Annotated in this window: 142 protein-coding genes and 2 pseudogenes; 55 read left to right on the plus strand and 89 right to left on the minus strand. The window is 53.7% G+C overall.

The genetic code is table 11. The annotated features are described in order from the left end of the window. Positions 1 to 352 precede the first annotated feature (352 nt). Complete coding sequence (gmhB, locus tag J4728_RS16910) at positions 353 to 919, minus strand: D-glycero-beta-D-manno-heptose 1,7-bisphosphate 7-phosphatase (RefSeq protein ID WP_001140158.1); 567 nt, start codon at positions 917 to 919, stop codon at positions 353 to 355. A 189-nt stretch (positions 920 to 1,108) separates the two neighbouring features. Here gmhB and metN point away from each other — a divergent pair, with 189 nt between their 5' ends. From metN to proS, 6 genes are all read left to right on the plus strand, one after another. Then, entirely contained in the window at positions 1,109 to 2,140 is a 1,032-nt protein-coding gene (gene metN, locus J4728_RS16915; RefSeq protein WP_000594021.1) for a methionine ABC transporter ATP-binding protein MetN, read from the plus strand. Continuing rightward, positions 2,133 to 2,786: a methionine ABC transporter permease MetI gene (locus tag J4728_RS16920; protein ID WP_001287486.1), complete on the plus strand. Its 654-nt coding sequence runs from the start codon at positions 2,133 to 2,135 to the stop codon at positions 2,784 to 2,786. The genes metN and J4728_RS16920 overlap by 8 nt, the downstream gene beginning before the upstream one ends. Before the next feature lie 38 nt (positions 2,787 to 2,824). Then, positions 2,825 to 3,640 (plus strand): methionine ABC transporter substrate-binding lipoprotein MetQ, encoded by an 816-nt coding sequence (metQ, locus tag J4728_RS16925; protein ID WP_000874215.1) that lies wholly within the window; start codon positions 2,825 to 2,827, stop codon positions 3,638 to 3,640. A gap of 118 nt (positions 3,641 to 3,758) precedes the next feature. After that, positions 3,759 to 4,163 (plus strand): Rcs stress response system protein RcsF, encoded by a 405-nt coding sequence (rcsF, locus tag J4728_RS16930; RefSeq protein ID WP_001202315.1) that lies wholly within the window; start codon positions 3,759 to 3,761, stop codon positions 4,161 to 4,163. Then, positions 4,160 to 4,867: a tRNA (N6-threonylcarbamoyladenosine(37)-N6)-methyltransferase TrmO gene (tsaA, locus tag J4728_RS16935; RefSeq protein ID WP_000093988.1), complete on the plus strand. Its 708-nt coding sequence runs from the start codon at positions 4,160 to 4,162 to the stop codon at positions 4,865 to 4,867. Before rcsF ends, tsaA begins: the two co-directional genes overlap by 4 nt. 110 nt (positions 4,868 to 4,977) lie before the next feature. Further along, positions 4,978 to 6,696, plus strand: coding sequence for a proline--tRNA ligase (proS, locus tag J4728_RS16940; RefSeq protein WP_001260683.1), 1,719 nt, complete (start codon positions 4,978 to 4,980; stop codon positions 6,694 to 6,696). 73 nt (positions 6,697 to 6,769) lie between these two features. On the opposite strand, the gene nlpE is transcribed toward proS, so the two are convergent. From nlpE to J4728_RS16955, 3 genes are read right to left on the minus strand one after another with little or no spacing between them, the layout of a single operon-like run. Then, the gene (nlpE, locus tag J4728_RS16945) at positions 6,770 to 7,471 is read right to left on the minus strand and encodes an envelope stress response activation lipoprotein NlpE (protein WP_079835159.1); all 702 of its coding nucleotides are present in this window, start codon (positions 7,469 to 7,471) and stop codon (positions 6,770 to 6,772) included. A gap of 31 nt (positions 7,472 to 7,502) precedes the next feature. Next, positions 7,503 to 7,925 (minus strand): alternative ribosome rescue aminoacyl-tRNA hydrolase ArfB, encoded by a 423-nt coding sequence (gene arfB / locus J4728_RS16950; RefSeq protein ID WP_000560527.1) that lies wholly within the window; start codon positions 7,923 to 7,925, stop codon positions 7,503 to 7,505. Beyond that, positions 7,922 to 8,467, minus strand: coding sequence for a YaeQ family protein (locus J4728_RS16955; RefSeq protein WP_001185319.1), 546 nt, complete (start codon positions 8,465 to 8,467; stop codon positions 7,922 to 7,924). The genes arfB and J4728_RS16955 overlap by 4 nt, the downstream gene beginning before the upstream one ends. Positions 8,468 to 8,664: 197 nt before the next feature. Between J4728_RS16955 and J4728_RS16960 the strand changes: the two genes are divergently transcribed. After that, entirely contained in the window at positions 8,665 to 8,865 is a 201-nt protein-coding gene (locus tag J4728_RS16960) for a YaeP family protein (RefSeq protein ID WP_001518678.1), read from the plus strand. Beyond that, a complete protein-coding gene (gene rof / locus J4728_RS16965; RefSeq protein ID WP_000062330.1) occupies positions 8,852 to 9,112 on the plus strand; it encodes a Rho-binding antiterminator in 261 nt (86 codons plus the stop codon). Before J4728_RS16960 ends, rof begins: the two co-directional genes overlap by 14 nt. Before the next feature lie 83 nt (positions 9,113 to 9,195). Here rof and tilS read toward each other — a convergent pair whose 3' ends face one another. The 21 genes from tilS to rpsB form a co-directional block, all read right to left on the minus strand. Further along, positions 9,196 to 10,488: a tRNA lysidine(34) synthetase TilS gene (gene tilS, locus J4728_RS16970; protein WP_024158829.1), complete on the minus strand. Its 1,293-nt coding sequence runs from the start codon at positions 10,486 to 10,488 to the stop codon at positions 9,196 to 9,198. 62 nt (positions 10,489 to 10,550) lie between these two features. Further along, the gene (locus J4728_RS16975; protein ID WP_000901088.1) at positions 10,551 to 10,940 is read right to left on the minus strand and encodes a VOC family protein; all 390 of its coding nucleotides are present in this window, start codon (positions 10,938 to 10,940) and stop codon (positions 10,551 to 10,553) included. Positions 10,941 to 10,995: 55 nt separating this feature from the next. Then, entirely contained in the window at positions 10,996 to 13,137 is a 2,142-nt protein-coding gene (ldcC, locus tag J4728_RS16980; protein WP_208212116.1) for a lysine decarboxylase LdcC, read from the minus strand. A gap of 75 nt (positions 13,138 to 13,212) precedes the next feature. Then, the gene (locus J4728_RS16985; protein WP_208212117.1) at positions 13,213 to 14,976 is read right to left on the minus strand and encodes a chitinase; all 1,764 of its coding nucleotides are present in this window, start codon (positions 14,974 to 14,976) and stop codon (positions 13,213 to 13,215) included. 180 nt (positions 14,977 to 15,156) lie between these two features. After that, a complete protein-coding gene (gene accA, locus J4728_RS16990) occupies positions 15,157 to 16,116 on the minus strand; it encodes an acetyl-CoA carboxylase carboxyl transferase subunit alpha (RefSeq protein WP_000055753.1) in 960 nt (319 codons plus the stop codon). A gap of 12 nt (positions 16,117 to 16,128) precedes the next feature. After that, the gene (gene dnaE, locus J4728_RS16995; protein WP_001294818.1) at positions 16,129 to 19,611 is read right to left on the minus strand and encodes a DNA polymerase III subunit alpha; all 3,483 of its coding nucleotides are present in this window, start codon (positions 19,609 to 19,611) and stop codon (positions 16,129 to 16,131) included. A 23-nt stretch (positions 19,612 to 19,634) separates the two neighbouring features. Next, positions 19,635 to 20,231, minus strand: a complete 597-nt coding sequence (gene rnhB, locus J4728_RS17000) for a ribonuclease HII (RefSeq protein WP_000569412.1) — start codon at positions 20,229 to 20,231, stop codon at positions 19,635 to 19,637. Beyond that, entirely contained in the window at positions 20,228 to 21,376 is a 1,149-nt protein-coding gene (gene lpxB, locus J4728_RS17005) for a lipid-A-disaccharide synthase (RefSeq protein ID WP_000741216.1), read from the minus strand. Before lpxB ends, rnhB begins: the two co-directional genes overlap by 4 nt. Beyond that, complete coding sequence (lpxA, locus tag J4728_RS17010; protein ID WP_000565950.1) at positions 21,376 to 22,164, minus strand: acyl-ACP--UDP-N-acetylglucosamine O-acyltransferase; 789 nt, start codon at positions 22,162 to 22,164, stop codon at positions 21,376 to 21,378. Before lpxA ends, lpxB begins: the two co-directional genes overlap by 1 nt. Positions 22,165 to 22,167: 3 nt before the next feature. Then, positions 22,168 to 22,623: a 3-hydroxyacyl-ACP dehydratase FabZ gene (fabZ, locus tag J4728_RS17015; protein WP_000210741.1), complete on the minus strand. Its 456-nt coding sequence runs from the start codon at positions 22,621 to 22,623 to the stop codon at positions 22,168 to 22,170. A 105-nt stretch (positions 22,624 to 22,728) separates the two neighbouring features. Continuing rightward, the gene (gene lpxD / locus J4728_RS17020) at positions 22,729 to 23,754 is read right to left on the minus strand and encodes a UDP-3-O-(3-hydroxymyristoyl)glucosamine N-acyltransferase (RefSeq protein WP_001139265.1); all 1,026 of its coding nucleotides are present in this window, start codon (positions 23,752 to 23,754) and stop codon (positions 22,729 to 22,731) included. A gap of 3 nt (positions 23,755 to 23,757) precedes the next feature. Continuing rightward, complete coding sequence (gene skp / locus J4728_RS17025; RefSeq protein ID WP_000758966.1) at positions 23,758 to 24,243, minus strand: molecular chaperone Skp; 486 nt, start codon at positions 24,241 to 24,243, stop codon at positions 23,758 to 23,760. 122 nt (positions 24,244 to 24,365) lie between these two features. Beyond that, positions 24,366 to 26,798: an outer membrane protein assembly factor BamA gene (gene bamA / locus J4728_RS17030; RefSeq protein WP_001240931.1), complete on the minus strand. Its 2,433-nt coding sequence runs from the start codon at positions 26,796 to 26,798 to the stop codon at positions 24,366 to 24,368. 31 nt (positions 26,799 to 26,829) lie between these two features. Beyond that, positions 26,830 to 28,182 (minus strand): sigma E protease regulator RseP, encoded by a 1,353-nt coding sequence (gene rseP, locus J4728_RS17035; RefSeq protein WP_000949017.1) that lies wholly within the window; start codon positions 28,180 to 28,182, stop codon positions 26,830 to 26,832. Positions 28,183 to 28,193: 11 nt separating this feature from the next. Continuing rightward, positions 28,194 to 29,051: a phosphatidate cytidylyltransferase gene (cdsA, locus tag J4728_RS17040; RefSeq protein WP_000922422.1), complete on the minus strand. Its 858-nt coding sequence runs from the start codon at positions 29,049 to 29,051 to the stop codon at positions 28,194 to 28,196. Positions 29,052 to 29,063: 12 nt separating this feature from the next. Further along, entirely contained in the window at positions 29,064 to 29,822 is a 759-nt protein-coding gene (ispU, locus tag J4728_RS17045; RefSeq protein ID WP_000947413.1) for a (2E,6E)-farnesyl-diphosphate-specific ditrans,polycis-undecaprenyl-diphosphate synthase, read from the minus strand. Positions 29,823 to 30,134: 312 nt separating this feature from the next. Beyond that, positions 30,135 to 31,331, minus strand: coding sequence for a 1-deoxy-D-xylulose-5-phosphate reductoisomerase (gene ispC, locus J4728_RS17050; protein ID WP_023891075.1), 1,197 nt, complete (start codon positions 31,329 to 31,331; stop codon positions 30,135 to 30,137). Positions 31,332 to 31,471: 140 nt separating this feature from the next. Continuing rightward, complete coding sequence (frr, locus tag J4728_RS17055) at positions 31,472 to 32,029, minus strand: ribosome recycling factor (protein WP_000622423.1); 558 nt, start codon at positions 32,027 to 32,029, stop codon at positions 31,472 to 31,474. 146 nt (positions 32,030 to 32,175) lie between these two features. Continuing rightward, the gene (pyrH, locus tag J4728_RS17060) at positions 32,176 to 32,901 is read right to left on the minus strand and encodes a UMP kinase (protein WP_000224567.1); all 726 of its coding nucleotides are present in this window, start codon (positions 32,899 to 32,901) and stop codon (positions 32,176 to 32,178) included. Between the two features lie 144 nt (positions 32,902 to 33,045). Then, a complete protein-coding gene (gene tsf / locus J4728_RS17065; RefSeq protein ID WP_000808106.1) occupies positions 33,046 to 33,897 on the minus strand; it encodes a translation elongation factor Ts in 852 nt (283 codons plus the stop codon). 257 nt (positions 33,898 to 34,154) lie between these two features. Beyond that, positions 34,155 to 34,880: a 30S ribosomal protein S2 gene (gene rpsB, locus J4728_RS17070; protein WP_000246886.1), complete on the minus strand. Its 726-nt coding sequence runs from the start codon at positions 34,878 to 34,880 to the stop codon at positions 34,155 to 34,157. Between the two features lie 450 nt (positions 34,881 to 35,330). Here rpsB and map point away from each other — a divergent pair, with 450 nt between their 5' ends. The 3 genes from map to dapD all read left to right on the plus strand — a co-directional run bounded on the left by map (position 35,331) and on the right by dapD (position 39,889). Then, complete coding sequence (gene map, locus J4728_RS17075) at positions 35,331 to 36,125, plus strand: type I methionyl aminopeptidase (protein WP_001018214.1); 795 nt, start codon at positions 35,331 to 35,333, stop codon at positions 36,123 to 36,125. A gap of 237 nt (positions 36,126 to 36,362) precedes the next feature. Next, on the plus strand, positions 36,363 to 39,035 hold the full coding sequence (gene glnD, locus J4728_RS17080) for a bifunctional uridylyltransferase/uridylyl-removing protein GlnD (protein WP_001094519.1): 2,673 nt from the start codon (positions 36,363 to 36,365) through the stop codon (positions 39,033 to 39,035). A gap of 29 nt (positions 39,036 to 39,064) precedes the next feature. After that, on the plus strand, positions 39,065 to 39,889 hold the full coding sequence (gene dapD / locus J4728_RS17085) for a 2,3,4,5-tetrahydropyridine-2,6-dicarboxylate N-succinyltransferase (protein ID WP_001186670.1): 825 nt from the start codon (positions 39,065 to 39,067) through the stop codon (positions 39,887 to 39,889). Between the two features lie 36 nt (positions 39,890 to 39,925). Here the strand turns inward: dapD and J4728_RS17090 are convergent. Continuing rightward, positions 39,926 to 41,226, minus strand: a pseudogene (locus J4728_RS17090) (MFS transporter). A 246-nt stretch (positions 41,227 to 41,472) separates the two neighbouring features. Between J4728_RS17090 and J4728_RS17095 the strand changes: the two are divergent. Beyond that, the gene (locus tag J4728_RS17095) at positions 41,473 to 41,859 is read left to right on the plus strand and encodes a DUF3461 family protein (protein WP_000272193.1); all 387 of its coding nucleotides are present in this window, start codon (positions 41,473 to 41,475) and stop codon (positions 41,857 to 41,859) included. 185 nt (positions 41,860 to 42,044) lie between these two features. Beyond that, positions 42,045 to 45,013 (plus strand): annotated as a pseudogene (locus J4728_RS17100) (putative mucin/carbohydrate-binding domain-containing protein). A 119-nt stretch (positions 45,014 to 45,132) separates the two neighbouring features. Here J4728_RS17100 and cdaR read toward each other — a convergent pair. The 3 genes from cdaR to dgt form a co-directional block, all read right to left on the minus strand. Continuing rightward, positions 45,133 to 46,290 carry a DNA-binding transcriptional regulator CdaR gene (cdaR, locus tag J4728_RS17105; RefSeq protein WP_000929458.1) on the minus strand — a complete coding sequence of 386 codons (1,158 nt, stop codon included), beginning with the start codon at positions 46,288 to 46,290 and terminating at the stop codon, positions 45,133 to 45,135. Between the two features lie 152 nt (positions 46,291 to 46,442). Then, entirely contained in the window at positions 46,443 to 47,870 is a 1,428-nt protein-coding gene (gene degP / locus J4728_RS17110) for a serine endoprotease DegP (RefSeq protein ID WP_000753958.1), read from the minus strand. Between the two features lie 129 nt (positions 47,871 to 47,999). Then, a complete protein-coding gene (gene dgt / locus J4728_RS17115) occupies positions 48,000 to 49,517 on the minus strand; it encodes a dGTPase (protein WP_000146450.1) in 1,518 nt (505 codons plus the stop codon). 84 nt (positions 49,518 to 49,601) lie between these two features. Here dgt and mtnN point away from each other — a divergent pair, with 84 nt between their 5' ends. The 3 genes from mtnN to J4728_RS17130 are packed head-to-tail and all read left to right on the plus strand — an operon-like array spanning position 49,602 to position 51,753. Then, positions 49,602 to 50,300, plus strand: coding sequence for a 5'-methylthioadenosine/S-adenosylhomocysteine nucleosidase (mtnN, locus tag J4728_RS17120; protein WP_000689822.1), 699 nt, complete (start codon positions 49,602 to 49,604; stop codon positions 50,298 to 50,300). After that, entirely contained in the window at positions 50,293 to 51,093 is an 801-nt protein-coding gene (gene btuF, locus J4728_RS17125; protein ID WP_080171174.1) for a vitamin B12 ABC transporter substrate-binding protein BtuF, read from the plus strand. Before mtnN ends, btuF begins: the two co-directional genes overlap by 8 nt. Positions 51,094 to 51,129: 36 nt before the next feature. Continuing rightward, on the plus strand, positions 51,130 to 51,753 hold the full coding sequence (locus J4728_RS17130) for a TRIC cation channel family protein (RefSeq protein WP_000964234.1): 624 nt from the start codon (positions 51,130 to 51,132) through the stop codon (positions 51,751 to 51,753). A gap of 100 nt (positions 51,754 to 51,853) precedes the next feature. On the opposite strand, the gene erpA is transcribed toward J4728_RS17130, so the two are convergent. Then, positions 51,854 to 52,198 carry an iron-sulfur cluster insertion protein ErpA gene (erpA, locus tag J4728_RS17135; protein WP_208212119.1) on the minus strand — a complete coding sequence of 115 codons (345 nt, stop codon included), beginning with the start codon at positions 52,196 to 52,198 and terminating at the stop codon, positions 51,854 to 51,856. Between the two features lie 81 nt (positions 52,199 to 52,279). After that, positions 52,280 to 53,701, minus strand: coding sequence for a H(+)/Cl(-) exchange transporter ClcA (gene clcA / locus J4728_RS17140; RefSeq protein WP_001748943.1), 1,422 nt, complete (start codon positions 53,699 to 53,701; stop codon positions 52,280 to 52,282). Between the two features lie 169 nt (positions 53,702 to 53,870). Between clcA and hemL the strand changes: the two genes are divergently transcribed. Next, positions 53,871 to 55,151 carry a glutamate-1-semialdehyde 2,1-aminomutase gene (gene hemL / locus J4728_RS17145; RefSeq protein ID WP_000045262.1) on the plus strand — a complete coding sequence of 427 codons (1,281 nt, stop codon included), beginning with the start codon at positions 53,871 to 53,873 and terminating at the stop codon, positions 55,149 to 55,151. Between the two features lie 107 nt (positions 55,152 to 55,258). Here the strand turns inward: hemL and stfH are convergent, their stop codons facing one another. The 13 genes from stfH to hrpB all read right to left on the minus strand — a co-directional run bounded on the left by stfH (position 55,259) and on the right by hrpB (position 74,009). Further along, the gene (stfH, locus tag J4728_RS17150; protein ID WP_023243417.1) at positions 55,259 to 56,098 is read right to left on the minus strand and encodes a fimbrial adhesin StfH; all 840 of its coding nucleotides are present in this window, start codon (positions 56,096 to 56,098) and stop codon (positions 55,259 to 55,261) included. Continuing rightward, positions 56,098 to 56,628: a fimbrial protein gene (locus J4728_RS17155; RefSeq protein ID WP_001129315.1), complete on the minus strand. Its 531-nt coding sequence runs from the start codon at positions 56,626 to 56,628 to the stop codon at positions 56,098 to 56,100. The genes stfH and J4728_RS17155 overlap by 1 nt, the downstream gene beginning before the upstream one ends. After that, entirely contained in the window at positions 56,628 to 57,104 is a 477-nt protein-coding gene (gene stfF, locus J4728_RS17160; RefSeq protein ID WP_079943303.1) for a fimbrial minor subunit StfF, read from the minus strand. Before stfF ends, J4728_RS17155 begins: the two co-directional genes overlap by 1 nt. After that, a complete protein-coding gene (locus tag J4728_RS17165; protein ID WP_001250313.1) occupies positions 57,101 to 57,613 on the minus strand; it encodes a fimbrial protein in 513 nt (170 codons plus the stop codon). Before J4728_RS17165 ends, stfF begins: the two co-directional genes overlap by 4 nt. Positions 57,614 to 57,631: 18 nt before the next feature. Continuing rightward, positions 57,632 to 58,384: a fimbrial chaperone StfD gene (gene stfD, locus J4728_RS17170; RefSeq protein WP_000982723.1), complete on the minus strand. Its 753-nt coding sequence runs from the start codon at positions 58,382 to 58,384 to the stop codon at positions 57,632 to 57,634. A 17-nt stretch (positions 58,385 to 58,401) separates the two neighbouring features. Next, a complete protein-coding gene (locus J4728_RS17175; protein WP_208212121.1) occupies positions 58,402 to 61,059 on the minus strand; it encodes a fimbrial biogenesis outer membrane usher protein in 2,658 nt (885 codons plus the stop codon). Between the two features lie 85 nt (positions 61,060 to 61,144). Continuing rightward, positions 61,145 to 61,705: a fimbrial major subunit StfA gene (gene stfA, locus J4728_RS17180; protein WP_208212123.1), complete on the minus strand. Its 561-nt coding sequence runs from the start codon at positions 61,703 to 61,705 to the stop codon at positions 61,145 to 61,147. Positions 61,706 to 62,644: 939 nt separating this feature from the next. After that, positions 62,645 to 64,684, minus strand: a complete 2,040-nt coding sequence (fhuB, locus tag J4728_RS17185) for a Fe(3+)-hydroxamate ABC transporter permease FhuB (protein WP_208212152.1) — start codon at positions 64,682 to 64,684, stop codon at positions 62,645 to 62,647. Between the two features lie 14 nt (positions 64,685 to 64,698). Beyond that, positions 64,699 to 65,589 carry a Fe(3+)-hydroxamate ABC transporter substrate-binding protein FhuD gene (gene fhuD / locus J4728_RS17190; protein WP_001205358.1) on the minus strand — a complete coding sequence of 297 codons (891 nt, stop codon included), beginning with the start codon at positions 65,587 to 65,589 and terminating at the stop codon, positions 64,699 to 64,701. Continuing rightward, positions 65,589 to 66,386 (minus strand): Fe3+-hydroxamate ABC transporter ATP-binding protein FhuC, encoded by a 798-nt coding sequence (gene fhuC / locus J4728_RS17195; RefSeq protein ID WP_001157197.1) that lies wholly within the window; start codon positions 66,384 to 66,386, stop codon positions 65,589 to 65,591. The genes fhuD and fhuC overlap by 1 nt, the downstream gene beginning before the upstream one ends. A 48-nt stretch (positions 66,387 to 66,434) precedes the next feature. Next, positions 66,435 to 68,624, minus strand: coding sequence for a ferrichrome porin FhuA (fhuA, locus tag J4728_RS17200; RefSeq protein WP_000113220.1), 2,190 nt, complete (start codon positions 68,622 to 68,624; stop codon positions 66,435 to 66,437). 292 nt (positions 68,625 to 68,916) lie between these two features. Next, on the minus strand, positions 68,917 to 71,439 hold the full coding sequence (mrcB, locus tag J4728_RS17205; protein WP_000918127.1) for a bifunctional glycosyl transferase/transpeptidase: 2,523 nt from the start codon (positions 71,437 to 71,439) through the stop codon (positions 68,917 to 68,919). Positions 71,440 to 71,579: 140 nt separating this feature from the next. After that, complete coding sequence (gene hrpB / locus J4728_RS17210) at positions 71,580 to 74,009, minus strand: ATP-dependent helicase HrpB (RefSeq protein ID WP_208212125.1); 2,430 nt, start codon at positions 74,007 to 74,009, stop codon at positions 71,580 to 71,582. Between the two features lie 72 nt (positions 74,010 to 74,081). Here hrpB and thpR point away from each other — a divergent pair, with 72 nt between their 5' ends. The 9 genes from thpR to panD all read left to right on the plus strand — a co-directional run bounded on the left by thpR (position 74,082) and on the right by panD (position 81,327). Continuing rightward, positions 74,082 to 74,612: an RNA 2',3'-cyclic phosphodiesterase gene (thpR, locus tag J4728_RS17215; RefSeq protein ID WP_001294175.1), complete on the plus strand. Its 531-nt coding sequence runs from the start codon at positions 74,082 to 74,084 to the stop codon at positions 74,610 to 74,612. 16 nt (positions 74,613 to 74,628) lie between these two features. Next, a complete protein-coding gene (sfsA, locus tag J4728_RS17220; protein ID WP_001577042.1) occupies positions 74,629 to 75,333 on the plus strand; it encodes a DNA/RNA nuclease SfsA in 705 nt (234 codons plus the stop codon). Between the two features lie 176 nt (positions 75,334 to 75,509). Continuing rightward, positions 75,510 to 75,965, plus strand: coding sequence for an RNA polymerase-binding protein DksA (gene dksA, locus J4728_RS17225; RefSeq protein WP_001155232.1), 456 nt, complete (start codon positions 75,510 to 75,512; stop codon positions 75,963 to 75,965). Positions 75,966 to 76,033: 68 nt separating this feature from the next. After that, positions 76,034 to 76,930 (plus strand): tRNA glutamyl-Q(34) synthetase GluQRS, encoded by an 897-nt coding sequence (gene gluQRS / locus J4728_RS17230; RefSeq protein ID WP_000132295.1) that lies wholly within the window; start codon positions 76,034 to 76,036, stop codon positions 76,928 to 76,930. Between the two features lie 161 nt (positions 76,931 to 77,091). Further along, positions 77,092 to 78,489, plus strand: coding sequence for a polynucleotide adenylyltransferase PcnB (gene pcnB / locus J4728_RS17235; RefSeq protein WP_125540466.1), 1,398 nt, complete (start codon positions 77,092 to 77,094; stop codon positions 78,487 to 78,489). Beyond that, a complete protein-coding gene (gene folK / locus J4728_RS17240) occupies positions 78,486 to 78,965 on the plus strand; it encodes a 2-amino-4-hydroxy-6-hydroxymethyldihydropteridine diphosphokinase (RefSeq protein ID WP_000150773.1) in 480 nt (159 codons plus the stop codon). Before pcnB ends, folK begins: the two co-directional genes overlap by 4 nt. A gap of 120 nt (positions 78,966 to 79,085) precedes the next feature. Continuing rightward, a complete protein-coding gene (panB, locus tag J4728_RS17245; protein ID WP_000805493.1) occupies positions 79,086 to 79,877 on the plus strand; it encodes a 3-methyl-2-oxobutanoate hydroxymethyltransferase in 792 nt (263 codons plus the stop codon). 120 nt (positions 79,878 to 79,997) lie between these two features. Then, the gene (panC, locus tag J4728_RS17250; RefSeq protein ID WP_000905348.1) at positions 79,998 to 80,852 is read left to right on the plus strand and encodes a pantoate--beta-alanine ligase; all 855 of its coding nucleotides are present in this window, start codon (positions 79,998 to 80,000) and stop codon (positions 80,850 to 80,852) included. Positions 80,853 to 80,946: 94 nt separating this feature from the next. Continuing rightward, positions 80,947 to 81,327, plus strand: a complete 381-nt coding sequence (panD, locus tag J4728_RS17255; protein ID WP_000621526.1) for an aspartate 1-decarboxylase — start codon at positions 80,947 to 80,949, stop codon at positions 81,325 to 81,327. Between the two features lie 6 nt (positions 81,328 to 81,333). Here panD and J4728_RS17260 read toward each other — a convergent pair whose 3' ends face one another. Both J4728_RS17260 and J4728_RS17265 read right to left on the minus strand, forming a co-directional pair. Beyond that, positions 81,334 to 82,563 carry a polysaccharide deacetylase family protein gene (locus J4728_RS17260; RefSeq protein ID WP_000245312.1) on the minus strand — a complete coding sequence of 410 codons (1,230 nt, stop codon included), beginning with the start codon at positions 82,561 to 82,563 and terminating at the stop codon, positions 81,334 to 81,336. Positions 82,564 to 82,624: 61 nt separating this feature from the next. Further along, positions 82,625 to 83,065, minus strand: coding sequence for a PTS sugar transporter subunit IIA (locus J4728_RS17265; RefSeq protein WP_000901960.1), 441 nt, complete (start codon positions 83,063 to 83,065; stop codon positions 82,625 to 82,627). A gap of 369 nt (positions 83,066 to 83,434) precedes the next feature. Between J4728_RS17265 and stiA the strand changes: the two genes are divergently transcribed. Genes stiA through J4728_RS17285 form a run of 4 tightly spaced genes read left to right on the plus strand, consistent with a single transcriptional unit; the run spans position 83,435 to position 88,366 of the window. Beyond that, complete coding sequence (gene stiA, locus J4728_RS17270) at positions 83,435 to 83,974, plus strand: Sti fimbria major subunit StiA (protein ID WP_000777532.1); 540 nt, start codon at positions 83,435 to 83,437, stop codon at positions 83,972 to 83,974. A 47-nt stretch (positions 83,975 to 84,021) separates the two neighbouring features. Then, positions 84,022 to 84,705: a fimbrial biogenesis chaperone StiB gene (gene stiB, locus J4728_RS17275; protein ID WP_208212128.1), complete on the plus strand. Its 684-nt coding sequence runs from the start codon at positions 84,022 to 84,024 to the stop codon at positions 84,703 to 84,705. Between the two features lie 26 nt (positions 84,706 to 84,731). Continuing rightward, a complete protein-coding gene (locus tag J4728_RS17280) occupies positions 84,732 to 87,278 on the plus strand; it encodes a fimbrial outer membrane usher protein (protein ID WP_079839715.1) in 2,547 nt (848 codons plus the stop codon). An 8-nt stretch (positions 87,279 to 87,286) separates the two neighbouring features. Then, positions 87,287 to 88,366 (plus strand): fimbrial protein, encoded by a 1,080-nt coding sequence (locus J4728_RS17285; protein ID WP_000794043.1) that lies wholly within the window; start codon positions 87,287 to 87,289, stop codon positions 88,364 to 88,366. 116 nt (positions 88,367 to 88,482) lie between these two features. Here the strand turns inward: J4728_RS17285 and J4728_RS17290 are convergent, their stop codons facing one another. Together J4728_RS17290 and J4728_RS17295 are read right to left on the minus strand one after the other, a co-directional pair. Beyond that, complete coding sequence (locus tag J4728_RS17290) at positions 88,483 to 89,253, minus strand: ABC transporter permease (protein ID WP_000983418.1); 771 nt, start codon at positions 89,251 to 89,253, stop codon at positions 88,483 to 88,485. Continuing rightward, positions 89,250 to 90,176: an ABC transporter ATP-binding protein gene (locus J4728_RS17295; RefSeq protein ID WP_000150619.1), complete on the minus strand. Its 927-nt coding sequence runs from the start codon at positions 90,174 to 90,176 to the stop codon at positions 89,250 to 89,252. The genes J4728_RS17290 and J4728_RS17295 overlap by 4 nt, the downstream gene beginning before the upstream one ends. 108 nt (positions 90,177 to 90,284) lie before the next feature. Here J4728_RS17295 and can point away from each other — a divergent pair, with 108 nt between their 5' ends. After that, entirely contained in the window at positions 90,285 to 90,947 is a 663-nt protein-coding gene (gene can / locus J4728_RS17300) for a carbonate dehydratase (RefSeq protein WP_000651591.1), read from the plus strand. A 57-nt stretch (positions 90,948 to 91,004) separates the two neighbouring features. On the opposite strand, the gene hpt is transcribed toward can, so the two are convergent. After that, the gene (gene hpt, locus J4728_RS17305; RefSeq protein WP_000683342.1) at positions 91,005 to 91,541 is read right to left on the minus strand and encodes a hypoxanthine phosphoribosyltransferase; all 537 of its coding nucleotides are present in this window, start codon (positions 91,539 to 91,541) and stop codon (positions 91,005 to 91,007) included. Positions 91,542 to 91,746: 205 nt separating this feature from the next. Here hpt and J4728_RS17310 point away from each other — a divergent pair, with 205 nt between their 5' ends. Further along, positions 91,747 to 94,137, plus strand: coding sequence for a glucose/quinate/shikimate family membrane-bound PQQ-dependent dehydrogenase (locus J4728_RS17310; protein WP_000829731.1), 2,391 nt, complete (start codon positions 91,747 to 91,749; stop codon positions 94,135 to 94,137). 77 nt (positions 94,138 to 94,214) lie between these two features. Here the strand turns inward: J4728_RS17310 and cueO are convergent, their stop codons facing one another. After that, positions 94,215 to 95,825: a multicopper oxidase CueO gene (gene cueO, locus J4728_RS17315; protein ID WP_000946046.1), complete on the minus strand. Its 1,611-nt coding sequence runs from the start codon at positions 95,823 to 95,825 to the stop codon at positions 94,215 to 94,217. A gap of 201 nt (positions 95,826 to 96,026) precedes the next feature. Between cueO and J4728_RS17320 the strand changes: the two genes are divergently transcribed. The 3 genes from J4728_RS17320 (at position 96,027) to speD (ending at position 98,156) form a co-directional block, all read left to right on the plus strand. Next, a complete protein-coding gene (locus J4728_RS17320; protein ID WP_000846613.1) occupies positions 96,027 to 96,374 on the plus strand; it encodes a YacC family pilotin-like protein in 348 nt (115 codons plus the stop codon). Positions 96,375 to 96,480: 106 nt separating this feature from the next. Continuing rightward, positions 96,481 to 97,341, plus strand: coding sequence for a polyamine aminopropyltransferase (gene speE, locus J4728_RS17325; RefSeq protein ID WP_000829973.1), 861 nt, complete (start codon positions 96,481 to 96,483; stop codon positions 97,339 to 97,341). Positions 97,342 to 97,361: 20 nt separating this feature from the next. Then, the gene (gene speD, locus J4728_RS17330; protein WP_000734276.1) at positions 97,362 to 98,156 is read left to right on the plus strand and encodes an adenosylmethionine decarboxylase; all 795 of its coding nucleotides are present in this window, start codon (positions 97,362 to 97,364) and stop codon (positions 98,154 to 98,156) included. A gap of 29 nt (positions 98,157 to 98,185) precedes the next feature. Here the strand turns inward: speD and J4728_RS17335 are convergent, their stop codons facing one another. The 5 genes from J4728_RS17335 to yacL all read right to left on the minus strand — a co-directional run bounded on the left by J4728_RS17335 (position 98,186) and on the right by yacL (position 102,754). After that, a complete protein-coding gene (locus J4728_RS17335; protein WP_000678253.1) occupies positions 98,186 to 98,953 on the minus strand; it encodes a DeoR/GlpR family DNA-binding transcription regulator in 768 nt (255 codons plus the stop codon). 9 nt (positions 98,954 to 98,962) lie between these two features. After that, positions 98,963 to 99,946 (minus strand): D-threonate 4-phosphate dehydrogenase, encoded by a 984-nt coding sequence (locus J4728_RS17340; RefSeq protein WP_208212130.1) that lies wholly within the window; start codon positions 99,944 to 99,946, stop codon positions 98,963 to 98,965. After that, on the minus strand, positions 99,936 to 101,207 hold the full coding sequence (gene dtnK / locus J4728_RS17345) for a D-threonate kinase (RefSeq protein WP_000783299.1): 1,272 nt from the start codon (positions 101,205 to 101,207) through the stop codon (positions 99,936 to 99,938). The genes J4728_RS17340 and dtnK overlap by 11 nt, the downstream gene beginning before the upstream one ends. Next, the gene (locus tag J4728_RS17350; protein WP_001022089.1) at positions 101,204 to 102,157 is read right to left on the minus strand and encodes a 2-keto-3-deoxygluconate permease 1; all 954 of its coding nucleotides are present in this window, start codon (positions 102,155 to 102,157) and stop codon (positions 101,204 to 101,206) included. The genes dtnK and J4728_RS17350 overlap by 4 nt, the downstream gene beginning before the upstream one ends. Before the next feature lie 234 nt (positions 102,158 to 102,391). After that, the gene (gene yacL / locus J4728_RS17355) at positions 102,392 to 102,754 is read right to left on the minus strand and encodes a protein YacL (protein WP_000384308.1); all 363 of its coding nucleotides are present in this window, start codon (positions 102,752 to 102,754) and stop codon (positions 102,392 to 102,394) included. Positions 102,755 to 103,024: 270 nt separating this feature from the next. Here yacL and J4728_RS17360 point away from each other — a divergent pair, with 270 nt between their 5' ends. After that, positions 103,025 to 103,348 (plus strand): low molecular weight protein tyrosine phosphatase family protein, encoded by a 324-nt coding sequence (locus J4728_RS17360; RefSeq protein WP_208212132.1) that lies wholly within the window; start codon positions 103,025 to 103,027, stop codon positions 103,346 to 103,348. Positions 103,349 to 103,766: 418 nt separating this feature from the next. Continuing rightward, the gene (locus J4728_RS17365; protein WP_208212134.1) at positions 103,767 to 104,231 is read left to right on the plus strand and encodes a hypothetical protein; all 465 of its coding nucleotides are present in this window, start codon (positions 103,767 to 103,769) and stop codon (positions 104,229 to 104,231) included. Positions 104,232 to 104,270: 39 nt separating this feature from the next. Here J4728_RS17365 and acnB read toward each other — a convergent pair whose 3' ends face one another. Further along, positions 104,271 to 106,868: a bifunctional aconitate hydratase 2/2-methylisocitrate dehydratase gene (acnB, locus tag J4728_RS17370; RefSeq protein WP_023234440.1), complete on the minus strand. Its 2,598-nt coding sequence runs from the start codon at positions 106,866 to 106,868 to the stop codon at positions 104,271 to 104,273. Positions 106,869 to 107,256: 388 nt separating this feature from the next. Here acnB and J4728_RS17375 point away from each other — a divergent pair, with 388 nt between their 5' ends. Continuing rightward, positions 107,257 to 108,879 (plus strand): DUF3300 domain-containing protein, encoded by a 1,623-nt coding sequence (locus J4728_RS17375; protein ID WP_208212136.1) that lies wholly within the window; start codon positions 107,257 to 107,259, stop codon positions 108,877 to 108,879. A gap of 12 nt (positions 108,880 to 108,891) precedes the next feature. Beyond that, on the plus strand, positions 108,892 to 109,683 hold the full coding sequence (locus J4728_RS17380) for a DUF2950 family protein (protein WP_000757452.1): 792 nt from the start codon (positions 108,892 to 108,894) through the stop codon (positions 109,681 to 109,683). 37 nt (positions 109,684 to 109,720) lie between these two features. On the opposite strand, the gene J4728_RS17385 is transcribed toward J4728_RS17380, so the two are convergent. The 5 genes from J4728_RS17385 to pdhR form a co-directional block, all read right to left on the minus strand. Beyond that, on the minus strand, positions 109,721 to 110,005 hold the full coding sequence (locus J4728_RS17385; RefSeq protein WP_000765363.1) for an outer membrane protein: 285 nt from the start codon (positions 110,003 to 110,005) through the stop codon (positions 109,721 to 109,723). Between the two features lie 288 nt (positions 110,006 to 110,293). Further along, the gene (gene lpdA / locus J4728_RS17390; RefSeq protein ID WP_001519338.1) at positions 110,294 to 111,718 is read right to left on the minus strand and encodes a dihydrolipoyl dehydrogenase; all 1,425 of its coding nucleotides are present in this window, start codon (positions 111,716 to 111,718) and stop codon (positions 110,294 to 110,296) included. A gap of 200 nt (positions 111,719 to 111,918) precedes the next feature. Further along, positions 111,919 to 113,808 (minus strand): pyruvate dehydrogenase complex dihydrolipoyllysine-residue acetyltransferase, encoded by a 1,890-nt coding sequence (gene aceF, locus J4728_RS17395; protein ID WP_045900717.1) that lies wholly within the window; start codon positions 113,806 to 113,808, stop codon positions 111,919 to 111,921. Between the two features lie 14 nt (positions 113,809 to 113,822). After that, a complete protein-coding gene (aceE, locus tag J4728_RS17400; RefSeq protein WP_000003852.1) occupies positions 113,823 to 116,486 on the minus strand; it encodes a pyruvate dehydrogenase (acetyl-transferring), homodimeric type in 2,664 nt (887 codons plus the stop codon). Between the two features lie 159 nt (positions 116,487 to 116,645). Then, positions 116,646 to 117,410 (minus strand): pyruvate dehydrogenase complex transcriptional repressor PdhR, encoded by a 765-nt coding sequence (pdhR, locus tag J4728_RS17405; protein WP_000331771.1) that lies wholly within the window; start codon positions 117,408 to 117,410, stop codon positions 116,646 to 116,648. A gap of 562 nt (positions 117,411 to 117,972) precedes the next feature. Between pdhR and aroP the strand changes: the two genes are divergently transcribed. The 3 genes from aroP (at position 117,973) to J4728_RS17420 (ending at position 121,866) form a co-directional block, all read left to right on the plus strand. After that, positions 117,973 to 119,346 carry an aromatic amino acid transporter AroP gene (aroP, locus tag J4728_RS17410; protein ID WP_000969487.1) on the plus strand — a complete coding sequence of 458 codons (1,374 nt, stop codon included), beginning with the start codon at positions 117,973 to 117,975 and terminating at the stop codon, positions 119,344 to 119,346. Between the two features lie 163 nt (positions 119,347 to 119,509). Then, entirely contained in the window at positions 119,510 to 120,916 is a 1,407-nt protein-coding gene (locus tag J4728_RS17415) for a glycoside-pentoside-hexuronide (GPH):cation symporter (RefSeq protein ID WP_208212138.1), read from the plus strand. Continuing rightward, entirely contained in the window at positions 120,916 to 121,866 is a 951-nt protein-coding gene (locus tag J4728_RS17420; RefSeq protein ID WP_080171236.1) for a family 43 glycosylhydrolase, read from the plus strand. The genes J4728_RS17415 and J4728_RS17420 overlap by 1 nt, the downstream gene beginning before the upstream one ends. 91 nt (positions 121,867 to 121,957) lie before the next feature. Here the strand turns inward: J4728_RS17420 and ampE are convergent, their stop codons facing one another. Both ampE and ampD read right to left on the minus strand, forming a co-directional pair. Beyond that, positions 121,958 to 122,812 carry a beta-lactamase regulator AmpE gene (gene ampE, locus J4728_RS17425; RefSeq protein WP_000172039.1) on the minus strand — a complete coding sequence of 285 codons (855 nt, stop codon included), beginning with the start codon at positions 122,810 to 122,812 and terminating at the stop codon, positions 121,958 to 121,960. Next, complete coding sequence (gene ampD / locus J4728_RS17430; protein WP_000936326.1) at positions 122,809 to 123,372, minus strand: 1,6-anhydro-N-acetylmuramyl-L-alanine amidase AmpD; 564 nt, start codon at positions 123,370 to 123,372, stop codon at positions 122,809 to 122,811. The genes ampE and ampD overlap by 4 nt, the downstream gene beginning before the upstream one ends. An 87-nt stretch (positions 123,373 to 123,459) precedes the next feature. Here ampD and nadC point away from each other — a divergent pair, with 87 nt between their 5' ends. The 4 genes from nadC to hofC all read left to right on the plus strand — a co-directional run bounded on the left by nadC (position 123,460) and on the right by hofC (position 127,599). Beyond that, entirely contained in the window at positions 123,460 to 124,353 is an 894-nt protein-coding gene (nadC, locus tag J4728_RS17435; RefSeq protein ID WP_001135135.1) for a carboxylating nicotinate-nucleotide diphosphorylase, read from the plus strand. Positions 124,354 to 124,574: 221 nt separating this feature from the next. Next, a complete protein-coding gene (gene ppdD, locus J4728_RS17440) occupies positions 124,575 to 125,012 on the plus strand; it encodes a prepilin peptidase-dependent pilin (RefSeq protein ID WP_000414989.1) in 438 nt (145 codons plus the stop codon). A 9-nt stretch (positions 125,013 to 125,021) separates the two neighbouring features. Next, positions 125,022 to 126,407: a type II secretion system protein GspE gene (gspE, locus tag J4728_RS17445; RefSeq protein ID WP_000650596.1), complete on the plus strand. Its 1,386-nt coding sequence runs from the start codon at positions 125,022 to 125,024 to the stop codon at positions 126,405 to 126,407. Further along, positions 126,397 to 127,599: a protein transport protein HofC gene (gene hofC / locus J4728_RS17450; protein ID WP_000114099.1), complete on the plus strand. Its 1,203-nt coding sequence runs from the start codon at positions 126,397 to 126,399 to the stop codon at positions 127,597 to 127,599. Before gspE ends, hofC begins: the two co-directional genes overlap by 11 nt. 30 nt (positions 127,600 to 127,629) lie before the next feature. Here the strand turns inward: hofC and J4728_RS17455 are convergent, their stop codons facing one another. Beyond that, complete coding sequence (locus tag J4728_RS17455) at positions 127,630 to 128,673, minus strand: GMP reductase (protein ID WP_001217365.1); 1,044 nt, start codon at positions 128,671 to 128,673, stop codon at positions 127,630 to 127,632. 225 nt (positions 128,674 to 128,898) lie between these two features. Between J4728_RS17455 and coaE the strand changes: the two genes are divergently transcribed. Genes coaE through yacG form a run of 3 tightly spaced genes read left to right on the plus strand, consistent with a single transcriptional unit; the run spans position 128,899 to position 130,463 of the window. Further along, the gene (coaE, locus tag J4728_RS17460) at positions 128,899 to 129,519 is read left to right on the plus strand and encodes a dephospho-CoA kinase (RefSeq protein WP_080214026.1); all 621 of its coding nucleotides are present in this window, start codon (positions 128,899 to 128,901) and stop codon (positions 129,517 to 129,519) included. Beyond that, complete coding sequence (zapD, locus tag J4728_RS17465) at positions 129,519 to 130,262, plus strand: cell division protein ZapD (protein ID WP_000557443.1); 744 nt, start codon at positions 129,519 to 129,521, stop codon at positions 130,260 to 130,262. Before coaE ends, zapD begins: the two co-directional genes overlap by 1 nt. A gap of 9 nt (positions 130,263 to 130,271) precedes the next feature. Then, a complete protein-coding gene (gene yacG / locus J4728_RS17470) occupies positions 130,272 to 130,463 on the plus strand; it encodes a DNA gyrase inhibitor YacG (RefSeq protein ID WP_001286416.1) in 192 nt (63 codons plus the stop codon). On the opposite strand, the gene J4728_RS17475 is transcribed toward yacG, so the two are convergent. Then, positions 130,460 to 131,401, minus strand: a complete 942-nt coding sequence (locus tag J4728_RS17475) for a LysR family transcriptional regulator (protein WP_208212140.1) — start codon at positions 131,399 to 131,401, stop codon at positions 130,460 to 130,462. The two genes, yacG and J4728_RS17475, sit on opposite strands and share 4 nt — an antisense overlap. A gap of 85 nt (positions 131,402 to 131,486) precedes the next feature. Between J4728_RS17475 and J4728_RS17480 the strand changes: the two genes are divergently transcribed. Continuing rightward, entirely contained in the window at positions 131,487 to 132,476 is a 990-nt protein-coding gene (locus J4728_RS17480; protein WP_208212142.1) for an aldo/keto reductase, read from the plus strand. A 33-nt stretch (positions 132,477 to 132,509) separates the two neighbouring features. Here the strand turns inward: J4728_RS17480 and mutT are convergent, their stop codons facing one another. From mutT to leuO, 23 genes are all read right to left on the minus strand, one after another. Further along, positions 132,510 to 132,905 carry an 8-oxo-dGTP diphosphatase MutT gene (mutT, locus tag J4728_RS17485; protein WP_042947606.1) on the minus strand — a complete coding sequence of 132 codons (396 nt, stop codon included), beginning with the start codon at positions 132,903 to 132,905 and terminating at the stop codon, positions 132,510 to 132,512. Between the two features lie 151 nt (positions 132,906 to 133,056). Then, positions 133,057 to 135,762, minus strand: coding sequence for a preprotein translocase subunit SecA (secA, locus tag J4728_RS17490; RefSeq protein ID WP_000905756.1), 2,706 nt, complete (start codon positions 135,760 to 135,762; stop codon positions 133,057 to 133,059). A 61-nt stretch (positions 135,763 to 135,823) separates the two neighbouring features. Then, complete coding sequence (secM, locus tag J4728_RS17495; protein ID WP_000014336.1) at positions 135,824 to 136,321, minus strand: secA translation cis-regulator SecM; 498 nt, start codon at positions 136,319 to 136,321, stop codon at positions 135,824 to 135,826. 278 nt (positions 136,322 to 136,599) lie between these two features. After that, positions 136,600 to 137,517, minus strand: a complete 918-nt coding sequence (gene lpxC, locus J4728_RS17500) for a UDP-3-O-acyl-N-acetylglucosamine deacetylase (RefSeq protein ID WP_208212143.1) — start codon at positions 137,515 to 137,517, stop codon at positions 136,600 to 136,602. Positions 137,518 to 137,617: 100 nt separating this feature from the next. Then, positions 137,618 to 138,769, minus strand: a complete 1,152-nt coding sequence (gene ftsZ / locus J4728_RS17505; RefSeq protein WP_000462785.1) for a cell division protein FtsZ — start codon at positions 138,767 to 138,769, stop codon at positions 137,618 to 137,620. Between the two features lie 60 nt (positions 138,770 to 138,829). Then, the gene (gene ftsA / locus J4728_RS17510; RefSeq protein ID WP_000588463.1) at positions 138,830 to 140,092 is read right to left on the minus strand and encodes a cell division protein FtsA; all 1,263 of its coding nucleotides are present in this window, start codon (positions 140,090 to 140,092) and stop codon (positions 138,830 to 138,832) included. Then, the gene (gene ftsQ, locus J4728_RS17515; protein ID WP_000075728.1) at positions 140,089 to 140,919 is read right to left on the minus strand and encodes a cell division protein FtsQ; all 831 of its coding nucleotides are present in this window, start codon (positions 140,917 to 140,919) and stop codon (positions 140,089 to 140,091) included. Before ftsQ ends, ftsA begins: the two co-directional genes overlap by 4 nt. Position 140,920: 1 nt before the next feature. Beyond that, entirely contained in the window at positions 140,921 to 141,841 is a 921-nt protein-coding gene (locus tag J4728_RS17520) for a D-alanine--D-alanine ligase (protein ID WP_000763895.1), read from the minus strand. Beyond that, positions 141,834 to 143,309, minus strand: a complete 1,476-nt coding sequence (murC, locus tag J4728_RS17525) for a UDP-N-acetylmuramate--L-alanine ligase (protein ID WP_001096070.1) — start codon at positions 143,307 to 143,309, stop codon at positions 141,834 to 141,836. The genes J4728_RS17520 and murC overlap by 8 nt, the downstream gene beginning before the upstream one ends. 118 nt (positions 143,310 to 143,427) lie before the next feature. Then, entirely contained in the window at positions 143,428 to 144,495 is a 1,068-nt protein-coding gene (murG, locus tag J4728_RS17530) for an undecaprenyldiphospho-muramoylpentapeptide beta-N-acetylglucosaminyltransferase (protein ID WP_000016619.1), read from the minus strand. Next, positions 144,492 to 145,736, minus strand: coding sequence for a cell division protein FtsW (gene ftsW, locus J4728_RS17535; protein ID WP_001239803.1), 1,245 nt, complete (start codon positions 145,734 to 145,736; stop codon positions 144,492 to 144,494). The genes murG and ftsW overlap by 4 nt, the downstream gene beginning before the upstream one ends. Beyond that, on the minus strand, positions 145,736 to 147,052 hold the full coding sequence (murD, locus tag J4728_RS17540) for a UDP-N-acetylmuramoyl-L-alanine--D-glutamate ligase (RefSeq protein WP_000796443.1): 1,317 nt from the start codon (positions 147,050 to 147,052) through the stop codon (positions 145,736 to 145,738). Before murD ends, ftsW begins: the two co-directional genes overlap by 1 nt. 2 nt (positions 147,053 to 147,054) lie before the next feature. Beyond that, positions 147,055 to 148,137, minus strand: coding sequence for a phospho-N-acetylmuramoyl-pentapeptide-transferase (mraY, locus tag J4728_RS17545; RefSeq protein ID WP_000964141.1), 1,083 nt, complete (start codon positions 148,135 to 148,137; stop codon positions 147,055 to 147,057). Then, complete coding sequence (murF, locus tag J4728_RS17550) at positions 148,131 to 149,489, minus strand: UDP-N-acetylmuramoyl-tripeptide--D-alanyl-D-alanine ligase (protein WP_000626637.1); 1,359 nt, start codon at positions 149,487 to 149,489, stop codon at positions 148,131 to 148,133. Before murF ends, mraY begins: the two co-directional genes overlap by 7 nt. Next, the gene (gene murE / locus J4728_RS17555) at positions 149,486 to 150,973 is read right to left on the minus strand and encodes a UDP-N-acetylmuramoyl-L-alanyl-D-glutamate--2,6-diaminopimelate ligase (RefSeq protein WP_000775084.1); all 1,488 of its coding nucleotides are present in this window, start codon (positions 150,971 to 150,973) and stop codon (positions 149,486 to 149,488) included. Before murE ends, murF begins: the two co-directional genes overlap by 4 nt. Continuing rightward, entirely contained in the window at positions 150,960 to 152,726 is a 1,767-nt protein-coding gene (gene ftsI, locus J4728_RS17560) for a peptidoglycan glycosyltransferase FtsI (RefSeq protein WP_000642235.1), read from the minus strand. The genes murE and ftsI overlap by 14 nt, the downstream gene beginning before the upstream one ends. A gap of 15 nt (positions 152,727 to 152,741) precedes the next feature. Further along, positions 152,742 to 153,107 carry a cell division protein FtsL gene (gene ftsL, locus J4728_RS17565; RefSeq protein ID WP_000625651.1) on the minus strand — a complete coding sequence of 122 codons (366 nt, stop codon included), beginning with the start codon at positions 153,105 to 153,107 and terminating at the stop codon, positions 152,742 to 152,744. Next, complete coding sequence (gene rsmH / locus J4728_RS17570; RefSeq protein WP_000970444.1) at positions 153,104 to 154,045, minus strand: 16S rRNA (cytosine(1402)-N(4))-methyltransferase RsmH; 942 nt, start codon at positions 154,043 to 154,045, stop codon at positions 153,104 to 153,106. Before rsmH ends, ftsL begins: the two co-directional genes overlap by 4 nt. Before the next feature lies 1 nt (position 154,046). Beyond that, positions 154,047 to 154,505: a division/cell wall cluster transcriptional repressor MraZ gene (gene mraZ / locus J4728_RS17575; protein ID WP_000488294.1), complete on the minus strand. Its 459-nt coding sequence runs from the start codon at positions 154,503 to 154,505 to the stop codon at positions 154,047 to 154,049. A gap of 605 nt (positions 154,506 to 155,110) precedes the next feature. Next, a complete protein-coding gene (cra, locus tag J4728_RS17580; protein ID WP_000762406.1) occupies positions 155,111 to 156,115 on the minus strand; it encodes a catabolite repressor/activator in 1,005 nt (334 codons plus the stop codon). 283 nt (positions 156,116 to 156,398) lie between these two features. Then, the gene (ilvN, locus tag J4728_RS17585) at positions 156,399 to 156,890 is read right to left on the minus strand and encodes an acetolactate synthase small subunit (RefSeq protein ID WP_001750262.1); all 492 of its coding nucleotides are present in this window, start codon (positions 156,888 to 156,890) and stop codon (positions 156,399 to 156,401) included. Between the two features lie 2 nt (positions 156,891 to 156,892). Beyond that, entirely contained in the window at positions 156,893 to 158,617 is a 1,725-nt protein-coding gene (gene ilvI / locus J4728_RS17590) for an acetolactate synthase 3 large subunit (RefSeq protein ID WP_176208128.1), read from the minus strand. A 321-nt stretch (positions 158,618 to 158,938) separates the two neighbouring features. After that, positions 158,939 to 159,883, minus strand: coding sequence for a transcriptional regulator LeuO (gene leuO / locus J4728_RS17595; RefSeq protein WP_208212145.1), 945 nt, complete (start codon positions 159,881 to 159,883; stop codon positions 158,939 to 158,941). A gap of 656 nt (positions 159,884 to 160,539) precedes the next feature. Here leuO and leuL point away from each other — a divergent pair. From leuL to leuD, 5 genes are all read left to right on the plus strand, one after another. Further along, positions 160,540 to 160,626 carry a leu operon leader peptide gene (leuL, locus tag J4728_RS17600; protein ID WP_001575587.1) on the plus strand — a complete coding sequence of 29 codons (87 nt, stop codon included), beginning with the start codon at positions 160,540 to 160,542 and terminating at the stop codon, positions 160,624 to 160,626. An 87-nt stretch (positions 160,627 to 160,713) separates the two neighbouring features. Continuing rightward, positions 160,714 to 162,285 carry a 2-isopropylmalate synthase gene (gene leuA, locus J4728_RS17605; RefSeq protein WP_208212147.1) on the plus strand — a complete coding sequence of 524 codons (1,572 nt, stop codon included), beginning with the start codon at positions 160,714 to 160,716 and terminating at the stop codon, positions 162,283 to 162,285. Beyond that, a complete protein-coding gene (leuB, locus tag J4728_RS17610) occupies positions 162,285 to 163,376 on the plus strand; it encodes a 3-isopropylmalate dehydrogenase (protein ID WP_206225907.1) in 1,092 nt (363 codons plus the stop codon). Before leuA ends, leuB begins: the two co-directional genes overlap by 1 nt. A gap of 2 nt (positions 163,377 to 163,378) precedes the next feature. After that, complete coding sequence (leuC, locus tag J4728_RS17615; protein ID WP_208212149.1) at positions 163,379 to 164,779, plus strand: 3-isopropylmalate dehydratase large subunit; 1,401 nt, start codon at positions 163,379 to 163,381, stop codon at positions 164,777 to 164,779. 10 nt (positions 164,780 to 164,789) lie between these two features. Beyond that, the gene (gene leuD, locus J4728_RS17620) at positions 164,790 to 165,395 is read left to right on the plus strand and encodes a 3-isopropylmalate dehydratase small subunit (protein WP_000818265.1); all 606 of its coding nucleotides are present in this window, start codon (positions 164,790 to 164,792) and stop codon (positions 165,393 to 165,395) included. Positions 165,396 to 165,448: 53 nt separating this feature from the next. Here the strand turns inward: leuD and J4728_RS17625 are convergent, their stop codons facing one another. Then, complete coding sequence (locus tag J4728_RS17625; protein ID WP_208212151.1) at positions 165,449 to 165,730, minus strand: DUF5339 family protein; 282 nt, start codon at positions 165,728 to 165,730, stop codon at positions 165,449 to 165,451. Between the last annotated feature and the right edge of the window lie 356 nt (positions 165,731 to 166,086).

A 166,086-nucleotide genomic window follows, 5' to 3' on the forward strand; every position in this document is an offset into this window, starting at 1 on the left:
GAATTAAACTTCGTAATGAATTACGTGTTCACTCTTGAGACTTGGTATTCATTTTTCGTCTTGCGACGTTAAGAATCCGTATCTTCGAGTGCCCACACAGATTGTCTGATAAATTGTTAAAGAGCAGGTGCGACGCGGCTTGCAGCTCACCGTCGCGAGGTGGCGTATATTACGCTTTCCTCTTTCAGAGTCAACCCTGAATTTCAGGATTTTTCTCTTCAACCGACCGGCTGTTTGTGTGAAGTGATTCACATCCGCCGTGTCGATGGAGGCGCATTATAGGGAGTCGGTTCAGGAAGACAAGCGGAAAAATGCATTTTTGTTTTAACCGCTCATCTTTTATCCATAACGCTTATTTTTGCTGCTTTTTTATCGCCGATGGCAGATCGGCAAGGCTGTTTAACACCCAGTCCGCCGCGTTTTCTGCTTCTGCCGTGACCGGTTTGCCCGTACGCACCAGCACTTTTGTCCCGACATTTGCCGCCGCTGCCGCCTGCATATCTTCCAGCTTGTCTCCCACCATATAAGAAGCCGCCATATCGATATGCAGGAAATCACGCGCCGAGATAAGCATTCCTGGATGCGGCTTGCGACAATCACATACCTGACGGAACTCTTCTATACTGCCCTGCGGATGGTGAGGACAATAATAGATGCCGTCCAAATCAACATCGCGATCCGCCAACGACCAGTCCATCCATTCGGTTAACGTTTCAAACTGCGCCTCAGTGAATTTGCCGCGCGCGATTCCGGACTGGTTCGTCACCACCACCAACGCATAGCCCATTTTTTTTAGCTCGCGCATCGCGTCAATAACACCGTCTATAAACTCGAATGCATCGATTTCATGTACGTAGCCGTGATCCACATTAATGGTGCCGTCACGGTCGAGAAAAATTGCGGGTACAGACTTTGCCACCTTTTATAGCTCCTGAGTAAAGCAAGTGGCGCTAGTATCGCATGTTTCAGCAGGCAAGAAAGTGCTCATCGTATAAAGCCTGATTGATTTAGACGTCTGGATGCCTTAACATCCATTCTGTTGACGGCGTTGACCGTATTAGGCAGACGAAAATGCCTCCGCTCATTTCATTACGATAATAAAGAATCAATGATTAAACTTTCGAATATTACCAAAGTGTTCCAGCAGGGGACGCGCACCATTCAGGCGCTAAATAATGTCAGCCTGCACGTTCCTGCCGGGCAGATTTATGGCGTCATTGGCGCCTCCGGCGCCGGTAAAAGTACGCTTATCCGCTGCGTTAACTTACTTGAACGCCCAACCGAAGGTAGCGTTCAGGTCGGCGGTCAGGAGCTGACAACGCTTTCAGAGTCTGAGTTGACCAAAGCTCGCCGTCAAATCGGCATGATTTTCCAACATTTTAACCTGCTCTCTTCCCGTACCGTGTTTGGCAACGTCGCGTTGCCGCTGGAACTGGATAACACACCAAAGGAAGAGATCAAACGCCGTGTCACAGAGCTGCTGGATTTAGTCGGTCTTGGCGACAAGCACGACAGCTATCCGGCAAATCTTTCCGGCGGTCAGAAACAGCGTGTCGCGATTGCCCGCGCGTTAGCCAGTAATCCAAAAGTGTTGCTGTGCGATGAAGCCACCAGCGCGCTTGATCCCGCAACGACCCGTTCGATTCTGGAATTGCTGAAAGATATCAACCGTCGTTTGGGGTTGACGATTCTGCTTATCACTCATGAAATGGATGTCGTGAAACGTATCTGCGACTGCGTTGCCGTTATCAGTAATGGCGAGCTTATTGAGCAGGATACGGTCAGCGAAGTCTTCTCGCATCCTAAAACGCCGCTGGCGCAGAAGTTTATTCAGTCCACTCTGCATCTGGACATTCCGGAAGATTACCAGGCGCGTTTGAAAGCGTCGCCGGAAACTGACAGCGTGCCGATGCTGCGCATGGAATTCACCGGGCAGTCTGTGGATGCCCCGCTGCTTTCTGAAACCGCGCGTCGTTTCAACGTGAACAATAATATTATCAGCGCGCAGATGGATTACGCCGGCGGTGTGAAGTTCGGCATTATGCTAACGGAAATGCACGGCACGCAAGAAGAGACGCAAGCCGCAATTGCCTGGCTGCAGGATCACCATGTGAAAGTAGAGGTACTGGGTTATGTCTGAGGCAATGATGTGGTTACTGGTTCGTGGCGTTTGGGAAACGTTGGCGATGACCTTTGTCTCCGGTTTCTTCGGTTTCGTGATTGGCCTGCCGGTTGGCGTATTGCTGTATGTTACGCGCCCGGGGCAGATTATGGAGAACGCCAGGCTGTATCGCTCCCTCTCTGCGGTGGTCAATATTTTCCGCTCGATTCCCTTTATCATCCTGTTGGTGTGGATGATTCCTTTTACCCGAATAATTGTCGGCACCTCCATTGGTTTGCAGGCCGCGATTGTACCGCTGACCGTCGGCGCCGCGCCTTTTATCGCCCGTATGGTGGAAAATGCGTTGTTAGAGATCCCTGCCGGGCTGATTGAAGCCTCGCGAGCGATGGGCGCCACGCCGCTGCAAATTGTACGTAAAATCCTTTTACCGGAAGCGCTGCCTGGTCTGGTGAATGCGGCAACCATTACACTGATCACCCTGGTCGGTTACTCCGCAATGGGCGGCGCCGTCGGCGCAGGCGGCCTCGGTCAAATCGGCTATCAGTACGGTTATATTGGATACAATGCTACCGTGATGAATACGGTGCTGGTATTACTCGTCGTTCTGGTTTATTTAATTCAGTTATCCGGCGATCGCATCGTCAGGGCTGTCACGCATAAGTAACGTTAAACACAACACAAATACTCATTAAGGAAATAAGCATGGCGTTCAAATTCAAAACCTTTGCGGCAGTGGGTGCTCTGATTGGTTCTCTGGCACTTGCGGGTTGCGGTCAGGATGAAAAAGATCCGAATCATATTAAAGTCGGCGTAATCGTTGGCGCAGAGCAGCAAGTTGCCGAAGTCGCGCAGAAAGTCGCGAAAGAAAAATACGGCCTGGACGTGGAATTGGTGACCTTTAATGATTATGTTCTGCCTAATGAAGCGCTGAGCAAAGGCGATATCGATGCCAATGCCTTCCAGCACAAACCGTATCTGGATCAGCAAATCAAAGATCGCGGCTACAAACTGGTTTCTGTTGGTAAGACTTTTGTCTATCCCATTGCAGGATATTCCAAAAAAATCAAATCTCTGGATGAGCTCAAGGACGGTTCCCAGGTCGCTGTGCCTAACGACCCGACCAACCTTGGTCGTTCCCTGTTGCTGCTGCAAAAAGTAGGGCTGATTAAACTGAAAGACGGCGTTGGTCTGCTTCCTACCTCGCTGGATATCGTGGAAAACCCGAAAAATCTGAAAATTGTTGAGCTGGAAGCGCCGCAGTTGCCGCGTTCGCTGGATGACGCGCAGATCGCGTTAGCGGTCATTAATACGACTTACGCCAGCCAGATTGGCCTGACGCCAGCGAAAGACGGTATCTTCGTTGAAGATAAAGATTCTCCGTACGTTAACCTGATCGTGACGCGTGAAGATAACAAAGACGCCGAGAATGTGAAAAAATTCGTTCAGGCTTACCAGTCTGATGAAGTGTACGAAGCCGCAAATAAAGTTTTTAATGGCGGTGCGGTGAAAGGCTGGTAAGTTTTAGGCTGATTCCACAATCTGTAATATTATTCAGGACGGGCTATTGCCCGTCTTGTCATTTATGCAAGCTCCTGATTCAATATCTGGCAATTAGAACATTCATTGAGGAAATATTATGCGTGCTTTACCGATCTGTTTATTGGCACTCATGCTGGGCGGTTGTTCCATGCTAAGCAGATCCCCTGTTGAACCCGTTCAAAGCACCGCAACCCCGCCAAAAGCGGAGCCGGAGAAACCTAAAGCGCCGCGTGCCGCTCCCGTCAGGATTTACACCAATGCTGAAGACTTAGTCGGCAAACCTTTCCGCGATCTTGGCGAAGTTAGCGGCGAATCCTGCCAGGCGACAAATCAAGACTCTCCGCCTAACATTCCAACTGCGCGCAAGCGTATGCAGATTAATGCATCTAAAATGAAAGCCAACGCCGTCCTGCTGCACAGCTGTGAAATTACCAGCGGCACGCCAGGCTGCTACCGTCAGGCGGTTTGTATCGGGTCCGCCCTGAATATTTCGGCGAAATGAGCAGCTTTCAGTTTGAACAAATCGGCGTTATTCGCTCCCCCTATAAAGAAAAATTCGCCGTTCCGCGCCAGCCTGGTCTGGTCAAAAGCGCCTGCGGCGAACTGCATCTGATAGCGCCTTACAACCAGGCCGATGCCGTTCGCGGCCTGGAGGCGTTCAGCCATTTGTGGGTGCTTTTCGTTTTTCATCAGACGATGGACGGCGGCTGGCGGCCAACAGTTCGTCCGCCCCGTCTTGGCGGTAACGCCAGAATGGGCGTTTTTGCCACGCGCTCCACGTTCCGCCCCAATCCGATTGGCATGTCGCTCGTTGCGCTAAAAGGTATCGAGTGCCGGAAAGAGAGCGTAATTCTGAAATTAGGCAGTCTGGATCTGGTGGATGGCACGCCGGTGGTGGATATTAAACCGTATTTACCGTTTGCCGAGGCCTTACCGGACGCCGCCGCCAGCTATGCGCAACAGGCGCCGATAGCTGAAATGCCCGTGAGTTTTACCGCTGAGGTGGCTCAACAGCTTACGACGCTGGAAAGGCGTTATCCGCAGCTACGGACATTTATTTGCGATGTGCTGGCGCAAGATCCTCGCCCGGCTTATCGTAAGGGTGAAGAGACGGGCAAAACCTATGCCGTCTGGCTGCATGATTTTAACGTGCGCTGGCGTGTGGTTAACACCGGATTTGAAGTGTTTGCGCTGGAACCACGGTAATTTCACGCCCTTCTCTTTTGACATCTCTTGCACGCTGGTAAACTAAATCACTTTTTTTGTATCAGGCTCACATTGAGCCTGTTCGATCGTTCAACTGGAACCGTAACAACATGCGTACTAGCCAATACCTGCTCTCCACTCTGAAGGAGACACCTGCCGACGCCGAGGTTATCAGCCACCAGCTGATGCTGCGCGCCGGGATGATCCGCAAGCTCGCCTCCGGGTTATATACCTGGCTGCCGACCGGCCTGCGCGTCCTGAAAAAAGTCGAAAACATCGTGCGTGAAGAGATGAACAACGCCGGTGCTATCGAGGTGTCGATGCCAGTCGTTCAGCCAGCCGACCTGTGGCAAGAGAGTGGTCGTTGGGAACAGTACGGTCCGGAACTGCTGCGTTTTGTCGACCGTGGCGAGCGTCCGTTCGTACTCGGCCCGACCCACGAAGAAGTTATCACCGATCTGGTGCGTAATGAACTCAGCTCTTATAAGCAGTTGCCGCTGAACTTCTTCCAAATCCAGACCAAATTCCGTGATGAAGTGCGTCCGCGCTTTGGCGTGATGCGTTCGCGCGAATTCCTGATGAAAGATGCTTACTCTTTCCACACCTCTCAGGAATCGTTGCAGGAAACCTATGACGCCATGTACGCCGCGTATAGCCGTATCTTCAGCCGTATGGGGCTGGATTTCCGCGCGGTACAGGCCGATACCGGTTCTATCGGCGGCAACGCCTCGCATGAATTCCAGGTGCTGGCGCAAAGCGGCGAAGACGATATCGTTTTCTCTGATGTTTCTGATTACGCGGCTAACATTGAACTGGCAGAAGCTATCGCGCCGCAAACGCCGCGCGCAGCGGCGACGCAGGAAATGACTCTAGTCGATACGCCAAATGCCAAAACCATCGCGGAGCTGGTGGAACAATTCAACCTGCCAATTGAAAAAACGGTAAAAACGCTGCTGGTGAAAGCGGTGAAAGACAGCAAGTCTCCGCTGGTGGCTCTGCTGGTTCGCGGCGATCATGAACTGAATGAAGTTAAAGCGGAAAAACTGCCGCACGTTGCCAGCCCGCTGACCTTCGCTACCGAAGAAGAGATTCGCGCCGTGATTAATGCCGGCCCTGGCTCCCTCGGCCCGGTCAATATGCCGATTCCGGTCATCATCGATCGTACCGTTGCCGCCATGAGCGATTTTGCCGCTGGCGCTAACATCGACGGTAAACACTACTTTGGTATTAACTGGGATCGCGATGTGGCGACGCCTGTTGTTGCCGACATCCGTAACGTAGTCGCCGGCGATCCGAGTCCGGACGGTCAGGGAACGTTGCTTATCAAACGCGGTATCGAAGTGGGTCACATCTTCCAGTTAGGTACCAAGTACTCAGAAGCGCTGAAAGCCTCCGTTCAGGGCGAAGATGGCCGTAACCAGATCCTGACAATGGGCTGCTACGGTATCGGCGTAACACGTGTCGTTGCCGCAGCTATCGAGCAGAACTTTGACGAGCGCGGCATTGTATGGCCTGACGCCATTGCGCCTTTCCAGGTCGCTATTCTGCCGATGAATATGCACAAATCCTTCCGTGTGCAGGAGCTGGCGGAAAAGCTGTACAGCGAATTGCGCGCGCAGGGCATTGAAGTGCTGATGGACGACCGTAAAGAGCGCCCGGGCGTGATGTTTGCCGATATGGAGCTGATTGGTATTCCACATACTATCGTGATTGGCGATCGCAACCTGGATAACGACGATATTGAGTATAAATACCGTCGCAGCGGTGAAAAATCGCTGATTAAAACCGGCGATATCGTTGATTATCTGGTCAAGGCGATTAAAGGCTAAACGACATTTTGTTGGGATTGCCCGGCGCCACCCGGCAGATATGTAAAGGCCTCGCACCCTGCGAGGCCTTTTATTAGTGGGTGCAATCTTTACCCGGCGTAAACTTCGCATTTTTATCGGCTATTAGCATTTTTACCGGCTCGCCCGTGTCCGGGTTCGCGGCAAACACAAAATGCCCTTCTACCGTCAGCAGCACCGGTTTTTCCGCTTCACCTTTCGCCGTCAAATAGCCGCGCTCAAGCTGGGCGTTACTGGCGACCGGCAGCCGTTTTCCGGTCGCACAATCGGTAAAGGTCGCCGCATCGGCCCTGTATACATACATACCACGCAACGGCATTGGCGTTACCGGCAGGCTGGCGGTAACAGGCACCAGCGTATAATTAAGCGGCGAAGCCACCGGATTGCCTTCTCTGTCGAGCATCTCCAGCGCATTGCCTTTCGCGCGATAATACGATTTCTCGCCATTGCTGTCGGTTAACACCAGTTTATCCGCCGTCCGCGCCCAGGTACCGTATGACGCAAAAGAGGAAGGTTCTTCGCGCACGCCCTGATAGCGCTCGTTCATCACCCATGTGCCGTCTTTTTCCAGAAACAGTGACGTTTCAATACCTTCACAATCCGCACAGGGCAGCACGCCGCGCCAGCTTTGCTGCATGGGTTTTAATTCCGCCGCCTGCGCAGGTTGCAGGGCGTCAACTTCCGCACGGTTATTACACCCTATCAATGCAAATAGCGTACAGGCTGCCGCTACTGACAATATTGCTGTTCTCACCATAAAATCCTTATGAAATTGCTATTCCTGCCCGTCAATCCAGTGGACGACGAACTTTGCCGCGAAGCGCCTTTACAGAAGATTTTTGCGCCTTTGAGGACAAGCGGCGCTCTTTCGAGGCACGCGTCGGACGGGTTGCGCGACGGCTTTTCTGCTCCGCGGTTAATTCTTTTATGACAGCAACCAGCCTGGCGATAGCCGCTTCCCGGTTGAGCTCCTGGCTCCGGAACTCCTGCGCCTTAATGATAATGACGCCATCATCGCTTATCAGATGGTGACTGGCCGTCAGCAAACGCTGTTTATAATACTCTGGCAGGCCAGAGGCCCGAATGTCAAAGCGCAAATGAATCGCGCTAGAGGTCTTATTTACGTGCTGACCACCCGCGCCCTGCGCGCGAATGGCCGTAATTTCCAGCTCATTATCGGCTATGGAGACCGTCCGGGAGATGGCAATCATGAGGGCTGTTGCCAGGCGGTTAGCTGTATTTCCAGATTATTCCGAGCATCAGAAAGCCAGATTGCGCCGTCCTGAATCGTCGCCTGTAGCGTCATGGTACGATCGGCAAATTCACTGAGCTGCGCCAGTTGCCCGTCATCCAGATACCAGACGGACAGGTTAGCGAACTGCGCGCACTTGCTTTGATGCTGCTGCCACCAGATTTGCGCCGCCCGGGAGTTATAAGCAAAGAGCGCGACATCGCTTGCCTGAGTACAGGCTTTCTTAATACGGCGCTCATCCGGCAGCCCCAGCTCTATCCAGAGATCGATGCCCAGATGATCGTTACGCAGCCAGGCCTCCGGCTCATCTTCCGCGCTGAGCCCACGTGTAAACTGCAACCGTTCATCAGCATATTTTATCCATGCCAACAGGCGCAGCATCATGCGCTCCTGCGTTTCAGAAGGGTGACGCGCCAGCGTCAATGCCGCATCCAGAAACCGGTTGCGATCAAGGTCAGCCACATTGACGACGGCTTTATAAATTGTCGCTTTAAGCGCCATGAGAAAACTCCTTTCGAATCAGGCGCCCATTGTAGCGAAAACCGCGCTAAAAGGCTGTTAACGAATCTTTTATCCACTCGCGTCAGGCGCTGATATTGCGCAAATGAGTATGGTATAGTCACCTTGCTAAACAAGATTTAACTTCGTAGGCTTAGACTTGCATCCACGGTTAAGTCAGAATGCTGACAGGAGGGCATGTGGAAAAATATTGTGAGTTAGTACGCAAGCGGTATGCGGAAATCGCCAGCGGAGACTTAGGGTATGTCCCGGATGCGCTGGGTTGTGTATTGAAAGTGCTTAATGAAGTGGCGGCAGATAGCGCCCTTTCAGAGTCGGTCAGGGAAAAGGCAGCTTATGCTGCCGCGAACTTACTGGTGAGCGATTATGTCAATGAATGAAACGTATCAACCCATTAATTGCGATGACTACGATAGTCTTGAGCTTGCCTGCATGCATCATTTAATACTGACGCTAACGTTAAAAGATGGCGAGGTTTTGCAGGCAAAAGCGAACGATTTGATCTTACGTAAAAACGTAGAGTATCTGCTTGCCGAGGTTTCCGGCGAGTCTTGTGAACTTCGTCTCGATAAAATCGCCAGTTTCAGCCACCCGGAAATTGGTACCGTGGTAGTTAGCGAATCCTGAGTATTTTGTTGCCGGATGGTGGTGCAAGCACCTTATCCGGCCTACGTTCCATGCGATAAGTAGGCCTGATAAGCGCAGCGCCATCAGGCATGCCAAACCAGACTCACCCCTTCTTTATCTTCTGCTGCTCCCTCACGCGTCACAAAAACACCCGCAGCCGCAATCAGCGTTTCGCCGTAAAACAACAGCGGCGTGGTATCTCGTCGCCAGGGCGGGATCCCCTGCTCCTGCCAGATTTTCTTTAATTTACGTCCGCCGTTACGCCCGACAATATGTAGCACGCCTGGCGCTTTAAAACGAATGCTGACGGATTCTTCCTCTCGCGGTCGGCGCAGTTCGCCGCCAGGAACGAGCTGTACCGTCCCTAAGCCGGCAGGCAGCGCCAGCGGTGTTTGCCAGACGGGCCAGGCGACCGTCGTTTCGTGTTGTCCGGCCACGGATTTAATCCACCACAGTTGCGACTGATAACGGCGAATCTCGCGATCGCCAAAACGTAAACAGGGAGAGGCATCGTCGCGCGCCAGCGCCACCTCCTGCCAGATACGTTCCAGCGCGTCGCGAGAGGGCATCGGCGCATTACGCATCGCCAGCCAGCGACGCAAAATCGCCGCCCGCCGTACATCGCTCATCGACATTAATGGAGAGAGCCGCAATGTTCCCTCCGTCGTGATACAGTCCGTAAGATCGCTGACCAGAAGCTCGTCCAGCAGCCTTTCTTGCTCGGCGCAGAGCGTCGCGCTACGGGCTACCGCCGCAGGAAAATGCGGCCAGCGCTGCTGCAAGAGCGGAAGCGCCCGCAGGCGTAAAAAATTGCGATCGTAGGCGTCATCCTGATTGCTTTCATCTTCAATCCAGCATAAGCCATGACGCACAGCCCACTGTTCCAGCGTCTTCCGCGTTTCTCTCAACAGCGGGCGAAGAAGCAGAGTTCCGGCAAAAGGCGAGCGTTCTCCCATCGCGGAAAGTCCGGCCGGACCGCTGCCGCGCTTTAACGCCAGCAGAAACGTTTCACACTGATCGTCAAGGTGCTGCGCGGTTGCCAGCACTTCGCCAGGCAATAGCGTCTGTGCGAACGCCCGGTAGCGCGCTTCACGCGCATGGGCCTCGATACCCAGGCCATTATCCGCCAGCGTCACCCGCTCCACTACCAGCGGAACCTGCCAGCGTTCGCATACGGTTTCGCAATGCCGCACCCAGCTATCAGCATGAGGGCTTAAACCGTGATGAATATGGATAGCACGCAGCGTAACGTCAGGGTGGCGTTCTCGCCACAACACCAGTTGATGCAGAAGCACCGTAGAATCCAGGCCACCGCTAAAGGCAGCCAGAATACGGCGAGAAGAGAGTAACGAGGTATTCAACGTGAGAGTGGTCATGATCCATGCTTATAGTGACTTAGCCCGGCAACGTTACCTGGCGAGCGTCTTAATGACAAGCCTTACTGCTCATACAGCTCAAGCGGTAAACCGTCCGGATCGTTGAAAAAAGTAAAGCGCTTCCCGGTATACGGATCGATGCGTATCGGTTCGCACTTAACCTGATGCTTTTCCAGATGCGCAACGGCGTTTTCCACATTTTCCACGCTGAAAGCCAGATGGCGCAGGCCACAGGCTTCAGGTCGGCTTGGACGCGCCGGAGGGAAGGGAAAAGAGAAAAGCTCAATCACATACTGCCCGTTTAGCGCCAAATCGCCCTTCCACGAGTCACGCTCTTCCCGCCAGACTTCGCTTAGCAGATCGAACCCCAGAATATCGCAATAAAACGCCTTGCTCACCGCATAGTCTGTCGCAATGATCGCGATGTGATGAACCTGTTTTAATCCCAGCATAGCGTCTCCTTTATTGATTATCAGTACGTTACTCGTCACATTCCCGTCAGGCAAGCTAGCAGGCGTGTTTTAAGACTCGTACCTGGTACACCCCGTCTTCATTCCGTTTCGCGCCGTGAATATCCGTTTCAAAACCGGGATAATGCTGGCCAATCGAGCAGAGCATCAGCAGAAAATCGAGCACGGCCCGACTCTGTTGCGTGATCCTCTCGCCGGGCATCAACAGCGGAACGCCTGGCGGATAAGGCAGGATCATATTCGCGGAAACGCGCCCTGGCAGTTGATCGAGCGCCACGGTTTCCACCTCGCCTTTGATCTGACGCTGCCAGGCCTGGTGCGGGGTCATGATCATCTCCGGTAAAACCTCGAACGCCCGCGACATCAGCCCCGGAAGATCGTGCTGGCGGATCAGTTTATGGATCCCCTGCGCCAGATCCTGAATGCGCATATTGCGATAAAAATCCGGATCTTCCGCATACAGATCCGGCAACATATTTTTGACGCGCAGGTTAAGATCGTAGGCGCGTTTAAATTCCGTCAGTCCGCGCAGCAGCCCCATCGCACGGGTCTTATCAATCCCTATGCTGAACAAAAACAGCAGATTATACGGCCCGGTTTTTTCCACCACCACGCCTCGCTCATCGAGGAACTTCGCCACCAGCGCGGCGGGTATCCCCTCTTCGCCCATGTTGCCCTGTTCATCCATCCCCGGCGTCAGGATTGTCACCTTAACCGGATCGAGGAACATATGATCGTCATCAGCATCGGTGAAGCCATGCCAGGTTTCTCCCGGCGTGACCGGCCAGCATTCGGCCTCATCAACCTCTTCCGGCTGCCAGATATCAAAGAACCAGCTATCGGACTCTTCACGTAACCGCTGTACTTCTTTACGAAAATGGAGCGCCCGTTCCACCGAACGATTAATCAATCTTTTCCCTGGATTGCCGCGCAGCATCGCCGCCGCGGTCTCGATAGAGGCGACAATGGGATAGCTCGGCGATGTGGAAGTGTGCATCATAAACGCTTCGTTAAACGTCTCTTCGTCATATTCCCCTTTGATATGAATAAGCGACGCCTGCGAAAAAGCCGCCAGCATTTTATGGGTGGATTGCGTTTCGAAAATCACTTTTCCGGGCACCCGATCGCCGCTCATCCCGCTTTTCCCCTGGTAGATCGGATGGAAATGGGTATAGGGTACCCAGGCGGAATCAAAATGGATCGAGGGAACGTCCAGCATCTGCTTGATCCAGTTAGTGTTATACAGCAGACCATCGTAAGTCGAATTGGTGATAACCGCATGCACCGGCCATTGCGCCTGAGGGGTCTCCTCTATCTTGCTTTCGATGCTTGCACGGGTAAATTCCCTTCGGGGAATACCGCCGAGAATGCCGAGCGCATTGCGCGTCGGCTTCAACCAGAGAGGCACCACATCGCTCATCATCAGCAAATGCGCCAGCGATTTATGACAATTACGATCAATAAGTAGCGTACTTCCCGCAGGCGCGGCATACATACCGACAATTTTATTCGAGGTCGACGTACCGTTCGTCACCATATAGCTCTGCTCGGCGCCAAAAGTACGGGCGATATACTCTTCCGCTTCCAGATGCGGCCCGGTGTGATCCAGCAGCGATCCCAGTTCAGTCACCGAAATCGACACATCGGCCTTTAAGGTATTGCCGCCAAAAAAGTCATAAAACAGACAGCCTGGCGGGCTTTTCTGATACGCCGTTCCCGCCATATGACCCGGCGTACAAAAGGTATATTTTCCTTCTTTGGCGTAGGTAAACAGCGCTTTGGTAAACGGCGGCGTAATATTATCGAGATATTCGTTTGTATATTGATGAATGCGCGTCGCGATATCTTCAGCCAGCCCCAACGCATACTCAAAAAACCACAGCGCCATGCGCATATCGTGAACGCTAACGTCCAGCGTGGAGTTGGTATTGATAAAGGCGTAGAGAGGAAGGTATTCATTTAGCTGGTTGATTTCGCTACAAAGATCGAGACTGTATTCATCCCAGTCAAAAATAACGCCGCAGATGCGCGGGTTATGTTCAATAAACTTCAACAAGTCAACGCTATTTTGCGGCCAGATAATTTGAAATCCCAGGGATTGTAATGCACGCTCAAGCTCCTTGATGGGTTCATCTTTATAGTAAACCCCGTGCGGCCCCATAATGGCGATGATGTTCATGCTTTCTCCTGAAAAAACCTGAGATAAGCATAGTAACAATCCTGCCGATGCAAAGCACCGACAGGATTTATCTTATTACAATGCGTTCCATGCATCGGCCCAGGCAATCCCTACGCCGGGCTCATAGTAGGCAGGCGCAACATTACACCATGAGCCTTCCGGGAACGGTTTGCACTGGTACAATGCGCCATTACTGTTGACGATGTCGCCCGGATTCCATTTCTGGCTGCTGCTCCAGGCAGGGTAGCTGGTGGTCTTATCTTCGTCATCCGCAGCGGCGGCCTTCGCTTTCACATTCAGCGTATAAACCGCTGTACTGGAGAGCGTACCGTCGCTAACGGTCAGATTCACCACATACTGGGTGTTCTGAGTGACATCCGGCGCGTTGAAAATCACAACGGCTTTATCCTGGCCGCTCAGCGTTTTGCCATCCTGCGACATCCAGGTATAGGTGAGCTTGTCGCCATTCGCGTCGGTCGATCCTTCCGCGCTGAGTGAAACCGGGCTACCAGCTTCCACCGCCCCGACCGGCCCGGCAATGCGCGCGACTGGCGCCACGTTTTCATCCGTCACTGGCGCCGGAGTTGGCGTGACATCCGGTTCAGTGGTTCCGTTATCATCGACGACATTAACGTTGAAATAATACTGTACACATTTCGTGTAGTCGCCCTCTTTAAAGGCGGTATACGGCGTCTGATATCCAACTAACTGGCAGGAATAGGTTTTACCGTCCGCAGTATCGGCGCTCCAGCCCCAGTCTTGTTCCCAATAGATCGGTAACGCGCCAGCGCCGCCTTCATCGAACTGCTTCATCTTTTTACAGCCCAACACTTCGTCAGCCGGCACCGGCACTTTCAGGTAGTTGGCAAACTCTTTGTAGTAGGCGATGCGGTTAAGCGACTGCGCATTCTCATCTGCGCCGCCGCACTCCACGCCGCCATTGATGATCTGAATAGTGACGCCGAAACCTGATACCAGGCCGTTTGCTTTATCGCGATCGTTTGGCTGCCAGGTACCGTCAATCACATGTAGCATAGACGGCTTCGGCGGCTGCGGATACACAAAGAAGAAGACGGCGCTCGCCAGGTTCATCCAGGTATCCGCCACCAGCTCGGGTTTATCCAGCAGAGGGCGAACGTCGCCATACATCGCGTCAGAGAAAGGCCCATAGTTGTAGTTATAAGAAAGCTGTTTTGCCCCGCGACCAAAATAGCTGAGGAAATCGCCGTCCTTATCTTTACCGCACGGCCAGGTCTGGCCCTGCCATACATCCGGGTTACATTCGCCGTTGTAGCCGCCTTTCTGCCCTTCTGTCCAGCCGACTTCGCGCAGATAGACCAGCGCCTGACGCCATTCCGGAATGTCACGCCAGCTTTCGTGACCGCCCGTCTCCTGGGCAAAATGCGCAAACATAGTAGCCAGGGTTTTACGGCAGATAGCGTCGCTATCGCGTCCATCGGTGTAGGTACCACAAACCGCCGGGAATTTACCTATCGCTTTCAGGAAGTTAGAGTAAGTATATTCCGGCGCGCGCATCGGGAACAGATAATCCCAGTCGGCCTCTTTCAGAATACTTTCAACGCGTTTTACGTTTGCCGGGTTAGCGGCGCGCCCCGGTTCGATTTGTTCGACCGCGCTGTTATCCAACGTCTGAATAGAGGATTTCACGGCCTCCATTAACGGAAAATCCGTTAGCGCTTTCTCTTTCGCCGCCAGATCGCTGGCGTTAATGGTCATTGGCTCACTACTGCTAAGCAGCGGCGCGGCCTGCGCACCGGATAAGCTCAACATGATCCCTGCCGCTACGGCGCTGAGCGCCAGTGTTTTTTGCAATCCCATAATTTTCTCCTTGAAGGGTAGTTCACTGCCTGCCCTGGCCACACGCCTGGCAGTTGATACAGTGTCAGGGAGAACATGCCGTTGCGTTTAATCACATCAACTCATCGGCGTCTCATTTTTCCTCGACCAAAAAAAAGAGGCCGGATTATCCGGCCTCTTGGGGAAAAATGAGGTAAATGATTAGGCGTAACCGTAGCTCATCAAACGCTGGTAACGACGGTTTTTTAAATCATCGGTGCTTAACACATCGAGATCGGCTAAATCTTCCAGCAGCTGCGCTTTTAGCGATGCCGCCATCGCTTCCGGATTACGGTGCGCGCCGCCCAGCGGCTCCGGAATGATGGAATCGATTAGCTTCAGCTCTTTCAGACGCGGCGCGATGATGCCCATCGCTTCAGCAGCCAATGGCGCTTTGTCGGCGCTCTTCCACAAAATAGAGGCGCAACCTTCCGGGGAGATAACGGAATAGGTGCTGTATTGCAGCATATTCACTTTATCACCCACGCCAATCGCCAATGCGCCGCCGGAGCCGCCTTCGCCAATCACGGTGCAGATGACAGGTACGTTCAGACGAGACATCTCACGCAGGTTGCGGGCGATAGCTTCAGACTGACCACGCTCTTCCGCGCCCACGCCAGGGTAAGCGCCCGGGGTGTCGATGAAGGTGATAATCGGCATGTTGAAGCGTTCAGCCATTTCCATCAGGCGCAGCGCTTTGCGGTAGCCTTCCGGCGCTGGCATGCCAAAGTTACGACGAATTTTTTCTTTGGTTTCACGACCTTTCTGATGACCAATGATCATCACCGGCCGCCCTTCCAGACGCGCGATACCGCCGACGATGGCTTTGTCATCAGCATAGGCGCGATCGCCCGCCAGCTCATCAAACTCATCAAACGCCAGACGGACATAATCCAGGGTGTACGGACGCTGCGGATGGCGCGCCAGTTGGGCTACCTGCCATGCGCCGAGATCGGCGAAGATTTTGCGCGTCAGTTCTACGCTTTTTTCGCGCAGGCGATGGACTTCTTCATCGATATTAATATCCAGTTTCTCATCCTGGCGGCTTACCGCAGTCAGAGAATCGATTTTCGCTTCCAGCTCTGCTATCGGCTGTTCAAAATCAAGGAAATTCAGACTCATAGTATTCCTGTATTAGTCAAACTCCAGTTCCACCTGCTCCGAACCAATGAGGCCACGCAGATCGTTAAGTAAACGATCGCTCGGAGAGACACGCCACGTTGCGCCAAAACGCAGCCGCGCACGCGCATCCGCCCTCTGATAGTAGAGATGTACTGGAATGGTCCCCGAGCGGTGGGGTTCCAGAGACTGACGGAGTCGGTTTAAAAGCTGGTCATCAATTTGCCTGTCCGTCAGCGAGATAGCAAGCCCGCGAGCGTATTTTTCGCGAGCTTCGTCAATATCCATCACTTCGCGGGCGGTCATTTTAAGCCCCCCGCTGAAGTCATCAAAGCTGACCTGTCCGCTGACGATAAGTATGCGGTCTTTTTCCAGCAACTGCTGGTATTTATCCAGCGCGTCGGTAAATAACATCACTTCCAGACGCCCGGAACGGTCATCCAGCGTACAGATGCCGATACGATTGCCGCGCTTGGTGACCATAACCCTTGCGGCAATCACGAGCCCCGCAGCCGTGGTGACTTTACCACGTTCTGTCGGATGCATGTCTTTGAGCCTTACCCCGCCGACATAGCGCTCAATTTCTTTTAAATACTGATTGATGGGGTGGCCCGTCAGGTACAGCCCCAACGTTTCACGTTCCCCATCTAACACCACCTGCTCCGGCCACGGCTGGCAGCTGGCATAGGATTGTTCGATTTGCTCCGGCTCTTCCGCCAGCACGCCGAACATATCCGCCTGACCGATAGCTTCCGCTTTAGCGTGCTGGTCGGCGGCTTTCAGCGCATCGCCCAATGAGTTCATCAGCGCGGCGCGGTGCGGCCCCAGGCGGTCGAACGCCCCGGACATGATCAGCTTTTCCAGCACCCGGCGGTTGAGCTTTTTGGTGTCGGTCCGCGCGCACAGATCAAACAGCTCGCGGAAATAGCCGCCCTGATTACGCGCGTCGATGATCGCTTCGATCGGCCCTTCGCCGACGCCTTTGATCGCGCCGATGCCGTAGACGATCTCGCCCTCATCATTAACGTGGAAATGGTACAATCCGGAGTTAATATCCGGCGGTAGAATTTTCAGTCCCATCCGCCAGCACTCGTCCACCAGGCCGACGACCTTCTCGGTGTTATCCATATCGGCAGTCATCACCGCCGCCATAAATTCAGCCGGATAGTGCGCCTTTAGCCATAGCGTCTGGTAAGAAACCAGCGCATAAGCGGCGGAGTGCGATTTGTTAAACCCGTAACCGGCGAATTTCTCCACCAGGTCAAAGATTTTCATCGCCAGTTCGCCGTCGATACCGTTCTTTTTCGCGCCCTCTTCAAAAACGGAACGCTGTTTGGCCATCTCCTCCGGCTTTTTCTTACCCATCGCACGACGCAGCATATCCGCGCCGCCGAGAGTATACCCGGAAAGTACCTGGGCAATCTGCATCACCTGTTCCTGATACAGAATGATGCCGTAGGTCGGCTCCAGTACCGGCTTCAGGCTTTCATGCTGCCACTGAACGTCCGGGTAAGAGAGTTCTTCACGACCGTGCTTACGGTCGATAAAGTTATCTACCATCCCTGACTGCAACGGGCCGGGACGGAACAGGGCCACCAGTGCGATCATATCTTCAAAGCAGTCCGGCTGCAGACGTTTGATCAGATCTTTCATGCCGCGCGATTCAAGCTGGAAGACCGCCGTGGTTTCCGAGCGCTGCAGCATGTCGAAGCTTTTCTTGTCATCCAGCGGAATGGCGGCGATATCCAGCGGCGGCTCGCCGTTTTTCTCGCGCCGCTTGTTGATCATCTCCAGCGCCCAGTTGATGATGGTCAGCGTACGCAAACCGAGGAAGTCGAACTTCACCAGCCCGGCATATTCCACGTCACTTTTATCAAACTGGGTAACCGGATGCTTGCCCTCTTCATCGCAGTACAGCGGCGCAAAGTCGGTAATTTTGGTCGGCGCGATGACCACGCCGCCAGCGTGCTTACCGGCGTTACGCGTGACGCCTTCGAGCTTACGCGCCATATCGATCAGCGCTCTGACCTCTTCATCCGCCTCGTAAATTTCCGGCAGTTGCGGTTCCGCTTCAAAGGCTTTTGCCAGCGTCATGCCCGGATCGGGCGGCACCAGCTTCGAGATACGATCGACAAAACCGTACGGATGCCCCAGCACGCGGCCCACATCGCGGATAACGGCTTTCGCCGCCATCGTACCGAAGGTGATAATTTGCGATACCGCATCACGCCCGTACATATCTGCGACGTGTTCAATCACCTGGTCGCGTTTCTCCATACAGAAGTCAACGTCGAAGTCAGGCATCGAGACACGTTCCGGGTTCAGGAAACGTTCGAACAGCAGGTCAAATTCCAGCGGATCAAGGTCGGTAATTTTCAGCGCGTAGGCCACCAGCGAACCAGCCCCGGAACCACGTCCCGGCCCTACCGGCACGCCGTTATCTTTTGACCACTGGATAAACTCCATCACGATGAGGAAGTAGCCAGGGAACCCCATCTGGTTGATAACCTGTAGTTCAATATCCAGACGCTCGTCATATTCCGGGCGACGCTTTTTGCGCTCTTCTTCGTCCGGAAACAGGAAAGCCAGACGCTCTTCCAGCCCCTCTTTCGCTTTTTTGACCAGATAATCTTCGGTGGTCATATCGCCGGTCGGGAACTGCGGCAAGAAATATTCACCCAGACGCACCGTTACGTTGCAGCGTTTGGCAATCTCCACCGTATTTTCCAGCGCCTCCGGAATATCGGAGAACAGCTCGCACATTTCTTCTTCACTGCGCATATACTGCTGCGGTGAATAATTGCGTGGACGTTTAGGATCGTCGAGCGTGAAACCGTCGTGGATCGCGACACGAATCTCATGGGCGTCAAAATCATCGCTTTCAAGGAAACGGACATCGTTTGTCGCGACAACCGGCAAACCACGTGCCTCAGCCAGTTCAACCGCAGCATGGAGATAGGTCTCTTCGTCCTGTCTGCCGGTACGGATCAGTTCCAGGAAGTAGCGATCGGGAAAATGCGTTTCATAGAAAGCAACGCACTCCTCCACCAGCGCCTGGTTGCCGCGTAGCAGACAGCGGCCTACGTCGCCCATGCGTCCGCCGGAAATCAGAATCAAACCTTCTTTAAGCTCTACCAACCAGTCGCGCTCGATAATCGGGCCTGCCGCGCCGTAGCCGCGCTGATACGCTTTCGAGATCAGCAACGTCAAGTTCTGGTATCCCGTATTATTCGCCGCCAGTACCGTCAGATGAGTCAGCTCATCTCCCAGCAGTTCGTTGTGAACGTTAAAGTCCGCCCCGACGATGGGTTTAATGCCCGCGCCATGACCCGCTCCGTAGAACTTCACCAGACCGCAGAGGTTGGTAAAATCGGTGATCGCCAGCGCAGGCATACCTAATGAGGCCGCCTTTTTCACCAGCGGCCCGGTCTTCGCCAGCCCATCGATCATAGAGTAGTCGCTGTGCACCCGCAGGTGAACGAAACGTGGTTCAGACATCTTCAGATTTCTCGATACAAGAGTCAGGACACAAGTCCCAGAGCGCGTTTAACAGGCGCAAAACTGCGTCGGTGGTGCGCCGTCGCGCCATACTGGGCCAACTTTTCCAGATGAAAAGCGGTTGGATAGCCTTTGTGCTGCGCAAAGCCATACTGAGGAAAAACGATATCCAGCGCCGCCATTTCTGCGTCGCGGGTGACTTTCGCCAGAATAGACGCCGCGCTAATCTCCGCCACGCGGCTGTCGCCTTTCACCACGGCCATTGACGGCACAGGCAGCTCCGGACAGCGATTGCCGTCGATCAGCACATATTCTGGCGCAATATGCAGACCAGCGACAGCGCGCTGCATGGCGAGCATGGTGGCGTGCAAAATATTCAGCTCATCAATTTCATGCGCTTCCGCGCGTCCCAGACTCCAGCTTAACGCCTTTTCTTTAATCTCGTCATACAATGACAGACGACGCTTTTCAGACAATTTTTTGGAATCATTCAGACCGACGATCGGACGCGCCGGATCGAGGATCACGGCGGCGGTCACTACGGCGCCCACCAGCGGGCCACGGCCCACTTCATCCACACCCGCCACTAAATGGGTGTGTGGATAAACAAATTCGATCATTGTGCTAACTCCAGGACGGCATCTGCCGCCTGCTCATCGGCATTACAGCGGATCTGCTGATGCAGTTCACGGAAGGTGTCGTGCATCGCATGGCTGGTTTTACCGTTCGCCAGTAGCGGCAACAGCGCTTCGGCGAGTTTTTGCGGTTCGCACTCTTCCTGCAACAGCTCTTTGACTAATTCTCTTCCCGCCAGCAGGTTAGGCAAAGACACATACTCCGTTTTCACCAGACGTTTCGCCAGCCAGAAAGTGAAGGGCTTCATACGATATCCCACTACCATCGGGCATTTTGCCAGCATACACTCCAGTGCCGCCGTACCCGAGGCCAGCAGAGCCGCGTCGCTGGCGATCATCGCCTCGCGCGCCATGCCGTCCAGCAAATGAACGGCGAGATCCGGCGCAACCTCCGCTTTAATTTTTTCAAACTGCTCGCGGCGTTTCGCGTTCACCAGCGGCACTACCACTTCCAGATCGGGATAGCGCTGTCGCAGCAATTGTGCGGTTTTCAGGAAATCGGCGCTGAGCATTTCCACTTCCGCGCCACGGCTGCCTGGCAGTAGCGCCAGACAATGGGCGTCATGCGGGATACCCAGCACGTCGCGCGCCGCATTTTTATCCGGGTCCAGCGGCATGGCATCCGCCATGGTGTGACCGATAAAGCGGCACGGGACGTTAAATTTATCGTAAAACGCTTTTTCGAAAGGCAGAAAAGCCAACACCATATGGGTGGATCTGCCTATTTTGAAAACGCGTTTCTGTCGCCAGGCCCAAACGGACGGGCTGACATAATGAATGGTCTTAATCCCTTGTTTTTTCAGATTACCTTCGAGGGTAATATTGAAATCAGGGGCATCAATCCCGACAAAGACATCGGGCTTGAGTTCGGTAAAACGGCGGGTCAGATCGGCGCGGATATGCAACAAACGGCGTAAACGTCCGAGCACTTCAACAATGCCCATGACCGCCAGCTCTTCCATCTCGTACCAGGCTTCACACCCTTCGGCCTGCATACGCGGCCCCGCAACGCCCACAAAACGGGCGTTGGGTACGCGCGCTTTCAGCGCACGAATTAAGCCTGCGCCAAGAATATCGCCGGACGTTTCACCGGCGACCAAGGCAATCGTTAAAGGACGCTGTGCCGCCATTAACGAATCGGACCACGCGTTGAACGCTCAAAGAACTCGGTAAACGCCTTCACTTCCGGATGCTTTTCAGCAAGTTCAGCGATTTCCAGCTTCGCTTCGTCGAGCGTTTTACCACTGCGGTACAACAGTTTGTAGGCATTACGAATCGCCACCAGCCCTTCACGGCTAAAGCCGCGACGCTTCAGCCCTTCGATATTTACCCCGAACGGCGTCGCATGGTTACCCTGCGCAATCACATACGGAGGGACATCCTGCGCCACGCCGGAGCAGCCGCCGACCATCACATGCGCACCGATAATGCAGAATTGATGAACTGCCGTCATACCGCCGATAATCGCAAAATCATCGACTGATACGTGCCCCGCCAGCGTGGCGTTGTTGGCGAGGATACAGCGATTACCTACCGTACAATCATGTGCGACATGCGCATTGATCATCAGCAGGTTATCGCTACCCACCTTCGTCAACCCACCGCCCTGCACTGTACCACGATGAATGGTGACGCTTTCGCGGATGCGGTTACGATCGCCAATTTCCACACGGGTCGGCTCACCCGCATATTTCAGATCCTGGTTCACTTCACCGATGGAGGCAAACTGATAAATCTCGTTGTCGCGGCCGATTTTGGTTTGACCATTCACGACCACATGAGACTTCAGTACGGTTCCCTCACCAATTTCGACCTGCGGCCCAACAATACAAAAGGGACCAATGTGGGCATTAGCGCCAATTACAGCGCCGTCTTCCACAATGGCGGTAGGATGAATAAAGGCGGATTTATCAATCACGAATCAGGCCTCCCGGCTACGAGCACACATCATGGTTGCTTCGCACACAACTTTACCGTCGACCAGCGCAACCCCTTTAAAGCGGGTCAGGCCACGGCGCGTTTTCTCGAAAGTGACTTCCATGATCATCTGATCGCCTGGCACCACCGGACGCTTAAAGCGCGCTTCATCAATACCCGCGAAATAATACAGTTCGCCAGGTTCCAGTTTCCCAACGCTTTTAAACGCCAGAATACCGGTTGCCTGCGCCATCGCTTCCAGAATCAGCACGCCTGGCAAAATCGGTTTGCCCGGGAAGTGTCCCTGGAAAAACGGCTCGTTGACGGAGACATTTTTCACCGCACGCAGAAAACGACCTTCTTCAAAGTCCAGCACGCGATCGACCAGTAAAAACGGAAAACGGTGCGGCAGAAGCTCTAAAATCTCTTCAATCTGCAGAGTATGAGTGTTAGTAGTCAAAATACTCTTCCTGTCCAAATATACAAAAAGGCAATAATAACACGGCCTGCCGCAATCGTATGAATGTGACAGGCCGGAAAAGAATGGCAACTACAAGGCGGAACGTTAGTCTTGTTGATTAACCTTGCGCTCAATCGCTTTGAGACGCTTGCTCATATCATCAATGTTCATCACCAGTGCAGCAGTTTTACGCCATACTTTGTTGGGTTGCAGCGGAATGCCTGAGGAGTAGACGCCCGGTTCCGTGATGGGACGCATCACCATACCCATGCCAGTTACCGTGACTTTGTCGCATATTTCCATATGCCCATTGATCACGCTGGCGCCGCCAATCATGCAGTAACGGCCAATCTTCAGGCTACCCGCCATAATGACGCCACCGGCAACTGCCGTATTGTCGCCAATCACGACGTTATGTGCAATCTGGCACTGATTATCAATAATCACGCCATTGCCAATAACAGTATCATCCAACGCGCCACGGTCAATGGTGGTACAAGCGCCGATCTCGACACGATCGCCAATAATGACCCGGCCCAGTTGTGGGATCTTCACCCAGTTGCCACGATCGTTAGCGTAGCCAAAACCGTCCGCGCCGATCACCGTACTGGACTGGATCAGGCAATTCTCACCGATCTGAATGTCGTGGTAAATCGTTACGTTCGCCCACAAGCGTGAACCCGCCCCGATTTTGCTATTTTTTCCGACGAAACAGCCTGCGCCGATAACCACGTTATCGCCCAGTTGTACGCCAGATTCAATCACCGCATTCGCGCCGACTGAAACATTGCTACCCAGCGTTGCCGTCGCATCAATCACGGCGCTTGGCGCGATATTCTGCGCGGGCTGCGGCGTAGTATCTAAAATTTGCGCCATGCGCGCGTAGGTCAGGTAGGGATTTTTAACTACCAGCGCCGCACTCTTAGCAAAAGGAAGATCGTCCTGCGTCATGACAACCGCAGAAGCCTGGCATAAACCTAAGTGTTCACGGTACTTAGGATTCACCATAAACGTAATGTGGCCTGTTGTTGCAGATTGCATGGACGCAACGCCGGTGATGACGATATCGCCATCACCGTGTAATTCTGCATCCAACTGTTCTGCTAAGTCAGCCAGTCGAATTGAAGGCATTACTTATTTAACCTGTTTCAGTACGTCAGCGGTGATGTCTTTCACATCGCTGCTGTTGTAAGCAACGGTGTTTGCGTCTACCACCAGATCGATACTCTGGTCGTTAGCCACTTTTTTCACCGCAGTCTGGATACGAGTCACCAGTTTGTTGCGTTCTTCGTTGGAACGACGAGCGCGATCTTTCTCAAAAGCCTGCGCTTTTTGCGCGAAAGTCTGGCGCTGAGACATCACGTCTTTTTCCAGCTTAGTACGATCGCTACCTGCTTTCATGGATTGCAGACGCTGCATTTTAGATTGCAGATCGGTTTCCATTTTTTGCAGTTCAGCCGCACGGCCTTTAAATTCGTTTTCCAGTGTATTGGATACACCCGTCTTCTGCGCAACCTGTTGGAACAGATTACCCATGTTGACGATTGCAATTTTGTCAGCAGCCTGTGCGGACGTTACCATCGCCAAACCAAGACCTGCAGCTAATAACCACTTTTTCACAATAAACTCCTTACCATCCCATTTGCACCCGAAGGTACAGCTCTTTGCGTGGCCTGGCGATCCCTGGGGGCATCGCCAAAAGTCATCGCTACACTACCAATGCATTCCTTTGCAGTGAACAATTACCAGGTTTTACCAATGTTAAACTGGAACTGCTCGGCTTTGTCTCCATCGTACTTTTTAAACGGCTGGGCGTAGGAGAAGACCAACGGCCCCAATGGGGACATCCATTGTAATGCGATACCCGCGGACATACGGATGTTGCTCGGATCGCTGTAGTCCGGATAACCAGAATACTGGCTGGAATCCCAGTTAGTATCCCAGACGGTCCCCATATCCCAGAAGAAAGAAGTACGGACCGAATTAGCATATTTCTCGCTGATAAACGGCGTCGGCGTGATAAATTCCAGGCTGGCGACCGCCATCGCGTTACCCCCTACCGCATCATCCGACTTACACATATCTTTTGCGCCGTCCTGCGTCGCGCAATCGTAGTCTTCATCAGCATCGTAATTTTTAGGGTTATAGGGATAATAGACCGCCTTAGGACCAATGGTATTGGACTGGAAGCCACGAACGGTACTGGAACCACCGGCATAGAAGTTCTCATAGAACGGCATTTCTTTACCGCCTAAACCATCGCCATAACCAAAGCGGGTACGGCCCAGAATGACCCACTTATGATCGTTATCGATCGGTACATAGGTCGCGGTATCCAACGTCGCTTTATAGTATTCGTTATCCGATCCCGGAATCGTCACCTTACCCGTCAGGTTGATACGCGTACCTTCCGTCGGGAAGTAACCACGGTCTAGTTTGTTGTAGGTCCAGCCGTAGTTAAAGGTGAAGTCATCAGTGCTAAAACTATTATCCTGATCATTAGTACTCGGATACTGACCCATTGATGCCAGATAACGCCACATTGCAACCTGCGGTTCCATATTGGACAGGGAGTTATGCACATACCCTAAACCAGCACGCAACGTGTTGTACTCGTTGATGGGGAAGCCAAGCGTCACATCCGTACCGTAACTCTTGTTGGTATAGTCGGATAGATCCGCATCGTCCGCCTGGAAGTCGTTATAGAAGATACGACCACCGAGGCTCACGCCGTCAACGGTAAAGTATGGGTTAGTAACGGACAGTTCGCTGTAGGTCTGGTAGTCGTTTTTGGTGCCGTTAATCCCCACGGAATAACCAGTACCTAACCAGTTGTCCTGCTGAACGCCGGCCTGGAAGCTAACGCCGCTTTCTGTACCGTAACCGATACCGAAGTTAAAGCTACCGGTGTTGCGCTCTTTCACCTTGTACACCACATCAACCTGATCCGGGCTACCCGGAACGCGCTGCGTGTCGGTGTCGACGGTTTCAAAGAAGCCGAGACGGTTCAGACGCTCTTTCCCCTGGTCAACCAGGTCGCTGCCCAGCCACGCCCCTTCCATCTGGCGCATTTCACGGCGCAGAACGGAATCTTTTGAGGTGTCGTTGCCTTCAAAGCGGATCTTACGCACGTAGAAACGGTTGCCCGCATCGACGTTTACGCGCAGTTTTACGGTTTTGTCAGCATCGTTAATTTCAGGCTGTGACTGCACGCGCGGATAGGCGTAACCATAGCGACCCAGAAGCTTTTTGATGTCATCTTCCATTTTGGTCACTTTGGTGCCGTTATAGAGCTCGCCCGGTTCAATTTTCGTCAGTTTCTCAATTTCAGCGGAATGTCCGGCCAGGTTACCGCTCACCTGAACCCCGGAAAGCTTGTACTGATCGCCTTCGGTGATATTGACGGTGATGTAGATCCCTTTCTTATCCGGCGTCAGACTCACTTGCGTGGAGTCAATATTGAAACGCGCGTAGCCGCGATCCAGATAGTAGCTGCGCAAGGTTTCAAGGTCGCCCGCCAGCTTCTGTTTCTGGTATTTACGATCGCCGACGACGTTCCACCACGGCACTTCGTCACGCAACTGGAAATGAGAAATGAGTTCTTCGGTGCTAAAGGCATGGTTACCGACGATGTTGATCTGTTGGATCTTCGCCGATACGCCCTCCTGGAACACCAGTTTAAGATCAACACGGTTGCGCGGCAGCGGCGTGACGACCGCCTTAACGCTGGCGCTGTATTTACCTACGCTATAGTAAAAGTCTTCCAGACCTTTTTCGATATCAGACAGCGTGGTGCGATCCAGAGACTCGCCAACACGTACGCCAGACGCTTCGAGGTTTTGCTTGAGCATGTCATCTTTCACCGACTTGTTCCCGGAGAAAGTGATGCTGGCAATGGTCGGACGTTCTTTTACCTGAACCAGAAGGGTATTACCATCGCGCAGGACGCGGACGTCCTCAAAGTTGCCGGTGGCGAACAGAGCGCGAATGGTGTTACTGATATCTTCATCATTAACCGTGTCGCCTGTGCGCACCGGCATACTGAGGAGAGCCGCACCAACGGCGACTCGCTGCAGGCCTTCGAAATGAATGTCCTTCACTACGAACCCTTCAGCACCGTATACGGTGGCGCTGCTGAACAGCAGCGACGCTATGAGCAACTTTTTCATCGCCATCGTTATTATGCGTTCTTCCTAACTAACTCTCTTACAACCGAGAGAAATCATTGAAAAGTGCAAGCCCCATTAACAACACCAGCAAAATCGAGCCAATGCGATAACTAAAGTCTTGAACCCGCTCGGATACCGGCCCGCCCTTAAGCTTTTCAATCGCCAGGAACAGCAGATGACCCCCGTCAAGAACGGGCAGCGGAAACAGGTTAATTATCCCTAAGTTCACGCTGATTAGCGCAAGGAACATCAGGTAATAAATCACCCCGAACTCCGCTGACATCCCAGCCCCCTGAGCGATAGAAATCGGCCCACTGAGGTTGTTCAGTTTCACATCACCGGTTATCAATTTACCCAGCATACTGACCGTCAGCTTCATCAACTGCCACGTCTTATCCGTGGCTTCTAGGATGGCGCTAAAAGGCCCATACTGGCGTATAGTCTTGTACTCTTCCGGCAGAGGAATAATTTTAGGCACCACGCCTGCAAACCCTTCCGCCTTTCCGTTAACCGATTTCGTATCCGGCGTTAACGTCAACGACAAGGCGCTCCCCTGCCTTTCAATCTCTAACGCTAACGGCTTACCGGGATTATCGCGTACAAACGTCACGAATTTCATCCACTGCGTTAACGGCTGACCATCGACTTTAACGATCCTGTCGCCCGCTTGCAAACCCGCTTTACTGGCTGCGGAATTCGCCTGCACTTCTGACAGTACCGGTTCAATCTGTGGCCCGCGGGGCCGAATCCCTAAAGAAGATACAGGATCTTGCTTATCAGGCTCAAATGCCCAGTGACGTAAATCAAGCGTTTTATCCTGCCGCTGGTCGCTACCAAACGGCGCGACGCTCACCGTCGTCTGCTGATCGCCAATTTTGGACACCAGTTGTAAACGCACGGCATCCCAATCAGGGGTTTCGATACCATCAACGGCTTTAAGTTCCGTACCAGGCGCAATTTGCGCCTGCGCAGCAATCGAGTTGGGCGTTATTTCGCCAATGACCGGACGAACGCCAGGGACGCCGATGATAAAGACCAGCCAGTAAGCAAAGATAGCAAAAATGAAGTTCGCAACCGGACCTGCGGCAATAATTGCGGCGCGCTGGCCCACCGTTTTGTTATTGAAGGCGTGACGACGCAATTCCGGCGCTACCGGTTCGGCGCGCTCATCCAGCATTTTGACGTAGCCGCCCAGCGGGATCAGGGCGATGACATACTCGGTGCCGTACCGATCGGTACGACGCCAGAGCGCTTTGCCAAAACCGATGGAAAAGCGCTCAACTCGCACACCACAGCGCCGGGCAACCCAGAAATGACCAAATTCATGCACAGTGATCAGCACGCCCAGTGCGATGATGAATGCAGCCAGATTCCAGAGAATACTCAGCATAAAACCTTCCGTTAGAGCGTCCTGAACACCAGTAACAACAGGCAAGCAAAGACCGGTACGGCAGCCGTCAGGCTGTCAATTCGGTCCAGAATGCCGCCATGGCCTGGAATCAAGTGGCCGCTATCCTTAATTCCTGCTTCGCGCTTAAACATACTCTCGGTGAGGTCGCCCAGTACAGAAGCCAGAGCCGCCACTACAGAGCAAATCAGCAAGATAACAGGCGCAACATTCAGATTCGCCCACATACCGTAACCCCATGAGATCACGGCAGCCGTAGCAAGCCCGCCGATAAACCCTTGCCAGGTTTTACCCGGGGAAACCTTCGGCGCCAGCTTATGTTTGCCAAATAATTTACCAAACATATACGCGCCAGAGTCCGCTCCCCAGACCAGGATCATGACATAGAGTAGCCATATTGCGCCACTGTAATGATTCTCGTCATAGTGCCAGGCGCGCAGCGCCAGCATGCCCCAGAAAAATGGCACAATAGTTAACAAACCGAAAATGAGACGCAATGTTTTTGAGTTGCGCCAGATTGCCGCCGAACCGGGATAAAATAGCACCAGCAGTAGCGCGACAACCCACCATCCTAACGATGCCCAAAGCGACATCTCAACCAGCGGTTGACGAATGTTGTGATGATACTCAGGCAACAAAAATAGCATCAGCGCCAATAACAGACCACACAGCACCGCCAGCCAAACCCGCTGTGAACGCGCGGCGAAACCGCTTAACTGCCCCCATTCCCACGCGGCCAGCATACAGACAACCAGCGTAATAATGGCGAACCCCACCGGCGGCAATAAAAAAAGCGCAGCGATGACCGCGGGTATTAACACAAAAGCAGAAATCAGGCGATACTTCAGCAAAAGCGACCCCCATCAGGCTTTGTCATCACCAGGCTCGGTACCGCCGAAACGACGCTCTCGATTAGCAAAGGCATGCAGCGCACCTTCAAAGTCTTGTTCATCGAAATCGGGCCAAAGAACATCCGTAAAGTAAAGTTCGGCATAGGCAATTTGCCAAAGCAAAAAGTTACTAATGCGATGCTCTCCCCCAGTCCTAATTACTAAATCCACAGGCGCCAGCTCATGCATACAGATTTGCTGGCCTAGTCTCTCTTCATCAATCTGATCGGGGCGCAGCACTCCAGCCTGCACCTGTTCCGCCAGTTGTCGGACTCCCTGGACAATATCCCAACGTCCGCCGTAATTCGCAGCGATATTCAGCGTTAGACCCGTATTATGGGCGGTAAGCGCTTCTGATTTGCGAATACGTTCTTGTAAACGTGAGTTGAATCGGCTGATATCGCCGATAATACGCAGGCGAACGTTATGGCGGTGCAGGCTTTTGACTTCGCTATCCAGCGCCCACACAAACAGCTCCATTAACGCGCTCACTTCCTGCGCCGGTCGGTTCCAGTTTTCACTACTAAAGGCATACAGCGTTAACGCATCAATACCGTTATTGGCAGCAAAAGAGACCGCTCGCCGGACGGACTTCGCCCCGGCTTTATGCCCAAAGGCCCGGATCTTCCCTTGCTTTTTCGCCCAGCGACCATTGCCATCCATAATTATGGCAACATGACGGCAGCCATGTGCTGGCAAATTTTCGCTTACTGGTTGAGTTGCAGACAACATAACGCGTTTTTTGTCCCTGAAAGGATTTAGCGGTACTCAGGAATACTGAAGCCTTTATACACATTCTCTTCGCTCCGCTTCGCGGATGACTGCGCGTCATCGCCCCTGTCGTGCGCTGTCTGCGCACGCCGGGAACGTATCCGCCTGCCGTCCCGATGCGTCCTGAATGATTTTGTGTATCCACAAAAAAGCCGTGTAAAACCACGGCTAACCTGACCGAAAAAAGCCAAAAACCTGCGATCAGGTGGCGCAGACTATATCACCGAAGCCCAACGCTAACAAATAGCACGATCTTCTGTCGCGGGATAATCGTCAGCGTGAGAGCCGTATCACTTGTTTTCTGGCTACTTCACGCGCGATGGCGTCAACCTGCAATACGTCATCAACGCTTGCCGGTTCGTGTAAATCCATCCTCTCCAGCACCGCTAAATTGAGCCCGGCGATATCGGTAAAACGAATCTGTTGCGCCAGAAACGCGGCAACGGTGATTTCGTTTGCCGCATTGAGCGCCGTCGTTGCCGCCTGACCTTGCTCAAACGCCTCCATCGCCAGCTTCAGGCAAGGATAACGCTGATAATCTGGCGCGCTAAACGTCAGCGCGCTGAGTTTGCAAAAATCGAGCGGCTGCGCGCCGGACGTGACGCGATTCGGCCATGCCATCGTATGCGCAATAGGCGTACGCATGTCAGGTTCTCCAAGCTGCGCCAGGACGCTGCCGTCCTGATAACGCACCATCGAATGAATGACCGATTGCGGATGGATCAACACTTCCATCTGACGTGCGCTGGCATTAAATAACCAACGCGCTTCAATGTATTCCAGACCTTTATTCATCATGGTGGCGGAGTCGACGGAGATTTTTCGCCCCATCGACCAGTTCGGATGACGACATGCCTGATCCGGCGTCATCGCTGCCAGATCGCACATTGGCGTTTCACGAAACGGGCCACCAGACCCGGTAAGCAAAATCGACGTTACGCCATTTTGCTCAAGGTCAGCGTATCCCAGATTATGCTGAATAGATTGCGGCAAACTCTGAAAAATCGCGTTATGTTCGCTATCGACGGGTAAAAGCCGGGCGTTGCTGCGTTTTACTTCGTCCATAAACAGCCGCCCGCAGGTCACCAGCGATTCTTTATTCGCCAGCAGAATCGTCTTCCCTGCGCGAATCGCCGCCAGGGTCGGCAGTAAACCAGCCGCGCCCACAATGGCCGCCATCACATGCCCGACCTCATCAAGCGCCGCCATCTCACAGGCAGCCTGCTGACCGCTCAGAACCTCGGTGCGGCTGCCATGCTGCTGAAGCATTATTTTGAGCTGTTCTGCGCTCGACGTATCATCCATCACGGCATAACGCGGCGAGAACTCCAGGCACTGCTCCGCCATGCGGGCGACATTTTTACCCGCCACCAGCGCGATAACGCGGAAGCTATCAGGATTATGGCGCACCACGTCCAGTGTGCTGCAACCAATAGAGCCGGTCGAGCCCAGAATGGTTAATTGCTTCATGAAACGTCCAGAAGTGTTGAAACGGAATAAAAAGCAAAACGCCGCACAGGAGACCTGATAATGTCTTCTGCGCGGCGCTTTGTACACCACTCATCCGCCAGGTTAGCGGTGGAATGAGTTTATATCTGCGTACAGATCAATCAGAACTGCATCAGTTCTGCTTCTTTATCTGCCAACGCCGCATCAACTTTCTTAATTGCCGCGTCGGTCATTTTCTGTACTTCTTCCTGAGAGCGACGATCGTCATCTTCACTGATCGCTTTATCTTTCAGCAGAGCTTTTACTTTATCGTTCGCATCACGACGGACGTTACGAACGGCGACACGCGCCTGCTCCGCTTCGCCACGGACAATTTTCGTCAGATCTTTACGACGTTCTTCGGTCAGCGGCGGCAGCGGAACGCGAATGTCGGTGCCCGCAGAGCTTGGATTCAAACCGAGGTCTGACGCCATGATCGCTTTTTCAACGGCTGGCCCCATAGAACGGTCAAACACGTTAATTTTTAAGGTACGGGAGTCTTCTACCGTTACGCTTGCCAACTGACGCAGCGGGGTCGGAGTGCCATAGTATTCTACGACAATACCATCCAGCAGGCTGGGAGAAGCACGACCCGTGCGCACTTTGCTGATTTGGGTTTTGAACGCTTCAACGCATTTTTCCATGCGTACTTCAGCATCTTTTCTGATATCGCTAATCACGTTACGAATCCTTGAAAACTAGTCTCAGTCAGACCAGACGGTCACACAATACAAAGATGTGCTAAGTATAGTCTCGTTTAATTTCTGCCAGGTAATAAGACCCGTCAATAGAACAGAATCTTACCCGTATTTGGCGCTCACGGGAATTATTCCGTGATTAACGTCCCTTCTTTTTCGCCCATCACCACACGACGCAGCGCGCCTGGTTTGTTCATGTTGAAAACACGAATCGGCAGTTTGTGGTCACGAGCCAGCGTGAACGCCGCCAGATCCATCACTTTCAGCTCTTTATCCAGCACTTCGCTGTAGGTCAGCTGATCGTACATGGTCGCGGAAGGATCTTTTGCCGGATCGGCAGTGAATACGCCATCCACTTTGGTCGCTTTCAGTACGACATCCGCTTCAATTTCGATCCCGCGCAGACAGGCCGCAGAGTCGGTAGTGAAGAACGGGTTACCCGTACCTGCAGACAGAATCACAACACGGTTATTACGCAGCAGGCTAATCGCCTCGGCCCAACTGTAGTTGTCGCACACGCCGTTTAAAGGAATTGCCGACATCAGGCGGGCGTTCACATAGGCGCGGTGAAGCGCATCACGCATTGCCAGGCCGTTCATGACGGTGGCCAACATGCCCATGTGGTCGCCCACAACGCGGTTCATCCCCGCTTTTGCCAGACCCGCGCCACGGAACAGGTTACCACCGCCAATCACCACACCAACCTGAATACCCAGTTCAACCAGTTCTTTGATCTCCTGAGCCATACGATCCAGTATGCTTGCATCAATACCGAAGCCTTCCGTACCCTGCAGAGCTTCGCCGCTTAATTTAAGCAGAATGCGTTTATAGACGGGTTTTGCATTGGTAGCCATGTTTCTTTCCTGAGACTGTCAACGATTGATATGAGTTAATTCCGGCGACATTGTACGTCGCATTTCAGCGCAGACGCCAGGCGTCGGCTGATTTTACAAGAGAGGCGCAAAAAGAAGCCGCCCTCAGGCGGCTCCTCAGGAAAATCAGGACTGCTTAGACATCGCAGCAACTTCTGCTGCAAAGTCAGTCTCGACTTTCTCAATGCCTTCGCCCACTTCAAAGCGGATGAAGCCAGTCACGTCAGCGTTGTGCTCTTTCAGCAGTTGGCCAACAGATTTGCTCGGTTCCATGACGAAAGGCTGACCAGTCAGAGAAACTTCGCCGGTGAATTTCTTCATGCGGCCTTCAACCATTTTCTCTGCGATTTCTTTCGGCTTACCGGACTGCATCGCGATGTCCAGCTGTACCTGGTACTCTTTCTCTACCACGTCAGCAGACACGTCTTCCGGCTTAACGAATTCCGGCTTGCTTGCCGCAACGTGCATCGCCAGCTGTTTAACCAGCTCTTCGTCAGCGCCTTTAGCGGCAACCAGAACGCCGATGCGCGCACCGTGCTGGTAAGAACCCAGAACGTCGCCTTCCAGGGAAGCGACGCGACGAATGTTGATGTTCTCGCCAATTTTCGCTACCAGAGCAACGCGCTCTTCTTCGAACTGTGCTTTCAGAACTTCTACGTCAGTGATTTTGCCAGCAACAGCGGCATCCAGCACTTTGTCAGCAAATGCCTGGAAGCCAGCATCTTTAGCCACGAAGTCAGTCTGGCAGTTAACTTCCAGAATGAAAGCGACGTTGCCGTCGATTTTGGTTTTGATTACGCCGTCAGCAGCCACGTTGCCTGCTTTTTTCGCCGCTTTGATAGCGCCGGACTTACGCATGTTTTCGATTGCCAGCTCAATGTCGCCATTCGCTTCAGTCAGCGCTTTTTTGCAATCCATCATGCCTGCGCCGGTACGCTCACGCAGCTCTTTTACCAGGGATGCGGTAATTTCAGCCATTCTAAAATCCTCGAAAGATTTGATCTGCCCGGCATCAAACCGCACAGATATAAAAGTGAAAAAGGGGGCCATATACAGGCCCCCTAACCAAACGTGATACTACCTGGTCTATAAGGGCTCTCCCCTTCATATTTCGAGCCGCAGGCGCGTTGCCTTCACTCGCTCATCCCGGTCACTTACTGATGTAAGCTCCCGGGAATTCTCGAGCTTGCCGCCTTCCTGCAACTCGAACTATTTTAGGGAGTTATCAAGCCTTATTACTCGGCTTCTACGAAGCTTTCTTCCGCCTGGGAAGCCAGATCCTGAGAACGGCCTTCACGAACGGTTGCAGCGACAGCGCCCAGGTACAGGCTAACAGCACGGATTGCGTCATCGTTACCCGGGATAACGAAGTCAACGCCGTCCGGATCAGAGTTGGTATCAACGATAGCAAATACCGGGATACCCAGGTTGTTCGCTTCTTTGATAGCAATGTGCTCGTGGTCAGCATCGATAACGAACAGAGCGTCCGGCAGACCGCCCATGTCTTTGATACCGCCCAGGCTGTTTTCCAGTTTCTCAAGCTCACGAGTACGCATCAGCGCTTCTTTCTTGGTCAGCTTTTCGAAAGTACCGTCCTGAGACTGAGTTTCCAGGTCTTTCAGACGTTTGATGGACTGACGAACTGTTTTCCAGTTAGTCAGCATACCGCCCAGCCAGCGATGGTTCACGAAGAACTGGTCGCAGCTGTTAGCAGCTTCTTTCACCGCTTCGCTTGCAGCACGTTTAGTACCAACGAAAAGGATTTTACCTTTACGAGCAGAGATCTTGTTCAGTTCAGCCAGAGCTTCGTTGAACATCGGTACAGTTTTCTCAAGGTTGATGATGTGAACTTTGTTACGCGCGCCGAAGATGAAAGGCTTCATTTTCGGGTTCCAGTAACGGGTCTGGTGACCAAAGTGAACACCAGCCTTGAGCATGTCGCGCATGGAAACAGTTGCCATGATTTAAAACCTCTATAGATTAAGTTGGGGTTATGCCTCCACGTATCCCATATTACCGACCCCAAAGGGCACCCCGGAATATGTGCCGATACGTGTGTGTTGTTACACAAAGTGAGATTTGTCGCTCCCGTCCATCGTGTGTAGTCTTCGAATGGATCGGAAGTCCGGCGCGCTTTATACCACAAATACGCCACCGACACCAATAATTGTTGGCACTCAGTGCTGAACTGAACGATGAATTTCGTGTTACAGGCAGGCGGCAAATTTTTGAATCCCCGGGAGCTTACGGCCAGTAAGTGACTGGGGTGAAAAAATGTCGCCAACGCACCTGTGGCACGAAAGGCGAAGTTCAGAATGATTCTCAATTTGGCAGGGTACACCCCTGACTGATACCATTGTCAGCACTTACACAATTATTGCCGAAATCATCGGCACTGATGGACAGAATTCATGGCTATCTCTATCAAGACATCTGAAGACATCGAAAAAATGCGCGTCGCGGGCCGTCTGGCAGCCGAAGTGCTGGAAATGATCGAACCGTATATCAAACCGGGCGTCACCACCGGCGAACTGGACCGTATCTGTAACGATTACATCGTTAACGAACAACACGCGATCTCCGCCTGCCTCGGCTACCACGGCTATCCGAAATCCGTCTGTATCTCTATTAATGAAGTGGTGTGCCACGGCATTCCGGATGACGCTAAACATCTGAAAGATGGTGATATCGTCAACATCGACGTGACCGTGATTAAAGATGAATTCCACGGCGATACCTCGAAGATGTTTATCGTCGGCAAACCGACCATTCTGGGCGAGCGTCTGTGCCGCGTCACGCAAGAGAGCCTGTATCTGGGCATCAAAATGGTGAAACCGGGCATCCGCCTGCGCACCATTGGCGCCGCCATCCAGAAATATGCCGAAGGCGAAGGTTTCTCCGTGGTACGTGAATACTGCGGACACGGTATTGGTCGCGGCTTCCATGAAGAACCGCAGGTGCTGCATTATGATGCAGACGATGGCGGCGTCGTGTTGCAGCCTGGCATGACCTTTACCATTGAACCGATGCTGAACGCCGGGGATTACCGTATCCGCACCATGAAAGACGGCTGGACGGTAAAAACCAAAGACCGCAGCTTGTCTGCTCAGTACGAGCATACTATTGTGGTAACGGAAAACGGCTGTGAAATTCTGACGCTGCGTAAAGATGACACCATCCCGGCGATCATCACACACGACGAATAATGTTTTGCCTGATGGCGATGCCTTCGCATCTTATCAGGCCTACAAATTACACCTTTACTCAAAATCATTCGAGTTGCCTCAAGGCGGCAAGAGAGTGAATCTTCAGGAGCGTACATAAGTACGTGACTGGAGTGAACGAGCGCAGCCAACGTAGAAGCAACTTGAAGGATGAAGAGTAAATACGTAGGCCGGATAAGGCGTTCACGCCATTATCCGGCTTTTTAATGGGTGGCGCATATGAATACTCTTCCTGAACAGCACGCGAATACCGCACTCCCCACCCTCCCTGACCAGCCGCAAAACCCTGGCGTCTGGCCGCGCGCTGAACTGACCGTCGCCGGTATCAAAGCCCGCATCGACATCTTTCAACACTGGCTGGGAGAGGCATTTGACAGCGGCATTTGTGCTGAACAGCTTATTGAAGCCCGAACCGAATTTATCGACCAGTTGTTGCAACGCCTGTGGATTGAGGCCGGTTTCGGTCAGATTGCCGATCTGGCGCTGGTCGCTGTCGGCGGCTATGGACGCGGCGAACTGCATCCGCTTTCCGATATTGATCTGCTCATTTTAAGCCGCAAAAAGCTGCCTGATGAACAGGCGCAAAAGGTCGGCGAGCTGCTGACTTTACTTTGGGACGTCAAGCTGGATGTCGGGCATAGCGTACGTACGCTGGAAGAGTGTCTGCTGGAAGGTCTGTCTGATTTAACCGTTGCGACAAACCTCATCGAAACGCGCCTGCTGATCGGTGATGTCGCTCTGTTTCTGGCACTGCAAAAACATATTTTCAGCGAAGGTTTTTGGCCGTCCGACAAATTTTACGCCGCCAAAGTAGAAGAGCAGAACCAGCGCCACCAGCGCTATCACGGTACCAGCTATAATCTGGAGCCGGATATTAAAAGCAGCCCCGGCGGCCTGCGCGATATCCATACGTTACAGTGGGTCGCCCGACGTCACTTCGGCGCTACCTCGCTCGATGAGATGGTGGGATTCGGCTTTTTAACCCCCGCTGAGCGCGCGGAGCTCAACGAGTGCCTGCATATCCTGTGGCGCATTCGCTTTGCGCTACATCTGGTGGTCAGCCGCTACGATAACCGCCTGCTGTTCGACCGCCAGTTAAGCGTCGCTCAACGCCTTAACTACAGCGGCGAGGGCAATGATCCGGTTGAGCGGATGATGAAAGACTACTTCCGGGTTACGCGCCGGGTGAGCGAACTCAATCAGATGCTGCTTCAGCTATTTGACGAGGCGATTCTGGCGCTGCCTGCGGATGAAAAACCACGTCCTGTTGACGATGAGTTTCAACTGCGCGGCACGCTTATTGATCTGCGTGACGACACGCTGTTTATCCGCGAACCGCAAGCGATCCTGCGCATGTTTTATATGATGGTGCGCAATAGCGCGATCACCGGCATTTACTCTACGACATTACGCCACTTGCGCCACGCCCGCCGCCACCTGAGCCAACCGCTATGTTACATCCCGGAGGCACGCACTCTGTTTCTTAGTATGCTGCGCCATCCCGGCGCGGTCAGCCGCGGCCTGCTGCCCATGCATCGCCACAGCGTACTGTGGGCTTATATGCCGCAGTGGTCGCACATCGTCGGACAAATGCAGTTTGACCTGTTCCACGCATACACGGTGGATGAACACACCATCCGCGTAATGCTCAAACTGGAGAGCTTTGCGAAAGAAGAGACGCGCCAGCGCCATCCGCTATGCGTCGATCTCTGGCCGCGGCTTCCCCATCCGGAACTGATCCTGATCGCCGCGCTGTTCCACGATATTGCGAAAGGACGCGGCGGCGACCATTCCGTACTGGGCGCGCAGGATGTACTCACCTTCGCCGAACTGCACGGTTTGAACTCACGCGAAACGCAACTGGTCGCGTGGCTGGTGCGCCAACACCTGCTAATGTCAGTCACCGCCCAGCGCCGCGACATCCAGGATCCGGAAGTCATCAAGCAGTTTGCCGAAGAGGTGCAAACCGAAACACGGCTGCGTTTTCTGGTCTGCCTGACCGTCGCGGACATCTGCGCGACCAACGAAACCTTGTGGAATAGCTGGAAACAGAGCCTGCTGCGCGAGCTGTACTTCGCCACTGAAAAACAGCTCAGGCGTGGAATGCAAAATACGCCGGATATGCGTGAGCGCGTGCGTCACCATCAGCTTCAGGCGCTGGCGCTGCTGCGAATGGACAATATTGATGAAGCCGCGCTGCACAAAATCTGGACCCGCTGTCGCGCTAACTATTTTGTTCGTCATAGTCCAAATCAGCTCGCCTGGCACGCACGCCATTTATTGCAGCACGATCTGCGCCAACCGTTAGTGTTGCTCAGTCCGCAGGCCACGCGCGGTGGAACCGAAATTTTTATCTGGAGTCCGGACAGACCCTATCTGTTTGCCGCCGTCTGCGCCGAGCTGGACAGGCGTAATTTAAGCGTCCATGACGCGCAGATCTTTACCACTCGCGACGGCATGGCAATGGATACGTTTATTGTTCTGGAACCAGACGGCAGCCCGCTGGCGGCGGATCGCCATGACGTTATTCGCACCGGTCTTGAACAAACCATTACGCAGCGTAGCTGGCAGCCGCCGCAGCCGCGTCGGCAACCGGCAAAGTTACGGCACTTTACGGTCGAAACGGAAGTCAATTTTCTGCCCACCCATACCGACAGAAAATCATTCATGGAATTGATCGCGCTCGATCAACCTGGTCTGCTGGCCAGGGTCGGACAAATTTTTGCCGATCTGGGAATTTCGCTTCATGGCGCCCGAATTACAACCATTGGTGAACGAGTAGAAGATTTATTCATAATCGCCACAGCGGATCGGCGCGCACTTAATAATGTGCTGCAACTTGAGGTGCAACAACGGTTGACAGCGGCCCTCAATCCAAACGATAAAGGGTAGTGTGTTTATTTATATGAAAGAGTTTAACAATGCAGCAGTTACAGAACGTTATTGAGACCGCTTTTGAGCGCCGCGCCGATATTACGCCGGCTAATGTAGATACCGTGACCCGAGAGGCGGTAAAACAGGTCATTTCTCTACTTGATTCCGGCGCGCTGCGTGTCGCAGAAAAAATCGACGGTCAGTGGGTCACTCACCAGTGGTTGAAGAAAGCGGTTCTGCTCTCTTTCCGTATTAACGATAACCAGGTTATCGACGGTGCGGAAAGCCGCTACTTCGATAAAGTCCCGATGAAATTCGCTGATTACGACGAAGCGCGTTTTCAGAAAGAAGGCTTCCGCGTCGTTCCGCCTGCGGCCGTTCGTCAGGGCGCATTTATCGCCCGCAACACCGTGTTGATGCCGTCTTACGTTAACATCGGCGCCTACGTTGACGAAGGCACCATGGTTGACACCTGGGCGACGGTGGGTTCCTGCGCGCAGATTGGTAAAAATGTTCACCTTTCCGGCGGCGTAGGTATCGGCGGCGTACTGGAGCCGTTGCAGGCTAACCCGACCATCATTGAAGACAACTGCTTTATTGGCGCGCGTTCTGAAGTCGTGGAAGGCGTCATTGTCGAAGAAGGTTCCGTCATTTCCATGGGGGTATACCTCGGCCAGAGCACCAAAATCTACGATCGCGAAACCGGTGAAGTTCACTATGGCCGCGTACCGGCGGGCTCCGTGGTCGTTTCCGGCAACCTGCCGTCAAAAGACGGCAAGTACAGTTTGTACTGCGCGGTGATCGTGAAAAAAGTCGACGCCAAAACGCGTGGTAAAGTGGGCATTAACGAATTATTGCGCACTATTGATTAAGCGAGTGAAAAGTGGGGGCGACAGCCCCCCTTTGCATTACGGCGAATGCGGTAACACGGTTTCCGGCGCAATCTTTGCCGCAAACGCCGAAGCCAACGCAGTCAAAACGACATAACCGGCAACCAACGCCCAACTGTTATCATAGACTGCGCTTAACGCCTTAGCGATAAACGGCGTGAATCCCCCTGCCACAACCGCCCCAACTGAGCGCCAATTGATGAACCGCTGTAGCGTACAGGCGGATGAAACAGTCCGGCGAAAAAAGAAGGTTGCACGGCATTCAGTGAATTATGACCAATGTTAATAAGCAGAACGTAGCCTATTGTCATCAGTATGAGCGAACGGCTTTCCAGCAGCCAGAAAAAGGGAAAAGCCATTGCCGCGACAAAAAGCGCGCCGAAAATATACACCTGACGGCAGCCACGCCGATCCGACATGATGCCAAATAGCACGTGCATGGGATACGCCAGCAGACAGGTGAACATTACAATGTACAGAATAGTCAGGCTGGCAATCCCAAGCTGCGTTGTCGCCCAGGAAACCGCGAAGACGGTAGCAAGAAAAAAGGGAACGCTTTCCGCAAAACGCAGAATTATAATCAGCAAAATGCTGCGCCATTGTTCTCGTACTACTTTGACCACCGGCCTTTCTTCTCTTTGCTGCCTATGATTAATGGCCTGCTGCTTTTTAAACGCACGGAAGACAGGCGTCTCATCCAGACGATGACGCATATATAATCCAGGCAACACCAAAAGCGCACTGAGCAGAAAAGGAATACGCCATCCCCACGATAACAACGCCTCCTTCGGTAATTGGGTCACGACTATAAATACGCCTGTCGCCAATAATTGTCCCGTGAGTCCCCCTGTTTGCGATAGCGCGCTTAACCGCCCCCGGTGCTTTCCAGCAGCATATTCCACGACCATCAACATGGCGCCTCCCCATTCGCCTCCAACCATAAATCCCTGTAGAAAACGCAGAATAACCAGTAAAGCAGGCGCCAGCGCGCCAATACTGGCGTAAGAAGGCAGGCAACCGATGAGAAACGTGACCGCGCCCATCCCCCCTAACGTGATTAATAACGTGTTTTTACGCCCAAGCGTATCCCCCCTGTTGCCAAAAAATAGCGCGCCCAGCGGCCGGGAGATAAATCCCACGCCGAAACTGGCAAAAGAAGATAACGTTGCAGTCAATGGGCTGGCGCCAGGAAAAAAAAGCGGGCCAAATACCAGCGCGCTTGCCAGGCCGTATAATAGAAAATCATAATATTCAATGGAGTTTCCTATCCAAGCGGAAACCACCACCCGGCGAATAGTAGCATTATACGTTCCGGACATAGACTCCGCCTCTCAAGGTTATCGACCACTGCCTCCGGTCAATTTCCCACACTGACTTCAAACGCTTTCTCTATAAACGGAATATCGCGTTGAATTACTTAAGCTATCAATAACCGTCGCCCTTTTGCTCATGACGTTGCCGAGACGTCTTCTGCGATCAACCGCGCTTTTTTTGTATACATTGGTGGCGAAAAACCAATTTTTCGTTAATTATTCAAAAGTTATAGTGTGATGAAGGATACCGCTATGTATGACAATCTAAAAAGTCTGGGCATTACCAATCCTGAGGAAATCGATCGTTACAGCCTGCGGCAAGAAGCCAATAACGATATCCTGAAAATCTATTTTCAAAAGGATAGAGGTGAATTCTTTGCTAAAAGCGTGAAGTTTAAGTATCCACGCCAGCGTAAAACGGTGGTGGCCGATGGCATCGGTCAGGGTTATAAAGAAGTACAGGAGATTAGCCCTAACCTACGCTATGTGATTGACGAGCTGGACCAAATCTGCCAGCGCGACCGCTCAGAACTCGATCTCAAACGTAAGATCCTCGACGACTTGCGCCACCTGGAAAGCGTCGTCGCGAATAAGATCAGTGAAATCGAAGCCGATCTGGACAAGCTTACCCGCAAATAAAAAAGCTGCCGGGGCTTCATTTCGAGCCCCTATCACTCTGCTGCTCCCTCTCATCCGCCTCACGGCTACCGCCATTTTTCATCACTATGCCTCACAGCGGCTCTATACATATCATTTCGTTATCCTGCTGTATTTATTAATAAAAATAAAAAGCTATGTTCATCCTCCCTATTTATGGAGGTTATATGACTCAGGAAATCACGCTAACATGTTATTCGCTGCCTGCGGCCCCCGGACTGGATAACATCAAATTTGAAAAGGGGCGCGAGCACGACCGCCAGGCGCTGGGATTTATTCTGCCAGCGAATACGCAGCTGCAAATCCGCCAGCCAAATAACAACGCCGGTAACGCCAGACTCCGTCTGCTGTGCAATGACTCAGCGTGTGAGAAATCGCTTACGCTGAACGGCAACTGGCAAACGATCAGCACAACGGTCGATTCCGTTCCCTTTATTGATACCCTCTTTTTTGCGCAGGGCGGCGAGTTTTCGGTGATCTACCGACAGCCAACCAGCATAAAAATTTGCCACACTGGCGTAAGGGGCAATCCGAAGACGCTTTTTTCCAGACCTGGGAAGAACAGGCGTCGCCTTTTGCCCTACTGGAACTGGACCGCGTGCGTTTTCTGCTGCCCTGGGCGGATCGCGCTAATGTCATCAACGCCGGTATCACCGCGCTGGATGCGTACTACACGCGAGTGATCGACGCCTATAATGACTGGACTGGTCTCAGCGATAGCCCTGCTTCGCCGCTTAATCAAAATGTCGCTAACCGCTATTTTATTAAAGCGGATAAACACGGCGTCGGCGCGGCTTATTATCTCCCCTGGTGGTGCGCGCAAACGGCTGCAACATTAAGCCAGGGGTGGATCGATAATGTCGCCACGCAGTGGACGATTCTGCATGAAATCGGTCACGGCTATCAGGGCGTCTTTATGAATGACGTCGACCTGCCAGTCGGTGAGGTGTGGAACAACATTTACGCCGCGTTTTTCCAGCAGCTTAACCTGAACCAGGGGAACCATCTTTATACCGACGGCTGGCTCTACAATTACGGACGGCAGTCTGAGCAGGAATTGCAATTCATTACCTATCTGCGGAATCGCACGCCGGTTAACGCCTGGGGCGTCCGCCCCCGCCTGCAATTTCTGATGCTGATGTTATTTAAAGGCGGAACAGAAGCCTTTCGAGTGTTTAACCAGAACTACCGCGAGCTGGGTGCTGACGAAAACTTTTTGCCCTGCGAGCATCGCCTAACCGATCTGCTGGCGGACGCCATCGCCACAGCCTCAGGTTATGACGTCGCGCCGTTTATTCAGCTGTGCGGCTTACCGGTCGATGCGTTCACCCGCGAGCAGATCGCCGCACAGGCGGTAAAACCCGTCTGGCCGCTTTACGATCTGTTGCCGGAGCGCGAATGGGAAAGCGCGCGCCAACAGTTAGGGCTGGACTCTTTTGTCTGGCTGGTTGAAAACGCCGAACTGGCGGAGCTGAACAAAACGGGAACGCTCACGCTAACGCTGAATATCGATCAGCCGGAGTAACTTTATGGACGCGCCTTAACGCTACACGACAACGCCGGCAGCACGTATACATTGCCCGTCAACGACAGTACGCTCACGTTAACTCCCCTGCCCATTGGCATTTACCATCTCACCCTGCCCAAAGGGCGATCGCAGAAATACCGCCCGGACACGGACTATGTGGTTATCCGCGAAGGGGAAAACGCACTTACCGTTAATTTCACCGCCTTGCAGGACAGCGCCGCGCATAACGAGCAGTTGATTTTCCTCGGCTACGGTGACATGCCCTTCGCCCGTTTAGCCGTGGATCATGAGGCCAGACAATTAGTTCTGGATATCACGAACGCCACGCCGCACAGCTACTTCGCGAATACGTTATACGCCAGCATAACGGTGTTAACCGCCAGCGGCGAAAAGGTTTTTGAACGTAAGATGAACGGAACAAACTGCGCCACCGGAAAAATTGTGGTGCCGTTTAGCGACCACTACCACCTTTATCTTTATCATGCCGAGCCTGGCCGCCTGAAAGCCTCGCCGGGCTATCTGACATTGGTCTCGTCGACGAAATATCAGTTACTGCGTCTTGATAGCGAAGGGCTTTATCATTTTTCGCTCAACAACGATCCTGCCGCAGATCTCCAGGCTATGTTTACCCATCGCGCAGATGCTATCCGCGCCTGCCCTTTATTAATGGCGCAACCTTATGCCGCTTGCAAAAACGATCTCTGGCTGATGCTCTCCCATATTGAAGAGCCGACCCGTAGCGCGTTAATGCGCGACAGCGTTGATGTGCTGCCGGCGGATAACAGCGAGCCGGGCGAAGGCATCGGTAAAGGCGTGACGTTGCAGTTACGCGGACAAGGCGACAGAACGTTTTGCCAGCTTGCTTACGATAATCGGCAACAGCGCATGACAATAGAAACACTGGCCGGGCAGCCTCATCCCTACTATACCGCGACATACAGCACGCTCACGGTAAAGGAGGAGTCCGGCGAGGTTATCTATAGCCGTCATTATGATGGCATCACCCACTATTCAGCCGATAGCGATACGGTTGTTTTGCAAGCGGGAATGTACATTGAGCTCTTCCATGACGAACCTTACCGTTGCAGCGCCATCAATGAAACGACCGGGCAAAACGTCAGGCTGAAAAAACACAACCGCTGGCGCGTGGTGAGCGATGGGCTGGAGGTCGACTCACCGGAACAAACGGAAGAGAAAAATACCTCCGATGCTGCCGCATTATATGGCGATAAATTCAGCTGGCAGCTTATTGGCAAGGAAGAAAATGGTTTTGCCAGTATGGAAATAGACATCCGTGCGCAACAATTTATCTTTACCGCATACCCAATTGCGCCGCATAGCGACTTCGCAACGGAATATGCGGCAGTGACGATTTATAATACGCGCGGTACGGTGGTTTACCGTCAGTCGATAAAAGGTTCGGTGCAGCTTGGCGGCTATACTGACGTCTGCGGGCTGGATGAGGATTATACGATTGAGGTCTTTCATGCCGAGGGCGCAGACCAGTCGGTTATCCGCAACCCGCTCAATGGCGAAAGCTGGCCGCAGCCGCAACACGTGATCTGGCAGGTCACGGCGCGGGGATTACAGCGCCTGACCACGAATTAACCCCCCCATCACAGCGTCTTCGGGCGCTGTGAGATTACGTTGTCGGATGGCGGCTTTGCCTAATCCGGCCTACCACTTCGCCCAATTTCCCTGCTCTGGTCAACGAAGCGCCGCCGGGCTTAACGCTGTTCATCCAATTGTAGCGCCACATACAGCAACAGCCGATCGTCAAAATTTCCCAAATCCAGCCCGGTCAGTTCCGAAATACGATTTAGCCGATATTCCAGCGTGTTACGATGAATAAACAGCGCCTTAGAGGTCGCCAGCGGCTGGACATTATGGCGAAACCACGCCGTCAGCGTCCGACGTAATAAACCGTTGTTATCCATCGCTTTGAGTTTTACCAGCGGGCGCGCCAGCTCATTGGCCTGCCAGCCGCCACGCAGGCTATCTAACAGAACCGGCAGCATCAAATCCTGATAAAAATAGCTGCGGCTCTCTGGCATTCGCTGTTTGCCGACCATCATCGTGGTGCGCGCCGTGCGGTATGAGCGTGCAATACTGCCCGGCCCGGTAAAGTAATTGCCCAGCGCCACGCGAAAACGTAGCTGACCATTCTCTTTCATTCGCGAGATAAGCTGCTCTACGCGCTTACGATGATCTTCAGCATCCCAGCGACCAAACGAGTTTAAGGCGGGTTTGAGCACCACCATCTCGGTGAGAGAAACAATGGCTATCAGGTTGTTACGCTCCGGCGTGGTAAGCGCATTCTGCAACTGCTGAAGTTCCGCCATTGCGCTATCGACGCCAAGCTGGCCGCTGTCGACTTCCACCACCGCCGCCACACGCGGCTGGTTCAAATCGATCCCCAAACGCTGCGCCCATTCCACCAGCGCCGGCGTATTTTCTTCGGCCTGAATCAGGTTCATCACCAGCTCTTCGCGCAAACGGCTATCCTGCGCCAAAAGGTGCATTAACCGCGACTGCTCCAGCATCATTTCGGCAGTCATACACACCAGTTCGCCATATTTACGCAGATGCTCTGGTTCGCCGGTGAGGCCGATCACGCCGACAATTTCGCCCTCAAGACGTAAGGGAAGATTAATCCCCTGACGCACCCCGTGCAGGTGTCGCGCCACGGCGTTGTCAATATCCACAACCCGGCCCTGCGACAGCACTAACAGCGCGCCTTCGTGCAATTCACCAATACGTTCCCGATCGCCGCTGCCGATAATACGCCCGCGGGCATCCATTACGTTGATATTGGTATCGATGATGCGCATAGTGCGCGCCACGATATCCTGCGCCATTTTGGTATCAAGATGCCAGCCAGCCATAAATCCCTCCTGTGAGCAGAGCACAAGCATAAGGAAGATGACAGGCCTCGACATTGTGCAAATGCACAAAAAGGTGCAAAGAAGTATGGAGTTGTGGGGAGTTTCACAGAAAAGTGTTGCCCCCTTCCGTGGTGGAAGGGGGACAAAGGTGATTACTGCATCAGCAAATAAATAGAACTATCACCACGCTGAATATTCAGCGCCAGTACCGACGGCTTGCTGTCGAGAATCTTACGCAGCTCGGCGATATTTTTCACCGGCTGCTGGTTAGCGCCGATAATCACATCGCCTTTTTTGAGGCCAATTTGCGCGGCGGGTGAGTTCGCTTTCACGCTGCTCACCACAACGCCTTTATCCTGGCCTTTATTGCTCATTTCAGCGCCTTCAATCCCGCTGAAGATGGTGCTGGAATCAACCTGACTCTGGCTGCTCTGCTGCAGTTCCAGATTCACCGTAATCGCTTTACCTTCACGCAGCAGACCGAGGCTGATTTTGCTGCCGACCGGCATAGTGCCGACCTGAGCGCGCAGCGCCGCAAAGCTGCTGATCGGTTTACCGTTCAGCGAGGTAATGACATCCCCGGCTTTGATACCCGCTTTCGCCGCGGACGAATTCGGCATCACCTGGCTGACGAACGCGCCTCGCTGGGCGTCGACTTTCATCGCTTTCGCCAATTCGGAATTCAGCTCAGTCCCCATGATCCCCAGTTCGCCGCGTTTCACCTGGCCGTATTCCACCATCTGCGACGTCAGGTTTTTCACCATGTTACTGGGGATAGCGAAGCCGATACCGATGTTGCCGCCGTCCGGCGCCAGAATCGCGGTGTTAATACCGATCAGCTCACCGTTCAGGTTCACCAGCGCGCCGCCGGAGTTACCACGGTTAATCGCGGCGTCGGTCTGAATAAAGTTCTCGTAATTTTCTACGTTCAGGCCGCTACGCCCCAGCGCCGAAACGATACCTGACGTCACCGTTTCGCCCAGACCAAACGGGTTACCAATAGCGACGGTATAATCCCCCACGCGCAGCGCGTCGGAGTCCGCCAGCTTAATCGCCGTCAGGTTCTTCGGATTCTGAATTTGAATCAGCGCGATATCAGAACGCGGATCTTTGCCCACCACTTTAGCATCGAATTTACGCCCATCGCTAAGCTGTACTTTAATCACGCTGGCGTTATCAACCACGTGGTTGTTGGTGACGACGTAGCCCTTCGCGGCGTCAATAATTACGCCGGAGCCCAGCGCCATGAATTTCTGTTGTTGACCGCCGTTGCCGCCGTTACCGCCGCCCTGGCAGAACGGAGAATTCTGGAACGGAGAACCGTCCTGGCAGAACGGGGAGTCATCGCCAAAGAACTGCTGGAAATTACGCGGCATACGCGGCGTATTCACCGTGGTGCTACCTTCAACATTAATACTGACCACCGATGGCATCACTTTTTCGAGCATCGGTGCCAGGCTTGGCATCTGCTGGGCAGTCATTGCTGAAGAGGACGTTTCAGCCGCCGTGGCAGACAGAGGCGACAATGCCAAACCTAAACTCAGAGCCAGTGCACTCATTGCTAATGTGGTTTTTTTCATGTGTTTCAATCTCGATTAACAGGTAACGCAAAATTGCTGTGTACGTCAGATTCATTTTATAACGCGAAGTTCCGGAATAAAGTTTCTGGAAAAAGTAAAAATTTATTGTCCATCTTTACAAAAGTCCATTTACTGTTCGACCGCCATCAAACGCCGATATTCATCCCATGCGTAAAGGTCAGTCATCCCGCTGATATAATCCTGAATCAACCGACAGCGATAATAATATTCCAGTACCGGGTACTCCGCCGAATCCGTGGGTAATTTACTGACGACTTCCACGTAGGCCAAACGATGGCGCGTAGAAAGTTTCTGAAATAAGCGCGATTCTATGGGGAAGCGTTTCAACCGTTCTTTTTCCACCAACTCGCGAAAGTCGTTAAGCGACAGGCTTAATAGCGGCTGATAGATATCTAATAACCCGCTGATCACCCGGTATCCCTGTAGTTCAAGCTGTTCTACATCCGGATGGCTAAACACATGTTCAACCGCCACATTCTTATAGAGTTCAAGCAGGCGGCTAAAACCGCTGGCATCTTCCAGTAACGCCTGATTGAAGGTACCGGCAAAAATCTGCGGCAAATTATCAATAAAACGCTGAGCGGCATAGGGCACCAGTTTATTTAATGTATTTACCCGTAAATACATAAAAAACTGATCTTCGGTACTGCGGCTTAATGTATTGGCGCGTGATTTTTCCCACGCATTTCCTACCACCAGCTCAAACAGCGAATCCTTCTCATGGTGGCCCCACGCGTGATATAAATGGTGATAAAGCTGCTCAACGCTAAAGATTCTTTTCTCTACCGCGTCTTCAAGATCGGCGACACAATAAGAAATATCATCTGCGGCTTCCATAATCCACGTTAATGGAAAGCGACTGTAAGGCGCTAACTGCAGTTCTTTACGTAACCTCGCAATATACTTCTCTTCAGAAAGATAATAGCCCGGTTTCTTCATTAAATAGCGATGGGAATCCGGCACCGGCCCTCGCCACCATGCCGGACGGGTATATTTTAAAATTCCGCCAACCTGCGCCCAGGTAAGATTCATCCGCATGAGCGTATGCACCAGACGAATTCCCTGTGCATTGCCTTCAAAATGGCAGATATCCTGACGTACTTTGCGGCGAATATCGTTCAGATTTTCTTCGCCTTCCTGTAACCGTAGCGAGGAAACCACACAGCGATCATGCGTGAGCGGCTGGCTTTCCGCATCTTCCGGATGCAGCCGCTGACGAAACCAGTCATTGATCGCCGCTTCGCCAAAATGACCGAACGGCGGATTACCGATGTCGTGCATCAGGCAGGCCATTTCTACAATACTTTCAAAGGGACCGGTCAGCGCATCCAGACCGTACTCCTCCAGCCGGTTTTGCTCTTTCAGGCGGCTTAAAATCTCTTTCGCGATATAACGCCCCACCTGCTGCACCTCCATCGAATGCGTCAGACGAGTACGCACCGCGGCATTGCGCTCCAGCGGGAAAACCTGCGTTTTTTGCTGCAAACGGCGTATAGCCGGAGAGTTGATAATCCGCCCGCGATCGCTTTCAAAAATCCGCAGGATCTCATGCTCCGTCTTTACACCCTGCGGTGAACGATAACGACGATGCCAGTTAATTTTATTTCGGAAATCGATCGATGCCATATCCTCTCCCCGCCTGAGAAATGCGCTTCCCCATAAGCGCATGATAAACTATGCCCCCAAAACTGACTTATCGCGAGTAAATCTATGAAAATCGGCATCATTGGCGCAATGGAAGAAGAAGTTACGCTGCTGCGTGACAAAATTGACAACCGTCAGACGATTACGCTGGGCGGCTGCGAAATTTACACTGGCCAGTTGAACGGCACCGAAGTGGCGTTGCTGAAATCCGGTATCGGTAAAGTCGCGGCGGCGCTGGGCGCAACGTTGCTTCTGGAGCACTGCAAGCCGGACGTGATCATCAATACCGGTTCCGCAGGCGGTCTGGCGTCCACGCTGAAGGTCGGCGATATCGTCGTCTCTGACGAAGCGCGTTACCACGACGCTGATGTGACCGCTTTCGGCTATGAATACGGGCAATTACCGGGCTGTCCGGCCGGATTTAAGGCCGATGACAAACTGATCGCCGCCGCGGAATCCTGCATCAGAGAGCTGAATCTGAACGCGGTACGCGGCCTTATTGTTAGCGGCGACGCGTTTATTAACGGCTCCGTCGGGCTGGCGAAAATCCGGCATAACTTCCCCGACGCGGTCGCCGTAGAGATGGAAGCCACCGCTATCGCACACGTCTGCTATAACTTCAACGTGCCGTTCGTGGTGGTACGCGCTATTTCTGACGTGGCCGATCAGCAATCGCACCTCAGCTTTGACGAATTCCTCGCGGTGGCGGCGAAACAGTCGACTCTGATGGTCGAAACGCTGGTACAGAAACTGGCGCATGGCTAAGCAAATGTTCAGGGCGCTGGTCGCCCTGCTGCTTACGCTCCCGGTGTGGCTTTACGCTGCGCCGCGCGTCATTACCCTCTCTCCCGCCAATACGGAGCTCGCTTTTGCCGCCGGGATTACGCCCGTTGGCGTCAGCAGCTATTCCGACTACCCGCCCGAAGCGCAAAAAATAGAACAGGTCTCTACCTGGCAGGGAATGAATCTGGAACGCATTGTGGCGCTGAAGCCGGATCTGGTCGTCGCCTGGCGCGGCGGTAATGCGGAACGCCAGGTAAACCAACTGACGTCATTAGGTATTAAGGTCATGTGGGTGGACGCGGTAAGCATCGAACAGATCGCCGACACGCTCCGCCAACTGGCCGCCTGGAGCCCGCAGCCGGCAAAGGCTCAGCAGGCAGCGCAGACATTGCTAAACGAGTACGCCGCGCTCAACGCCGAGTATGCCGGTAAAGCTAAAAAGCGCGTCTTTCTTCAGTTTGGCATGAATCCTCTGTTTACCAGTGGTAAAGGGTCTATTCAACATCAGGTTTTGACGACCTGCGGCGGAGAAAACGTCTTTGCTGACAGCCGCGTGCCGTGGCCGCAAGTCAGCCGTGAACAGGTGCTGGCAAGGCATCCCCAGGCCATTATCGTGGCCGGAAAAGCGGGCGAAATTCTCAAAATTGAACAATACTGGGGAAACCTGTTAAAAATTCCGGTTATTCCGCTTAACAGCGACTGGTTTGAACGCGCAAGCCCGCGTATTATCCTCGCCGCAAAACAACTCTGTAATGCGCTTTCACAGGTGAATTAGAGCCTGTCTTACCAGGCTCCCAGTGGGGATTCGACAATGCTCGTCTATTGGCTGGATATTGTAGGCACGGCTGTATTTGCTATCTCTGGCGTGTTGCTGGCCGGGAAATTACGTATGGATCCGTTCGGCGTCCTGGTGCTCGGCGTCGTTACTGCCGTCGGCGGCGGGACAATCCGCGATATGGCGCTGGATAACGGCCCGGTATTCTGGGTTAAAGATCCTACCGATCTGGTCGTCGCCATGGTCACCAGTATGCTGACCATCCTGCTGGTTCGCCAGCCAAGACGTCTGCCGAAATGGATGTTGCCGGTACTGGATGCGGTCGGGCTGGCGGTGTTTGTCGGCATTGGGGTGAATAAAGCCTTCCTCGCTGAAACGGGGCCATTAGTGGCTGTCTGTATGGGCGTGATTACCGGCGTCGGCGGCGGGATTATTCGCGATGTTCTGGCACGCGAGATCCCCATGATCCTACGCACCGAAATCTATGCCACGGCCTGTATTATCGGCGGGATTGTTCACGCTACCGCGTTTTATACGTTTTCAGTACCGCTGGAAAGCGCCAGCATGATGGGTATGGTCGTCACGCTGTTCATTCGGCTGGCGGCCATTCGCTGGCATTTGAAATTGCCGACGTTTGCCCTGGATGAAAACGGACGTTGATATTCTTTTGCTCGATGGCGCTAAGCTTATCGGGCCTGGAACATCTTTCCTGTCGGCCGGATAAGACGCTCGCGTCGCCATCCGGCACAACGAACAGCAATCAAATACTGAAGGAAGAGCCACACCCGCAGGTACTTTTCGCATTCGGGTTGGTTACAATGAAGCGGGAACCTTCCAGGCCTTCGGTATAATCGACCGAACCACCCACCAGATACTGCAAACTCATCGGGTCAACCACCAGGCCAACGCCCTGTTTTTCGATGGTCATATCCCCTTCGTTAACCTGATCGTCAAAGGTAAAACCATACTGGAAGCCGCTGCAACCACCGCCGGTGATATACACGCGCAATTTCAGATTCGGGTTATCTTCGTCAGCGATAAGACTTTTTACTTTATTCGCTGCTGCGTCGGTAAACTGCAGCGGCAGCGCTACGTCATAACTCATATTTTGCTCCAAACGACATCGGTAATTGGATAAATTTTCACCCAATATTGGCAGTCATTATCTAATACCCTGGTAATTCGTTCAAGTATTCTCGCCCGCAGGCGCATTCTGGCTTTTCGCCGCCTGTTCCGCATCCTGCTTCGCCAGAGTGCGCGCCAGGATGGTTGAGTATAACGGTTTCCCGCCCAAAAACTGGGCTAATAGTGTCGCGCCAAGACAGGTGATAATCATTGGCAAAATGAGCTGGTAGTTATCGGTCATCTCCAGCACCAGCACAATCCCCGTCAGCGGGGCGCGCACCGACGCCGCCATCAGCGCCCCCATCCCGGCAATCGCAAAGGTACCGGCCTCCAGGTGATACTGCGGGAAAAGCACTGCCGCCGCCATACCGAAGGCCGTACCAAGCAGCGTTCCCAGCGCCAGCATCGGGGCGAAAATGCCCCCCGGCGCGCCGGAAGAAAAGCAAAGCAGCGTTGTGACCACCCGGGTAATAAAGATGAACAGCAGTAGCCCGACGCTAAAATTACCTGCCGCGGCGATAGGAATAAGGTTAAATCCGCCGCCTGCCGCTTCCGGCTCAATCAACCCCAGAATACCGCACAGGCCGCCGATCGCGCCGCCCATAAGCACCCATTTTTTAATTTCGCCGCCATGAAAGCGCTGAAACATATCCTGGGTACGCAGCACCAACGAATTAAATACCGGCCCGACGCAGCCAAAAATAATGCCGAGGATAAGGTATAACCACAGTGTGTTAACCGGCGCATCAGACAGTTTGCCGACTTCAATAATCGGCGCTTCGCCGTTAAATATGCGGAACACAATGCTCGACATGATGACGCCGGTAAACACCGCTTTAATCGAAATCAGGTTGTAGCGAAACTGCGGGCGCATCTCTTCAATAATGAACAGGATACCCGCCAGCGGCGCGTTAAACGCCGCAGAGAGCCCCGCCGCCGCGCCGGTCGCCAGCAACGTATGCCGCGCTTCGGCGCTGCGCATACGAAAAACATCCAGCACCATGCGCCCCAGGTTGCCCCCGATTTGCACCGTTGGCCCTTCGCGCCCTAATACCATTCCTGCGCCCAACGTTCCCATCCCGCCGATAAACTTCACCGGCAACACGCGCCACCAGCGCACCGGACGTAGCTCCTCCAGCGCGCCTTCAATTTCCGGGATACCCGAGCCGCCAGCTTCCGGCGCAAATTTTCGCACCAAAAAGTAGCCGACCATCGCCAGTAACGCCGAAAGGATAAAGGCCAGCGGCCAAAGCAAAAACGCATGGTCCGCGACCTGAACCAGCGCGCCAATGCGCATGTTTTGTACCCAGGAAACCGCCTTTTCAAAGGCGACGCCAACCAGTCCGGTAAGCGTGCCGACAACGGCCGCCATGAACAGGATGGCCAGCGGCGTTTTATCCCGCTGCATTAACCGGCGAATCTGATCTCTGCGCCGTAAACGCACAATTTGCTGAGCTAAAAAGGTGGAAGTGTCTGTTTTCATCAGAAGATCATTAATTGGTAATACAAATCTAAAGTCGGCATTCTACTCGCCAACGCCGCGAAAATCCCCTGCAAATCGTATTGTTTCAAATGCGTAAAACTTTCATAACCTTCTCTGAATAACTTAGAATAGCGGGTATTCACTTTTTCTACGAACCAGGAATCTTTCCATGAGTAAGTCTGAAAATCTCTATAGCGCGGCCCGCGAGCTGATCCCCGGTGGCGTGAACTCCCCTGTTCGCGCCTTCACTGGCGTAGGCGGTACCCCACTGTTTATCGAAAAAGCGGACGGCGCTTATCTTTATGATGTCGATGGCAAAGCGTATATCGACTATGTCGGTTCCTGGGGACCAATGGTACTGGGGCATAACCATCCGGCTATCCGCAATGCGGTGATCGAAGCTGCGGAGCGCGGTTTAAGCTTCGGCGCGCCAACCGAAATGGAAGTGAAAATGGCGGAACTGGTCACCAACCTGGTGCCGACCATGGACATGGTGCGCATGGTGAACTCCGGCACCGAAGCGACGATGAGCGCTATTCGCCTGGCGCGTGGTTTTACTGGCCGCGATAAGATTATCAAATTCGAAGGCTGCTACCACGGCCACGCAGACTGTCTGCTGGTCAAAGCCGGTTCTGGCGCGCTGACGCTCGGTCAGCCGAACTCGCCGGGCGTGCCGGCAGATTTCGCGAAACATACGCTGACCTGCACTTATAACGATCTGACGTCAGTGCGCGCGGCGTTTGAACAATATCCGCAGGAAATCGCCTGTATCATCGTCGAACCCGTAGCGGGCAATATGAACTGCGTCCCGCCGCTGCCGGAATTTCTGCCAGGTCTGCGCGCCTTGTGCGATGAGTTCGGCGCGCTGCTGATTATCGACGAAGTGATGACCGGTTTTCGCGTAGCGCTGGCCGGAGCCCAGGATTACTACGGCGTCGTGCCTGACCTGACCTGTCTGGGTAAAATCATCGGCGGCGGGATGCCGGTAGGCGCGTTTGGCGGTCGTCGAGATGTAATGGATGCGCTGGCGCCGACGGGCCCGGTTTACCAGGCGGGCACCCTTTCCGGCAACCCGATTGCGATGGCGGCCGGTTTCGCCTGCCTGAATGAAGTCGCCCAGCCCGGCATTCATGAAACGCTGGATGAGCTCACCACCCGTCTGGCGGAAGGTTTGCTGGAAGCTGCCGAAGAAGCGAATATTCCGCTGGTGGTTAACCATGTCGGCGGCATGTTCGGGATTTTCTTCACCGACGCTGAGAGCGTAACCTGCTATCAGGACGTGATGGCGTGCGACGTGGAACGCTTTAAGCGTTTCTTCCACCTGATGCTGGAGGAAGGCGTATATCTGGCGCCGTCCGCGTTCGAAGCAGGCTTTATGTCCGTGGCGCACAGTGAAGAAGATATCAATAACACCATCGACGCCGCGCGTCGGGTGTTTGCGAAACTGTAAAAGAGAACGTCCAAAAACAACGTAGGCCGGGTAAGGCGAAGCCGCCACCCGGTTTTTTTTTGGTTCATACCAGGTTAGCGTGAATCTTCGCCAAACACCCAGCCCCCCTAAAGCTCATCAATAATATACTGGAAGCTACAGGTCGACGTGAACTGCCCGGAGCCAATGTTGCGGGTGTTCACCGCTACATTAATGTCATGAAGCTCAACATCGGTTATCGGATGATCAACGGCGCTGGTCGTGACGCTCGACTGGTCGCAGCCCAGCACATTGAGCGTAATACCCGATGAGACAAAACGGCAATAAGCGCCACGGTTGTCAAATTTGCTGCCATCGCACAGTTTCCCCCCCTCCATCAAATAGGTATGTAACGTGCGATTCACCGTGCCACCGGTGGCATCAAGCATGAGGGTTGTTTTCTGTTTCGAAACGTTCGCATCCCAGGAGATATCAAAAGTATCAACGGGAACTTTCGGGCAAACTGAGCTGCGCGTATCCGGCGGGGAATACGTTTCGTTAGTGATAAAAGTGGTAGCAACGATATGGCTCGACGCCAGCCAGGGGCAACCATAATCATCGCTTTGTACCGTAATCTCCAGGGTAAAAGAACCACACCCCCTCCAGTTCGAGGGAAGATTCTTGCACGCAGATCGCGAAACAGTGTTATCAAAATCCTTCAATACAACCTTCGGCGCAGGTTCTGGCCCAGACCAGGAGTCTGCGGTTAGCGTTTCTCCTTTACGATGTCCCGAAAGGTTCCAGGAGCCATAGTACACTCCCTCCGGAGTCGCTATCGTCACCTCCGCCACAATAGATTTGTCGCTATTAGGGCCAATACCATAATACATCGTGGTGCTTGAAAACGTCGCTTTCAGCATGGGTCCCGCCGCTATTGAACGGCAACAAACGACCGCCAACAGTAAAAATAAAATCTGTATGCTTCTCATCATAAATACTCAAAGGTAACTAGTGCGCTTGCGAAGAACGTTCCCGGAACCAGGTCCTCGCCAGGAAGGCGTTGTACCCAGGCATTCAGGTTTAGCGCGTTATTCCCCGTCACCAGCGTGAATATCGCACCCTCTTTATCGTTCATGCCCACGGGAACGCCGGATAGCGTTTCAATACCAATCCCGATCCCAAAAGCACCTGAATGGCTATCGATGGCCAGGATACCGCGCATTCCGGTCGCTTCGGTTCCAGTGAAAGTCACCTGCACCCCGTTACTCAGCGCCGAATCGCAATCCGTGAGTTCAAACACCAAAGGCTTACGAGCAGACTGGCCGTCGGGAGTGAAATCAGAACTGTCAAGCGACGAAAAATCGACTTCGGCAATCCCCGTCCCCTGCATCGTGAGCGTGCAAGGACTGGCCACCAGGCTACCGGAAAAATGCAGGTTATCTGCCGCTGAGACCGGCAATATCAGCGCCCCACAGAGGATGCAGGCCGCGCCGTGTAATAACGCCTGTCTTTTAGCCATTACTGATAATCCACCTGTAATGTTGCCGTCGCATCGAAGCCGCCTTCTTTCAGCGAAGCACCGCTCTTTTTAACCGGTATGGCTTTCAGAACAGGTATCGATTGTTCATTCACCGTAATGGTGGCCCCCAACGTAAAGGGTTGGTCGTTCTGCCTGAGTTCAATCCCCAGCCCCGCCACGCTGGTGTTTACCGCCGCCGGATTAAAATCACTCACGGAACCGCTTAGCGTCAGGGTCATCGCCATCGTCTCATCGCGCACCGTTGAATCACAGGTGATCTCATACGGAACATTCTGCGCATAACGCGTACCATCTATTTTATTAATCAGCAGGTTACCGAACTTAACGTCGATCGTCTGATCATTGTTAATCGTACAATTCGGCGGTGAAATTAATGTGCCGTGAAACTTAAGATTATCGGCTGCCTGTGCGGCAAGGCTGCCCCCCATTAACATCGTCAAAACTATTTTTTTCATTGGTAATCCACCACCAACGTGGCGCCTGCGTTAAACGCGCCACCTGTTAACGTTACGCCATTATTTTTGACGGGAATCGCCTCAATGGCCGGACCGCTGCCGCCGCTGTATTGAAATGACAACCATTGCGTATTGCCGGGTGAAATCAGCGCGCCATCCGTGGCGGTTTGCAGACGGATACCCAATCCATCGACATCGGTTTGCAATACCGACTCGCCATTGATAGTCACCGCATTCCCCTGAATCTGTAACTTCAGGTAATCGCTCACTCTGCCGTTACAGCTCAGGCGATAGCCCACCGCCTGCCGGTAATTCACCCCATCCACTTTCGTCGTCAACACATTGCCAAATTCCACCTCACCGCCGGTCACAGTACAGGGCGGCGCGGCATTAACGACTATCGTCAGCGTCATGTTGACCGTCTTACTTCCCGCTGCCAGCGGCATACTGACCGCACTCAGCATGGCCGCACACGTTACCGTACCCAGCCGTAACCGCCATTGCCTCATCTTGCGCCTCCTTGTCGGTTACGACTTTCTGCTTTTTGCTTCATCTACCGCACAACTGTTGTCAGTACAGTTAAAAATCAGCGGTAACCGCGCGCCATAATCGTTGACGTAAGTCAGCACAGGCGAGCGACCTAATTCACTGGCGTCCCCTCCCAGCGTCACGTTGCTTTTTGGTGCAATCACTAATGGGCTAAAGCCTCTGGCTGGTGTGCCGTCCATGCGGTTACTGGCGTTACTTAACACCACGTAGTAGCCGGTTGTGTTGCTCACCTGATAGCCATTGCCCTGACGCTGAAGGGTGATTTTGTATTGCCAGGGATGCTGCATATCGATTTTCGACAGCGCCTGCGGACGGTAAAAAACTTTGATGCGCGTTTGCAGGGCGATTTGCAGCGTATTGGGCTTGTCGCTTTGCGGCGGAATTTCGCGCACGTTGTAATAAAAAAGGGTTTCCCGATCCTTGGGGAGCGACGCCAGCGCCGGCATCCCCTGAATTTTGACCTGTCCGATTGCCGACGGCTCAATGCGCTGGACCGGTGGGACGACGATTAAAGGCGAGGTGATTTTGACGCCCTTCTCATCTTCCACCCAGGACTGCGCCAGATAGGGCAGTTTGCTGTTGGCGTTTTTCAGATCGACGCTTATCGATTTATCTTCGCCGCGAAACACCAGGCGGGTGCGATCGGGCGCGATGGCGGCCTGGGCGCTACCGTAGCCGCCCAGCAAAAGCAGCAAAACAGCGGCCAGGTTATAACGTTTTAATGGCATCATGAATGCGGTTTCCTGAATCAATGTGTTGGATAACGAGAAGAGAGCGCTTCGGGTTGCGTCGAAGACGTCCGCCGCTGCGTATGAAGCTGGAGTAATGGTTTCTCTTCGGGCTGCGTTGCCTCAGGTGATGAAGCGTCGCCGATGCACGGCAGCAACAGGCCGCTAAACAGATCGCCCGGCAGCGGATCGGGCAACGCCGCTTCACACTGCGTTTTACCTTCCCATGTCACCTGCAACCGCTCGCCGGGGTTAATGCCGATCAGATAAACGCTGCCGTCTTCACCTACGATCCCTAACTGTTGCTGGCGACTGTTGTAAACCTCTGCGCCGAAGGGCGGCGTGCCGCCATCGCGCAGGCGGATACTGGCCATGGCTTTTTTACCGCTGAGCACCTCCATGCGGCGATAACCGATCGCCCCTTCCGTCAGGGTCGCCTGAGCGATGGAGAGGATTGCTTCCGCGTCTTCCGGCAACTGGGTAATGTCGATTTTCACCTGGTTGCGGTAGTAGTCGTTGACGTCGACAATGACGGCTTTACCAAACGCGTTGGTATATACCGGCGTGCTGTAGCCGGAGATGGGTACGTTCGCTTCATCGCCGACATCCACCAGCAGCCGCGAGCCGCCGTTGACGCTGGTGCGGTGCAGCGCCCCGCCTTTAGCAGTCAGCGTCGCGCCGCCCTGGATGTTCAGCCCGCCGGAGGTATAGTCGCCTTCCTGATAGTTCGCACTGACGTCAATGTCGGCATAGCTCGCTTGATGACGGTAATAGCCGTCGAGAGTCGCGCCGTTATCCGCGCGGCCAGCGTTGATCTGGTAGTTATTGCGATCGTCAATGCGCTCGTAATAGCCGACCTGATTGCTGTTGTTGTCATCGCTAAAGGAGCCGTTGTAGCTCAGCGTGCGGTTGTTGCCCCACGGAATACTGAGCGAGACGTACACGCCGTCATCACGCTCATTGTCATATTCGTTGCGAAAACCGTTCACCGACAGACTGATCCCGCGCACCTCGCCGACATCGAAATAGTGCGACAGCGTCAGGTTATAGCTGTCCTGGTTAGGTTGATTCCAGTAGGTGCGATGGGTGTAGTTGATATAGGCGTTGACGTTTATTGCCGAAAAGTTCTGGCTGTACGTCAGGGTATACATCTCTTTATCGTGGCCGGTGCGCTGACGATCGTTATCGTCATTATGCGTATCGATAAACTCGTCCATCGTCATGTAGTTTTCTTCGGAAAAGCGATAACCAGCAAACGTCAGACGGCTGTCTATATCATCAAAATCTTTAGCGTAGCTGGCACGGAACGAGTTACCCTGAATGGTGCCGTCGCCGTAGGCGCTACCCTCTGGCAGCGTCGCACGGGAATGGGTGACATCGACGGAAAACGCGCCCAGCAGCGCCAGATCGCGCCCCAGTCCTAACGCCAGCGCCTGATAATCCTGCTCACCGATGGCACCGCCGTACAGCGACCAGCCGTTAGCGATCCCCCAGGAGGCTTCGGCTGAGGTGAAAAAGCCGCCTTCCATATTGTGATCCCAGTCCTGCGGTCGCCCGGCTGCCAACTTGTAGCGCACCTGGCCGGGACGGGTCAGAAACGGAATGGAGGCGGTGCTGACGTCATATTCCTGCACCTGACCGCTTTGTTCTTCAATTTTGACGTGTAGATCGCCGGATACCGTTTCATTAATATCCTGAATGCGAAACGGCCCTGCCGGGACCTGCGACTCATAAATCACCCGCCCGCGCTGGGTCACGGTGACTTTGGCGTTGGTGCGCGCCACGCCTGATATATCCGGGGCGTAGCCGCGCAGATTAGGCGGTAACATCTGATCGTCGGTGATAAGGCTGCCGCCAACATAGTTAAAGCCGTCGAAAATATCGGATTCCAGCGATCCTTCGCCCAGCGTTAGCTGCGCCCGGAGCTGTGGGATCGCCCGCCAGGCGTAATAGCGGTTCCAGTCCCAGTTCTGTTCGGAACTGGAGCCAAAGTTGTCTTTATCTTCGCTGTCATTTTCGTGACGATAGTTAGCCTGCCAGTCCGCGCGCAAACGCCACGCGCCGAGGTTGGCACCCACCGTGCCGTTGCCGCTGATGTCATACTTATCGCCGTCATCATGTTCAGCATGTCGCCACTGGCTGTTAACGTTGTAGTCAAATAATACGCCGGGAATCCCTTCATCCCAGCGGGAAGGTGGATCCCACTCTTCATCGCTGTATTCCAGATAGGCCTGCGGAATAATCACCGTCAGCGTTGACTGGCTTAAATCCGTTTGGGTTTCCATCCCTTCCAGTTGATCTGGTTGCAGACACTGACCGGCATTTATCCAGATCATTTTATCTGCTATTTCAGGTTTTAACCCCAGCAGCGATACCAGTTCAGGCGATAAACAGGGATAGGTGTTATCAGGATCGTTATTATCAACGGAATACGTAATAACATTATCCTGGGCAATTTGACTCTGATTGACCAGCACCTGGAGATGATAGCTCCCCGGCATAATGTAGCCTTTACGGGAAAAACGGGAGAGATCCAGGCTGGCATCATCTTTAACATCAAGAAATCGGGTATTAAATTGAATGGGCGCTTCCGCATAGCTATTTTCCGGACCGACAGCCAGAACAATACCCACCACGGCCGCAAGCGTGCTCAGACGAAATTTTTTATAGTGAGCCATCAGACAATCTATCCCTGAAATATATAATCTATTTTTTTACTTTAAGCATTATCCTGCGGCAGACTGCCGCAGGATGATATTTCACTTACAGATAGCTGATCGTGAAGTTTACGGTGCTGCTGAATTCGCCGGTATCGATAGTGCTGGCAGCGGAATCGCCTTTCACCCAGGCTTTGAAGTTAAGAGTCTGTTTCGCCGCCGCAACGCTGCCGTTCATCGTCAGATTTTCGCTGTAAGCGTCGCCCAATTTGATCGCGGAACCCAGGTGGTAGCCGATGACAATGCTGGAACCCGCCATTTCGCCGCCGCCGATACGCATCAGCGCAACGCTGCCCGGATTAGCGCTGGATTCGTTACCGATGGCAGAGAAAACGGTAGACGCTTCTTTCTCAGTGGTGAATGCGCAGTTTTCCAGACCGATATGGAAATCGACTTTTGAAGATTCTTTACCGCCCATCAGAGAACCGGTACCGATATGGCCCAGGTTAACGGTCTGGTGTTCGTCGCCAACCACGATTGAACACGGTGAATCTTCAATAGTACCGGTAAAAGTCACCGTACCAGTATTACTGCCTGCAGCATTGGCAAAGCTGGAAACACCCATAACCAGTGCGGCAGCAACCGCAGCTTTTACTGCTGTATTCATTTTTCATCCTTATTAAAAGTTGGTGAGTATTTTTACGCTATTCACACGGAGTTATACTCAATACCCCATGTTTATATTAGTAGATATATATTATATGACGAGTTATGAAATTGCCGATGCAACATTCAAAAGAAGCAAACAACACGTTAATAAATAACATCCCTTAGGCGCGGTGAAGTATTTTCCATTAAAAACCCAAAGACAAGTGTTTTTTATTTAAAGGATTATCAGAATTAAATAATAAATATTTTTACCGTTCAAAAAACAAACAAAGCAAGCAAGACGGGAGAGCCAAAAAAGCAATAAACATGTCAAAATGAATAAAAAAAGATCAGAATTACAGTACTGAATATATAGCAATGACGCGTAACATTTATTTTTGGTATAAATTTCATTAAAAAAAACAAAAAATGCTAAATTACATTTTTTTTGTTTACTCGTGGCAATTAATTTATTTTAATAGAGTTGTTTTTTATTACTTCGATAAAAAAATAATATTTTATTATCGAAGTTTTATAATGAAAATTTATTATTAAATTAAAATTGATTTACGAGATGCATTAAAGATGCGGCATCCGCATCTTAATATTTAAAAAGGCTTAATACCGAAACCGGTAATTCTTATTATTGGATAGATCATGCCGCAATTTATCATCAACGTTTCGGGCCTGGATATGTTGAAATTAGTCACCCTGTTCAGGAGACAGCGGCGCGCCACTGAAATAGCACATGACTTATCGATACAGAAATAACACCTGCTTCTTGCTGAAAATAAAAGCAGAATTCCCTCGATAAAACGTGACAGGACAGCTCTCGCACCTGATAGCGTTCAGCTATTTTTAGGTCTACAAAATATTGCCACAACATATTGATATTGTGTAATTTGTAGGTCGGGTTGAGCATGGCTGCCACCCGACATAAATGTGGCACAGCCTTTTTTTACCGGCTCTGTTTACGTAGCAAATAGATAAAATACGGCGCGCCAATAAAGCTTGAAAGCAGTCCCGCCGGGATCTGATACGGAAATAGCGCCATCCTGCCGCACCAGTCGGCAAAGACCAGTAAAACGCCCCCTGCCAGCGCCGAGATGACCATATGCGGCATCGTCCGGCGAAAACCGAGCATCCGCGCAATATGCGGCGCCATCAGTCCAACGAAACTCAGCGGCCCAATGGTCATCGTCGCGGTTGCCGTCAAACAAGCCGCCAGCGCCAGCAGCGCGATACGCGACGGCGTAAGCGCCATGCCCACCGCGCGCGCGGCATCGCCGCCCAGAGGCAAAATCGTTAACCAGCGGCGACACAACGGCACAAGTGCCAGCAAAATCACCATTACGATCGCGGTTCGCGTAACCTGCCCGTCAGTGGCGTTATAGGTAGATCCTGCGATCCAGGTCAATACTTCCGCCATCCGCGGGTCGCCGCTCGCCTGGAGCATCATTAGCAGCATGGTAAACGCGGTGCTGAGCGCCATCCCCGCCAGCAACATCCGTTGCGGTGAGAAACCGCCGCGCCCGGCGGCTATCATAATAATCAGCAGTGTCGCCGCCACACCCAGGCTTCCGGCAGGCAGTAGCCAACCGAAAGCATTCCCCGGCACCAAAAACAGCATCAACACCACGCCAAACGCGGCTCCGGAACTGATCCCCAGCACTTCCGGGCTGGCCATTGGATTACCGGTCAGACGCTGAATAATGCAGCCCGCCACCGCCAGCATGACGCCCGCCATTAACGCCGCCAGTATCCGCGGCCAGCGCCACGGCATCAGTTCTTCAAGCAGCGTTCCGCTCGCCCACGTCCAGCCGTGCGCGTCGCGACCAAAAGAGAGGGCGACCCATGTTGCCAGCAGCAGGAGCGCGCCACCGGCAACGGCAAAAGCAAGAACGTGCCGACGTTCCGCCGCCACACGATCGCTGGCGTTCATATCCGGCGCGCTCATGCTTTTAAGCCGCGGCAGCAGCCACAGGAGCAGCGGCGCGCCGATTAACGCCGTCACTGACCCGGTGGAAACCTCCATCCATACGCGGGTTAGCCAAAGGATAATCTGATCGGATAGCCACAAAATAAGCGCCCCAATGAGCGGCGCCAGCATCAGGCGCGCCAGCAGACGTCTTGCGCCAAGCATTTTCGCCAGCAGCGGCGCAAACAGGCCGATAAAACCGATAATGCCCACCGCGTTGACCAGCAGAGCGCTCAACACAATCGCCAGCGACAGCGCCGCCAGACGCGCTAACGACAGCGCCAGACCCAGATTACGCGCAACGCCGTCATCCAGCCCCATCAGCGTCATCGGGCGTAACAACAATAACGTGAGCATCACACCGCCCAGCAACTGCGGCCACAGACGCTGCACGCCGCTCCAGTCGGTTTGCGTTAGCGTTCCGGTGCTCCATAAAAACATGCTTTGCAACTGATCGTGGTGGAAAATCACCAGTAACTGGTTGATTGCGCCACAATAGAGGCTAACCACCAGCCCGGCGAGGATCAGGGTCACTGGCGACAGACGTTTGCCCCACGCCACGCCGAACACCAGCGCGCCGACGATACAGGCTCCCGTCAGGGCGGCAAACTGCGTCGCCAGCGCGCCGGGAATCGCCCAAAGCGTAGTCACCGTGATCCCCAATTGCGCGCCGGTCGCCACACCCAGCGTGGTCGGTTCCGCCAGCGGGTTACGTAATACTTGCTGGAACAGGACGCCTACCAGCCCAAGTCCCGCGCCCACCAGTAGCGAAATCGCCAGTCTTGGCAGCAGGCTGTAATGAAAAATCATCTGCTCAATGATGTCGATATCCGGTGACCAGATAGCCTGTTGCCACTGGCTGCGCGGTAGCGCAACGGAGAAGTTAACCCATGTCAGCCAGCAGGTGGCAACAAACAGCGCCAATAACAGCAACGCCGGATGGCGGCTTCGCCTTATCCGGCCTACAAAGCGCCCAAACCGTAGGTCGGATAAGGCGCTTTTCGCGCCGCCATCCGGCATTTCACGTTTTCTGCTCACGCTTTTCCTCCCAACACGTTATCCAGGATGCGGACAAAATGCATCGTGGAGAGGGTCGCGCCATAGAACCAAACGGCGGGCACCCGATGAAAACGCCCGGCGCGGACAAACGGCATGGCCTGCCACAGCGGCGTTGCCATCAGCGCGTTCATATCGGTGCTATTCCCGTGATCGAAGCAGATTACATCCGCTTCTTTATACATCGCCAGCCGATCGATACTGACCGCCGTACTGCCCCAAAAGTTGGTTTCACCCTGCCAGGCATTGACAATGCCATACTCGTCCAGCACCTCTTGGAACAGGCAATTCGGGCCGAGCACCAGCATATGCCGCGGATCGATAAGCGTCGTCATCAGTAACGGACGCCCCCCGCGGCGGATAAAATGCGGCTTCTGGCTGGCGATGAAGCGATCGTATTGCGCCAGATGTTTTTCTGCCGCAGCTTCCAGATTCAGCGTCTGCGCCAGTTCAACCAGCGAGCGTCGGGCCACCGCCAGCGGCTTTTTGCCGTCGCTAAAATCGAACCCGCGCCCCGGCGCGATCCGCGCCAGTTTCTCCGGCGAGGGTCCGTAGCCTGCCGACCAGACCATAAACGACGGCTTCATCTCCGTCAGCAGTTCGAGATTGGGTTCAGTGCGAAGACCCACATCAATCACCGAATCCGGCAACGGCGGTTCGCTAACCCACAGCTTATAATTTGGCACGTCCGCCACGCCATACGGCGTAATACCGAGCGCCAGCAGCAGCTCAACCGGCAGCCACTCCAGCGCCACAATCCGGCGGGGATCGATAGCGGCAGCCTGCGCCGTATTCATTTGCCACAGCAGCGGCGAGAGCGCCATCGCCGTTAATAAACGGCGGCGAGTAAGAGGATATAAATCACGCATTAATACACAAAACTCACAGGTGCCGCGCCCGCCGGATGCGGAAGGATACCCATCGGGATACCGTAAATCTGTTCCAGCGTGTCACTGCGCATCAGTTCCGCAGGCGTTCCTTGCGCAATCATTTCACCGCCGCGTAGCGCGACTAAATAATCACAGTAGCGGGCCGCCATGTTGATATCGTGCAGCACCGCAACCACCGTCAGCCCGCGCTGCTGGCTTAAACGATGCACCAGCGCCAGCACGTCCACCTGATGGGCGATATCCAGCGCTGACGTCGGCTCATCCAGCAGCAGACAACGGCTATCCTGCGCGACCAGCATGGCAATCCACGCGCGCTGGCGTTCACCGCCGGAAAGACTGTCTACCAGACGATGCGCCAGCGGTTTTAAGCCGACCAGCGTAATCGCCTCGTCTACTTTTTCCCGGTCCGCGACGCCAAAGCGTCCCAGCGCGCCGTGCCACGGATAGCGGCCAATCGCCACCAGTTCGCGCACCGTCATTCCTTCCGCCTGTGGCAATTGTTGAGGCAGATAGGCAACTTTGCGGGCAAACGCCTTGCTGCTCCAGCTCGCCAGCGGCTGATTGTCGAGCAGAATATCCCCTTCGGAAGGCAGCTGATGGCGGCCCAGCATTTTTAACAGCGTGGATTTACCGGAACCATTATGACCGATAAGTCCGGTGACGCGACCTGCGGGAAACGTTAACGAGAGAGGGTGTAAAAGCGTGCGGCCCGGCACACGAAAGGCGACGCTTCGCAGCGCAAAGGTGGTATCGGAATGAATGTGGTTTTCCTGCATCGCAGCCAACTTGTAAAACGGGCACGGCAAGCCGTGCCCAAAAAGAAATTAGAAACGGAAGGTTGCCGTTGCAACGACCTGACGTTCTGCGCCCCAGAAACAGCCGTAGGTCTGGAAGCAGCTGGCGACGTATTCGCGGTCGAGCAGATTATTAACGTTAACCGCAATGCTGGAGCCCGCCATACCAAAACGCGCCAGATCGTACTTGACGACCGCATCCATCACCGCTGCGCTGCCTACCTTGAAGCTATTAGCCGGATCGCCGTAACTGGAACCAATAAAACGACCGCCTGTTCCCAGCGTTAAACCTGACAACGGACCTTCGTTGAAGGTGTAATCGCCCCACAACGACGCCATGTGTTCAGGCACCTGCTCTGGCGTATTCCCTTTCAGATTAGTGTCTTTCGTGTATTCAGCATCAGTATAAGTGTAAGACGCCGTCATATTGATGTTAGCCGTCAATGCTGCTTTGGCTTCCAGCTCTACACCTCGCGCACGAATTTCGCCTGCCGGCACCTGCGCTAATGGGTTGGTTGGATCGGCGGTCAGGTTATTGGTTTTGGTCAGCTGATAAACGGCACCCGTAACAACAACCGGCATGTCTTTCGGTACATATTTCACCCCTGCTTCATATTGCTCGCCTTTTGACGGCTTGTAAGAAACGCGTGGGGTGCTCCACAAATCGAAGGCGCTTGGCTCGAAAGATTGGCTATAGCTGAAGTAAGGTGAAATTCCATTATCGAATACGTAGTTTACGCCACCGCGCCAGGTGAACTGGTGGTCATTACGTTCAATATATCCTTCTGTCGGCGTAGTGGAATTCTGACGCACCGTTGTCGCTTGTTTAGACCAGTCATAGCGGCCGCCGAGAGTAAATACCCACTTATTCCATTCCGCCTGATCCTGAACATAGAGGCCTGTTTGTTTACTTTCGTTCATCTGGTACGGCTCAGCGCCGCCGAAAGCAAAGTATTCAGGATGGTAATTGTTATAGAGATCGATTGACGGCGCGCTACCAAACGTCGCGTTAATATCATTACGCATACGCATGAAATCGACACCCGTCAGCAACGTATGATCAATATCGCCGGTCGCGAATTTACTTTCCAGTTGTGTATCTACGCTGAAATTCTGTAAACGCTCGTTGTCAACGATAGTACCGCGGTTAAGCGTATGGCCGTCCGCCGCAATCCCCGTGCCATAGACGCTTTTTTGCGCGGTTTTCATTTCGACAAAACGTAAATTCTGGCGCACGGTAAAAGTGTCGTTGAAGCCATGCTCGAAACTGTATCCCACCATTTTCTCGTTACGAGAATAGGTATTGTTTGACGCCCCTTCATTGAAATCTGTCGGCAAGCGTTTACCATTCGGTAACGGTTCAACCGTTCCCTCTTTCGGCAGCCAGCCGTAGTAGCCGGTCTCTGGTTCGTTCTGGAAATAAGAAAGGAACGTAAAATTCGTTTTCTCATCAGGACGCCAGGTAAAAGAGGGCGCAATCGCATAGCGCTGCGACTCAGAACTCTTTTGCTGCTCATTTGTCGAACGCGCCAGCCCCGTCAGACGATATGAGAACTCACCGTTGTCATCCAGGGAATCACTAAAATCAAAACCGGTCTGGAACAAATTGTCCGTCCCCATTTTGAATTGAATTTCTTTCAGCGGCTCAGTAGTCGGCCGCTTGCTAACCATCGAAATGATACCGCCCGGGTTGCTCTTACCGTAGAGGACGGACGTTGGGCCACGCATCAACTCAACACGCTCAAGCATGTAGGGATCAATAACCGCATCGTTGTAGAAGTTCCCCTGCAATTTCAGGCCATCCAGATAGTTGTTCTGGCTCAGGCCGACGGAAGAGAAGCCACGGATAATCACGAAGTCATAGGTATTGGAAGCGCCGCGGCTGCTTACCGTTACACCCGGCGTGTAACCCAACGCTTCTTTTACTGACTGGAATTGATGCATCTGCATCTCTTCGTTAGTGACCACCGAAACCGACTGTGGCGTTTTTTCGATAGGTGTATCAGTTTTGGTGGTGGTGGCGGAACGCTTCGCGGCGATGGTCGGAGCCGGTCCCCAGGCACTTTCCTGCGCGGCAGGCGCTGCGGTTACGGTAATGGTTTCTTCTTTCGGTTGAACCGCCGCCTGTGCATAGACAGACATGCCGCTAACCGCTGTGGCTACTACAACTGCGATTTTACGCAGTGAGGAGTTTGGCTGAGCAGTTTTAAGACGCGCCATTGGTATATCTCTGATGAAAGTGAATGATAACGTAAACGATAATTATTATTATAACCGCAGCATGATAGGCGAAATATCGTCGCAATGGCAAGCGATACGCGGCCCTACGAAAACTAAGGGGTTAAGAAATAACCAGATGAAAAGGAAGGGTTAATAAATTAGACTGAAATGTTATTTATAGGGGATTTGCCGGATGGCGACGTAAGCGTCTTATTCGGCCTACGTCGCACATAATGGGGTCGTAACGGTGTAGACCGGGTAAGCACAGCGCCACCCGGTACTATTACCGTGATTAATTGCCGCCGAACATCTCCTTAATCCAGCCGGCAACGCCATCGCTCTTCTCTTCTTTCGGCGGCTGTTGCTGCGCAGGCTGCTGCGGCTGAGACGACTGATCGAACGGATTGCCTGACGGCTGCTGTTGCTGCTGCATCATCTCGCCCTGCTGGCACAGCGTATTTGGATCGTCCGTCCAGACCGGCAGAGTGCGCATACCGCCGCTACAGACAAAATTACCGTCGTAATCAACGCCCATATCCACCACATCTTCCGGCGGCGTCAGAACTAAAGGCGTCGGCGTCTGGTTCGCCAGATAGCGCTGGTAAATCGCCATCGCGCCGCTGGCGCCGTACAATTTCGTCGGCTGGTTGTTATCACGGCCTACCCAGGTGATAGTCACCTGGCTGCCGTCGATACCGGCAAACCAGGTATCGACATTGTTGTTTGTCGTCCCGGTTTTACCGGCCAGATGCAGACCCGGATATTTCGCGCCAAGCTGACGCCCCGTACCACGCTGGACGACCTGCTGCATTGTCCAGAGCGTCAGGTAAGCCGCCTGTGCCGGTACGGCGCGTTCAGCTTGCGGATAACTTTGGTACAGCACTTTACCATCTTCCGCAATAACCGAACGCAGCGCTGATAACGGCGCGCGATTTCCGCCGCTGGCGATAGTCTGGAACGCTTGCGCCACTTCGATCGGCGTCAGGTTCAGCGCCCCTAACAGCATCGCCGGAACCGGATTGAGCTGATCTTTCGGCACGCCGAGCTTCGTCCAGGTATCGGTTACCGCCGGTAAACCTAACGCCATCCCCAGATTGACCGTCGGTACGTTCATTGAGCGAGTTAACGCATCCACCAGCATCACTTTCCCGCTTTCGCTGTAGCGACGATCGTCGTTCTGCGGCGACCAGACCTGACCATTCGGCTGGCGCAGAGAAATCGGCGCATCGGCAATCCAGGTGTTCAGACGGTATAAGTTCGGCTGACTTAACGCGGTCAGATAGGTCGCCGGTTTCGCCAGCGACCCGATGGAACGGCGCGCCTGCATGGCACGGTTATAGCCGGCATACTGCGGCTCCGCCCCGCCAACCATCGCGCGCACCTCGCCGCTAAAGCGATCCACTACCACCATCGCGGTTTCCAGATCGCTCAATTTACGCTGCTTCTTCAACGCCGGAATGCCTTCGACAACGGCTTTTTCTGCGGCATCCTGCGCCACGGAGTCAAAGGTGGTGAAGATCTTCACGCCGGAGAGATCTTTAATTTTATCCCCCAGCTTCGCCTGCAGTTCCTGACGAACCATCTGCATAAACGCTGGCTGCGGTGAAATAACGCCGCCGCGCGGCTGTACGCCAAGCGGACGCGCGCTCAGCATGTCATAGAGTTCCTGATCGATGATTTTCTGCTGCTGTAACAGGCGTAACACCAGGTTACGACGCTCCAGCGCCAGTTTCGGGTTGCGCCACGGGTTATAAATCGACGCCCCTTTTACCATCCCCACCAGTAACGCCTGCTGATCGAGGCTCAACTCCTCTACCGGACGACCAAAGTAATACAGGCTCGCCAGCGGAAAACCGCGAATTTCATTGTCCCCGCTTTGACCGAGGTAGACCTCGTTCATGTACAGCTCAAGAATACGATCTTTACTGTAACGGGCATCCATGATCAGCGCCATGTAGGCTTCATTCGCTTTACGCCAGTATGATCTTTCGCTGGAGAGGAACAGGTTCTTCACCAGCTGCTGGGTTAGCGTACTTGCCCCCTGCACCGTACGTCCCGCCGTCAGGTTGGCCAGTACCGCACGCCCGATAGAGTAAAGACTAATGCCATCATGCTCATAGAAATGACGGTCTTCCGTCGCCAACAGCGTATCGACCAGCAGATCCGGGAAACCGCTGCGCGGGACGAATAAACGCTGCTCGCCATTTGGCGAAGAAAGCATGGTGATAAGCCGCGGATCGAGACGGAAGAAGCCAAACTGGCGGTTGTTATCCAGATTGACGATGGTTTCCAGACGCCCGTCACTGAACGTCAGCCGCGCGCGCACCTGCCCTTCTTTGCTGTCCGGGAAGTCAAACGGACGACGGATCATCTCAATGCTATTGGCCTGCACGGTAAATTCGCCGGGACGGGTCATCTTCGTCACCAAACGATACTGCGTCGCTTCCAGCAATTTCACCATCTCGTTTTTGCTGACAGGCATGTCTGGCTCAAGGTTCACCATCCGACCATATACCGCCGCCGGAAGCTGCCAGACCTTGCCATCAATACGGCTGCGGATTTTTTGATCCAGATAGACGCCGTAAATGGCGAACAGCACCACAAAAACGATAAACAGTTTTAGCAATAGCCACAGCCAGCCGCGCTTGCCACGAGGCTTACGCCCTTTGCCCTTACCTTTACGCGGCATCGGTTCTTCATCCTCATAGTCATCATCATAATCGTCGTCATGCTGCCGACGACGGCTCACCTTTTGTTTCACAGGACGTGACGGTTTCCCCTTACGTCCAATCGGCTCGCGGTCATTCCCCGCCATGCTTTTTCTCCGCAACATACAGGCGCAAAGGCCCGATTCTCTATTCTTCCGCCAGACGACAGAAGAAGAAATCTCTCAATTTACCCTTTTGCCGGATGGCGATTAACGCCTTATCTGGCCTGGAGGCAACGTATAACACGTCACGAATACTTCTTCGTGCGCCGCGTTGGGGCCGTATTCGCCGGATCGTCCGGCCAGACATGTTTGGGATAACGGCCTTTCATCTCTTTTTGCACTTCGCGATACGCCCCCTGCCAGAAAGCGCTTAAATCGCGCGTAATCTGTAGCGGTCGCTGCGCTGGCGAAAGCAGTTCCAGCACCAGCGGCACGCGGCCCTGAGCGATGGTTGGGGTCTTCGCTTCGCCAAACATTTCCTGCATTCTGACCGCCAGCGCGGGCGGGTTATCTTCATGATAACGAATCGTTATTCGGCTTCCCGTCGGCACAGTGTAATGCCCAGGCAGTTCACTATCCAGACGTTGCAGCATGGCATAGTCAAGCAGTCCCCGTAACGCCTGATTAACGTTCAGGGATTTTAGCCCTCGTAACGACTGTACGCCTGTCATGTGCGGCAGCAACCAATTTTCCAGAGTCGCCAGCAGCGACGCCTCATCCACGGCAGGCCAGTCATATTCCGGCAGCCATTTCGCCGCACAGTGCAGACGCAGACGGAACTGCTCCGCTTCCGGCGTCCAGTTAAGGACGGACAGACCTTTATCGCGGATGCCGTTCAGCATCGCCTGATGAAGCTCCTCTTCAGACGGCTTCGCCAGTGGCTGAACGCTAACCGTCAACTGTCCAATACGCATTCTGCGCCATGCTTTCAACGTTCCCTGCGCCTCGTCCCATTCAACCGTGTCGGACTGGCGCAGTAAATCAGGACACGCCTGAATCAGCGAGGCAATATCCAGCGGCTGCGCCAACAATATTCGGGCGTCCGGCGAGGCGCTACCTTGCAGTAACAGCGGCGCGATCAGCCATTCATGACGTCCCAACGCGTCATCCGCATCTAACATCGCGCCCATACCATTGGCTAACTGATAGCGCCCTTCCTGACCACGACGCCGCGCGATGCGGTCGCTAAACGCTCTGGCCAACAGCGGCATAATAAGCGCGCTATCCGGCTCGCCATTACGCACCTGCAGCCGTTTTAAAAGCTGCTGGCTACGCTGCTGCCAGCCCGGCTGTCGCCGCGAAAATACTACGCTTAAATCCGTACCGCCGCCGCGCGGCGGGTCCTCAACGATGGCCGCGAGCATGGCGGCAGTGGCGGCGCTATCGCCCTCGCCGGCGTTGACTAACATCGCCGCCAGGCGCGGATCGTTACCCATTGCCGCCATTTTCCGGCCCCGCGCGCTTAACCGCTCGCCCTCCAGCGCGCCTAACATCAATAATAAACGGCGGGCGGCCTGAAGATTCACCTCCGGCGGCCTGTCCAGCCAGAAAAGCGATGCCGGATCGTGACATCCCCACTGCAACACCTCCATCAATAAACCGGAAAGGTCGCTGTGTAAGATTTCCGGATCGCTTTGCGCCGCCGCCCGCTCCGCCTGTTCTTTGGCCAACAGATGTAAACAGATTCCCGGCGCCAATCGTCCGGCGCGCCCCGCGCGCTGCGTCATTGACGCCTGACTGATACGCTGCGTAACCAGCCGCGTCAGTCCCGTTCGCGCGTCAAATCGCGCCACGCGCTCCTGAGCGCTATCGACGACCAGACGAATCCCTTCAATCGTCAAACTGGTTTCGGCAATGTTAGTCGCCAATACCACTTTACGCATCCCGGCGGGGGCGGGAACAATCGCTTTGCGTTGAGCCTCCAAAGACAATGCGCCATACAGAGGACAAAGCAGGACATCGCTCCCTACCCGCGACGCCAGATGTTCATGAACGCGCTGTATTTCGCCTACGCCGGGTAAAAATAGCAACAGCGAACCGTTTTCATTGCGCAACAGTTCCGCTGTCGCCATCGCGACGGCTTCATCAAAACGCAAATGCGCCGCGAGCGGCTGATAACGTCGATCCACCGGGAACGCGCGCCCCTCCGAGACGATCGTCGGCGCATCAGGCAGTCGCTGACAAAGCCTGTCGTTATCCAGCGTCGCAGACATAATTAACAGCCTGAGATCGTCACGGAGCCCTTGCTGGATATCCAGCAACAGCGCCAACGCTAAATCCGCCTGTAAACTGCGCTCATGAAATTCATCCAGTATCACCAGCCCCACGCCGCGTAATTCGGGATCGCGCTGAATCATTCTGGTCAATACGCCTTCTGTCACCACTTCCAGCCGGGTACGCGGCCCCACGCAGCTTTGCGCGCGCATCCGGTAACCTACCGTTTCGCCAGGCTTTTCATTCAACGCTTCCGCCAGACGCTGCGCGACATTACGCGCCGCCAGACGACGCGGTTCAAGCAGGAGGATTTTTCCAGCAACCGGCCCCTGTTGCAGGAGTTGCAACGGCAGCCAGGTGGATTTCCCCGCCCCGGTAGGCGCGGACAACAAAACCTGCGGCGCGATTTTTAGGGCTGTCAACAATTCAGGCAATACGGCGGCAACGGGCAATGACGTCACAAACGGCTCCACGGGGTTAACTTTCTTTGCGCCGCATTGTAGCATCGTGTTAATCCATAACCGAGTATCCCTATGTCTGAGCCAAAACGGCTGTTTTTTGCGATTGACTTACCCGACGACGCGCGCGCACAAATTATCGCCTGGCGCGCCGCCCATTTTGCGTCTGAAGACGGACGCCCCGTGGCAGCGGCGAACCTACATCTGACGCTGGCCTTTTTAGGCGACGTCAGTAACGATAAGCAGCGCGCGCTTGCGCAACTGGCCGGACGAATTCGCCAGCCGGGCTTTACGCTACATCTGGATGACGCCGGTCAGTGGCTGCGTTCACGCGTGGTGTGGCTGGGGATGCGCCAGCCGCCGCGCGGGTTGTTGCAGTTGGCTAATATGCTGCGCGCGCAGGCCGCCCGCAGCGGTTGTTACCAAAGCCCGCAGCCTTTTCACCCGCATATTACGCTGCTGCGCGACGCCAGCCATACGGTGGCTATCCCGCCGCCGGGCTTTTGCTGGTCATTTCCGGTCACGTCGTTTGCGCTTTACGCCTCTTCGTATGGGCAAGGCCGTACCCGCTATGCCGAGCTGCAGCGCTGGACGCTGGGCGAATAATAATGAAGGAATGTCGATGCTATTCTCCCCCCCTTTACAACGCGCTACGCTGATTCAGCGCTATAAACGTTTTTTAGCCGATGTGATCACCCCTGACGGTACAACGCTTACGCTGCACTGTCCTAATACCGGCGCGATGACCGGCTGCGCCACGCCTGGCGATACCGTCTGGTATTCGACATCAGAAAATACTAAACGCAAATATCCGCATACCTGGGAATTGACTGAAACGCAATCCGGCGCATTCATTTGCGTGAATACGCTGCGGGCGAACCAGCTAACGAAAGAAGCGATTCAGGAGAATCGCCTGCCGGCGCTGGCGGGGTACAATATTCTGAAAAGTGAAGTCAAATATGGCGCCGAGCGCAGCCGTATAGATTTTATGTTACAGGCAGATTTCCGCCCGGACTGCTATATTGAAGTGAAATCGGTCACGTTAGCGGAAAAAGAAAACGGTTATTTTCCCGACGCCATCACCGAACGAGGGCAAAAACATCTTCGGGAGTTGATGGGCGTTGCGGCGGCAGGTCATCGCGCGGTGGTGGTGTTCGCGGTGCTGCACTCCGCCATTACACGTTTTTCCCCCGCACGTCATATCGATATAAAATACGCGCAGCTATTGAGCGAGGCTCAGAATAAAGGCGTGGAAGTTTTAGCTTATAAAGCAGAACTTTCAGCCACAAAAATGGAACTGAACGAACCAGTGCCCATAACGTTGTAGTGGAATAACAGCCTGATTATTAAGTATTCTGGCCGCGTGCGTAAATACGCTTTTCCTCACAGGGTTGTCAAGTGTTACGTTTAGATAATTGCTATCCGGAAAAGCATCTGCTATTTATAGCGACCTGATTTTCCCCCGAACATGGGGATCGATAGTGCGTGTTAAGGAGAAGCAACATGCAAGAAGGGCAAAACCGTAAAACATCGTCCCTGAGTATTCTCGCCATCGCTGGGGTGGAGCCGTACCAGGAGAAACCGGGCGAAGAGTATATGAACGAAGCCCAGCTATCGCACTTCAAGCGTATTCTTGAAGCATGGCGTAATCAACTCCGGGATGAAGTCGATCGCACTGTGACGCACATGCAGGACGAAGCCGCCAACTTCCCCGATCCGGTCGATCGCGCCGCGCAGGAAGAGGAGTTTAGCCTGGAGTTACGTAATCGTGACCGTGAGCGCAAACTGATCAAAAAGATCGAGAAGACGCTGAAGAAAGTGGAAGATGAAGACTTCGGTTATTGCGAGTCCTGCGGGGTGGAGATTGGTATCCGCCGCCTGGAAGCGCGTCCAACAGCCGATCTGTGCATCGACTGCAAAACGCTGGCTGAAATTCGCGAAAAACAGATGGCGGGTTAATCCCGTTCGTTTCTACCCTATTTATGACAGGCGGGAGTTTTCCCGCCTTATTCTTTATTGCCCGCAGCATGACTGACTCACACTATATTGGCCGTTTCGCGCCGTCGCCATCCGGCGAACTGCATTTCGGCTCGTTAATCGCCGCCCTCGGCAGCTATCTACAAGCCCGTGCGCAACGCGGAATTTGGCGCGTTCGCATCGAGGATATCGACCCCCCACGTGAAGTTCCCGGTGCCGCAGCGACCATTCTGCGCCAGCTGGAACATTACGGCCTGCACTGGGATGGCGAGGTCTTATGGCAATCACAGCGTCATGAGGCTTATCGCGAGGCGCTGGCCTGGCTTCACGAGCAGGGACTGAGCTACTACTGCACTTGCCCCCGCTCGCGCATTCAACGTCTGGGCGGTATTTACGACGGCCATTGTCGGACGTTATGCCACGGGCCGGAGAATGCCGCCGTCAGAATTAAACAGCAGCATCCGGTGATGCATTTCCATGATGCCTTGCGCGGCGACATCCAGGCTGACCCACAGCTGGCGAGCGAAGATTTTATTATCCACCGCCGCGACGGACTGTTTGCTTATAATCTGGCCGTGGTGGTCGACGATCATTTTCAGGGGGTGACGGAGATCGTCCGCGGCGCAGATTTAATCGAACCCACTGTCCGACAACTTTCGCTGTATAAACAGTTTGGCTGGCGTGCGCCAGGCTACGTGCACCTTCCGCTGGCGCTCAACGAACAAGGCGCTAAACTTTCCAAGCAAAATCATGCCCCTGCGCTTGCGACAGGCGATCCGCGCCCGGTACTGGTCCAGGCATTGCGCTTTTTAGGCCAACGCGACGTCGTAGCGTGGCAGGAGATGTCTGTTGAGGAGTTGCTGCGCTTTGCAGTGGCGCACTGGAGGCTTACAGCCGTACCCACATCGGCTAATGTAAATCCGGCATTCTCAAATGCGTCTCGCTGAGCTATGATTAGCCGCTATTTTTGCTCATCGTCTTTCGCATTGCTGCGGCGTTAATGATGCTTACAGCCCAGGTCGCGTTGCTCTCTTACGCCCGTCTGCCGTAATGCGAAAGACATAGAGTAAGTTGATCTTATTAATGTATGACACTACCGAGGTGCGCTATTTTTACCCGAGTCGCTAATTTTTGCCGTAAGGTGTTAAGCCGCGAGGAGAGCGAGGCAGAACAAGCCGTCGCCCGTCCACATATGACGATTATCCCGCGTGAACAGCACGCTATCTCCCGCAAAGATATCAGTGAAAATGCCCTCAAGGTACTGTACAGGCTGAACAAAGCGGGCTATGAAGCCTACCTGGTCGGCGGCGGCGTCCGCGATCTCCTGCTCGGTAAAAAGCCGAAGGATTTCGACGTGACCACCAACGCAACACCGGATCAGGTACGGAAATTATTCCGCAATTGCCGTCTGGTGGGGCGTCGTTTCCGCCTGGCTCACGTGATGTTTGGCCCGGAAATTATCGAAGTGGCAACGTTTCGTGGTCATCATGAAGGCAGTGAAAGCGACCGTACGACCTCCCAGCGTGGGCAAAACGGTATGCTGCTGCGCGACAACATCTTCGGCTCTATCGAAGAAGATGCCCAGCGCCGCGATTTCACCATCAACAGCCTTTACTACAGCGTGGCGGATTTTACCGTGCGCGATTACGTCGGCGGGATGCAGGATCTGCAAGAAGGCGTGATTCGCCTGATCGGCAATCCGGAAACGCGCTACCGCGAAGATCCGGTTCGAATGCTGCGCGCCGTGCGTTTCGCTGCGAAGCTCAATATGCGTATCAGCCCTGAAACGGCTGAGCCAATCCCGCGTCTGGCAACCTTGCTAAACGACATTCCTCCCGCACGCCTGTTCGAAGAGTCGCTGAAGCTGTTGCAGGCGGGGAACGGTTATGAAACCTATCAACAACTGCGGGAATACCACCTCTTCCAGCCGTTGTTTCCTACCATTACGCGTTATTTCACCGAAAACGGCGACAGCGCAATGGAACGCATCATTGCACAGGTGTTGAAGAATACGGATAACCGCATCCGTAACGAGATGCGCGTTAACCCGGCATTTTTGTTTGCCGCCATGTTCTGGTATCCGCTGCTGGAGATGGCGCAAAAAATCGCTCAGGAGAGCGGCCTTGCCTATTACGATGCTTTCGCGCTGGCCATGAATGACGTGCTGGATGAGGCCTGCCGTTCACTGGCGATCCCGAAACGCCTTACCACGCTGACCCGTGATATTTGGCAGCTTCAGTTACGCATGTCCCGTCGTCAGGGCAAACGCGCCTGGAAGCTGATGGAACATCCCAAATTCCGCGCCGCGTTTGATTTGCTGGAGCTGCGCGCTCAGGTGGAAAATAATACTGAACTGCAACGTCTGGCGCAGTGGTGGGCCGAGTTTCAGGCTTCCGCGCCGCCGGAACAAAAAGGGATGCTCAACGAGCTGGACGACGATCCTGCTCCACGCCGCCGTCGTTCACGTCCGCGCAAACGCGCGCCGCGCCGCGAGGGCACCGTATGACGATCGCGTATATCGCGCTTGGCAGTAATCTGGCCTCTCCGCTGGAGCAGGTCAATGCCGCCCTGAAGGCTATCGCCGACATTCCCGATAGCCGTATCGTCGCGGTTTCTTCGTTTTACCGCACGCCGCCGCTTGGCCCACAGGATCAGCCCGATTACCTGAACGCTGCGGTGGCGCTGGATACCGCTCTCGCCCCCGAAGAATTGCTTAACCATACCCAGCGCATTGAGCTGCAACAGGGCCGGGTGCGCAAGGCCGAACGCTGGGGGCCGCGCACGCTGGATCTCGACATTATGCTGTTTGGCGATGAAGTCATTAACACCGACCGTCTGACCGTGCCGCACTACGACATGAAAAACCGCGGTTTTATGCTGTGGCCGTTATTCGAAATCGCTCCTGATCTGATCTTTCCGGATGGTATCAGCCTGCATCAGCATCTCACCCATCTTGGTGCTGCAAAACCCGCCCACTGGTAAAACATCGCCTCCCCTTTAGCGTTTACTGCTTTAGCGCCAAACGATTGCTTAAATCAATTGCCCCCCTGAATATGACTGTTAGAATGCCGGGAAATATAACTTTTACCATCAGGAAACGTTATGAAACCCACCACTATTTCACTGCTGCAGAAATGCAAGCAAGAGAAAAAACGCTTCGCGACAATTACCGCCTACGACTACAGCTTCGCTAAGTTATTTGCCGACGAAGGTATCAATGTGATGCTGGTTGGCGACTCACTGGGCATGACGATTCAGGGGCACGACTCCACCCTGCCGGTCACCGTGGAAGATATCGCTTACCACACTCGTGCCGTGCGACGTGGCGCGCCCAACTGTCTATTGCTCTCCGACCTGCCGTTTATGGCTTACGCCACCCCGGAACAGGCGTTTGAAAACGCGGCTATCGTGATGCGTGCGGGGGCCAATATGGTCAAAATTGAAGGCGGCGCCTGGCTGGTTGATACGGTGAAAATGCTCACCGAACGCGCCGTGCCGGTTTGTGGTCATCTGGGGCTAACGCCACAGTCGGTGAATATCTTCGGCGGCTATAAAATTCAGGGCCGCGGCGACGCCGGGCAGGTACTGCTGGATGATGCGCTGGCTTTAGAAGCCGCTGGCGCTCAACTGCTGGTGCTGGAATGCGTGCCGGTTGAGTTGGCGAAGCGCGTCACGGAAGCGCTGTCGATTCCGGTGATCGGCATCGGCGCGGGCAACGTCACCGACGGTCAGATCCTGGTGATGCACGATGCGTTTGGCATCACCGGCGGTCATATTCCAAAATTCGCGAAAAATTTCCTTGCCGAAGCGGGCGACATGCGCGCCGCCGTACAGCAGTATATGGCTGAAGTGGAGTCCGGCGTTTATCCGGGCGAAGAACACAGCTTTCACTAATTTTTCTGACCGTGCCGGATGGCGACGCGTCTTATCCGGCCTACAGATCCTCAACGGATGTAGGCCTGATAAGCGCAGCGCCATCGGGCAGGATCATCAAGCAACTCAAGGAGTTTTGTTGTGCTAATCATTGAAACCCTGCCGCTGCTGCGCCAGCATATTCGTCGTCTGCGTCAGGAAGGTAAACGCGTCGCACTGGTTCCCACCATGGGCAACCTGCACGACGGCCATATGAAGCTGGTCGATGAGGCAAAAGCCCGGGCTGATGTGGTGATCGTCAGCATTTTCGTCAATCCGATGCAGTTTGATCGGCCGGACGATCTGGTGCGTTATCCGCGCACGCTGCAGGAAGATTGTGAAAAGCTGAACAAACGCAAAGTCGATTATGTCTTTGCGCCAGCCGTTGAGGAAATCTACCCACAGGGGCTGGAAGGCCAGACGTACGTTGATGTTCCCGGCCTCTCTACCATGCTGGAAGGCGCCAGCCGTCCAGGTCATTTCCGCGGCGTCTCGACTATCGTCAGCAAGCTGTTCAACCTGATCCAGCCGGATATCGCCTGCTTTGGCGAGAAGGATTTCCAGCAACTGGCGCTGATCCGCAAAATGGTGGCGGATATGAGTTATGACATTGAGATCGTCGGCGTGCCGATTATTCGCGCTAAAGACGGTCTGGCGCTCAGCTCACGTAACGCTTATCTGACCGCAGAGCAGCGCAAAATTGCGCCGGGTCTATACAACGTGATGAATAGCATCGCTGAAAAACTGATTGCGGGTAATCGTGAGCTGCAAGAGATTATTGCCATTGCCGAACAGGAACTGAATGAAAAAGGCTTCCGTGCCGACGACATTCAAATCCGTGATGCCGACACGCTGCAGGAGCTGACGGAAACCAGCAAACGCGCAGTGATTCTGGCCGCCGCCTGGCTGGGTCAGGCGCGTCTGATTGATAATCAAAGCGTTACATTAGCCCAGTAGACAGGGGTTAAAAATCGGGCAATACTGCCTGAGAATTTCCAAAGCAGGCCACAAGCGCCTGCTTAGCCAAGGTAAACGACAGGGTAAAGAAGTTATGATTCGCACCATGCTGCAAGGCAAGCTCCACCGCGTAAAAGTCACGCAGGCGGACCTGCACTACGAAGGTTCTTGTGCCATTGACCAGGATTTCCTTGATGCCTCCGGTATTCTGGAAAACGAAGCGATTGATATCTGGAACGTGACCAATGGGAAACGTTTCTCAACCTATGCGATTGCGGCTGAACGCGGCTCCAGAATCATCTCGGTGAACGGTGCGGCGGCGCACTGCGCTGAAGTTGGCGACATTGTGATTATCGCCAGCTTCGTCACCATGTCTGATGAAGAAGCGCGTACATGGCGTCCGAAAGTGGCCTATTTTGAAGGCGACAACGAAATGAAGCGCACCGCGAAAGCTATTCCGGTACAGGTTGCCTGATAGTCCTTATCCCTGCGGCTGGTTGCTGATCAGCCGCGACATCGTTTCCAGCGAATCCGTGCGTAAAATATACAGCCTTTTGAGCAGCATCGGATTATCTCCCGGCTTCACCTTCCCTCTCACCGTGGTGACCGCCAGATGGAAACCGGCGTCTTTTGCTGCTTTGATCGCGGTCGCGTTATAGCCGCCAAAGGGATAAGAAAGATAAAATACGTGCGGAGTAAACTGTGTGAGCGCCCTCCGCGAACGTTCAAAATCAAACAGAATATTATGGTAGCTGCGGCTATATAAAATCGGGCGGCGATGCCCGTCTACCCGGTGTAAAAAATGGGTATGCGACTGAAAATCAAAAACATCGCTTATCTTGCGCAATTCGGACACGCTCATAAATTGCAGCGACCTGGGATTCCATTTTTGCGGATGGCGCTTAATACGCGATGAGATAATAAATGCCGTCGCTTTCATATCGTACTGCTTTAATACCGGATACGCATAGCGACTCACCGATTTAAGGCCATCATCAAAGGTGATAGCCACCGCGCGCGCCGGGAAATTCGCGCGGTTATAGATGTAATCCTCCAGTTGGTACATCGTCAACGTGGCATAGCCGCGATCGCGAAGCCAGGTCATTTGGTTGCTGAATGCCCGAACCGAAGTCGTGGTGGACGTATGGCGAAAACGAGTATTCTCTTCATCACGTAAGATGTGATGATAGGTCAAAATCGGAATGCCGTTGTCTTCCTGCGCATCCATGGCGCTGACATAAGCCAGCCTGTCGCCAATACGGATCTGATACCAGGTTTGATGTAGCCGGCCTTTCAGCTTGCTAATAATGGGGTAACGCAAATTATCCACCAATACGCCAAACGGGGCGCTACTGATGTCCGGCGCGTTATACACCGGCGTGTCCTTCCAGGTCACCAGATTCTGATTGCTGAGCGGCTTGTTAAGATCGCCCAGGCCATCTTCCACTTTTTGTTTTCCCTGCACGGATTCCAGATGGCCTTTATCGATAAAGCCCACACCGAAGCCGAATTTAAAGGCATAATAATCAGCCGCAACAGGCGTTACGGAAAGAATTTGTCCGGCGCGGATATTCCCTACGGTCACCATTTTGTCGCCAATCTGCGACCAGATGGCGGCATCTTTCGTCGTTTGCATATAACGAGCGGGCAAGGCAGCCAACACATTACCGGCGAAAAAGAACAGCAAGATAAGAACAACGCGCATAACCATATATCATAACCGAGGCGAAAAAACGCCGTCATTGTAGCAAAAGCGTCGTCAATGGTATTGATCAAAACTCATACGAATCATGCAGCAATACAAAAGGCGGATTTTTCTGCTGCTGATGCCAGAGACTGGTGACATCCGGCGCGCCAAGCGCGACAATCTGGTCGCGAAATGCTGAACTGCTCATTGACTCTCGCCAGGTAATCATTTCCTCCATCAATGAATAGCTAACACCGGAAATAACTTCACATTGAGAATGTTTATGGCTCATCAGCGACGCTACACGATAAGGCGCCGCGCCGGAAATGTCGGTTAAAAATATCACGCCTTCACCGGAGTCGGTGGCATGGAGGGCGTCACACATCATGCGGCTGAGCATATTTACGCTTAACCCACGCCAGAAATTGACCGCCCGACACTGCGCCAACGGCCCATACTTCTTTTCAAGACCTTCGAGCATTTCCTGCGCCCGATCGTCATGACAGGAAATGACCCATCCCAGCATAACTTCTCCTCCATTGAGCTCCAATCCTGCATGATGTCAGCATGTTTTTTTGGCCGACAACACACTATGACCACGATCATTTTTTATTCAAAAAAATTTGCATTATTTTTAAAATTGTTAGCAGCCTTCATAGAATCTGGCCCATTAAAGGGTAATCACGGCGATTCAATTAAACAAACACTCACCAAAATAATTGATTAAATATATATTATAAATATTTCATATTTATGTATTCTGAATTTTTCTTCGCGCCGTAAAAATCATCGGACATTATATTTACTCATTCGGGAATAAAAAGAACAATAACTTTCCACACTATAGATATTGTTACTATGTCAATATTTATAATATCTTAAAGGATCAAAGATAATGAAACTCTCCTTAAAAACACTCACTGTGGCACTGGCCGCCATCACCCTCTCCCCCGCCGCGCTGGCAGACACCGCCAAAGACGGCACCGTACATATCACCGGCCTCATTAAGCAAAACGCCTGTACGGTAAAAACGGATTCAGTAGAGGTGACATTACAGGAAGAATTTGCCTCTCTTTTCACTGCCGCAGGGCAGACGGCAGGGGATACAGACTTCACCATCGAACTCGAAAACTGCGACGCAAACGTCTACAGCAGTGTACAGGCGCGCTTTGAAGGCACACTCGACGGAACCGATGCGACCATCCTGAAAAATGAGGATGATGCTGAGAATATTGGCGTGCAAATTCTTGATAAAACTAGCACCCCTATGACCTTTAACGATCTTCAGGCATGGTCTGCCCCAGTCAACCTCCCTACAGCAGAGGGGGTGACGGAACTCTCAATGCCTTTCACCGCCCGCTATATCGCCACCGCGGTTCCCGTTAAATCGGGAACGGTCGATGCAACCGCAACATTCTATCTGCAATATAACTGATCCTGGTGGCCAGCGTCGGCTGGCCCCTTTGTTTATTGAGGTCATCAATGAATTCATTGGCTAAAGCAGGGTTGCTTTGTTGCCTGTTGTGCGGTTCGCTGGCGCATGCCGCAGGGATAAACATCGGCACAACGCGGGTTATTTTTCACGGCGATGCCAAAGATGCGTCCATATCGATAAGCAATAGCGACAACGTTCCCTATTTAATTCAGTCCTGGGCGCAATCGATCAGTGAAACCGGGGCGAGCGGTGATGCGCCGTTTATGGTCACCCCGCCGCTTTTTCGCCTTAATGGCGGGCAAAAAAACGTACTGCGAATTATCCGTACCGGCGGTAATTTGCCGGAAGATCGCGAGTCGATGTACTGGCTGGATATTAAATCGATTCCCAGCAGCAATCCGGACAATAAACACAACACGCTCATGCTGGCCGTTAAAGCGGAATTTAAGCTGATTTACCGGCCAAAAGCGTTAACCCAAAAACCAGAAGAGGTTGCCGATCGATTAACGTGGTCGCGTCAGGGTCGCACGCTCACCGTGAAGAACCCCACGCCCTATTATATGAACTTCGCCACCCTTTCCGTTGGCAGTCAAAAAGTGAAAGCCCCGCGCTATGTGGCGCCTTTCGGCAACGCGCAGTACACGCTGCCTGCCGCCGCCAGCGGCCAGATTGTCTGGTCTATCATCAACGATTTTGGCGGTACTGGCCCCGAACATAAACAAACGCCTTGAGAAGAGTGACAGGGATGAGAGTGCCGATGCGCAAAAGGCAACACCGGGTATTTTATTTATCGCGCTGCGCTGTGTGTATCGCGCTGGGCAGCACGTTCGCACACGTTGCATGGGCGCGCGACTATTTCAATCCGGCATTTATTGAAAACCATGGGCAGGCGAGTCGCACAAGCGTCGATCTGTCGACATTTGATAACGACAAAAGCCAGCTGCCTGGCACCTATTACGTCACTATCAATATCAATAAAACAGAAATCGGCGCACGAAACGTTGATTTTCAACTCGCGACGCTCAGTGACGGTCAACAGGCATTACAGGGCTGTTTACGGCTCCAGGAACTAAAAGATAACGGCGTCAAAACCGACCTTTTTCCAACGCTGGAGAGTGAAAAAGGCTGCGTCGATCTCAGCGTTATCCCCGGCGCCAGCCAGCGGTTTGATTTTCAGCAACAGGCATTATCAGTAAGCATCCCGCAACTCTACATCGCCAACAACGCACGCGGCTACGTACCGCCGGAAAAGTGGCAGGAGGGGATTACCGCGCTGATGCTGAACTACAGCTTCAGCGGCTATAAAGAGTACGGTTCCAGTGAGGATTCCGACGATGCGGAATCGAAGTATCTCGCTCTCCAGCCGGGTTTTAACCTCGGGCCGTGGCGTTTTCGCAACTACAGTAACTGGAGTTCAAATAACGGCGAGAGCGGTAGCTGGAACAGCGTTTATAACTATTTACAGCGCGACATTATCGCGCTGAAAAGCCAGTTCACCGCCGGAGACAGCAATACGCCATCCGACGTGTTCGACAGCGTACCTTTTCGCGGCCTCCAGCTCACCTCTGACGATCAAATGCAGCCCAACAGCCAGCGTGGTTACGCCCCGACGATTCGCGGCATCGCCCGCTCAAACGCGCAGGTTATCGTGCGGCAAAACGGCTATATCGCCTATCAGACCGCCGTTTCGCCGGGCGAATTTGAAATCAACGATATGTTTCCCACCGGCAGCAACGGCGACTATGACGTGACGGTAAAAGAAACCGACGGCAGCGAACAGCACTTTATCGTGCCCTACTCTTCGCTGCCGATTCTGCAGCGCACCGGACGGGCAAAATACAGCGTGACCGTGGGTAAATATCGCGATTATAATAACCACACGCTGGACGACTTCGGCCAGGCGACCCTGCTGTACGGCCTGCCGTGGGGCATCACCCTGTACGGCGGCAGCCAGATTGCCGGCGATAAATACCAGTCCGTCGCCTTCGGCGTCGGGCAAAATATGCAGATGCTGGGGGCCATTTCCCTGGACGGCATCTGGTCGCACGCCAAATTTGACGATGGCCGCAAAGAAATCGGGCAATCCTGGCGCGTCCGCTACAGCAAGGGCGTCGTCAGTACGGGCACCACGTTTTCGCTGGCCGGCTATCGTTACGCCAGCGAAAACTACAATTCGCTGAGCGAGGTGATCAACCCGGACGACGATTTTTATGATAACTACGGCAAGCGCCATAATCGTTTCGAAGCTTCGGTCAACCAGCAAATTAGCAATACGCTCGGTTCCTTAACGCTAAGTTGGGTCAAAGAAGATTACTGGCACAGCGCGCAGCAGATGGAATCCCTGAGCGCCAGCTACAACAATAGCTGGGGTCCGGTGAGCTATACGCTGAGCTACAGCTATAACAAAAACACCTACCAGTACCGTTCGGGCAATGACGATGATGACAACGACGACGATCGTTATAACCAGAACGATCGGCTGTTCACGCTGTCGCTGCACGTTCCGTTTACGGTGTTCGATTCCAGGCTATACGCCAGCTATATGCTGAACACGCGTAAGCACGATGCCACGGTGAACAGCACCACCCTTAGCGGCACCGCGCTGCGTGACAGAAACCTGAACTGGTCGTTACAGCAAAGCCACAGCACACAAGACGGTGATTCCGGCGGGGTAAACGCCAGCTATAAAGGCACTTATGCCAACCTCAACGCCGGTTACAATCAGTCGCCAGATAGCCAACAGGTCAGCTACGGCATCAGCGGCGGCATTCTGGCGCACGAAAACGGTATTACCCTGAGCCAGCCGATTACCGGCGCGGCGATTTTAATTAAAGCGCCCGGCGCCAGCGGCGTTTCGGTTGAAAACCAGACCGGCGTCGCCACCGACTTCCGGGGTTATACGGTGATCCCCAACGTCACGCCGTATTATCGCTACGATATCTCGCTCGACAGCAGCACGTTTGCTGACAACGTGGATATTCCGCTCAACAACCAGACCGTCTACCCGACGCGTAATGCGGTGGTGCGCGCGGCGTATGACACGCATAAGGGCTATCGCGTGTTGTTAACGCTGACGCGCAGCAATGGCGAGCCCGTGCCCTTTGGCGCGACGGCAAGCGTCGATGGGCAGGATGCGAACCTGGCCAGTATCGTCGGCGATAAAGGCCAGGTCTTCCTCAGCGGCCTGCCGGAAGAGGGCCTGCTGCTGGTGAACTGGGGAAGCGCCTCTTGCCGCGCGGATTACCGCCTGGATATCAGCAAAAATATGAACGGCATAGTGATGGCGAACGCCGTCTGCCAGTGAGGAACACAATGAAGAATTTATGGATGCTGCTGGCGCTGTCGCTATTTTCAGGCCATGCGCTGGCAGACGGAACGATGGGCAACGGAAGCGGCTGGTGTCAACCCACCAGCGGCACGCATAATTTCTTTTTTCCCCTTGACCAGACCATTACCGATACGGATGAGAACCAGGCAGGGAAAATAGTCAAAGAGAGTTGGTCGGTCGGCGGCGAATACAGCGCCAGGTGCGACTGCGATAATAAAGATTATCAGGGCGTTAACTATTTCACCGCCACGACCGGCGATTTAACACAAAAAGGAACGTACAGCGAAGCGGGTAGCAATGGGCAACAGATGGATTTTTATGTTCTGGTCGCGGGTAAGCTGGAGATTGGTACGGAAACCTACATCGTCGGTAACCTGAAACAGTATATCCCCGTTCCCTTTTCAGCGATCAGTAATCAGGACCCCACCGCAGGCGGGTGTACGGGCGCGGACATAAACAAAATGTCCGCAGGGAATAAGGGTAACGTGCGTATTTATATTACTCACCCACTGGTAGGTGAAATCACCATTCCTGAGACGACGATTATGAATCTCTATTTGTCAAAAACGCCGGGCAGCAGCGGAGATAATATTCCCCCTTCCGTTCCACCGATGGCGCACGTCACCATGTCCGGGACCATTACCGTGCCGCAGTCCTGCTCCATCAACGCCGGGCAGGTTATCGAGGTCAGGCTACCGGATATTGAGGGCAAAGATATTCGTCACCTCGGCGACAGTCCGCAGAACTCGCACGTCACCACTCAGGTAAACTTTACCTGTAGCAACGTGGCGGACGGCACCAACCTGTCAATGTCATTAAATGGCGCAACCGATCCGCACAACCCGGACTACCTGAAAACCGACAATGAGAATTTGGGGATACGGATTTCCGATAAATACGATAATACCATCGTTCCCGGCGGCAGCGCCGAATTGCCGATTGAAGATTACACTGACGGTAGAGGCAGCACCGAGTTCACCGCCGCGCCGGTCAATACCACCGGACATGTTCCCCACACCGGAGAATACCAGGCCACCGCCACGCTGGAGATTCAGATTCGCTGAGAGAAGCGTTGGGTTTCGACAAGCCTCACCTACCGACCCGTAACCCATTGATATTACGGACCCGTAGATGAAGTGAAGCGAAGCGCAACCCAACGCCCCATCTCCCCAGTCAGCGCTTAACTGCGCAACCCGCGCCCGCGCTGGATCAGCGACCAACACAGCAGATAGAAAGCAGCGATAAAGATCACCAGTACGCCAAACGTCGTCACCAGCGGCACATCATGGATACCCAGAAAACCATAACGGAAACCGCTGATCATGTAGACGATCGGGTTCAGGTGCGACAGCCCTTGCCAGAACGGCGGCAGCAGCGTCAGCGAGTAAAATACCCCGCCGAGGTAGGTCAGCGGCGTCAGCACAAAGGTCGGGATCAGACTGATATCGTCAAAGGTTTTCGCAAACACGGCGTTCAGCAGTCCGGCCAGCGAGAACAGAATCGCGGTCAGAATCAGCGTTAGCGCGACAAATACCCAGGAATGCACCTGGAAAGGCACGAAAAAGAGCGAAATCGCCGTCACCAGAATCCCTACGCATAGCCCGCGCGCTACGCCGCCGCCGACAAATCCGGCGATGATCACGTGCGTTGGCACCGGCGCGACCAGCAGTTCCTCAATATTGCGCTGAAACTTGGCGCTAAAAAATGACGACGCGACATTCGCGTAGGAGTTAGTAATGACCGCCATCATAATCAGGCCCGGCACAATAAATTGCATATAGCTAAAACCATGCATTTCGCCGATGCGCGAACCAATCAGGTTGCCGAAAATAATAAAATAGAGCGTCATGGTGATGACGGGCGGCACCAGCGTTTGCACCCAGATCCGCATAAAGCGGTGAATCTCTTTCGCCCAGATGCTTTTAAGGGCAACCCAGTAAAGCTGCATCATGCGCGATCTCCTTGTTTTTCATGCACCAGCGACACAAACAGTTCTTCCAGACGGTTGGCTTTATTACGCATACTTAATACCTGAACCCCCTGCTCGCTCAGTTGGCTAAAGACGCTGTTAACCCCCTGCTCGCGTAACACTTCCACCTCCAGAGTCGAGGTATCCACCAGACGATATTGATAACCCGTAAGCTTAGGTAGCGGGCTTTTTGGCGCTAAATCCAGAATAAATGTCTCCGATTTCAGCTTTGAAAGCAGATTTTTCATGGAGGTATTTTCCACCAGCTCGCCGTGCTGAATAATACCGATATTGCGGCACAGCATTTCCGCCTCTTCCAGATAGTGGGTGGTGAGAATAATGGTGGTGCCTTTGGCGTTTAAGTCTTTCAGGAATCCCCACATCGAGCGACGCAATTCGATATCGACGCCCGCCGTCGGCTCATCGAGAATCAATAGTTTAGGCTCATGCATCAGCGCGCGGGCGATCATCAGGCGGCGCTTCATCCCACCGGAGAGCATCCGCGCGCGTTCATGACGTTTTTCCCACAGATCGAGTTGTTTTAAATACTTTTCGCTACGTAAAACCGCCTCTTTATGCTCCACGCCGTAATAACCGGCCTGATTCACTACGATCTGTTGCACCGTTTCAAACGGGTTAAAGTTAAACTCCTGTGGCACCAGTCCAAGCTGTCGCTTGGCGTTAACCACGTCTTTTTCCAGGTCGTAACCAAAAACGTTAACGCGCCCGGACGTTTTATTAACCAATGAGCTGATAATACCGATGGTGGTCGATTTCCCTGCTCCATTTGGCCCCAGAAGCGCGTAAAAATCCCCCGCTTCGACCTGCAAATCTATGCCGCGCAGCGCCTGAACGCCGCCGGGATAGGTTTTTTTAAGTTGTTGAAGTTCCAGCGCAATGGTCATAAATTCTCACTTACTTTACGTTCTTACACTTTATATATGGTTTAAATAATTACGGAGTTGCCCTATATTAGCCCAACGCACTTATTTGGTTACAGGTCGTTAACTTCCATGAAAGACATAGATACTCTCATCAGCAACAATGCACTATGGTCAAAAATGCTGGTGGAAGAGGACCCCGGATTTTTTGAGAAACTGGCGCAAGCGCAAAAACCGCGCTTTCTATGGATTGGATGTTCCGACAGCCGCGTTCCCGCAGAGCGTTTAACCGGGCTTGAACCGGGCGAATTGTTTGTTCACCGTAATGTGGCTAACCTGGTTATTCACACCGATCTGAACTGTCTCTCCGTGGTTCAGTATGCGGTAGATGTTCTGGAAGTTGAGCATATTATCATTTGCGGCCACTCCGGTTGCGGCGGTATCAAGGCTGCGGTAGAAAACCCTGAGCTGGGCTTGATTAATAACTGGCTGCTGCATATCCGCGACATCTGGCTTAAACATAGCTCGCTGTTGGGAAAAATGCCCGAAGAGCAACGTCTGGACGCGCTCTATGAATTGAACGTCATGGAACAGGTCTATAACCTGGGGCATTCCACCATTATGCAGTCAGCGTGGAAACGCGGTCAGAATGTGACCATTCACGGCTGGGCGTACAGTATCAATGATGGCCTGCTGCGCGATCTTGACGTCACCGCCACCAACAGAGAAACGCTGGAGAACGGCTATCATAAGGGTATTTCCGCCCTAAGTCTGAAATACATTCCCCACCAATAAGCCATTAGCTATAGGCCGGATAAGTCGCTTTAGCGACGCCATCCGGCATTTCTGCGCTTACTCGTCCAGCAGCACCACTTTACCAACATACGGTAGATGGCGATAACGCTGAGCGTAGTCGATACCGTAACCGACTACAAATTCGTCCGGAATCGAAAAGCCAACGAACTCAACCGGCACGTCCACTTCGCGGCGAGAAGGTTTATCCAGCAGCGTACAAATCGCCAGCGATTTCGGCTCGCGCAGGCCCAGGATTTCACGGACCTTCGACAGCGTATTACCGGAATCAATAATGTCTTCGACAATCAGCACGTCTTTACCACGAATATCCTCATCCAGATCTTTGAGGATTTTCACGTCGCGGGTGGTGGACATGCCGCTACCATAACTGGAGGCGGTCATAAAATCGACTTCATGAGGAACCTGAACTTCACGGCACAGGTCCGCCATAAACATAAATGAGCCACGCAACAGACCTACCAGCACCATTTCACTGCCGCTGTCTTTATAACGTTCGGTAATCTGACGACCCAGCTCGGCAATACGTGCTTTGATCTCCGCTTCGGGGATCATGACTTCAACAGTATGTTTCATATTTATAACCATATGATTTAAAAACAAATCACTCAATGCCGGTGACTAATAACGCCGCATTGACGCGCAAGGCACGCAGTATAACAGCAAACGTATTCATTCGCGGCATTTGATAAGAAAGCTCATTTTGTGATGACGATCACACATGTTAATTCCTATACTTAATTGCTACTAAAAAATTAACAATTTGGGATGGTGTCTTTTTATGGCAGAAAATAACGCACGATCGCCACGATTACTCGTGACGCTGACGGCCCTCTTTGCAGCACTTTGTGGGCTGTATCTTCTTATCGGAGGTGTCTGGCTGGTTGCTATTGGCGGTTCCTGGTACTACCCCATCGCGGGCCTCGTGATGCTGGTTGTGGCCGGATTGCTATGGCGCAGTAAACGTGCCGCGCTGTGGCTGTATGCCGCCCTGCTGCTGGCGACAATGATTTGGGGCGTGTGGGAAGTCGGGTTCGACTTCTGGGCGCTCACGCCGCGTAGCGATATCCTGGTGTTTTTCGGCATCTGGCTAATATTACCGTTTGTCTGGCATCGGCTGGTGGTTCCTTCCAGCGGCGCAGTGGCGGCGCTGGTCGTGGCGTTGCTGATTAGCGGCGGCATTCTGACCTGGGCCGGCTTCAACGACCCGCAGGAGATCAACGGTACGCTTCGCGCCGACGCCACGCCCGCCGCAACAAGTTCGTCGATCGCCGACGAAGACTGGCCGGCCTATGGACGTAATCAGGAAGGCCAACGCTATTCGCCGCTGAAACAGATCACTGCGGATAACGTTCACCAACTGAAAGAAGCGTGGGTCTTCCGCACCGGCGATCTGAAACAACCCAACGATCCGGGTGAAATCACCAACGAAGTGACCCCGATTAAAGTCGGCGATACGCTTTATCTGTGTACGGCTCACCAGCGTCTGTTCGCGCTGGACGCCGCCAGCGGTAAAGAGAAGTGGCATTTTGATCCTCAGTTGAAGACCGATTCGTCTTTCCAGCATGTGACCTGCCGCGGCGTCTCTTATCATGAGGCCAAAGCGGATACCGCCTCGCCGGAGGTCATCGCCGACTGTCCGCGCCGTATTATCCTCCCGGTCAACGACGGTCGCCTTTTCGCGGTGAATGCCGAAACCGGCAAGCTGTGTGAAACCTTCGCCAACAAAGGCGTCCTGAATCTGCAAACCAATATGCCGGATACCACGCCGGGACTGTATGAACCGACGTCGCCGCCGATTATCACCGATAAAACAATTGTCATTGCCGGTTCGGTCACGGATAACTTCTCTACCCGCGAAACGTCCGGCGTTATCCGTGGTTTTGATGTTAATAGCGGTAAACTCATGTGGGCCTTCGATCCGGGGGCGAAAGATCCGAACGCGATTCCAGCCGATGAGCACGCTTTTACCTTTAACTCGCCGAACTCCTGGGCGCCTGCCGCCTATGATGCGAAACTGGATCTGGTCTATCTGCCGATGGGCGTGACCACGCCGGATATCTGGGGCGGTAACCGCACGCCGGAGCAGGAGCGTTATGCCAGCTCCATCCTGGCGCTGAATGCCACCACCGGGAAACTGGCCTGGAGTTATCAGACCGTCCATCACGATCTGTGGGATATGGACCTGCCGGCACAGCCGACGCTGGCGGATATTACCGTTGACGGTACTACCGTTCCGGTTATCTATGCGCCAGCGAAAACCGGTAATATCTTTGTGCTGGACAGACGTAATGGCGAGCTGGTCGTGCCCGCCCCGGAAAAACCGGTCCCGCAGGGCGCGGCAAAAGGCGATTACGTCGCCAAAACTCAGCCGTTCTCTGATTTAACCTTCCGCCCGAAAAAAGATCTCTCCGGCGCGGATATGTGGGGCGCGACCATGTTCGACCAACTGGTGTGCCGCGTCATGTTCCACCAGTTGCGCTATGAAGGTATCTTCACCCCGCCGTCCGAGCAGGGGACATTGGTATTCCCTGGCAACCTGGGGATGTTTGAATGGGGCGGTATTTCCGTCGATCCAGACCGTCAGGTCGCTATCGCTAACCCGATGGCGCTGCCGTTTGTCTCGAAGCTGATCCCACGCGGCCCGGGTAATCCGATGGAGCCGCCGAAAGACGCGAAAGGTACTGGTACAGAAGCGGGTATTCAGCCACAGTACGGCGTACCATTCGGCGTCACGCTGAATCCGTTCCTTTCGCCGTTTGGCCTGCCGTGTAAACAACCGGCCTGGGGCTATATTTCCGCGTTGGATCTGAAGACCAATGAAATCGTGTGGAAGAAACGTATAGGGACGCCGCGCGACAGTATGCCGTTCCCGATGCCGGTTCCGGTGCCGTTCAACATGGGGATGCCCATGCTGGGCGGGCCAATCTCAACCGCCGGTAACGTGCTGTTTATCGCCGCGACCGCCGACAACTACCTGCGCGCTTATAACATGAGCAACGGGGAAAAACTGTGGCAGGGACGTTTACCCGCCGGAGGCCAGGCAACGCCGATGACCTATGAGGTAAACGGTAAGCAGTACGTGGTCGTTTCTGCCGGAGGCCACGGTTCGTTTGGTACGAAGATGGGCGACTATATCGTGGCCTATGCTTTGCCTGACGACGCGAAATAACCATTAATGCCCGGCGTATGCCGGGCATTGTGCCGGGTGGCGGTTTCGCCTTACCCGGCCTGCGTCGGAGACATCGGTCAGACCGTAAATCCTAACATCATTCCCGTATCTTCATGTTCTAACAGATGACAGTGCGCCATATAGGCATGTTCCTTCGGTGCGTCGTGATCGAACTTGACCAGCACTTCGCTGATACCACCCTCAACGCGTACCGTATCCTTCCAGCCCGTTCTGTGCGCCGCTGGCGCTTTGCCGTTCTCTGACAAAATACGGAACTGGGTGCCGTGAATATGGAAAGGATGCAGCATCATGTCACCCACGCCGGAAATCACCCAACGTTCATGTCGGCCTTTTTGCGCCGCGAACATCGGTTTGTTCATATCGAAGACCTGGCCGTTGATAAAGTTAGCGTTATGGAAGTCGAATTTTCCGCCGTGATTCATATTGCCCATCGCGCCATGATTCATCCCGCTGTGATCCATGTTGCCATGATCCATTTCGCCATGCCCCATATTGCCGCCCTGCATATGCGCGTTCATGCTGTCATGATCCATGCCGCTCATCGCCTGAGCGCCATATTTCTTCATCAGCATTTGCATCCCCATCATATCAAGACGCGGGTCCATCGACAGTTTCAGGTTGCGCACCGTCAGCCCTTCCAGCAACGGCAACGCCGGCATCGTCGTCAACGTATCCGGCAGCGTACCGGAGGCGGTAATCCGCAGCGGCTGGATACGCATTACCGGATGCGGTTTATCAAACGGAGCGATCGCCATTCCCATCTGGCTGACCGGCAGGGTCACCAGATCAAAGGCTTTCCCGTCGCTGATATCCACCAGCACTTCAAAACGCTCGCCCATTAATAACGGCAGTTCGGTGACTTTCACCGGCTCCGCCAGCAGGCCGCCGTCGCTGGCGATCACATAAAGCGGGCGATTATCGCTGGCGGCGATATTCAGCGAACGCGCATTACAGCCATTTAGCAAGCGCAGACGTAGCCAGCCTTTCGGCGCGGAATGCTGCGGATAGATCGCGCCATTGGTCAGCAGCGTATCGCCAAACCAGCCGACGGCGGCGGTCATAATATCCAGTTGATAATCAATCTGGCCATCGGCGGAGAAACGTTTGTCCTGAATGATCACCGGCACATCGTCGATGCCCCACTGTTTCGGCAGGCGCAATTTGCGAATCTCGTCATCTTCAATCAGCACCAGTCCGGCAAGGCCCATCGCCACCTGGCGCCCGGTTTTGCCGTGTTTGTGCGGATGAATCCAGCAGGTCGCGGCGCGTTGCTCCGGCGTAAACGTCACCGTACGGGTTCCGCCTGCGGGAATAATCCCCTGCGGACCGCCGTCGACGATGCCTGGAATCTCCAGACCATGCCAGTGAAGCGTCGTGTCTTCGGCCAGTTGGTTATGGATATCAACGGTCACGCTTTTTCCTTTGTGAAGCTGTACCGCTGGCCCCAGCAAATTACCGTTGTAGCCCCAGGTTGTCGCGTTCTTACCGGCGAATGTGGACTGTCCGGCTTTAACAATTAACTGCATACGGTTGCTCGCATCTGCCGTTAACAGGTCAGGAATAGGCAACGCGGGACGTTCGGCGGCAAAAGCGGCGCGGCTCCACAGCGGCAGCGCTGATGCAACCCCCAGCGCCACTGAATATTTTAAGAAATCACGGCGTAACATAATCATTTCCTTATAATGAACAGGCGGGTGTCTAAGCTTAGACCCTGCCCTAACGGGAAGGTCAAGCCAGCAACACGTCTTTACCATTCCTGACAGCAATACAATAAGAATGAAAACGCCGCGACCAATCCTGATAATAAAAGTCGTCGCTACGTTCTCAGTATGCTAACGTTGACTTTCCCTGATGCCGTGGTAGAAGCAATGAAGACGTTTTTCAGACCCGTGTTGTTTGGCAGCCTGATGGCCTTATGCGCAAATAGCTATGCGCTTACTGAATCCGAAGCTGAAGATATGGCCGATTTAACGGCAGTTTTCGTTTTTCTGAAAAATGACTGTGGTTACCAAAATTTACCCAATAGTCAGATTCGCCGTGCGCTGGTCTTTTTTGCCCAGCAAAATCAGTGGGACCTGAGTAACTACGACACCTTCGATATGAAATCGTTGGGCGAAGACAGCTACCGCGATCTTAGCGGCATCGGTATTCCGGTCGCTAAAAAATGCAAAGCTCTGGCCCGCGATTCTCTGAGCCTGTTAGCCTACGTTAAATAATCCTCCGCGATCCTATTGCTGAAATAATGACCGTGCATCCACGGTCATTGTTAGCTATGATGTTGCGCCCTTTTTTTACGGGTGTTAACAATGGAGGTATCAGCCAATGGCCGAAAATACGATGTGGCATGAAACGCTACACGACCAGTTTGGTCAGTACTTTGCCGTAGACAACGTTCTGTATCATGAAAAAACCGACCACCAGGATTTAATCATCTTTGAAAACGCCGCTTTTGGCCGCGTGATGGCGCTGGACGGCGTGGTACAGACCACCGAACGCGACGAGTTTATTTATCATGAAATGATGACCCACGTCCCGCTGCTGGCGCACGGTCATGCGAAACACGTTCTGATTATCGGCGGCGGCGACGGCGCAATGCTACGTGAAGTTACCCGGCATAAAAACGTCGAAACCATCACCATGGTAGAGATCGACGCTGGCGTAGTCTCGTTTTGCCGCCAGTATTTACCCAACCACAATGCCGGCAGCTACGACGATCCGCGCTTTACGCTAGTGATCGACGACGGCGTGAATTTCGTCAATCAGACCCATCAGACCTTTGATGTGATCATTTCCGACTGTACCGATCCGATAGGCCCCGGCGAAAGCCTGTTTACCTCCGCCTTTTATGAAGGCTGTAAGCGTTGCCTGAATCCGGGCGGCATTTTTGTCGCCCAGAACGGCGTGTGCTTCCTGCAACAGGATGAAGCGCTCGACAGCCACCGCAAGCTGAGTCATTACTTCAGCGATGTCGGCTTCTACCAGGCGGCGATTCCGACCTATTACGGCGGCATTATGACCTTCGCCTGGGCGACGGACAACGGCGCTCTTCGTCACCTGTCGAGCGAAATTATTCAGGCGCGTTTTCATGCCGCCGGCCTTAAATGTCGCTATTACAACCCGGCTATTCATGCCGCTGCATTTGCGCTACCGCAATATCTACATGACGCACTGTCCGCACAGTGACGTTAAGGAGGTGATAAAAATTGAAAAAGCTGAAACTGCATGGCTTTAACAATCTGACGAAAAGCCTGAGTTTTTGTATTTACGATATCTGCTACGCCAAAACCGCAGAAGAGCGCGATGGCTATATCGCCTATATCGATGAACTCTATAACGCCAACCGACTGACCGAGATCCTGTCGGAGACCTGCTCCATTATCGGCGCAAACATCCTGAACATCGCCCGTCAGGATTATGAACCCCAGGGCGCCAGCGTCACGATTCTGGTGAGCGAAGAGCCGATCGACCCGAAACTTATCGATCAAACCGAACATCCCGGCCCGCTGCCGGAAACCGTGGTGGCGCACCTCGATAAGAGCCATATCTGCGTGCATACCTATCCGGAAAGCCATCCGGAAGGCGGGCTATGCACCTTTCGCGCCGACATCGAAGTGTCAACCTGCGGGGTGATTTCACCGCTAAAAGCGCTCAATTACCTGATCCACCAGCTAGAGTCCGATATCGTCACCATCGATTACCGCGTGCGCGGCTTTACACGCGACGTCAACGGTATGAAGCACTTTATCGATCATGAGATTAATTCTATTCAGAATTTTATGTCGGAAGATATGAAGTCGCTGTATGACATGGTGGATGTAAACGTGTATCAGGAAAATATTTTCCATACCAAGATGCTGCTTAAAGAGTTCGATCTTAAGCACTACATGTTTCACACCAAACCGGAAGATCTCACTGAAACCGAACGCCAGGAGATCACCGCCGCGCTGTGGAAAGAGATGCGCGAGATTTACTACGGCCGCAATATTTCTGCGGTCTGATTCACCACTGGCAGCGCCTGACGGCGCTGTCACTCCGGCTGCACCAGCATTAGCGCAAAAGCGCGCCCTTTCAGTTCAACCTGCGCTGACGGCGGCAGATTGACGTCAGTAATCACATCATTAAAGCGCTCAAGCGGCACCACATTAAAGAGCGAATGCGCGCCATACTTACTGCTGTCCGCCAGCAACACTTTGCGCTGCGCATTAGCAATAATCTCCTGTTTAAGCCCGGCCTTATCTTCCGTTGGGGTCGTCACGCCCGTTTTTACCCCCCATGAATTACAGCTCATAAACGCGATGTTCGGGTAAACGCTGCGCAACAGCTTGCGCCCATGCTCACCGATACAGGACTGACTGCTGTCATCGATACGACCGCCGACAATCGTCACTTCAATTTGCCGGAACTCAGCTAAAAACAGCGCAATATGCAGATCGACGGTGATGACCCGCAGCGGAAGATGGGTTAAGCATTTCGCCAGTTCCATCATTGTCGTACCGGCATCCAGCACGACGGCATCGCCAGCATTGACCAGCGATGCGGCAACGCGTGCGATCGCCCGTTTTTCAGCGGGCGATCGCAGTTGTTTTTCATTGGTGGTGGGCTGGGCGGGTTCAAAACGCCGCAGCGCCACGCCGCCATGACTACGGCTGATCACGCCCTGCTCATCCAGCTTGATCAAATCGCGACGGATAGTGGCTGGCGATGCGTCAACCGCCTCAACCAGCTGTTCTACCGTAACCAGCGTATGGTTTTTCAGATACGCCACAATGAGATCCAGACGGTGTTGTCCTTTCATAACAGGGAATTATACCAGTTGCATTGCCAGTTTGATCGATACGGCCATGCTCTCAGATTTTGCTTTTCCCGTCCAGGCGATATCAAATGCGGTGCCATGATCGGCAGAAGTCCGGATAAACGGCAGCCCTGCGGTGATATTCACGCCATCATAAAAGCCAAGCAATTTCAACGGGATATGCCCCTGATCATGATACATCGCCACCACCATATCATACTGTCCCTCATAAGCCTGGAGAAATACAGTATCCGGCGGGCACGGCCCATAAACGTCCATACCTTTTGCGCGGGCATCGGTAATGGCTGGCGTCAGGATACGCGTCTCTTCATCGCCAAACAGGCCATTCTCGCCCGCATGAGGATTCACGCCTGCCACGGCGATACGCGGTTTAACGTAACCCACACGCTTGAGGAAAGTATCAGCAATGCCAATCACCGTTTCGACACGCGCGGTACTTAACGTATCAAGGAATTTACGCAGCGCGATATGCGTTGAAACGTGAATCACTTTTAGTTTATCGGTGTAAAGTACCATCGCGTAATCGCGGCTATGGGTCAGGGTCGCGAGCAGCTCGGTATGGCCCGGATAGTTGTGCCCCGCCAGGTGCAGCGCCTCTTTATTCAGCGGCGCGGTAGCGATAGCCTGTACGTCGCCCCGTAACGCTAACTCGGTGGCGCGCTTCACGCAGCGATACGCTAAATCCCCCGCCTGCGCCTGAACTTTCCCGGCCTCCAGCGCCTCCGGCTGCGCCAGCGGCTCATCAATCACATGAATGATGCCGGGCGCAAAACGCGCTTCGGCGACCCGTTCAATGGCCCGTAGCTCAACGTTCGGCGTGATGCCCTTCGCCTGTAAACGTTTCAACGTTGCGAGGCATCCAATAACCACCAGCGGCGCGCCGTTGAGACCGTCTTCGCTTAGCGCTTTAACAATAATTTCCGGCCCAATGCCCGCTGGATCGCCCATGGTAATGGCAACGGTTTTAGTCTCCACAATACATCTCCTCAATATAATAAAGCGCGTCACACAACGTACTGTCTGAACCGAATCCGCCCGCTTTGGTAATGACCGGCAGATCGTCAATTTCGCTGTTTACAAACGTTCCACAGGGAATACAGGGCGCCACCTCGCTCTGAATGCGATAACCTTCAGCGCCAAGCGCGCCGGCGACGGCGGTAGCGATATCGCCGCCGGTCAGAAACAATCCGCCAATCCGCGCCTGCTCGATAATGTTTAACGTGACGACGCCAAGCCGCTGGCTCAGTCGCTCGCCCAATTGCTGACGGCTCATCGCGGATTTTTCGCACAGCGCGTCGATTAACTGTCGATCTTCTGCGCGACGGCTGGTGCGTAAAATCGTATGTCGATGCTGACTTAACAGCGCGCAGGCCTGCTCTACGACAGACGCGATTTCCTGCTCCGCGCGATCCGACACCATGCGCGCGGCATCAATATCCACGACCTCCGCACGTCCCCGGCACAGCGCATTATCCACCTGACGTCGCGTGGCTTCGCTCATCGAACCGGCCACCACCAGCACCGGCAGCCGCTGCCGGTCTTGCATAAAAAGTTCAACCGGCAACGCATTCGCCAGACCCGCTGCGCCGACGAGCAGCGGCATCGACGGTTGTTCGCACGCCGCTTGCGCAATCAACGTCAGGTCCCGCTCTTCCACCGCATCCACGACGATAATCCCTTCGCCCTCAGCCGCATAAGCCGTAAGTAAGGCGCTTAACCCACCGCGTCGGACATCCTGCAAAAAGACTTCATACACAGGGATCTCACTTTGCAACGCCACTATCTCGGCAATGCGGGAAGAGACAATGGGCGTTTTCGGATCGCTGGCAAATTCTGTTTCCAGTAGCGGGACGCCATTAACCAGACATTTTCCTTCAAGCGTCGTGCGTCCGGCCGCAGGGATCGCAGCAGCGATAACGGCCAGTTTTCGCTGACTGGCGCGCATGGCCGCCGTCACTTCGGCGCCGATATTACCGCGAAATGTGGAGTCGATTTTTTTGTACACCAGCGGCGCTGGCGATGTCTCACACCACGGGGAAAGCGCGGCATAAACGGCAGATGCCGCCTGATCTGCGGGCATCGCCCGGCTTTCGGTGTTAATGACTAACACATCGGCACGGCGGGACGGTTTTTGCGACGCGCTCAACATAACTTCCGTTCTCGCCCCCTTCTTCGCCAACTGGACGCCGGTATCATTCGATCCGGTAAAATCATCGGCGATAACCATCATTTTCATGCGTTTTTCTCCAAAGAAGCCTGACGCGCCTGTTTTTTCGCAACCCAGGAGGTCAACACTGGCGTCAGGATTGCCGTGGTGATCACCGAGGCGGCAATCAGCGGAGCGGCAGCAGCGGCCACCTCGGCGAGCGAAGGGTCGGCCTGCGCAATAGCCAGCGGCGTCGCAACGGCATTACCCGCGGTGCTGGAGGCCGCCGCCCCGGCAATGCCAGTTCCGCCAACCAGACGATCTGCGCGAATATTAAAGAAACCGCCAACGAACGTTGTCAGCACGCCGAGCAGAATTCCGGCAAGTCCGCCTTGCAGTAACATTTCCAGGTTGATGCCCGCCCCCAGCGCAAAAGCAAAGAAAGGAATGAGCAGCGGGCCGCCTTTGGTCAAAAAATCGCGCATATGAGGATCAAGATTGCCGAGGATCATGCCGACAACCAGCGGAACCAGCACCGCCACCAGCGCCATAATGGGAATGTTCGCCATCCCTGCCGCGCCCAGCGCAATCATCGTAAAGAAAGGGCCATCATTAAGAGACAAAATAGAGATAGCGCCGACGTCGCGCTCATTGCCGAATTCGCCTACCAGCGCAGCATAAAGTCCGCCATTTGAATTGCTCATCGCCGCGATAATCGCCACGCCGCTCAGGCCAAAAATACCCTCCGCGCCGAAAAGATGCTCCACGCCCAGGCCAATGCCGATGGCGACAAGCAACTTAGTGAGCGTAATCGTCCCGCCCTGCAATAACGCCTGGGGCGCAGCTTTCACACTGATACCGGCTCCCATACACAGCAGAAAAGCGCCAATCAGCGGCGCCGCGCCGTTTTTAAATAAGGCGGTGGTAAAACCGCCGATCTCAAGCGCCTGTGGAGCGAAGGTGTTAATGACTGCGCCAATAACGAGCGGTACGACCATCATGCCGCCGGGTACGCGCTCTATTGCTTTTTTGATGTTCATGGTCTTACCGCCTGTTGCTTGTTGTGATTGAATAAAATCATAACGATTATATTCAGTCAAATTAAGATCACAAACGCGTCAGATCACAGTTTTAAAATGATTAATAAAAATCAAAAAATCATTCTGCAATAAAAAAGCCGGGATACTCCCGGCTGGAATGTGTGGTGATTTCGTTTCCACTACCGCCCCCAACTGTCCGTCGACTGGCGTTGCGGGACAATAACGAAGAGAGGGTCAGGCTTTACTGACGAATTCCCGATACGCGGCGACGACCCGTAGAAAATCCTCCATGCCGCACAGGGATAAACTCTCTTCATCGTAATAACTCATCCCCTCTTCCATCTCATCGCCGGAAAAATCCAGTTGATTGGCGCGAATCATCACTTCTTCGCCGTCCATCCAGATCGTGTATTCATGCCCTGCTCGTTGCCAGGAGCGTTCGCTGCCTTTGACCGTACGCGCGGCTTGTTCTACTTCATCCAGTAGCGAGAGGTTGTCTTTAACCTCTTCATTAAACCAGTGACCGACCACCTCGTGGCCCATCGACATTCGTACTTTTACCCCTCCGGTAACGTCGCGCAGAAATTCGTAATCCATAATTGTTTTCCTCTGCCCTGGCAATGCGCCAATACCGCATTGCGCCTTAAGGTAATTATCGCAGCACGGTGAAAGAAAAACAGCGGGGCGCACAAAAGATAAAATAAAAATGCCAAAACAGTTTATTATTCATACAGAAAGTCACTCTAGCGCTTCAATATATCTACACGCACTCCGACAAAGTGCTACGTGCCGCACCGTGGGGTATTAAGTCTCCACGATTCACAAACTCGCCGTTAGCGAAGCGCGATCTGGAAGAGTATTTATTTAATGAATGTGCTTTTCATATGCAGCCGAAATCAATGGCGCAGCCCCACGGCGGAGCAGGTGTTCCGCCGCTATCCTGGCCTTAGCGTCCGTTCCGCTGGCACCAGCCGCAACGCCCAAAAAAGCGTGTCGTGCGGGTTACTTCAGTGGGCTGACGTTATCTGCGTTATGGAGCAGAAACATAAAGACCGGTTGATGGCTGAATATCGTCGTATTATTGAAAATAAGCCCCTGCACGTACTCGATATCCCCGATGACTACCGCTATATGGACCCTGAGCTGGTCAGGCAACTGGAAGAGCTGGTGCCGGACATGCTGGGGATATAGGCATTACCGATAGCTGCAAGAAAATTTCCCTCACCCATCACGTTTACATTCACTTAATCTCCGTTAAGCGAAAACTCGACGACAAATTTCACATCAGACAGCGCGCCGTTTAGATGAACTTTTATTATGTGCCGGAAGAGCGCAGTCATTAAAAATGGCTGCCCCTCATCCAGTTATAGCATTACCAGCCCGGTGTCCCTCTGGCGTTTTTTTTCAGAAATCATCAATACCCTGCCACGCCGATGCCTGCTAGTCTTTCAGACGCTTCCTTATCATCCGGGTCGTTGTCATGAAATTGTTGGCTACTTGATAAGCGCTTTTTCAACTAAGCTCCAGCAATGGGCGATATCAGCAGAGAAGCCGTAGTGAGTTGTATTTTTTGTCAGACGGTTGAAGGAAAATTCAGGAAGGATACATTATGTCTGTATTTCGACGAATAATTTATCATAGCGGTTGGTTTATTCTGTTTGGGCCGTTAATAGGCGCAGCCATCGCGATAGGTATCATAAACTTTTTACCCGCCATTCTTGGCGGACCAGACTCATTTTTGTTGTATTTCTGCAGAACAATACCAGAATTAGTGATTATTACCGGCTGGATATACAGTCTCCTCCCCGCATGGTTAACCGGTGTCGCCTGCGCGCTGATACCCCTGAAATTATATCAAAAAATAATTAACAGGATGATCCTTTGCGCCATTGCAGGTGGTCTGATCACGACGCTGTTTAATTTTGCGCGATATGGTTTTGACATAAGCATACTACCATTAATATATGGTGAAGTATTGATTATGCTTATTCCAGCGATTGTAGCCGGGGCAATAATGGGCGGGGTAATTACGTATTTGCCGGGGCTACGGGAAGTGAAGCGTAATAATAAATAAGAAGCGCCATTCGGGCCCGGAAATCCGGGCCCGTCTCTGTTACACCGCAGTCTGGAAAATCACCCCATCTGCTTTCTCAGTGTACTGAGAGAGCTGGTCGAAGTTCAGGTAACGGTAAGTATCCACCGCCGTCTTATCTACCTGCGCCACGTAGGTCTGGTACTCTTCCGGCGTCGGCAGTTTGCCGATAAGCGCTGCAACCGCCGCCAGCTCCGCAGAAGCCAGGAAGACGTTCGCACCGGTACCTAAACGGTTCGGGAAGTTACGGGTAGAGGTGGAGACGACCGTCGCACCGTCGGCTACACGCGCCTGGTTACCCATACACAGGGAACAGCCTGGGATCTCAATACGCGCACCGCTCTTACCAAACACGCTGTAGTAACCTTCTTCGGTCAGCTGCGCAGCGTCCATACGGGTTGGCGGCGCTACCCACAGGCGGGTTGGCAACTGGCCTTTGTGGCTATCCAGCAGCTTACCAGCCGCGCGGAAGTGGCCGATGTTGGTCATGCAGGAACCGATGAACACTTCGTCGATCTTCTCGCCCTGCACGTCAGACAGCAGACGCGCGTCGTCCGGATCGTTCGGCGCACAGAGGATTGGCTCTTTGATATCCGCCAGATCGATGTCGATCACCGCTGCGTATTCCGCGTCAGCATCGGCTTCCAGCAGCTGCGGGTCCGCCAGCCATTTTTCCATACCCTGGATACGACGTTCCAGCGTACGACGGTCGCCGTAGCCTTCGGCGATCATCCACTTCAGCAGGACGATGTTGGAGGTCAGGTATTCAACGATCGGCTCTTTGTTCAGCTTGATGGTACAACCGGCAGCGGAACGCTCGGCAGAAGCATCGGTCAGCTCAAACGCCTGCTCGACTTTCAGATCCGGCAGACCTTCGATTTCCAGGATGCGGCCAGAGAAGATGTTTTTCTTGCCTTTCTTCTCAACGGTCAGCAGGCCCTGTTTGATGGCGTACAGCGGGATGGCATGGACCAGATCGCGCAGGGTGATGCCCGGCTGCATTTTGCCTTTGAAGCGCACCAGCACGGATTCCGGCATATCCAGCGGCATCACGCCGGTCGCGGCGGCAAACGCCACCAGACCAGAACCCGCCGGGAAAGAGATACCAATCGGGAAACGGGTATGGGAGTCACCGCCGGTACCGACGGTATCCGGCAGCAGCATACGGTTCAGCCAGGAGTGGATCACGCCATCGCCCGGACGCAGAGAGACACCGCCACGGTTCATAATGAAGTCTGGCAGCGTGTGGTGCGTGGTGACGTCAACCGGCTTCGGATAGGCTGCGGTGTGACAGAACGACTGCATGACCAGATCGGCGGAGAATCCCAGACAGGCCAGGTCTTTCAGCTCATCGCGGGTCATCGGGCCAGTAGTATCCTGAGAACCGACGGAGGTCATTTTCGGTTCGCAGTACGCGCCCGGACGAATGCCTTTCACGCCGCAGGCGCGACCGACCATTTTCTGCGCCAGCGAGAAGCCACGGCTGCTTTCCGCCACGTCTTTTGCCTGACGGAAAACATCAGAGTGCGGCAGACCCAGCGCTTCACGCGCTTTGGTGGTCAGGCCACGGCCGATAATCAGCGGGATACGACCACCGGCACGCACTTCGTCGATCAGCACGTCGGTTTTCAGTTCGAAGGTTGCCAGTAGCTCGCCGGTTTCATGATTGCGCACTTCGCCTTTGTACGGGTAGACGTCAATCACATCGCCCATATTCAGGTTAGAAACGTCAACTTCGATTGGCAGTGCGCCCGCATCTTCCATAGTGTTAAAGAAGATAGGCGCAATTTTGCCACCGAGGCACAGGCCGCCGCCGCGCTTGTTCGGCACGTTCGGGATGTCATCGCCCATGAACCACAGCACGGAGTTGGTCGCGGATTTACGGGAAGAACCGGTGCCCACCACGTCGCCCACGTAGGCCAGCGGGTAGCCTTTTTTCTGCAATGCTTCGATTTGTTTGATGGGGCCGACAACGCCTGGCTGATCCGGCTCAATGCCTTCACGGGCGTTTTTCAGCATCGCCTGCGCATGTAACGGGATATCCGGTCTCGACCACGCATCCGGCGCCGGAGAGAGATCGTCGGTATTCGTTTCGCCGGTCACTTTGAAAACGGTGACGGTGATTTTTTCCGCCAGCGGCGGACGGCTCAGGAACCATTCGGCATCGGCCCAGGATTGCATCACCTGTTTGGCATATTCATTGCCCGCTTTGGCTTTCTCTTCTACGTCGTAGAAGTTATCGAACATCAGCAGGGTGTGAGACAGCGCTTTGGCCGCAATCGGCGCCAGTTTCGCATCGTCCAGCGCGTCAATCAGCGGATGAATGTTGTAACCACCCTGCATGGTGCCCAGCAGTTCAATGGCTTTTTCTGGGGAGACCAGCGGGGAGGTGGTGTCGCCTTTCGCGACAGCAGCGAGAAAACCGGCTTTAACATAAGCGGCTTCATCTACGCCAGGAGGAACGCGGTTGATCAACAGGTCTAACAGGAATTCTTCTTCGCCCACAGGCGGGGTCTTCAGCAGCTCGACAAGCGCAGCCATTTGGGTTGCGTCTAAAGGTTTTGGCACAATCCCCTGGGCAGCACGCTCAGCTACGTGCTTACGGTATTCTTCTAGCACGACGATATCTCCTCGCTCTCATTGTCATAATGCGGCGCTTTTGTTGATGGGCGATTCTCTTCACGCTCCTGTGAGACAGTAGTTAGTAGGGTAAATGCCCGGTACCGCATAAGGCACAATAACAGGATTTTCTTTAAGTGTTAATCTGTTTACAAAAAAGCAACATAAAAAAGTGGCTGAATCGTTAAGGATGGTCTAATGCTCTACTGAGACGGGAGCTGCAGCCATAAATGCTTACCTCATTTCGTGCTTTGATCGTCACGTAACGTTACCGATCCCAACATTAGCTAAAAATTAAACTATCGTCCCTTTATACTCACGCCAAACTGCACCCCGTCGGCGGCAGGCATAATGACCATAGCGATTCTCTGGAATCGGGAGAGATAAAATGACGTTGCCCTTTAAACCCCATCTCATTGCCCTTGTGTGCAGTGCTGGGTTATTTGCCGCTTCGGGCGTACTGTATGTTAAAAGCCGCGCTCCCGAAGCGCCCGCGCAGGCGGCAGCTCCCGCCTCTGAGCCAACGCAGACCGCTGTGCCCGCGCCTGTCGCGAAAACGACCTTTACCACTGCGCAAATTGATCAATGGGTCGCGCCTGTCGCGCTTTATCCCGATGCCCTGCTTTCGCAGGTGCTCATGGCCTCCACCTACCCGGCGAACGTAGTTCAGGCCGTCCAGTGGTCGCGCGATAACCCTACGCTGCAGGGCGATGCCGCTATTCAGGCGGTGGCCAGCCAACCGTGGGACCCCAGCGTCAAATCGCTGGTCGCCTTTCCCCAGTTGATGGCGCTTATGGGCGAGAATCCGCAATGGGTGCAAAACCTGGGCGATGCGTTCTTAGCCCAGCCACAGGATGTGATGGATGCGGTGCAAAGGCTGCGCCTGCTCGCTCAACAAACCGGTTCGCTAAAATCCACGCCGCAGCAAACCGTCACCAGCGTGCCGAAGTCCAGCGCTTCTACCGCCGTCACGACAACAACCACCACCACATCCGCCAGTACGCCAGCAACACCGTCGACCGTCATCAAAATTGAACCCGCGAATCCGCAGGTGGTGTACGTGCCGAACTATAACCCCGCGACGGTGTATGGCGCCTGGCCCAATACCGCTTATCCGCCGGTGTATTTACCGCCCCCTCCGGGGCAGCAGTTTGCCGACAGTTTTGTTAAAGGTTTTGGTTATAGTCTGGGCGTCGCCACCACCTATGCGTTGTTCAGCAGCATAGACTGGGATGATGACGATCATCACCACCATGACGACGACCACCATGATGATTACCATCATGGTGGTAACGGTTATCAACATAATGGCGATAATATCAACATCAATGTCAATAATTTCAACCGGATATCCGGGCAAAACCTGCCGGGCCAAACGATGGGCTGGCAGCATAATCCCGCCTGGCGCAATGGCGTCCCCTATCCGAATAATACCGTTGCACAACGGTTCCATCCCACCAATGTTAGCGGCGGGTTAAGCGCAACGCAGCAAGCGCCAGTGTCTCGCGACAGTCAGCGCCAGGCGGCCATGACGCAATTTCAACAGCGCAGCCATACGGCCAACGCTTCTTTGCCAGCGCCAGGCACCCGCGATGCCCAGCGTAAGGCGGCATCGCAGCAGTTAAATCAAATTGCCCAGCGTAATAATTACCGTGGCTATGACGGAACACAAAACAGCAGTCGTCGCGAGGCGGCGCAGCAGACACTGAATAAATCCACCACGCAGCAGCATCGTTCCGAGCTGAAGGCTAAAGCCCAGCAGCACCCTGTTTCACAACAGCAGAGAGACACCGCCCGCCAGCGTATTGAATCCTCTACGCCGCAACAGCGTCAGGCATTTCGCCAGAATATGCACGCCAATGTGTTTAGCGGGAACGACAGTCGATCGCCGTCATGGCAATCGCAACAGCTACGCGGCCTGGAAAGCCGTCGCGGCAGTCACTTAAACACCGAGCAACGCGCCGCCGCGCGGGAACATTTTTCTGAACATCATGAATTTCATCGCCGTTAACCGGAGCAGATAATGAAAAAGGTTATGTTAAGCGCTCTGTTACTGTCGTTACCCTTGCTGGGCTACGCGCAGGAACGGTTCCCCTCCCCGGAAGCGGCCGCCAGCGCCTTCGCCGCGGCGGTAGCCGGAAAAAACGAAACGCAGCTTACCGCGCTACTGGGCGATGACTGGCGGCAATTTCTGCCGCCGGAAGGTGCCGATCCCGAGGCCGTGGCCCGCTTCAATCGTGACTGGCGCGAAGGCCATCGCATTGTACAAAAAGACAATACGGCGCACCTGAATGTCGGACGAGAAGACTGGCAGCTCCCGGTGCCCATGGTGAAAGAGACTGGCGGCTGGCGCTTTGATATGGCGGCAGCCGGGAATGAGATCCTCACCCGTACTATTGGGCGAAATGAACTTTCTACCTTACAGGCCATGCATGCTTACGTTGATGCGCAGCAGGATTATTACTTACAAAACCATCGCTGGGCGCACAGGATAATCAGTAGCGAAGGCCAAAAAGATGGCCTGTACTGGCCAACCAAAGCAGGCGACGTCCCCAGTCCGTTAGGCCCAAACTTTAGTCCCGCAGCGCCAGACGAGGGTTACCACGGCTACCATTTCCGTATTATCAGCGATAACGACGGTCACGGCGCGGCGCTTCTGGCCTGGCCGATGCATTACGGCGAAACCGGGGTGATGAGTTTTATGGTCAACCAGGACGATCGTATTTATCAGGCGGATTTAGGCAAGGAGACGGAGAGTAAAGTTCAGGCTATCACGCGTTTTGCGCCAGACGCGCAGTGGCAGGTCGCCGAATAACCCGTAAGCGCCTGGCGTTATCGCCAGGCCGTGATCATTAGCCCTGATGCGGCATCAATTCCGGGTGGCCTTGTACCGGCGGCTTGTTGCTGGTCAGCGCGGCTTCATCAGCCTGAATGCTGCCGGAATTGGCCGCCCATACGCCTTCATGCGTGTGGGTGATCTGCTGATGCTGCGCATTCAAATCCTCGCCCATTGCCGCAATATGCGTGCTTTCCGTACCGCCGCTGTTAGTCGCCCAGGGGATGACGGGATCGCTGGCAAATGCCATGCCGGAAATCAAGGTCGCAGTTAGCGCTGCTGTTGTCAGAAAAAGTTTCATATATCAAACCTCATAATTAGCTCGCTATTATTTTATAGCGTTACCAATTTCAGGATGATGACAAAGTAAGGAGAGGTATTTCTTATGAAACAATTAGTTGGTCGAAAATGACAGACAAAGGCACTACCGACGGCATAAGCTTTGAAAAACGTACTGCTGCGGAAACGATAAATTTTGCGGTTTCGTTATCCTTCGCCATCATTTGACACATCTGATTTGCCATGCATAAAAAAAGCGGCTGTAAAGCCGCTTTTTTGTATCGGGTGGCGCATTGCCACCTACAGAAGATTATTTCTTCTTCGCTTTCGGGTTCGGCAGGTCGGTAATACTACCTTCGAACACTTCAGCAGCCAGACCGACGGACTCGTGCAGAGTCGGGTGCGCATGAATGGTCAGCGCGATGTCTTCCGCGTCACAGCCCATTTCGATCGCCAGACCGATTTCACCCAGCAGCTCGCCGCCGTTGGTGCCGACAATCGCCCCGCCGATCACGCGGTGAGATTCTTTGTCGAAAATCAGTTTGGTCATACCGTCTGCACAGTCAGAAGCGATAGCACGGCCAGAAGCTGCCCACGGGAAGGTGGCGGTTTCATAGCTGATGCCTTTTTCTTTCGCTTCTTTCTCGGTCAGGCCAACCCATGCCACTTCTGGCTCGGTGTACGCGATAGACGGGATAACTTTCGGATCGAAGTAGTGTTTCTTCCCGGCGATAACTTCAGCGGCAACGTGGCCTTCGTGAACGCCTTTGTGCGCCAGCATCGGCTGACCGACGATATCGCCGATAGCGAAGATGTGCGGCACGTTGGTGCGCAGCTGTTTGTCCACGCGGATAAAGCCACGGTCGTCAACTTCCACGCCTGCTTTGCCCGCGTCGAGGTTTTTACCGTTCGGCACACGACCAATCGCCACCAGAACCGCATCATAACGCTGCGCTTCAGCCGGGGCTTTTTTGCCTTCCATCGAAACGTAGATACCGTCTTCTTTCGCTTCAACGGCAGTCACTTTGGTTTCCAGCATCAGGTTGAATTTCTTGCTGATGCGCTTGGTGAAGACTTTAACGATGTCTTTATCAGCCGCCGGGATAACCTGGTCGAACATTTCAACCACGTCAATCTCTGAACCCAGCGCGTGGTATACGGTACCCATTTCCAGACCGATGATACCGCCGCCCATGACCAGCATACGCTTCGGCACTTCTTTCAGTTCCAGAGCGTCGGTAGAATCCCATACGCGCGGGTCTTCATGCGGAATAAACGGTAATTGGATCGGACGAGAACCCGCCGCGATGATCGCGTTATCGAAGTTGATCACGGTTTTGCCATTTTCGCCTTCCACTTCCAGGGTGTTCGCCCCGGTGAATTTACCCAGACCGTTGACCACTTTCACTTTACGGCCTTTGGCCATACCCGCCAGACCGCCGGTCAGCTGCGTGATCACTTTCTCTTTCCAGGTACGAATCTTGTCGATATCGGTTTTCGGCTCGCCGAAGACGATACCGTGTTCAGCCAGCGCTTTGGCTTCTTCGATAACTTTTGCTACGTGCAGCAGCGCTTTAGAAGGGATACAGCCGACGTTCAGACAAACACCGCCAAGGGTGTTGTAGCGTTCTACAATTACGGTTTCCAGACCTAAATCAGCGCAACGGAAAGCGGCAGAATAGCCTGCCGGGCCCGCCCCAAGTACCACGACCTGAGTTTTGATTTCAGTACTCATCATGACCTCTTTATTTGTATCCGGCGGTCCGGGGTACTTGATCGCCCATCATCCACCGGGTCGTTCTATCCGCCCGTATCTTACAAAATTGTTAACAATTTTGAAACAACAAACGGATCACGAATTATCGCTTTCGCTAATAACCTCACAAACTCCATGAGATTATCAAAAAAAAGCCGGCCGTCGGGCCGGCTTTTTCATTACATCACCAGACGGCGAATGTCAGACAACATATTGTTGATAATGGTAATGAAACGCGCACCATCAGCACCATCGATCACACGGTGGTCGAAGGAAAGAGAGATAGGCATCATCAGACGCGGCACAAACTCTTTCCCATTCCACACCGGTTCCATCGCCGACTTAGAAACGCCGAGGATAGCCACTTCCGGCGCGTTAACAATCGGCGCGAAGTGGGTAGTTCCCAGGCCGCCGATGCTGGAGATAGTGAAGCAACCACCCTGCATTTCACCAGCGGTCAGCTTACCATCACGCGCTTTTTTGGAGATGGTGGTCAGTTCACGAGACAGCTCGGTCACGCTCTTCTTATTCACGTCTTTAAAGACCGGAACCACCAGGCCATTCGGGGTATCAACCGCCACGCCGATGTTGATGTATTTTTTCAGGGTCAGACGCTGACCGTCTTCGGACAGAGAGCTGTTGAAGCGCGGCATCTGTTCCAGAGCAGCGGCAACCGCTTTCATGATGAAGACCACTGGCGTGTATTTCACATCCAGTTTGCGCTTCTCAGCTTCGGCGTTCTGCTGTTTACGGAACGCTTCCAGATCGGTGATATCGGTTTTGTCGAAGTGCGTAACGTGCGGGATCATCACCCAGTTACGGCTCAGGTTCGCGCCAGAGATTTTTTGGATACGGCCCAGTTCCACTTCTTCAACTTCACCAAACTTGCTGAAGTCCACTTTCGGCCACGGCAGCATACCCGGGATACCGCCGCCCGCAGCAGCCGGCGCAGCTTCCGCGCGTTTGATAGCGTCTTTCACGTAAGCCTGAACGTCTTCGCGCAGAATACGGCCTTTACGACCGGTGCCTTTCACTTTCGCCAGGTTGACGCCAAACTCGCGCGCCAGACGGCGAATCAGCGGAGTAGCGTGAACGTACGCGTCGTTTTCAGCGAACTCAGATTTGCCTTCGGCTTTGGCAGCCGGGGCAGCAGGCTTCTCAGCTTTCGCCGCTGGAGCCGGCGCCGCCGCTTCCTGTTTAGCCGGAGCGGCCGCAGGCGCTGCGCCTTCTACTTCGAAGACCATAATCAGAGAACCGGTTTTCACTTTATCGCCGGTGCTGATCTTGATTTCTTTCACGGTACCCGCGAACGGAGCCGGAACTTCCATAGAGGCTTTGTCGCCTTCTACGGTGATCAGTGATTGTTCAGCGGTAACTTTATCGCCGACTTTGACCATCACTTCGGTGACTTCAACTTCGTCGCCGCCGATATCCGGTACGTTAACGTCTTTCACGCCCGTCGCTGCTGCTGGAGCAGCCGCAGCCGGAGCGGCTTCCGCTTTCGCTGGTGCTGCTGCGCCTGCTTCACCCGCCACTTCGAAGACCATAATCAGAGAGCCGGTAGAGACTTTGTCGCCGGTGTTCACTTTGATCTCTTTCACGGTGCCTGCAAACGGAGCAGGAACTTCCATAGAGGCCTTGTCGCCTTCGACGGTGATCAGCGACTGTTCAGCTTCTACGGTGTCGCCCACTTTCACCATCACTTCAGTCACTTCAACTTCGTCACTGCCGATATCCGGAACGTGAACGTCTTTCGCCGCTGCCGCAGCAGGTGCTGCTGCCGGAGCCGCTTCTTTCTTCTCTTCTGCCTTAGCAGGTGCAGCGTCAGCTGCACCGTCGGCGGAATCGAAAATCATGATAAGTGCACCAGTCTCGGTTTTGTCGCCGACAGAGACTTTGATCTCTTTCACGACGCCAGCCTGCGGAGACGGGACTTCCATAGAGGCTTTGTCGCCTTCTACGGTGATCAGCGACTGTTCAGCTTCCACTTTGTCGCCCACTTTGACCAGAATCTCGGTGATTTCAACTTCATCTGTCCCGATGTCCGGTACTTTGATTTCGATAGCCATTATTCTTTTACCTCTTACGCCAGACGCGGGTTAACTTTATCTGCATCGATGTTGAATTTGGTAATCGCATCCGCTACCACTTTCTTGTCGATTTCGCCACGTTTAGCCAGTTCGCCCAGCGCTGCGACAACCACATAAGAAGCATCAACTTCGAAGTGATGACGCAGGTTCTCACGGCTGTCGGAACGACCGAAGCCATCCGTACCCAGTACGCGATAGTCGTCAGCCGGTACGTAAGTACGAACCTGCTCGGCGAACAGTTTCATATAGTCAGTAGATGCCACTGCCGGAGCGTCGTTCATCACCTGAGCGATGTACGGAACGCGCGGGGTTTCCAGCGGGTGCAGCATGTTCCAACGCTCACAATCCTGACCATCACGCGCCAGTTCGGTGAAGGAGGTTACGCTGTACACGTCAGAACCTACGCCGTAGTCTTTCGCCAGGATCTGTGCCGCTTCACGCACGTGACGCAGGATAGAACCGGAGCCCAGCAGCTGAACTTTACCTTTGCTACCTTCAAGGGTTTCGAGTTTGTAGATACCTTTACGGATACCTTCCTCGGCACCTGCTGGCATGGCCGGCATGTGGTAGTTTTCGTTCAGGGTGGTGATGTAGTAGTAAACGTTCTCTTGTTTCTCACCGTACATACGCTCCAGACCATCATGCATGATGACAGCCACTTCGTAAGCGTAAGCCGGGTCGTAAGAGATACAGTTCGGGATAGTCAGCGACTGAATGTGGCTGTGACCATCTTCGTGCTGCAGACCTTCGCCGTTCAGCGTAGTACGACCGGAAGTCCCGCCGATCAGGAAGCCGCGAGCCTGCTGGTCGCCAGCCTGCCAGCACAGGTCGCCGATACGCTGGAACCCGAACATGGAGTAGTAGATATAGAACGGGATCATCGGCAGATCGTTGGTGCTGTAAGAGGTCGCCGCAGCCAGCCAGGATGCGCCTGCGCCCAGCTCGTTGATACCTTCCTGCAGAATCTGGCCTTTCTCGTCTTCTTTGTAGTAAGCAACCTGCTCACGGTCCTGCGGGGTGTACTGCTGGCCGTTCGGGCTGTAGATACCAATCTGACGGAACAGACCTTCCATACCGAAAGTCCGCGCTTCGTCGGCGATGATCGGTACCAGGCGATCTTTGATCGACTTGTTCTTTAGCATCACGTTCAGAGCACGCACGAAAGCGATCGTAGTGGAAATCTCTTTGCTTTGCTCTTCCAGCAGCGCGCCGAAATCTGAAAGTTGAGGCAGCTCTAACTTCTCGGTGAAGTTCGGCTGACGGCTTGGCAGGTAGCCATGCAGCGCCTGACGGCGTTCATGCAGGTACTTGTGTTCTTCAGAACCTTCCGGGAAGGTAATGTACGGCAGTTTTTCGAGATCAGCATCGGCAACCGGCACGTTGAAACGATCGCGGACGTAACGCACGCCGTCCATGTTCATTTTCTTAACCTGGTGAGCGATGTTTTTACCTTCCGCGGTGTCGCCCATGCCGTAACCTTTAATGGTATGGGCCAGGATTACCGTCGCTTTGCCTTTGGTTTCCTGCGCTTTTTTCAGTGCAGCATAGACTTTCTTCGGATCGTGACCACCGCGGTTCAGCGCCCAAATCTGCTCATCGGTCCAGTCGGCCACCAGCGCGGCGGTTTCCGGGTATTTACCGAAGAAGTGCTCACGTACGTAAGCGCCGTCTTTGGATTTGAAGGTCTGGTAGTCGCCGTCAACGGTTTCGTTCATCAGCTGGATAAGCTTACCGCTGGTGTCTTTACGCAGCAGTTCATCCCAACGACCGCCCCACATGACTTTGATAACGTTCCAGCCAGCACCTGCAAAGATGCCTTCCAGTTCGTTAACAATCTTGCCGTTACCGGTGACCGGGCCGTCAAGACGCTGCAGGTTACAGTTGATAACAAAGACCAGGTTGTCCAGTTTTTCACGGGTGGCGATGGTGATCGCGCCTTTGGATTCCGGCTCATCCATCTCGCCGTCGCCGAGGAAGGCGTAAACGGTTTGTTTAGAGGTATCTTTCAGGCCGCGGTGTTCCAGATATTTCAGGAATTTCGCCTGGTAGATAGCACCGATTGGGCCCAAACCCATAGAGACGGTCGGGAACTGCCAGAATTCCGGCATCAGTTTCGGGTGCGGATAGGAAGAGAGGCCATTGCCGTGAACTTCCTGACGGAAGTTATCCATCTGTTCCTGGGTCAGACGACCTTCCAGGAACGCGCGAGCGTAGATGCCCGGAGAGATGTGGCCCTGGAAGTACACCAGGTCGCCGCCATCCTGTTCGTTGCGCGCACGGAAGAAATGGTTAAAACAGACATCATAGATCGTGGCGGAAGACTGGAAGGACGCCATGTGGCCGCCCAACTCAAGGTCTTTTTTAGACGCGCGCAGCACGGTCATGATGGCGTTCCAGCGGATCGCAGAACGAATGCGACGTTCCAGCTCCAGATTACCCGGGTATTCCGGTTCGTCTTCAACGGCAATAGTGTTGATGTAATTACTGGCCCCTGCGCCTGCCGCGACTTTCACGCCGCCTTTACGAGCTTCAGAAAGCAGTTGGTCAATCAGATACTGAGCGCGCTCAACACCTTCTTCACGGATGACCGATTCGATCGCCTGTAGCCAGTCGCGAGTTTCGATCGGATCCACGTCATTTTGGAAACGTTCTGACATGGGGGTATTCCTTATCTATCTAATACGTTGAGTTATCTGGAACCTGTCCCATTAAACTTTCGTCAGAAAGCTTAATAAGACAGGTTCTGCGTTTAGTTGCCGCGCACATTTTTGCGCGTTATTCACAACATCTTCTGGTTAACGTTCTGCCAGAAAAAACTAATTCTTGCGCTGTTCCAGGCGGCGTAAAGCGCGTTCACGACGGCTCTCCTCACGGCTTCTGTCCAGCATAATCTCTTCGATAAACGCCAGATGTCGGTGTGACGCTTCACGCGCTTCTTCTGGTTTTCCGGCCATAATGGCTTCAAATATACGGGTGCGATGCGTACTCACCAGCGGCAGCATCTCCCGACGCGCATACAGCAATTCGAAGTTCTGCCGCACGTTTTGCGCCAGCATCGGCTCCATACACCTTAGCAGATGAAGCAATACCACGTTGTGCGCCGCTTCGGTGACGGCGATTTGATACTGGAGCACGGCTTCGGACTCGGCATCCAGATCGCCGGACTCTTGCGCCAGCTCAATAGCATGGTGCAGCTCGCGAATACGGTCTTTATCTTCATCGGTGCTGCGCAGCGCCGCGTAATAAGCCGCAATGCCTTCCAGAGCATGGCGCGTTTCGAGCAGGTCAAACTGGGATTCAGGGTGATCGGAGAGCAGTTCCACCAGCGGGTCGCTAAAGCTCTGCCACAGGCTGCTCTGCACGAAGGTTCCGCCGCCCTGACGACGAAGCAACAATCCCTTCGCTTCGAGACGTTGAATCGCCTCGCGCAAGGAGGGACGGGAGACGTCGAACTGTTTTGCCAGTTCACGTTCCGGTGGGAGTTTTTCTCCGGGACGCAATGTTCCCTCAAGGATTAAAAACTCCAGCTGCTGCTCGATCACATCGGAGAGTTTTGGTTGGCGGATTTTGCTGTAGGCCATGATTTCCTGTCTTAAGCCATTTGCCCGGAGTCAATTGGTCTTACCAATTTCATGTCTGTGACGCTAAAGTAACAAAGTATTCACCTTCTGTCCATACAGGTTTTGATTGAAATCAGTAAAGGAGGCACATTTTAACAATTTTACAGAAATCATGTTTCAAAACTGTAACTGTGCACAAATGTTAAATTTACCCACCAGGAGGTAGATTTAACGTATTTGAAACGATAAAAAATCTCATCTGAACCGATTCAACAGTAGATTAAATGCATTTTTATGCATAAATAATGAATAAAAACAAATTAACATCTGTAAGGGAAAATAAAAGGAGGTATTTACAAGTGCTTTCTTTTTACGCAACTCGTCATCACCCCTGCACAAAGCAGGTGCATTCGCGGCCACATACCATTATTCTGATCAAGACGAAAGAGTTGAAGTGACATTTTAAAAAACGAGCTTGTAAATAAATCAATACAAAAAGCGGAATTGCAAACTTACACACGCACTACTGCATCGTTCAAAATAAGCGCGTTATGAATAAACCGCGCCCGATACACGAGGTTTTATAATGGACAGTCAGCAGCACGGCGAGCAGCTCAAGCGCGGCCTGAAAAACCGCCATATTCAGCTTATCGCATTGGGCGGCGCGATAGGGACAGGCTTGTTCCTGGGAAGCGCCTCCGTTATTCAGTCGGCGGGGCCAGGAATTATCCTGGGCTATGCGATTGCAGGCTTTATTGCCTTTCTGATTATGCGCCAGCTGGGAGAGATGGTGGTTGAAGAACCGGTCGCCGGCTCTTTTAGCCACTTCGCCTATAAATACTGGGGCGGCTTTGCCGGATTCGCTTCCGGCTGGAACTACTGGGTGCTGTACGTATTAGTTGCCATGGCGGAACTGACCGCAGTGGGTAAATATATCCAGTTCTGGTATCCGGAGATCCCCACCTGGGCTTCTGCGGCAGCCTTCTTTGTGATTATCAACGCCATCAACCTGACCAACGTTAAAGTGTTCGGTGAGATGGAGTTTTGGTTCGCCATTATTAAAGTGATCGCCGTCATCGCTATGATTCTGTTCGGCGCGTGGTTACTCTTCAGCGATACCGCTGGTCCGCAGGCCACCGTGCGCAACCTGTGGGAACAGGGCGGCTTTCTGCCGCATGGCTGGACCGGGCTGGTGATGATGATGGCCATTATTATGTTTTCGTTCGGCGGACTGGAGCTGGTAGGGATCACCGCCGCTGAAGCCGATAACCCGGAACAGAGCATCCCCAAAGCCACTAATCAGGTTATCTATCGCATCCTGATTTTTTATATCGGCTCGCTGGCGGTTCTGCTTTCGCTGCTGCCATGGACTCGCGTCACCGCCGATACCAGCCCATTTGTCCTTATCTTCCATGAGCTGGGCGATACGTTTGTCGCCAATGCGCTGAATATCGTGGTTCTCACCGCCGCGCTATCGGTTTATAACAGCTGCGTTTACTGCAACAGCCGTATGCTGTTCGGTCTGGCCCAGCAGGGAAATGCGCCGAAAGCGCTGCTGAACGTCGACAAACGCGGCGTGCCGGTGAGCTCCATTTTGGTTTCCGCCGTCGTGACGGCGTTGTGCGTGCTGCTCAACTACCTGGCCCCAGAGTCCGCATTCGGACTGCTGATGGCGCTGGTGGTCTCCGCGCTGGTCATTAACTGGGCGATGATTAGCCTTGCCCATATGATGTTCCGTCGCGCGAAACAGCAGCAGGGCGTGAAAACCCGCTTCCCGGCCCTGTTTTATCCGTTCGGCAATGTTCTCTGCCTGCTGTTTATGGCGGCGGTATTGATCATTATGCTGATGACGCCAGGTATGGCGATCTCCGTGTGGCTGATTCCGGTATGGCTGCTCATCCTGGGCGTCGGCTACCTGTGTAAAGAAAAAACGGCAAAAACGGTGAAAGCCCACTGATCGTGGCGTTACTTTTCCGCTCTCCCCGTCCGGGGAGGGTGTTATCTGCCTCACAGTTTCCCACGTATAACCATTTTATCCATATCAGCGGCGTGATCCTGCTACGCAAATAAAAGCTCGCAGGCGAATAATTACCGCCATCATCTGATGGGGAGAAGTCTCAATGGATAAGGGCAGACTTTCGGTAAGAGAGAAAATCGGGTATGGCATGGGCGACGCCGGATGTAACATTATTTTTGGCGCTATCATGCTGTTTGTTAATTATTTTTATACGGATATTTTTGGTCTTGCCCCGGCGTTAGTCGGTGTTTTACTCCTTTCAGTACGCGTTATCGATGCCGTTACCGATCCGGTGATGGGCGCGCTTGCCGATCGTACCCAAAGTAAATATGGTCGTTTCCGCCCCTGGCTACTGTGGATTGCATTTCCCTACGCGCTGTTCAGCGTGCTGATGTTCACGACGCCGGACTGGGGCTATAACAGCAAAGTTGTCTATGCTTTCGTCACCTATTTTCTGCTTTCCGTGACCTACACCGCCATCAATATTCCCTATTGCTCACTGGGCGGCGTGATCACCAACGATCCAAAAGAGCGCGTGGCCTGTCAGGCTTATCGCTTCGTGTTAGTCGGCATCGCGACGCTGTTGCTATCGTTAACGCTATTGCCGATGGTGGACTGGTTTGGCGGCGGCGACAAAGCCAAAGGCTATCAGTTGGCGATGACCGTGCTGGCGATTATCGGCATGGGTATGTTTCTGTTCTGCTTTGCCAGCGTCCGCGAACGCGTTCGCCCTGCCGTTCCGACGCACGATGATATGAAGAATGATTTCAAAGATGTGTGGAAAAACGATCAATGGGTACGCATTCTGCTATTGACCTTATGTAACGTCTGCCCGGGGTTTATCCGTATGGCGGCGACCATGTATTACGTCACCTGGGTGATGGGACAAAGCACCCATTTCGCTACGCTTTTTATTAGTCTTGGCGTGGTCGGTATGATGATCGGCAGTATGCTGGCAAAAGTCTTAACCGATCGCTGGTGTAAATTGAAGGTATTTTTCTGGACCAATATTGCGCTGGCGATTTTCTCCTGCGCGTTCTATTTCTTTGATCCGAAAGCCACCGTGATGATAGTGGCGCTCTACTTCCTGCTCAATATTCTGCATCAGATCCCTTCCCCGCTGCACTGGTCGCTGATGGCGGACGTCGATGATTACGGCGAATGGAAAACCGGCAAACGCATTACCGGTATCAGCTTCTCCGGTAACCTGTTCTTCCTCAAGCTGGGCCTGGCGATTGCCGGGGCGATGGTCGGCTTTTTGCTCTCCTGGTACGGTTATGACGCCAGCGCTAAAGCGCAAAGCGCCTCGTCGATGAACGGTATTATGCTGTTGTTTACCGTTATCCCCGGCGTTGGCTATCTGATTACCGCAGGCGTGGTACGTCTGCTGAAAGTTGACCGTGAACTGATGAAAAAAATCCAGGACGATTTGGAAAAACGTCGCACTAATTACCGCGAATTGAGTGAGTTGCAGGAGCTCAACGCCGCTGAAAGCGTAAGGAAAGCCTGATGGCAAACTGGCCAAACCCGTTTATTGAACAACGTGCCGATCCGTTTATTTTACGCGACGGCAGCGATTACTACTTTATTGCCTCCGTACCGGAATATGACAGGCTGGAAATCCGCCGGGCTAATTCGCTGGAAGGGTTGCGCGCCGCCGACCCCGTTGTCGTCTGGCGTAAACCGGAAAGCGGCCCTATGAGCCAGCTCATCTGGGCACCGGAAATGCACCGCATCAACGGTAAGTGGTACATCTATTTTGCCGCTACCCATACTCAAGCGCTTGATAAGCTGGGAATGTTCCAGCACCGCATGTTTGCCCTGGAGTGCGCCGATGCCGACCCACTCACCGGCAAGTGGACGGAGAAAGGCCAAATTAAAACGCCGTTTGATACCTTCGCCCTCGATGCCACTACTTTTTATCATCAGGGAAAGCAGTGGTATCTGTGGGCGCAAAAAGCGCCGGATATTGCCGGTAACTCAAATATTTATCTGGCTGAACTGGAAAATCCGTGGACGATTACAGGCGAGCCGGTAAGACTCAGTAAGCCAGAGTACGACTGGGAGTGTCGGGGTTTTTGGGTTAACGAAGGTCCGGCCGTCGTGGTGCATGGCGACAAGCTGTTTATCAGCTATTCGGCCAGCGCCACCGATGAAAACTACTGTATGGGATTACTGTGGATTAACGTAAACGACGATCCGCGCGATCCGGCCAACTGGCATAAATCACCGCGCCCGGTCTTTACCACCAGCTATGAAAATCGCCAGTATGGGCCGGGACACAACAGCTTTACGCAAACGCCGGAAGGTGAAGATGTACTGGTGTACCACGCGAGAAATTACACCGAAATTGAAGGCGATCCGTTGTACGATCCCAACCGCCATACGCGTCTGAAACGGGTGCGCTGGGACGAAAACGGGATGCCTGATTTTGGCGTGCCGCCAGCCGATACGATCTAAGCCGTTGCACTGCCCGGTGGCGCTAACGCTTACCGGGCCTACAGATTTTTCCATTGTAGGCAGCATAAGCGTTAGCGCCATCGGCACAACGCTACACTAATGCCCCATAAATGGTGAGCAACGCAATAATCACCACCACCACAAACGAGGCCTTCTTCGCCATCGACACCGCCGCTTTGGGGGTTTCTACTTTGTCAGTATGCGGTTCGCGCGCCAGTGAGAACTGCGCCAGACGTGTGAGCACCTGATATTGCGAAGTATGCAGATCCGCCAGCGAGGCAAACCAGGCCGGCAACGCTTTCTCGCCATGCCCCAGTAATGCATACACTACGCCCGCCAGACGTACCGGAATCCAGTCCAGCACATGAAGAATAGCGTCAATGCCGGATTGCAAACGTTGGTGCGGCGTCTGATAGCGCGCCAGCCAGGTCTGCCAGGCCCGTAAAAACGCATAGCCCACCAGCGTTACCGGCCCCCACGGACCGCCAACGATAAACCAAAATAGCGGTGCGAGGTAAAAACGGAAATTTATCCATAACAACGCATTTTGCAGCTCACGCAAAAACTCACGCTCATTACAATCCGGCGGCACGCCGTGAATCAGCGTAAGCTCGCTGGCCATCGCCTCGCAAGGATGCGGATCGTTACGGGACGCCGCTTTCAGCCAGGCGTGATAATGTACTCGCACTTTGCCCGCGCCGATACACAGCACGCCCAGGAGAATCCACACCACCAGCGTCGGCACGTTAAATAGCAGCCCTTTTAACGCCTGGAGCAGTAGAAAAGTCACCACCATCGCGATCGCCGTCATTCCCATCGTGCGCAACATCGAAAAATGCGTAATCCGACGGAATAGCGCCTCCAGCCGATGATCGAGCTGCCAGTGCTCGCCCAGCTTAAACAGGCGCTCGACAATCAGCACCAGTAATGTCGTAAACAGCGTCATGTCATCTCCTTGTGCGACGAGAGGGCTACCAAAGCACGAAAGCGCGGCCAGTCAAAGGCAGGGCCAGGGTCCGTTTTGCGGTCAGGCGCAATGTTGCAGTGTCCGGTCATATTGTCGGCGATCGCCGGATAGCAAGCGATAAGCGTGCGCGTCACGGCGGCCAGCTGCTGATACTGCGCATCGGTATAAGCCAGCGTATCCGTCCCCTCCAGCTCAATACCAATGGAGAAATCATTACAACGTTCCCGCCCCTGATAGTTTGATACGCCCGCATGCCACGCACGCTTATCAAAAGGCACATACTGGACAATTTCACCGTCGCGACGAATCAGACAATGGGCCGAAACACGAAGATGAGCGATTTCTGCAAAAAAAGGATGGGCGTCTGGATCTATCGTTCCGGTGAATAATGCATCGATCCACGGACCGCCAAACTCGCCGGGGGGCAGGCTAATATTATGCACCACCAGCAAGGACGGTTTTTCGTCATCCGGACGGCAATCATAATGCGGAGAAGGGACGCGTCGCGCCTCTACCAACCAACCCTTATCTGGCAACATGCGGAGTCTCCTTTTGAGTGGTGCTTATAGCTGCTTCAGAGTAGCATGTTTCTACCTTATGATTCGTTAGCAATTTGGAGTTTTATCATGCCGCCTCGCCGTTATAACCCAGACGACCGACGTGACGCGCTACTGGAACGCATTAATCTCGATATCCCTGCCGCCGTTGCTCAGGCGCTGCGTGAAGATTTAGGTGGAGAAGTCGATGCTGGCAACGATATCACCGCGCAACTTTTGCCGGCAGATACGCAAGCCCATGCCACGGTGATCACTCGTGAAGACGGCGTTTTCTGCGGCAAGCGCTGGGTTGAAGAGGTCTTCATCCAACTGGCGGGCGATGATGTGCGCCTCACCTGGCATGTCGATGACGGCGACGCCATTCACGCCAACCAAACAGTGTTTGAACTGAACGGCCCGGCTCGCGTATTGCTGACCGGCGAGCGCACGGCGCTAAACTTTGTCCAGACCCTTTCCGGCGTCGCCAGTGAAGTACGCCGCTACGTTGGACTGCTGGCTGGCACCCAAACCCAGTTGCTCGACACGCGTAAAACGCTGCCGGGTCTGCGCACCGCGCTCAAATATGCGGTTTTATGCGGCGGCGGCGCCAATCATCGTCTGGGCCTCACTGACGCGTTCCTGATTAAAGAAAACCATATCATCGCCTCCGGTTCGGTTCGTCAGGCGGTGGAAAAAGCGTTCTGGCTACATCCGGACGTGCCGGTAGAAGTCGAGGTCGAAAATCTGGATGAACTGGACGATGCGCTGAAAGCAGGCGCGGATATCATCATGCTGGATAATTTCAACACCGACCAGATGCGCGAGGCGGTGAAACGCGTCAACGGCCAGGCGCGGCTGGAAGTATCCGGCAACGTCACCGCGGAAACCTTACGCGAATTTGCTGAAACCGGGGTGGATTTCATCTCCGTTGGCGCGCTGACCAAGCACGTACGCGCGCTCGATCTCTCCATGCGTTTTTGCTGATCCTCTCCGCCCGATGGCGCTGCGCCGTCGGGTCTATAAATCACCTGTCCGTAGATCCGCGTCATTATTCGGTAAAATATTCGTAGCGCCTCGCAATAACGTTGCCGTGTCATGTAACGCAGCGAAAATCTTCAGAATCCGCCTTCCCGTTTTACCTTTTGCCGCTCGCCCGCTCTTCCCGCGTTTGCCACAGTAGCGCCGGCTAACTCAAGGAGCGAACAATGGAAAAACAACGCGGTTTCACGCTTATCGAACTGATGGTCGTTATTGGCATCATCGCCATTTTAAGCGCCATCGGCATTCCGGCTTACCAGAACTATCTGCGTAAAGCGGCGCTGACGGATATGTTGCAAACGTTTGTCCCCTACCGTACCGCCGTCGAACTCTGCGCTCTGGAACATGGTGGGACGAGCACATGCGATGCGGGCGTCAACGGTATCCCCTCGCCCGTCATCACCCGTTATGTTTCGGGCATGAGCGTGGAAAAAGGCGTCATCACGCTTACCGGCCAGGAGAGTCTGAGCGGGCTTAGCGTCATCATGACGCCCGCCTGGGACAATGCTAACGGCATTACTGGCTGGACGCGTAACTGCAATATTCAAAGCGACAGCGCGTTACAACAGGCTTGTGAAGATGTCTTCCGTTTTGACGCCAACTAAGGAGACAAGATGAAAGACGCTCAGCTCAACACCTTGTGTCAACGTCATCAGGCTGTACTGATCAATAGCGCCAGCAACAGTATCACTGTTGCGGTGGTCGACGCGCCCTCTCATGCGTTACTGGACGCTCTGCATTTCGCCACGCAAAAACAGATTGATATTGTGTGCTGGACTCGCCAGCAAATGGAAAATCATCGGCATAAGCCGGATCAGGCACCCTCGGCAAACGCCGCGAAAGGCGGAGAAACCGCAGCCCAGCTTCTCAATCAGACATTACGCTCGGCGATGGCGAAACGCGCCTCTGATATCCATCTCGAACCAGGCGCCAGCCGCTACCGAATAAGACTCCGCATCGACGGCGTTCTTCATATTCTGCAGGACATCGCCAAAGAGACGGGGCTTGCACTGACGGCCAGATTGAAAGTCCTGGGAAATTTGGACATCGCTGAACATCGGCTGCCGCAGGACGGGCAATTTACCGTTGACCTGGCGGGAGACAGCATCTCTTTTCGTATCGCCACGCTTCCCTGTAAAGAAGGCGAAAAAGTCGTCTTACGGTTGTTGCATCAGGTTGAACAAACGCTGGATCTGGACACGCTGGGCATGTACGGGGCACAACTTACCGCTTTTAGACAAGCCCTACAGCAACCTCAGGGGCTGGTACTGGTGACTGGCCCCACCGGTAGCGGAAAAACGGTCACGCTATACAGCGCGCTACAAACCCGGAATACGCCGGGTATCAACCTCTGTAGCGTTGAGGATCCGATAGAAATTCCACTGGATGGGATTAACCAGACGCAGATCCATCCCCGCGCCGGGCTCACCTTTCAAAATGTGCTGCGCGCGCTTTTACGCCAGGACCCTGACATCATCATGGTAGGTGAAATTCGTGACGGCGACACCGCAGAAATCGCCATTAAGGCGGCACAAACGGGCCATCTGGTACTTTCAACGCTCCATACGAACTCCACCAGTGAAACCCTGATACGTTTGCAGCAAATGGGCGTAGCACGCTGGATGATCTCATCGGCGCTTACGCTGGTGGTAGCGCAACGCCTGGTAAGGAAGCTTTGCCCGCACTGCAAACAGCGTCTGAGCGATCCCGTGGTGCTATCACCCAATCTTTGGCCCAGCGCGCTACCGCGCTGGCAGGCAAGCGGCTGTCAGCATTGCTACCACGGCTTTTATGGCCGAACCGCGTTATTCGAAGTGTTAACCGTTACCCCGGCATTACGTCAGTTAATTGCGAGCGGCGCATCGGCGCAAGCACTGGAAGCCCACCTCCAACAGACCGGTACAGGGACGCTTTTTGAAAATGGCTGTCGCGCCGTTGAGCAAGGCATGACGTCCTTTGAAGAGATACTGCGCGTTCTGGGAATGCCCCATGAGCGTTAAACAGCTCTGGCGCTGGCAAGGCGTTAACGATAAAGGTCAACTGGAACAAGACGTTGTATGGGTGGACAATCGTCTGGCGCTGATCATCACCCTGCAACATCAGCGCATTATGCCGCTTCGCATCAAGCGCATAGGCGTTAACGCCGCACTGTGGAAAGAAGAGCAAAGCGCTGAAATTATTCATCAGTTGGCCACGCTCATTCATGCCGGGCTGACGCTTTCAGAAGGGCTGGAACTCCTTGCGAAACAGCATCCCCACCGACAATGGCAAGCGCTGTTGCGCACGCTGGCTCACGAGCTTGAACAGGGCGTCCCTTTTTCCAGCGCATTAGTCTCCTGGCCGCAGGTATTTCCGCCGCTCTACCAGACGATGATCCGCACCGGAGAACTGACCGGCAAACTGGCCGAATGCTGCTTTGAACTGGCCCGTCAGCAAAAAGCGCAACGGCAGATTACGGTTAGCGTGAAAAAGGCGCTGCGCTATCCCGCCATTATTCTGACAATGGCCGCCCTGGTCGTTTTCGCCATGCTGCACTTTGTTCTGCCGGAATTTGCCGCCATTTACCGTAGCTTCAATACCCCGCTCCCTCTTCTGACGCGCGGTATTATCGCGATAGCGCAATGGGGGGCGGCATGGGGTTGGCTCATCTTGTTCCTGACGATGCTCATTGCTATCGCTCACCGCAGGGTAAAACAAAAGCCGTCCTGGCAAGCGCAGCGGCAGCGTCTTCTGCTACGGCTTCCCGTTATGGGTCGCCTGATAAGAGGCCAGAAACTAGCGCAAATATTCACCGTACTGGCATTGACCCAAAGCGCAGGCATTCCTTTTCTTCAGGGACTGGAAAGCGCTATCGAGAGTCTCGGCTGCCCTTACTGGTCACAGCGTTTAACGCAGGTACATCAGGAGATCGCCGCGGGCAATCCGGTCTGGTTGGCGCTAAAAAATACCCAGGAATTTAGTCCGCTATGCCTGCAACTGGTCAGAACGGGCGAAGCGTCCGGCTCACTCGATATCATGCTGCATAACCTTGCCCGTCACCACAGTGAAACTACGCTGGCGCTGGCCGATAATCTGGCGTCGCTGTTGGAACCGGCGTTATTGATCATCACCGGCTTAATTATCGGTACGCTGGTGGTGGCGATGTATTTGCCGATTTTTCATCTGGGAGACGCGATGAGCGGGATGGGATAAGGCTGGCGCACATTTACGCCAGCCAGAATATTAGAGGCTATTGAAGATGCGGTTTTCTTGTTCCTGCACCCGAATAAAGGTGGTGCGTTTGGTCAACTCTTTCAGGCGAGACGCGCCGACATAAGTGCAGGCTGAGCGTAGACCGCCCAGGATATCGCGGGCAGTATTGCCCACCGGCCCACGCAGCGGCAATTTAACCGTTTTACCTTCTGCCGCGCGGTATTTCGCAACGCCGCCGACATGACGGTTCATCGCAGATTCCGAACTCATGCCGTAGAACAGCATAAATTTCTCGCCGTTCTCTTCTACCACGCTGCCGCCGCTCTCTTCGTGCCCCGCCAGCATGCCGCCCAACATAACGAAATCCGCGCCGCCGCCAAAGGCTTTTGCTACGTCGCCTGGCATGGTGCAGCCGCCATCGCTGACGATCATACCGCCCAGGCCATGCGCCGCGTCAGCACATTCGATAACCGCCGACAGTTGCGGATAACCAACGCCGGTTTTTACACGCGTCGTGCATACGGAGCCGGGACCAATTCCCACTTTCACGATATCGGCGCCGGAGAGGATAAGCTCTTCGCACATCTCGCCCGTTACCACATTGCCTGCGCAGATTGTTTTTGTCGGCCATGCTTCACGTGCTTTCGCGACGAACTGCACAAAATGTTCTGAATAGCCATTGGCCACATCAATACAGACAAAGTTCAGCGCAGGATTCAGCGCCAGAATCTGCACGGTTTTTTCGAAATCAGCATCAGAGGTCCCGGTGGAAACCATCACATGCTTCAGAACATCAGCCGAGGCCGTGTTGATAAAAGCTGCCCATTCTTCAACGGTATAATGTTTATGTACAGCAGTCAGAATATCAAACCCGGCCAATGCTTGCGCCATTTCAAACGTCCCGACGGTATCCATATTGGCCGCGATAATCGGTACGCCAGACCAGGTCTGACCTGAGTGTTTAAAGGTGAATTGACGTTCCAGTTCGACATCGGAACGGCTTTTGAGGGTAGAACGCTTAGGACGGATAAGAACGTCTTTGAAACCTAACTTCAGATCTTCTTCAATACGCATGTACGGATTCCTGGGGTTAATGGCGAAAAATCGAAACTCACAACTCCAGTGACGTTATCATACGCACTAATCATGGCCGTACAAGACTGCGAAATTCTCTTTTTTTACGTTACAATCCCATAAATTTACCTGGCGAATAGTAGGTTAATGCTCAGAGCGTATCGTCTTTGTATGCTTAAAATTTAACCTTTTGATTGTCAAACTAAAATTCCGGAAGCTGGAGATATGAGGTATACCGTAGCCTTAACCGGCGGTATTGGCAGCGGTAAAAGTACCGTCGCTGATGCCTTCGCTGACCTCGGAATAACCGTCATCGACGCGGATATTATCGCGCGCCAGATGGTTGAGCCAGGGCAGCCCGCCCTGAACGCAATAGCGGAACATTTTGGTTCTGAACTTATCGCCGCCGACGGCACGTTACGTCGCCGGGCGCTGCGTGAGCGTATTTTTTTGCATCCGGAAGAAAAAGCCTGGCTTAACGCTCTGCTTCACCCCTTAATTCAGCAGGAAACCCAACGACAGTTTCAACAGGCTACGTCGCCCTATGTGTTATGGGTTGTGCCTCTACTGGTTGAAAACAGGCTGTATCAAAAAGCCAACCGCGTACTGGTGGTTGACGTGACGCCCGAAACGCAGCTCATACGCACAATGCAGCGTGATGATGTTACGCGCGAGCATGTTGAACACATTCTCGCTGCGCAGGCGACGCGTGAAGCGCGCCTTGCCGTGGCGGACGATGTTATTGATAATAACGGCGCACCGGATGCTATCGCATCAGATGTGGCCCGCCTGCACGCCAGTTATCTTAAGCTCGCGTCGCAGTTTGTCTCACAGGAAAAACCGTAATGCACACCCAGGTCCTATTTGAACACCCTCTCAATGAGAAGATGCGTACGTGGCTGCGCATAGAGTTTTTGATCCAACAGCTCTCCATCAACCTGCCAATTGCAGACCATGCTGGCGCACTGCATTTTTTCCGTAATATCAGCGATCTACTGGATGTGTTCGAACGGGGCGAAGTCCGTACCGAACTGCTGAAAGAACTGGAGCGCCAGCAGCGTAAATTACAGGCCTGGGTTGAGGTTCCCGGCGTCGATCAAGACCGTATTGAAGCCCTGCGCCAGCAGTTAAAATCGGCGGGCAGCGTGCTGATCTCCGCCCCGAGGATTGGCCAGCAGCTACGCGAAGATCGCTTGATTGCCCTTGTGCGTCAACGCTTAAGTATTCCTGGCGGCTGTTGCAGTTTCGATTTACCCACTCTGCATATCTGGTTGCACCTACAACAGGCGCAGCGCGACGCCCAGATTGAAACCTGGCTTGCCAGCCTGAATCCCCTCACCCAGGCGCTGACGCTGGTGCTTGATCTGATCCGTAATTCAGCGCCTTTCCGTAAGCAAACCAGCCTGAACGGTTTTTATCAGGATAACGGGGACGACGCCGATTTGCTGCGTCTTATGCTGACGCTCGATTCACAACTTTATCCGCAAATTTCCGGCCATAAGAGCCGTTTTGCCATTCGCTTTATGCCGCTGGATAGTGAAAATGGTCTGGTGCCGGAGCGTCTTGATTTTGAACTGGCCTGTTGCTAAGGAGTAAAAATGTCTGACGTGACCGTCGTAAACTGTCCGACCTGCGGTAAACTGGTCGTCTGGGGGGAAATTAGCCCCTTCCGCCCATTTTGTTCTAAACGCTGTCAGTTAATTGATTTGGGCGAATGGGCCGCCGAAGAGAAACGAATCGCCAGCAGCGGCGACCAGTCTGATAGCGACGACTGGAGCGAAGAGCGCTAACAGTGATGGCTCTGTTGAGACGGCAATATCGCCTTATGACAAAAATAATCAATAAATACGCGTAGTTTTTGCGCCATATGCGCGCGGCCGGGATAATACAAATAAAACCGGTCCGCCGCAGGCAGCCACTCGTCAAGTACGGAGCACAACCGCCCATCCTGTAAGTCTTCGTGGACATCCTGTTCAAAAACGTAGGTTAGACCTGCCCCATCACGCGCGGCGGAGAGACGCAACGCTTTATCATTCACCATTAACGCGGCTTCCGGCGTAATTTCCAGCCGTTGCGCTCCATGAACAAACTCCCACCGATATAGCCCGCTCTCACGCGTAAAACGATGGCAAAGGCAGCGGTGATTGATGAGTTCCTGCGGATGCAGCGGCGTGCCAAAACGCGCAAGGTATGCAGGGGATGCTACGATCGCCGGGCGTAAAACATCACCGAGCGGAACGACATTCATATCAAGTTGTACCGCATCGCCAAAGCGAATACCGGCATCAAAGCGTTCGTTAATTAAATCCACAAAACCGTCATTCACATCGATATCCAGCCGAATATCGGGATAATCGCGCATGAAACCGGCGAGATTAGGTTGTAACAGAAGCGTAGCCGCCGTGCGCGGTACGGTCAGGCGTAATGTCCCTCCGGGTATATCGCGGCTCTGGCGGGCATGTTCCATCGCCTCATCAATATGGTTTAATGCGGGCCTGATACTGGCAAGAAAGGCATGTCCTGCTTCTGTCAAACCGACACGCCGGGTGGTTCGGTTCAACAATTTCACGCCAAGTTCATCCTCCAGTTGGCGCATATTCTGACTTAACGCCGATGTAGAAATATGTAACTGCGCCGCTGCCCGCGTGAAGCTATGGTTTTCAGCAATCATGCAAAAAGCATGCAATATGGACATCACATCATGACGCATTATTAAGCCAGCCTTCATAAACCATGCTTATTCCCCCTATTTTTCATCTTATACGCCAGGTATAGACTGCCTGCCATGCACAAAATATCCTCATGGAGGTAGTATGCAATATCGTACATTAGGCGCAAACGGACCGCGAGTGTCAGCCATCGGACTGGGATGTGTGGGCATGAGCGCATTTTACGGCGCTCATGACGACAGCACCTCAATTAAGACACTACATTATGCGTTAGATCAGGGGGTAACACTGCTCGATACCGCAGATATGTATGGCCCTTATACCAATGAAAGGTTAGTCGGAAGAGCCATCGCCGATCGTCGCGATCGGGTATTTTTAGCGACGAAATTTGGTATCGTTCTCGACCCTGCTAACCCTATGGCGCGTGGCGTCAATGGCAGACCGGAGTACGTTCGCCGTAGTTGTGAGCAAAGCCTGCAACGCCTGGGGGTCGATCATATCGATCTGTACTATCAACATCGCGTTGATCCATCAGTCCCCATAGAAGAGACTGTCGGTGCAATGGCGGACCTGGTGCGCGAGGGAAAAGTGCGTTATCTCGGGCTATCCGAAGCATCAACGCAAACGCTGGAACGCGCCCATAACGTTCACCCTATTACCGCGCTGCAAAGTGAGTATTCGCTTTGGTCCCGCGAAGCGGAAATTTCAGCACTTTCCACCTGTGAACGGTTGGGTATAGGATTCGTCGCTTACAGCCCGCTGGGACGCGGATTTCTGACCGGTACGATTAAAACGCCAGAAGATTTTGCTGCGAATGACTTCCGTCGCACAAATCCCAGGTTCATGGGTGAGAACTTCTCGCACAATTTACGTCTGGCTGAAGCAATAAAACAAATGGCACGCGAAAAAGAGTGTACCCCCGCACAATTAGCGCTGGCCTGGCTGCTGGCCCGCAACAGGCACCTCGTTCCCATTCCCGGCACCCGCCACTGCGCCAGGGTGGATGAAAACCTCGGCGCGTTATCACTGACCCTAAGCCCGCAGGAGCTGGCGGCAATTGAGGCGGTTTTTCCTCACGACGCCGCGGCCGGCCCCCGCTACTGGCCGGAAATTATGTCGACATTAAATCGCTAATAAGATCGATGGGGATCGTGTTGCGATCCCCCACTAAGGCGCAAATTGGCGTAATTTACGAATAATCGGTTCATTGGCCGGCGGAAAATCTTCCGTATTCAACGCGTTCTGCGCGATCCACCGTCCCGGCTGTCCTTCTTTCCCCCACGGTTCGCCCTCCCAGCGTTCAACCAGCCAAAACCACAGCGTAATGTGTCTATCCGGGAATTGATATTCCAGAGTGTCGAATAATGTCACCTGTGTTGGCGTAATCCCCACCTCTTCCTGTAGCTCCCGGATCAACGCCTGCTCTGGTGTTTCGTCGGCTTCAATTTTTCCGCCGGGAAATTCCAGCTTGTTCGCCATATGCGCATCAGCGGCGCGTCGGGTGATAAAAATTTCGTCGTTCGGGTTGCGGATAATCCCAACCGCGATTTGCAGTTTTTTCATCTTGTTGCATCCATAAAAAAGGCGCAGTCGCCTGCGCCTTTTTATCTGTGTTCAATGCCAGGCCGAATAAGCGTAGCGCCCTTCGGCAATAATGCCAGCACCGACCTGATGGCAACACATTATGTCTTATCAGGCCGGTAAGTTTATCGCATTAGCTCAGGCGACCGTGACACTGTTTGTATTTCTTACCGGAACCGCAAGGGCAAGGATCGTTACGTCCAATCTTACGTTCGCCGGTTTGGGCGGCCAGATCGGCAGCCACGGCGGCATCGTCATCCTGATGGCTTAGCTGCTGCATCTGCGCCAGGCGCTCCGCCTCTTCGCGACGCTGCATTTCCATCGCTTCGACCTCTTCCGGCATACGTACCTGGACTTTGCTCAGGGTACTGATCACTTCATATTTCAGCGATTCCAGCATCGCGGCGAACATAGCGAAGGATTCGCGCTTGTATTCCTGCTTCGGATCTTTTTGCGCATAGCCGCGCAGATGAATACCCTGACGCAGGTAATCCATTGCCGCCAGGTGCTCTTTCCACAGGGAATCGAGCGTTTGCAGCATCACGCCTTTTTCGAAATGACGCATCATTTCAGCGCCAACCACCTCTTCTTTACGCTGATACACCTCGATGGACTGCGCCAGGATGCGCTCACGCAGCGTCTCCTCATGCAGCTCCGGCTCTTTATCCAGCCATTCGGCAATCGGCATCTCCAGGTCGAAGTCGTTTTTCAGGCGTTCCTGCAAACCCGGGATATCCCACATCTCTTCCAGCGACTGCGGCGGAATGTAGGCGTCGATAGTCGCCTTAAAGACATCTTCGCGAATGCTGTTAATGGTGTCGCTCACGTCAGACACATCCAGCAGTTCGTTACGCTGGGTATAAATTGCACGACGCTGATCGTTCGCCACATCATCATATTCCAGCAGTTGCTTACGAATATCGAAGTTACGGCTTTCTACTTTACGCTGCGCGTTAGCGATAGCTTTCGTCACCCACGGGTGCTCAATCGCTTCGCCCGGCTTCATCCCCAGTTTACGCATCATACCGGAGACACGATCGGAGGCGAAAATACGCATCAGCGCATCTTCCATCGACAGGTAGAAACGGGAAGAACCCGGATCGCCCTGGCGACCGGAACGGCCACGCAGCTGGTTGTCGATACGGCGGGATTCATGGCGCTCGGTGCCAATGATATGCAGGCCGCCGGCAGCCAGAACCGCGTCATGGCGTACCTGCCAGTCCGCTTTAATCTGCGCAATCTGTTCTTCCGTCGGCGCTTCCAGCGCAGCGACTTCCGCCTGCCAGCTACCGCCCAGCATAATATCGGTACCACGACCCGCCATGTTGGTAGCAATAGTGACCGCCGCTGGATAACCAGCCTGCGCAACGATGCCTGCTTCGTTGGCGTGGAATTTTGCGTTCAGTACGTTATGTTTGATGCCCGCTTTGGTCAGCTCTCTGGAGACCACTTCAGATTTCTCGATAGAAATCGTCCCGACCAGCACTGGCTGACCGTTCGCGGTACGTTCTTTAATATCTTCGATAATGGCCTGGATTTTTTCCGCTTCGGTCATGTAGACCAGATCCGGCAAATCTTTACGGATCATCGGACGGTTGGTCGGAACAACGACGGTGTCCAGCTTATAGATAGAACTAAATTCGAAGGCTTCAGTATCCGCCGTACCGGTCATACCGGCCAGCTTTTCATACAGACGGAAGTAGTTCTGGAAGGTAATAGACGCCAGCGTCTGGTTTTCATTCTGAATTTCAACGCCTTCTTTCGCTTCTACCGCCTGGTGCAGACCGTCAGACCAGCGACGCCCCTGCATGGTACGACCGGTATGTTCATCAACAATGATGACTTCGCCGTCTTTCACAATGTAATCCACGTCACGGGTAAACAGCGCGTGCGCGCGCAGCGCGGCGGTGACGTGATGCATCAACATAATATTGCCAGGCGAGTAGAGCGACTCGCCTTCATCCATAATGCCTTCTTGCACCAGTAGCTCTTCGATCAGCACCAGACCGCGTTCGGTCAGGTTAACCTGGCGCGCTTTCTCATCAACGGAGAAGTGGCCTTCGCCCTGGAAAGTGTCAGAATCTTCTTTCTCCTGACGAATCAGGTGCGGAATGATTTTGTTCACTTTTTTGTACATTTCCGAGCTATCTTCCGCCGGGCCGGAAATAATCAGCGGCGTACGCGCTTCATCGATCAGGATGGAGTCGACTTCATCCACCAGCGCATAATGCAGTTTACGCTGCACGCGCTCTTCCGGGCTGAACGCCATGTTGTCGCGCAGGTAGTCAAAACCGTATTCGTTGTTAGTGCCGTAAGTGATGTCGGCAGCGTAAGCTTCACGTTTGGCGGGCGCAGGCATACCTGGCAGGTTGATACCAACGGACATACCGAGGAATTCGAATAGCGGGCGGTTGTTTTCGGCGTCACGCTGCGCCAGATAGTCGTTCACGGTTACCACATGAACGCCTTTGCCGGACAGCGCGTTCAGGTAGGCTGGCAGCGTTGCGGTCAGCGTTTTACCTTCACCAGTACGCATTTCGGCGATACAGCGATCGTTGAGCACCATACCACCCAATAGCTGAACGTCGAAGTGACGCATCCCAAAGACGCGTTTACTGGCTTCACGCACCACCGCGAACGCTTCCGGAATCAGGCTCTCTACGCTTTCGCCTTTTTCAATACGGGCGCGAAATTCGTTGGTTTTCGCTTTCAGTTCGTCATCGGAGAGTTTTTCCATCTCCGGTTCCATCGCATTAATAAGGCTGACGGCCTTACGCATACGACGCAGCGTACGATCGTTACGGCTACCGAATACTTTGGTTAATAATTTGATTAGCATAATAAAGTCTCAAATGCCCCGCGCCGCGGAGCTACAAATAAAGTAAAAGGGTCTTTTTTCGTTAGCTGAGACGTTGCGGACCGGCGCGGATACCCTGCGCCTGACTTATCCAGGCCGGGATGCTAAATGCGGTTTGTGGCGCAAAATACGCCAGGGAGAGGCGGCGAACAATCGCCGGCGGCGTGCCCTCCTGCGTGAGCATCGCGCTGAGCGTATTCAGTAAGGCGATATGATGCGCCTGTAATGGCGACGGCGCGTCGGCAACGGGCAGCGTTTGCGGCGCCATTGCAAAAGAAAGGTGGCGAATCACCGTGCGAATAGCGTGCTGATGCCAGTAATCTACGGTGAAATTGGGACGACGGTTAGAGGCTTCTAACAGCGCAAGATGGCTAAAGTTAACTTTAGACGCGGTGCTGGCGGTCGTCCTTGCAGGCGTATTGGTTTCAGCGGCGTTACTGAGCGCAGGCAAACCAAAACTCGCCGCGACCATCCCTAATAAGAGATGCGGCCAGAAGTATCGTCTGCCTAACTGTCGCCAGCGCGTCAGTATTCCACTCACGTCATTGCCACCTGATATGCCCCTCATGGGCTTACGGAATCAAAACAATTTGCGCACAAATCTTATCATTAAAGCGTACGCGCTACAGCAGTAATGACGAGAAGCTAAGGTGAAAATCGGCTAAGAAAACAGCGAACGCGCCGTGTTTCCATTTAACTCTGCCAAAATGGCTGTATTAAGGAAAGCGCAGATAAAGGATAGTAAAAAAAACGACTGGCTCACCTGGCCGGAGAGAGTGCCAGGTTAACCAGTCGAATTTTATACGACAGCGTATGTCGTTATGCCAGTACCGTCGAAGGCGCTTTGAAAGCCAACGGCAGTTCTGCGTCGTCCTGGAAGGTCACAAATTCCCAGGCTTCCTGTTTTGCCAGGACTGCCTGTAACAATTTGTTATTCAATGCGTGACCGGATTTATACGCGGTAAACGCACCAATAATATTGTGACCACACATGAACAAGTCACCGATCGCGTCGAGCATTTTGTGACGAACGAATTCATCTTCAAAACGCAGGCCGTCTTCGTTCAATACGCGATAATCGTCAACAACGATGGCACAATCGAAGCTGCCGCCCAGGCACAGGCCGCGGGACTGCAGATATTCGATATCACGCATAAAACCGAAGGTACGCGCACGGCTGATCTGGCGCATGAACGCATCCGCAGAGAAGTTCATCGCGTAGCGCTGGCTGCTGGAATCGATCGCCGGATGGTTAAAGTCGATGGTGAAATCCAACGTAAAACCATTGTACGGTCTGAATTCAGCCCATTTATCGCCATCTTCAACCCGAACAGTCTCTTTGATGCGTACGAATTTTTTGGCGCAGTTCAGTTCATCAATACCGGCATCAAGCAGCAGATAGACAAACGGAGCGGCACTGCCATCCATGATCGGGATTTCCGAGGCATTAACCTCAATAACGATGTTATCGATACCTAAGCCCGCCAGAGCAGCGTTCAGGTGCTCAACGGTTGAAATCCGTACATCATGCTCATTCACCAGACACGTACAGAGCATGGTATCACGCACAGATTTGGCATCGGCCGGGAAATCTACCGGTGGATTCAAGTCGGTGCGACGATAGATGACCCCGGTATTGGCCGGCGCAGGGCGTAATGTCAGGGTGACTTTTTTGCCGGTGTGTAAACCGACGCCAGTCGCCTGAACGATACGTTTAAGTGTCCTTTGTTTGATCATCGTATAATCTCGCCAAATTACCTATCCAACCGAAGTGTACTATACATTCGGCGGGCCAGTTTAGCACAAAGAGCCCAGAATCCCAAATTCCAGCTAATTCTTAATCAGCTTGCTTACGCAGGAATGCGGGGATATCCAGATAATCCGGCTCTTTCGCCGCCTGTGGTGTATTGTCGTTAACCACTTTCGCGACCGTTTTTTGCTCCTGCGTCAGCGGCGCCATACCGTGCTGCTGATAACGATCCAACACCGGCTGCTGCACCTGTTTATTGGTGACCAGAGTGATTTCAGGACGCTTGTCCATACCAATTCCAGTGGCAACAACGGTCACGCGCAGTTCGTCGTTCATATCCGGGTCCAGAGAGGTACCGATAACCACGGTGGCGTTATCCGATGCAAAGGCACGGATGGTGTTACCGACGGTTTCGAACTCATCCAGACGCAGGTCGAAGCCCGCCGTAATGTTGACCAACACGCCGCGCGCGCCGGACAGGTCGATATCTTCCAGCAGCGGAGAAGAAATAGCCATTTCAGCCGCTTCTTCCGCACGGTCTTCACCGCTCGCCACGCCGGAGCCCATCATTGCGTAGCCCATTTCAGACATCACGGTACGCACGTCAGCAAAGTCAACGTTCATCAGGCCCGGGCGGGTGATCAGCTCTGCGATACCCTGAACCGCGCCTTTCAGCACGTCGTTAGCCGCGCCGAACGCGTCGAGCAGGGAGATGCCACGGCCCAGCACTTTCAGCAGCTTGTCGTTCGGGATGGTGATCAACGAGTCCACATGCTTGGACAGCTCGGTGATACCCTGCTCCGCAAATGCCATGCGCTTTTTGCCTTCAAAATTGAAAGGCTTAGTCACCACGGCAACGGTCAGAATACCTAAATCTTTTGCCACTTCAGCAACCACTGGCGCCGCGCCGGTTCCGGTACCGCCGCCCATGCCTGCCGCGATAAATACCATGTCTGCGCCTTCAAGCGCCGCACGCAGCGCTTCACGGTCTTCGTCCGCCGCGTTACGACCGACTTCCGGGTTAGCGCCGGCGCCCAGACCTTTGGTAATGCCGCTACCAATTTGAATGGTCTGGCCAACCGCCGTCTTACGCAACGCCTGCGCGTCGGTATTCACCGCGAAGAATTCAACACCTTCGATGCGCTCGCGCACCATGTGTTCAACAGCGTTACCGCCGCCACCACCGACGCCGATGACTTTAATCACCGCGTCGTTGGTTAGTTCCATAGGTTCAAACATAATCTCTCTCCGTCATGTGCCTGTCGCCTGAGGCCGTAATATCTGGCGGCCTCATAAAAATTAAAACTCTTTTCGCAGCCAGCTATTAAGTCGCTTGATCCACGAGCCAACTGATGCCGTAACACGTTTTTCCACTTCTGCTTCACCGTTTAAGTGGGACTCTTTCCCGTAGTGAAGCAATCCCACCGCCGTTGAGTAATACGGCTCCTGGGCATAATCCGTCAGACCGGTGATATTCAGCGGCGCGCCGATACGCACCTGCGTATGAAACACGCGCTGAGCGCAAGCAGCAAGCCCTTCGATTTGCGCCGCGCCGCCGGTTAACACAATCCCCGCCGCCAGGTGATGTTTTACCCCTTGTTGGCGAAGCTGTTCCTGTAATTGCAATATCTCTTCGTTGACCAGATTGAGCAGCTCGGTGTAACGCGGCTCAATCACTTCCGCCAGCGTCTGACGTTGCAGGCTGCGCGGCGGACGCCCGCCTACGCTCGGTACTTCAACGCTCTCGTCTTTACCGACAATGGAACCCAGCGCGCAACCGTGGCGAACTTTAATGGCTTCAGCATCGCTCGGCGGCGTACCAAAGGCATAAGCGATATCGCTGGTCACCACGTTCCCCGCGTAAGGGATCACTTTGGTATGACGCAGCGCGCCGCCAGTATAAACGGCGATATCCATTGTACCACCGCCGATATCCACGACACAGACGCCCAGTTCACGTTCATCTTCCGTTAACACGGAATAACTGGCCGCCAGTCCGGCAAATATCAGTTGGTCAACTTTCAGACCACAACGTTCAACAGCTTTGACAATGTTTTTTGCCATATCGTTGTGGCAGGTAATCAAATGTACTTTCGCCTGCATACGCACGCCGGAAAGACCGACCGGATTTTTAATGCCTTCCTGGTAGTCAATGGCGTACTCCTGAGGAATCACATGCAGCACGCGATGTTCATCGCGCACGCGCACTGACTTCGCAGTATGCACGACGTTTTCCACATCTTCCTGCGTCACTTCCTCTTCGGAAATGGGCACCATACCAATTTCATTCTGACAGCTAATATGTTTGCCGGAAAGCGCCAGATATACCGAGGAGATCTGGCAATCAGCCATCAATTCCGCCTGGTCAATGGCGCGCTGAACGCATTTCACCACTGACTCAAGGTCATTCACCCCGCCTTTATCCATACCCCGCGATGGGCAACTGCCCACGCCAATGATATTGACCATACCGTCGGGCAGAACTTCCCCTACTAAAGCGGCAACCTTCGCGGTGCCAATCTCCAGTCCTACTACCAGTTTTCTGTCCGTCGCCTTGATCATTGTTGTTCTGCCTGTGCCTGATTCTGTTGCTGATTAGATTCCTCAGGGGGGAGCGGCGCCCAGCCAACTGCCGCACCTGAGTCATAACGCAAATCAACGTAGCTAATCCGTTTGCCATCGGTTTGCGCCTGCTGCTGTAAAACCGGATAGAGTTCTACAAAGCGAGCCAACCTTTTCATCGTATCGCCCCTGCCGAGATTGAGCTTAATGCCGTTATTAAGCGTCAATTGCCAGGAGCGACGTGCGGTCATCGCCGCTTCCTTCAGAGTGAATTTATCCTTAGCCAGCACCTGCCCCATCTCGCGGTATCCCTGCAACACTTCACTCGCGCTGCCTTCCGGGCCGTACAACATGGGTAAAACCTGTTTGCCGATGCGGTCTGACGGCACGCTGAAGGTGTTCCCTTCAGCATCGACCATATGTTGATCATTCCAACGCGCAATCGGCACATATTCAACCAGATGAATCTTCAATTCATCAGGCCACTGTTTTCTGACGCTGGCCTGTTTAATCCACGGCAAACGCTCAATCTGGCTCTGGATAATGTTCACATCCTGCGTCATGAAGGTTCCCGGCGCGCCCAGAGCCAGTATCGCCTGACGGATATCATCGTTACGCGTGTAGTGACGCTCGCCGGTTAATACCAGCTTTGATAACGGTAAACGCTGCGCATCTTCCATCCACCCTAACACGACCCACCCGCTAACAAACACGGTGCACAGTACCGTCAGCAGGAATAAAATTCCTGCAAGACGCGTTCCATTATTGCGGCGTGAAGAAGGCGTCTCTTCATCACTGTTTCGCGTGTTCAGCGCAGCCTGCGACATATCAGTCCGCCAACTCCAGAATTCGTACCACTAACTGCGAGAAGCTCATTCCCGCCTGACGCGCCGCCATCGGCACCAGACTATGGCTGGTCATCCCCGGAGAAGTATTGGCTTCCAGCAGATAAAACTGACCATCGCTGTCCAGCATGACGTCAATACGCCCCCATCCCGTGCAGCCTAAAGCTTTCCATGCCTGCAGGACGAGAGACTGTAGCGCGGCTTCCTGGGACGCTTCTAAACCGGCAGGGCAGAAATACTGAGTCTCATCAGAGAGATACTTCGCCTCATAATCATAGAAGGTTCCTGCCGGTTGGATACGAATTGACGGTAAAATTTCTTCGCCAACTATCGCCACCGTAAATTCCGGACCGCACAGCCATTTCTCAATCAGTATTTCGTCATCATGCTGAAAAGCCAATGATAACGCACCCTGTAAAGCATTTTCTTCTACTACTTTCGTCATACCGACGCTGGAGCCTTCACGGCTGGGTTTGACGATCAGCGGTAAACCCAGCGCCGAAATTCGCGCTTTTTGTTCTTCGCTAAGGCCTTTTTCAAACTCAGCGCGCGTCAATGCGACCCACGGCGCAACCGGTAAGCCCGCGCCCTGCCACAGCAATTTACTGCGCAGTTTATCCATGGAAAGCGCCGAGGCCATCACGCCGCTGCCGGTATAAGGCAGGCCGAGCAGCTCAAGCATTCCCTGTAAGGTGCCATCTTCACCGCCGCGGCCATGCAACGCAATAAAGACCTTCTGAAAGCCCATTGCTTTAAGCTGCGCGACATCGACCTCTTGCGGATCGACGGGATGCGCATCAATACCGCCTTCACGTAACCCGGCCAACACTGCCGCGCCGGAATTTAACGAAACGTCCCGCTCCGCAGAGGTTCCGCCCAACAGGACCGCGATTTTATCAGCCATGTTGCTCTTCCTCCTGGATTTGCGGCTTCAGCTTGATTTCAGATAAGTAACGCGCAATTTTGCCAACATTTCCTGCGCCTTGCACTAATATCAAGTCGTTACCCGTCAGCACCGGCGCTAACATTGTCGCAACCTGAGCCGGATCGGAAACCAGAATCGGGTCAATTTTTCCCCGATTACGAATCGTACGACATAAAGAACGGCTATCCGCGCCCGGAATCGGCGCTTCACCCGCCGGGTAAACGTCCAGCATCAGCAGCGCATCGACCTGGGTCAGCACATTGGCGAAATCGTCATACAGATCGCGCGTGCGCGTGTAACGGTGCGGCTGAAACAGCATCACCAGGTTTTTATCCGGCCACCCTGCTCGCGCAGCTTTAATGGTGGCGTCTACTTCAGTCGGATGATGGCCATAATCATCCACCAGCATCGCCGTCCCGGCTTTACCATTCACCGGCTCAAGCGGGAACTCGCCGAGGAAGTCAAAACGACGCCCGGTCCCCTGGAAGCTTTCCAGCGCGCGCAGGATAGCGTCATCGGCGATGCCTTCTTCGGTCGCTACCGCCACTGCCGCAGCGGCATTCAGGGCATTGTGGCGACCCGGCGCATTCAACGTGACATGCAGATCCGGCATTCCCTGGCGCAACAGCGTAAAGTGCCCCTGCGGCCCTATCTGCTGATAATCTTCTACGCGGACGTCAGCATCCTCGCTAAAGCCATACGTCGTGGTCTGACGCCCCACCCGCGGCAGCAGCTCGCGGATGACCGGATCGTCGACGCACATTACCGCGCGACCGTAGAACGGCAGGTTATGCAGGAAGTTAATAAACGTCTGCTTTAAATTTTCAAAGTCGCCATGATAGGTATCCATATGGTCGGCTTCGATGTTGGTGACGATCGCAACCATCGGCTGCAAATGCAGGAAGGATGCGTCGCTCTCATCTGCCTCGGCAATCAGGTAACGACTATGGCCCAGACGCGCATGAACGCCTGCGGCTTTCACCAATCCGCCATTCACGAAAGTCGGGTCCAGCCCCGCTTCGGCATAAATACTGGACACCATCGCGGTCGTTGTGGTTTTTCCGTGCGTCCCGGCAATGGCGATGCCGTGGCGAAAACGCATCAGTTCCGCCAGCATTTCCGCACGGCGAATAACCGGAATACGCGCTTCATGCGCCGCGACAATTTCCGGGTTATCCGCGGAAATTGCGCTGGAAACGACGACCACGCTGGCATCACGCACATTTTCCGGACGATGATTAAAGAAAATCGTCGCCCCCAGGCTCGTCAACTGCTGGGTCACCGGATTCGGCGCTAAATCGGAACCACTGATCTGATACCCTTCATTGGCCAGAACTTCGGCAATACCGCCCATACCAGCACCACCGATGCCGACAAAGTGAATGTGCCGAACGCGACGCATTTCGGGCACGATGGAACGCAGTTTTGCCAGTTGTTGTGTATTCATTCTTTACGCCATTAACTCCAATACCCGCCATACTTCAAATTGCAGATGCGTTGGCTTGCCTGCAACCCAAATTATTGAGGGTAGAAAAACCCTGCGATGCAAAAGGCACCGCCACAAATTATGTCCGGGCAACCCGGCTGACTTCACTGGCGACGCGTTCGGTAGCATCCGGAATGGATACCGCGCGGGCACGCTCCGCCATGGTTAACAACGCCTCGCGCGACCACCCCGCCAGGGTGTCGGCGACAGCCTCTACAGTAAACTGCGGCTGCTCAAAAATCTTAGCTGCGCCGGCGTTTTCTAACGGCAGCGCATTCCAGTACTGCTGCCTGTCTTTATGCTGAAACGGCACGAATATCGCCGGTAATCCGGCGGCAGCGATCTCGCTCACCGTTAAAGCGCCGGAACGGCACACCACCACATCCGCCCACGCATAGGCGGCGGCCATGTCATCGATAAATTCCGTTACCTTATGTTGCGGTTGTCCCGCCCCGGCATACGCCTGCTCTACCGTGTGCTGCGCGCCTTTTCCGCTTTGATGCCAGATTGTAACCGTATCGCCCAGTCTGGCGGCAACCTGCGGCATCGTCTGGTTCAGGACTCGCGCCCCCTGAGAACCGCCGACCACCAACACGCGAATCGGGCCGTCACGACCGGCCAGACGCACCTGCGGCAACGGCAACGCCAGTACGTCGGTACGCACCGGGTTACCCACCACTTCCGCGTTCGGAAACGCACCGGGAAACGCCTGCATCACCGTGGTCGCGATTCTGGCCAGCCACTGATTGGTTAGCCCGGCGATACCGTTTTGCTCATGCAAAACGACCGGAATACCCAATGACCAGGCGGCAAGACCGCCGGGGCCGGAAACATAACCGCCCATTCCCAGCACGACATCCGGCTTAAACCGCTTCATGATCGCCCGCGCCTGCCGCCAGGCGTTAAAAATCCGCAGCGGCGCCGCCAGAAGCGCTTTTACGCCTTTACCGCGCAGACCGGAGATCCGAATAAAGTCAATGTCGATGCCATGCTTCGGCACTAAATCCGCTTCCATACGATCGGCGGTACCCAGCCAGCGAACCTGCCAGCCCTGGGCCATTAAATGATGCGCAACGGCCAGTCCGGGGAACACGTGCCCGCCGGTACCGCCCGCCATCACCATTAACCGCTTCGGTTGACCACTCATCGAGAACCTCGTGTAAACGCCTGCGCTTTTTCCAGACGCGTTTCATAATCAATACGTAATAAAAACATAATGGCCGTCGACATAATCAACAGACTCGACCCGCCATAACTGATCAGCGGCAGCGTAAGACCTTTGGTCGGCAGCATCCCCGCGGCCGCGCCAACGTTTACCAGCGCCTGAAAACTAAACCAGATACCGATAGAACACGCTAAAAATCCGGAAAAGCGGTGGTCAATCTCCAATGCCTTACGGCCAATCGACATCGCGCGAAAAGCGACGAAGAATACCATTAAAAGCGCCAATACCACACCGATATAACCCAGTTCTTCCCCAATAATGGCGAAGATGAAATCGGTGTGCGCCTCCGGCAAATACTCCAGTTTCTGCACCGAATTCCCCAGCCCTTGCCCCCATATCTCACCGCGACCAAAAGCCATCAGCGACTGCGTCAGCTGATAACCGCTGCCGAACGGATCTTCCCAGGGGTTCCAGAACGAGGTAACACGGCGAATACGATACGGTTCGGCGAGGATTAACAGAATCACCGCCGAGATGCCCATCCCGATAATGGCGATGAACTGCCATAATTTCGCCCCGGCGAGAAACAGCATCGCCAGCGTGGTGACAAACAGTACGACCACTGTCCCGAGGTCAGGCTGCGCCAGCAGTAACACCGCCAGCACCAGAATCACGCCCATTGGTTTTAAAAAGCCGCGCAGGTTATTTCGCACTTCATCAACCTTACGCACCAGATAGTTCGCGAGGTAGCAGAACAGCGACAGCTTGGTAAACTCCGCAGGCTGAATACGCAGCGGCCCCAGCGCAATCCAGCGCGACGCCCCGTTGACCGAGCTCCCGACGACCAGCACGATAAGCAGCATAATGATCGACGCAATCAGCATCGTCGTGCTGTATTTTTGCCAGAAGGTCATGGGCAAACGTAGCGTGACCATCGCCAGACAAAATGCCAGGAAGATATAGAGCGCATCACGTTTGGCAAACAAAAACGGATCGTTCGCCAGGCGCTGCCCGACTGGCATGGAGGCCGACGTCACCATGACAAAACCAATCGCCGCCAGCCCGAAGGTCAGCCATAGCAGCGTGCGGTCATACATGATCAGACTGTCGGCGTCTTTATCGCGCGAAGCCATCACCCAGCCTTTAAGCGCCGCAAACAGCCAGGCCAGGAGGCCAAAGCCTGGTACGCGCGGCATTCTCAGACGGGGGAGAGATAAACGCATCAACCTAACTCCTTCGCCAGACGGGTAAAGACATCGCCCCGTTGCTCAAAATTTTTAAACTGATCGAGGCTGGCGCAGGCGGGCGACAGCAGCACCATATCACCCGGCTGAACGCGCGGCGCCAGCAAACGCATCGCCTCTTCCATCGTCTCAGTCTGTTGGGCGATTTCCGGACGCAGAGCGGCAAGCTGCGCGCCATCGCGCCCAAAGCAATACAGGCGGATACGATCGCCGGTCAGATAGCGCGCCAGCGGAGAAAAGTCTGCCGACTTACCGTCACCGCCCAGCAGCAGATGCAGCGTACCGTCCACATGCAAACCGTTTAGCGCCGCTTCGGTACTGCCGACGTTGGTCGCTTTCGAGTCGTTGATCCAACGTACGCCGTTATGCTCCAACGCCAGCTGGAAGCGATGCGCCAGACCGGTAAATGTCGTCAACGCCTTCAAACTGCTGGCGCGCGGCAGACCTACGGCATCCGCCAGCGCCAGCGCCGCTAACGCATTGGTATAGTTATGCTGCCCGGAAAGCTTCATCTCTTTCACGTTCAGCACCTTCTCGCCTTTGACTCGCAGCCAGGTTTCGCCCTGCTGACGATTAAGGTGATAATCCCCCATATTGACGCCAAAGCTGACGCAGCGCTCATCGGCCCCGCGTACCGGCATCGTCAACGCGTCATCGGCATTCACTACGCACACTTTCGCCTTCTCGTAGACGCGCAGTTTCGCCGCCCGGTACTGTTGCAAACCAAACGGATACCGGTCCATATGATCTTCAGTGACGTTGAGCACCGTTGCCGCCGCCGCTTGCAAACTTGACGTGGTTTCCAGTTGGAAACTGGATAATTCCAGCACGTACAATTCGCGATCGGCATCCAGCAGCATCAGCGCCGGAAGACCGATATTGCCGCCAACGCCGACATTGACGCCCGCCGCTTTCGCCATCTCGCCCACTAAGGTGGTCACGGTGCTTTTGCCGTTCGAGCCGGTGATGGCTACAATCGGCGCTTGCGCTTCGCGGCAAAACAGTTCGATATCGCCGACAATTTCTACTCCAGCGCTGGCGGCAGCGCTCAGCGAAGGGTGCGCCAGAGCAATACCAGGGCTGGCGACGATTAAATCCGCCGCTAAGAGCCACTCGTCGTTCAGGCCGCCAACGTGACGCTCAACCTCTTGCGGCAGCTTATCCAGACCCGGCGGCGTCACGCGAGTATCCATCACCCGCGGCGTCACGCCGCGAGCGAGAAAAAAGTCCACGCAAGAGAGTCCGGTTAAGCCCAGACCAATAATGACGACGTTTTTGTCCTGGTAATCAGCCATAATTAACGTACCTTCAGCGTTGCCAGGCCAATCAGCACCAGCATCAGCGAAATAATCCAGAAGCGCACAATCACGCGCGGTTCCGGCCAGCCTTTCAGTTCATAGTGGTGATGGATAGGCGCCATACGGAAAATACGCTGTCCGCGTAGTTTAAAGGAGCCCACCTGCAGGATGACCGACAGAGTTTCCACCACAAAGACGCCGCCCATGATCACCAGCAGAAATTCCTGACGCAGCAGCACGGCGATAATGCCCAACGCACCGCCCAACGCCAGCGATCCGACATCGCCCATAAAAACCTGCGCCGGATAGGTGTTAAACCACAAGAATCCTAATCCCGCGCCGACAATCGCCGTACAGACAATCACCAGCTCGCCCGCATGGCGTAAATACGGAATATGCAGGTAATTGGCGAAGTTCATGTTCCCGGTCGCCCAGGCCACCAGCGCAAAGCCGGCGGCAACGAAAACAGTCGGCATGATCGCCAGGCCATCAAGCCCGTCGGTCAGGTTTACGGCGTTACCCGTACCGACGATAACAAAGTAGGACAGCAGAATGTAAAACAGCCCCAATTGCGGCATAACATCTTTAAAGAACGGCACCACCAGTTGGGTCGCGGGCGTGTCTTTCCCGACGAGATAAAGCGCAAAGGCCACGCCGAGCGCGATAACCGACATCCAGAAATATTTCCAGCGCGCAATCAGCCCTTTGGTATCTTTCCGCACCACTTTGCGGTAGTCATCGACAAAACCGATAATGCCGTAGCCGATCAATACCACCAGCACGCACCAGACGTACGGGTTAGACGGGTAAGCCCATAACAGAACGGAAATCACAATCGACGTCAGGATCATGATGCCGCCCATCGTCGGCGTACCGCGTTTACTGAAGTGCGATTCCGGGCCATCGTTACGTACCACCTGGCCAAAAGAGAGTTTTTGCAGACGAGCGATCATACGCGGGCCCATCCATAAAGAGATGAACAGCGCGGTCAACAGGCTGACGATGGCGCGAAACGTCAGATAAGAAAAGACGTTAAAGCCGGAATAATATTTGACCAAATGCTCGGCCAGCCAAACTAACATGAACCTTTCTCCTGTAACGCATGAACCACATCTTCCATCGCGGCGCTGCGTGATCCTTTCACTAAAATAGTCATCATTGGTTGCTCCTGAAGCAGAGCGTGTAAACGCGCAATGAGCGCGGCTTTATCGGCAAAATGTTCGCCGACGCCGCTGGCGTGGCTGATAGCCTGACTGAGTTTTCCGGTGCTTAACACGCGATCAATACCCGCCGCTTTTGCGGCCTCGCCAACCTGGAGGTGGCACGCTTCGCTTTCTGCGCCCAGCTCGGCCATATCGCCTACCACCAGCACGCGGTATCCGGGCATTTCAGAAAGGACCTGCACTGCGGCGGTCATCGAACCGACGTTGGCGTTATAAGCGTCATCCAGTACCAGTTGGTTTTCACTTAGCTGAATCGGGAACAGACGCCCGGGTACGGCTTTTAACGCCGCCAGCCCTGCTTTAATCGCCGTCAGCGTCGCCCCCACCGCCATTGATAAAGCAGCGGCCGCCAGCGCGTTGGCAATATTGTGCCGCCCCGGCAACGGCAGCAGCACATCAATGCTGCCCATCGGCGTTTGCAGGGTAAATTCGGTACCGTGTGACGTCACGTGGATATTCGCAGCGGTAAAGTCGCTGTTTGCCGCATTCGGCGAAAAGCGCCACACCTGACGATCGCCAATAATGCTTTGCCAGTTCAGCCAGTCATTATTATCGGCATTCATAATCGCGATACCGTTCTCAGGCAAACCGGTATAGATTTCGCCTTTCGCTTTCGCCACGCCGGCCAACGAGCCGAAACCTTCCAGATGCGCCGCCGCCAGGTTATTGACCAGCGCCGCTTCCGGGCGCGTCAGGCTAACGGTCCAGGCGATTTCTCCCTGGTGATTAGCGCCTAACTCGATTACCGCATAGTCATAATCATGGTTTAAGCGCAGCAGCGTTATCGGCACGCCGATGTCGTTGTTAAAATTGCCTGCGGTATACAGAGTATTTCCGCACTGGCTAAGAATCGCGGCGGTCATCTCTTTGACCGAGGTTTTGCCGGACGAACCGGTTAACGCCACCACCCGCGCCGGTACCTGCATACGTACCCAGGCGGCCAGTTGGCCAAATGCCTGACGCGTGTCTTTTACAATCACCTGCGGAAGATCGATATCCAGAGGACGACTGACCAGCAGGGCGCCAGCGCCGTTCGCTTTTGCTTTATCAGCAAAATCATGCGCATCAAAGCGTTCCCCTTTCAGCGCCACGAACAGGCATCCCGGCGTCACTTTCCGTGTGTCGGTAATGACCGTATCGAGCGTGAGATCCGCCCCGCGGTGTTCGGCGCCAAGGACATCGGCAATTTTGCTGAGCGTTACGCTAATCATGCGATCACCCCCAGCAAACGCGCTGCGGTCACGCGGTCTGAATAATCAAGACGCTGCGTGCCGACAATCTGGTAATCCTCGTGCCCTTTACCTGCAATCAGCACGACGTCATTGTCTTTTGCCTGCATAATGGCATTGGTTACCGCCTCAGCGCGGCCTTCCATTACCCTGACCTGCCCGGCGTCCAGCATTCCGGCCAGAATATCGTTGATAATGGCGCGCGGCTCCTCGGTACGCGGGTTATCGTCAGTCACCACGACGATATCCGCGAATTCTTCGGCAATGGCCCCCATGAGTGGGCGCTTACCTTTGTCACGATCCCCGCCACAGCCAAAGACGCACCACAATTTTCCGGCGCAATGCAGGCGCGCCGCCTGCAACGCTTTTTCCAGCGCATCCGGCGTGTGCGCGTAATCCACCACCACCGTCGGTTTGCCTGGCGCAGTGAACACTTCCATACGCCCGCAAACCGGCTGCAAACGCGCGGCGGTTTTCAGCAAATCCGTTAACGGATAGCCCAGCGCCAGCAGCGTCGCCAATGCCAGCAGTAAGTTGCTGACGTTAAACGCGCCCATCAAGCGGCTTTCGATTTCGCCTTCACCCCAGCTTGAAGCAAAACGAATCGTCGCTCCGCGGTCGTGGTACTCCACCGCCTCCGCTTTCAGCCAACGACCGTGACAGTTAGGGTTGATATGCCCTTCCATTGATACCGCGACCGCATCGGGTAGCGACGCCAGCCAGCGGCGTCCAACTTCATCATCGGCGTTGACGATTGCCTGACCATGATGGTGGGTGGAATAAAGCATCCATTTTGCCGCCTCGTAATGCGCCATATCGCCATGATAATCGAGATGGTCGCGGCTCAAATTAGTAAACACGGAGGCGGCAAATTTCAACGCCGCCACGCGATGCTGCACCAGGCCGTGAGAAGAGACTTCCATCGCGCCGAAGGTCGCGCCCTGCGCAACCAGACTGGCCAGCACATGCTGAACATCCACTGCGGAACCGGTTGTGTTCTCCGTTGGGATCACTTTACCCAACAGTCCGTTACCTACCGTTCCCATCACTGCGCTGGTTTCGCCGAGCAACTGGCTCCACTGCGCCAGTAGTTGGGTGGTGGTGGTCTTGCCATTGGTGCCGGTCACCGCCACCAGACGCATGTTTTCAGATGGCTCATGGTAAAAGCGGCCCGCCAGCGCAGATAAACGCTCATTGAGCTGGCTGAGATAGACGACCGGTACGCCGTGCATTTCGCGAATCTCACCGTCGGTCGCCTCGTCTTTCGCCTCTGCAATAATGGCAGCTACGCCTTGCGCTATCGCCTGCGGGATATATCGACGCCCGTCCGCCTGATGACCCACCACTGCCACAAAGAGATCGCCCGCCGCAGCCACACGGCTGTCGAGCGTCATCTCTCGCAGTTCTCGCGCGGGTAGTCCAGCCACCCACGGAGCAAGAAGGTCGCGCAAATTACGATCTGCCACCTGTTCCCTCGCCTTGATTAATTACGAATTCATTTTTTTCGCCCGTTGCCAGCGCGTCCGGTTCGATGTTCATGGTGCGCAGAACGCCGCCCATGATGGCACCAAATACCGGCGCGGAAACGGCGCCGCCGTAGTATTTACCCGCCTGCGGATCGTTGATGACAACCACCAGCGCGAAGCGCGGCTGACTCGCAGGCGCGACGCCTGCGGTGTAAGCAATGTATTTGTTGATGTAGCGACCGTCCGGCCCCACTTTTTTCGCCGTACCGGTTTTAATCGCGATACGGTAGCCTTTAATTGCCGCCTTCACGCCGCCGCCGCCCGGCAGCGCCACGCTTTCCATCATATGCACCACGGTGCGTACGGTGGATTCAGGGAAGATGCGTTCGCCGGGTACAGGCGGATCAACTTTGGTAATCGACAGCGGGCGATAAATGCCATAGCTGCCGATCGTTGCATAGACTCGCGCTAACTGTAACGGCGTTACCATTAGCCCGTAGCCGAAAGAGAAGGTGGCCCTCTCTATGTCGGACCACCGTTGTTTTTGAGGATATAAGCCACTGCGTTCTCCGACCAACCCCAAATTGGTCGCCTTTCCTAGCCCAAAACGTGAGTAAGTATCTACTAACGCTGAGGACGGCATCGCTAACGCCAGTTTGGATACACCGACGTTACTCGACTTCTGTAGAACCCCGGTCAGGGTTAATTCGCTGTAGCGCGCCACGTCTTTAATTTCGTGGCCGTTAATTCGGTATGGAACGGTATTCAACACCGTATTTTCGTTGACGATACCGCGCTGAAGCGCAGTCATCACCACCATCGGCTTAACCGTAGAACCCGGTTCAAACACGTCGGTGATGGTACGGTTACGCATCGCGTCTTTCGGCGTACCGGCAAGGTTGTTGGGGTTATAGGAAGGGCTATTCGCCATCGCCAGTACTTCACCGGTATTGACATCGACCAGCACCGCGCTACCGGACTCCGCCTTGTTAAACGCCACCGCGTTGTTCAGTTCGCGGTAAACCAGCGCCTGTAAGCGTTCATCAATGCTTAACGCCAGGTTGTGCGCTGCCTGACTGTCAGTGGAGGAGATATCCTCAATCACGCGACCATAGCGGTCTTTACGCACGATTCGCTCGCCAGGCTGACCGGTAAGCCACTTATCAAAGCTCTTTTCAACGCCTTCAATCCCCTGACTGTCGACGTTGGTAAAACCGATGAGGTGAGCGGTTACTTCTCCTGACGGGTAGTAGCGGCGTGATTCTTCACGCAAATGAATCCCCGGCAGTTTGAGTTTTTTGATGTAGTCCGCCATGTCAGGATTTACCTGGCGCGCCAGATAAATAAAACGCCCTTTCGGGTTGGCGTTGATACGGGCGGAGAGCTGATCGAGCGGAATATTGAGCGCAGTAGAAAGCGCTTTCCAGCGATCGCCAACGCTGATGCCGCCGGCGTCATGAACTTCTTTCGGGTCGGCCCAGATCGCCTTAACCGGTACGCTGACCGCCAGTGGACGCCCGGAACGGTCGGTAATCATACCGCGTGAGGTGGAGACTTCCTGAACACGCAGCGAACGCATATCACCCTGACGCACCAGCATATCCGGGGCGATAATCTGTAGCCACGCCGCGCGTCCAAGTAAAAAAACCAGCGCCAGTAAAATACAGCCGCACAGCAACGCAAAACGCCAACTGATGAAGTTGGTCTGTTCTTCCTGGCGCTTCGATTTTTGCGTTTTTGCCGCTGCTTTCATGCGTCGCGTTTATCCTTATTTTTGCACTACGATATTTTCTTGGGACGGATCAACATGCTGCATTTGCAGCTTTTCCGTTGCGATCCGCTCTACCCGGCTGTGATCGCCGAGCGCATTTTCTTCAAGGATCAGGTTGCGCCATTCAATGTCCAATGCATCGCGCTCCAGAACCAGTTGTTCACGCTGCGCGGTGAGTAAACGAGTATGGTGCGCCGTCGTGACCACCGTCACCGCCGTTAAAATGATGCAAATGAACAAGCAGAGTGGCAGCTTCCCGAACCGCAAAAGATCGTCACCGATCACGCCAGGCAAGGCATGGCGCTCGTTGCTTCCTATCGATCCCTTCACTTTGCTTAGGGCTTCTGTCACTCTGCTGATCATGCGTTCGTCCTCTCTGCGATACGCAGAACTGAACTACGGGCCCGAGGATTTTCAGCTACCTCTTTTTCACCCGGCATCAACTTGCCTAACGCTCGTAACTCACGACCGCCCAGTTTTTTGAGCTGCGCTTCCGTCATCGGTAATCCCGCCGGCACCTGCGGACCGCGGCTTTGCTCACGCATAAAGCGTTTCACAATACGGTCTTCCAGCGAGTGGAAACTGATGATTGAAAGCCGCCCGCCTGGGGCCAGTACGCTGAGCGAGCTTTTTAGCGCCTGCTCTATCTCCTCCAGTTCACTGTTTACCCAGATGCGCACCGCCTGGAAGGTACGGGTCGCGGGATGTTTGAATTTGTCTTTTACCGGGGTCGCCGCCGCAACCACCTCCGCCAGCTCTTTGGTGCGGGTCATCGGCTGTTCGCGATTGCGCTCAACAATGGCGCGAGCAATACGTTTGGCAAAACGCTCCTCGCCGAATGTTTTCAGCACCCAGGCGATATCCGCCTCCTCCGCCGTTTGTAACCACTCGGCGGCAGACTGGCCGCGCGTCGGGTCCATTCGCATATCCAGCGGACCGTCGCGCATAAATGAAAAACCGCGCTCCGCATCGTCAAGCTGCGGAGAAGAGACGCCAAGATCGAGAAGGATCCCGTCAATCTTGCCGGTAAGCTCGCGCTCGGCTACATAATCAGCCAGCGCGGAAAAAGGTCCATGAATGATGGAGAAGCGAGGATCATTAATGGTCTGCGCAACGGCGATCGCCTGCGGATCGCGATCGATCGCCAGCAAGCGCCCCTCTTCGCCCAGTTGCGAGAGGATCAGGCGCGAGTGGCCGCCGCGACCAAATGTGCCATCAATATAGATACCATCCGGACGAATATTCAGCCCATTAACGGCTTCATCCAACAGTACCGTAGTGTGTTTAAAATTTTCCATCATCTTATAGAGACAAGTCCTGCAGCCGCTCCGATAACGTTTCGGTAGCTGACTGTTCAGCGTCGATATCTTCCTTGACCTGTTGATACCAGGTCGTTTCATCCCACAGCTCAAATTTGTTGAACTGTCCAACCAGCATCACTTCTTTCGTCAGTCCGGCATGTTGCCGCAGAACTGGCGCGATCAGTAATCGACCTGCACCATCCATCTGACATTCGCTGGCATGGCCCAACAGTAAACGCTGTACGCGACGTTCTACCGGGTTCATGCTCGACAGACGAGATAACTTTTGCTCAATAATTTCCCATTCAGGCAGGGGGTAAAGCAGCAGGCATGGGTGATGGATGTCAATGGTACATACCATTTGACCGGTAGCGCTCTCGATCAGTTGCTCCCGATAACGGGTCGGCACGGTCAGGCGCCCTTTACTGTCGAGATTGACTAACGTTGCCCCCCGGAACATGCCAGTCTCACCCCTTCTTACCACTTTATCCCACAAATTCCCACTCGAAGGAGTTTACGGAGCGGAGGAAAAGCTTGTCAAGCAAGTCACAACGCTTACCTAAGTAAAAAAGCCAATGTTTACGGCGAATATCTGCGTTGATTAATTTCCGCCCAGCGTGCAAGCCAAATTAACGTTATGAATATTTGTAAGAAAAAAACCAAAGGCCCACCGCCGTTTAAAACGGACTCAATATAATCCGAGAAAAATATAAAGTGTCAGTTTGCGACGCGAGCGGCATTTTAGGACATATTGCACCGTGTTAACAGTGCCTGTTTAACGTGTGCGGTGCCTGCTATACCAGCGCCTACGAGCGACTGTCGCGCCAAAGACAAAAAGTGGCTGTTAATTCGACGATTTCTTGCCTGCTTGTAACAAAACAAGACAAAGGAAAAGACTCGTTACGTCTTAATTAGTGGAATATGGACGATTTCGGACAAAAGAAAGGTAATAAAAAAGAATTTTCGGATAATTTTAAGGAATAATCTTAATTATTTAAGGGATATTTTTACTGATACGCATTTGTTTGACGGCGGCAGAAGAGAGAGTCTTTTACCGCCGGTCCTTTAGCTACGGCTCAGAATGCCGCGACGATACAGGTTTCGCCGAATACGCGTTAAGCCGGGTTTCGGTTTACGCGGTTCATCAAGACTTGCCAGCACAATCTCCAGCACGCGTTCCGCGACATCACGATGACGCTGCGCCACCGCCAGTACCGGGCATTGCAGAAAATCCAGCAGCTCATGATCGCCGAAGGTCGCAATCGCTAAATCCGAAGGCAGTTTTCCATCGCGCCGCAGCGTTACGTCCATCACGCCCTGTAATAGCGCGAACGATGTCGTAAAGAGCGCCTGCGGCATAGGATGCGTTTCCAGCCATTTCTCAAACAGCTGCGCGGCGGCTTCGCGCTCATAGCTGTTGGCATATAAGAAATTCACCTCCCGCGGATCGTCTTTCCATGCGGTGCGGAAACCCTGCTCGCGCAGGAAACTGACGGACAACTCCGGCAGCGCGCCCAAATAAAGCACCGTTTCTGCCGGGAATTTACGCAGCTCTTCCGCCAACATCTCGGCATCATCCTGATCGGCGCCGACCACGCTGGTGAAATGTTCGCGATCCAGCGCGCGGTCGAGCGCGACGATGGGGAACGGATCGTTGGCCCAGCGCTGATAGAAGGGATGCTCCGGCGGTAACGAAGTTGAAACAATGATTGCATCCACCTGGCGTTGCAAAAGGTGCTCAATGCAGCGCATTTCGTTATCCGGCTGATCTTCAGAACAGGCGATCAGCAGTTGGTAGCCACGCTGGCGTGCCTGGCGCTCAAGATAGTTTGCGATACGGGTGTAGCTCGTGTTTTCAAGGTCCGGGATCACCAGACCAATGGAACGTGTGCGTCCAGCACGCAGCCCGGCAGCCACAGCGTTAGGATGGTAATTGTGCTCACGCACTACCGCCATGACTTTTTCTACGGTTTTGTCGCTCACGCGGTATTGCTTTGCTTTACCGTTTATAACGTAGCTTGCAGTTGTGCGCGAGACACCGGCCAGCCGAGCGATTTCATCCAGTTTCACAATTGCCCCTTGTGTAAATTGTACAAACCATAACCTTTATGTCGGCATGGGTTAAAATCGTTAACATCTAAGCGCAGTTTGATCACTCCGGCAACCGCTTTTATTCCGGGTTACCACGGATTTCGCAAAAAAAAGCCCAACCGGTGATATTGGGTTGGGCGATAATTCCTGTTGGCTGATATCCGGCAAACCTGCCTGATGGCGCTACGCTTATCGGACCTGGGCCAGATATCAGCCTGTAGACCGGATAAAACGCAAGCGCGTCGTCATCCGGCGAATCTGCTCAGCGCATAACCTTATCGCCGCGCGAAAGCCCGACGACGCCTGAACGCGCCACTTCAACAATTTTCGCCACATCGCGCAGCGAGGCCAGAAAAGCATCCAGTTTATCGCTGGTGCCCGCCAGTTGAACGGTATACAACGTTGGCGTAACGTCAATAATCTGACCACGGAAAATTTCCGTATTACGCTTCACCTCTTCCCGTCCGTAGCCGCTGGCCTGGATTTTCACCAGCATGATTTCCCGCTCAACGTGCGCTCCCTGTCCCAGCTCGCTGACGCGCAGCACATCAACCAGCTTGTGCAGTTGCTTTTCAATTTGCTCAAGCACTTTTTCATCGCCTACCGTCTGGATAGTCATGCGCGACAACGTCGGATCGTCTGTCGGCGCGACGGTCAGGCTTTCAATATTATATCCGCGTTGCGAAAAGAGGCCGATAACCCGCGATAACGCCCCAGATTCGTTTTCCAGTAATACCGATAAAATCCGGCGCATCATCAGGTCCTCTCCGTTTTGCTTAACCACATTTCGTCCATCCCGCCCCCGCGAATCTGCATCGGATAGACATGCTCGCTGCCATCAACGGTGACATCGACGAACACCAGTCGGTTATTACGCACATGCTCAAGGGCTTCGCTGAGTTTACTTTCCAGCTCATCCGGGTGGTTAATCTGCAGCCCGACATGGCCATATGCTTCCGCCAGGCGCACAAAATCCGGTAACGACTGCATATAAGACTGAGAATGGCGACCGGAATAGATCATATCCTGCCACTGTTTTACCATCCCCAGATAACGGTTGTTCAGGTTCAGAACCAGTACCGGCAGTTCATACTGTAAGGCTGTCGACAGCTCCTGAATGTTCATCTGTATACTGCCATCGCCGGTCACGCAGACCACCATTTCTTTCGGCAGGGCCATTTTAACGCCCAGCGCAGCCGGTAGGCCAAAACCCATCGTGCCGAGCCCGCCGGAATTAATCCAGCGACGTGGTTTATCGAACGGGTAATAGAGAGCAGCAAACATCTGGTGTTGTCCTACATCGGACGTCACGTACGCGTCGCCCTTCGTCAGACGCCAGAGGGTTTCAATCACCGCCTGGGGTTTAATGCTTTCGCTTTCCGCGTCATATTTCAGGCACTGACGGGCGCGCCAGATCTCTATCTGCTGCCACCAGTCGCGAATATCATCCTGCGGCTGAGACGGCGCATCCTGCGCCAGTAGCTCCAGCATTTGTTCCAGTACCAGGCGGGCATCGCCCACCACCGGGATATCAGCGTTAACCGTTTTGGATATGGACGTCGGGTCAATGTCGATGTGTAATACCGTCGCGTTCGGACAATATTTAGCGAGATTATTCGTCGTGCGGTCGTCAAATCGTACGCCAACAGCGAAAATCACGTCGGCGTTATGCATGGTCATATTGGCTTCATAAGTGCCATGCATTCCCAGCATTCCTAACGACTGGCGATGAGTAGCAGGAAACGCGCCCAGTCCCATTAATGAAGAGACCACCGGCAGGTTAAAGGTTTCAATGATGTGGCGCAACGGCGCATAGCAGGCCGCGCTTATCGCCCCTCCCCCAACGTAGACCACCGGCTTTTTTGCCGACGCCAGCGTTTGCAAGGCACGCTTAATTTGTCCTTTATGTCCTGATGTTGTGGGATTGTAAGAGCGCATACTGACCGTCTCCGGCCAGGCATACGGCATTTTTTTCGCCGGATTCAAAATATCTTTCGGCAAATCCACGACCACCGGCCCAGGACGTCCGCTTGCCGCCAGCCAGAAGGCCTTTTTAAGCACCAGGGGAATATCTTCCGTCTGTTTGACCAGGAAGCTATGTTTGACCACCGGTCGGGAAATCCCCACCATGTCGCACTCCTGAAAGGCATCATAGCCAATCAATGAGGTGGCGACCTGGCCGGAAAGAATCACCAGCGGAATGGAATCCATATAGGCCGTAGCAATCCCGGTAATCGCATTGGTCGCTCCCGGTCCGGAAGTCACCAGCACCACGCCAACGTCGCCAGTGGCTCGCGCCAGGCCATCCGCCATATGCACCGCGGCCTGCTCATGACGCACCAGCACATGATCGATCCCTCCAACGGTATGTAGCGCATCATAAATATCAAGCACTGCGCCTCCAGGATAGCCGAACACCTGCTTTACGCCTTGATCGATAAGCGATCGGACGACCATCTCGGCTCCAGACAACATCTCCACGGCTTGCCTCCACTTTATACCTGTCATCACGGTTTGACGGACACCTTAACCGCTCGCTATCACGCCTGGCAATTGGGTGGAATGACGTAAAGATGGGGAAGGTTAGAATAATCAGGAGGCAAGAAGAGAAGAAATGGAGAAATACTCCGTCTGAATCACACCAGGTAATAAATAATCGCTTATAAATGCAGACTTACAGCAATTCATCTATTTTTCACAACGACGAAAAGAATCGCTCACCGTTAAATCAGCATAAAATTTTTGATATACGCAAAAAAGCAGAATAAACCAGAATTTGTTTCTGATTTATTCTGCCCGGTTTTATCGCTTACAAACAGAAACTAATAAATCTTCCATCCATTGGTGCCCTTTATCACGCCCAGCCGCTTCATGCCAGGAAAGGTAGCATGTCCGGCTATTCAGTTTTAAAGGCAACGGCAATATTTGCAGATCCAGCGACTCCGCAAACTCTTCCGCCAGCCAGCGCGGAGCAATAGCGACCAAATGCGTCTGCGAAACCACGTTCAGAAAGCTGATAAGCGCCATGCCCTGATAAGCCACGCTCGACTGTTTATCCGGCGTGTCATACCACGGCTGACTAAATGACGCATAACGATCGAGAGAAACAACCGCATGTTGTTCATTATAAACATCGCCTTCCAGTAGCGGGCCGCTAATACGCGGGTGTTTTCGGCTGGCGACTAAAACCATTTCATCTTTAAATAGCGGTACGCTGGTAAACTCAGGACGACGGAATTCTTCATAACTAATAACGAACTCGGTTTCCTGATAGCGTAGCTGATGCTCAGTATTCTGATTCAACGACGCTTTAAAAACGACATGAATATTTGGCGCAATTTTTTCTACACGATTATAAATCTGTGACGTCAGGATATTATCCAGCGGACTGCACACGCAAAGATTGAATACACGTTCGCTGCTGGTCGGCTCAAACCCCGATCCCGGCAATTCATTTTGTACCAATTGCAACGCCTGACGGACTGAACCAAATAACTGAAATGCACGGGCAGTCGGCTGAATTCCTCGTCCATATCGAACAAAAAGTTCGTCATTAAACATAACCTTCAGACGCGCTACGGCGTTACTGACCGCAGGCTGCGACATTCCCAGCGTGTGGGCGGCGCGCGTAATATTCTGCTCTTGCATTACCGCATCGAACACGGTCAATAGGTTCAAATCAACCATGCGAAGCTGTGGTTTGCCCATATCTAAAAGATGCGGCTTTTCGGTTTTGACCTCTGGCATATTTAACTCCACTGTCACGCTTAACTCCCTTTTTCTGGCTGAAGGCAGAAATAATTCCTGAAAATATGATTTACCATGCATATAAAATAAGAAAAAGGGAAAGCGTTAAAATTCGGAAAACATAAAGACGCTGACAGAGACAAATAGAATGCCAGCGCAAGCGTAATGTGTCCTGAGTCACACCATTGCGATTCATAATGTTTAAATTACGCAAGCAATATAACCATAACTATGGCGAATACACAATCATACACCAAGTGAATGATCATTTAAGTTTCAATTAAATGTTTATATTATTAATAGCTAAAAAGTTAACATTAATTTATCAATAACTTTATCCTTATCCATTAAGCAAACAAGGTTATTTGTTAAAATATAAAACAAATCAAAAAGATAAACCAAACCTTTAGCATACCTTTAACAGGCCATTCCCCTAACCAATTTGCAAACAAAAATGCCTAAATATTTCAAACAATGAAAAGTATGAATATCCACTCGTTCTTTTATCCTTTATTGGACGCGCAGCCCAGCACAATTAGCTAAAGTACGTATCCGGATATCGTCAACAAAATGCAATGGCGACAGAAAATAGAGTTGACATTAAACGGCATATCCAGTACCACTAAAAGCATAACGCATTCGCTGGAGCTGAATTAATGTCACATATCGTTCGTTTCACTGGGCTACTACTACTCAACGCATTTATTGTGCGCGGTAGACCGGTGGGCGGCATTCAACATTAAGTCAGCTCGAAGTCAAACAAAACCCGCGCCGTTGCGCGGGTTTTTTTATGCCTGACGCAAGGCGCCCCTGGAGACAAGGACCACATCATGAGCCAGCAAGTCATTATTTTTGATACGACCTTACGCGACGGCGAACAAGCGTTACAGGCCAGCCTGAGCGCGAAAGAGAAGCTGCAGATTGCCCTGGCCCTTGAGCGCATGGGTGTCGATGTCATGGAAGTGGGCTTCCCGGTCTCTTCTCCGGGTGATTTTGAATCCGTCCAAACCATCGCCCGCACCATCAAAAACAGTCGCGTTTGCGCCCTGGCGCGTTGTGTAGAAAAAGACATCGACGTCGCGGCACAGGCGCTGAAGGTCGCCGACGCGTTTCGCATCCATACTTTTATCGCCACCTCGCCAATGCACATCGCCACCAAGCTGCGCAGCACGCTGGATGAGGTCATCGAACGCTCGGTATACATGGTTAAGCGGGCGCGTAATTACACTGATGACGTAGAGTTCTCCTGCGAAGATGCTGGCCGGACGCCTGTTGACGATCTGGCGCGCGTGGTGGAAGCCGCTATAAACGCCGGCGCGAGAACCATTAATATTCCCGATACCGTGGGCTATACCATGCCGTTTGAGTTCGCGGGAATCATTTCCGGCCTGTATGAACGTGTCCCCAATATCGACAAAGCTATCATCTCCGTTCATACCCACGACGATTTAGGGATAGCAGTAGGCAACTCGCTGGCGGCAGTACACGCGGGCGCGCGTCAGGTTGAAGGCGCGATGAACGGTATCGGAGAACGTGCCGGTAACTGCGCACTGGAAGAAGTGATCATGGCGATTAAAGTGCGCAAAGACATCATGAACGTACACACCAACATCAATCACCACGAAATCTGGCGCACCAGCCAGACCGTCAGCCAGATCTGTAACATGCCGATCCCGGCCAACAAAGCGATTGTCGGCAGCGGCGCTTTCGCCCACTCTTCCGGCATCCACCAGGATGGCGTCCTCAAGAACCGCGAAAACTATGAAATCATGACGCCAGAGTCCATCGGTCTGAACCAGATACAGCTGAACCTGACCTCCCGCTCTGGCCGTGCCGCCGTGAAACATCACATGGAAGAGATGGGTTACAAGGACACAGACTACAACATGGACCACCTGTACGACGCGTTCCTGAAGCTGGCGGACAAAAAAGGCCAGGTGTTCGACTATGACCTGGAAGCGCTGGCGTTTATTAATAAACAGCAAGAAGAACCAGAGCATTTCCGTCTGGATTACTTCAGCGTGCAGTCCGGCTCCAGCGATATCGCCACCGCTTCCGTGAAGCTGGCCTGTGGTGAAGAGATCAAGGCCGAGGCGGCGAACGGCAACGGCCCGGTCGACGCCATCTATCAGGCGATTAACCGCATCACTGGCTACGACGTTGAGTTGGTTAAATACGACCTGAACGCCAAAGGCCAGGGCAAAGACGCGCTGGGTCAGGTCGATATCGTCGTGAACCATCATGGTCGCCGCTTCCACGGCGTCGGGCTGGCGACGGATATCGTCGAATCCTCCGCCAAAGCGATGGTGCACGTACTGAACAATATCTGGCGCGCCGCCGAAGTTGAAAAAGAATTGCAACGCAAAGCTCAAAATAAAGAGAACAACAAGGAAACCGTGTAATGTCGAAGAACTATCATATTGCCGTACTGCCGGGCGACGGTATCGGCCCGGAAGTCATGGCGCAAGCCCTGAAAGTTATGGATGCGGTACGCAGCCGTTTTGATATGCGTATAACCACCAGCCACTATGACGTCGGCGGTATTGCTATCGACAATCATGGTCATCCACTGCCGAAAGCCACCGTTGAAGGGTGCGAGCAGGCGGATGCCATTCTGTTTGGCTCCGTCGGCGGCCCGAAATGGGAAAATTTGCCCCCGGAAAGCCAGCCAGAGCGCGGCGCCCTGCTGCCGCTGCGCAAACATTTCAAATTATTCAGTAACCTGCGTCCGGCGAAACTGTATCAGGGGCTGGAAGCATTTTGCCCGTTGCGCGCCGATATCGCCGCTAACGGTTTCGATATCCTGTGCGTGCGCGAGCTGACCGGCGGGATCTATTTCGGACAGCCAAAAGGCCGTGAAGGCAGCGGTCAGTACGAAAAAGCCTTTGATACCGAAGTTTATCACCGCTTTGAGATCGAGCGCATTGCCCGTATCGCCTTTGAATCGGCGCGTAAACGCCGCCGTAAAGTCACCTCTATTGATAAAGCCAACGTACTGCAAAGCTCTATCCTGTGGCGTGAAATCGTCAATGATGTCGCGAAAACGTATCCCGATGTGGAACTCGCGCACATGTATATCGATAACGCCACCATGCAGTTGATTAAAGACCCGTCGCAGTTTGACGTACTGCTGTGCTCTAACCTGTTCGGCGACATTCTGTCCGACGAATGCGCCATGATCACCGGCTCAATGGGGATGTTGCCCTCCGCCAGCCTGAACGAGCAAGGATTTGGCCTGTATGAACCGGCTGGCGGCTCCGCGCCGGATATCGCCGGGAAAAATATCGCCAATCCAATTGCGCAGATCCTGTCGCTGGCGCTGCTGCTGCGCTACAGCCTGGATGCCAACGATGCGGCAACGGCCATTGAACAGGCGATCAATCGCGCATTAGAAGAGGGCGTTCGCACCGGCGATTTAGCCAGGGGCGCTGTCGCAGTCAGTACCGATGAGATGGGCGATATTATCGCCCGCTATGTCGCAGAAGGGGTGTAATCATGGCCAAAACGTTATACGAAAAATTATTTGATGCCCACGTGGTCTTTGAGGCGCCAAACGAAACGCCGCTGCTGTACATCGATCGCCACCTGGTGCATGAAGTCACCTCTCCGCAGGCGTTTGACGGTCTGCGCGCGCACCATCGTCCGGTACGTCAGCCAGGGAAAACCTTCGCCACGATGGATCACAACGTCTCGACGCAGACTAAAGACATTAATGCCTCCGGTGAAATGGCGCGTATCCAGATGCAGGAGCTGATTAAGAACTGTAACGAGTTCGGCGTCGAGCTGTATGACCTGAATCACCCATATCAGGGCATCGTCCATGTGATGGGGCCGGAACAGGGCGTCACCCTGCCGGGCATGACCATCGTCTGCGGCGACTCCCACACCGCCACCCACGGCGCGTTTGGCGCGCTGGCCTTCGGCATCGGCACTTCTGAGGTAGAACATGTACTGGCGACGCAAACCCTGAAACAGGGGCGCGCTAAAACCATGAAGATTGAAGTCACGGGCAGCGCCGCGCCGGGCATTACCGCCAAAGACATCGTGCTGGCGATCATCGGTAAAACCGGTAGCGCCGGCGGCACCGGACACGTGGTTGAATTTTGCGGCGACGCTATCCGCGCGCTGAGTATGGAAGGCCGCATGACGCTGTGCAATATGGCGATTGAGATGGGCGCCAAAGCCGGTCTGGTCGCCTCGGATGAAACCACTTTCAACTACGTAAAAGGGCGTTTGCACGCGCCGAAGGGCCGCGATTTTGACGAAGCCGTCGAGTACTGGAAAACGCTGAAAACCGATGACGGCGCGACCTTTGATACTGTCGTCACCCTGCGAGCAGAAGAGATCGCGCCGCAGGTGACCTGGGGCACGAATCCGGGCCAGGTGATTTCCGTCACCGACATCATCCCCGATCCCGCCTCCTTTAGCGATCCGGTTGAGCGCGCCAGCGCCGAAAAAGCGCTGGCTTATATGGGCTTACAGCCGGGCGTACCGTTAACGGATGTTGCTATCGATAAAGTCTTTATCGGCTCTTGTACCAATTCGCGCATTGAAGATTTGCGCGCGGCGGCGGAAGTCGCCAAAGGGCGCAAAGTTGCGCCGGGCGTGCAGGCGCTGGTGGTGCCGGGTTCAGGTCCGGTGAAAGCGCAGGCGGAAGCGGAAGGTCTGGACAAGATCTTTATCGAAGCAGGATTTGAATGGCGCTTACCAGGCTGTTCCATGTGCCTGGCCATGAATAATGACCGCCTGAACCCGGGCGAGCGCTGCGCCTCCACCAGCAACCGTAACTTTGAAGGCCGTCAGGGCCGCGGGGGTCGCACTCACCTGGTTAGCCCGGCGATGGCCGCCGCTGCCGCCGTTACCGGCCACTTCGCCGACATTCGCAGCATCAAATAAGGAAACTACCATGGCAGAGAAATTTACCCAGCATACCGGCCTGGTTGTCCCACTGGATGCCGCCAACGTCGATACCGATGCAATTATCCCTAAACAGTTTTTGCAGAAGGTTACGCGCACCGGTTTTGGCGCCCATCTGTTTAACGACTGGCGCTTCCTGGACGAAAAGGGCCAACAGCCAAATCCGGAATTCGTGTTGAACTTTCCGGAATATCAAGGCGCGTCGATATTGCTGGCGCGGGAAAACTTTGGCTGCGGCTCGTCACGCGAGCACGCGCCGTGGGCGCTGACCGACTACGGCTTTAAAGTGGTGATCGCGCCAAGCTTCGCCGACATCTTCTACGGCAACAGTTTCAATAACCAACTGCTGCCGGTAACCCTGAGCGACGCACAGGTCGATGAGCTGTTTGCTCTGGTGAAAGCCAATCCGGGGATTCATTTTGAAGTGGATCTGGAAGCACAGGTGGTGAAAGCAGGCGATAAAACCTATAGCTTTAAAATCGACGACTTCCGCCGCCACTGCATGTTGAACGGTCTGGACAGCATTGGGCTGACGCTGCAGCACGAAGACGCGATTGCCGAGTACGAAGACAAGCAGCCTGAGTTTATGCGTTGATACCAAAACGACCAGCAATAAGCGATACTCATCGCTTATTGCTGGTATCTATCTTATTTTAATCCCAGATCCTGTTTAATCTGAACCATTGACGCCAGAGCCTGCTTACACGCAGCATCCTGGTCAGATGCAGCTACAGTTTCCAACTGTTTTTTTGACGCTTCGAGTTGAGGCTTCATCGCGTCAAATTGCTGTTTTGCCTGTTCACTCGTTGCTGCAGCCTGCTCAACCAGGGCATCAATATCATTAAAATATTGCTGACAACTTTCAGCCATTGCCGCGAAAGAGGAGTTGGACATAGCAAAAAGCGCTGCAAGCAAAAAAACCTTTTTCATTATCATTCCTTTGTACTAAACACGTTAAAGCACCATGCGATAACGCGTATAAGATTAGCGATGATAAAAATAAAAAAAAGTCTGTTTCAGTACCATGCAAAATGGCGCTTGTCACGCAACATTACACGTCTTTTACTCGCCCGCTCACCACCTGCGTGACCACAGAGACCGCCGTATAAATCCCGTTGAGACGCCGTCCCATCGTCGTCATCCAGAAACAGCCGAAATAAAATAAATATCCTCCGGCATAGCCGGAGGTTTTTCTGATGCGCCTGTAAGGCTTTCTTACCAGCCGCGCCCTAACAGGCGCATACGATCTGACATTTGCATCAAACTTCGTTACTTACGGCCCGTAA

The sequence above is a fragment of the Salmonella sp. 32070601201500089SM genome, from assembly GCF_017573605.1.
Taxonomy (GTDB): Bacteria; Pseudomonadota; Gammaproteobacteria; order Enterobacterales; family Enterobacteriaceae; genus Salmonella; species Salmonella enterica.

Bases quoted from the DNA above. Each gene is read 5' to 3' on its own strand.
- metN (WP_000594021.1), top strand. From the start codon at position 1,109: ATGATTAAACTTTCGAATATTACCAAAGTGTTCCAGCAGGGGACGCGC.
- J4728_RS16920 (WP_001287486.1), top strand. From the start codon at position 2,133: ATGTCTGAGGCAATGATGTGGTTACTGGTTCGTGGCGTTTGGGAAACG.
- metQ (WP_000874215.1), top strand. From the start codon at position 2,825: ATGGCGTTCAAATTCAAAACCTTTGCGGCAGTGGGTGCTCTGATTGGT.
- rcsF (WP_001202315.1), top strand. From the start codon at position 3,759: ATGCGTGCTTTACCGATCTGTTTATTGGCACTCATGCTGGGCGGTTGT.
- tsaA (WP_000093988.1), top strand. From the start codon at position 4,160: ATGAGCAGCTTTCAGTTTGAACAAATCGGCGTTATTCGCTCCCCCTAT.
- proS (WP_001260683.1), top strand. From the start codon at position 4,978: ATGCGTACTAGCCAATACCTGCTCTCCACTCTGAAGGAGACACCTGCC.
- nlpE (WP_079835159.1), bottom strand. From the start codon at position 7,471: ATGGTGAGAACAGCAATATTGTCAGTAGCGGCAGCCTGTACGCTATTT.
- arfB (WP_000560527.1), bottom strand. From the start codon at position 7,925: ATGATTGCCATCTCCCGGACGGTCTCCATAGCCGATAATGAGCTGGAA.
- J4728_RS16955 (WP_001185319.1), bottom strand. From the start codon at position 8,467: ATGGCGCTTAAAGCGACAATTTATAAAGCCGTCGTCAATGTGGCTGAC.
- rof (WP_000062330.1), top strand. From the start codon at position 8,852: ATGTCAATGAATGAAACGTATCAACCCATTAATTGCGATGACTACGAT.
- tilS (WP_024158829.1), bottom strand. From the start codon at position 10,488: ATGACCACTCTCACGTTGAATACCTCGTTACTCTCTTCTCGCCGTATT.
- J4728_RS16975 (WP_000901088.1), bottom strand. From the start codon at position 10,940: ATGCTGGGATTAAAACAGGTTCATCACATCGCGATCATTGCGACAGAC.
- ldcC (WP_208212116.1), bottom strand. From the start codon at position 13,137: ATGAACATCATCGCCATTATGGGGCCGCACGGGGTTTACTATAAAGAT.
- J4728_RS16985 (WP_208212117.1), bottom strand. From the start codon at position 14,976: ATGGGATTGCAAAAAACACTGGCGCTCAGCGCCGTAGCGGCAGGGATC.
- accA (WP_000055753.1), bottom strand. From the start codon at position 16,116: ATGAGTCTGAATTTCCTTGATTTTGAACAGCCGATAGCAGAGCTGGAA.
- dnaE (WP_001294818.1), bottom strand. From the start codon at position 19,611: ATGTCTGAACCACGTTTCGTTCACCTGCGGGTGCACAGCGACTACTCT.
- rnhB (WP_000569412.1), bottom strand. From the start codon at position 20,231: ATGATCGAATTTGTTTATCCACACACCCATTTAGTGGCGGGTGTGGAT.
- lpxB (WP_000741216.1), bottom strand. From the start codon at position 21,376: ATGGCGGCACAGCGTCCTTTAACGATTGCCTTGGTCGCCGGTGAAACG.
- lpxD (WP_001139265.1), bottom strand. From the start codon at position 23,754: ATGCCTTCAATTCGACTGGCTGACTTAGCAGAACAGTTGGATGCAGAA.
- bamA (WP_001240931.1), bottom strand. From the start codon at position 26,798: ATGGCGATGAAAAAGTTGCTCATAGCGTCGCTGCTGTTCAGCAGCGCC.
- rseP (WP_000949017.1), bottom strand. From the start codon at position 28,182: ATGCTGAGTATTCTCTGGAATCTGGCTGCATTCATCATCGCACTGGGC.
- ispU (WP_000947413.1), bottom strand. From the start codon at position 29,822: ATGTTGTCTGCAACTCAACCAGTAAGCGAAAATTTGCCAGCACATGGC.
- ispC (WP_023891075.1), bottom strand. From the start codon at position 31,331: ATGAAGCAATTAACCATTCTGGGCTCGACCGGCTCTATTGGTTGCAGC.
- pyrH (WP_000224567.1), bottom strand. From the start codon at position 32,901: ATGGCTACCAATGCAAAACCCGTCTATAAACGCATTCTGCTTAAATTA.
- tsf (WP_000808106.1), bottom strand. From the start codon at position 33,897: ATGGCTGAAATTACCGCATCCCTGGTAAAAGAGCTGCGTGAGCGTACC.
- rpsB (WP_000246886.1), bottom strand. From the start codon at position 34,880: ATGGCAACTGTTTCCATGCGCGACATGCTCAAGGCTGGTGTTCACTTT.
- map (WP_001018214.1), top strand. From the start codon at position 35,331: ATGGCTATCTCTATCAAGACATCTGAAGACATCGAAAAAATGCGCGTC.
- glnD (WP_001094519.1), top strand. From the start codon at position 36,363: ATGAATACTCTTCCTGAACAGCACGCGAATACCGCACTCCCCACCCTC.
- dapD (WP_001186670.1), top strand. From the start codon at position 39,065: ATGCAGCAGTTACAGAACGTTATTGAGACCGCTTTTGAGCGCCGCGCC.
- J4728_RS17095 (WP_000272193.1), top strand. From the start codon at position 41,473: ATGTATGACAATCTAAAAAGTCTGGGCATTACCAATCCTGAGGAAATC.
- cdaR (WP_000929458.1), bottom strand. From the start codon at position 46,290: ATGGCTGGCTGGCATCTTGATACCAAAATGGCGCAGGATATCGTGGCG.
- degP (WP_000753958.1), bottom strand. From the start codon at position 47,870: ATGAAAAAAACCACATTAGCAATGAGTGCACTGGCTCTGAGTTTAGGT.
- dgt (WP_000146450.1), bottom strand. From the start codon at position 49,517: ATGGCATCGATCGATTTCCGAAATAAAATTAACTGGCATCGTCGTTAT.
- mtnN (WP_000689822.1), top strand. From the start codon at position 49,602: ATGAAAATCGGCATCATTGGCGCAATGGAAGAAGAAGTTACGCTGCTG.
- btuF (WP_080171174.1), top strand. From the start codon at position 50,293: ATGGCTAAGCAAATGTTCAGGGCGCTGGTCGCCCTGCTGCTTACGCTC.
- J4728_RS17130 (WP_000964234.1), top strand. From the start codon at position 51,130: ATGCTCGTCTATTGGCTGGATATTGTAGGCACGGCTGTATTTGCTATC.
- erpA (WP_208212119.1), bottom strand. From the start codon at position 52,198: ATGAGTTATGACGTAGCGCTGCCGCTGCAGTTTACCGACGCAGCAGCG.
- clcA (WP_001748943.1), bottom strand. From the start codon at position 53,701: ATGAAAACAGACACTTCCACCTTTTTAGCTCAGCAAATTGTGCGTTTA.
- hemL (WP_000045262.1), top strand. From the start codon at position 53,871: ATGAGTAAGTCTGAAAATCTCTATAGCGCGGCCCGCGAGCTGATCCCC.
- stfH (WP_023243417.1), bottom strand. From the start codon at position 56,098: ATGAGAAGCATACAGATTTTATTTTTACTGTTGGCGGTCGTTTGTTGC.
- J4728_RS17155 (WP_001129315.1), bottom strand. From the start codon at position 56,628: ATGGCTAAAAGACAGGCGTTATTACACGGCGCGGCCTGCATCCTCTGT.
- stfF (WP_079943303.1), bottom strand. From the start codon at position 57,104: ATGAAAAAAATAGTTTTGACGATGTTAATGGGGGGCAGCCTTGCCGCA.
- J4728_RS17165 (WP_001250313.1), bottom strand. From the start codon at position 57,613: ATGAGGCAATGGCGGTTACGGCTGGGTACGGTAACGTGTGCGGCCATG.
- stfD (WP_000982723.1), bottom strand. From the start codon at position 58,384: ATGATGCCATTAAAACGTTATAACCTGGCCGCTGTTTTGCTGCTTTTG.
- J4728_RS17175 (WP_208212121.1), bottom strand. From the start codon at position 61,059: ATGGCTCACTATAAAAAATTTCGTCTGAGCACGCTTGCGGCCGTGGTG.
- stfA (WP_208212123.1), bottom strand. From the start codon at position 61,705: ATGAATACAGCAGTAAAAGCTGCGGTTGCTGCCGCACTGGTTATGGGT.
- fhuB (WP_208212152.1), bottom strand. From the start codon at position 64,684: ATGCCGGATGGCGGCGCGAAAAGCGCCTTATCCGACCTACGGTTTGGG.
- fhuD (WP_001205358.1), bottom strand. From the start codon at position 65,589: ATGCGTGATTTATATCCTCTTACTCGCCGCCGTTTATTAACGGCGATG.
- fhuC (WP_001157197.1), bottom strand. From the start codon at position 66,386: ATGCAGGAAAACCACATTCATTCCGATACCACCTTTGCGCTGCGAAGC.
- fhuA (WP_000113220.1), bottom strand. From the start codon at position 68,624: ATGGCGCGTCTTAAAACTGCTCAGCCAAACTCCTCACTGCGTAAAATC.
- mrcB (WP_000918127.1), bottom strand. From the start codon at position 71,439: ATGGCGGGGAATGACCGCGAGCCGATTGGACGTAAGGGGAAACCGTCA.
- thpR (WP_001294175.1), top strand. From the start codon at position 74,082: ATGTCTGAGCCAAAACGGCTGTTTTTTGCGATTGACTTACCCGACGAC.
- sfsA (WP_001577042.1), top strand. From the start codon at position 74,629: ATGCTATTCTCCCCCCCTTTACAACGCGCTACGCTGATTCAGCGCTAT.
- dksA (WP_001155232.1), top strand. From the start codon at position 75,510: ATGCAAGAAGGGCAAAACCGTAAAACATCGTCCCTGAGTATTCTCGCC.
- gluQRS (WP_000132295.1), top strand. From the start codon at position 76,034: ATGACTGACTCACACTATATTGGCCGTTTCGCGCCGTCGCCATCCGGC.
- folK (WP_000150773.1), top strand. From the start codon at position 78,486: ATGACGATCGCGTATATCGCGCTTGGCAGTAATCTGGCCTCTCCGCTG.
- panB (WP_000805493.1), top strand. From the start codon at position 79,086: ATGAAACCCACCACTATTTCACTGCTGCAGAAATGCAAGCAAGAGAAA.
- panD (WP_000621526.1), top strand. From the start codon at position 80,947: ATGATTCGCACCATGCTGCAAGGCAAGCTCCACCGCGTAAAAGTCACG.
- J4728_RS17260 (WP_000245312.1), bottom strand. From the start codon at position 82,563: ATGGTTATGCGCGTTGTTCTTATCTTGCTGTTCTTTTTCGCCGGTAAT.
- J4728_RS17265 (WP_000901960.1), bottom strand. From the start codon at position 83,065: ATGCTGGGATGGGTCATTTCCTGTCATGACGATCGGGCGCAGGAAATG.
- stiA (WP_000777532.1), top strand. From the start codon at position 83,435: ATGAAACTCTCCTTAAAAACACTCACTGTGGCACTGGCCGCCATCACC.
- stiB (WP_208212128.1), top strand. From the start codon at position 84,022: ATGAATTCATTGGCTAAAGCAGGGTTGCTTTGTTGCCTGTTGTGCGGT.
- J4728_RS17280 (WP_079839715.1), top strand. From the start codon at position 84,732: ATGCGCAAAAGGCAACACCGGGTATTTTATTTATCGCGCTGCGCTGTG.
- J4728_RS17285 (WP_000794043.1), top strand. From the start codon at position 87,287: ATGAAGAATTTATGGATGCTGCTGGCGCTGTCGCTATTTTCAGGCCAT.
- J4728_RS17290 (WP_000983418.1), bottom strand. From the start codon at position 89,253: ATGATGCAGCTTTACTGGGTTGCCCTTAAAAGCATCTGGGCGAAAGAG.
- J4728_RS17295 (WP_000150619.1), bottom strand. From the start codon at position 90,176: ATGACCATTGCGCTGGAACTTCAACAACTTAAAAAAACCTATCCCGGC.
- can (WP_000651591.1), top strand. From the start codon at position 90,285: ATGAAAGACATAGATACTCTCATCAGCAACAATGCACTATGGTCAAAA.
- hpt (WP_000683342.1), bottom strand. From the start codon at position 91,541: ATGAAACATACTGTTGAAGTCATGATCCCCGAAGCGGAGATCAAAGCA.
- J4728_RS17310 (WP_000829731.1), top strand. From the start codon at position 91,747: ATGGCAGAAAATAACGCACGATCGCCACGATTACTCGTGACGCTGACG.
- cueO (WP_000946046.1), bottom strand. From the start codon at position 95,825: ATGTTACGCCGTGATTTCTTAAAATATTCAGTGGCGCTGGGGGTTGCA.
- J4728_RS17320 (WP_000846613.1), top strand. From the start codon at position 96,027: ATGAAGACGTTTTTCAGACCCGTGTTGTTTGGCAGCCTGATGGCCTTA.
- speE (WP_000829973.1), top strand. From the start codon at position 96,481: ATGGCCGAAAATACGATGTGGCATGAAACGCTACACGACCAGTTTGGT.
- J4728_RS17335 (WP_000678253.1), bottom strand. From the start codon at position 98,953: ATGAAAGGACAACACCGTCTGGATCTCATTGTGGCGTATCTGAAAAAC.
- dtnK (WP_000783299.1), bottom strand. From the start codon at position 101,207: ATGAAAATGATGGTTATCGCCGATGATTTTACCGGATCGAATGATACC.
- J4728_RS17350 (WP_001022089.1), bottom strand. From the start codon at position 102,157: ATGAACATCAAAAAAGCAATAGAGCGCGTACCCGGCGGCATGATGGTC.
- yacL (WP_000384308.1), bottom strand. From the start codon at position 102,754: ATGGATTACGAATTTCTGCGCGACGTTACCGGAGGGGTAAAAGTACGA.
- J4728_RS17360 (WP_208212132.1), top strand. From the start codon at position 103,025: ATGAATGTGCTTTTCATATGCAGCCGAAATCAATGGCGCAGCCCCACG.
- J4728_RS17365 (WP_208212134.1), top strand. From the start codon at position 103,767: ATGTCTGTATTTCGACGAATAATTTATCATAGCGGTTGGTTTATTCTG.
- J4728_RS17375 (WP_208212136.1), top strand. From the start codon at position 107,257: ATGACGTTGCCCTTTAAACCCCATCTCATTGCCCTTGTGTGCAGTGCT.
- J4728_RS17380 (WP_000757452.1), top strand. From the start codon at position 108,892: ATGAAAAAGGTTATGTTAAGCGCTCTGTTACTGTCGTTACCCTTGCTG.
- J4728_RS17385 (WP_000765363.1), bottom strand. From the start codon at position 110,005: ATGAAACTTTTTCTGACAACAGCAGCGCTAACTGCGACCTTGATTTCC.
- lpdA (WP_001519338.1), bottom strand. From the start codon at position 111,718: ATGAGTACTGAAATCAAAACTCAGGTCGTGGTACTTGGGGCGGGCCCG.
- aceF (WP_045900717.1), bottom strand. From the start codon at position 113,808: ATGGCTATCGAAATCAAAGTACCGGACATCGGGACAGATGAAGTTGAA.
- aceE (WP_000003852.1), bottom strand. From the start codon at position 116,486: ATGTCAGAACGTTTCCAAAATGACGTGGATCCGATCGAAACTCGCGAC.
- pdhR (WP_000331771.1), bottom strand. From the start codon at position 117,410: ATGGCCTACAGCAAAATCCGCCAACCAAAACTCTCCGATGTGATCGAG.
- J4728_RS17415 (WP_208212138.1), top strand. From the start codon at position 119,510: ATGGATAAGGGCAGACTTTCGGTAAGAGAGAAAATCGGGTATGGCATG.
- J4728_RS17420 (WP_080171236.1), top strand. From the start codon at position 120,916: ATGGCAAACTGGCCAAACCCGTTTATTGAACAACGTGCCGATCCGTTT.
- ampE (WP_000172039.1), bottom strand. From the start codon at position 122,812: ATGACGCTGTTTACGACATTACTGGTGCTGATTGTCGAGCGCCTGTTT.
- ampD (WP_000936326.1), bottom strand. From the start codon at position 123,372: ATGTTGCCAGATAAGGGTTGGTTGGTAGAGGCGCGACGCGTCCCTTCT.
- nadC (WP_001135135.1), top strand. From the start codon at position 123,460: ATGCCGCCTCGCCGTTATAACCCAGACGACCGACGTGACGCGCTACTG.
- ppdD (WP_000414989.1), top strand. From the start codon at position 124,575: ATGGAAAAACAACGCGGTTTCACGCTTATCGAACTGATGGTCGTTATT.
- gspE (WP_000650596.1), top strand. From the start codon at position 125,022: ATGAAAGACGCTCAGCTCAACACCTTGTGTCAACGTCATCAGGCTGTA.
- hofC (WP_000114099.1), top strand. From the start codon at position 126,397: ATGAGCGTTAAACAGCTCTGGCGCTGGCAAGGCGTTAACGATAAAGGT.
- J4728_RS17455 (WP_001217365.1), bottom strand. From the start codon at position 128,673: ATGCGTATTGAAGAAGATCTGAAGTTAGGTTTCAAAGACGTTCTTATC.
- coaE (WP_080214026.1), top strand. From the start codon at position 128,899: ATGAGGTATACCGTAGCCTTAACCGGCGGTATTGGCAGCGGTAAAAGT.
- zapD (WP_000557443.1), top strand. From the start codon at position 129,519: ATGCACACCCAGGTCCTATTTGAACACCCTCTCAATGAGAAGATGCGT.
- yacG (WP_001286416.1), top strand. From the start codon at position 130,272: ATGTCTGACGTGACCGTCGTAAACTGTCCGACCTGCGGTAAACTGGTC.
- J4728_RS17475 (WP_208212140.1), bottom strand. From the start codon at position 131,401: ATGAAGGCTGGCTTAATAATGCGTCATGATGTGATGTCCATATTGCAT.
- J4728_RS17480 (WP_208212142.1), top strand. From the start codon at position 131,487: ATGCAATATCGTACATTAGGCGCAAACGGACCGCGAGTGTCAGCCATC.
- mutT (WP_042947606.1), bottom strand. From the start codon at position 132,905: ATGAAAAAACTGCAAATCGCGGTTGGGATTATCCGCAACCCGAACGAC.
- secA (WP_000905756.1), bottom strand. From the start codon at position 135,762: ATGCTAATCAAATTATTAACCAAAGTATTCGGTAGCCGTAACGATCGT.
- lpxC (WP_208212143.1), bottom strand. From the start codon at position 137,517: ATGATCAAACAAAGGACACTTAAACGTATCGTTCAGGCGACTGGCGTC.
- ftsZ (WP_000462785.1), bottom strand. From the start codon at position 138,769: ATGTTTGAACCTATGGAACTAACCAACGACGCGGTGATTAAAGTCATC.
- ftsA (WP_000588463.1), bottom strand. From the start codon at position 140,092: ATGATCAAGGCGACGGACAGAAAACTGGTAGTAGGACTGGAGATTGGC.
- ftsQ (WP_000075728.1), bottom strand. From the start codon at position 140,919: ATGTCGCAGGCTGCGCTGAACACGCGAAACAGTGATGAAGAGACGCCT.
- J4728_RS17520 (WP_000763895.1), bottom strand. From the start codon at position 141,841: ATGGCTGATAAAATCGCGGTCCTGTTGGGCGGAACCTCTGCGGAGCGG.
- murC (WP_001096070.1), bottom strand. From the start codon at position 143,309: ATGAATACACAACAACTGGCAAAACTGCGTTCCATCGTGCCCGAAATG.
- murG (WP_000016619.1), bottom strand. From the start codon at position 144,495: ATGAGTGGTCAACCGAAGCGGTTAATGGTGATGGCGGGCGGTACCGGC.
- ftsW (WP_001239803.1), bottom strand. From the start codon at position 145,736: ATGCGTTTATCTCTCCCCCGTCTGAGAATGCCGCGCGTACCAGGCTTT.
- murD (WP_000796443.1), bottom strand. From the start codon at position 147,052: ATGGCTGATTACCAGGACAAAAACGTCGTCATTATTGGTCTGGGCTTA.
- mraY (WP_000964141.1), bottom strand. From the start codon at position 148,137: ATGTTAGTTTGGCTGGCCGAGCATTTGGTCAAATATTATTCCGGCTTT.
- murF (WP_000626637.1), bottom strand. From the start codon at position 149,489: ATGATTAGCGTAACGCTCAGCAAAATTGCCGATGTCCTTGGCGCCGAA.
- ftsI (WP_000642235.1), bottom strand. From the start codon at position 152,726: ATGAAAGCAGCGGCAAAAACGCAAAAATCGAAGCGCCAGGAAGAACAG.
- ftsL (WP_000625651.1), bottom strand. From the start codon at position 153,107: ATGATCAGCAGAGTGACAGAAGCCCTAAGCAAAGTGAAGGGATCGATA.
- rsmH (WP_000970444.1), bottom strand. From the start codon at position 154,045: ATGATGGAAAATTTTAAACACACTACGGTACTGTTGGATGAAGCCGTT.
- mraZ (WP_000488294.1), bottom strand. From the start codon at position 154,505: ATGTTCCGGGGGGCAACGTTAGTCAATCTCGACAGTAAAGGGCGCCTG.
- ilvN (WP_001750262.1), bottom strand. From the start codon at position 156,890: ATGCGCCGGATTTTATCGGTATTACTGGAAAACGAATCTGGGGCGTTA.
- leuO (WP_208212145.1), bottom strand. From the start codon at position 159,883: ATGCCAGAGGTCAAAACCGAAAAGCCGCATCTTTTAGATATGGGCAAA.
- leuL (WP_001575587.1), top strand. From the start codon at position 160,540: ATGTCACATATCGTTCGTTTCACTGGGCTACTACTACTCAACGCATTT.
- leuA (WP_208212147.1), top strand. From the start codon at position 160,714: ATGAGCCAGCAAGTCATTATTTTTGATACGACCTTACGCGACGGCGAA.
- leuB (WP_206225907.1), top strand. From the start codon at position 162,285: ATGTCGAAGAACTATCATATTGCCGTACTGCCGGGCGACGGTATCGGC.
- leuC (WP_208212149.1), top strand. From the start codon at position 163,379: ATGGCCAAAACGTTATACGAAAAATTATTTGATGCCCACGTGGTCTTT.
- leuD (WP_000818265.1), top strand. From the start codon at position 164,790: ATGGCAGAGAAATTTACCCAGCATACCGGCCTGGTTGTCCCACTGGAT.
- J4728_RS17625 (WP_208212151.1), bottom strand. From the start codon at position 165,730: ATGAAAAAGGTTTTTTTGCTTGCAGCGCTTTTTGCTATGTCCAACTCC.